Raw genomic sequence first — 170231 nt, forward strand, 5'->3', positions numbered from 1 at the left:
GGTAAGCGGCGCGGCGCCGGCCGCGCGGTGCCGCTCCGGGGTCGGTCCTATCCGCGCGGGCGGCCTTACCCGCGCGGGCGGCCCTATCCGCGCAGGCGGCCGTGTTCGACCTTGAGACAGCGGTCTTGGACCACGTCGATCCCGTCGGCCTCGGCGGCCGCGGCGGCCTCGTCGTGGCTGATCCCGAGCTGGAGCCACACCGCGCCGGCGTCGCCGCGGTCCGCGTGGCGCTCGCGGACGGCCTCGACGATGTCCGGCACCTCCTCGCTCGGCCGGAACACGTCCACGAGGTCGATCGGCTCCTCGACCTCGCCGACCGCGTCGTACGCCCGCTCGCCGAGCACCTCGTCGGCGAACGGGTTCACGGGGATCACCTCGTATCCCTGCCGCTGGAGGTACGCCGGCACGTCGTGGGCGGCCTTCCCCGGCGTCGTCGAGCAGCCGACGACCGCTATCGTCTCGGCGTCGAGCAGGCGGTCGAGTCCGGCGTCGTCGGTGATGGGCATGGCTCGTCGTTGGGTCGCGACGCGATTAAGCGGATCCCTCGGTCGGCGCGTCGGGGCGGAGGAGGTGGCCGGCGTTGATTCCCCGCTCAGGGCAGCCGGATGTCGGGCTCGCCGTCCTCGGGGACGGTGATGATACCGTCGAACAGCTGTTTGAGGGTGTTCATCGCCTGGTCGTCGTGGGCCGTCGAGTCGATGCTGAACAGCCCGAGCCCGTCGACGCTCTGGACCCGACCCGTGAACACGTGGAGGAAGCGGAACACGGTCTGGAGGTCGGAGTACATCAGCAGCGTCGACAGCGAGTGGACCATCACGCGGTTCCGCTCGATGCCGCGGTCGCCGAACGCCTGGAGGAACTCGGATAGCTTGATCCCGATCCCCGTCATGTCCACCGGCGAGGAGGCGTACTTGATCCGGTCGGACTCGCGGGTCTCGCCGCCCTGCTGGCGGGTGACGCAGTCGACGACCGCGACCGGCTTCCCCTCGTAGGGCGTCCGCTTCTCGTAGTCGCGGAGCACCCGATCGGCGCCGTCCTTCGTGGTGACGACGATCGCGCCCTCGTCGCGGTCGGTCCCCGCGGCGAGGACGTCCATCATGATCGACCGCTTCCCGCTGAGCGGCGGGCCGGTCAACAGGATGTTGGTCCCGGGCTCGACCTCGGCGTCGAAATGCGGCGTCAGCTCATACATGGACGCACCTCGGGGGCGACGTCGACGGCGCGAGCCACTCGTTCGGCCGAGAGGCCGTACGACCAGGACACATCTACTACCGAAACATGCCCGCTCCGAATAATATTCTTTTTGATCGCCCCTTGCGAGGCGCCGCCCGACTTCGACGCCGCGGTACGCCCCGTTCGATCGCGGAATTCGCGGTCGAGCGCGGATCCGCACGCGGCCGGATCGCGGGAACGTGTCACGGATACGAATCGATCTCCGCGACGGCGCGACCCGCGGACCGACCGACTGCGCGGCGGCGCGTTCGGATCGCGGGACTTAACACGCTCTCGGCAGTAACTCGGAGCGAGGGCGCTTAGCTCAGTTTGGACAGAGTGCTTGGCTTCGGACCAAGTTGCCACGGGTTCAAATCCTGTAGCGCCCACTTCCTCACTGACCGTTTCGCGACTAATGCCGGCTCTGCCGTGTTGACCCCGATAGACACGGAACCGATCTGAGCGGCTCCACCATCTGAAACCGCGCGGACCGTGGCCTCGTCGCCGCCCCGGGTATATCCGAGCAGGTCGGATTCGATCCCGCGTCGCTCCGCGACCCGGTCGCCACCGTCCAGAATACAACTCTCTCGCATCACGGAACAACCTGAGTTGAATTGTGTACAGTGAGGTTTCCCTACTGAGCTAAGAACCGGACGCAACGCAATCTCGCCGTGAGATAGACAACAAGACTTTGGTTGTGGCGGCTCACGGTCCGGTAATGGGTGACACAGCGGGCGGGGGGTCGCCGGACGTCCTCGAGAACAAGCGGAGCGCGACGCGCTATCAGGTGCTCGTGGAGATCGCGGCCCGCCAGCCGGCGGTGAGTCAGGGGGAGATCGCGGACGCGATCGGCGTGACTTCGCAGGCGGTCAGCGACTACGTCCGCGACCTCGTCGAGTCGGGCTACGTCGAGAAGGGCGGCCGCGGGCGCTACGAGGTGACCAAGGAGGGCGTCGACTGGCTCATCTCCCGGACCGACGACCTTGAGACGTACCTCGAACGGGTGAACTCCGACGTGTTGGAAAGTGTCGAGGTCGACGCCGCGATCGCGCTCGACGACGTGGCGGAAGGGAGGGAGGTCGGGCTGGTGATGCGCGACGGCGTCCTCCACGCCAACCCCGCCGGTGGGACCGCGACCGCGGTCACCGTTACGAGCGCGGCGGAGGGCGAGGCCGTCGGCGTCGCCGACTTCGAGGGCGTCGTCGACTACGAGACGGGGACCGTCTCTGTGCTCCCCGTCCCGACCGTCACCGACGACGAGCGCCTGGACCCGGACGTGGTCTCGACGCACGTCCCGGATGAGGGCCTCGTCGCGGTCGCCGGGACGGAGGCGTACGCGCTCGTATCCCGGAGCGACGCCTCCCCAGACGTCCGGTTCGGGACCGCTGAGGGCGTCGCCGAGGCGGGGATGCTCGGCCTCGACGTCCTTTTGGTCGCCGTGACCGACGAGATACCGCGACACACCTCCAAGCTCCGCGACCGGAACGTGCCGCATCGGGTGCTCGACTCGGACGCGTTTTAGCCGCCTCCGGACCGTTTCCCTCGCCCTCGGCTCCGTCACGTCGGCAGCGGCGTCATCCGTGCCGGCGACAGTCACGTCGGATTCGGGCGGCAGACCCTGACCGCTATCCAGATAGCACACATGACCGATGTGACGGGACCCGCGAGCGGATCGATCCGCTCTCGATCGAGGAGCTCCGCGACCTCGTCCGCGCGGCCGAAGCGGCGCGCGACTGATCCCGAGCGGTCCGTGCCTGCTGGGCGGGCCTCGATCGTAGGCGAGCCCCGAGCGCCTCCTCCCCCGGGTCACCCCTTGAACGAACTGACGCGCCGGTGGCTGGGGTCCGCGCGCATGTCTACGTGGCCGCAGTCGCCGCACCGCCAGACGTACGCGCCGAGCTTCTCGGCGGCGTCGCCGTCGCCGCCCGACGCGGTCCAGTCGCGTCCACATCGGGCGCACTCGTCCGGGCGGTACTTGGTCTCGACCCTCGCCTCAGTGTCGCCGTCGCCGACCTCGGGGACCGCGATCGACTCCGCGACGGCGCGGACGTCCTCGTCGCGCATCCGCGGCCGGATCCCCTTCAGGTACTCCCGGAGCCGCTGGGCCCGGTCGAGGAGCCGCTCGTAGCGCTCCTCGTCGGTCGGGTCGCCGTCCGCCCGCCACTCGTACACCGACAGCAGGACCGTGGTGCGGTAGTACTTGTCTAACAGTAGGTGGTAGTTCGCGCGGTGCGACAGCGTCTCGACGCGCTCGACGAGGTCCCCCTCGAACACCGGCCGTTCGATCGCCTGGTGGTAGCGCCGCGGCTCGGGCTCGGGCTCGTCGCGGTCGCGGACCCCGAGGACGCGGCAGTGCGGCGCCGCCGACTCGACTCGGTCGAGGACCGGTCCGGGGTCGCCGCCCCCGAACGAGTCGTCCAGCACGAGGACCGCGACCCCCACGTCGAACGCCTCGTCGAACTGCGCGTTCGTCAGCGCCAACCGGGCGTCGTACCCGTCCAGCCAGAGCCCGTAGAGGTCGGCCCTGGTCCGGTTCGTCTCACAGACGACCACCGTCGAAACCGGGAGTTCCATCCGGGTCACCCCCGGGTTCCGCGCGGGTCGGCTCGGTGACGGGTCATCTCACTCGTCCCGCCCCGCGGGCGCCGGCGAGGACCCGCGCATCGACTCGGAGAGGCGCCGCGGCTCGACGGAGAACGAGTGGACCGTGGCGAGGTCCTCGACGAGCGAGACGGCGCGCTCCACCGACTCCTCCGCGCGCCGGAGATCGGCGTCCGGATCGTCGTCGGTCGCCGCGTCCAGCCGGTCCCGGGCCTCCCGGAGCGGGACGCCGAGGTCCTCGGCGAGCACCTCGCCGAACTCCGTCAGGTGGCGCTCGATCTCCTGTTCGTGCTCCTTCGACTCCGTCACGTCCTGGACGAAGCTGACCGCGTGCGTCGCCTCGCCGTCGCCGTCGACGACCGGCGCCACGTCCACCCGCCCCCAGAACGGGGTTCCGTCGGCCCGGTACAGCACGAGCGTCGCGGAGCCGCGGTCGCCGGTCTCGACCGCCGAGGCGACGGCGCGAAGCCGGTCGGGGTCGGTGTCGTCGCCGGCGAGCGCCGACAGGCCTTCGCCCGCGACGGCGTCGCCGTCGTAGCCCGTGACCGACGCGAACGCCTCATTGACGTAGGTGATCGGGCCGGCCGACTCGGCGGTCTCGTGGATCGCGATGCCGACCGGCGCGGTCTCGACCGCGCGGTTCTTCAGCCGGAGCTCGCGCTCCCGGCGCCTGCGCACGGTGATGTCCGTCGCGATGCCGACGATCCGCGTCAGCTCGCCGTCCTCGTAGACGCCCGACGACTGGTCGTGGACCCACCGGACCTCGCCGTCGGGTCGCACCACGCGGTAGGTCTCCTCGTAGGCGTCCGGGTCCTCGCGCTGCTCGGCCAGGGCCGCCTCGACCCGCTCCCGGTCGTTCGGGTGTATCGCCTCGACGAACGACATCGGGTCCGACCTGAGCGTCTCGGGCGCGCGCCCCCAGACGTCCTCGTAGGCGTCGCTGACGAAGTCCATCGACTCCTTGCCGGGCGTGGAGATCCAGATCACCTCGCCGGCGCTCGCCTGGATCTGGTCGAGCATCACCGCGCGCTCCTCGCGCTCCGTCACGTCGAGCGCGAGCCCGACGACCCGGCTGACCCGCCCCGTCTCGTCGAGGGCGGGTTGGAGCCACGCTTCGAGCGTCGAGTCGCCGACCTCGACGAGCCCGTGTGCCGGCTCGCCGTCGAGGGCGGCCGCGACGTGCCGGCGCATCTCGGGCTGGTCCGCGAAGACCTCCTCCGCGGCGTCCCCCTCGGACACCCGGCGCCCGAGTCGCTCGGGGAGCGTCTCGCCGCGGACCGTCGAGACCGTCCCGTCGGCCTCGACCTCGAACAGCGTCAGCGGAGCCCTGTCGACGATGGTCTCGACGGCCTGTCGGAGCCGCGCCAGCCGCGCCTCGCGCTCCCGGCGCTCCGTCAGACTGCGACCGATGCCGACGATCCCGCTCGGCGACCCGTCCGCGTCGGTGACGAGCGCCCCAGTGAACTCCACCGGGGTCGTCTCGCCGTCCCGGGCGACTAGCTCCGCCTCGGCGGTCGCGCTGCCGGTCTCGACGACGGTCTCCATCGCGCCGGCGATCCGGTCTCGGTCCGCGCCGGCGAACAGCTCCAGCGCGTCCATTCCCGCCAGCTCCTCGTCGTCGTACCCGGTCAGCCGGCTGAAGCTGTCGTTCCACCGCCTGATCGCGCCGTCGGCGTCGAGCGCGTAGAACGAGTCGTCGATGGCGTCGAGGAGCTGCGCCGTCGACTCCGCGCCGAGCCGGGACTCGGCGGGCGTCGCCGCGACCCCCTCCATCCGCCGCGCGAGCAGCGCCGTGTCGTCCACGCCGTCGCGCCGCACGAGGACGTCCGCCGCGCCGGCCGCGAGCGCGTCGTCGACCGCGTCGGCGTCGGCGACGACCGCCAGCACCGGGACGGTCGGCAGCGCGTCGCGGACCGCCGCGAGCGCGTCGACGCCGGCGTCCGGGGACAGCTCGCAGACCGCCAGCCGCGCGCCGGCCGCGTCCGCCGCCCCGGCGTCGGCCTCCGGTTCGTCGTACGACGCGACGCCCTCCGCGGCCGCGACGGCGGACGACTCCGCGGCCGCCGCGCGGACCCAGTCCGCGTCGGGGCCGAAGTGAACGATCGCGTCGCGCGTTTCCCGTCGGTTCATAGCCGCTATGGCCGGGTACGGGATAAAAACGCACGGCGCAAATTATCAGGCGTAAATACCGCGACGACGACGCGCCGCGCGGGTGGCTTTTTGCCGCCGCGAACCCGACGAGGCGTATGCCCCGCAGTCCGCCGCCGCGCGACCGCACCGGCGCCGCCGACCGCACCCGTCCGACGACCGCGGGGGAGGATCGGTGACCGGCGACCGGGGCGCCGCCGACGACGAGCGGTCCGGTGCGCTCGACGCCTTCCGCCGATTCCTCGCGTTAGAGCGGGACGTGCTCGTGCTGTCGGTCGCGATGTTCGCGTTTAGCCTCGGCTTCCAGATGACGACCCGGTACCTCCCGGAGTACATGGTCGTGCTCGGGGCCTCCGGGTTCGCCGTCGGGCTCTTCGGCACGTTCGGCAACGTCATCTCGGCGCTGTACCCGTACCCGGGCGGCGCCGTCTCGGACCGGATCGGGTCGCGGTACGCGCTGACGCTGTTCGGGCTGCTGTCGACCGCGGGCTTCGCCGTCTGGCTGGTCGCCCCGGCGGTCGGTCCGATCACGGCGGGCGGGCGCACCGTGGAGCCGTGGGTCTGGGTCTTCGTCGGCCTCGCGCTCGCGCAGGCGTGGAAGTCGTTCGGCCTCGGCGCGACGTTCGCGGTGGTCAAGCAGGCGACGGCGCCCTCGCGGCTGGCCGCGGGGTTCGCCAGCACGGAGACGTTCCGGCGGACGGCGTTCCTGATCGGGCCCGTGCTTGCCGCCGTCCTCATCGGCCTGCGCGCCGATTTCACCGTCAGCTTCCGGTACGTCCTCGCGGTCGGGGTGGCGTTCGGCGTCCTCGGGACCGCGGTCCAACACGTCCTCTACGACGCGAGCGGCGACTCCATCGGCGACTCGTTCGCCGGGCTCGACCGGATCCGACGGGACCTGCGGGAGATGCCGGCCCCGCTGCGGCCGCTGCTCGTCGGCGACACCCTCGTGCGGTTCGCGAACGGGATGGTGTACGTGTTCTTCGTCCTCGTCGTCACGCAGTTCTTCCAGGTCGGCCTCGACGCCACCGTCGCGCTCGGCGGGTTCTCGTACGCCGTGGACCTCTCCCCGCAGGCGTTCTTCGGCTACCTGCTCGGCGTCGAGATGCTCGTCGCGCTGCTTATCATGGTCCCGGCCGCGAAGCTCGCGGAGCGCGTCGGGCTCAAGCCGGTCGTCGCGGTCGGCTTCGCCGTCTACGCCGTCTTCCCCGTCGTGCTCATCTACGCGCCGGCGCTCGCCGGGTCGGCGCTGCCCCTGTCGGCGGTGATGGTCGCGGTCTTCGCGTTCTCCGGGCTCCGGTTCGCGGGGCTGCCGTCGCACAAGGCGCTGATCGTCGGCCCGGCGGAGCGCGGGTCCGGCGGCCGCGTCACCGGGACGTACTACCTGCTCCGGAACGCGGTCGTGATCCCGAGCGCGGCGGTGGGCGGGTACCTGTGGGACTTCGTCAGCCCGGAGGTCGCGTTCACGGTCGCGGCGGTCATCGGCGTCGTCGGGACCGGCTACTTCCTCGCGTTCGGCGAGGAGTTCGAGGCGTACGCCTGAGCCCGAACTCAGTCCGCCGGCTCGGGACGCTCGCCGTCGTCGCCGGCGCGCTGTCGCTCCGGAAGCGGCCCGTCGTAGCCCTCCGGGACGTACGGACAGAGCGGGTCGCTGCCGGTCGGGTCGCCCGTCGCGGCGTACGCCCGCGACCGGCTGCCGCCGCAGACGTGGCGGTACTCGCAGGCGCCGCACTTGCCGGAGAAGCCGTCGGGGTCGCGGAGCGACTCGAAGAGGTCGGCGTTCCGGTACGCGTCCACGACCGACCGGTCCCGGACATTCCCCGCGGACTCCGGGAGGAAGCCGGACGGGTACACCTCGCCGGTGTGACTCACGAACGCGAACCCGCGGCCGGCCGTGATCCCGCCCCGGCGGCCGGCCGCGCCGTCGGCCTCGCCGTCGCTCGCGCGTTCGACGCCGACGCGGCGGTAGAACGGCGCTTCGGTCGTCTTCACGCCGAACCGCTCCTCGTCGGACACCTCGTGGAGCCACGCCATCACGTCCTCGGCGCGCTCGGGGTCGATCGGGTCGAGGACGCGGCCGCGCCCCACCGGCACGAGGAAGAAGACGCTCCAGAGGACGGCGCCCAGGTCGCGGACGCGGTCGCGGATCGCGGGGAGGTCGTCGACGGTGTCCGCGCAGACCGTGGTGTTGACCTGGAGCGGGACCCCGGCGTCACGGGCGGCGCGCGCGGCCTCGACCGTGTCCGCGAAGCTCTCCTCGCCGCGGAACGCGTCGTGACGCTCGCGGGTCGGGCCGTCGAGGCTGAGCGCCATCCGCGCGATCCCGGCGTCGGCGAGGTCGCGGACGCGCTCGGGCGTGAGCGACCGCGTCCCGCTCGGCGTGATCGTCATCCGGAGGCCCAGGTCGTCGCCGTACGAGACCAGCTCCGTGAGGTCGTCGCGTGCGAGCGGATCGCCCCCGGAGAGGACGACCAGCTGCCCGTCGCCGAACGCGGCGGCGTCCTCAAGGAGTCGCTTCCCCTCCGCGGTCGTCAGCTCGTCGGGGTGCCGCTGCGGCCTCGCGTCGGCGCGGCAGTGCCGGCACGCGAGCCCGCAGGCCTGCGTGACCTCCCAGACGAGCACCAGCGGCCGCCGGTCGGTGTCGAGGTCGTCGAACATCGGTCGCGCGACGGTACGGTCCCGATCCCTTTGGGGACGTCCCCGAACGTGTTCCCCGGCGGGAGTGGTGCGCGAATGCGGAGGCGGTTCGACGGGTATTTCGCGGTCGGCGGCGACCTCCGCGTGAATGAGTCGCTACCGGACGGCCGGCCGCTTCCTCCTGCTTTGCGCCGTCTGGGGGACGGCGTTCATGGCGACGGACGTCGGCCTCGCGGACCTCCCCCCGGTCCCGTTCGCGGCCGTGCGCTTCGACGTCGCCGCCGCGCTGTTGTTCGGCGGCGTCCTCGCCTCGGGGACGGACGTCCGCCCGCGGACCCGCGACGACTACGTGTACGTGCTCGTCGGCGGGGCCCTCATCATCGGCGCCCATCACGCGTTCCTGTTCGCCGGACAGCGGTACGTCACCGGCGCCGTCGCGGCCGTCCTGTTGGGCCTCGTCCCCGTGGTGACGCCCGCGCTCACGCGGCTCGTGTCCACCGACGCGGAAGTCACTACGGGCACCGCGGTCGGCGTCGCTCTCGGGTTCGTCGGCGTCGTCGTCATCGCCGACCCCGACCCCGCGAACCTCGCGGACAGCGTCCTCGGCGTCGCGCTCGTGCTCGCGTCCGCGCTCGCGTTCGCCGTCGCCGCGGTCGTCACCCACAGCCGATCGCCGTCGATGCCGTTCGTCGCCACGCAGGCGTGGATGATGGCGGTCGGCGCGGCGGTCCTCCACGCCGCCGTGCTCGCCGTCCCGGGCCAGTCGTTCGCGACCGCCGCGTGGACCCCGTCCGCGCTCGGCGCCGTCGCGTACCTCTCCGCGGTCGCCGGCGTCGGGGGGTTCCTGCTGTACTTCTCGCTGCTGGACGACCTCGGTCCCGTCGAGATGAGCTTCATCGAGTACGTGATCCCCGTGTTCGCGGCGCTGGCGGGCTGGCTCGTGCTCGGTCAGGCGGTGACGGCCGCGACCGTCGTCGGGTTCGCGTTCATCCTGGCGGGGTTCGTCGCCGCGAAGTGGCGAGCGCTGCGCGGGGGATAGCAGAACGCGCCGCCGCGGGCGAGGCCCGGTGACCGTCGCGTCGACCTCGGACGGTTCGCCCCGTCGGGCGGCTACGTCGCGGTCGCGTCGCCGGCGCCCGAGTCGCCCTCGGCGGCCCGCTCGTCCGCCGCGGCCCGCCCGCCGTCGGCCGGCCAGATGGCGGTGACGGTCGCCTCCGTCGCGTCCGTCTCGACCGCGGCGTAGGCGAACCCGCGGTCCTCCAAGCGCGGGAAGAGGAACTGCGGGCTCCGGTCGTTGTACTGGACTAACACGTCGCCGTCGCCGAGCGTCTCGACGCGTTCGAGGGTCTCGCGCAGCGGCTTTGGCGGACCGAGGGTCCGCACGTCGAGGGCGACCGTCTCCCCCTCGGTCGGCGCGTCAGTCCGCTCGGCCACCGCCCGTTCGACCGCCGCGGAATCGCCGGGTTCGGAGCTCATGTATCATTCGACGAACCCGATCCCCGGGTCGTTTGTGACGAACATGTTCCGGCGAGCGCGGAGCCGAAGGTACTTCCACGCCGGCGCCGAACGGGCGCGCATGGCACAGGCACGCCTCCGCGTGGACATCCCGGACGGCCCGTGGGTCGGCGACGTCTCGCGGGAGTTCCCGGACGCGCGGTTCCAGGTGATGACCGCGACCCCCGACGACGGCGCCGGGTTCGCGCTGGTCCGGATCACCGCTGACGACACCGACCCGATCCTCGACGCCATCGAAGCGCACGACACGATCACCCACTCGTCGGTGATGGCCGAGGACGAGGGCATGGTGACCGTCCAGGTCGAGGCGCTCGTCCCGCTGCTCCAGACGGTCGCGCGGCGGGCCGGCGTCCCCATCGAGATGCCGGTCGAGATCCGCGACGGCGTCGCCCGCGTCGACGTGACGGGCGACCACGAGCGCATCGCGAAGTTCGGCGACGCCCTCCGCGACGTGGGCGCCGAATTCGAGGTCGAGTACGTCCAACAGCGCGTGAACCCCGGCGGGTCGCTCACGGAGCGCCAGCGCGAGGTCCTCTTCGAGGCGGTCGACCGCGGCTACTACGACGTGCCCCGCGAGACCACGCTGACGGAGGTGGCCGACCACGTCGGCATCGCGAAGTCCACGTGTAGCGAGGTGCTCCAGCGCGTCGAGCGCACCATCGTCCGGGAGTTCGTCGACGACCTCCCGCGCCGCCCGGTCGACTTCGAGCAGCCCGAGGACGACGGGATCGAACGGATCCAGTAGCGCGGTCGGAAAACGAGCCCGCGGGCGTCCGCCGGTTCGAACGCCCCTTCTCAGAGCCGCCGGCGGCGGACGAGGACGCCCGCGGCGGCGGCGGGGACGACGGCCCACGCGACGAGCGACAGCGCGAGCGCGGCCGTCGACAGCCCGCTCCCGGCGAGGACGGCGGTGAATCCGCCGCCGGCGGTCGTGCCGAGTCCGCTCAAGACGAGCACCCGGAACGCGCTCACCGGGTTCGACAGGACCAGCGCCGAGAGCGCGGCGCCGGGCAGGTCCGCGGCCGCGACGACGCCGAGCGCGAGCAGGTCGTGGCCCAGCACGAACCACACCCACGCGAGCAGCGCCGCGCCGAGCGCGTGGGTCTTCTCGCGGGCGACCGTCGACAGCAGCAGCGCGAGCGCGAGGAACGCGGCGCCGGCGCCGACGGCGCCCCCGAGGAACCCGAGGAACGCGGGCAGCTCGGCGACCCCGAACTCCCGGACGATCAGGGCGCCGCTGAAGCCGAACCCGAGGAGCGTCGCGCCGGCCAGCACCGCCAGCCGGCCGAGGTACGTGCCGGCGACGACCTCGCTCCGCCGGACCGGCAGCGAGAACACGACCGCGAGCCACCCCTCGTCCTCGCGGCCGACGATCGCGTCGTAGCCCAAGGCGAGCGCCGTGAGCGGGACGAGGTACGCGGCGAGGCTCGTCAGCGAGGCGACGACGCGCTCTGCGCCCGCCGGCCCGACCGCGGAGCCGCTGAACGTTAAGACGACGCCGCCGAACGCGACGAACAGCCCGGTCAGCGCGAGCGCCCACCGGCTCCGGACCGCCAGCCGGTACTCGGTGACCGCGACGACGAAGACGTGCCGCAGCGCCCCGCGGACGCCGTCGTTCGCCCCGGTCTCGGTCGCCTCGACGGTCGCCGCCGACGCCGACGAGTCGGCGGCCTCGGCGTCGCCGTCGGCGTCGAACGCCCCGACCGCGGCCGCCGGGTCCGCGTGCCCGCCGTCCGGACGGGTCTCGGCGTCGCCCTCCTGGGCCCGCTCCGTCGGGTCGCTCATGGCGCCACCTCCTCGGCGTCGGTCGCGGCGCGGCGCGCCGCGTCGTCGCCGACCGCCTCGCGGAACGCCGCGCGGAGCCCGCCGGCATCTCGGCGAGTCTCGCCCGTCGCTCCCGCGTCGGTCGCGGCCGGCGCCGCCTCGCTCGCCCCCGCGGCGAGCTCGTCGACGGGCCCCGACGCGCGGACCCGTCCGTCGTGGAGGACGGCGGCGCGGTCGCAGAGCCGCTCGACCTCGCCGAGCACGTGCGAGCAGAACACGACCGTCGCGTCCGTCTCCCTCGTTATCTCCTCGACGATGGCGTGGAACTCGTCGACGCCCCGGGGGTCGAGCCCCGCCGTCGGTTCGTCGAGGATCAGCACGTCGGGGTCGGGCAACAGCACCGTCGCCAGCCCGAGCCGGCGCTGCATGCCGTTCGAGTAGCCCGAGACGCGGCGGTCGGCCTCGTCCGCGGTCAGCCCGACCCGCGCTATCGCCTCGGCGACCCGCCCGTCCTTCGGGAGGCCGCGCGTCGCCCGGTGGACGCCGAGGACCTCGCGGCCGGTGAGCCCGTCCGGGAACCCGACGTGCTCGGGGAGGTAGCCGACGCGCTCGCGGATCCGCCGCCCGTCCTCGGTCACGTCGGCGCCGCCGACGCTGACGGTCCCGGCGTCCGGCCGGTCGTGGCCGACGAGCAGCCGGAACAGCGTCGACTTGCCGGCCCCGTTGGTGCCGATGATCCCGAACGTCGAGCCGCTCGGGACCGAAAGCGAGAGCCCGTCGAGGGCGGTCACGTCCCCGTACGCCTTCCGCACGTCGGTCGCGTCGATTCTCATGGTGTGTCCTCCGTGTCGGCGGTTCGGTTCGCGGCGCGGGCCTCGCCGGTCGGCTCGTAGGCGCGCCAGTCGTGGTTCGGCTCGACGAGGGGGCGGCGGTCGACGACGCCCGGCGTCTCGATCACCGGGAAGGAGCTCTCGGCCAGCCGCACCGCCTCGAACGCCGGGCTGTTCGCGAACACGGCGGCCTGCGGCGTCTCGTCCACGAGGTTCTCCACGATCCCGATCGGGCGGTGGCGGATCTCGCTGACGCCGTCGCCGTCGCGGTCGGCCGTCCGCGCGCCCGACCAGTAGTTGCCCCGCTCGGTGCCGTTCCAGGCGACGAGCGAGTTCCGCGCCGTCTTGGCCGCCCGACCGTTGCGGACGAAGCTGTTGCCCGCGACGACCGCGTTGTTGCTCACGGCGGCGCTGTGGATCCCGATCCCGTTCCGGTAGATCAGGTTGTCGACGAGCCGGTTCCCCTGCGCGTTGTAGAGGTAGAGGCCGTTCCGGTTCGCGACGAGGTGGTTGCCGGCGATCGTCGAGTCCTCGATGTCCTTCGCCAGTATCCCGTGGCCGCTGCCGCCGTCGTTGCGCAGGGCCGTGTTGTTCCGGACGGTCAGCCCCTCGCTCACCATCAGCGCGTAGCCGACGCCGTTGTCGGCCGCGACGTTGTCCACGAGGCGGTTGTCGTCCGAGTACATGTAGTGGACGCCGTACCGCGTGTGGCGGATCGTGTTGTTCTCGGCGAGCACGTCCGTCGCCCACGAGAAGTAGATCCCGTCGCGGGTGCGCGTGATCTCGGTGTCGCGGACGACGGTCCCGCGCGTCTCGAACAGGTGGATCCCGTTGCCGCGGTCCGTGACCGGGTAGACGTCCTCCCGGCCGTCGATCCGCACGTCCTCGATGACGGCCTCGTCGGCGCCGTCGACCCAGATCCCGTAGGCCGTGTCGGTGATCCGGACCGACTCGATCCGAGCGCGGTCGCCCGCGACGAAGACGCCGGCGTCCTCGGTGCCGAGGTCGCTCCCGGAGCCGCGGACCCACACGCCGGAGACGGTGACGTTCTCGCCGCTCACGGTGAGCACGCGCCCCTCGCGACCGCCGTCGATCACGGCGCCGTCCGCGCTCGCGACGAGCCGCAGGCCGTCGACGCTCGCGTTGACGCGCTCGTCGAACCAACCGTCGAGGACGACCGTCTCACCCGGATCGGCGGCGTCGACGGCGGCCTGCGCGGACGCGAACGACTCCCCGTCGACCGTCGCGGTCCCGTCGCGCTCGGGCGCCGTCACGCCCGTCGCGGCGACGTCGGTCGCCACGTCGAGCCCGGGGGCGCCGGCGGCGTTCGACGGGGCTGCCGGGCCGCTCGCGTCCGCGGCGCCGCCGCCAGCGCCGGCGACCGGGAGCGCGACGCCGAGCGCGACCGCGACGGCCGCGACCGCGACGGCGGCCGCGAGGAAGCCGACCTCGAGGCGGTCACCCGACATGGTCGCCCCCGTCGGCGTCGCGGTCTCGGTCGGCGGCCGCTTCCCCACCGACGCGGTCGCGGACCTCTCCGGGGAGCGCGCGGGCGAGCGCCGGCAGCTCGTCGACGGTCGCCTCGATGTCGCGCGCGAGGTACGCGGTCGCGAGCAGCAGGACCGCGATGACGGTCATGTACCCGCCGGGGCCGAACCACGCGAAGCCGGAGATGTTCGCCACCTCGTACGGCCCCAGCAGCGGCGGCGTGAACGACTCGATACCCCGGAGCGGCGCGTCCGGGTCCAGCGAGTGGCCGGCCTGGTAGAGCCGGTACTGGATGAACGCGAACATCCCGACGAAGACGGTGATCGTCCCGACGAGCTGGGCCGTGAGCCCGGCCTTCAGCTTGCGGGCCGTCGGCGCGAACGCGACGAACGCCCCCGTGAGCGCGAGGGAGACGAACACGACCGGCCCGAGCAGCCACTCGGGCACGTCGATCGCGGCCTCGCTGACGGCGTAGTTCGGGTCGATGAACACCGGGTCGGGGTAGTGGAACCCGGCGTACTTGTTGAGCCCCTGTACCTCGGCGAAGTCGCCGCCCAGACGCGGGTAGGCGTACAGCTCGATGAGCAGCTCCTGACCGGGGTACTGCGGCGCCGTCAGCGAGATCTTCCACACCGGGACCAGCAGCGCGCCGACGAGCAGCGCCGCCGCTGCCAGCGGGAGCGCGCGTCGGATCTCGGTCAGCCGCGTGAGCGACGAACTCATGGCGTTACTCCTCCGGTTTGACGATGAGCCGCGAGCGCATCTCTAAGTGCAGCGCGCTGCAGAAGTGCGCGCAGTAGATCCAGTAGACGCCGGGCTCGTCGGCGGTGAACGTCGCCTTGCGCGTCTCCTGGGGCGCGACCCGCATGTGGACGTCGTGGTCGGGGATCGCCACCGAGTGGAGCATGTCGCTCGTGGTCTCGATGTTCGTCACCTGCATCTCCACCTCGTCGCCCTCCTGGACGACCATCTCCTGGAACCCGTAGTGGTTCCGGGTGGAGTACATCTCGATCTCGACGCGGTCATCGGAGACGCGCTCCATCGTGGACTCGCCCTCGGCGGTGTGGCTGAGTTCGAGGTCCTCGGGGTCGTACACCTCCTTCGGGTTGATCTTCGACTTGTGGCAGATCGACGCGTCGTGCGGCTCGGCCTGCGCCGGCGAGTCCTTCACCAGCTCCATCCCGTTCTCGTCGTCGCCGATGTAGATCAGCTGGTCGTTCTCCGGGTGCTGCGGGCCGACCGGGAGGAACCGGTCCTTCGAGAGCTTGTTCAGCGAGACGAGCCAGTCGCCCGCCGGGTCCTCCGTGTACGACTCCGCGGCGATGAGGTGGCCGGGGTTGTAGTGGACGTCGATCTTCTCGATGACGGGGCTCTCGGACCGCGGCTCGGCGTTGACCGCCTCCTCGATGTCCCACTTGACGACCTGCGAGTCGATGAACAGCGTCGTGTACGCGTGGCCGCGGCCGTCGTAGGCGGTGTGGAGCGGGCCGAGACCGAGCTTCGGCTGGCCGACGATGGCGTCGGTCGGGTCGTCGACCTCGTCGATCTTGTCGATGTCGATGACCGACGCCGTCGGGTCGAGCTTCCCGCTGACGATCACGTACTCGTTGTCCGGGGTGACGCTCACGCCGTGCGGGCTCTTCGGCGTCGGGATGTAGTGGACGATGGGCTCGTCGCCCTGGTTGAGCGGGCTGTCCTTCCGGCCGTCGACGACCGGGACCCCGTTCAGCATCTCGTAGTTGCCGGCCTCGACGGCGGCCTCGATCCGCGGGATGTCGAACGCCTTCACGTCGTCGCGGTCGGCCCGGGTCATCCCGGACTCGGTCGCGGCCTCCTCGGTGTTGTAGGCGCTCGTGAAGAAGTACCGGCCCTCCTTGCTCCCGTCCCCGTTGTCCATGTTGCCGTCGATGAGGACCTCCCACTCGACGTTCATGTTCTCGGGGTTGATCGCGGCGAGGACGGAGCCGTAGGAGTCGGGGTCTTCGAGGTTCCCGCTCCCGTCGTTGGGGACCGGCGTCCGGAACTCGCCGACGCCGAAGATGAGGTCGGTGTCGGGTAGCTGCGCGCAGGCGCCGTGGGTCCCCTGCTGGTTCGGGATGTTGACGATGGCGTCAGTCTCGAAGTACGTCAGGTCGATCCGGGCCATCCGCCCGTTCGCCTTGTCGTTGACGTACGCGAACCGGCCGTCGTAGTCGCCGTCGGTCTGACTGATCCGCGGGTGGTGGGTGTCGCCCCACGTGTACCCGCCGGCGTCTTCGAGCATCTGCTTGCTCTCGTCGTCGAAGCCGTAGCCGCGCGAGGCGTCCCGGTTGAACACCGGGATCCGGATGAGCTCGCGCATGGACGGGAGCCCGTAGACGCGGACGTCGCCGGCCTGCCCGCCGGAGAGCAGCGCGTAGTACTCGTCGTGTTCGCCCGGCGGTACGGAGTTGTCGACCCCGCTCGCCGAGGCCGTCCCCTGGACGTCGTCCTCGCTCAGGATGCTGGTACAGCCCGCCAGCCCGCTGAGGCCCCCCGCAGCGGCGCCGGCCTTCATGAAGTCGCGGCGACGGACGCCGGGGAGCATGGAGTCGAACCCGTCCGTCGAGTCGGTCGTCTGGTCGCCCGATTCCCCCGCGTCCGTGGACCGCTGTGTGTCGTTCGACATGGGTAGATCCGCGAGCGGCGATTCCCTCGCGACAGGCGGACGTTGCGGCGTTCGGTATATAGGTCGTCGAGCGGCTTGCTGTGCGGTTGGAAGCGCGCGAACACGTTCGGAGAACGCCGACCGCGTTCCGAGGACGTGAGAACGCGGTCAGTTCGCTGCTCGAAAGGTGGGTTCGAAAAAAGGTGTTCGCGTCGGCGCCCCGTGCGCGGTTCGGCCGCGGCGCGGCGTCACCGAACGACGACGGCGCCCTTCATGCCGACCGACGAGTGGGGGGTACACTCGTAGTTGAACGTCCCCGTCTCCTCGAAGGTGTACTCGAACGTGTGTCCCTCCTCGGTGACCGTCTCGCTCTCGAACGCGCCCGAGTCGGACGCGACGTTGTGGCCGCCGCCCTGTCCGGTCCACTCCCAGACGACGGTGGTCCCGGTGCTCACCGCCACCGCGGCGGGGCCGAACGAGAGGCCGTCTTCCGCGCCGACCGACACCGTGACCTCGTCCTGGCCGGTGGCGTCGACGGTCTGCTCGTAGTTGTTCGCGCCCTCCATCCAGCCGCCGTAGTCGGGCTCCTCGCCGAGGTACTGGGTGTCGCCGCCGTCTCCGCCGTCGCCGGAGCCGCCGTCGCCGCCGTCCGAGCCGTCGCTCCCGTCGGAGCCGTCTCCGCTGCCGGAGCCGTCGCCGCCGTCGCCCCCGCCGGAACAGCCGGCGAGGAGGAGCGTCGCGCCCGCGGCGGTCGTCGCCTGTACGAACCGTCGCCGATCGAGTGTCGTGTCGTCCGTCATGTGTGTCGTCGTTCGCGGTCGGTAGTTGTAACGCCCTGCGCGCCGACTCGCCGTGCGGGAATTCCGACGAACATGTTCGGAGTGAACGCCGTCCGCTCCGAGGCCGTCAGCCGTCGGAATCGCGCGTCGCCTACGCTTCCCCCCGCGGCGCCAGCACGATCAGCGCGGTGGCGTCCTCGCGCGCGGTCGGCTTCACCGTCCGGTCGCCCTCGAAGCGGAGCAGTTCGCCGGCCTCGACCCGGTGGGGCTCGCCGTCGAGCGCGACGTCGAAGGCGCCCGTCAGCGCGTGGAACAGCACCGTCCGGTCCGGGTGGTCGTGCTCCGCCACCGACTCGCCGGCGTCCAGCGAGAGCCGGACCGTCTTCGGCTCCGCGCCGGGGAACGCCCGGGCGTGGGGCTCGCCGTCGAGATCGTCGATCCGAACCGTCTCCGGCTCGGCTCCGGCCTCGGCCTTCGGCAGCTCCGCGACGAAGCGCTCGGGGCCCTCGCGGTCGACCGCGTACGCCTCGTCGTCGAACGCGGGGACCTCGGCCGACAGCTCGTAGTAGAGCGGCTTCGGGTCGTGGTCGTTGACGATCGTGAGCGACTCGCCCGGCTCTAAGTCGGCGAACGCCTCGTGGATCCGGTCGTGCCGCTCGTTCGGCGGGATCTCTCTGACGTCGAGTTCGGACATCGCTCGACCGTCGACGCCGCAGCCGCATGTCGGGCGGCGCGAACACGTTCGGGACCGGCCGGGTCGCTCCGGGCCGCTCGACGGGGCGAGGGCTCAGTCCCCGTCGAGCAGTCCCGCGATCCGCTCGCCGATCCGGTCCATCGTCGCGTCCGAGAGCCCGTGGCCGTCGCCCGGGTCGATGCGGCACTCAACGGCCGCGCCGGCTCGCTCGAAGACGCGCGCGGTCGCTCGGACGCGCTCGGCGGGCACGTACGGGTCGTCCTCGCTGCTGTCGAGCGCGACGGGGGTCCCGTCGAGCGGCCCGCCGTCGTCGTCTCCGGCGCAACGGTCTCCGGCGTGGTCGGCCCCGGCGCTCTCGGTCGCTTCGAGCGCCCGCGAGTCGAGGTCGTCGCCCGGGAGGGCGGCCGAGACGACGAACGCGCCCCCGTACCGGTCGGGGCGGCGGCGCAGGAACTCGGCGACGACCGCGCCGCCCTGCGAGACCCCGACGAGGACGACGCGCTCCGGCGGGACGCCGGCGTCGCGCGCGACGTCGACCGCGGCCGCGACGCAGTCGACCGCCGAGGTCAGGGCGGGCTCGTTGGCCGACAGCGCGGCCTCGTGCGGCGCCGGGAACCACGTCGATCGGACCGCGCCGGGCGCGAGAAGCGTCGCGCCCGAGCGGTAGAACTCGTCGGCGAGGCGGACCAGCCCCTCGGCGGTGCCGCCGCGGCCGTGGACCAGCACGACAGCGACCTCGGCCGCCGCGACGGGGGCGCCGCCGGTCACGAGCGTCGCCTCCGCGTGCGGCCCGTCGACGCCGCGGATCCGCCGGCTCATTCCGCCGCGGTCCCCGACTCGGGCCCGTCGAACCGCGGCAGCTGCGACTCGAACAGCTCGCGGTCCTCCGCGAACCGCGGGGGGAGGTAGAGCTCCGTCGCGTGCCCCGTCGCCGCCGGGTCGGCGAGCCCCGGGCCCGGCGGACCGTCCGCGGTCGGCGCCTCGGTGGCGAGCTCGACGAGGAGCCCGCCGGGGCCGCGGACGTACAGCGAGTGGAAGAAGTGGCGGTCCTTCACGCGCGACACGTCGTAGCCCCGCTCGCGGAACAGCTCGTGCCACTCCAGCAGCGTCTCGCGGTCCGCGACGCGCACCGCGGCGTGGTGGAGGGTTCCCGGCCCCTCCCGGAGGTACGCGGCGTCGCGGTCGAGGAGGTCGACGACCGCCGCGCGGTCCCCCGGCGCGCGGTACCGAACGCGGTCCCCCGACTCGGCCTCGTACTCGAAGCCGAGCGTCTCCAGCACGCTCGCCGTGCCGTACGGGTCGGCGGGCAGGGCGGTCACGCCGTGGAGCCCGCGGACCGCGTGCGCGGCGGGGACCGGGCCCTCGGTCCACGGGTCCGACTCGTCGCCCGCCGGCACCGCGACCAGTTCGACCCGCGTCCCGGCGGGGTCCGCGAGCGCGAGCCCGCGGTCGCCGAAGCGCGCGTCGGCGTCGAGCGGGTCCGCCTCGACGCCGCGGTCGGCGAGCCGGTCCCGCCAGTAGCCGAGCGAGTCCGGCGGCACCGCGAAGGCGACGGCCTCGTAGCCGGGCTTCCCGGTCCGCCCGGGGTCGGCGTTCGGGTCCGGGAAGACGGTGAACACGGAGCCCGGCGAGCCCGTCGCGTCGCCGAAGTAGAGGTGGTACTGGAGGAAGTCCTCGTAGTTCACCGTCCGGCGGAGCAGGCGGAGCCCGAGCGTCCCACCGTAGAACGCGGCGCTGGCCTCGGGGTCGCCGACGATCCCCGTGACGTGGTGGAGCCCGGGGGTGTCAGAGAGCATGGGCTCGATCGGTGCCGCGCGGGAAAGTCCGTGTCGGTCGGGGCGACCGCGAGGTCCGGCCGCGAGATCAGGAGAGCCACAGCAGCCGCAGGTTGCTCGCGGTGAGGTACGTCCCGGTCGCCGTGAGCAGTATCGGCGGGAAGTAGTACAGCAGGCTGTCCCCGTCTCGCGCGCCCTCGACGCTGATCCAGAGCATCACGAGGTAGACGGCGATCTTCAGCGCGACGAGCCCCGAGAGCCCGAACGACTCCAGCGCGAACCGCACCACTGGGTTCGCCTCCTCGATCGTCGGCACGTACCGGAGGAAGGCGACGGTGGAGACGATGTCGCCGACGCCGTACGTCGCGGTCGCCGCGATCCACAGCCAGTAGAACTCGTTGGGGCGGCGCCGGTACGCGGGGCGGCGGCGGGCCCGGTCTCGGGATCGAACCACGTCCCGAAGTGTCGGGCGGCGGACGTGAATCTGCCGGTTCCGAGGTTCCGCTCGCCGCTCGCCTCTCGTCGCCGCGCAGGGGAGACGGCGAGACGCCGACCGCCGTCCGGCCGACTTAAGACGGGTCGCGTCGTCTCGCCGCCCGTGACGGAGCCGCCGACCCGCGACGAGAAGCTGGAGCTCGGCGTCGAGCTGCTGGCCCACCTCGAACGCGAGGAGCTCGACCTCGCCGCCGCGGTCGACCGGATCGAGACGATCACGACCAGCCCGGCGCTCACCCGCGACATCCTCGACGCGGCCGAGAAGCGCGGCGTCATCGACCGCGAGGGCGCCCGGCTCCGCGTCCGCACGGGCGGGACCTACGTCGAGTACGACAGTCAGGTCGTCGCCCGCGAGGGCGACTTCGAGTGTCGGCGGTGCGGGGCCTCGATTTCGACGGGCCACTTCGTCGAGCTCGACGCCGGCGAACTCGGGCCGTTCGGCTCCTCGTGTATCCGGAAGGTGACCGGGCGGGAGTCGGAATCCGAGTCGGAGTGACTCCGCCGTCGGCCCCGCACGCCCCCGCCGCTCGGTCGAACCCGCCGGAGTATTTACGTCGGCGCCCGAAGCGGCGGTAATGACCGCGCCGAACCGGAACGTCCTGTGGGCGACCGCGCTCGTCGACGAGCTCGTCGCCGCGGGCGTCGACGCCGTCGTCGCCTCGCCGGGCAGCCGCTCGACGCCGCTGACCGTCGCCGCCGCGGGCCACGAGGAGCTCCGCGTGTTCTCCCAGTTCGACGAGCGCTCAGCCGCGTACTTCGCGCTCGGCCGCGCCCGCCGGACCGGCCGCGTGACGCCGCTGATCTGTACCTCGGGAACCGCCGCCGCCAACTACCACCCGGCCGTGATGGAGGCGAGCGAGGCGCGCGTCCCACTCCTCGCGCTCACCGCCGACCGGCCGCCGGAGCTGCGCGACTCCGGCGCGAACCAGACCGCGGACCAGGAGAAGCTGTACGGCGACGCCGTCCGGTTCTACAAGGACCTCCCAGAGCCGGCCGCGAACGACCGGGCGCTCCGGTCGCTCCGGACTACCGTGGCGCGCGCGGTCGGGGCCGCCGAGGGCGCCGGGCCGGGACCGGTCCACCTCAACGTCCCGTTCGCGAAGCCGCTGGAGCCGACGCCGGTCCCGGACGACGTGCCGGACGACCTGCCGGAGGCCGCCGAACGCGGCCGCGACGGCCCCTACGTCGACGTGACGCCCGGCGCGCCGGAGCCCGGCGACGACGAACTGCGCGCGCTCGCGGCCGAACTGGGCGACGCGGACCGCGGCCTGATCGTCGCCGGCCCCGCCGACCCGCCGGGGATCGACCCGGAGGCCGTCACGGCGCTCGCGCACGCGACCGGCTTCCCCGTGCTGGCCGACCCGCTCTCCGGGCTCCGGTACGGCGGCCACACGCGCGTCGCGCCGGTGATCGGCAACTACGACGCCTACCTCTCGGCCGACCTCGCCGGCGACGGGCCGGAGGGCTGGAGCGACCCCGACCTCGTCCTCCGGCTCGGCGCCTCGCCGACCTCGAAGCGGCTCCGGAAGTACCTCGCCGGGACCGGCGCCGCCCAGTACCAGGTCGACCCCGCCGGCGGCTGGCGCGAGGCCGAGTTCGCCGCGACCGACCTCGTCGTCGCCGAGCCGAGCCGGCTCTGCGCCCGCCTCTCGCGGCTCGTCGCGGGCGGGGGCGGAGACGGCGACTGGCGCGCGCAGTGGGAGGAGGCGGACCGCGTCGCGCAGGCGATCCACGCCCGCGACAGCGACGCGGACGAGGGCTCTGCCGCGGGCGACGCGGGCGACGCCGGCGACGCGGCCGACGCGACCGACGCGGCGTTCCACGAGGGCGACGCCGTCCGCGCGGTCGCGGACGCGCTCCCGGACCCGGCGACGCTGTTCGTCTCGAACTCGATGCCCGTCCGCGACCTCGACCGGTTCGTCGGCGCCGCGACCGCGAACGTCACCGCGCTCGGCAACCGGGGCGTCTCGGGCATCGACGGCATCGTCTCCAGCGCGCTCGGCGCGGGCAGCGGGACGACGGACGACCTCACGCTCGTCGTCGGCGACCTCGCGCTGTACCACGACTCGAACGGGCTGCTCGCGGTCGACCGCTGCGACGTCGACGTCACGGTCGTCGCGGTCAACAACGACGGCGGCGGCATCTTCCACAAGCTGCCGATCGAGTCGTTCGAGCCGCCGTTCACCGAGTCGTTCAAGACGCCGCACGGGCTCGACTTCGAGCCGCTCGCGGCGCTCCACGGCCTCGCGTACGAGCGGATCGACGCCCGCCCGGACGCGCTCGCCGACCGCGGCGACGACCCCGCGGAGCGCGCGGCGGCGGTCGCGGAGGACGTGACGGACGCCGTCGCCCGGGCCCACGAGGAGGCGGGGTCGCACCTCGTCGAGGTCGAGACCGACGCCGAGGCCAGCCACCGCGCCCGGGAGGCGTTGGCGGCCGCGGTCGACCGCGCGGTCCACGGGCGGGAGTCGGACGGGTCGTAGCCGCCCGAGCGGCCCGCAGGACCGCGCTCAGGGGACGATCGGGCTCGGGCCCGCGCCGCGCTGCTCCCCGAGCGCGACCCCGGCGTACGCGACGACCGCGAACTGGATCCCGACGCCGAGGCTCGCGCCGAGCGCGAGCACCGCGGTGACGACGGGGCCGCGGTTCGGACCGAGGTACCAGAAGACGGCGACCGACCCGAGCAGGAAGGCGACGGTCGCGCTCGCGCCCGTCGCCAGCGCGGTCGACGTGGCGGAGGTGTCGCCGTCGCGCAGTCCGGCGAGGAGGGCGGTCCCGAACAGCAGTCCGTACACCAGCAGGAACGCCGTGAACCGGGCGCTCACGAGGTACGTCGAGAGCGTCTCGGCCGACGGGAGCGCGACCGGCGATTCGAGGAGGATCGGCGAGAGGCGTCTGATCCCGCTGATCGCGACCGCGACGACCGCGGCGACGACCGGGGGGAGGGCTGCCGTGCGCATGTCCGAGGGGCCACGCGGGCCTCACTTATAGAATCCGGTCGGAGCGGGCGCGGTCACGCCACGGTGACGACCGCCGCCGCGCGCACGTCGCGGTCCGTCGCCGTCGCCTCGCCGACGACCCGGTAGGTGCCGGAGGGCGGACCCCGCCACGTCGCCTCGTAGGCGACCGCCTCGCCGGGCGCCACGGTCTCGCTCCCGAGCGCCTGCGTGAACATCCGGTTCGCGCCGTAGCGCCAGGCGGGGTCCGCGCGCTCCTCATCGGCACCCTCCCCGTCGGCATCTTCCCGGTCGGTGTCGGCACCCTCCCCGCCGGTGTCGATATCCTCCTCGTCCGCCGGGTACGCGGTGAACTCCGCGCGCTGCCCGGTCCGGAAGTCGAGCGTGACCGGCGTCGACCCCGCGTTCTCGATCCGCAGCGAGAGGGTCAACCCGTCGTCGGTCGCCGCCGTCGCGAGCGTCGCGTCGAGCATGGCGGCGTGTGCGACGCCCGCGGGAAAAACTCCTCGCCGAGCGCGCGTCGCGTCTCGGGCGGCGGCGAGCGGACCGGCCGACGACGGCTATAAGCCCCGCCTCCCCCTACCCCGCGGCGTGCAGGTCGTCGGCTACGAGACGGACGCCGCGAGCGGCCCGCCTGAGTCCGACGGGGACGCGGATTCGACCGCCGCGGCGAGCGGACCGATCGGCGGCGGGCTCTACGTCGCGAGCGGCGGCACCGTCGACTTCGTGGACGCGAGCCCCGGCACCGAACTCGCGTTCGGGCTCGGCGAGCGCCGCTGCGCGGGGACGGTCCACGAGGGCGAACACGTCGCCTGCGACGCGGCGGACGCCCCGTACTGCGACGAGCACTCGGGGGTCTGGGTGTGCGCGCGGTGTACCGGCACGTGCCTGAAAGACGAGATGGACTGCCACGAGTCGCACGCGATGTACTTCGCCGCGTTCGCACCCGACGTGCTCAAGGTCGGCGTCACCCGCGAGTGGCGCCTCGGGACCCGCCTCCGCGAGCAGGGCGCCGACCGCGCGGCCCATATCCGCACCTTCCCGAACGGCCGGATCGCCCGCGAGGTGGAGGCGGAGCTGGCCGCGGGCGACGACCTCGTCGACCGCGTCCGCGTCCCGACGAAGCTCGACGGGTTCGGGCGCGCGGTCGACGAGGCCGCCTGGGAGGCGCTCCTCGACTGGTTCGACCCGATCGAGCGGTTCGCGTTCGACTACGGGCTCGACCTCGACGAGCGCCCCGTCGCCGAGACGATGGCCGCGGGGACCGTCCGCGGCTGGAAGGGGCGCGTGCTGGTGCTCGACCGCGGCGGCTCGACGTACGCGGTCGACGCGCGCGACCTCGTGGGGTACGAGCTGACCGACGCGGTGCCGGAGCGCGAGCTCCAGTCGAGCCTCGGGGCGTTCGGCGGATGACCGGGGGCGTCCTCGCGACCCTCTTCGGCGACCCGTTCGCGGCCATGAACACGGTCGGCCTCGTCGCGTTCGCCCTCGTCGGGGCGAGCAAGGCGGTCCGCGAGGAGTTCGACCTCTTCGGCGTCGCGGTGGTGGGGCTCGCGATGGCGTTCGCCGGCGGCGTCACCCGCGACCTCCTCGTCTCGCGCGTCCCGCTGGCGCTGCGCTCGCCGGTCGAGATACTCCTCGGACTGCTCGGCGTCGCGCTCGCGGTCGGGCTGAGCGCGTGGCTCGCCAGCCCGGACGAGCACCCGGTGACGCTCGTCGCCGACGCCGTGGGCCTCGCCGCCTTCGCCACGACCGGCGCCATCGTCGCGACGGACGCCGGCGTGTCCGCGTTCGGCGTCGTGGCCGTCGCCACGATCAACGCCGTCGGCGGCGGCGCGCTCGCCGACATCCTCCTCGACCGGTCCCCGTTCATCCTCTTCGAGGACTTCTACGCGAGCTGCGCCGTGCTCGGCGGGATCGCGTACTGGCTGGTCGGCGTCCTCGGCGGCCCCTCGGGGGTCGCGGCCGCGGCCTGCGCGGCGGTGACGGTCGGGCTCCGGCTCGTCGCCGTCGCCCGCGGCTGGCGGCTCCCGACCGCGAAGGGGCTCGGTGACGGGTTCGGTCGGTAGGCGCGGGGCGAGCGCTCAGCGGCTCGACCGGCGAGCGGCCGACCTCTTCAGGAAGCGAATCCTTCGACCGCGACGACGCGGCGGACGCCGAGGTACGCGGCCGCGGCGATGGCGGCGTACGCGATCACCAGGACGCCCGTCGCCGCGCCCGCGCTGTCGATGGCGAGCCGCGCCACCGCGTTCGCTGGGCCGCCGGCCATCGCCGTGGCACCGCCGAACAGCACGAGGACGGCGACCGAGTAGAGTAACTGGGCGGCCCGCCGGTCGGGCGCGACCGCCGCGATGCCGACCGCGACGGAGACGACGAGCGTCGTGAGCGCGGTCATCAGCGCCAAGATCGGGCCGACGTTCGCGACCGACGTGCCGTTCGCCTCCAGCAGCAGGAGCCAGATCAGCGCCTGTCCGGGCGCGATCCCGATCGCCGCGAGCGCCTTCCCGTCGACGATCTCCGCGAGCGTGACGGGCGCGACCCGGAGCAGCTCCATCGTCCCCTGGTCCAGCTCCTCCGTGATCGAGTCGACCACGAGCGACCCCGAGATGAACACCGGGAGGAAGACGAGGAGGGGGATCAACACCGTGTAGGTGAACGTGAAGTACGGGCTGGTGTCGCTCCGGTCGGGCAGGGGAAGCGGGGACTCCGCTAAGTACCGAGCGCGCTCGTCGCGCTCGTTCAGCTCGTAGGTCCGCAACAGCTCGCGCAGCTGCACCACGATCACCGTCGTCTCCACGGTGGAGTCGGGGGCGGTGACGGCGGCCGACACCCGCCCGTCCTCCGTGCGGGTCGCGACCACCACCGCGTCGGCCGCGTTCCGCTCGAAGGCGCTCCGGGCGGCGCTCGCGTCCTCGTACGGCGTGACCGTGGCGCCCGGCACCTCGCTCGCGGCGCGCTCTAAGTCGTCGACCGCGTCGCCGGCGCCCGCGACCTCTATCTGGGCGCCGTCGAGCGAGCCCGGGTCGTACATCGAGACGAGCCCGACGACGAGGAACGACGAGAACATCGCGATGAACAGCTGGATCCCGATCGCCAGCAGGATCGTCTTCTCGGCGCGCAGCCCGGCGATCTCCCGCCCGGCGATCGTCAGGCGGCTATCCAAGGCTCACCACCCCGACGTTGTACGCGGCGTGGCCGAGCGTCGCCAGCGTCAGCGCCAGCGCGTAGGCGGTCCGCCCGCGGCTCGCGCCGACGCTCGCGATGCTCGTCGTCGCGACGTGGAGGACGAGGGGCGCGAAGAACAGCGCCGCCAGGGCGAGCGGCGGCAGCCCGGAGAGCCCGGCCACGTCGGCGAAGGCGGCGCGCCCGAGGAAGAGGTCGGTGAGCCCGACGGCCTGGACGACCGCGGTGGCCTTCTCCGCGAGGAAGAACCCCGTCCCCGAGGCGACGCCGACCGCGAGCGCGACGCCGAGGGTCCCGTCGCGCTCCCCGTCGCCACTCCCGCCGGTCCGCGCGAAGACCCCGCGCTCGAAGCCGGCGTAGAGGCCGACGCTCTTCGCGACCTCCTCGATGAACGCGATGGTCACGAGCAGCACCGGGATCGACACGGTGACCGGCAGCGCGAACAGCACCGCGACGGCCAGGAGCTCCGCGACGAACACGAACGGGATCGTACAGGCGGTGAGGAACGCGACGCGCCCGAGCGCGCGGAGTCGGCCGCGGTCGAGGAACCGCCCGCCCGCCCCCCGAGACGGCACCGGTGCGAGCCGCACCGCGAGCGCGTCGAGGAACTTCCGCGTCACCGGCTTCTGCGAGAACATGTCCTCCTCGCGGTAGACGCCGAGGCCGAGGCCGAAGAGGAGGGCGGCGCCGACCGCCATCGGCGCGGTCGAGAAGAGGACCTCGCCCGCCGAGACGGCCTCGCCCTGGAGGTCGAAGACGACGAGCGTCAGCGGCGAGACGAGCGCGACCGGCGTCACGTTCGTGAAGATGGCCGGGACGAACGCGTAGGTGGTCAGGAGGACGCTCACCCCCACCGTGACGAAGGTGAGCTCCTTGAACGAGCGCGCGAACATCGCGCCGACGAAGGTGGCCCCGAGGAACGTCGCCGCGACCGGCGCGACGGCGACCACGGAGAGCGCCCCGCCGCCGACCGCGAGCGCGATGAGCGTCGTGACGACCGCGGCCGCGGCGGCGTACGGCAGCGTCTTTCCGGCGACGATCTCGGCCGGCGACAGCGGCGTGACCAGCAGCGGCTCTCCCCGGCGGTTCGTCCGCTCGTCGAGGATCGAGGAGCCGTACGCCTGGATCAGGAAGTTCATCGGCACGAGGAAGACGAACGCCAAGAGCAGGGAGGTGAACGGGAACGGCGGCGTGATCGACCCGGGCGAGCCGACCGTGTCTGCGCCGAACGCCGCGCCGCCGATTGAGGGCACCGCGAAGCCGCCATCGTCGCCGGACGCGCCCCCGTCCGTGACGGAACCCGCGTCGCCCGACCCGTCACCGTCTGCGCCGGAACCGCCGTCCGACCCGCTGCCACTACCGTCTGATCCCCCGCCCGACCCGCCGCCACCGTCGCCTGCGCCGCCGTCGTCCCCCCTGTCGCTCCCGCCGAGGGTCGCGCCGTCGTCGAAGCCGGTGGTCCGGCCGACGTACCGGAGCGTGACGACGACCGGGAAGGCGGCCGTCCGGTTCGGCTCGGCGCGCATCAGCCGCTCGTTGTGCGACTCGACGGCCTCGCGGACCGACGCGGCCGCGGCCTCGCCCTTCTGCGTGTCGCTCGCGCGGACGACCACCTCCTCGACGTCCGCGCCGTCGATCGACCCGTCGTCGCCGGCGCCGGGCTGAACCACCGTCACCACGACCGCGTCGGCGGAGTCGCCGAGCGACGCGGTCCCGGCCGGCACCGGGCGCAGCGACGGCGCCTCCTCGATCGCGTCCGCGTACGGCGACTCGGCGTCGACCCCGACGCGGTAGACGTTCTGGTCGACGTCGAGGCCGGCGACGCCGGTGGCCACGCCGACCCCCACGACGCCCCCGGCGACGAGGAGCAGGGCGACCCCGGCCGCGAGCGTCCGGCGGTCCACGCCGCCCGACGCGCGGGCGGACTCCCACCTGGCGACCCGGAGGACGCGGCGGCCGGCGACCGCGAGCCGTCGGCCGACGCGGCGCAGCCGGTCGGTCACTCGGTCGCCTCCGTCGCAGTTCGCGGCTCCGTCGTCGATTCGTCGCCCGCGTCGCCGGAGTCCTCGGCGTCGTCGCCGCCGATGTCCTCGGTGTACCGCCCGGGCATCGGCCGCCCGACGATGTCGAGGAACACGTCCTCCAGGCTCGGCTCACGGCTCCGGATGTCGACGACCTCGCCGCCGGCGTCGCCGACGGCCTCGCGGACGGCCGCGACGGCGTCCATGCTCGGGACCGCCGTCCGGTACCGGTCCCCGACCTCCTCGGTCGCCGCGTCGAGGTCGTCGAGCGCGGGCGTCGCGGCCGGCTCCCCGTCGCTGAACACGCGGTAGGTCGTCTCGCCGTGTCGCTCGCGGATCCCGTCGACGCTCCCGCGGGCGACGATCCGCCCCTCGTTCATCACCACGACGCGGTCGCAGACGGACTCGACGTGGTAGAGGTTGTGCGCCGAGAAGACGACGGTCTTCCCCGTCTCGCGGAGCTCGCGGGTGAACGCCAGCACGGAGTTCGTCGTCACGGGGTCGAGCCCGGAGGCCGGCTCGTCGTACACCAGCACGTCCGGGTCGTTGACCAGCGAGCGCGCGATGGCGACCTTCCGTTTCATCCCCTTCGAGACGTCGCCGAGGCGGCGCTCGCGGTGGTCGAGTTCGAGGCGGTCGAGCGCGGCGCCGATCCGCTCGTCGGCGACCTCGCGGGGCACGTCGTAGAGGTCGGCGAAGAAGCGGAGGTACGACAGCGCGGTCATCTCCTCGTACAGCGGCGACTCCTCGGGCAGGAACCCGAGGTGCCGGCGCATCTCGGGGTCCGCGGCGTCGAACCCGGCGACGGTCACGTCGCCCGCCGTCGGCTCGACGAGGCCGGCGAGCACCTTGAGCGTCGTCGTCTTGCCGGCCCCGTTCGGGCCGACGATCCCGAACACCTCGCCGTCGTCGACGGCGAAGTCGCTGTCCACGACGGCCGCGAAGTCGCCGTAGGTCTTCCGCAGGCCCGACACCTCGATCATGCGCACGGCTCCGCCGTCGGCCGGGTTAAACCCACGCCCGCGGGTATCAACCGCGAGAACGGTCCGGGAGGGAGTCGACGGCGCCGCGGCGAGGTCGGCGGCGACCCCTCACCCCATCTGTCAGTCGTCGCTCCACGCGTCGCCGTGGGCGCGGTAGCCGTCGAACTCGCCCCCGTCGATCTCGCGCTCGATCTCCCGGCGCGTCTCCGCGTCGAGCCGGACGACGTGACAGAGCGGGTGGCCTGGGGCGGCGACCGGGTTCTCCAGCGATCCGAGGATCAGGCCGTCGAAGGGCGCCTCCACCGCGCGCTCCTCCGTCTTGAAGTGGTTCGTGATCGTACAGATCGTCTCCCCCTCGTAGACGAGCGGGTACGGGCCCCACTCCATCTCGACGAGCCCGCCGCTGTCGGCGCGGAGCCAGCGCTTCGTGCTGTCGGCGGCGGTCGACAGGTACCACCCCGGCCAGTGGACCGGCTCGCCGGGCGTCATCCCGTACTCCGAGAGGACGCTCTCGACGCCCTCCAAGGCCTTCTCGATGAGCACCGGCTGGAACCGGTGGGCGCGCCCCATCTCGACGGTCACCGTCGGGATCCCGTCCGCGGTCGCCGTCGAGCGGAGCGACCCCTCGTCGCCGGTCCCGTACAGCACAACGTTCGTCGCGAACGCCCTGGCGAGCCGCCGGACGCCGGGGTCGTCGAGGTCGGCGCGGGCGTGGTAGATCGTGGTCCGGTTCCGGGTGGAGGTGTGGAAGTCGAGCCCGAGGTCGCACTCCGCGACGAACCGCCGGTAGACCCTGTTTGCCATCCGCTCGGTGGTGTTCGACCGCTCCTTACCCGGGAACGACCGGTTCATGTCCTGGTCGTAGATCGGCGTGTCGCGCCGCTGCGCCTCGTAGGCGGGCACGTTACAGACGTGGAGGCAGACCAGCGTCCCGTGGACGTCGGCGGGGCCGTACCGGTCGGCGACCTCCTGGACCACCTTCACGCCGTTGAGCTCGTCGCCGTGGATCCCGGCGGAGAGGAACAGCGTCGGCCCGCCCGCCTCGCCGTTGACGATCGTCACCGGCATCTCGATCGGGTCGCCGAGGTAGGTCTCGCCGACCTCGTAGCGGACGTGTCGCTTCTCGCCCGGGTCGACGACGGCGTCGTACCGGAACGGCTCCGGCTCTCGTTCCGGTCGCGGGTCGGTCATACGTCGCGGTCACGCGACGGACGGATAACCGCTCGGGTCGCGTCAGTCGGGGTTCCGGGAGATTCCGGGGGAGGCCGGGATCAACCGCCGACCGTCGGCCGGCGGCGGGTCAGTCGGTGTACGGCTTCTCGATGTTCGCGTCGCCGCTGATGTACGCGTTCATCCGGCGGGTGATCCCGTCGAACAGCGTGATGAGCGGCGAGAGGACGCGCTCGACGAGCCGGACCGGCGACGCGATGCGCAGCGACCACGACTCCGCGTTGCCGAGCCCGAAGGCCTTCGGGACGATCTCGCCGAAGACGAGGACGAGGAAGCTCGTACACAGCGTCGTCACCACCACCGTCGCCCCCGACGGGAGGTAGCTCGCGACGAGGACCGTCACGATGCTCGAAATGGCGATGTTGACGACGTTGTTCCCGACGAGGAGCGTCACGAGGAGCCGGTGGGGGTCGTCGTGGAGCTCCTTCAGGACGGCCCCTCGCGGGTCGCCCGTGGACGCCTGTCGATCGAACCACTCGGCCGGCAGCGAGAAGATGGCGGTCTCGGAACTGGAGAAGAAGGCGCTCAGTCCCAGCAACACGATCACCGCTGCGACACCGATCACGCCGAGTGCGGCTCCGACCATGCCTCGTGTGGAGGAAGCAGGTCAAAGAGCGTGTCGACGGAAGCCCCCCGACGCGACGGGGACGGCGAACGCGGGGAGGCGACGGTGGCGTCGAATACAGGGTGGCGACAAAGGCGACGAAAACGGGGAAGTGACGGCCGCGTGGCTCTCCGGTCGAGAGCTGATCGGCGCCGGTGCGTCCGGCGAGAAACGGCGGTCGGCGTTACTCCTCTTCTTCCTCTTCCTCGACGGCTCCTCGTCCTCGCTCCCAGACGCCGTCGGCAGATGTGTCGTTCGGTGCGGTGTGCGAGACGTCTTTCATGGTGTCGCGATCACTTGCCATATTGACCTGCGATAGCCCGGAACCCCGTATTAACCCTTCGTGGAAAGAGATAATGAGTCCTGATACCATATTAGGTATTAATATCCGCGTGAGATCGCCGGTCGGATCTCTGGACGTACCTCGGAAAATAGTCGGTTCGACGACGTAGAAGCGACCGAACGTTTCGATCATCTCGGGCGGCCGCAGCGATGAGGGGGACGGACCGCGGAGGAATCGACGTGTTCGGAAATCGCGACGCGCCCGGGAGCGTCGACCGCGGCGACGGCGGGTCGCTGGTCCGGGAGGGCGCGACGCTCGCGGTCGGTCGCGACGTCGCCGCGCCGCCGGCGGCCACGGCGACGGCGCTCCGCGACACGCGGCGATGGCCCGAGTGGAGCCCGTCCGTTAGCGGCGTCGAGAGCTCCGACCGGTACGTCGAGACCGGGACGACCGGCCGGGTTCGGGTCGCCGGCGCGTGGGTCCCGTTCAGGGTGTCGTCGGCGACGCGCCTCCGGTGGGACTGGGAGGTCGCCGGGATACCCGCCACGGGTCACCGTGTCGAGCGGTACCCCGAAGACCCGGACCGGTGTCGGGCGGTGATCGAGGTCCCGCTGCTCGCGGCGCCGTACGTGCCCGTCTGCCGGCGCGCGCTCGACCGGTTCGCGGCGTTGGTGGAGGGCGAGTGAGCCGGGCGGCGACCGGGCGTCTCAGTTCTCGTACCCCTTCTCGAAGGGGTCGATGACCTCGCTGCCGGGCTCGTCCTCGTCGCGGGTGAAGCCCGGCCCCTGCGTCGCCAGCTCGAAGACGAGCCCGTCGGGGTCGGTGAAGTAGATGCTCTTGAAGTAGGTGCGGTCTTTCACCTCGGAGACCTCGACGTCGTGCGTTTCGAGGTGGTCCTGCCACTCGCGGAGCGTCTCCTCGTCCTCCACGCCGAACGCGAAGTGGTGGCTCGCGCCCGGGCCGGGCGCCCCCTGCGAGTCGGGGTACTCGAAGTAGGTGACGTTGGTCCCCGGCTCCCCCTCGGGCGTCGGCGAGTAGTAGTAGTGCGGGGTCCCGGGGTCGTCGTAGTTCTGGGTCCGCTTCACCGTGTGCCACCCGAGGACGTCCTCGTAGAACGCGGTGGTCTCCTCGATGTCGGTACAGATGTTCGTGACGTGGTGGAGTCCGGTCGTCGGCGGCGCGTCGGTCATGGTCTGTGCGAACAGTCGTCGGGAGCACAGTTAGTCGTACTGGCGACGGCGTCGGCCGCCCCGACGACTCGGCTGGTCGCCGGACGGAATTTCGAAAAGGTGTTTTCGTCGACCGCACTGCGCGTGTGCGGTGGTAGCACTTTGTGTGCGCGGTGGTCGCGCGTCGATGCGTCGTCGGGGTCAGGTCCCCCGGCGGCTCAGAACAGGCCGACGCCGACCGCGTACGGCCACGCGGTGCCGCCGACGGCGAGCAGCGCGAGCGCCGCGCCGGCGCCGTAGACGTTCTTCAGGAAGCTCGTCATCTCGTTCTGCTTCTCCTCGGGGTCGTCCATCGACCAGAAGTCGTGCATCGTCACGGCGGAGACGAGGAGGAAGAAGGCGAGCGCGCCGGCCGCGACGACCGGGAACGCGCCGGCGACCACGGCGACGCCGCCGAGCACGAGGACGGCGCCGGAGGCGATGACGGAGAACTTCGGCGCCGGGAGGCCGTTGAATTCGGCGTAGCCGGCCATCGTTTCGAGGTCCATGAAGTGGTTGAGCCCCATGAACGCGAGCGTCGCGCCGAACAGGATCCGGCCGAGCAGGAAGAGTTCGCCCGAGAACGGGGCGTCGAACTGGAGCGGTATCGTCGCGAATTCAGCTAACATCGTGTAACCTGCTATACGGACGTAACCTATTTATCGCTTCCCGGACAATTGGGTTAGTAGGTAACACCGATGTCATCACAGGATCTCTCGGCGGCGGAGTCGGCTGAGGCGGCGGAGACGACGGAATCGAGCCCCGACGCGACGACCGAGGCGGCGACGACCGAGGCGACGGCGCCCGAGACCCCGTGCCCCGTCATCGACTCGATCGAGCAGATCGGATCGCAGTGGCGGCTCGTCGTCCTCCACGAGCTGTTGAACGGCGAGGCGCGGTTCAACGAACTCAAGCGCGAGACCGACGCGAACGCGCGGACCCTCTCGCGCGTGCTCGACGACCTCCAGGAGACCGGCTTCGTCGACCGGCGGTTAGAGGAGGACTCGCCCGTGGCGACGTACTACAGCCTGACCGACAAGGGCGAGTCGCTCGCCCCCGTCTTCGAGGAGATCGACTCGTGGGCCCACGAGTGGCTCGCCGAGTGCGAGGCGTAGTCGAGACGTAGAGTGATCGGGGCGTCCGAGCGTTCCGCCGCCGAAACGCACACCCTTCTGCGGCGCGTATAGGTCTGCGTGTACGCCGGACTGAAGAACACCCCCTGTTGCCTGTGCGGCCGGGACGACACCCACACCCGGATCGCCGTGCCGCCGCGGGCGCTCCGCCTCATGGAGAACGGGGAGCCGATAGCCTGGCGCGACGTGGTCGGCACCGTCACGCTCCGCTTCTGCGCCGACGACTGGGACCTCGTGAGCGACCTCGCGATCGAGATGGACACGCACCCGCTCTCGCGGTGCAACGCCGCGCACGTCTCGCTCGACCTCCGCGAGGACCACGAGGCGCTGCTGTCGGCGACGAAGGCGGAGACCGACCAGACCGAGCTGGAGGCCCGCCTGTCCCGCGAGGCCGAGGCCACCCTCGACGCGGTCGACGACCCCTACACCGAGGAGCGCGACGTGGTCGAGGCCGTCGTCGTGTTGCGCGCGCTGGAGGAATTGGGCGTGCGCGAGCGGTCCGGCGTCGACGCCGCCGGCACCGCGGCGGCCGCGGACGACGACTGACCGGGCCGCGTCACCACCTGACCTCGAACCCCTCGATCCCCTCCGGCTCGCCGTACTCGGCGCCCACGTCGTCGACCTCGGCGGCCCGGCTCCCCGTCTCGCACCACGCGACCATGTCGCGGACGTCGCCCTCCGGCCCCTCGAAGACGGCCTCGACCCGGCCGTCCTCCAGGTTCCGCACCCAGCCGTCGACGCCCTTCTCGCGGGCCGTGTCGCGGGTGGTCGCCCGGTAGTAGACGCCCTGAACCCTGCCCGAGACGAAGACGTGCGCGCGAACGCGGTCGGTCATCGGTCGGTGGTGCGCCCGCCGTCGTGTTAAACGGCCCGCCGGCGGCCGGCTCACAGCGGGTCGGCTCCCGGCGGGTCGACCTCGCGCCCGCAACCGACGCCTACTAACTCCCGGGCGCCGACGGGGTCGACATGGACCTGTTCGGAACCGCCGGGATACGCGGCGGCGTCGAGGACCGTGTCACGCCGGCGCTCGCGCTCGCCGTCGGGCGAGCCGTGGCCGCCGAGATACGCAGCCGAGCCGAGGGGTCGCCCGCGGGGTCGACCCCCGAGTCGACGGTCGTGCTCGCCCGCGACGGGCGGGTGACCGGCCCGGCGCTCGCCGCGGCGATGGAGGCCGGGCTGTCGGCGGGCGGCGTCGACGTGCGCCGCGCCGGGCGACTGCCGACGCCGGCGCTCGCGTACGCCTCGCGCGGTCGGTACGGCGTGATGCTCACGGCGTCGCACAACCCGCCGACCGACAACGGGATCAAGCTGTTCCGCGACGGCGTCGAGTTCGACCGCGACGCGGAGCGCGCCGTCGAGGCGCGGGTCGCCGACGAGGAGGCGGTCGCCCCGTGGGACGACTGGACCGAGGCGGTCCGGACCGACCCGCTCGGGGACTACCTCGACGCCGTGCGCGAGTACGCCGCCGGCTTCGGCGCGCCCCTCGACGGGCTCCGCGTCGCGGTCGACTGCGGGAACGGGATGAGCGCGCCCGCGACGCCGGCCGTCCTCCGCGAACTGGGCGCCGACGTGGTCACGCTCAACGGCAACGTCGACGGCCACTTCCCCGGCCGCGGGAGCAAGCCGACCCCGGAGACGCTCGCCGACCTGCGGGCGTTCGTCGCCGACGCAAACGAGGGCGTCGAGAACCCGGGCAGACCGACGGCCGGCGAGTCCGGTGAGGGCGACGGCTCGGGAGAGACGGAGGGGTTCGCCTTCGGCATCGGTCACGACGGGGACGCCGACCGGATCGTGATCGTCGACGCGGACGGCGAGGTCGTCCACGAGGACACGGTCCTCGCGCTCCTCGCGGAGCGGTACACCCGCACGAGCGACGCGGCGGACCCCGTCGTCGTGACGACGCCGAACGCCTCGGGCCGCATCGACGAGCGCGTCCGCGAGGCGGGCGGCCGGGTCGAGCGCGTGCGCCTCGGCGCGCTCCACGAGGGGATCGCCGCCGTGCGGGAGTCGGCCACGGACGCCGGCGCCCTCGGCGAGGCGGGCGCGGTGGGCGAGGCCGGCGCCGCGGGCGAGGTCGGCGCCGACACGCGCGTCGTCTTCGCGGCCGAGCCGTGGAAGCACATTCACGTCGCCTTCGGCGGGTGGATCGACGGCGTCACCTCCGCGGCGGTGATCGCCCGCCTCGTCGCCGACGAGGGGCTCGACGCGCTCCGAGCGCCGATCACGGAGCGCCCGTACCGGAAGGTGAGCGTCTCGTGCCCCGACGACGCGAAGGGCGGCGTGATGGACCGACTGGAGACGGCGCTGCCGGAGGCGTTCCCCGAGGCCGCGGTCGACACCGACCACGGGGTCCGGCTGGAGTTCGACGACGCCTCGTGGACGCTGGTCCGCCCCTCCGGGACGGAGCCGTACGTCCGGGTGTACGCCGAGAGCGACGAGGTCGACGCGCTGGTCGCCGAGGTCGAGGGCGTCGTCGAGGACGCGGTCGCGGCGGCCTGAGTCCTCGCGTCGCCGGTGGCGTTCCCGATCGAGACCCCGCGACTGCGGGCCGTTTACGACCGTGAGAGATTCGGGTTCGTGGATCGAACCCGTCGATACCGGGGTCGATTCCGCCGGGTTCGCTCCGTACGTCCGCACGAACGTGTGACGGCCGCGTCGGGGGAACGACGAATTTATGCCCCGTTCCGACGGGGTTAGTAGTGAGATGGCATCCGACTTCGAACGGCGGCGGTTCATCAAGGCGGCAAGCGCGGCGGGCCTGATCGGCCTCGCCGGATGTAGCGGCGGTCCGAGCGACGGGTCTGACGGGTCTGACGGGTCAGACGGATCCGACGGTTCGGACGGGTCCGACGGCTCTGACGGGTCTGACGGCTCCGACGGGTCCGATGGGTCCGACGGCGACGACGGCTCCGACGGCGGGAGCGGTCCGGCGGCGAACATCGGGATGGTGTACGCGACCGGCGGCCTCGGCGACGGGTCGTTCAACGACCAGGCCCAGCAGGGCGCGATCGAGGCCGAAGAGGAGCTGGGGATCTCCTTCCGCGAGGCCCAGCCTGACGAGGTGGCGCAGTTCAGCACCTTCCAGCAGCAGTTCGCGAACTCCAGCGACCCGGACTACGACCTGGTGTGCTGTATCGGGTTCCTCCAGGCGGACTCGCTCACCGACACCGCGTCGTCGTACCCCGACCAGGACTTCATGATCGTCGACTCGGTCGTCGACGCGGACAACGTCGCGAGCTACACGTTCCGGGAGCACGAGGGGTCGTACCTCGCGGGCCTGATGGCGAGCCTGCTCACGACGCGCTCGTTCTCGGCCGGCGCCGGCTCCACCCAGGGCGACTCGACGAACCTCGGGTTCGTCGGCGGCGTCGAGTCCGACCTGATCCAGAAGTTCCAGGCCGGCTTCGAGGCGGGCGTCTCGGCGGGCAACGACGACGTCGACGTCAGCGTCAACTACACCGGCAGCTTCAACGACCCGGCCGCCGGCCGCGAGGCGGCGACCTCGATGTACAACAGCGGCGCGGACATCGTCTACCACGCCGCGGGTAACACCGGCACCGGCGTCTTCCAGGCCGCCCAGGAGCAGGGGAAGTTCGCGATCGGCGTCGACCGCGACCAGTCGGTCACGCGCCCGGACTACGCCGACGTCATCCTCGGCAGCATGGTCAAGCGCGTCGACACCGCGGTGTACAACGCGATCGAGGCGACCGTCGACGACGAGTTCCCCGGCGGCTCGAACGTCGCCCTCGGGCTCGACAACGACGGCGTCGCGCTGGTCTACGGTGACCAGCTCGGCTCCGAGATCCCCGACGACGTCACCGAGGAGGTCGCGACCGCCCGCGAGAACATCATCGCCGGCGACATCGACGTCCCCTCGGAGCTGTAAGGCCCCTCGACGGGAGTCGCCCGCGCGCCGCCGCGCCGGATACTGTCGGCGCTCCGACCGGTCGGCGCGCCGCGGGGACCGAATCATATCCAAACATATTCAGCCACCCTCGAACCAGAGGGAAGTAGACCAATGGCCACAGCCGTCCACCTCGACGGGATAACCAAGCGGTTCCCCGGCGTCGTCGCGAACGACGACGTCGACCTCGAGGTCGAACGCGGCACCGTCCACGCCCTTCTCGGTGAGAACGGGGCCGGGAAGACGACGCTGATGAACGTCCTTTACGGCCTCTACGAGCCGACGTCGGGAACGGTCCGGCTCGACGGCGAACCGCAGGCGTTCGGCTCGCCGCGGGACGCGATCGACGCCGGGATCGGAATGATCCACCAGCACTTCATGCTCGTCGACCCGATGACCGTCACCGAGAACATCACGCTCGGGAGCGAGCCGCGGAAGTGGGGCGGCCTCGCCGTCGACCGGGAGGCGGCCCGAGAGGCCGTGGCCGACCTCGCCGACCGGTACGGCTTCGACGTGGATCCGGACGCGCGGATCGAAGACGTCTCGGTCGGGGAGCAACAGCGCGTCGAGATCCTGAAGGCGCTGTACCGGGGCGCCGACACGCTCATTCTCGACGAGCCCACCGCCGTGTTGACGCCACAGGAGGTCAACGAGCTGTTCGAGGTGTTAGAAGAGCTGACGGCGCAGGGCAAGACGATCATCTTCATCACCCACAAGCTCGGCGAGGCGATGCGCGCCGCCGACGAGATCTCGGTCCTCCGGGACGGCCGGAAGGTCGGGACCGTCGCCGCGGACGCGACCAGCCAGGAGGAGCTCGCGGAGCTGATGGTCGGCCGCGAGGTGCTCATGGACGTCGACCGCGGCGCCGCGGAGACCGGGGACGTCGTCGCGTCGGTCTCGGATGTGGTCGTCGAGGACGACCGCGGGGTCCGAGCGGTCGACGGCGTCTCCTTCGACGTGCGCGGCGGCGAGGTGTTCGGGATCGCGGGCGTGGACGGCAACGGACAGACGGAGCTGGTCGAAGCGGTGACCGGGCTCCAGTCGGTCGACGCGGGCGAGATCCGCTTCCTGGGCGAGGACGTGACGACCGCCTCGCGGCGCGACCGGATCGACGCCGGGATGGCGTACGTCCCCGAGGACCGGCAGGAGCGCGGGCTGGTGATGGAGTTCGACCTCGTCGAGAACGGGCTGTTGGGGAGCCAGCACGACCCCGACTTCGCCGCCAACGGCCGGGTCGACTGGCCGACGACGCGCGACCACGCGGAGGCGATCATCGACGAGTACGACGTTCGCCCGCCGGACGCCGACGCGGACGCAGAGTCGCTCTCGGGCGGCAACCAGCAGAAGTTCATCGTCGGCCGGGAGTTCGAGCGCGACCCGGAGCTGGTCGTCGCCTCGCACCCGACGCGCGGCGTCGACATCGGCTCGATCGAGTTCATCCACGAGCGGCTGCTGGAGCTCCGCCGGCAGGGCGTGGCGGTCCTCCTCGTCTCCTCGAAGCTGGAGGAGGTCCAGGGGCTCTCCGACCGGCTGGCGGTCATCTACGAGGGGGAGTTCATCGACGTGGTCGACCCCGACGAGACGACCGAAGAGGAGCTCGGACTCCTGATGGCCGGGGAGCGACCCGGCGAGCGCGCCGACGGCGACCCGGACCCCTCGTCGCCGCCCGACGGGGCGGACGCGGCGGACGACGAGGCGGCGGTCGACGCGGTCGATCCGGCAGGTGACCGGGCGTGAGCGTCGCCGACCGCGCCCGCGACGTGCTCTCCCGGCTCGCCACGGCGTCCGGGACCGAACGGATCCTGATCAGCACCGCCGCGCTCGTCCTCTCCGTGCTCATCGGCGCGGTGCTGGTGCTCGTCGCCGGACGCATGACGACGTGTACCGCCGGCGAGGCGGTGTACTACTTCGGGACCGGGTTCTGTTACGACCCGATAGCGGTGTTCGACCGCCTCTTCCTCGGCGCACTCGGCGACCCCTTCAGCGGCGGGTGGTCGCCGAACGGGCAGTTCGCGGTCACGCTCCGCGAGACGACGCTCCTGATCTTCACCGGCCTCTCGGTCGCCCTGGCGTTCCGCGCCGGGATCTTCAACATCGGGACGCAGGGGCAGCTCGTCGTCGGTGCGCTCGCGACCGCGCTCGGTGTCCTCTGGGCGTCCTCGTTCGTGTCCGGCGTGGTCGGGACGGTCGTGTTGATCCCGTTCGGCCTGCTCGTCGGAGCGGTGTTCGGCGGCCTCTACGGCGCGATCCCCGGCCTGTTGAAGGCGTACGCCGACGCCAACGAGGTGATCACGACGATCATGCTCAACTTCATCGCGACCGGCGTCGCGCTGTACCTGGTCAGCGGCGTGTTCAAGGACCCCGAGAGCGCCGCCAACCAGACGGTCCCACTCCCGGAGTTCGCGCAGTTCCCGGCGGTGCTGTTCGGCGCGCGACAGGACTTCTCGCTGGTCGCGCTCGTGTTCGGGCTCCTCGCGCTCGGCGCGCTGTACTACCTCCTCGAACACACGGCGTTCGGGTACGACGTCCGGACGAGCGGCGTCCAGCCGGAGGCGGCCGAGTACGGCGGGGTCGACGCCGAGCGCACCGTCGTCGCGAGCCTGACGCTGTCGGGCGCGCTCGGCGGCATCGCCGGCGCGATGTACGTGATGATGGTGCTCGGCACGTTCCAGACCGGGATCCCCTCGTACGGCTTCGACGGGATCACCGTCTCGATCCTCGCGGGCAACAACCCGCTCGGCGTCGGGATCGCCGCGCTGCTTTTCGGCGTGCTGAAGAGCGGGACGACGGTCGTCCAGTTCGCGACGGACGTGCCGCCGCAGCTGGTCGGCGTCCTCCGGGGACTCATCATCCTGTTCGTGGCGATGCCGGAGTTCTTCCGGCTGCTCGCCCGGGGGCTCCCGGGGATCGGCCGGGGCCCGGAGTCGGCCGCGACCGACGGCGGCGTGCCGGTCGACGGGGGTGAGGCCGATGAGTGACGCGGCCGCGGACGGGTCGGCGGCCGGGCGGAGCGCCGAGCCGGAGTCGATCCTGGAGCGGTACTCGACCCGCGCGCTCGTCGCCGGCGTCACGGTCGTCGGGATCGTCGCGCTGCTGCTCGCCGGGCTGGCCTTCCCGGACTCGATCGCCGGGACGCTCGCGGACGCGCTCACGAGCCGGTTCACGCTCGCGTCGGCGCTGCGCCTCTCGGTCCCCATCGCATTCGCGGCCCTCGGCGGGATCTTCGCCGAGAAGTCGGGCGTGATCAACATCGGACTGGAGGGGCTGTTGATCATCTCGGCGTTCAGCGCCATCTACGTCGCCGACATCACGGGCGGGGTCTGGGTCGGCTACGCGGGCGGCGTCGTCGCGAGCACGCTGCTCGCGGCGCTGTTCGCCGTCGTGACGATCGGCTTCCGGGCCGACCAGATCATCGCCGGGCTCGCGGTGTGGCTCATCGCGCTCGGGCTCGCCCCATTCGCCTCCCAGGTGTTCTACGGGAGCCCGAACTCCCCGACCGTGGCGACGACGGGGTCGATATCGGTGCCGGTCCTCGCCGATATCCCGTTCTTCGGCGCGCTGTTCTCGGCGTCGCCGTCGGTGTACATGCTGTTCGTCGCCGTCGCCGGGTCCTGGTACGTGTTCGAGCGGACGGCGTTCGGCCGGTGGATCCGCGCGAGCGGTGAGAACCCGAAGGCCCTCGACACCGCCGGCGTGAGCGTCACGCGCGTCCGCTACGCGGCGGTGCTGATCTCGGGGGTGCTCGCCGGGATGGGCGGCGCGGCGCTGTCGCTCGACCTCGGCCAGTTCACCGGGAACGGCCCGACGATGGTCAACGGGAAGGGGTTCATCGCCATCGTCGCGTACCTGTTCGGCAACTACAACCCGGTCGGGACGTTCTTCTCGACGATGCTGTTCGCCGGGCTGGACGCGCTCCAGACGGTCCTCCAGACCCAGGGGATCGGCGTCCCCCGCCAGCTCATCCGGATCACGCCGTTCGTGGTCGTCATCCTCGTGCTCGCCTTGGTCGGCCGGACGCGGCTCCCGGAGGCGGCGGGCGAACACTACGAGACAGAGGAGTAATCGGCGGCGCTCGGGAGGCCGCCGCTCCGCCGCCGCGTCAGTCCGACGCCCCCGCCTCGTCGGCCGGCGACGGCAGGCGCAGGTCGGCGAAGTCCTCCGCGTCGCCGACGCCGGTGACGACCTTGACCTCGTCGGTGATCGGGACGCCGACGCAGGAGAGGCGGGCGTTCGCCGTCCGGATCTGCTCGTCCGAGAGGATCGACTGTCCCGGCATTGCCACGTCGCCCTCGACGACGATCACGGCGCAGTTCGAGCAGGCGCCGCCGCGGCAGGCGTACGGCCACGAGCGGCCGCCGCGCTCCGCCGCCTCGAGGATCGACTCGCCGGGCTCGACGAGGAAACGCCCGTACTCCGGGAGGTCGAGGTCGGCCTCGGCGGCCTTCGCGAACAGGTCGTCGTCGTCGATCGACCACCCGCGCTCGTCGACGACGGCCCTGTCGAGGTGGTAGACGGTCGAGGGCGTCCCGCTCCGAACCGGTTCGACCGACCCCTCGGCGTACCGGCGGACCACGTCGGCCGCCTTCGGGACCGGCTCGCTCGCGAGGTCGTCGAACCAGTCGCGGACCGTCGCGGGCGCGAGGTTCGACTCGTCGGCGACCGCCTCGATGTCGACCCCTTCGAGGCGGGCGACGGTCGAGACGAAGCCCGGCGAGTCGAGGGCTTCGATCGTCTCCGCGACCCACTCCTCCGAGCGGTCGTACCACGATGCCAGCTCCGCCGTGCCGATCCCCCGGTCGTACGCGACGGCGACCATCAGCGCCGCGGTCGCCTCCGACGACCGGACCTCCGAGAGCCACGCGCGGAGGCGGTCGGCGTCGACCTGGTCGAGGTGACCCATACCATGGACATCCGTCTCCGGCCCGTTAAACGGTGAGCCTGAACAGTTAGGCTCCGCGCCGCCCGCCTCGGGTCGCGGTCGCCCGCGAAATCCGTCGCCTCCGACGCGACCGAAACGGGAGCAAAGAGTTTTGCCGGGGGCACGACACGGTCCGGTAATGGATATCGACGAGTACGACGTCGTCGTGGCGGGCGCCGGGACCGCCGGCTGCTACGCCGCCGCGACGATCGCGAACGAGGGGCTCGACGTCGTCATCGTCGAGCGGAAGGACGCTGAGGAGGCCGGCCACATCGCCTGCGGCGACGCCCTGAAGGGCGCGGACGCCTTCCCCGAGGCGATCCCGAAAGAGCGGCTCGAACCCGCGTTCACGAACACCGGCGTCGATCACGGTCGGTTCGAGATCCCCCAGGAGGACACGGTCCTGGAGATCCCGGTCCCCGGCGAGCTCGCCGTCATCGACCGCTGGGAGTACGGCCGTCAGATCATCGCCGGCGCCGAGGACGCGGGCGTCGACTTCCACTACGACACCGTCATCAACGACGTGCTCCAGGACGACACCGGCCGCGTCACGGGCATTCACGCGGTGCGAAAGGGGGAGCCGAAGACGTACACGGCGGACGTCGTGATCGACGGCGCCGGGTCGCTCTCGCTGCTCCAGGACAAGGCCGACTTCGAGGGGACGACCTTCGACACGAACGTCCGGTACTCGCAGTTCTGCTCGGCGTACCGCGAGATCGTCGACGTGCCGGAGCCGGTCGAGTGGGACGACGCCCTCGTGTTCAAGGCGACCGACCGCGCGGCGGGCTACCTCTGGTACTTCCCGCGGACGGCGACGGAGATCAACGCCGGCCTCGGCTTCCAGATGACGGAGGAGCCGATGCAGCTCGTCGAGTCGCTGAAGCGGGACCTCCGGGACCGCCCCGAGTTCGAGGGCGCGGAGGTGCGCGACAAGCTCGGCGCCGCGCTGCCGACCCGCCGGCCGTACGACTCGGCGGTCGCGCCCGGCTACATGGCGGTCGGCGACGCCGCGGGCCACGTGAACCCGACGACCGGCGGCGGCATCGCCGGCGCGGCGTACGCGGGCAAGTACGCCGGCGAGCAGGCGGTGAAGGCCATCTCCGACGGCGACGTGAGCGAGGAGAACCTCTGGCGGTACAACACCCGCGTCATGGACCACTTCGGCGGGCGCTACGCCGGCCTCGACGTGTACAACGTCCTCTCGACCGCGGTCGACGTGGACGACCTGATGGGCCTCCTCGCGTCGCTGCCGGGCGAGAAGCTCGCGGAGGCGCTGTACGAGGGGTCGACCTCGATGTCCTTCGGGCTGAAGGTGAAGGCCGCGATCAAGTCGTTCGGCTACTGGGGGACGATCCGGAACTTCTACCAGACGAAGTCGCTGGCCGACGAGCTGATCGCCCACTACGACGAGTACCCGACGAGCCCGGCCGCGATGGCCAACTGGACCCGCGAGCGCGACGCCATCATGGACCGCGTGTACGAGACGACCGGCGCCGACGCGAAGTACTGACCCCGTGACCGGCTACCGACTCACTACCGTCGAGACGGTGCGCGAGCGGGGGTCGTGGGCGTTCACGGCCCGCGAGGGCGACGCCGACCGTGAGGTGTTCCTCGTGCCCTGCGTCGACGAGCCGGACGGCGGGGTCGACGAGCCGGACGGCGGCGGTGACGGACAGCCCGTCCGCGCGTGGATCAACCGCTGTACCCACGAGGACCAGCGGCTCCACCGCGAGGAGGTGGGCGCCGTGACGCGCGGCGGCTCGGTCGTCTGCCCGAAGCACGGCTCGGCGTTCGACGCCTGCGAGGGGTCCTGCGACAACGGCGAGGCCGCCGGGACGACGCTCCGGTCGATCGACATCGCGGTCCGCGACGGCGCGGTGTTCCTCACCGACGACGACCTCACGTACCTCTACGAGGGGTTGCCGGACGACGACGGCGACGACGACGGGCCCGCGTCGAGTTCGCACCTCACGTTCTGACCGCCGTCGCCCTCCGTCGACTCCGCCTCGTTACGGCCGCGTTTCGGCGACTCGCCGGATCGCGCCGGCGATCACGTCGATACCGATCCCGATGTCCGCCTCGACCACGTCGAAGTCGCTCGTGTGGTGCCCGCCGGGGTGGTCGGTGCCGACGCCGAGGTAGCAGGCGAGCCCGCCCTGCTCTTGGACGCGGTTCATCAGGTACGTGGCGTCCTCGGAGCCGCCGAGGTCGTCGCTGTCGACGATGCTCGTGACGCCCGCCACGTCGCCCGCGGACTCGCGGACGAGGCCGGCGAGCGCGTCGTCGCTCGTCGCGCTGGGGGCCTCACCGAGCGTCGACACCTCGACCTCGCAGTCGTGCATCTCCGCCGCCGAGTCGAGGATCCGGTCGGCGTGGTCGGACATGTACTCGGCGAGCTCCGTCGTCTGCCCGCGCAGCTCGCCCTCGATGTGCGACTCCTCGGGGATGATGTTCGTCGCCGTGCCGCCGCCGACGAGCCCCGCGTTGACCCGCGTGGGGCCGTCGGCGTGCCGCGGGATGGCGTAGAGGTTCTGTATCGCGGCCGCCATCGCCTGGACCGAGTTCCGGCCCTGCTCGGGGCGCGCGCCGGCGTGGGCGGGCTCGCCGGAGAACTCCGCGAGGAAGTGCCGCACCGCGAGGAACCCCTCGACGCCGCAGACGACCTCGCCGGACGGGTGATCGAGGCCGACGTGGACCGCGTAGAGGTAGTCCACGTCGTCGAGGTGGCCCGACTCGGCCATCGGCTTGCCGCCGGCGACCTGCTCTTCGCCCGGCTGGAAGAACACCTTCAGCGTGCCCGAGAAGTCGGAGTCGAGGACCGCGTCGAGCGCGCCGAGCCCCATCGTCGCGTGGGCGTCGTGGCCGCAGGCGTGCATGAACCCCTCGTGCTCGGAGCGGAACCCCTCGCCCGCCGGGACGTGGTCGCCGGACTCCGACTCCGTGATCGGGAGCCCGTCGATGTCGACGCGGAGGCCGACCACGGGGCCGTCGCCGCGCTCGGCGACCGCGACGCAGCCGGTGTAGCCTCCGGAGAGCTCGTCGACGATTTCGGGGGCGGCGCCCGCCTCGCGGGCCTGGTCCTCCCACTCCGCTAACTCCTCGTCGTCCGGCACGTTCAGGCGCTCGTCGCCCGCCAGCGCGTCGGGGCCGACGTGGAGCGCCGTCAGGTCCCGCTCGCGGAGCTCCTCGACGATGCGGGCGGTGGTGTAGAACTCGCGCCACGCGGGCTCCGGGTGGCGGTGGAGGTCGCGGCGGAACGCGCGGTACTCGTCGCTGTCGAGAGCGCTCATACCGTCGGGTGGCCCGGCGACCGCTTAAACGATCGCCTCGCGGAGAGCGACGCGGGCCGCGCCGCCGACCGCCCGCGGTCGCCTCACTCCTCCCGGGTCTCCATGCGCTCCGAGTAGTCCCAGGCGTGGAGCCGCTCGGGCTCGATCCGGATCTCGACCTCGTCGCGCTCGGGCCGCAGGAGCCGTTCGGCGGTCGGGTTGTCGGTCCCGCCGAGGTACTTCGTCAGGAGCGACCGCAGGAGCCGCTTGTCCTCGTCCGGGACGACCGTCGCGCGACCGCGGCCGCGGACCCCCTTGTACGGCGGGTCGTTCGTCGACACGTCGAAGGAGACGTGGTTGTCGTGCTCGACGAACTCGACGAGGTCGGCGCTGGCGCTCGTCGCGCAGCGGATCGCGCCGGTCTGGGCTTCGGGACCGCCGTCTCCGTCGCGATCGGCCCCCGCGTCCGGGTCCCACGCGAACCACAGCGAGACGATCCACGGGCGGTCGCTCGGCGTGCGGCAGCCGAGCCGGACCGGGACGCGCGCGGCGGCGAGGTACTCGTCGACGCGCTCGCGGTCCCACGGGCCGGTCGGGTCCATACCGATCGGTCGGTCGCGGTCGGCCTAACAGTTCCGCCGCGCGCGGCGGAGCGCGGGCCGGCGACCGTCAGGCCGCCGGCACGCCGAGGGTGATCGTCGTCCCGGTCTCGTCGGCGCTCGGGCCGTCTCCGTCGGCGCGGGTCGTCTCGATGGAGAGCCAGCCGTCGAACGCGTCGGCGGTCGCGCGCACGATCCAGAGGCCGAGCCCGCTCGCGTGTTCCAACTGGGTCTCCGGGTCGCGGCCGGTGATCACGCGCCCCTCCGTCTCCCGGATCCCCGGCCCGTCGTCGCTGACGGCGATCTCGACGTCGCCGTCGCGCTCCCGGGCCGACAGGGTGACCTCGCTCGCGCCGTGGTCCGGCGCGTTCGTCGCCAGCTCCTCGACCGCCGTCGCCAGCCGCTCGTCGGCCAACGCGGCGCAGGGATCCACGTCGGTCTCGACCGTCTCCGCGCCGGCCTCGCGGGCCGCTTCGGCGGCGTCCGCGACGACGTCGCCGACGTCGACCGGCCCGCGCTCGTCGGGGCAGCGCTCGAAGGCGGCCTGAAGCCGCTTGGCGTCCTCCGCGAGCCCGCCGATAACCGACGCGCTGCGCGAGACGGCCTCGGCCGACTCCCGCAGGTCGGGGTCGTCGGCCCCCTCGGCGACGATGCCGGCGTGTCCGCCGAGCACCGTCGTCTCGTTGCGGAGGTTGTGTCTGAGCACGCGGTTGAGCACCGAGAGCTTCCGCTGCTCCTTCGCCAGCTGCTGCGCCCGGACTCGCCGGGCATCGTAGACACCGATGATCACGTGGGCGACGGCGCCGATGGCGAGCACCTTCGCGACCGAGAAGGTGGGCGCGACGAACGGCGAGCCGAGCGCCGCCTGATACCGGAGGATGCCGAGCATGATGCCGCCGAGCACCGCGATCCCGAACAGGTTCCAGACCGCGATCCGGACCGCGTTCCGGGTGGAGAAGGAGCTCCGGAACAGGAGCGGCCCGACCGCCACGAGCGCGACCGAGAGGACCGTCCCCAACACGGAGAGCGCGACGCCGATCGGCGGCTCCCCGCCCGACGCGAGCGGCGTGACGTTCGGCACGAGGAGCGCGAACCCGGTGAGGGAGACGAACGCCGCCGCCGCGGCCCGCGTGGCCCCCGCGTCCGGCCGCCCCGCCGCGTAGTCCGGGTCGGCGACGCCGAGCGTCACCAGCAGCTCCCGCAGTCGATCCACTCCAGCGTCCCGCGTGTCGAACCGTCGGCCCATCGGGCGACCGGACGGAACGCCGAGTGAAAACCGTTGGCCCCCGGCTATCACTGACCGGAATCTACCGGTCGCCCCGCCGCAGTCGGTCGACCGTCGACGGGCTCGCGACGCCGCGACCGCCGCGGCGCGGACGGGGAGCGCTCCGCTCCGGCGGCTGGGCCGCGGCGCCCGCGGAACACAAGAGAATTGACCGTCCCCGCGCGAGTGGTGGTATGACCGACTACTTCGAGGTCCACGAGCGCGACGGCGCCGCCCGCCTCGGGGAGGTCCGCCTCGCCGACCCCGTCACGACGCCGGCCCTCGCGGACTCGTTCCTCGACGACGCCGGGAGCCTCTGGGCCGGCGACCGCGAGGTGCCCGACGGCGACGAGAGCGCGCTCACGGTGCTGCCCCACCGATCGTTCCCGGCCGGGACGCGCGACGAGGTCCGCGAGTCGTTCGCGGTCGACCACCCCGACGCGGATTTCCCCTCGGCCGCGGTCGTCGACAGCCGGAGCGCCCGCGACCTCGGCGCCGACGCCTACCTCCTCTCGGACGCCCAGGGGTTCGTCGGCCACGGCGAGGCGTTCCGCGACGCGGTCGTCCGCGCGAAGGCGGACCTGCCGCCGGACGCCGCGCTCGGCCTCGCCGGCGTCGCCACGCCGCGGAACGTCGCGCTGCTCGCGTACGCCGGGGTCGACCTCGTCGACGCGACGCTCGCCCGGACGAAGGGCACCCAGGGGATGTACCTCACCGCGGACGCGGAGCACTTCCTCGAAGATCTCGCCGAACTGCCGTGCGCTTGTCCGGCCTGCGCCGGACCGCGGAGCGAGTTCACGCGCGCCGACTGCGCCGACCACAACGTCAACGCGCTCCGCGCGGAGCTCCGCCGCGTCCGCGAGCGGATCCGCAGCGGTCGCCTCCGCGACTACGTCGAGGGACAGGCCCGCCACGAGGGATGGCTCACGGCCGCGTTCCGCGAGTTCGACGACCAGTGGGGGTACCTCGAAGAGCGGACGCCGCTCATGCGCGACGCCGAGGTGACGGCGGCGTCGGCGGAGACGCTCGACCGCGTCGAGATCCGCCGGTTCGCGGACCGCGTCACGAGCCGCTACCGCAACCGCTTCACCGACCAGCCGCTCGTCTTAGTCCCCTGCTCGGCGACGAAGCCGTACAGCGACTCACAGAGCCACCGCCAGTTCCACGACGCGATCCAGTGGCGCGGCCACACCGTCTCGATGACCTCGCCCATCGGCGTGGTGCCCCAAGAACTGGAGACGACCTACCCCGCGCAACACTACGACTCGGTCGTCACCGGCGACTGGAGCGAAGACGAGATCGAGTTCGTCGCGGAAGTCCTCCGGCGGTACCTCGAACGCAACGACTACTCCCGCGTCGTCGCGCACGTCCCAGAGGACGGCTACCGCGAGATCTGCGAGCGCGTCGAGAGCGACCCCGATATCGACGTCCCCTTCGAGTACACCTGCGTCGACCACCCGACGACCGACGAGTCGCTCGGCGAGCTGAACGCCGCGCTCCAGGGCGAGCCCGCCTACAGCAAGCGGGAGCGCGAGCACAACACCGTCCGCGGCATCGCCGACTTCCTCCTCGGCGACGGCGCGGGCGACGACCTGTTCGGCGGGCCGGGCGAGGCCGACGTGCGCACCACCGGTCGCTACCCGAAGCTCCAGGTGTGGGGCGACGACCCCGACGCCGGCCGCGAGGGCGAGCCGGGCGAGCAGCTGGCGACGATGGTCCCCCAGTACGGCACCCTGTCTTTCACCCTCGCCGGCGCGCGCCGCTGGGTCGCGAGCGACGCGCCGACGAAGCGGGTGGAGATCGACTCGTTCGTCCCGCGCGGCTCCGTGCTCGCGCCGGGCGTCGTCGACGCCGACGGCGACGTGCGGGTCGGCGACGAGGTCGTGGTTGAGGGGCCGAAGGCGTTCGCCGTCGGCCGCGCGGCGATGTCCGGCCCGGAGATGGCGGGATCGACGCGCGGGGTCGCCGTCGAGGTGCGACACGCCGAGGAGAAGTGAGCGACCGCGCAGGAGGCCGTCCGACTCGATAGTCTGAGCGGGTCGCGCTCCTCGCAGAGTCGTGCGCCCGTCCCGAGGCCGCGCGCCCGTGCCGTCCGAGGTCGACGCCGAGCGCCTCGATGACCGCTCACGCGCCGTGAAGACCGCTCACGACCCGTGTTGCTCGACGTACTCTCGGGCCGCCTCGCGGATGACTTCCTCGGGGCCCTCGACGCACTCGCTGCGGATGTCGGGGTACTGCCCGTCGAGCGCGCGGGCGACGTGCCCGTCGAGGTCGGCGACGGCCTCGACCGCCATGCCCTCCAGGTCCTCCGAGAGGAGGCTGGCGACGGCCCGGCTGACCGCGCAGCTCCGGCTCTCGAAGGCGATCGCCTCGATGCGCCCGTCGGCGATCGTCACGTGGAACTCGCCGTCGTCGCCGCAGGTCGTCTCCTCCGAGGACTTCACGAACGTCGGATCGGTGAGCGCGCCCGCGTTGCGGGGGCGGTGGTAGTGGTCGCTGATGCGGTCGTGGTAGCGGTCGGAGGCGAGGTACGCGTCCAGGTCCTCTCGGGCCGAGTCGACGACTTCGAGGAGGCGGTCCACGTCCGCGCGGGTGTTGTACACGTAGAAGGACGCGCGGGCGGAGCCGGGGACGTCGAGCCGGTCGTGGAGCGGCTGCGTACAGTGGTCGCCGGCGCGGATGGCGATGCCGCGGTCGTTGAGGAGGCTGGAGAGGTCGTGCCCGTGGACGCCCTCGACGTTGAACGAGACGAGGCCGGTGCGCTCCTCGCCGACGCCGGGGCCGTACGCCCGGACGAACTCCCGGTCCGCGAGCTCCCGGAGCAGGTACTGCGCGAGGTCGTTCTCGTGCTCGCGGACGGCGTCCATGCCGAGCTCGGCGAGGTAGTCGACGGCCGCGCCGAGCGCGATGCCCTCCGCGATGGGCGGCGTGCCGGCCTCGAACTTCCAGGGCAGCCCGTTCCACGTGGAGTCGGTGAGGGTCACGTTCCGGATCATCTCCCCGCCGAAGAGGAACGGGTCGAGGTCCTCCAGCAGCTCCCGCTTCCCGTACAGCCCCCCGATCCCCGTCGGGCCGGCGAGCTTGTGCCCGCTGAACGCGAAGAAGTCCGCGTCCATCGCGCCCACGTCGACCGGACGCGTCGGCGCGGACTGGGCGCCGTCGACGACCGCGTACGCGCCGTGCTCGTGTGCGAGGGCGGCGAGGTCCGCGACGGGGTTGACCGTCCCGAGCACGTTCGAGACGTGGGGGACGCAGACGACCGCCGTGTCGTCGGTGACGATGTCGCGGGCCGCGTCCGCGTCGAGGTGGCCGTCGGCCGTGACCGGGACGTGGCGGACGGTCGCGCCCGTGCGCTTCGCGATCTGCTGCCAGGTGACGAGCGAGGCGTGGTGGTCCATCTCCGTCGCGACGATCTCGTCGCCCTCGCCGAGGTGCCGGCCGAGACCGTACGCGACGAGGTTGATGCTCTCGGTGGTGTTCTTCGTGAAGACGATCTCCTCGCGGCCGTCGGCGCCGAGGAAGTCTGCGACGCGGTCGTGCGCCCGTTCGTAGGCGAGCGAGGCCTCGTGGCTCAGCTCGTGGATCCCGCGGTGGACGTTCGCGTTGTACCCCGCGTAGAACTCCTCGAACACCTCGTACACCTGGCGGGGAGTGTGCGTGGTCGCGGCGTTGTCGAGGTAGGTGAGCGGATGGCCGTTCACGCGCCGGTCGAGGACGGGGAAGTCCGCACGTATCGCTTCGGCATCGAAACCCATGTCACTACCGAGAGATCAGTTCTCCTTAAATTAACCGCAGATGATACTGGTACTCAATAACGCGGTCGACGGGGGCTACATGGCCGACGAGATCGCTCACTTCCTGCCCGACGCCCGCGTGTACGACTACCCGCACGAGGACGGCGACCCGAGCCTCGACGGCGTGGACGGCGTCGTCATCGGCGGGAGCGAGGTCGGCGTCTACGACGAGCCCGACCAGCCGTGGATCACGGCCCAGAAGCGGTTCGCGCGCCGACTCGTCGAGGAGGAGGTCCCGACGCTCGGGATCTGTTTCGGCCACCAGATCCTGAACGCCGCGCTCGGCGGCGAGGTCGTCGACAGCGGCACCTCTCGGCTCCGGCTCTGCGACGCCGAACTCGACGCCGACGAGCCGCTGTTCGACGGCGTCGAACCGACCGTGCCGGTGCTCCACTCCGACGTGGTGACGGAGCTCGGCGACGGGATGGACGTCATCGGCCGCGCGGACTACTACGAGTACTTCGCCACCCGCCACCGCGACCGGCCGGTCTGGTCGGTCCAGTACCACCCCGAGTTCACCCCTCGGATCGTCGACGAGTACGACGGCTGGGAGGCGACCGACCGCTCCTTCAAGGACGCCACCGCCACCCGAACGCTCGCCAACTTCGCGGCGCTCGCGGAGTCGCTCGGGGACGACTCGTAGCGGGCGGGCCCGCGACGACTTGGGGCCCGCTCGCGGCGTGCCATCGGCTCCGCCGCCCGGGCCCAATCGCCGCCCGGTCTCAGTCGTCCGCGGTCGCCTCGGGCCGGTACGCCTCGCTTATCGCCTTCCACTTCCCCGACCTGAACCGGAGGTAGTTGATCGCGGCGGGGATCGTCGTCTCCGCCATGAACGCGAGGTAGAGCCCCCACAGGCCGATCGCGGGCAGGGCCACCTCCGGGATCGTGACGCCGACGAGCGGGAGGTCGATCGCCGGCGTCGCGTCGTGCGCGCCGACGTACGCGAGGGGGATCGAGACGCAGAACATCCCGAGGAACTGGCTCGCGAAGGGGATCTTCGTGTCGCCGGCGGCGTCGAGCGGGCCGGCCGCCCCGCCGGAGACGCCCTGGAAGATCACCGCCGCGCAGGCAGCGTACACGAGGTTGACGGCGATCGGGATCTCCGGGCTGGTGGGCGACTCGGCGAACAGCGAGACGATGTCGGTCGCGAAGGTCGCGATCAGCACCGCGGAGACGGCGTACGTCGCCACCGAGAAGCGGATAATGTCCCGGGCGTACGCCTCCGCCTCGTCGGGGCGCTCGACGCCCAGCTCCTGCCCGACCAGGCTGGAGGAGGCGAGGCCGAAGCCCCAGCCGGGCGTGTTCATGATCCCCCAGATGCGGCGGGCAATGACGAACGCGGCCACGGTGTTCTGCCCGAACACGTCGAGGATGGCGAGCATGGGAAACTCCGCGGCGGTCCACACGAGGTTGCGCGCGCCGACGGGCACGCCAATCTCGACGAGGTCGCGGAGCATGCCGGGGTTGACGTACGAGCCGGTCGCGTCGATGGCGACCGGGAACTCGCCGATCAGCGGGGCGCTCCCGCGGACGAGCCCGACGGTGAAGCCGGCGACCGCGAGCACATTCGAGAGGACGGTGCCGACCGCGGCGCCCTCGACGCCCCAGCCGAGGCCGAAGATGAACAGCGCGCTGAGGACGATGTTCGCGACCGCGCCGCCCGCCCGGACCTGCATCGCGGTGTAGGCGTCGTCGCAGCCGACGAGCACGCGGCTCCCGACGAGGTTGAGCGCGGCGAAGGGGACGCCGAGCCCGACGACGCGGAGGTAGTCGGCGCCGTAGGCGATCGCCGCCTCGTTGCTGCTCAGGACGTCGATGAACGCCGGCGCGTACAGCCAGAACGCGCCGCTGACGGGGACCGTGATCGCGATGACGAGGAGGACGCTCGACCGGACCGCGTCGCCGAGCTCGACGAACGCCTCGGCGCTGAACCGCTGGGAGACGAGGGCGATGGTGCCGCCGGCGACGCCGCCGCCGAGCGCGAACGCGAGCCCCCAGTAGGGGCCGGCGAAGCCGACGCCGGCGACGGCGCTGGTGCCGACCGCGACGCCGACCATCGCGACGTCGACCGCGTTCTTCGACATCCGGGCGATCCCCGTGACGATCCGCGGCCACGCGAGGTCGGTGGTCCGGACCACGCGGTGGCGGTCGATCAGGCCGACCCGGGCGAGGGCGAAGCCGATGTACAAGATCAGCAGCCGAAACGGGTTCGGGAGGCGGGAGATCAGCGACCGGAGGGAGCTCGGAAGGCGAGACACGACGGATGAGCCCGTTTCCCGCTGGCGGCTAAAGGGGTTTCGTCACGCGGCAGGCGGTTCCGGATCGACTCCCGGACCGGCCCGCGGTCAGGCGCCGGAGACCAGGTAGACGGCCGCGGCGGCGAAGGCGATGCCGAGCCCCTTCCGGGCCGTGAACGACTCGCCGAGGAACAGGAAGCCGATCACCGACGAGAAGACGAGGAACATCGCGAAGATGGGCGTCACGACGCTCACGGGCCCCAGCGAGAGCGAGCGGTAGAGTGCGAGGATGCCGATGCCGAGGAACACGCCCGCCGCGAGGACGTGCGCCAGCTTCGGCGACGCGAGGTGGCTCGTGAACCCCTGTCCGGTGTACGCGATCACGCCGATCGCCATGGCGACGAGCAGCGTGTTCGAGACGACGACGGCGACGTCGCTCGGGATCGCGTTCGGTCCGGTCGTGGCGACGCGCATCAGCGGCGAGACGAGGGCGTACGCGCCCATCGCGAGCAGCGCGTACGGGAGATAGGTCGTGGCCGTAGCGTCCATGTGCCGCGGTCGGCGTCCGGCGTCAAGTGCCTATCGACCCGCGTCCGGCGGCGCCCGCCGCGAGACCGAGCCGCTCGCGGCCGACGGGCCGTCCGCTGGCGGTTCCGGGGCCTCGTTCCTGTCGTCGCCGACCCCGGACGCCGCCCGGTCGATCGGCACGGCGACCGTCACGAGCGTCCCCTCGGGGTCGCGCTCGTCGAACGAGATCCGGCCGCCGAGGTGGTCGACGCCCCACTTGACGATCCACAGGCCGATCCCGCTGCCGTGCCGGAGGGGAGTCTCCGTGCCGCGGTCTAGTACGTCGTACTCCGCGGGGTCGATCCCGGGGCCGTCGTCCGCGACGGTGATCGTAACCCAGCCGTCCGCGACCGCGGCGTCGACCCGCATCCACGGCGCGTCCGCGTCGTTGTGCTGTACCGCGTTCGAACAGAGGTTCTCCAGGACGACCACCAACACCCCTCGGACGGGGACGGTCGGCACCTCTCCGACCTCGATCCGCGCGTCCGGATCGTCCGCCCGCGCCTCGTCGACGGCCCCGTCGACGACCGCCGGGAGTGGCGTCCACTCCGACTCCTCCGTCGGGTCGAACAGCTCGCCGGCGGTCCGGGTGCGCTCGCTGAGGTCCAGCATCCGCTCGGCGCTGTCCGAGATGACGGACATCGCGCGCTCGTCGGTCGGATCCGAGCGGAGCTGTTCGAGGTACCCCAGGATGAGGTTCGTCTCCGTGCGAACGTCGTGCCGGAAGACGCGGTTGAGCACGTTGAGCCGCTGCTGTTGGCCGAGGTACGCCCCCACGTCGTGGTAGGTGATCACCCGCGCGGTGGTGCGGTCGTGGTCGTCGACCACGTCCCTGATCGTCGCCTCGTAGGGGCGCTGCCCGTCGCGCCCGACGACGCGTATCGCCCGCGGCTTGTCGTCCCCGCCCGCGTCGAGTTCGCGGACCGCGTCGTACTTCGGGACGACCGCCGACGCCGGCTCCCCGATGGCCGCTCGGCGGTCGACGCCGAACGTCTCGGCCGCGCTCTCGTTTAAGTCGACGAGGAGCCCCTCCGTCCCGACGACGAACACGGGGTCGTGGAGCTGCTCGAAGACGAGCTGGCGCGCGCGGCGGCGCGGGGCGGGCGCGAGCGTCAGCAGCCGGAACCGCGAGAGCGCGAGCAGGTACGCGACCCCCGAGACCCCGAACACCAGCGGCGTGGGGTCGAGCCCGGGGATCGGGATCGCGCCCGAGAGGTACGCGACGCTGCCGGCCCACGGCGCCGCGGTCCCGACGAGGAGCGCCGCGCTCTGTCCCCGGAACGGGCGGGCGTCGTCGCGGATCAGCTGGATCAGCGGGACCGATCCGACCGCCCCGAGGAGGTAGGTGTAGCCCGCGATGATGTAGTACAGCGGCCCGGGCACCACGTCGAGGAACGTGCCGACGGCGGTCTCGCGGACGACCCGGTCGACCGCGAGGAGGTTGCCCGGGTCGCCGGCGGCGGCGACCGCGACGGTGGCCGCGGGCACGACGGACACCATCGCCACGGAGAACGGCGTCACGTAGCGGTCGTAGCCGGTGTACGCCAGCGCGAAGAAGAGCCACCCGACCGGGATGGCGACGACGCCGACCCACTGGACGTCGTACCACAGCGCTTTCGCCGGCAGCGTCGTCGCCTCCAGTTCGAAGACGAGGAACGTCGCCCACCAGACCTGCCCGGCGAGCAGCACCGCGAGCCAGGTCGCGCCCGGCTCCGGCCGCTCCCGCCACGCGAGGATCGCCCCCGCGAGCCCGACCGTCACGGCCACGAGGAGGGCGACGGACAGGGGACTCAGCGCGGCCATGGCGTTTTTTACGCGCATCGCATTTATAACTCATCTGGTCGGATTAGTTCATTGAAAAAATCGGGCGCTCGGGCCTCAGCGCAGGGAACGTCCCGCTCTCACAGCCCGATCGCGAGGAGGGCGACGCCGGCGACGAGGTAGCTGCCGTCCGGGGCGACGCCGAGCGCCGTCCCGTCGAGCCGCCCCGCGAGCGCGGTGACGGCCAGGGAGACGGCGAGCCCGACGGCCAGCGCGGCGAGGGCCGGGGTCGCCGCCGCGCCGGTCGCGAAGGCAACCGCGAGCAGCCCGGCGGCGACGGCGTCGACGCCGAGGAGGATCCGCCGCGTTCCGGCGACCCCGAAGACGACCGGGAGCGTCGCCACGCCCCGTGCCGCGTCCGCGGCGGCGTCCCTGACGTTCGGGACCTCGACGTCGACGAACGAGCGGACGAGGACGTACGCGAACAGCAGGGCGACCGTCCCCAGCCCGACCGAGTCGACGGGGACGCCCGCGAACGCGAGCGGGGCGGCGACGACCGCGACCGCCCAGGCGAGCGCGACCGCCGCGGAGTTGAGGAGGAACACGTCCTTGAGCCGCGGCACCGAGCCCGCGCCGAGCGGCGCGAGGCGGTCGCCGAGGGTCGGTAGCCAGTCGGTGGCGTAGCCGATCCACACCGCGCCCGGGACGAGCGCGAGCGCCAGCGCCGCGGGCCCGGCGCCCGCCGCGAGCGCGACCGCGAGCCCGTAGCTCACGGCGGCGGCGACCATCAGCTGGTCGGCGTAGCGGAGCGCGAAGCGGGCGCGCAGCGGTGTCGAGTCCGCGTCGCCCTCCGCGTCGGCGACGTGGTCGGCCGCGTACACGGAGAATGCGATCAGTCCGACCGCGACCGGCGCGGCGGACCGCTGGACCCCGAGCGCGGCCGTCACGAGCGCCACCTCGACGGCCGCGACGAGCGCGGTGAACGGGGCGCCCGCGGCGAACGCGGCGACCCGGCGCACGGCGCCCGTGTCGGGGGGAGTCACGCGCGAGCGATACTGCGATGTCGTGCCGTCTGCCGTCGACGGCTTCGTCGGTTCGTTTGCCATAGAGACGTTCGCCGCCGTTGGACGGCGAACGTGCGATATGGGGGATCGAGCCGTATCTATCCACCCCGATCGGCGTTAATAAAACGCGAATTCGCGCTGTATCGGATTGGCCGGTCCGGCCCGTCGCGGGGGTTCGGGCTTCAGTACGCTTTTGACCCGAGCGGCCGATCTCTCGCCTATGGACGGAACCTTCGATCACGTGATGATCCGCGTCGAGGACCTAGAGGAGAGCCTCGACTGGTACCAGACGCACCTGAACTACGAGGAGAAGGGCCGCTGGGAGGCGGACACGTTCACGAACGTGTTCCTCGGCCCCGAGGACGTTCACGAGGACGGCGCCCTCTTAGAGCTCACGTACAACCACGACGGCCGCAGCTACGAGATCGGCGACGCCTGGGGCCACATCGCGGTCCGCGTCCCCGAGGACGCGCTCCAGGAGTCGTACGACCAGCTGATGGACGAGGGCGTCGAGGACTACCGCGACCCCGAGTCCTGCGGGAACCGCTACGCGTTCGTGAAGGACCCCGACGGCCACGAGATCGAGATCGTCAAGCGCGACCACGGCGCGAAGTGGAGCATCGACCACACGATGATCCGCGTCGAGGACGCCGACGAGGCGCTGGGCTACTGGACCCGCAAGTTCGAGTACACCGAGTTCCCGGGCCGCTGGGAGGCCGACACGTTCTCGAACTACTTCGTGGCGCCAGAGGACGCGGCCGAGGAGGCGATGAAGCTCGAACTCACCTACAACTACGACGGCCGCGAGTACACGATGGGCGACGGCTGGGGCCACGTCGCGGTGCGCGTCGACGACCTCGACGAGGCGTGGGACGACCTCATGACCCGCGAGGCGCCCGACTACCGCGACCCCGCCTCGTGCGACCACAACTACGCGTTCACCAAAGACCAGGACGGCCACGAGGTCGAACTGGTCACGCGGGACTGATCGACTCCGCCCGACCGCGGTCACGCGGGCGACGCCGCCCCTCTGCTCCCCCGTTCGCGCCCGGTTTGAACCGGCTCACTCCTCGAACTCGACGCCGGTGATCTCGAACCGCGCGCCGCCGTCCTCGCTCGATCCCGCCCGCACCGACCAGCCGTGCGCGTCGGCCACCTGCTCGACGATCCGCAGCCCGAACCCGGTCCCCGACTGCGAGGTCGTGTGCCCCGCCTCGAACACGTCTTCCCGGCGGTCGGGGTCGATCCCCGGGCCGTCGTCGGCCACGTAGAAGCCGTCCGGCAGCGTCCCGACCGCGACCGTCACGTCGTCGCCGCCGTGTTCGATCGCGTTCCGGATCAGGTTCTCTAACAGCTGCTTGAGCCGTCCCTCGTCCGCGAGGATCATCCCCTCGGCGTCGGCGCGCAGCGTCGCGTCCCGGGTGTCGACCGTCCGCCAGCAGGAGCCAACGACCCGGCCCAGGTCCACAGGGTCGGGGTCGGTCACGGGGTCGCCCTCGCGGGCGAGCGTGAGCAGGTCGTCGATCAGGGCTGTCATCCGGCCGTGCGCGCGCTCGACGGCCGCGAGGTGGTCGCTGTCGCACTCCTCGCGGGCGAGTTCGGTCCGGCCGCGCGCGACCTCCAGCGGGTTCCGCAGGTCGTGTGACACCACCCCCGCGAACTCCTCTAAGCGGTCGTTCTGTCGCTCCAGTTCCGACGTCCGCTCCGCGAGCCGGCGGGTGCGCGCCTCTGCCTGGAACGCCGTCTCGGCCGCCGTCGCCAGGATCCCGGCGAGGTACTCGTCGACGCCGCCGAACACGCCGGGCTCCGTCTCGCCGACCGAGATCGTCCCGTAGTCGCCGATCGGGACGATCAGCAGGCTCCGCAGGTCCGTGTCGGCGTCGAGCGCGTCGGTCTCGCGGATGTCGTCGAACTTCCGGGGCTCGCCGGCGTCGTACGCGCCCCAGTTCAGGCTCCCCCCGTCGGGGGTGTACGTCCGCCGCTCCGGTAGCAGGTCCTCCGCCTTCGGCGAGACGGCCATCGGCACCAGTCCGCCGGCGTCCTCGTCGTGGATCCGGACCGTGACGATCGAGAACCCGAGCACGTCGGTGGCGGCCTCGACCGCCCGCTCCGCGATCTCCTTCCGCGAGTCCGCCCGGACGAGGGTCCGCGTCGCGTCGTGGAGCCGCTCCACCCGGCTCTCCCGCTCGATGCGGTCGAACGCCGCCTCGAGGTGGCCGGTGAGGATCTCGGCCACGAGCACGTCGGTGTCGGTGAACTCGTTCGGCTCCGGCGAGGAGACGACGAACAGCCCGTGGTCCCCGATCGGACGCAACACGAGGCTCTCCGCCGGCGAGGGCTCGTCGAGCGGCTCGTACGTCGACAGCTCGTCGACGACGAGCGACTCGTCGCTCCGGAAGGCGTCCCACGCCATCGCCGCCCGCGTCCCCGGCGGCGCGTCCCGGTCGTAGGACGGCTGCTCCTCGAACAGCGCGGGCACCGACTGGCCGAGCGCGACCGGTTCGAGGCGGTCCCCCTCCTCGGTGCGGAGGTGGATCCCGCTCAGCCCCGCGTCGATCAGGTCGTCGACCGCCTCCACCGCCAGATCGGCCGCCTCCTCGGTCGTCCGGGCGTAGTTGAGGTCCCGGGTCCACTCGCGGAGCCGGGCGAGGGTCCGCTCGCGCTCCTTCCGCTCGGAGACGTCCCGCGTGGTGACGACGTACCCCTCGATGGCGTCCGTCTCGATCCGTTCGCTCCCGATCGACTCGAGCCACCGGTACTCGCCGTCGGCCGTCTCGAACCGGTACTCGGCCGTCGGCGGGCCGCCATCGGCGTCCAGATCGCCGAACGCCGCCCTGACCGCCTCCCGGTCCTCCGGGTGGACGTAGTCCAGCGACCGCTCGCCGAGCAGGTCCGACGGGTCGTGGCCGGTCACGCGCTCGCAGGACGGGCTCAGGTACCGGAACCGCCAGTCGCGCGACAGCACGGCAACCACGTCGCTGGCGTGTTCGATGAACGCCCGGTGGCGGTCGCGGTCGGTGGCGTCGCGGATCACGCCGACGAAGTGTCGCTCGCCCTCCGCGGTGAACTCGCCGTACGACAGCGAGACCGGGACCTCGTGGCCGTCGCGGTGGAGCGCGTCGAACCGGACGTCCGACCAGTCGACGCTGCGCTCTCCGGTGGCGAGGTACCGCTCGACCGCCCCGAGGTGGTCGTTCCGGTGCCGGTCTGGCATCAGCGTCGTCAGCGGCTCGCCCTCCAGCTCGCTCGGCTCGTACCCGAACACCGACTCGACGGCCGGGTTCGCGAACTCGATCACGCCGTCGGTGTCGACCGACAGGATCGCGTCCGACGCCCCCTCCGCGACCGCGCGGAACTGGCCGACGGCCTCCTCGGCCTCCAGTTCGGCGCGCCGCTTCTCGACGGCCTCGACGACCCTGTTCGCCAGCCGCTCGTACCGCTCCGTGCCGCCGCGCTTCTGGAGGTAGTCGGTGACGCCGGCGGAGATCGCTTCGCTCGCGACCTCCTCGGACCCCCGTCCGGTGAAGAGGATGAACGGGAGGTCGGGGTAGCGCTCGCGGACCGCGGCGAGGAACGCCAGCCCGTCCCGCCCGGGCATCTCGTAGTCCGAGACGACGCACTCGATCTCGCCGTCCGCCAAGGCGTCGAGCCCGGCGTCCGCGTCGGGCGCCGTCTCGACCGCGATCCGGTCCGCCTCGCGCTCCAAGTACGAGGCGGTGACCTCTCGCAGGTCCGGGTCGTCGTCGACGAGGAGGACCGGGATGCGGTCGGGCATACGCTCGGAATACTTACCATCCGTGTATAATGGTTTTGCCCGTCCGCGCGTCGGACTCCGAAAATCGACGGCAACGGCCGCGATCGACGCCGATACCGAGGCGGCCGCTCACTCGCCGCGCGACCGACCCGCTCGCGCTCGGCTCACTCGTCCGGGGACCGCTCGGCCGCGGGACGGAAGACGACGAGCCGCTCGCCGTCCGTGGCCCGCTCGCCGACGGCGGCCGTCACCGCGTCACCGATCGCCACGTCCGGGGCGGCGTCTTCGTCCGAGCCGTCGCCGCGGACGATCCCCGTCAGCCGCGTCGGGCCGAAGTCGACCACGGCGGTCGCGTACGGCGCGTCGTCGGCGAAGCGCGGCGACGGGACGTGGACGACGCTGTACGTCTCGACGGTCCCCGTCTCGCGGAGCGGCTCCCGCGAGAGGTCCGGCGACCCGCACTCGGGACAGACGCGGCGCGGGGGGAGCGAGCCGTGTCCGTCCGGACACGCGAGCGCGAACCCCTCGCCGTCCGCGAGCGCGTCGAGCCACTCGGCGTAGTCGCGGTCGGTCGGCGGCGTCTCCCCGCCCGGGTCCGCGTCGCTCATTCCGCCACCTCCAGCACGTGGACGACCGCGCTAGCGACGGTCCCGCCCGCGTTGTGCGCGACGCCGACCTCGGCGTCGGGGACGTGCTCGCTGTTGGGGTGGTCCCCGCGGAGGAGGCGGGTCAGCTCGGCGATCTGCGACCCGCCGGTCGCGCCGACCGGGTGGCCCTTCGCCTTCAGCCCGCCCGAGAGGTTCACCGGGAGGTCGCCGTCGGCGGTCGTGACCCCATCGCGGGCGGCCGATATCCCCTCGCCCGGCTCGAACAGCCCCAGCGACTCCAGCGCCAGCACCTCGGCGATGGTGAAGCAGTCGTGGACCTCCGCGACGTCGACGTCGCTCGCCTCGACGCCGGCGTCGGCGTAGGCCGCGTCGGCGGCGTCGTCCGCGGCGGGGGTCCGGGCGAGGCGGTCGCGGTCGCCGAGCGCCATCCGGTCGGTCCCCTGTCCGGTGCCCGTCACCGAGACCGGCGCGTCGAGGTCGTTCCGCTCCGCGTACTCCGCGGAGACCAACACGAGCGCGCTCGCCCCGTCGGTGATCGGGCAGGCGTCGTACAGGTGGAGCGGCTCCGCGACCGGCGGGGCGTCCATCGCCTCCGCGACGGACACCTCCTTCCGGTACTGGGCGTACTCGTTGGGCACGGCGTTGGCGTGGTTCTTCGACGCGACGTGCGCGAGGTCCTCGCGGCTCCCGCCGTACTCGTCGAAGTAGGCGTTCGCCATGAGCGCGTAGGCGCCCGGGAAGGTGACGCCCGCCCGCACCTCGAAGAGGTCGTCGGCCGCGATGGCGAGCCCCTCGGTGACCTCGGCGGTCGGGAGGTTCGTCATGCGCTCCATCCCGCCCGCGAGGACCACGTCCGCGTCGCCCGCGGCCACCGTCCGGACCGCCTCCCGGACCGCGACGCCGGCCGACGCGCACGCCGACTCGTAGCGCGTCGCCGGGCAGCGCACCCCGGCGGCCTCGGCCATCAGCGGCGCCTGGTGGCCCTGGTGCTCGGCGAGCGCCCCCATGAAGTTGCCGTAGTTCAGCTCCTGGACGTCGGCCCTGTCGACGCCGGCGTCCTCGAACGCCCGAAGCGCGGCCTCCCCGAACAGGTCGCGGCCGGTGCGCTCCGGGTGACTGCCGAAGGGAGTGAGCCCGACCCCGGCGACGCGTACCTCTGTCATACACGAACGATGATCGGGGACGTGATTTATCTCTGCCGGAAGCGGGAGTTCCGGTTCTCCGGCGGAAACGAACGGCCCCGCAGAGAACGAGCGGGTCGCGGCGGTCGCGTCCGGTCAGCCGATGTAACGCAGGTCGTCGTCCGGCACCGCCGGTCCCTCCTGCATCTCGCGGATCTTGCCGACGACCTCCTCCATCTCCTCGGCGCGGTCCTCTAAGCTCTCGTAGTCGACGGACATGTCGAGGACGGCCTCCAGCGTCTCCAGCACGGCGCGGGCGCTCTTCGGGTCGACGAGGTAGCCGCTCGTCTCGCCCATCAGGCAGGCGGCCTCGAACCCGCGGCGGCCGCCGAGCCCCAGCACGAGCCCGGAGACGCCGACGATACCGCCCGCCGGCTCGTCGGCGCGGAACTCGACGCCGGCGTCCTCCAAGTCCCCCGTGAGCGCGCCGTCGGAGACCGCGCCGAGGACGGTGTACTCCTCGACCAGCTCGCCTGTCGGGACGCCGCCGAGCGCGAACGCGCGCTCCGCGCCGAACGACTCGGCCACGTCGAGGAACGTCGAGGTGAGCTTGTAGTGGCCCGCGTTCGACCCGGCCTGGTGGTCGCCGGTCAACACGAGCAGGTCGGCGCCGTCGGTCTCGACGGCGTGGAACTCGGCGCAGGTCAGCTCCGCGACCCCCTCGTCGTCGACGTTCACCTGCGGCGGGAACTCCGTGGCGTACACCCGGCGGACGAGCTCCCCGTCGAACTCCTCCAGCAGGTGTTCGGCCGCCAGCTTCCCCACGTGCCCGACGCCCGGCAGCCCCTCGATCAACACCGGGTCCGTGAGCTCCGGCGTCGCGACCTCGTCGATCTCGATGTCCTCCATACCCCGTCCGTCCGGGCGGCGGTCACAAGAGCGTGGCTATTCCGGTGGCTCGCGATCGAGCGGACGCTCCGGGCGCCGCCGCGGCGTCCTCGCCTACTCCGAGCCGCGTCGCCGCGCCCGCCGTCGGTACTCGCCGTACGGGTCCTCGGGGCCGAACGGGGCCGGCGCGCTGTTCTCGGTCGGGCCGTCGCACTTCGGGCACCGGTCGCCGAGCGCGTACACCGGCCGCTCGTGAGCGGCCTCCCAGTTCGCGCAGACGCGGATGTCTGATTTCACGGATGAAAAGGCGTCGGGTCGGACCGAGTTACTCGTCGTCTTCGCGCCGCTCGCGGTGGAACTCGCCGGCGCCGCCGGCGGCCTCGATCGACTCGCGGGCGCGCTCGGCGGCGGCTTCGAGCTGCGACTCCGCCGTCTTGTAGTCCGGCGCGCGGACCTTGATCCGGTACTCGGGCGAGCCGACGTAGCCGACGTCGAGGTCGACGCCGTCCGGGACCTCGCCGTTCCCCTCGGCGGCGGCGAGCGCGTCGCGCACGTCGTCGACGCCGTCGGGGGCCGCCGACTCGAGGTCGACGTAGCCGGTCACGTCGACGTACGGGACGGAGACGTTGTCCCGGGCGGCCGCGACGACCGCGTCGACGGTGTCGGCGTCGACGTCGACGTCGTCGAGCGCCTCGTCGCCGCGGATCGCCGCCGCCTCGAAGGCGTCGTAGAGGCTCTCGTACTCCGCGAGGAGCGCGTTGGCGACCGACGTGTAGCGGTCGTCGTCGACGTCCTCGCCGAGCGCGATGAGCATCCAGTTGTCGGCCTTCTGGGCGTTCTTCCAGTCCTGGATCGTCTCCTTGCGCTGGTGTTCGTTGACGTCTTTGATCGAGAGGTCGATCTGGTTCGACGACTCGTCGACCTCCAGCACCTTCGCCACGACCGTCTGTCCCTCGCGGACGTGGTCGCGGACGTTCTTGATCCAGCCGGACGCGACCTCGCTGATGTGGCAGAGGCCGCGCTTGTCCTCGTACTCGTCGAGGTCGACGAACACGCCGAAGTCGGCGATCTCGTCGACGTCGCCGACCACCAACTCGCCGGGTTCGGGCCAGCCGCTGTACTTCATGACGGAGCGGTGAGGCGGTTACCGCGCCTCAACGGTTTCGACGATTTCGCCGTGAAGCTCCGCCTCCCCGCCGGTGGGGGTCGCGAGGGTCGTGCCGCAGACCGCGCACGACACCGTCGAGGAGGCCTTGCCGAAGACGACCTGTTCGTTCTCGCAGTCGCCGCAGGCGACGCGGTGGAAGTCTCCCGCCATGCTTACTCCTGGAACGTGAGACGGCCGGCGCGCCATCCCTCGCGCATGTGGGCCTTCCCGCAGTCGCCGCAGCGGTACTTCAGGTGGGTCTTCTTCGTCGGCTTGTCGCCACCGGGCACCTTCGAGTACCCGCCGGCGTTGCCAATGGTCGCGAGCGCGCGGCGTCGCTGTCGCGCGTCGCGTTTCATTCCGGTCGCGCGACCCGATCGGACCTTCTCCACCTCGTGCTCCTGGTGGGAGTCACAGTGGGGGCAGTACGTGTTGAAGCGGCGTGGCATTTCCATGGATATCGACCTTGAGACGCGGTTCGTCGCCGACGCTTAAAACGGGTTTGGTCTGGGGCGCCCGCGAGCCGGCCCGCGCGGCGGTCCGCGTCCGCCTGATTCTCCCACTCTGCGACCGCCCGCACCGGCGACCCGTCGGCGCCGCGGAGCCGGAGCGGGAAGGCGTAAAGCCGGAACCGCTCGGGGAGATCGTCGAGCCCACAGAGGTTCTCGACGATCGGCAGCGAGTCGCCCAAGAGGACGTCGTGGGCGGGGGTCCCTGCGGGCTCGCCGTCCTCACTCGCCTCTCCGTCTGCCCCTCCGCCCGCCGTCGGCGTCGGGTCTGGACCGAAGGCGTCGAGCCCGACGCCGACGCCCGCCTCCCGACACCGCTCCGCGGCCGCCGCGGTCAGGTACGGGTGGTCGCGGTACCGGTCGGTCCCCCAGTGCGACTCCCAGCCCGTCCGGAGGACGAGGAGGTCGAGGTCGCCGTCGAGGGCGTCGGGGTCGGGCAGCGCGTCGGCCCTTATCGGCTCCCGCGGTTCGAGCGGGCGGGGGTCGACGAGGCGGGCGTCGAACGCGAAGCGGCCGACGTCCCGCTCGTCTATCGACTCGCCCCCGGGCACCGTGTGCCGCGGCGCGTCGACGTGCGTTCCCGCGTGCGTCCCGGTCCGGAGCTCGCTCGTCGCGTAGCCGTCGGCCTCGTGGGTCGCGTCGGGCGCGAGCGTCACGTCCGGGTCGCCGGGGTATGTCGGCATCCCCGTCTCGATCGGTCGCGAGAGGTCGCGGAACACAATCGGCGGTGCGGTCGCGTCGCGGTTAAGTCGGTCGCCCTCGCGCCCCGCGTCGCCGGCGACCGCGCCCCCTCAGTCGCCGAGGTTCCGCGGCCCGAACGTATTTCCTCCGCCCGCCGCTGGGTGCGTTCATGTCGGAACTGCCGCTGGACGCGTACTACGACCTGACCCAGATCGGCGAGGTCGCCGTCTCCCCGACCGGCGACCGCGTCGCCTTCGCCGCGACCGAGTACGACCAGGCCGCCGACGAGGCGGTCTCCTCCCTCTTCGTCGCCCCGACCGACGGCTCCCGCGAGCCGCACCGCCTGACGAGCGCCTCCGGCGCCTCCGCGCCGGCGTGGGGCCCCGACGGCGACCGCCTCGCGTTCGTGGCCGCCCGCGACCGCGACGCCGAGAAGCGGGTCGGCTGGCGGGACCGGGACGACGAAGGCGATGGAGACGACGAGGAGGACGGGGAAACCGGAGACGAGGACGCGGACGCCGAGGGCGAGGACGACGAACCCCTCGGGAACGGCGACGACGGACCCAAGCCGCAGGTGTGGATCTTCGACCTCGCGCTCGGCGGTGACGCGCGGCAGGTCACCGAGCGCGACGAGGGCGTCGCGGACTTCGACTGGTCGCCCGAGGGCGACCGCCTGGTGATCGAGTCGCGCGACCCGACCGACGAGGAGTCCGAGTACCTCGATCAGGTGCGCGAGGAGGGCGGCCCCATCGAGACGACGCGGCTCCAGCACAAGGTCAACGGCGCCGGCTGGACCGACGAGGTGACGCGGTACCTGTTCGTCGTCGACCTCGACGACCCCGAGAGCGAACCCCGCCGGCTCGACGACGCCTACGGCGGCGGCGCCTTCGAGGACATCGCCGGCATGAGCCCGACGTGGGGCCCGGACGGACGGATCGCGTTCACCTCCTGCCGGCTCGACCGCCCGGACGACACCTCCGTCCGCGACCTCTACGCGGTCCCGGCCGACGGCGGCGACGCCGAGCGGCTCACGGGCGGCGACCTGACCCACGGCGCGCCGGCGTGGCGCCCCGACGGCGAGGGGATAGCGACGGTCGCCAGCGACCCCGACGATCCGCCCGCGCCGGCCGAGGTGTACGTGGTCGACGCAGCGGGCGACGCGGACGCCCGTGACGAGCCCGCCTCGCTCACCGCCGCGCTCGACCGGACTGTCGCCCGCGGCGGCGAGCCGGCGTGGGTCGACGGCGAGGTATACGTCCGGATCGCCGACGAGAGTCAGACGCGGCTGGTCCGCGTCGAGACGGACGGCACCGTCGAGCGCGTCTTCGAGGCGCAGGGCCGCGACCGCGCGATGGCCGGCATCGACGTGGCCGACGACGGGTCCGCGGCGGTCGTCGTCCTCTCCGACCCGACCGAGGGCACCGACCTGTACGCGGTCGGCGTCGACGACCTCGACGCGGCCACGGAGCCCGACTCCTTCCGGCGGCTCACCCGGGTCAACGAGTCGCTCGTCGACGAGTTCGCGATACCGGAGGCGCGGCGCGTCGAGTGGGAGTCCCACGGCTGGACGCTCGACGGCGTGCTCTACCACGACCCAGAGGTCGACCCCGAGTCCGGCGACCACCCGCTGGTGGTGGCGATCCACGGCGGGCCCATGTCGTACGACGAGCCCGTCTTCAGCTTCGGTCACGCCGCCCTGACGAGCCGGGGCTACCTCGTCTTCCGCCCGAACTACCGCGGCGGAACTTCGCGCGGTCGCGAGTTCACCGCCGAGCTCACCGGCAAGTGGGGCACCGCGGAGGTCACCGACATCGCGGCGGGCGTGGCGTCGCTCGCGGACCGCGGCTGGGTCGACCCCGACCGCGTGTTCGGCCACGGCTTCTCGTACGGCGGCATCGCGCAGGGCTTCCTGGTCACGCAGGAGCCCGACCTCTTCGCCGCCGCGGCGCCGGAACACGGGATCTACGACATCCGGTCGGCGTTCGGCACAGACGACACGCACATCTGGATGGAGGCGGAGTTCGGGCTCCCGTGGGAGAACCCGGAGGCGTTCGACGCGTCCACGGCGATCCTCGACGCCGGGAACATCGAGACGCCGCTGCTCGTCATGGCCGGCGGCGAGGACTGGCGCTGTCCCCCGTCGCAGTCGGAGCAGCTGTACGTCGCCGCCCGCAAGCAGGGGGTCGACGCGGAGCTGGTCGTCTACCCGGACGAACACCACAACATCGGCGACCCCGACCGCGCGATCCACCGGCTGGAGAAGATCCTCGACTGGTACGAGACCCACGACCCGGCGGTCGAGGCCGAGTCCGGGGACTGAGCCGCGCCGTCGAGTTCTCGGGGGCGACGGGCCGCCTCAGTGCTCGACGAACTCGACCAGCACGCCGCCAGTCGAGCGCGGGTGACAGAAGGCGACCTCGTGGCCCCACGCGCCGGGGCGCGGCTCCTCGTCGACGAGGTCGATGCCGAGGTCGCGGGCGTCGTCGAGCGCGGCCGGGAGGTCGTCGACCGCGAGCGCGACGTGATGAACGCCGGGCCCCTCGCGGTCGAGGTAGTCCGCGATGGTCCCGCCGGCGTCCGGCTCGAGCAGCTCGAAGTAGCCGCCGCCGTCGAGTTCGAGGAAGACGACGCGCATCCCGTCGAACGTTTCCTCGTGGGCGACCGGGGCGTCGACCAGGCCGCCGAACAGGTCCGCGAGCGCCGTGGCGTCCCGCGTCGCGACGCCGACGTGATCGAAGCGCATACGCGACCGTCGCGGCGCGGGGACATAAATGGCTCCGGGCGGCGCGACCGAGCGGGAACGCGGTCGGGGGACGCGATCGGCTGTCGGTCCCGGAAGCGGGGTTCGCCGATGGAAAGCGTTGGGTAGCTCCAGTGACAACGGGCGGCAGAGCCACCCCGTGAGCGACCAGAACCCCGACACGGCCTTAGAGCAGAAGACGTCGCGGACGATCCTCGACTCGATCCTCGACAGCGCCGTCCACGAGATGAACCGCGAGCGGTCCGGGCTGCTGCTCTCCGGGCTGTCCGCCGGGCTCGACATCGGGTTCGGTCCCCTCCTGATGGCCGTCGTGTTGACGCTGTCGCCGGGCGGGTACGGCGACCTCGGGACCGAGCTGCTGCTGGCGACCGTCTACTCCGTCGGGTTCGTCTTCGTCATCCTCGGCCGCTCGGAGCTGTTCACGGAACACACCATGCTCGCCGTGATCCCCGTGATGGACGGGCAGGCCTCGCTCGGCCAGCTGGGCCGCCTCTGGGGGCTGGTGTACGTCGGGAACCTGATCGGCGGCCTGTCGTTCGCCCTGCTCGCGACGCTGTTGACGCCCGGGCTCGGCGTCGTCGAGGCCGCGGCGTTCGAGGAGATCGCGCTCAAGCTGGTCACCCACGACCTCACGTGGCTGTTCGTCGGCGGCGTGTTCGCCGGGTGGCTGATGGGGCTGCTGGCGTGGCTGATCACGGCCGCCCAGGAGACGACCGGCCGCCTGCTGCTCGTCTTCATCGTCACCGGCACCATCGGGATGCTCCACCTGCCGCACTCGATCGCGGGCAACGTCGAGGTGTTGTTCGGGCTGTTCTCCTCGCCCGCAATATCGATCGCCGACTACCTCTCGTTCCTCGCGCTCGCGACCGTCGGCAACGCGGTCGGCGGTGGGGTCTTCGTCGCGGCGCTGAAGTACGGCCACGTCGTCCGCGGCGCGGACTGAGCGCGCCGCCGGGGGCGGCTCGGAACCGTCGCCGCCACCTTCCCGCTCACCGCCCGGGCTTGTACTCGCCGAACTCGTCGCGGAGCACGTCGGATATCTCCTGGACCGTCGCGTACGCCTTCACCGCGTCGACGACGTGGGGCATCACGTTCTCGGACCCCTGCGCGGCCTCGCGGAGCCCCGCGAGCGCCTCGTCGACCGCGTCGTCGTCGCGCTCGGCCTTCACCTCGTTCAGCCGGTCGCGCTGGTTCTGCTCCTGCTCGGGGTCGACCTCTTCCAAGTCCATCTCCGGCTCCTCGTCGACCTCGAACTCGTTGACGCCGACGATGATCCGCTCGCCCTCCTCGATCTCCCGCTGGCGCTCGAAGGCCACGTCCTGGATCTGTCGCTGGACCCAGCCGCTCTCGACGGCCTCCAACATCCCGCCGCGGCGGTCGACCTCTTCGAGGATCTCGAACGCCTCCTCCTCGATCCCGTCGGTGAGGTCCTCGACGTAGTACGAGCCCGCGAGCGGGTCGATCGTGTCGGCCGCGCCCGACTCGTGGGCGAGGATCTGCTGCGTGCGGAGCGCGGTGCGCACGGACTTCTCGGTCGGGAGCGCGAGCGCCTCGTCTTTCCCGTTCGTGTGGAGGCTCTGGGTGCCGCCGAGGACCGCGGCGAGCGCCTGGTACGAGACGCGGACGACGTTGTTCTCGATCTGCTGGGCGGTGAGCGTCGAGCCGCCGGTCTGGGTGTGGAACTTCAGCTGCTTCGACTTCGGGTTCTCCGCGCCGAACCGCTCGTCCATGATCTGCGCCCACATCCGCCGGGCGGCGCGGAACTTCGCGGCCTCCTCGAAGATGTTGTTGTGGGCGTTGAAGAAGAAGGAGAGCTGCGGGGCGAACTCGTCGACGTCGAGGCCCGCGTCGAGGGCGGCCTCGACGTACTCGATGCCGTCGCCGAGGGTGAAGGCGATCTCCTGGGCCGCGGTCGAGCCGGCCTCGCGGATGTGGTAGCCGGAGATGGAGATGGTGTTGAACTTCGGCGTCTCGGCCGCGCAGAACTCGAAGATGTCCGTGATCAGCCGCATCGACTGCTTCGGCGGGTAGATGTAGAGGTTCCGGGCGATGTACTCCTTCATGATGTCGTTCTGGATGGTCCCCCGGAGCTGGTCGCGCGGGACGCCCTGCTTGTCGCCCATCGCGACGTACATCGCGAGGAGGACGGCCGCCGGGGCGTTGATCGTCATCGACGTGGAGACCTCGTCGAGCGGGATGGAGTCGAAGACGGTCTCGAAGTCGTCGAGCGTGTCGATGGCGACGCCCGACCGGCCGACCTCCCCCTCGGCCATCGCGGCGTCGGAGTCGTACCCCATCTGCGTCGGGAGGTCGAACGCCATCGACAGGCCCGACGAGCCCTCGTCGATGAGGTAGCGGAAGCGCTCGTTCGTCTCCGCGGCGGTGCCCATCCCCGCGTACTGGCGCATCGTCCACAGCCGCCCCCGGTGCATGGTCGAGTAGACGCCGCGCGTGTACGGCTCCTCGCCGGGGTAGCCGAGGTCCTCCCGGTAGTCCACGTCCACGTCGGCGGGCGTGTACAGCGGGTCGACCTCCTGGCCCCCGGTGTCGGTGGTGAACGTCTCCTCCCGCTCGCCGAACCGGTCGACCGTGTCGCCGTAGGTCCCGTCCTCCCACGACTCCTTGGCCTCCCGGATCGCGGCGAGTTCCTCAGGGTCGTACATTATCCAATCGGTCGACCGAGCGGGACTTAACAGTTTTCAGGGTCGCCGGGCGCCCGGGCCGGACTCGGCCCGGCTGACCCGTCGGTCCGATTTAAGTGTCACGCGTCCGAGGCGGCGGTATGGACGTGCTCACCGACCCCGCGCGTCGGTTCCTGGCCGCGACGGCGCCGGAACACACCGAGACGCAGGCGGAGATGGCGGACCTCGCCGACGAGTGGGGCTTCCCGATCATCGGGCCGGAGGCGGGGGCGGTCCTTCGCCTGCTCGCCAGACTGACGGACGCCGACCGCGTCTTCGAGTTCGGCTCCGGCTTCGGTTACTCCGCCACCTGGTTCCTCCGGGGCGGCGCCGGACACGTGGTGTGTACCGAGTTCGACGCCGAGGAGGCCGAACGCGGCGTCTCGTTCGCCGCCGAGGGCGGGTACGCCGACCGCGTCACCTTCGAGGTCGGGGACGCGATGGAGACCGTCGACCGCTACGACGGCCCCTTCGACGTGGTGTTAATCGATCACCAGAAGGAGCGGTACGCGGACGCCTACCGGACGGTCCTGCCGAAGGTCCGGTCCGGCGGCGTGATCGTCGCCGACAACATCGCCCGCGGCCCGATCGACTTCGGCGACCTCGTCGCGCACTTCGAGGCCGGCGAGCCGCTCCCGGACGCCGCCGTGGACGCCCAGACGCGCGGCATCGGCGAGTACGTGGGGACCGTCCGCTCGGACGACGCCGTGGAGACGGCGGTCCTCCCCGTCGGGTCCGGCATTTCCGTTTCGACGGTCGTCCGATGAAACCGAGCGAAACGGTTATCATGTCGAGTAGAAAACAGCTACGCAGATGAGTCAAGGGGACGGGGCCGACGGCGACGGGGAGCCGCGAGCGGCGTCGCTCGCGCGCGTCCTCGTGGTCGACGGCGAGCCGACGTTCGCCGAGACGGCGGCCTCGCGGCTCGAAGCGCGCGACGACCGGTTCGAGGTGGTCACGGTCGAGGACGCCGAGGCGGCGCTGGACGCGCTGTCGTCGGCGTCGTTCCACTGCGTGGTCTCCGGGTACGAACTGCCCGAGGCCGACGGCGTCGGGCTGTTAGAGACGGTCCGCGACCGCCACGGCGACGTGCCGTTCGTGCTCTTCACCGGGTCGGGGTCGGAGGCGGTCGCCAGCGACGCCGTCTCGGCCGGCGTCGACGAGTACGTCCGACGGGACGAGCCGGCGGACGAGTTCGCGCGGCTCGCGAACGCGGTCGCGGAGGCGGTGTCTGAGGCGCGCGGCGGTCGCCGCCTGGCCGCGCACCTGGAGCGCACCAGCGACGCCTTCTGTCAGGTCGACTCGGAGTGGCGGCTGACCTACCTCAACGAGCGGGCGGCGGGCTTCGTCGAGCGCGACGCGGACGCGCTGCTCGGCGAGCGGATCTGGGAGCTGTTCCCGGAGGTCGCCGGCAGCGAGGCGGAGGCGGCGCTCCGCGAGGTCGTCGAGACCGGCGAGGCGACCGAGTTCGAACACCACGTCGACCGCCTCGACGCGGAGCTCGTGGTGAACGCCTACCCGACCGCCGACGGGCTGGCGCTGTACTTCCGCGACGTGACGGAGCGCCGGGAGCGCGAGCGGGAGCTCCGGGAGGTCTCGGAGCGGCTCCAGCTGGCCGTCGAGGGGGCCGACGTCGGCGTCTGGGACTGGAACGTACGGACGGACGAGGTCCGGTTCGACGACCGGTGGGCCGGGATGCTCGGCCACGACACCGACGAGATCGACTTCGACCTGTCGACGTGGGAGGACCGCGTCCACCCCGACGACATCGACGACGCCTGGGACGCCATCGAGGCGCACTTCGCCGGCGAGATAGACCCCTACCAGAGCGACTACCGAATGCGGACGAAGTCGGGCGACTGGAAGTGGATCCGCGACCGGGGCCGCGTCGTCGACCGGACCGAGGACGGCGAGCCCCTCCGGGCCGTCGGGATCCACATCGACGTCACCGAAGAGAAGGAGCGCGAGCGCGAGCTCGAACGCTACCGCCGCATCGTCGACGAGCTGCCGGAGTCGGTGTGTATCTACGACGCCGACGGCCGCATCGCGCTCGCGAACGACCACACCGCCGACGTGTTCGACACCGACCCTGAGTCGCTCGTCGGCCGCGAGAGCCGCCTCGTCGAGCGCATCCGGGCGGCCGACGGCGACGGGTACGACGAACTCGTCGAGGGCGAGCGCGACTCGCTGACCGGGACCGTCGAGGTCGACCTCCCGGGAGAGCCCGGAGCGATCGTCGACTACGGGCTGACCCGCCTCGTCATCGACGGCGAGTTCGACGGGGTGCTCGGCATCTCCCGGAACGTGACCGCCGAGCGGCGCCGACAGCGCCGGCTCGAACGCACCACCGCGCGGCTGGAGGCCCTCTTCGAGCGCTCGCCGGACATGATCGACATCCACGACGAGGCGGGGTCGATCGTCGACGCCAACCGCGCGATGACCGACGCGCTCGGCTACGACCGTGAGGAGCTCGTCGGGATGGACGTGTGGGAGGTCGACGCCGAGCTCGACCCCGAGGAGGGGCTGCGGCTCTGGGAGGGCTTGGAGATGGACGAGACGGTCCGGCTGGAGACGACCTTCGCCCGCGCCGACGGGTCGACGTTCCCGGCCGAAGTCCACGTGCGGCGGATCGACGTTCAAGACGAGGACCGGTTCCTCGCGAGCAGCCGCGACATCTCCGAGCGGAAGGCGTACGAGCGCCGCATCGAGCGGGAGAACGAGCGGCTCGACGAGTTCGCGAGCATCGTCTCGCACGACCTCCGGAACCCGCTCAACGTCCTCTCGGGGTACCTCCGGCTCGCGCGCGAGACGGGGACCGACTCCTACTTCGACCGCTGCGAGCGCGCGCTCGACGAGATGGAGCGGCTGATCGAGGACGTGCTCGCGCTCGCCAAGCAGGGCGAGGCGGTCGGGTCGTTCGACCCCGTCAACCTCGGCGACCTGGCCGCCGGGTACAGCGACGACGCCTTCGGATCGGCGGACGGCGAGGACCCGTTCGGCGACGACGCGGCCGGCGGGGACGAGCCGGACGCGCCGGTCGAGGTCGTGGTGGAGGCCGACGGCGAGATATGCGCCGACCCGGGGCGAGTCCGACAGCTCCTCGGGAACCTGTACCGGAACGCCGCCGAGCACGGGGGCCAGCGCGTCGTCGTCGGCGACCTCCCGGACGGGTTCTACGTCGAGGACGACGGCCCCGGGATCGCCGCCGACGAGCGTGACCGGGTGTTCGAGAGCGGCTACACCACCTCCGAGACGGGCACCGGCTTCGGGCTCTCCATCGTCCAGCGCATCGCCGAGGCGCACGGCTGGGAGGTCGCCGTGACGGAGGGGGAACGCGGCGGCGCCCGGTTCGAGTTCACCGGGCTCGACCGCCCGGGGGCGGACGGGTCCGCGCCGCCAGCCGACCCATCGGGGCCGGCCGCCGAAGAGGCGGAGCCGCGGGACTGAGCGGGCGAGAGCAGTCGAAAGAAAAGCGGGCGTCGACGCGGGAGTCCGGCCTCAGAACGCGCCGGGGTAGACGCTGACGTCGGCGTGGAGCCCCTCGCGGAGCGCGCTGTGGACGTGGCAGATGCCCTCGGCGCGCTCGGCGATGTCGGCGGCGGTCTCGTCGTCGAGGTCGGCCTCGACGTGGACGTCGAAGGCGATCGATTCGAGGTCGTCGTCGTCGTCGAGGTTGGCGCTCGCGTCGATCTGGATCTTGCCGAGGTCCTCCTCGCCGCGCTGGCTCCCGCCGACGCGGAGCGCCGGGAGGTAACAGGAGGCGTACGTCGCGACGAGCGTCGCGTTCGGGTTCGGGCCCGTCTCGTCGGTCGCGTCGATCTGGAGGTCGAACTCGCCGACCTGGCTGGTGCTGGCGTACCCTTCCTCGGAAACCGTGGACGTCTCGATGTCTGCCATAGTCGACCGTCCGTTCGTCCTCCCGCCGCTAAAGGCTGCCGACACGGGACGTGAGTGCCGGGGGACGGGCGGGGTCGACGCAGCGCGGCCGCGTCGCTCCGACGCGAGCGCTACGAAAAATGGCGGAATCACCGGTGGGGCCGTCGGCCCGTTCCCTCAGTCGAGGGTGTACGTCTCGTCGCCCTCGAGGACGACGGGCTCAGCGGCGGCGCCCGCGGCCTTCACCTCGTTGACGAACTCGCGGGTCTCGATCTCGATCGGCCCGAACGAGTCGTAGTGCATCGGGAAGACGACGTCGGCGCCCACCCAGTCGGCGGCGATGCCGGCGCCCGCGGGCCCCATGGTGAAGTGGTCGCCGGCGGGCAGGGCCGCGGCGTCCGGTTCGAGGTACGGGGCGATCACGTCGACCATCTCGGACATCAGGCCCGTGTCGCCGGCGTGGTAGAACGTGGTACAGTCGGGGTCGGACTCCTGGGTCGGCTTCTTGTCGCCGATGACGAACCCGGTCGGCATGCCGGCGGAGTAGTCGGGGTCGTTCTCGATGCCGTTCGAGTGGTCCGCGCGGACCATCGTCACCCACGCGTCGCCGCACTCGGCGGTGCCGCCGATGTTCATGCCCCCGGCCGGGAGCGTGTGCTCGTGGCCGAAGTTCTCCTGGACGTAGCCGGTCAGCTCCGGGGTGGCGACCACCGTCGCGTCCGGGAACTCGGCGGCGTCGCCGATGTGGTCCGCGTGTCCGTGGGTCAACAGGAGGTAGTCGGGGTCGAGGTCCGCGGGATCGACGTCGGTCTTCGGGTTGTCGAAGAACGGGTCGATGAGCAGCTCCGTGTCCTCGACGACGACGTGCCACGTGGAGTGGCCGTGCCAGGTGAGTTCCATGGTCCGTTCCGTACGTCTCGGCGCGTCGTAATAAAACTCGACGCCGCGGAAGGCAACGCCCGGCGGCGAAAGCAATTAACCGGAACGGGCGCGAACGTCCGGTAGATGCCCTCCAAGACCAGCGAGCCCGGCGGCCCGCCGGCCGCCTGCCCCGCCTGCGGCGAGGCGGTGCCGGACGGGGCGAGCTTCTGCCTCGACTGCGGCGCCGACCTCGACGGCGCCGCCGACCCCGCGTACTGCGCCGACTGCGGCGCGGCGTTCGACGACGACGACCGGTTCTGTTCGAACTGCGGCGCGTCGCGCTCGGAGCGGTCGAGCGGCCCGTCCCCGTCGCGCTCGGCCGCGTCGCCGGACGAGAGCGAGCGCGCCTTCCGCCGCCGCGTTCAGGACCACCTCGACGCCGGCTGGGACATCGAACAGGACGCCGGCGACCGGGTGATCCTCGTCGACAGGGGAATCGGCTCCGTCGGCGTCCACATCCTCCTGTTCTTCTTCACCAGCGGCATCGGGAACCTGCTGTACGGCTGGTGGCACTACTCCAAGCTGGCGGAGCGGCGGCGCCTCGTCCGCGGCGACTCGACGCCGACGCGCGCCCCGTCGAGCGCCCCGGGAGAGAGCCGAACGGAGACCGTCGCCGGGTATCTCCTCATCGCGCTGCTCTTCGTGATCGGCGGGTGGATCGCCTTCCTCGGGGGGACGAGCGGCTCCGTGCCCGGCGCGCTGATCGGCCTCGCGTTCATCGGGCTCGGGCTCGGCGTGGCCCCGCCCGTCCGCCGGCGCCTCGACCGCCGCCACGGGGTCACCGACTTCGGCCGACAGAAGACGGTCGATCACCGGATCGTTCGCCCGCCCGAGTCCGTAGAGGAGCCCTGCGTCGTCTGCGACGAGGCGTTCGACCGCGGCCTCGTCAGGCGGCGCCGCGACGAGACGGTGGTCGCCGGCGTGCCGGTCCGGACTCACTCGGTCCGGTACAACCACTACTGCGCCGACTGCGCGCGGTCGGAGCTGTTCGCGGACGACGTCGAGTCGCTGTCGCTCGACGGACTCGGCGACGAGGAGCCCGCCGCCGCCGCGAACGAGACGGCGGACGCGACGATGACCGACTCGACGACGACGGACCCGACGACGACGGACGCGACAACGACGGACGCGACAGAGGCGGATTCGACGACGACCGACTCGGTCCGAGAGTCCGCCGACCGGACCGACTGAGTCCGCGGGCCCGACCGGTCGCGGTCGTCGCTTGCCTCTCCGGGAACGCTTTTCGGGGGGCCGCCCGTTCGGCCGCGTATGTACCGCGCACGGTTCCGCGACCCGGCCGGATCGATCCGCGAGGGCGAGTACGACCCGGCGACCGACACGGTCGCCTTCGGCGGCGAGGAGTACGCGCTCTCCGACCCCGACATCGACGTGCTCGCGCCGACCGACCCGTCGAAGATCGTCTGTATCGGCCGCAACTACGCCGACCACGCCGAGGAGCTGGGCAACGACGTGCCCGACCGCCCGCTGCTCTTCCTCAAGCCGCCGAACGCGGTCGCGAGCCACGGCGACACCGTGACCGTCCCCGCCGGCAAGGACCGGATCGACTGGGAGGCGGAGTTCGCGGTCGTGATCGGCGAGCAGTGTAAGGCGGTCGCCGCCGCCGACGCGATGGACGTCGTCGCCGGGTTCACCTGTATGAACGACGTGTCGAACCGCGACGACCAGAACCGCGAGCAGAACTGGGTGCGCGGGAAGGCGTTCGACGGCGCCGCGCCGCTGGGCCCGGTCCTCGCGACGCCCGACGAGGTGCCCGCCGACGCGAGCGTCGAGCTGCGCGTCAACGGCGAGACGAAGCAGTCGAGCGACCGCGAGCACATGATCTTCGACGTGCCGACGCTGATCGAGGAGATCACGACGTACCTCACGCTCGAACCCGGCGACGTGATCGCGACGGGCACCCCCGAGGGCGTCGGCGCGCTCGCCGACGGCGACACCGTCGAGGTCGAGGTCGAGGGCGTCGGCACGCTGGAACACGACGTTCGAATCCCCTGAGCGGCGCGCCGTTCGGACACCCCCGTTTTTGCGGCTCGGTACCACACCGCGTTTCCGGTGAACGCTTATGTGCCAGCCCCCGGAGTCGGAGGTATGGAGACCAGTTCGTTCGTCGCCGGTTCATGACGGCACCGCCGCGGCGCGACGCGGCCGCCCCGTCCGCGAGACGGGGTCAGTGTCCCGCGCCGCAGCACCGCGACCGGAGTGCGAGACGCTCCCCTCTCCGGGCCGACGCGAGCGCCCAACCGAATGTCACGAGACGACGCCACGACGAACGAGACCGCCGAATCGAACGAAACCGACGCTCGCCCCGACGACGCTAACGCTCACACGAACGACGCCGATTCCCACACCACCGACACCTCCCCTCTCGACCCCGCCGATCCGGACGCGACCCCCGCCGTCGTCGCGGCCCGGTCCGAGGACGAGCCGCCCGACACGGCGGAGATCCTGGACCTCGCCGCCGCGGCCGGCTACGCGGTCGTCGGCGAGGTCACCCAGCGGCGCCGCGAGGACCCGACCTACGACCTCGGCCGCGGGAAGGCCGAGGAGCTGATGCGGCTCGCCGCCGAGACCGACGCCGAGGCGGTGATCTACGACGGAGGCCTGTCGCCGGGACAGACGTTCTCGCTCGGCGACCTGCTGCCGCCCGGGACCGCGGTGATCGACCGCCCGCGCCTCGTGTTGGAGCTGTTCGCCGACGCCGCCGACTCGCGCGCGGCCGACCGCCAGCTGGAGCTGGCGCGGCTGCGCTACGAGCTGCCCCGGCTCCGCGAGGCGGTCGCCCGCGACGCGAGCGAGGACGTGCGCCTCCAGCCGGAGGGCGACAGCCGCGTGCTCGACGTCGAGAAGCGGATCGAGTCGGCCGAGCGCGCGCTCGACGAGATAGCCGACGACCGGGCGGCCCGACGGGCGGAGCGCCGCGACGCCGGGTTCGACCTCGTCGCGCTCGCGGGGTACACGAACGCCGGGAAGTCGACGCTGGCCCGCCGGCTCGCCGACGAGGTCGACGACCCCGAGTTCGGGGACGGGGGCGGGCCTCGCGACGCCGACCGGGACGACGCCGGCGAGGGCGACCCGGCCGAGGGCGACGGGCCGCTCGCGGTCGCGGACCGGCCGTTCGAGACGCTCTCGACGACGACGCGCCGCGCGACGGTCGGCGGGCGGCGCGCCCTCGTCACCGACACCGTCGGCTTCCTCGACGGGCTCCCCCACGAGGCGGTGCGCTCGTTCCGGACGACGATCGACGCGATCCGGGCGGCCGACTGCGCACTGCTCGTCGTCGACGCGAGCGACGACCCGCCCGACCTCCGCCGGAAGCTCACGGCCTCGCTGTCGGCGATCGAGGCGACCGACGGCCCCGTGATCCCCGTGCTGTCGAAGGCCGACGAGGTCGGAGCGGACGGGCTCGCGGCCGCGGTCGAGGCCTACGAGGGCACGGTCGCCGACCTGGACCCGCGCGAGGCCCCCGTCGTCGACGCGCTCCGCTCGCCGGTCCCGGTCAGCGTCCGCGACGAGACCGGGCTCGCCGACCTCGCGGACGCGGTGGCCGACGCGCTGCCGACGGCGACCGCGACGGTCGAGGCGCCGAACGGCGGCGCCGCGCAGGCCGCGCTCTCGTGGGCGTACGACCGCGGCGTGGTCGCGGACGTCGACTACGGGAGCGAGACCGTCACCGCGGAGCTCGCGGGGCGCCCCGACGTGGTCGCCGAGGCCGAGCGGCGGTTCGCCGACGGCCGGTCGTCGTGAACCGCGGGGCGGCCCCGTCGCGAGCCCTCGACCGCCAAGACCACGCTTAAGCCCGCCGGTCCCCGACCCGGTGACATGGAACCACGGGATCTCTCCGATCACTCGCCGTACGTGCCCGGGCGGGGCGTCGAGGAGGTCGCCCGCGAGCGCGGGCTCGACCCCGACGACCTCATCAAGCTCTCCTCGAATGAGAACCCGCACGGGCCGAGCCCGGCGGCCGTCGAGGCGATCCGCGAGCACACCGACCGGGTGAACCAGTACCCGAAATCCTCGCACACCGACCTCACCGCGAAGATCGCCGAGAAGTGGGGCGTCGACGACGAGCAGGTGTGGGTCTCGCCCGGCGCCGACGGCTCGATCGACTACCTCTCGCGGGCCGCCTTAGAGCCCGGCGACGAGGTGCTGGTCCCGAGCCCGGGCTTCGCCTACTACGCGATGTCGTCGCGGTACCACCACGGCGAGGTGACGGAGTACGAGCTCTCCCCGGCCGACGGCTTCGCGCAGGACGCCGAGACGGTGCTGTCCGCCTACGGCGGCGAGCGGATCGTCTACCTCACCTCGCCGCACAACCCCTCCGGGTCGACGATCGCCCTCGACGAGGTCGAGGCGATCGCCGACGCGACCGCCGAGGAGACGCTCGTCGTCGTCGACGAGGCGTACGGGGAGTTCGCCGACGTGGACAGCGCGATCCCGCTCGTCGACGACCGCGACGACGTGGCGGTCCTCCGCACCTTCTCGAAGGCGTACGGCCTCGCCGGGCTCCGGATCGGCTACAGCGTCGTCCCCGAGGCGTGGGGCGAGGCGTACGCCCGCGTCAACACGCCGTTCGCGGCCAACGAGCTGGCCTGCCGCGCCGCGCTCGCCGCGCTCGACGACGAGGCGCACGTCAAGCGATCGGTCGAGTCCGCGCGCTGGGCCCGCGAGTACATCGCCGACGAGCTGGACGCCCCCACCGTCGACTCCGCCGGCAACTTCGTCCTCGCTGCGGTCGGCGACGGCGAGCGCGTCGCCGAGGCCGCTCAGGAGCGCGGCGTCATCATCAGGGACTGTACCTCGTTCGGGCTCCCCGAACACGTCCGCGTCTCCACGGGGACGCGCGAGGAGACGCGCGAGGCGGTCGCCCTGCTCAACGAGGTGCTGGCCGACCTCGAACTCGGTGTCCGCGCGTGACGGAGGGGCCCGATTCCGAGGGGTCGAGCGCGGGCCGCGGCCGCGCCGACCGCGTCGCCGTCACCGGGACCCCGGGGACCGGCAAGTCGACCGCGACGGCGCTGCTTGAGGACGAGTACGACGTGATCCACCTCAACGAGCGGATCAAGTCGGACGACGACCTCTGGACCGAGCGCGACGCCGACCGCGACACGCTCGTCGCCGACCTCGACGCGGTCCGCGACCACCTCAGCGACTGGACCGGCGTCCTCGACTCCCACCTCGCGCACCGGTTCGACGTCGACCGCGTCGTCGTGTTGCGCTGTCACCCGGAGGCGATCGAGTCCCGACTCGCCGACCGCGGTGAGTCGCCCGAGACCGCGGCGGAAAACGCCGAGAGCGAGGCGCTCGACGTGATCCTCTCGGAGGCCGTGGCGGAACACGGCGCGGAGCACGTCTACGAGGTCGACGCGACCGACCGCGACCCCGAGGCGGTCGCCGACGCGATCCGCGCGGCGGTCGAGGGCGAGCGCGAGCCGAGCGCCGGCACCGTGGACTTCATCGATTATATATGAGCCGGCCGCGAGCGTCGAGACGGTAGATGACCCTCGACCAGTACCGCTCCGTGGCGGACCGCCTGCTCGGCCCGTGGGTGTCGGCGGCCGACAGGCTCGGCCTCTCGCCCGACCAGGTGAGCGTGATCGCCTTCCTCGTCGCGGTGGGCGCCGCCGCCGCCTTCGCCGTCGGGTCGGCGCCCCTGTACGCGGCCGGCGCGCTGCTCGTCCTCCTCAACGGCTGGCTCGACGTCGTCGACGGCGCGCTCGCGCGGCACCAGGGCGTCGCCTCCGACGGCGGGGACTTCCTCGACCACGTCCTCGACCGCTACGCCGACGTGGCGATCATCGCCGGGCTCACGGCCGGCGTCGAGGCGTATGCGCTCGGCTTCGCCGCCGTCACGGGCGTCCTCCTCACCTCCTACCTCGGCACGCAGATCCAGGCGGTCGGCATCGGCCGCGAGTACGGCGGGCTCCTCGGCCGGGCCGACCGCCTCGCGCTCGCCGGGATCGTCGGCGTCGTCGCCGCGGTGTACTCGGTGCCGATCGTCGCCGGACTGAACGTCGTCGGCCTGCTGCTCGCGCTGTTCGCCGCGGTCGGACACCTCACCGCGGTCCAGCGGTTCCTCGGCGCCTGGCGGGACCTGTAACCGGCCCCGAGACGGGCGCTCAGAACGGCGCGTCCGTCGAGCGTTCCCCGGCGCCCGACGCCTCCGTCCCGCTCGTCGGCGTCGACTCGACCCCGACGCCCTCCTCCGGGTCGACCTCCACGTCGCCCGTCTCCAGGTACGCCTCCTCCAGCGCCGCGAGCCGGTCGTTCACCGCCTCGCTCCGGTTGTGCGACGCGGCGGCGCGGACCCGGACGAGGTCGTACTCGTGTCGGTCGGCGAGCCCGTTCCACGCCCGGAACGCCCCGACCGTCAGCGTGTGCGTCTGCGGGCAGAACGCGGTCGTCGGGGTGAACTCCGCGCGGAGGACCCGGTCGACCTCGCTCCCGTCGACCGCGTCCGGCGCGTCGCCGCGCTCGACGGCGTAGCGGAACCCGGCGTCTCCGTGGCGCGTGTCGAGGTTCAGCCGGGCGAGGTTGTAGTCGAACGTCATGTCGTACACTTTCCGCTCCTCGAAGCACTCGCGGGTGAGCCGGTGGAACGCGAGGTGGTCCGCCCCCGTGAGCACGTCGTGGCCGTCGAGGAACCCGCCCGGACGCGGGACGGTCTCCGCGACGAACTCGTCGTAGCCGTCGAACAGGTCCTCGTCGTCGGAGCCGAAGGGCGACGGGAAGCCGGGCATACCCGTATCACGTCACCCCGTCGGGGTACCCTTGACCCCGCAGATGTTCGGGCCGTCGCGGCCGGTCGGCCCTCAGCCGCTCTCGTCCGCCTCCGAGCGCAGGTCCTGCGCCCGCGCGTGAACGCCGTTGACGGCGTCGCGGACGACCGACTCGTCGACGTCGAACGCCGCCGCGGCGTACGCCACCGACAGCCGGACGGAGAGGTACGTCATCCGGACCGCTTCGTCGGCGCCGGCGATCCGCGGCGGGACGCCGCGCCTCCCGGTCTGCGTCTCGTCGAACCCGCCGGTGATCGCGTACAGGTCGGCGTACAGGCGGGCCGCCTCCGGGAGGTCGAACGACGCGATCCGTCCGTTCGGGCCGTCGAAGTGATAGGCGTCGGGGCGGTTCCGCGACTCGCGGACGATCCGACGACCGTCGTCGTACGTCTCGATCACCGTTTCGCCGTCGTCGGTCACTGTGTTCCCCCTCCGCGGACACGTCACGCAACGAGGGAACAATTTAAAAGTGTCCGGTCGGAACGGGGGGTATGCCCACTTTCGAGCTGAACCTCTCGGACGACGTGTACGCGGAGTTTCAGCAGCTGGCGGACGAGGAGTTCGTCTCCGAGGAGCAGGCCGCGGAGGACCTCATCGCGTCCGGTATCGAGGCGTACAACGTGAGCGTGGTCGACGAGGAGCCCCGCGACGAGATGCTCGACGGCGCCGAGAACAACATGTTCGACACTGCGGAGGACCCGGGCAGCATCGAAGACGACCGGCTGTAACGGGGCCGCTCTCCCCGCCGCCCCGGGGACCCGCCGCGCTTTCTCCGCAGCGTCGCTCGCGTCGCCCAGCCGCGGCTCCGCCAGGGCGTTTACCCGCCTCCTCCGTTTACCGCGCCGACGGGACCGCCGAAACGACTAAGAGACTGCTACGAGAAATAGTAAGTGAGAAGTAATTTCAATTAATTCGACATAATTTTCCGAACGGAGCGGCAACTCGCGAGCGATGGACCCGAAGGAAGACGGCGTTACCCTCGACCCAGACCCGCGCTGGGAGGACCGCTACGAAGCGGTGCGCGAGCGCGTAGAGTCCGCCTCGGACGACCGACTGCTTGACGTGTTCCACGTCGGGAGCACCGCCATCCCCGGCGTCCCGGGCAAGCCCGTGTTGGACGTCATGCCGGTCTACGCCGACGCCGACGGGATGCGCGCCGCCGCGGAGTGGCTCGCCGCCGCGGGGTTCGAGCGGGAGCACGACGCCGACGACACGGTCGTCGCGATCCGACGGGAGGCGGACGGCGTCGTCGCCGTCCGGATGCACACCGTCGAGGCGGACCAGTGGCGGCCGATGCTGCTGTTCCGGGAGTACCTGAGCGACCATCCGAGGGCGCGGGCGGAGTACGCTCGCGTCAAACGCGACGCCGCGGCGGAGCACGGCGACGACATGGCGGCGTACACCGAGGCGAAGTTCGAGGTCGTCCGCTCCCTGACCCGGGAGGCCCGCGAGGCGGGCTACGAGGATCGGGTAGTGTTTAGATAAGCTGATTCCATGCGAAGGCGAACGCTTGGAGCCAATTTTCGGCGGTGTTCGGTTCGACATGGCTAAACGTATTTGAGAACTGGTTTGTTCGGCGTTTTACTTCACGAAAGACACGTTCGACGGCGTTCCGATTCCCATGTGTGACGTGTTGGAATCGGAGCCCGTGACGATGACAGGCCGCCTGTAACCACGGAGCACCATCGACGAGAAAGACCGCGTCGTCGACCTGATGTTTCTCACGGAGTTCTGAGAGAAACATCGAAGATATCGCGTTTGTTCTCGTCGGGTAGAGTCGGACGTGGAGCAGGCGGTTTGTGTCGGGATCGACGGCAGCGTACAGCCAATATCGCTCAGAGTTGAGCTGAATCACGGTTTCATCGACCGCAACGTGATTCGGATTCGCACCGTCTGTCGGCTGTAGATCGGCTTTCTGAACCCACCGATGAACGGTGGTTCGATGGCGATCGACACCCAACCTCTCAAGAATCGAGACGGTATCCGAAAGTGATAATCCAGCCAAATGGAGTCGGATACCGAGCTTCATCGCCGACTTGGGTGTCGCCTCTCGCTCCAGAAAATCTAACTCGATACAACCGCTATCGCCGCTGAGGCGGTCGAAACTGAGCATGAACCACTCGATCTTTTGACCGCCTCATCCTTCGACCTTATCTCAACACCTCCAGGATCGGCTCCCGAGCTTCGAGTGACCCGCGACGGTCCGTGACCGTTCAGTACCCCAGCCCCAGCACCCGGTTCGTAGACAGCGTCGCCAGCCCCAGCGCCATCACGCCGGCGAGCAGCCCGAACGCGACGGGCCACCCCGCGGCGTCGGAGACGGCGCCGACGACGACGCTGCCGGAGGCGCCCGTCACCATGTAGGCGGTCCGGACGAGCCCGAAGCCGGCGCCCCGCTCGGCGTCGGACAGCAGGTCCATGAACCGCGACTGGATCGGCGCGCCCCACGACATCGCGAGGCCGACGAGCCCTACGGCCGGGACCGCCACGAGGAGGCCCAGGTCGAGCGTTGCGGCCGCGGCGAGGGCCCCGTAGCCGACGACGCCGGCGCCCATCGTCACCATCGCCGTGGCATCGCGTCCGATCCGGTCGGACACCGAGCCGGTCACCGGCTGGGTGCCGCCGTGGACGAGGAAGTACACGGAGAACAGCAGCGCCGACAGCGCGCTCGACAGGCCGGTCCCCACTTCGAGGAACGTGGGCAGGAACGAGGCGGTCGCCTGCCACGTGAACGCGCCCATCGTCGCGAGCGCGGTCGTGTAGAGGATTCGCGGCCGCGAGAGCAGTTCGACGAGCGGGCCGACGGCGAACCGCTCGCCGATCGGCTGGTCCGGCCGGAGGGGTTCGGTCGGCCGGACTCGCCACGCGAACAGGACGCAGACGGGGACCGCCACCGCGGCCCCGAGGAGCACGCCGGCGCGCCAGCCGTACCGCGACCCGACGAGCGCGGCTGCGGGCGGCGCGGCGAGCCCCGCGAGCGGGCCGCCGGCGACGTGGACGCCGATGGCGCGGCCCGTGTCGTCGAACTGCCGCGTGAGGAACGTGGTCGCGACCGAGTAGTGGAGGCCCGCGCCGACGCCGAGCGCGGCCGCGAACAGCCCGAAAGCGAGCATCGAGGGCGACGCGGCGAGGAGGACGGAGGCGACCGCGGTGGCGCCGACCGCGGCGAGGATGACGCGGCGCTCGCCGTAGCGGTCGCCGAGGACGCCGGAGGGGAACTGCGCCAGCGCGTAGGTGAGCCACATCCCGCTCAAGGCGAGCCCGACGGTGCCGTTCGTCACGCCGAACCGGGCCGTGATCTCCGGGACGAGCGGGCTCACGACCAGCCGCGCCACCATCGTCCCGGTGAACGCGAGCGTACAGAGCGCGAGCGCCGTGTGTTCGTACCGCCAGTTCACGGTCGCCGTACCGGGCACGGGTCAAAGCGGCTTCCGATCGCGGTCAGACGGGCCGGGTGTCGCGCGGCACCGCGGCGCCGACGGCGGTCCGGGGCGCCCCCCGGCGCCCCGCAACGGTTCACTCCGCGACGAACTCGATCGGGTAGTCGGTGAGGTTCTCGTACCCGTCCTCGGTGACGACGACGAGGTCCTCGATCCGGACGCCGCCGACCGCGGGGTCGTAGAGGCCGGGCTCGACGGTGATCACGTGGCCCGGCTCCAGCTCCTCGCCCCCGCTCGCGAGCCGCGGCGACTCGTGGACGTCGAGGCCGATCCCGTGGCCGGTCGAGTGGATGAACCCCGTCTCGGTCTCGGGGTCCGTGCGGAACGTCGGCTCGCCGGCCTCCTCGTACACCTCGCAGGCGGCGGCGTGGACCTCCTCGCCCGTGGCGCCCGGCTCGACCGCGTCCAGCGCGGCCTCCAGCGCGCGCTCGGTGAGGTCGTACCACTCGCGGAGGGTCTCGCTCGGCTCGCCGACACAGAACGTCCGCGTCATGTCGGCGTTGTACTTCGTCGCCTTCGAGCGCGGGAAGATGTCGACGATGATCGCCTCGCCCGCGCGGAGCGGGCCGGAGCCGCGGTCGTGCGGGTCCGCGGCCTGCGCGCCGCCGGCGACGATCGTCTCGTCGAGCGCGCAGCCGTGGCGCAGCAGCGTCACCTCTATCTCCTCGGTCACGCGCTCGCTGGTGAGCGGCTCGCCGTCGCGGAGGAGGACGCCCGCCTCCGCGTCGTCGCCCTCGCCCGCCACGTCGGCGCCGGCGATCAGCTCCTCAGCGGCCCGCATCGCGGCCTCGTTCGCCGTCTGGGCGTCGCGGATCGCGTCTATCTCCTCGTCGGTCTTCACCGCGCGGACGGCCTGGAGCCGGTCGTCGGTGTCGACCGCGACCTCGATCCCGCGCTCGCGGAGGGCGTCCGCGGTGCCGACCGGGCCCCGCGGTGGCATCGAGACGGACTCGACGCCCTTGTCGCGGACGAACGCCGCGTACATGTCGTTGCGCTCCTCGCGCCCGCCGTACTCGTAGTCGTAGTCCGCGTGGCGTTCGACGGTGTCGGCCGCCGCCTCCGTCGTCGCGCGGCCGTACTCCAGCCCGCTGACGAGGACGTGGACCTCGCCGTCGGCGTACAGCGTGAGGAACGGGTCCGGACCGGTGAACCCGGAGAGGTACAGCTGGTTGGCGTCCTCCTGCGAGGCGTCGAGGAGGTAACCGTCGGTGTCGAGGTCCGCGAGGCGGTCGTCGAGCCGCGTTCGGTTCATATCCGTGCTGCTCGCGCGACGCCCAAAGCGGTTGCCCTCGCGGAACCGGTCGCCGCTCCGCCCGCGGCCCGTGAGAAAGCATATCCCGCTCGCTCCGGAACGCCGGGGCGAGATGGCGACCGACGGCAGAACGACGGTCGGCTCCCTGGTGTCGCTCCCGGCGGGGTGGCTCCCCGTCGCCGTCGCCTGCGGGGCCGGCGCGGCACTGCTCGGACTCGGGCTCACGCGGGTCGGACTCGCGCTCGCCGGCGTGTCGCCGGGGGACTCGGCGGTCGCCCGGTGGATGGTCGGCGGACCGATCTCGGCGGTCGAAGGGTCGATCTGGTTCCTCTTCGACGCGCACTGGGTCCGGACGCGGACGGGGCCGGGGCTGTCGAACCTCGTCGTCTTCGGGCATCCGCTGATACAGGCCGACGCCGCGCTGTGGCCGCTCCGGGCTGTTCCGCTCGTCGTCGCCCTCGGCGGCGCGGCCGCCGCCCGATACCTCGGCGTCGACGACGCGCTCATCGGCGCCGTGACCGGCGCGAGCACGGTGTTGGGCTACCTCCCGGCGATGCTCGCGCTGCGGGCGGTCTCCCGCGTGCCGCTCACGCGCCACGCGTCCGACGGGCGGATACCGATCTCTGACGCCGACGGGATCCCGGCCTCAGAGGCGGCCGGCGTCGCCGCCGGCCCCGACCTCCTCCCGAGCGTCGCGCTGGTGACCGGACTGGCCGTGATCCTCGGCTTCCTCGCCGGCGCCGTCGCGTCCGCCGCGACCGGGGAGTGACCGGCGGGCCGGCGGCTCGAACGCCGCCCGGTCCAGCGCGAAACGCCTATATACCAACTCCCGCGCTCGCGCCGTCGATAGCGCTCTCAGCGCGGGTCGGTCGCTCCCGTCGAGAATTCCGAATTGTACAGGGTTCTACACGCCGTTTTCGGCCGTGTCTCCGCGGCACCAAACACGCGAACATTTAAGTGCGTCGGTCACTTACCCGAAGGTGAGGAAAACACCGAGACCCGTCTCTCGGTTTCGTTGTTCCCTCCACGCACCAAACCAATGAGCGAGAACCTTCGAACGTACACGACCGAGAACGTCGACGACGAGAGCGAGACCGAGTCGACAACCGAAGACGAGGAGCTGCGGTGCCCCGAGTGCGGCGGGCAGTTAGCGACCGACACGGAACACGGCGAGACCGTCTGCGTCGACTGCGGGCTCGTCGTCGAGGAGGACGAGATCGACCGCGGGCCGGAGTGGCGCGCGTTCGACTCCAAGGAGAAGGACAACAAGTCGCGCGTCGGCGCCCCGACGACGAACATGATGCACGACAAGGGGCTCTCGACGAACATCGGCTGGCAGGACAAAGACGCCTACGGCAAGTCGCTGTCCAGCCGCCAGCGCGAGAAGATGCAGCGGCTGCGGACCTGGAACGAGCGCTTCCGCACCCGAGACTCCAAGGAGCGCAACCTCAAGCAGGCGCTCGGCGAGATCGACCGGATGGCGAGCGCGCTCGGGCTCCCGGACAACGTCCGCGAGACCGCGTCGGTCATCTACCGCCGCGCGCTCGACGAGGACCTCCTCCCCGGCCGCTCCATCGAGGGCGTCTCTACCGCCTCGCTGTACGCCGCCGCCCGACAGGCGGGGACGCCGCGCAGCCTCGACGAGATCGCGGGCGTCTCCCGGGTCGAGAAGGACGAGATCGCCCGGACGTACCGCTACGTCGTCCGCGAACTGAAGCTGGAGATCCAGCCCGCCGACCCCGAGAGCTACGTGCCCCGGTTCGCCTCCGACCTCGGCCTCTCCGACGAGGCCGAGCGCCGGGCCCGCAGCCTGCTCGACACGGCGAAGGAACAGGGGATCCACTCCGGGAAGTCGCCGGTCGGGCTCGCCGCGGCCGCCGTCTACGCCGCCTCGCTGCTCGTCAACGAGAAGGTGACCCAGAGCGAGGTCAGCGAGGTCGCGAACATCAGCGAGGTCACCATCCGGAACCGCTACCACGAGCTCCTCGAGGCCGAGGACTCGGTCGCGCTGAACTGACGCCGCCGCTCCGCGGCCGCCCGTCGCCGCGTTCGAAGGACGCTCGCCGGTTCACCCGCTTTCTTCGCCGTCCCAGTACCCCACGTCGTCGCCGATCCGGTAGTACCCCGACAGCGACCGCTCGGCGTCGCCCCCGGGCGGCGCGCCGACGTACACGCCGAACTTCTCCGAGTCCGGGTACACGGTCACGTCGGGCTCGCGCATCGTCGAGACGACGAGGTAGCGGAGGACCTCGTCCCCGTCGTTCACCACTCGGTGCGCGCCCGACTCGTCCGCGGTGAACGCGGCGTACTCGCCCGGCCGGAGCGGGTACGCCTCGCCGTCGAGCCGCAGCGTCCCCTCGCCGGCGAGGACGTACAGCGCCTCCTCGTTGGCCGCGTGGTAGTGGTACGGCCACGAGCGCTCGCCGGGCGGCAGCTCGTAGAGGCTACAGCCGAGGTCCGCGCCGCCCGCCGCGGCGCCCAGTTGCTTCCGTCGCCACGCGGCGTCGTCCGCGTCGGCCGTCGCCCACGACAGCTCGTCCGCGTTGATCGGTGGCATACCCCGCGGTCACGCCGGACCCCCAAAGGCGTTCGCGTCGCCCGAGCGGAGCCGGCCTCCCGCTGGGAGCCGAAACCGCGAAGGCGACGCGCTGCCACCCGGGACCATGGAGACGACTCGCCACTTCACGGCGACGACCTACATCGTCAACGACGGGGCGACCGCCCTTCACGAGCACGAGCGGCTGGGGATCACGCTGCCGCCCGGGGGCCACGTCGACCGCGACGAGCTGCCGCACGAGGCCGCGCGGCGCGAGGTCCGCGAGGAGACGGGGCTGACCCCCGAGCTGGTCGCGACGGAGTCGGCGATCACGGGCCCGAACACCCGGGGGCTCCCGGAGCCGGCCCACCTCATGCTCCACGACATCAACGTCCACGAGGACGGGTCGGTGGGGCACCAGCACGTCGACCACCTCTACTACGCTCGCGTCGACTCGCGGGAGATCGCCCCCGACGGCGACGACGAGGTCGACCCGGCGCGCTGGCGCTGGTACACCGCCGCGGAGCTGGCGGCGAGCGACCTCCCGGACGACGTGGTCGACCTCGGCCGCGAGGCGATCGCCGCCGTCGACGCCGACTGACCGGACCGGGCATCGCGCCGAGACGTCGGGCCCGCCGTCGAGCGGTTCGGACCGCCGCGCGCGGCGTCAGACGGCCGTCTCACGCTCCGGAAGGTATTTGAGTCGGTGTTGGCGACGTAAACGCAAGGATGGACGCACAGCGACGGGAAGCGATCGCCGAGTGGGACGACCGCTCGTTCTCCGACGGGTTCGCGGGGCTCCGGCGGATCGTCGACGACGGGTTCTCGGGGGCGGCGACCGACGGGACCGGGTGGCTGTTCCTCGTCGACGGGCGCGTCGTCGGCGTCGTCGACGCGACGCTCGACGCCTTCGCCGACGCCTCCGGGACCGTCTACCGGGCCCCGGACGACGCGCTCCCCGTGCTCTTCGCCATGCAGGAGCTCGGCGGCGAGCCGCGGGCGAAGTACTACACCAAGGACACGCCGCTGGACGAGGCCGACCGCAAGCTCTCGCAGGGGGGATTCACCGGGTACATCGAGCTCTCGGAGAACGTCCTCTCCGGCGACTACTACGTCGCCTACACCGGCGGCGAGTCGATGGCGGCGGCGTACGTCGGCAACGCCCGGCGGCTGGAGACGGGCGACGACGCGTTCGACCTCGCCGCCGACGAGGTCGGGATCTACACGGTGTACGAGGTCGACCTCGACGTCCGGCCGCTCCCGGACGGCGACGAGGCGGGCGATTCCGGCGCGGCCGCCGACCCGACCGCGGCCGCCGGATCCGACGCGGCGAGCGACGCAGCGAGCGACGAGGCCGACGACCCGAGCGACGAGCGGGCGGCCCCCGGGGCCGCTCCCGAGGCCGAGGCCGACGAGCCCGCCGACGGGCCCGAAACCCCGGGCGAGCCGGGCGACGGCGCCGGGCGGGAGGACGAACCGTCCCCGGCGGACCGCTCGGACGAACCGGCCGCGGTCGACGTGCGCACCGCGGAAAGCGACCGCGACGGCGCGGACCCGAGCGACGGCGCCGACGAGACGGACGGGCCGGCGTCCGACGCCGTCCGGATCGGTGACGCCGACTCGGACGGCCGCGACCGCGACGGCGCGGCGGGCGCCGACCGGACGCGACGGGCGCAGGCGGATTCCGACGGCGCGGCAGCGTCGGACGCGGGCGCCGCGGACGGCGACGCCCCGGACTCCGAGGACGTGTTCTCGGAGGAGGCCGAGTGGCGGGAGCAGAAGTCGATCCCGGCGCTCGACCCCTCCGAGGCCGGCGGCGAGCCGCGGGCCGGCGGGGAGCGGCGCGGGGCGTCGTCGCAGCGCTCCCGCTCTGCGGACGACCGCGTCCGGACCGGGCGGAGCGGGTCGGACGCTAACGGCGGCTCGCCCTCGCCGCGCGCCACCGAGACGCCGTCGTCGACCCCGTCGGCGGTGTCGAAGCGCGAGGCGGCGACCGACGCCGACCCCGATCGGGTGCGGAAGCTCGAGGCGGCCTTAGAGGAGACGGAGACGGAGCGACAGTCGCTCGCCGACGAGCGCGACCGGCTGGCGGCCGAGCGCGACGAGATCGAGTCGGAGCGCGACGAGCTGGCCGAGGCGGTCGACCGGCTCGAGTCCGAGGTCGAGGACCTCCGGGCGGAGCGCGACCGGCTCCGCGACGAGCTGTCGAACGCCAGGGAGCGGCTCCCGGACGCGGAGCGGACGCTCACGCCGGGCGAGGCCCGCAACGGGACCAACCTGTTCATCAGGTACGACTCGAAGGAGGGCGCGACGCTCGCCGACGCCCACGAGGGGGCCGTCGACCGAGAGGCGCTCCGCGAGAACCTCCGGGTCGAACACCACACGAGCTTCGAGACCGACGGCCTCGCGGTCGACGGCCGACCGTTCGAGGAGTTCCTCGAAGACACCATCGAGTACGGGTTCACCCGCTGGCTCGTCGAGGACCTCCCGTTCGAGGTCCGCGGCACCGGCAACGAGGGGACGCTGCGGGACCTCTACGACGCGCTCCCCGAGATCGACCGCGCCGAGATCGGCGGGACGGTGTCGATCGCGATCCGAGAGGGCGGCGAGGAGACCCGCGAGCAGCGGGCGTTCGACCTCGTGTTGCGCGACCGGATGGGTCACCCGCTGTTCGTCGCGGACCTGAACGACAGCCGGGACCCGACCGCGGAGGGGACGCTGGAGTCGCTCGTCGAGAACGGGCGCGACATCGCGGCGTCGAACGAGACGTTCGCGGGGGCGTTCGCGGTGACGGAGAGCTTCTTCGAGCCGGGCGCCCTAGAGACCGCGAGCGACGCGGTCGGCGGGGGCCTGTTCAGCCGGTCGAAGCGCGCGAGCTTCGTGAAGCTCTCGCGCAAGCAGGGGTACCACCTGTGTCTCGTGGAGGCGCGCGACGGCGGGTTCCACATGACGGTCCCCGACCTGTAACCGCAGGGACCGAGTCGGGACTAGCTCGCGGAGAACGGAAACGCGGCAGGTGCGTCGGCGGGCGAAATCGAAGGTCCGATCAGTTCTCGAGCTCGGCGGCGTCGTCGATCCGCATGGAACCGAGCTTGTCGACCGTCTCGTCGAGCTTCTCGTCGAGCTCGTCGACGAACTCGTGGGTGCGCTCCGTGGTGATGGCGCCCTGACTGGACGGCTCGATGAGGTTCTCCTCCTCGAGGACGCGCAGCGAGTACCGGACCTTGTGGTGCGGGTAGCCGGTCTCGTTCGACATCTTCACGATGCCGATCGGCTCGTTTTCGATGACCATCCGCAGGACTTGGAGGTGACGTTCCAGCATGTCTACCTCCTTCTCTAGTCGATCTATCATGGCACATGTTAACTCGTCATGCCCCCGTTTAAAAGTTGCTGTCGGCGGCCGCGGAGGCCCGCTCAGATCGCACGCTTTCACGTGGGAGTAGTTAACGTGTTCGATCGCGGCGCGGCTGCGGGGGACACGCACGGTCCGAGAGCGAACGGCGGCCCCGATCGCGGACGGTGCGGGGAGTAAATACACGAACGAGCTCATTCGCTCTGACGAACGGATTTTCTGATCCACGTTCGTGGTAGTATCTCGGTCCCAGACCGTAATCTGTTTTACCCCCCGCGGGGAACCGGCAGGTCGTATGACACTCACCATCGTCGGCTCCCAGCTCGGCGACGAGGGCAAGGGCGCCCTCGTCGACCGGTGGGGAGGGGACGCGGACGTCGTAGTCCGTTATCAGGGCGGCGACAACGCCGGCCACACCGTCGTCGAAGGCGGCGCGGAGTACAAGCTCTCCTTGGTTCCCAGCGGCGCGGTCCGGGGGACGGTCGGAGTCTTGGGCAACGGCTGCGTCGTCAACCCGCGCACGCTGTTCACCGAGATCGACGACCTGCGCGAGCGCGGGCTCGACCCCGACGTGCGCGTCGCCCGCCGGGCGCACGTCATCATGCCGTACCACCGCGTGCTCGACGGCATCGAGGAGGAGGTGAAGGCCGACGACGACGCCGGCGACGAGGTCGGCACGACCGGGCGCGGCATCGGCCCGACCTACGAGGACAAGGCCGGCCGCCGCGGGATCCGGGTCGCGGACCTGCTCGATCCCGACGCGCTCCGACAGAAGCTCGACTACGTCGTCCCGCAGAAGCGCGCGCTCGTCGAGGACGTGTACGGGCTCGACCTCGCCGCCGACGACCGCGCCGAGGCCTTCGACGTCGACGCGCTCCACGAGGAGTTCGCCGCGATCGGCGAGCGCCTCGCCGACGAGGGGATGACCGTCAACTGCTCCGACTACCTCCACCGCCGCCGCGAGGCGGGCGACGAGATCGTCTTCGAGGGCGCGCAGGGGACCCACATCGACGTCGACCACGGGAACTACCCGTTCGTCACCTCCTCGAACCCGACCGCCGGCGCCGCCGCGGTCGGCTCCGGCGTGGGCGTCACGACGGTGGGCGACGGCGAGGTCGTCGGCATCGTCAAGGCGTACCTCTCGCGCGTCGGCGAGGGCCCGCTGCCGACCGAGCTCGACGGCGACGCCGACGAGGAGGCGCTCGCCGACGAGATCAGGGAGAAGGGCGGCGAGTTCGGCACCGTCACCGGGCGTCCGCGCCGGATCGGCTGGCTCGACCTCCCGATGCTCCGCCACTCGGCGCGCGTCTCCGGGTTCACCGGCGTCGCCGTCAACCACGTCGACGTGCTCGCCGGGCTCGACGAGCTGAAGGTCTGTACGGGCTACGAGCTCGACGGAGAAGAGCTCGACACCGTGCCGACCACCACCGACCGGTGGGAGCGCTGCGAGCCGATCTACGAGACGCTCGACACGTGGGAGCCGTTCGACTCGGCCGCGGTCGCCGAGGCGGGCTACGACGCCCTCCCCGAGGCCGCCCGCGAGTACCTGGAGTTCGTCGCCGACGAGATCGACACCCCGATCTACGCCGTCGGCGTCGGGCCGGACCGCGAGGAGACGGTCGAGCTGACGAACCCGTTCGAGGCGTAGCCTAGCCGCGGGAACCGTCGCCCGGCGCCGAAGCCGTTTTCAGTTCCCCGACGCCCAGTCGTCGGTATGTCGCAGCCCTCCAGCGGTCCCGCCGCCCCCGACCCGCCGGACACGCTCCTCGAACGCGTCGCCTCGCAGCTGCCCCGGCTGCTCCCGCTCGCGCTGGTTCCGCTCGCGACGGCGCTGCTGCGCGCTCGGGACCTCGTCGCGACGGGGCGGACGAACGGGTTCTCCCTGCGCGCGTCGTTCCCCGTGTACCGGTACGACCTCTGGAGCTTCGTCGACGCGCCCCGCGGCGGCGGGGTGACGGTGTCGCTCCCGTACGGCTCGCTCGACCCGCTGCCGCTCCTCGTGCCCGTGCTCGGCGCGTACGCCGTCGTCTCCGGCGCGCTCAGCGCGGGCTACTTCGGGAGCGTCGCGGCCGCGATCACGACCGGCCGGTACGACTTCGCCGCGGCCGTCCGCCGGTTCGGCGTCCGGTTCGTCCTCCTCGAAGCGCTCGTCGTCGCCGCGCTCGGCGCCCTCTTCCTGCCGCTGCTCCTCTTCCCGCCGCTGTTCGTGGCCGCCGTCCTCGCCGCGCTCGTCGTCTCGTACCTGTACTTCCCGACCGTCTACGTCCTCGTGCTGGAGGACCGAGGGGTCGCGTCGGCGGCGCGGCGAGCCCGGGCGCTCGTCGACGACCACCGGCCGCTCGGGTTCTTCCTCGCTGTCGCGGTCGTCACGGCCGTCTGTTCGGTCCCAGTGAGCCTCCTCGCGCACGCCGGGCCGGGCGGCGCGGTCGCGGCCGCGGTCGTCGCCGCGCCGCTCGGGCTCGCGTTCAACGTCGCGACCGCGCTGAAGGTCGCCGAGATGGCCGGGATCGAGACGGTCGAGTGAGCGACGGGGACGGGCCTCCGCGCTTACTGCGGGTCGACGGCGTCGAGCGCGGCCCGGTCCTCGTCGGTGAGCGTCAGGTCCGCGGCCCCGAGGTTCGATTCGAGGTGCTCGACGCTCGACGTGCCCGGGATCGGCAGCGTCGCGTCGGAGTGGTCGAGCAGCCACGCGAGCGACACCTGCTGCGGGGTCGCGTCCCGCCGCTCGGCGACCTCGGCGAGCACGTCGCCGGCCTCGTCGTCGTCGACCGCGTACATCGGGCCCCACGGGATGAACCCGACGCCGTGGTCCTCGCAGGCGGCCAGCACGTCCTCGTCGTCGCGGTGGCCGACGTTGTAGCGGTTCTGGACGGTGGCGACGTCGACGATGTCCAGCGCCGTCTCCAACTGCTCGACGGTGACGTTCGAGAGGCCGACGTGCGCGATCTGCCCGGCGTCTTTCATCTCCGCGAACGCGTGGACCGAGTCCTCGAAGTCGGTGTCGGGGTCCGGGCGGTGGTACTGGTAGAGGTCGATCGTGTCGGTGCCGAGCCGGTCGAGGCTACACAGCACCTGGTTCTTCAGGAAGTCGGGATCGCCGTGGGGCAGCCACTCGCCCTCGCGGTTGCGGAGCAGGCCGGCCTTCGAGGCGACGACCACGTCGTCGGGGTCGCCGAGCGCCTCGCCGATCAGCCGCTCGGAGACGCCCGGCCCGTAGGAGTCGGCGGTGTCGACGAAGTCGACGCCGCGGTCGACCGCCCGCCTGAGCACGTCCTTCGCCGCCTCCTCGTCGTCGGGGCGCCCGATGATGTCCTCGCCGGTGATCCGCATCGCGCCGAAGCCGAGCCGGTTGACCGTGAGCTCGCCGCCGATGTCGAACGTCTCGCTCCTGCCGGTGGTGTCTGAAGCCATGGGCGGTGGTTCGCGTGCCACGCGGAAATCGGTGAGGGTGCCGGAAGCGGACGCGCCGTGACGGCGCCGGGCGCCGCCCCGAGGGGTCGCCCGTGTTGCGTCCGTCGCTACTCATAAACCGCCCCCGCGCGATCGTCGGGTATGGACGCCGAGCGCGAGGTACTCGACGTGTTGGCGCGGAACGCCCGCGAGGACATCGACGACATCGCGGCCCAGACGGGCCTCGACGCGGCGGCGGTAGCGGACGCGATCGACGCGCTGGAGGCGGACAACGTCGTCCACGGCTATCAGGCCGTGGTCGACTGGGACCGCGTCGAGGAGGGGAAGATCCGCGCCGTCGTCGAGATCAACGTCGAGCTCGACCGCGAGACGGGGTACGAGCAGGTGGCCGACCGGATCGCGAAGTTCCCCGCAGTCGACGCCTTACACCTCGTCTCCGGCGACTACGACTTCGCCGTCGAGGTGCTCGGCGAGACGATGCAGGACGTCTCCGAGTTCATCTCGGAGCAGGTCGCGCCGATGCCGGAGGTCACCCAGACGGTGACCCACTACATCATGGAGACGTACAAGGACGGCGGGATCCGGTTCGAGGACGGCGACGACGACGACCGCCTCTCCGTGTCGCCATGAGGCTGTCGGACCGCGCGCGCACCCTCCCGGAGTCGGGGATCCGGAAGTTCTTCGAGCTCGCGGAGGCGCGCGACGACGTCATCTCGCTGGGGGTCGGCGAGCCGGACTTCTCGGCGCCGTGGGCCGCCCGCACCGCCGCGATCGACTCGCTGGAGCGGGGGAAGACCTCCTACACCGCGAACCGCGGGATGGCCGCGCTCCGCGAGCGGATCGCCGCGCACCACGAGCGCTACGACCAGTCGTACGAGCCCGAGTCGGAGGTGCTCGTCACGACCGGCGCGAGCGAGGCGGTCGACCTCGCCTTCCGGGCGCTGGTCGACCCCGGCGACACCGTCACGGTCCACGAGCCGACGTACATCTCCTACGGCCCGGGGATCGAGCTGGCGGGCGGCGAGCGGCTGACGGTCCCGACGCGCGCCGAGGACGACTTCGCGCTCACCCGGGAGTCGCTAGAGGCGGCGGGCGCCGCCGAGGCCGACCTGCTCGTGCTCTGTTACCCGAACAACCCCACCGGCGCGACGATGACCGACGAACAGCTCGCCGAGGTCGCGGCGTTCTGCCGCGAGAACGACCTCCGCGTCGTCGCCGACGAGATATACGCCGCGCTCACCTACGGGACCGACCACGCCTCGATCGCCACGCAGCCGGGGATGCGCGAGCGCACCGTCGTCGTCAACGGCTTCTCGAAGGCCTACGCGATGACGGGGCTCCGCTTAGGGTACGCGCTCGGCCCCGCGGAGGCGATCGACGCGATGAACCGGATCCATCAGTACACGATGCTGTCGGCGCCGACGACGCCGCAGTACGCCGCGATCGAGGCCTTGGACCGCTGCGACGACGAGGTGACGGAGATGGTCGAGGAGTACAACCGCCGCCGGCGGCTGGTCGTCTCGCGGTTCAACGAGATGGGCCTCGACACGTTCGAACCGGGCGGCGCGTTCTACGCGTTCCCCGAGTGCGGCGGCGACGACGAGGCCTTCGCCGAGGAGCTGCTCGAAGCCCAGGGCGTCGCCGTCGTCCCGGGCTCCGTCTTCGGCGAGGGCGGCGAGGGCCACCTGCGCGTCTCGTACGCGACCTCGATGCGCGAGCTGAAGGAGGCGACGGACCGGATCGCCGCGTTCGTCGAGGGCCGATGACGGGGCTCCTCCGAGGGCGATGATCGACCGGATCTGGCACGGCTGGACGGCGCGGGCGGACGCGGGCGAGTACGAGCGGCTGCTCCGCGAGGAGATCCTTCCCGGCTTCGCCGACGTGGACAACGACGGCTACCGCGGCGCGCGCGTGCTCCGCCGCGAGGCCGACGGCGACGAGGTCGAGTTCGTCACGGTTCTCCGGTTCGACTCGATCGAGTCGGTGAAGCGGTTCGCGGGCGAGGCGTACCGGGAGGCGCACGTCCCGCCGGCGGCCCGCGAGGTCCTCGCGCGCTGGGACGACCGCGCGCGCCACTACGAGGTGCGCGAGGAGCGCGAGTACTGAGCGGTCCGCCGCCGCACCGCGCGCCGCGTAAACGAACAACTCCTCGCGGATTGTTCCACGTTCGCCAACGATTATCACGCTCGATCCTGATGGACCGCGTATGGAGTTCCAGCTAACCGACGAGCAGAAGCAGCTGCGCGAGGAGGTCCGGAAGTTCGCCGACGAGGAGATCCGACCGGTCGCGACCGAGTACGACGTCGAGGAGTCGTACCCGCACGAGATCATGGACAAGGCGGCCGACATGGGGCTGCTCGCGCCGCACGTCCCGGTCGAGTACGGCGGGATCGGCTACTCGTCGCTGGAGAACGCCATCCTCACCGAGGAGCTGTTCGCGGCCGACCCCGGCATCGGGCTCTGTATCTCCAGCGCCGGCTTCGGCGCGGAGGCGCTCATGGAGTTCGGCACGGAAGCGCAGAAGGAGCGCGTCCTCCCCGAGGTGACCGCGGGCGACGCGGTGATGGGCTCGGCCATCTCGGAGCCGCAGGCGGGCTCGGACGTGACGAGCGTCGCCACCCGCGCGGAGAAGGACGGCGACGAGTGGGTGATCAACGGCTCGAAGATGTGGATCACGAACGGCACGGTCGCGGACTACTTCGTCGTCGTCTGCGAGACGGACCCGGACATCGACGACCGCTACTCGGGCTACTCGCAGATCCTCGTCGAGGGCGACCGCGACGGGCTCACCCGCGACAAGATCACCGGCAAGCTCGGGATCCGCGCGAGCGACACCGCCGAGCTGCGCTTCGACGACGTGCGCGTCCCGGAGGAGAACCTCATCGGCCAGCGCGGGATGGGCTTTTTACAGCTCATGCAGTTCTTCGACGAGACCCGCACCGCGGTCGCCGCGCAGGGCGTCGGCATCGCCCGCGGCGCCGCCGAGCGGGCGCTGGAGTACGCCGAGGAGCGCGAGCAGTTCGGGCGCTCCATCTCCGACTTCCAGGCGATCAAACACAAGCTCGCGGAGATGCACACGAACACCGAGGCCGCGCGCTGGCTCACCTACCGCTCGGCGTGGGCGGTCGACAACGAGGCCGGCGACCTCACCGCGCTCGCGTCGATGGCCAAGGAGTTCGCCTCGCGGACCGCGGTCGAGGTCGCCGACGAGGCGGTCCAGGTCCACGGCGGCGCCGGCTTCGTCAACGACCACGACGTCGAGCGGCTCTACCGCGACGCGAAGATCACCCAGATCTACGAGGGCACCACGGAGATCCAGAAGAACATCGTCGCCCGCGAGCTACTCGACGAGGGGATGTAACCCATCGTCGGAGCGTCCCCCTCCGGATCGGTATGTAAAAGCGACGAGGGTCCGTAGCGTCCGGTATGAGCGAGGAGGCGAACGCCGACGTGGACAGCGACGGGACGGTCGAGGCCCCCCGCGATCAGGACCCCGAAGAGCGGCTCAAGCGACAGCGCGACGACTTACAGCTGCTGAACCAGGTGATGCGCCACGACATTCGCAACGACCTCCAGCTCGTCGGGGCGTACGCCGAACTGCTCGACGACCACGTCGACGAGGAGGGCGAGAAGTACCTGGACGTGATCAAGCGGAACACCCAGAGCGCCGTGTCGCTCACGACGACGGTCCGGGACCTCGCGGAGGTGATGCTCCGCGAGGACGTCGAGCCGAGTCGCATCGCGCTCGACCGCGTCCTCTCACAGCAGGTCGAGGAGGTCCGGTCGGGGTACTCGGAGGCCGTCTTCACCGTCGAGGGGTCGTTCCCCGAGGTCGCGGTCGTCGGCGACGAGATGCTGAGCTCCGTGTTCCGGAACCTCCTGCGGAACGCGGTCCAACACAACGACAAGACGCCGCCGAAGGTGACGGTGTCCGCGTCCGTCGACGAGGCCGCGGGCGTCGCCGAGGTCCGAGTCGCCGACAACGGGCCGGGCGTCCCCGAGGACCAGCGCGACGAGATATTCGGCAAGGGGGAGAAGGGGCTCGACAGCCCGGGCGCGGGGATCGGGCTGTACCTCGTGCGCTCGCTCGTCGAGATCTACGACGGCGACGTGTGGGTCGAGGACAACGACCCCGAGGGCGCCGTCTTCGTCGTCAGGCTCCCGCTGTGTGAGTCCTGACGGCGACGCTGACGGCCGCGCCGGTCTCGCCTCCTTCCGCCCCGACTACTCCTCGTCGTACTCCATCGCGACCGAGTTGATACAGAAGCGCTTCCCGGTCGGCTCCGGGCCGTCGTCGAACACGTGTCCGAGGTGGGAGTCGCAGTTCGCGCACCGGACCTCGGTGCGGCGCATCCCGTGGCTCGTGTCTATCGTCGTCGTCACTGAGTCCTCCTCGGCAGCGTAGAAGGCCGGCCACCCGCAGCCGGACTCGTACTTCGTCTCGGCGTCGAAGAGGACGGTGCCGCAGGCGCGACAGCGGTACTCCCCGTCGTCGGGGTGGTGGTCGACGTACTCGCCGGAGAACTTCGCCTCCGTGCCGCTCTCGCGGAGCACGCGGTACTCCTCCTCGGAGAGCCGATCGCGCCACTCCTCGTCCGTCAGCTCGCTCGGATCCCGCTCGTCGGTCTCGCTCATACCACCGGTACGGACCCCACGGGCAAGGGGGTTGCGGCGGTCACAAGCCGTATTCGGGTGGGAGCCGAATCGCGACCATGGCGCGCGAAGTCACGCACGAGGAGCGGGGCCCGGAGATTCTCGACGACGACGACAAGGGCGACGACGGCCTCATCTACGTCTGTCGGTGCGGCCTGTCGGACTCGAAGCCGCTCTGTGACGGGTCCCACAGGGCGACGGCGGACGAGGAAGACGGGGTCGTCTACAAGTACGCGAACGACGACGCCGACGGCGAGCGGCGCGCGATCGACGAGATCGGGTACGAGGACGAGTAGCGGGAGTCGCCGTCCGCGGTCGGGCCGGCGGTCTTGCCTACAGCACGCCCATTTCGCCGAGCCGCTCGGGGAGGTAGGTGTCCGTGACGAAGTCGAGCCCGCGGCTCGCGAGCGACTGCTGCTCGGACTTCTTGCCGATGTCGAGCTGGAGCTCGATCTGCTCTTCCCAGTAGTCCGTCTGGAAGCGGGGGTCCTCCAGCTCCGATTCGAGGGCGTTGACGTCCGAGTCCGAGAGCGGGTCCGAGGGGAGGTCGTACTCGACGATGTCCTCGGGCTGGATCCCGATGAACCGCGCCTCCGGCGTCGCGAGGTACTTCGAGAGGTGCGCGGACTTGATCGAGCCGTACGCGACGGAGCCGTAGATCCGGTACGACCACGGGTCGCCGTCCGTGAACACCACCACGGGGAGGTCGAGCTCGTCGTGGAAGCGCTTCGTCAGCCGGCGGGTCGCGCGCGCCGGCTGCCCGCCGAGGTGGACGACGAGGGCGTCGTGCTCCTCGTCGAACCCGTTCTCGACGAGCCGGTCGCGCATGCCGCCGGTCTCCACGCAGAGGACGAACTCGGCGTCGTTGTCGAGGAACTCGATGGTGTCGGGGTTGTTGGGGATCTGGTAGCCGCCCTGGCCAACGTCGAGCTGGCAGTGGATCTCGCGGTCGCCGCGGTTGGTCTGTTCGCGGATCTCCAGCGGACCCATCACCTTCGCGCCCGACTCCTCCGGGCGCATGTGGAAGTCCTCGCGGGTGACGCCGGTGACGATCTCTAGGTCCTCCACGAGGTCGTTCGACTCGTCCTGCGAGGAGAACTGCGCCTCGTCGTTGTCCCACGACTCGGAGAGGTAATACAGCTCACGCAGCGTCGACGAGCGGTCGTCGTCGAGCTGGTTCGCGAGGAACTCGATGGTGTAGGCGGCCTTCAACAGCTTGCGCGCGCCCCGCACCGAGTTGGCGCTGCGCGTCGAGGTGCGGTCGCCGTAGGTCCAGACCCCGCTCTCGTCGTCGTACTCGATGTTGCTCTTCGTCCGCGTGGGGAGCGTCATCTCCGGGATCGACCCCGACGCGAACTGGTCGTAGAAGTCCGCCGCCAGGTCGATCAGCTCGTCTCGTGCGTCGCTTTCTGTCGTCATTTAGGCGTTCACCGTCAGTTTCTCCGTCTCCACGCCGCCGACGCTGACCTCGAACTCCGCGTCGCCGTCGACCGCGTACGTCAGTTCCCGCTCGTCGCCCGAGGGCACCTCGGGCTTCCACTGGACGAACCACTCGCCGTCCATGTCCACCACCGTCCCGTCCGAGAGGTCGGTCGGCTCGGTCGAGACGATGTCCGTGATCTCCAGCTGCTCGTTCACGTCGGAGTGGTTCTCGACGACGAGCGTCACCGTCTCGCCGTTCACCTCGCGCTCGACGCTCACGTTGTTCATGATCCGCGCCAGGGCCCCGTCGATGTCGGGGCGCGGTCGGCCCGTGACCTCCGAGACCTTGTCGGCCATCTCGGGGAGGATCCGACCCAGCACGTCCTGCTTCTCCCGGCGCTGTTGCATCGAGCGCCGCTTGCTGAGGTACGACTTCAGCTCGCGGGCGGCCTCCCGCACCGCGAGCTCTATCTCGTCTTCGATCTCCGGGACGTTCGCGAGCGCGTCCTTCGACTCGCTCGTGAACGGGACGTTGGTGGAGGCGACGTGAATGCTGATGACGGCCGGTCCGTTCGGCATCCCGGAGCCGCCGGGCTGGTCGAGCCCGTAGTTCCGCCACCCGATCCCCTTTATCACGTCCGTCGTCGCGCAGGCGCCGCGCTGGTAGACGAGCGGGACGCGGTTCGCGAACCGGAGCAGGTCGACCGACCCCTCGGACGGGATCGACCCGCCGTAGGCGATGCCGGCCTCGACGATGAACGGGTCGCCGCCGTGGACGTCGGCGTCGCGGGTCGCGGCCGCGTAGAAGTCGGCGTCGTACTCCTTCCGAAGCCCGGCCTCGACCAGCTCCGCCGTGATCGGCGCGAGGCAGTCGGTCGGGGGCGCGAGGATGTCCGTGGTCCGCATCGCCTCGAGCAGGTCGGCGGCGGCGTCGCGGTCGCCCGCGATCGCCTTCACCTTCGGCGGGTCGTCCGGCACCGTCCGCGCCCGCGACCAGAACGCCTCGACGACGTTCTCGCGCGCGGTCTCGCCGAACGTCGCGTCGCGCTGCTCGGCGACGAACGACGCCGCGTCCGCGACGAGCCGTTCGAGGTCGTCGCGGGTGATCCGGAACGCGTCGCCGTCGATGTTCTCGAACCGGCGCGCGAGCGCCTCCGCCATCGCCTGGACCGCCGCGTCGTCCTTCCGCGTCGACGTCGCCTCGTCGACGAGCGCGTACACGTCGGGGACGAGCGGCGACTCCGCGTCGCCGTCGTCGCCGTCCGACCCGTCGTCGCCCGCCTCGCCGCCGAGCCCGGTGACCGCTCGCCACGCGGCGTCGACCGCGTTCTCGCGGACGGTTCCGCCGAACGTCTTGCCCGTGTCGTCCGCGACGGTCTCAGCGATGTTGTCGACGATCTCGGCGACCTCGGACCGTGCGACCCGGTCGCTGTTCCCCACCGTCTCGGCGACGCCCTCCGCGAAGGCCGTGGTCGCCGCCTCGCCCTTGTTCGCGACGGCCGCCGAGACCGCGGCCGCGACGTCGCGGTCGTCGTGGGCGCGCGGCGGCGACCAGGCGAGCTCGCGGCCGTAGTACACGTCGCGGAAGTTGCCGATCACGCTGTCGGCGGTCTTCTTGCCGACTCGGGTGAACTCCTCCTGGAGGAACCCGGAGACGGAGTACGACTCGGTCGCCTCCAGCATCTTGATCAGCGTCCCGAGCTCGACGCCGTGCGGGTGCGGGCGGATCTCGTTCGTCTCCGCCGGCAGCTCGTCGGTCGCGCGCTCGAACTTCATCGGCTCGTCGAGCCCCGGCTCGCGGAGTTCGAGCCGCGCGTGCGGGTTGACGACCGCGGTGTGTTTCACGTAGTCGTGGAGCTGCTGGCGGGCGCGCATGTTCGCCTCCATCTCCAGCTCGATCCGGGTGCCGTGTGGGCGGTCCCACGTCGTCTCCTCGTCGGCCTGGATCTCCGGCTCGTTCGTGTCCGTGTCGATGATGAGCTCGAAGTACTGCGCCCGCGACTGGCCCTTCGGGCGCGAGGTGATCTTCGCCGGCTGACCGGAGGTCAGCTGCGAGTAGAGCACGGCCGCCGAGATGCCGATCCCCTGCTGCCCGCGCGACTGCTCGCGCGCGTGGAACCGGCTGCCGTACAGGAGCTTCCCGAACACCTTCGGAAGCTGTTCCTTCGTGATCCCTGGCCCGTTGTCCTCGATGACGAGCCGGTAGTAGTCGCCCACCTCCTCTATCTCGATGTAGATGTCGGGGAGGACGCCGGCCTCCTCGGTCGCGTCGAGGGCGTTGTCGACCGCCTCCTTGACGGCGGTGACGAGCCCGCGGGCGCCCGAGTCGAACCCGAGCATGTGTTTGTTCTTCTCGAAGAACTCGGCGATGGAGATCTCGCGCTGGCCCTCGGCCAGCTCCTCCGCGATCCCCTCCTCGTCGCCGATCGTCGACTGGAAGGACGTCATTCGGTATCCCTCCCTTCCCCCGAGGCACCTAAAAACGCACCGGCGGCGCAGTGAAAGTGGAGCCCGGCGTCAGACGCCGTCTCCTCCGGGTGTGTGGGTCGCTCTCGCGGAGGGTATCCGGGCGCCGCGAACCGCTCCCGCCGACGACGCCCGCTTCCGCCCGCCCGTCGTTACATTGAAATAATTTAAAATTATTTATCTGTGTGGCGCGGTGACGTGTCACGTGATGACGACCGTGCCGGGAGGGAGCACACAGATGACCGACGACGACGCGAACGGCGAGGCGAATCGGGCGCGAAGCGCGGCGCGACCGCCGGCGGCGAGCCGACGGGCGGTGCTCCGGAGCGTGGCCGCGACCGGCGCCGCCGCTATCTTGGGGTCGGGAACCGTCGCGGGCGACCCCGGACGGGGGCGGGGGAACGGCCCGGGCGGGGCGCCCGGCGGCGGGTTCCCGCCGAAGGGGATCACGACCTACGGGCGGAGCGTCGACCTCGGAAACGGGTCGGTCAGGACGTTCACGACGGAGACGCCGTCGGGCGAGCCGAAGTACCACGGCGTGGAGTTCGAGCGGGCGGCGCTGGAGGGGCTACCGAGCGCCGACGCGCTCGCGGCGGCCGACAACCGGGCCGAGACCGACAAGTATCGCGCCGGCGGGCAGGCGACGAAGGTCCACTTCAAGCAGTCGCTCCAGTTCTTCGTCCCGTTCCCGGACGCGGCGGAGACCCCGTTCACGTTCCTGGGGCTCAACTGGAACCCGGGCGGGCACTTCGGAGGTGCGGGCGCGTGGCTGAAGCCGCACTTCGACGTTCACTTCCACATGCTCGACCCGGCGAGGATCGACGCCGTCGAGGGACCGGGACTTCCACCGTACGACACCGGGAACGGAGAGTACGAACCCGGTACCCCGCAACCGGACTTCGACGGGGAGGTGACGGAGACGAACTTCGACTACGCCCAGCTTCCGGAGGGGTACGCGCGGTCGCCGCAGCCGGTCGCCGACCAGCGCTACATCACGGACATGGGCGAGCACACGGCCCCCGCGGACGCGCCGGAACTGCCCGACGCGCCGGGCGAGCCGGGCGACCCCGCGGCCTTCGACAACACACTCATCCAGGGGTTCGTCGGCGACGCCGACTCGTCGCGGCTGGCGTTCGTCGAGCCGATGGTCACGCGCGAGTTCCTCCGGGACGCCGACGGCAGCGAGACGTACGAGGTCCCGCAGCCGGATGCGTACCCGCACGACCAGCGACACCCGACCGAGTACGGGGTCCGCGACGTGCCCTCGAAGGACGCGGTCACGGTGGTGTTGAGCGGGTTCGAGCCGGTCTGACCGCGGAGGCGCCGCCCGTTCGGTTCCGAGCGTCGCCCGCGGGCGCCGGTTCGCCCGCCGACAGGTTTCTCACTGCGACGCCCCATTCCCGATCCATGACGGACTGGACGGCCGACGAGATGCCGCGACTGGACGGGAAGACGGTGGTCGTCACCGGCGCGAACAGCGGGCTCGGCTACGCGGGCACCCGGGAGTTCGCCGCGAAGGGCGCGACCGTCGTGATGGCGTGTCGGAGCGTCGAGCGCGCCGAGGACGCCGCCGACGAGATCCGGTCCGAGGTCCGGGGACGCCTTGACGGCGACCTCGATGTCCGAGAGTGCGACCTCGCCTCGCTCGACTCGGTGAGGGCGTTCGCAGAGGGGCTGGCGGACGACTACGACGCCGTCGACGTCCTCTGTAACAACGCCGGCGTGATGGCCATCCCGCGGAGCGAGACCGAGGACGGGTTCGAGACGCAGTTCGGCGTCAACCACCTCGGCCACTTCGCGCTCACGGGGCGGCTGTTCGACCTCCTCGCCGCCGCCGAGGGGATCGGCGGCGACGCGCGCGTCGTCACCCAGTCGTCGGGCGCCCACGAGCAGGGCGAGATGGACTTCTCCGACCTCAACTGGGAGCGCTCCTACGGGAAGTGGCGGGCGTACGGGCGCAGCAAGCTCGCGAACCTGCTGTTCGCCTACGAGCTCCAGCGCCGCCTCGACGCGGCCGACGACGAGGGGGACGGTCCGGGGATCCGCAGCGTCGCCTGCCACCCGGGCTACACGGACACGAACCTCCAGATGCGCACCGCCGAGGAGAGCGGGAACCCCCTGATGAAGGTCGGGATGAAGGCCGCGAACGCGGTGCTGGGCCAAGACGCCGACATCGGCGTGGAGCCGATGCTGTACGCGGCGACGGCCGACGTCGACGGCGGCGCCTACGTCGAGCCCGGCGGGCTGATGAACATGCGCGGGCACCCGACCGTGGGGCGCTCGAACGACGCCTCCTACGACCGCGACGACGCCCGGGAGCTCTGGGCGTACTCGACCGACGCGACCGGCGTCGAGTACCCGCTGTAGGCGGTCGTCGAGCGTCGCCGCAACCGGCGTCGAGTACCCGCGCGCCGCTCAGTGGAGCGTCCCCTCCCGGACGTGCGCGTCGTGCGCGAACAGCGCGTACCCCACGTCGACCGCGCGGTGTCCGGTCTCGGCGGCGATGTCGCGGATGGGCTCGATCATCGTCACGTAATCGGCGGCGTCGAACGACTCCTTCCGGCCCTCGAGGTAGCCGAGCCGCTCCAAGGACGCCCAGACGCGCGTGTCGACGACGGCGTGGCGGTCGCCGTCGAGCGCGGCGAGCACGCACGAGGCGGTCGGCGCTTTGAACCCGGCGAGGCCGGTGATCAGGTGGATCGTCGAGAAGTCCCCGTCCACCGCGCGGGCGTTCCGCGTCACCTCGCGGCACCGGGACTCGGGGTTCTTCTCGACGTGATAGGCGCTCCGAGTTGAGGACTCGTAGGCGATCTCGTATAGCTGCTCGCGCGTGAGGTGTCCCTGCGACCGGTACGCCTCCCCGAACTCCGCTAAGCGCTCCGGGAGGACGCCCTGGGTCTCGGCGTAGCGGTCGAGGTTCTCGGCGACGAACGCGTCGAGCTCGGCGGGCTCCATGGTCGGCGGTTCAGGCCCGGCGACCAAAACGGCGGCGCCGTCGCTCGCGGCTGTAATATACGGGGGAACGCGTTTCGAGAGCTGTCCGAGTTCGTCGGTAGCGGATGCCGCGACCGAGCTACAGCCGAGTGAGGTTCGTCGCGCGCGGACCCTTGTCCGCCTCCTCGATCTCGAACTCTACCTCCTGTCCCTCCTCGAGGTCCGGGCCGCCGACGTCTTCCATGTGGAAGAACACGTCCTCGTCAGCGTCGTCAGTCTCGATGAATCCGTAGCCGCCGGTGTCGTTGAAGAAGTCGACCTTGCCTGTCGCCATCGCGTCTTAACTGTCTCCCGACGTGGTGATAAGTGTTGTGTGCTGCGGCGGACCGCCGTCACACGCGCTGTGGCGCGCGTATTCGGCCCATACGAAGATCTCCGCCGCTCGATCGGCGGCGTTCGAGCGGCGAGGCCACCGCGCCCTCACTCGCGGACCGCGACCTCGTCGCCGACGCGGAGCGTCTCCCCGCGATCGCGTTCCGGGATCCGCGCGATGGTCATCAGCGAGTAGTAGTGGTCGAACGCGTCCGCGTCGGCCCACTCGGGGAACGCCGCCTCGCGGCGCCGGACGAACCGCTCGCGGAACTCGGGGGTCGGCTCGCCGGTGTCGGGGTCGCGTTCGGGGACGACGCACCGCCCGCACGGCGTCACGCCCTCAACGCGGACGCCGGCTACCTCGAACGCCGGCGCCCCCTCGCCGACGAAGCGGTCCTCCCAGAAGGCCGGGACGCCCGAGACCTCCACGTTCGCCCGGAGGCGGCGACGCGCGCCGTCGACGGTCACCCCGTCGAACCACGACGCGACCGCCTCCAGCGTCGCGGTGCTGACGACCGACGGGCCCATGTCTCGCCGGTCGACGTACCCGAGCGACTCGTCCCGCCGGAGCCGGAGGTTGGCGTCGAAGAAGTCGCTGAACCACGCGGCCGCGCGGGCCGGCTCCGCCTCCAGGTCGAACCGTCGGACGGTCCCGTCGGGCGTCTCGACCCGCAGCGCGCCCGACTCGGGGTCGAAGTCGGTCGCGAGGTCGTGGACCCGGTCGGTCCGCTTCCCGTTGACGACGTCGCCGTCGGCGTCGAACAGCGCGAACTCGCGGTCGCGTTCCAGCGTCCCGCCGTCGAGGACCCGTGCGGCCTCGACGTCGACCCCGTCTAACCCCTTCACCGGAAACACCGTGAGTCGCTCCACGCGAGCCATACCTCGGGGAGGGGCGCCGCGTCCAATAGCCTTCCGTCGACCGCGGTTTCGACGTCTCGCTCCCCCGCGGAGGCGGCGTCGTTCCGCTCGATTCCTGGCTCGGTGTATTGCTGTTAGGCTCACGGGACCGAGATCGCTTTCGATTCGAAGAAATCGGCCGCTCGAACCTTTGGTTTCGAAGTGGAAAACGCACTAAGGGTGTAGCCCGTAGTACTACCCAAGATGAGCACCAGAACCACCCACCTCGACATCACGGGGATGAGCTGCGCCAACTGCTCGGCGAGCGTGTCCGACGCCGTGGAGTCGCTCGACGGCGTCTCGCGGGCGGACGCGAACTACGCCACCGACGAGGCGACCGTCGAGTACGACCCCGAGGCGACCTCGCTCGCGGCGATCTACGACGCGATCGAGTCGGCGGGCTACGGCGCGGTCGCCGAGACGGCGACCGTGGCGATCACCGACATGTCGTGCGCGAACTGCGCGGACGCCAACCGCGACGCCCTGGAGTCCGTGCCCGGCGTCGTCGAGGCCGACGTGAACTACGCGACCGACGAGGCGCAGGTGCGGTACAACCCCGCCGAGACCTCGCTCGCGGCGCTGTACGACGCCGTCGAGGACGCCGGTTACTCCCCGGTCCGAGAGGGCGAGGGGGCCGACGGCGAGGGCGAGGGATCGGGCGAGAGCGCGCGGGACGCCGCGCGGAACGCCGAGATCCGCAAACAGCTCCGGCTGACGCTGTTCGGCGCCGCGCTGTCGGCGCCGCTGCTGTTCTTCCTCGTCGACAACCTGCTGCTCGGGGGCGCCGTCGTGCCGGACCGGCTCTTCGGCGTCGGGATCCACTGGGTCGCGTTCGCGCTCGCGACGCCGGTTCAGGTCGTGCTCGGCCGGCCCTTCTACGTGAACTCCTACAAGGCGCTCGTCACGAACGGCCGCGCCAACATGGACGTGCTGATCGCCCTCGGCTCGACGACGGCGTACGTCTACTCCGTCGCCGTCCTCCTCGACCAGGTCGCCGGTAGCGTCTACTTCGACACGGCGGCGCTCATCCTCGTCTTCATCACCCTCGGCAACTACCTCGAAGCCCGCTCGAAGGGGCAGGCCGGCGAAGCGCTCCGGAAGCTCTTGGAGATGGAGGCCGACACCGCCACCCTCGTCGACGAGGACGGGACCGAACGCGAGGTGCTGATCGAGGAGGTCGAGGTCGGCGACCGGATGAAGGTCCGCCCCGGCGAGCAGATCCCGACCGACGGCGTCGTGGTCGAGGGGCAGTCCGCCGTCGACGAGTCGATGGTGACCGGCGAGTCCGTCCCCGTCGAGAAGTCCGAGGGCGACGAGGTCGTCGGCTCCACCATCAACGAGAACGGGCTCCTCGTCGTCGAGGCGACGAAGGTCGGCGCGGACACCGCCCTCCAGCAGATCGTTCAGACGGTGAAGGAGGCGCAGTCCCGCCAGCCCGACATCCAGAACCTCGCGGACCGCATCTCCGCGTACTTCGTGCCCGCGGTGATCGCGAACGCGCTGCTGTGGGGCGTCGTCTGGTTCCTCTTCCCCGAGGCGCTCGCCGGCTTCGTCGACCGGCTCCCGCTGTGGGGCCAGGTCGCGGGCGGGCCCGCACCGGCCGGCGGGACCGTCTCGGTGTTCGAGTTCGCTATCGTCGTCTTCGCCTCGTCGGTGCTGATCGCGTGCCCCTGCGCCCTGGGGCTCGCGACGCCGGCCGCGACGATGGTCGGGACCACCATCGGCGCGCAACACGGCGTCCTGTTCAAGGGCGGCGACGTGCTCGAACGCGCGAAGGACGTCGACACCGTCGTGTTCGACAAGACGGGGACGCTCACGGAAGGCGAGATGGAGCTCACCGACGTGGTCGCCTTCGGTGACGACGGCGGGACGCTCCCCGACGGCGGGACGGTCGCCGAGCGCGGCGACGCGGCGGACGAGGGCTCGGCGGTCGGCGGCGACGCCGGGGCCCCCGAGGACGAGGTCCTCCGGCTCGCCGCGAGCGCGGAGCGCGGCAGCGAACACCCGCTCGCCCGCGCCATCGTCGAGGGCGCCGAGTCGCGCGGCCTCGACCTCGCCGACCCGGAGGACTTCGAGAACGTGCCCGGACACGGCGTGCGAGCGACCGTGGACGGGGACGAGGTGCTGGTCGGCAACCGGAAGCTGCTGCGGGACGCCGGCGTCGACGCCGCGCCCGCCGCGGAGACGATGGAGCGGCTCGAACGCGAGGGCAAGACGGCGATGCTCGTCGCCCGCGTGCCCGCCGGCGCCGACGAGGGGGAACTCCTCGGCGTCGTCGCCGACGCGGACACGGTGAAGCCGAGCGCGGAGCGCGCGGTCGGGCAGCTCCGCGAGCGCGGCGTCGACGTGATGATGATCACCGGTGACAACGAGCGGACGGCTCGGGCGGTCGCGGAGCAGGTCGGGATCGACCCCGACAACGTCCGCGCCGGCGTCCTCCCGGAGGACAAGTCCGACGCCGTCGAGGAGATCCAGGCGGACGGCCGCCGGGCGATGATGGTCGGAGACGGCGTCAACGACGCGCCCGCGCTGGCGGTCGCGTACGTCGGCACCGCCATCGGCTCCGGGACCGACGTGGCCATCGAGGCCGCGGACGTGACGCTGATGCGCGACGACCCGCTCGACGTGGTGAAGGCGATCCGCGTCTCGGACGCCACGCTCCAGAAGATCAAACAGAACCTCGTGTGGGCGCTCGGCTACAACACCGCGATGATCCCGCTCGCGTCGCTCGGGCTGCTCCAGCCGGTCCTCGCGGCCGGGGCGATGGCGGTCTCGTCGGTGTCCGTGCTCACGAACAGCCTCCTGTTCCGCCGGTACGACCCCGAGGGCGACTACCGGCTCCTCGGGTTCCTCCGGCGCTGACCGGCGCCGAACAGCGCTTTCCTTCCCGCCGCGGGCGTCCCGAAGCCCCAAGGCGTGGCGGCGCGTACGCCGCGACATGGCCACCCTCCTCGTCGTCGGCGGCAGCGGCTTCATCGGGCGCGACGTCTGCCGGTTCGCGGTCCGCGACGGCCACGAGGTCCGCAGCGTCTCACGGAGCGGCCGCCCCGACGTGGACGCCGAGTGGGCGGACGCCGTCTCGTGGACGAGCGCCGACCTCTTTCGCCCGAACGCCTGGCGCGACCGGCTCGACGGCGTCGACGCCGTGGTCCACTCGGTCGGCGCGCTCACCGAGTCGCCGAGCGACGGGGTCACCTTCGAACGGGTCAACGGTGACGCGGCCGTCCTGACGGCGCTGGAGGCGGAACGCGCCGGCGTCGACGCCTTCGTCTTCCTCTCCGCGGCGGCGAAGCCCCCCGGCGTGCGGAACGCCTACCTGACGGCCAAGCGCCGCGCCGAGTCGTCCATCGCGGACCTCGACCTCGACGTGGTGACGCTCCGCCCGGGCCCGGTGTACGGCGAGGGACAGCCGCACCTCCCGGGCGTCGCCGACCGCGTGCTCCGGTTCCTCGCGAGCGCGCGACCCATCGCCTCGCGGCTTGGCGAGGCGCGGCCGCTGGCCGTCGGCACGGTCGCCCGAGCGTCGTATCGCGCCGCGCTCGACCCGGGCGAGCGGCTGCTCGACGTGTCGGACATCCGCGAACTCGCCGGGTGACGCGACGCTGCGGCGTCGCCGAGCGCCCCGCTACCGGGCGCTGCGCTCCTTGGCTACCTCCAGCGAGATGAAAAAGCCGAAGTACGCCGGGATCCCCGCGAGCATGAACATATACAGCACCCACCGCGGGGCCGTCGGAAAGGCGAAGTCGTACAGCAGCGACGCGAGTCCCACCCACGCGAGCGCGAACAGCAGGTCCTGCGCCATCCCGGTGCCGTTCTCGCTGAGCACCGTCCGGGCGCGGTCGGCGACGCTCGGGTCTGTCTCGTCGTCCGGCGTCTCCGCGGCGTCCGAGTCGGGCATGGATAGAGTGTGGGTGAAGGGGGTACGTCGATGTTGCGGAATCGCGCGGCGTCGCCCGCGCGACGAGGCGGTTCGCAGTCCGGGAATGCGGTCCCGGCGCGGCAGTCTCAGTCCTCTTCGAGGTAGTCGACGACGAGGACGGGGACGTGCGTCGAGCGCAGGGTGCGCTCGGTGACGCTGCCGAGCAGCGCGCGGCGCACGCCGGCCCGACCGTGGCTCCCCATCACGATGAGGTCGATTCCGTGGTCCTCGGCGTAGTCGCCGATCACCTTGTGCGGGCGACCGCCGGAGACGTGCTCGACGACGTCCACGCCGCGCTCGTCGGCGCGGTCGGCGACGGCGCCGGTCGCCTCGTCGGCCCGCTCTTTCAGCTCGCCCATCTCGTCGAACCGTCCCTGCTTGAGCCGGTCGACCTGCTCGGTGCCGAGGCTGAAGTTCACGGAGTCGATGTCGACCACGTACAGCGCGTGGACCTCCGCGTCGTACCGCTCGGCCAGGTCGAGCGCGTGGTCGACCGCGGCCTCCGCGACGTCGCTGCCGTCCGTGGGCACGAGGATGCGTTCGTACATCACCGCTCCCCCTCCGTGGTGTCGTCGGCGTCGGCGTCCACTGCGCGGTCACCCTCGGCGACCGCATCGTCCACTGCGCGACCACCGTCGGCGGCCGCGTCGTCCACTGCGCGGCCGCCATCGGTCGCCACGTCCTCGCCGCCGTCCGCGGCGACGACGTCCTCCGCGGTCTCCTGTTGCCCCATCGGCTCGGGGCTGTGACACTGCCGGACGATCCGCTTCGTCTCGAGCGACGGCTCGTCGGTGGCCATCGAGACGACGATGGTGACGACGAACACGATCGGGAGCGTGATGAGCGCCGAGCCGATGGCGGGCATCCACGTCGCGAGCCCGGCCGACAGCGGCGCCTCCAGCGAGCCGATGTACGTCGGCACGATCTGGTTGATCATCGGGATCGCCCAGAGCGTCAGCCCGGTCGTCATCCCGGCGAGCGCGCCCTGCCGGTTGGCGTTCTCCCACCACATGCCGAGGAAGAACATCGGGAACAGCACGGAGCCGGCGAGCGAGAACGCGTAGCCCACGAGCGCCGCGATCGACGAGGCGGGGTTGAGCGCCGCCAGCGTCGTCAGCGCGCCCAGCGCGACGATCGAGAGGCGGCCGACGAGGATCTGCTGGCGCTGCGTCGCGTCCTCGTTGATGATGTTCGTGTAGATGTCGTGGCTGATCGCCGACGAGCCGGCGATGAACAGCCCGGCGACCGTCGCGATGGCCGCGGCGATACCGCCCGCCGCGACGATGCCGACGAACCACTCCGGCAGCCCGGACAGCTGCGCCGCCAGCACGACGATGACCTCGCTGGCCGCGCTCGTCATGCCGGGGTCGCCGTACGTGGCGCCGACGTTCTGCGAGTAGAGGTCGGTGCCGAACGCCGCGAACGCGGGCGCGCTCCAGTAGAGGATACAGATGAAGAACAGCCCCCAGACCGTCGACCAGCGGGCCGTCCGCTCGCTCTCGACCGTGTAGAACCGGACGAGCACGTGCGGGAGCCCGCACGTCCCGACGATGAGCGAGAACGTCGTCGCGACCCAGAGGTAGTAGCTCGATCCGGCGAACGGCTCGGAGAACTCGCTGCCGAGCTGGCTGATCAGCGCGCCGTACTCCAGCTGCGGCAGCACCGTGGAGTAGCCGTTCGTGTAGCCGACGACGAACAGCCCGACCACGAACGCGAGGATGAGGATGACGTACTGGACCGCCTGGTTCTTCGTGGCGCCCAGCATGCCGGACAGCGTCAGGTAGCCGACCGTGACGACCATCATCGCGACGACCATCACCTGGTACCCGTCGAGGCCCGGGATCAGCCCGCCGTAGTTACCGAAGATGTACAGGCCGACCAGGGCCATCCCCTTCGCCTGCCCGATGGCGTAGACGAAGCCGATGAGGAACGTCGTCACCGCCGCGATGGCGCGCGCGGTGTCGGAGTTGAACCGGTCGCCGACGAAGTCCGGCGCCGTGTACTTCCCGAACCGGCGCAGCTGCGCCGCGAGGAAGATGAGGAGGATGAAGTAGCCCGTCGTCCAGCCGACGACGAACACCAGCCCGTAGAAGCCGGCCAGCGCGATCGACGCCGCCATCCCGAGGTACGACGCCGCGGACATCCAGTTCGCGCCGATCGCCATCCCGTTCTCGACGTTCCCGATGGACCGCCCGGCGACCCACATGTCGTCGGTGTCGGCCACGCGGAAGACGAACCCGATAGTCAGGAACAGCCCGAGCATCCCGATCACGAGCAGCGCCGGCCCGATCTTGAACGAGATGTCGAGCGCCTCCGGGAGCAGTTCGCTCTGAAGGAGCAGCGAGCCCGCCGTCATTCGTCGACCCCTCCGTCGGTCGCCGCGACGTCATCGTGCTCGATGCCGTACTTCTCGTCGAGCGCGTCCCGCTTTCGCGAGTACCAGAACGCCAGGATGAGGGCGCTGGTCGGCGCGCCGAACGCGACGAGGAAGTAGTGGAGCGGGAACTGCAAGATCGGCATCGTCTGCGTCATCACGCCGGGCGCGAGGTTCGTCAGAGTCACCGGCCCCCACACCGCGAGGACCCAGATCGCGAACCCCGTCCAGACGATGCGGAGGTGGTCCCGCATGTATGGCGTGCTCGGGTTCAGGATGTTCACTTCCGCCCCGAGGTAGTCGGTGTTGCTGTGCGCCTGTGCGGCTCCCGACGACGCGACGCCGCCGTCGGTGGCCGCGTCGTCTACTGCGCGGCCACTATCGGTCGCCGCGTCGTCTCCGTCGCGTGAGGTATTATCTGCCATGCTTTGGTCCGTTGTGAGCTTGTCTGTGTGGTTTTTTCGTGATGGTTTCTGTCGTGCGGTCCGCCGTGGTCGCGGACGGACCGAACGGAAAACGGTTCGCCGAGCGCTACTCGGCGTCGGCCTTCTTCTGGATCTCCTCGACGATCTCGGGGTTCCGAAGCGTGCTGGTGTTGCCGAGCTCCTCGCCGTCGGCGATGTTCTCCAGCAGGCGCCGCATGATCTTGCCGGACCGGGTCTTCGGCAGGTCCGGCGTGAACACGACCTGCTCGGGGCGCGCGATCGGCCCGATGGCGTCCTCCACGCCGGCGACGATCGCCTCGCGGAGCTCGTCGGTGCCCTCGTAGCCGTCCTCCGTGGTCACGTAGGCGTACACCGCCTCGCCCTTGATGTCGTGGTCGCCGCCGACCACCGCGGCCTCGGCGACCCCTTCGACGCCGACGATCGCCGACTCGATCTCCATCGTCCCCAGCCGGTGACCGGAGACGTTGAGCACGTCGTCGACGCGGCCGAGGACGGTGATGTAGCCGTCGTCGTCGATCTTCGCCCCGTCCTCCGGGAAGTACACCCAGTCGTCGGGGTCGTCGCTGTCGGTGTCGGAGTACTCCGCCCAGTACTCCTCGATGTAGCGCTCGTCGTTGTTGTACAGCGTCCGGAGCATGCCGGGCCACGGCTTCTGTACCGTGAGGTAGCCGGCCTTCCCGGGCTCTACCTCGTCGCCGAGCGTGTCGAGGATCTGGACGTCGAGCCCCGGCAGCGGCGGCCCCGCGGCGCCGGGCTTCATGTCCTTGACGCCGGGCAGCGTCGTCACCATCATCCCGCCGGTCTCGGTCTGCCACCACGTGTCGACGACGGGGCACTCCTCGTCGCCGATGTGCTGGTAGTACCACTTCCACGCGCGCGGGTTGATCGGCTCGCCGACCGTGCCGAGCAGGCGCAGCGAGGAGAGGTCGTGGCGGTCCGGGTACTCCGCGCCCCACTTCATGAACGCGCGGATCGCGGTGGGCGCGGTGTACAGCTGGGTCGCCTCGTGCTCCTCGACGATCTCCCAGAGCCGGTCGCGCTCCGGGTGGTCGGGCGTGCCCTCGTACATCATCGTCGTCGTGCCGAGCGCAAGCGGCCCGTAGACGATGTACGAGTGGCCGGTGATCCAGCCGATGTCGGCCGAACAGAAGTACGTGTCATCCGGCTTGATGTCGAGGACGGACTGCGAGGTCCACGACACCCACGAGAGGTAGCCGCCGGTCGTGTGTTTCACGCCCTTCGGCTTCCCCGTCGTGCCCGAGGTGTACATCAGGAACAGCATGTCCTCGGCGTCGCGGGTGACCGGCTCGACCTCGGCGCCCTCGTGGTCGGCCACGAGGTCGTCGTAGTCGACCTGGTCGTCGCCGAGGTCGTGGCCGAAGCCGTCGCCGTTCGGCCCCAGCCGGTCGACGACGACCGTGGTCGTGTCGTGCTCGACGGCCGCGAGCCCCTCGTTCGCCTTGTCGAGGTGGTCGAGCGGGTCGCCGCGGCGGTAGTAGCCGTCGCAGGTGACGAGGTACTCCGAGTCGGCGGCGTTCATCCGCGTCGCGAGCGCGTCGGCCGAGAACCCGGCGAACACGACGCTGTGGGGCGCGCCGATGCGCGCACAGGCCAGCATCGCGATCGGCAGCTCCGGGATCATCGGCATGTACATCGTGACCACGTTGTCCTCCTCGACGCCCTGCTCCCGAAGGGCGGCCGCGAACTCGTTGACCTCGCGGTGGAGTTCCTCGTACGTGTACGTGCGGTCGTCCTCGTCGACGGGCTCGCCGACCCACTCGATGGCGGCCTCGTCGCCGCGCTCGTCGAGGTGTCGGTCGAGGCAGTTCGCCGACGCGTTCAGCTCGCCGCCCGTGAACCACTCGTAGAAGGGCGGGTTGCCGTCGTCGAGCACCTGGTCGTAGTCGGTTTCCCATTCCAGCAGGTCGGCGGCCGTCTCCCAGCACTCGGGCCAGTTCTCCTCGAACTCCTCGTATATCTCCGGGTCGGACACGTTCGCCTGCTCGACGAACGACTCCGACGGCTCGAACACCTCTTGCTCCGCTAATCTCGCTTCCAGTTGGCCGTCTCCCTCTGTCATGGTACGGTCGTATCCAACCAATATCGGCATATAAACGCTGACGCTAAATACGAAAAATCGTGAGGGATTCCGCCCCGGAAGCGCGGGGCTCGACCGGTCGAACCCGCTCGCGACCCGGACACCGACCGCTCACTCGCCGGGCGGGGTCGACCGCCCGTCGTCCCTCCGTGTCGGGCGGTCGGCCTCGTCCTCGAAGACGCCGTCGAGGAGCGCCCGCTGGGCCTTCCGGAGGTGGTTGTGGAACGTCGGCGACGAGACGCCCATCGCGTCGGCCACCTCCTCGGCCGTGCTCCCGCGCGGCCAGTCGAAGTAGCCGCCGTGGTACGCCGCCGACAGCGCCGCCCACTGGCGGTCGGTGAAGCGGTCGGCGACCCCGTCCCGCAGCGCCGACTCCGTGCGCGGCGAGCGCGCGACCGACTCCTTGCTCGCGAGCCTGACGTCCGCGAACCGGTCGCGGAGCCCGTCCGCGACTGGACGCACGTTCGTCCCCTCGGGGAAGTCCGCGACGACGCGGACCCGCCCCTCGGCGGCGGACGCGTCGCGCACGGTCGCGCCGTGGTCGACGAGCGACCTGACCAGCGACCCGTCCGCGAGCCGGATCGACGCCGAACAGCCGTCCTCCCGGGTCTCGATCACCCGGAAGTCGGAGACGCCGGGCGACGCCTCGACGACCGTCGCGACGTCCTGCGGCCGGGCCCCCTCGACGGAGAGGTACGCGCGGGACACGTCGTCGTCGACGTCGACCGTCGAGGCCAGCTCGATCCGGCAGCCGAGGCGGTCGCTCGCCCGGGCGAGGAACGCCCCGTCGTCGCCGGTGTGGAACTCGACCTCGGTGACCGCGTCGGAGTGGAGCAGCTCCCGCCACCGCTCCGCGGTGATCGCGCGGCCGAGGCAGCCGCCGAGCGCGGCGAGCGCGCGGCGCTCCGACTCGTCGACCGCGTCGCCGTCGGCCGCGACGGCGCAGAGCGCGCCGTGAACCGCGCCCTCGAAGGCCGCCGGCACCGCGACCGCGGGCCGCCCGTCGGTCTCCTGGCGGCCGTCGGTCGTCGCCGGCGCGCCGTCCGTGACGGCGTCCAGCCACGGACCGGCGGCCGCGACGCCGCGGTCCGCGAGCGCCTCGCGGTCGACGCCGGCCGCGTCGGTCACGTCGGCCCGCCCGCCGCCGGCCGCGCGGCGGACGACCCACGCCTCGGCCCAGCGGTCGGCGTCGGCCAGCCCCTCGACGACGGCCGCGGCGGGGGCCGCCGACCCCGGGTCTGCGAGCGCCTCGAACCCCGGGAGCGCGGTCGTTCCGCCCCGCTCCTCGGACGCGTCGCCGGAACCCCTCTCGCCGGCCATGGCGGCCGCGAGCGCCTCCCCGTCGAGCGGGTCGAGGTACGGGTCGAGGGTGCCGAGCGACTCCCAGCCGCCGGCGTCGCGGACGGCCCGCGGGTCGACGCCGCGGTCGACGAGCTGGCGCCGGGCGAACGTCTTCCGGAGGGCGCTCGGGGTGACCCGCTCGTCGACCGCGCCGTCGGTGAGCCCCGCCGCCCGCGCCGCGGTCTCGCGCACGATCATCTGGACGCGCCGCGGCGAGACGTCGACGTACGGCTCGTCGTCGGCGAGCCCCTCGCTCGTCGCGTACCGGTCGAGGTCAGCGGCCAGCGACGCCGGCACCACGGTCTCGCGGTCGATCGGTTCCCCGCCGAACGCGGTCGACCCGGCGTCCCCGCCCTCGTCGCCGTCCGCCGCGGGCACCGCGAGGAGGCGCGCGCCCGCGACCGAGTCCGGCTCGCGCAGGTGCCGCGGGGCGACGCGGGTGATCTCCTCGGTCCGGAGGCCGGCCTCGCCCGCCAGCCTGACGACGAGCGCCGCGCGATACGTCTCCGCGGCGGTGACGAGCGCGTCGTAAGCGTCCGCGTCGAGGCCGTCGGCCATTCGTTTCGGAACTCAACAAGCAGCCGAAACAAAACTGTTCCGGATACCGAGCTTTAGAGAGTCGTTCGGTCCACTCAGTCGTAAGCTCCGCGCTAGTCGCCCGGGGAGCCTGACCGGCCGTTTCGGCTCACGCTCGGTAGACGAAACCCCACTCGCCGGTCACCCGGACGGACTCGCGCCCCAGGCGACGTGGTCCCACAGGCGCTCGTAGCCGTAGTACGTGAGCGTCTTTACGGCGTTCGTCACGAAGCCGATGCTCGCCGCCTGACCGACGTCGCCGACGACGAGCCACGCGACCGCGACCGTGATCGTCACCATCAGCGCCCGGTAGCACAGCGTCTTGACCACCGCGCGGCGACGGGCGTGGATCGCGTCCGCCGCGAAGACGTTCGTTCCCATACCCTCGATACGGCCCCCACCGTCAAGTAACCACAACACGCTTCACAGCGAGAAAAGAGAAACCGCTATCAGTTTCTCGTCTCTCGGACGGTCGACTCGATCTCCCCCACGACCTCCGGGTTGCGGAGCGCGCTCACGTCGCCGAACTCCTCCCCGCGGGCGATGTCCTCCAGTAGCCGCCGCATGATCTTCCCGGAGCGCGTCTTGGGGAGCTCCGGGGTGAACACGATCCGGTCCGGGCGGGCCACGTCGCCGACGGCGCTCGCGAGCCGGTCGGCGATGGCGTCGCGCAGGCGCTCGCCGGGCTCGACGCCGCTCTTCGTCGTCACGTACGCGACGATCCGCCCGTCGTCGTCGCCGACGACCGCCGCCTCGGTCACGCCCTCGGCGTCGACGATGGCCGCCTCGAGCTCGCCCGTGTTGAACCGCTGCGCCCGGACGTTGATCACGTCGTCGACGCGCCCGAGGATCGTGACGTAGCCGTCCTCGTCGACGGTCGCGCCGTCGCCGGTGCGGTAGCGCCAGCCGTCCTCGCCGTTCAGCCAGTACTCGCGCAGGTAGCGCTCGTCGCCCTCGCGGAGCCCGCGCAGCATGCCGGGCCACGGCGAGGCGATGGTGAGGTAGCCCGACTCGCCGGGGTCGACCGGGTCGCCGTCCTCGTCGACGACGCGGGCGTCGATCCCCGGCAGCGGGGGGCCGACCTTCCCCGGCTTCATGGGCGTGACCCCGGGCAGCGTGGCGAGCGCGATGGCGCCGGTCTCGGTCTGCCACCAGGTGTCAACGACCGGGGCGTCCCCGCCGCCGACGTGTTCGCGGTACCAGCGCCACGCCTTCGGCGTGATCGACTCGCCGACCGTGCCGAGCAGGCGGATCGACGAGAGGTCGTGGGACTCGGGGTACTCCGCGCCCCACTTCATGAACGACCGGATCGCGGTCGGCGAGGTGTAGAAGACGCTCACCGCGTTGCGCTCGATCAGGTCCCAGACGCGGTCCCGGTCCGGGTAGTCGGGCGACCCCTCGTACAGCACGGTGGTCGTCCCGGTCGCGAGGGGGCCGTACACCCCGTAGGAGTGGCCCGTGATCCAGCCGATGTCGGCCGCGCACCAGTAGGTGTCGTCCGGACGCACGTCCAAGACGGTCCGCGTCGTCCACGCGACGTGCGCGAGGTACCCGCCCGTCGCGTGTTCGACCCCCTTCGGCCGCCCGGTCGTGCCCGAGGTGTACATCACGAACAGCAGGTCGGTCGCGTCGCGGGCCACGGGCTCGACCGTCTCGCCGTCGTGGTCCGCCACCAGCGCGTCGTACTCGTGCTCGTCGTCGCCCAGCGAGACGGCGAGTTCGTCCCCGAGGCGGTCGACCACGACCGCGGCCGACAGCTCGCTCTCGGCGCGGATCCGGGCGTTGTTCGCCTTCGACTTCTGGTTGAAGGCGTCCTCGCGGCGGTAGTAGCCGTCGCAGGTGATCAGGTACTCGGAGTCGGCGGCGTCGATCCGCGTCGCGAGCGCCTCCGCGGACAGCCCCGCGAAGACGACGTTGTGCGGCGCGCCGATGCGCGCGCACGCCAGCATCGCGATCGGTAGCTCCGGGATCATCGGCAGGTACAGCGTGACCACGTCGTCCTCCTCGACGCCGAGGTCGCGGAGGCCGGCCGCGAGCGCGTTCACCTCGCGGTGGAGGTCGAGGTAGGTGTACGACCGCCGCTCGCCCCGCTTCCCGAACCACCGGATCGCGAGCTGGTTCCGGCGGTCGTCGAGGTGGCGGTCGACGCAGTTCGCCGACGCGTTCAACTGGCCGCCCGTGAACCACTCGTAGAAGGGCGGCTCGGAGTCGTCGAGCACGGCGTCGTACTCCCGGTCCCACGTCAGGAGGTCGGCCGCCTCGCGCCACGCCTCGGGGCCCTCCCGCTCGAACCGCTCGTACACCGAGGGGTCGCTCGCGGCGGCCTCGGTCCGGAAGTCGGCCGGCGGCGGGACGGCGTCGTCGCCCGCACCCCCGAACGCTCGCCACCCGTCGACTCCGCCGTCGTCCATGACAGTATTTCGCAATCCAAGGAATGTATACTTTGTCCGGATCCCCGCCGGCTGAGGACAATTGCGCACTCGCCTCGCGGAGGTGATCGGCTCCCTGTCGAGTGGAACGACGGGGGCGCCATTGCGGGCCGGCGGCGGATCCCGTTTTTCTCGCGGATCCGAGAGAGCGTCAACCATTGCCGTCTCCGGGGAGCAACGCCATGACTCGCCACTACGCGGCCGCTTACCAGTAGACCGACCGGATGGGGTGTATGGACACCGAGTTTGCCTACTGGGTACCGAACGTCAGCGGCGGGCTGGTCGTCTCCGACTGGGAGATGGACACCGACTGGACGTACGAGTACAACCTGGACTTGGCGCGGACGGCGGAGGAGGTCGGCTTCGAATACGCGCTCGCGCAGGCCCGTTTCTTCGGGAGCTACGGGGCCGACCGTCAGTTGGAGGCGCTGTCGACCGCGAACGCGCTGGCGGCCCAGACCGAGACCCTCCACGTCATCGGCGCCGTCCACCCCGGGCTGTGGGAGCCCGGCCCGCTGGCGAACTTCATCGCGACCGCCGACCGCATCAGCGACGGCCGCTTCTCGATCAACGTCGTGTCCGGCTGGTTCAAAGGCGAGTTCACCGGGTTCGGCCAGTCGTGGCTCGCTCACGACGAGCGGTACGCCCGCTCCGAGGAGTTCATCGAGGCGATGAAGGCGCTGTGGACGGAGGAGCGCGCCACCTACGACGGTCGGTTCTACACGATCGGCCGCGACATCGACGGCTTCGAGGGGGCGCCGCTCGAGCCGAAGCCGGTCCAAGAGCCGTACCCGCAGGTGTTCCAGGGCGGCAACTCGCAGGCGGCCCGGAAGATGGCCGCGCGCAACGCCGACGTGCTGTTCATCAACGGCGGGAGCCTCCAGGAGATCCGCGCCGTGATCGAAGACGTCGAGGAGTACGCCGCGGAGTTCGACACGGAGCCGCCGCGGTTCGCGGCGAACGCCTTCGTCATCCAGCGCGATACCGAGGCCGCGGCGAAGGAGACGCTGGAGGGGATCATCGAGAACGCGACCGACGAGGCGGTCGAGGCGTTCAAAGAACAGGTGAAACAGGCCGGGCAGTCGTCCGCCGAGGGCGAGGGGATGTGGGCCGACTCCGACGTGGAGGACTTAGTCCAGTACAACGACGGGTTCAAGACCGGACTCATCGGGATCGACGACCAGATCGTCGAGCGGATCCGGAAGCTCGACGCGATCGGGATCGACATCGTGCTCGCCGGGTTCCTCCACTACGACGAGGAACTGGAGCGGTTCGGCGAGACGATCATCCCGCGGGTCGAGGAGGCGGAGCCGCTCGACGTCGACGACATCGAAGGGGGCGACGAGGTCGAAGAGATCGCCGGGGCGCAGGTGGCGCGGTGACCGACGCGACCACCGTCCTCGGGATCGCGGGCAGCGTCTCGGCCGAGTCGAAGACCCGGAGCGCGGTGGAGACCGCGCTCGAAGCGGCCGAAGCGGCGGGTGACGGGGTCGAGACCGAGGTGCTCCACCTCGCGGAGTACGACCTCGTCACCGCGGACGGACGCGGGCTCGACGAATACGAGGGCGACACCGCGGCCGCGCTCGAGCGGATCGTCGCGGCCGACGCCTACGTCGTCGGCACTCCGGTCTACCGGGGCTCCTACTCCGGGGCGCTGAAGAACCTGCTCGACATGGTCCCGCGCGGCATGTGGCAGGCCGACGTCGCGCCGTTCGAAGACGCTGCGGTCGCGCTCGTCGCCACCGGCGCGACGGATCACCACTACCTCGCGGTCGATCAGGAGCTCCGACCCGTCTTCGCCTTCTTCGGCGCACACGTCGTCGGCGGTGCGTACGCGAGCGACGACGACTTCGAGTCCCGTGAGGTGGCGGACGAGGCCGTCCGCGCGCGGCTGGAGACCCTCGGGGGCGCGACCGTCGACCTCGCGCGGACGATCGCGGAGAGCGACGCGCTCGGGTCGCTCGGCCCGCAGTTCTGAGCCGGGGATCCCCACTGCTTCGCCGCGGACCGGCCCCAGTCGCGCCTTCGAGGCGACCTATTACGCCGATTCGGGCGGCGCCGAGATCTCGGCCGCCTTCGCCCGGGCGCGGGCGACGATCGAGGGCTTCGCCTCGAAGTCGACGGTCACCTGGTCGCCCGCGTACGTCTCCTCGGCGACGTACCCGTGGTCGTGGACCCACGAGACGAGGCTCATCGCGTCGTCGGAGACGGGGAGCACGAGCCGCTCGCGCTCCCAGTCCGGCAGTTCGTCCTCGACGCGGTCCCGGAGCTCGGCGACGCCGGCCCCCGTCTTCGCTGAGACGGCGATCGGGTCCGGCGCCACGCCCGAGAGCGCGCCGCGCTTCTCCGCCAGCTCGCCGGGCGCCAGCCGGTCGACCTTGTTGAACACGGTGACGACCGGCGCCTCGTTGCGCTCGTAGAGGGTGTCGTGGCTCGTGACGAGCTTCTCGCGCATCTCCGCGACCGGCTCGCTCGCGTCGACGACGAGCAGCACGAGGTCGGCCCGGTAGACGGAGTCGAGCGTCGACTCGAAGGACTCGACCAGCCAGTGGGGCAGGTCCGAGATGAACCCGACCGTGTCGGTGAGGAGAACGTCGCGCTTCTCCATCTCGGCCCGGCGGGTCGTGGTGCCGAGCGTCGTGAACAGCATGTCCTGCGACTCGGCGGTGGTGTCGAGGTCGCGGTGTCGGTCGTCGTTCTCGTCGACCGCCAGCTCGTCGGCGAGCCGGCGCATCAGCGTCGACTTCCCGGCGTTGGTGTACCCGGCGAGCGCGACCAGCTCGAAGCCGGAGTCGCGGCGCTGCTCGCGGCGCGCCTCCTCTTTCTCCGCGATCGATTCGAGCTCGTCGCGGATCTCCGAGATCTGCCGTTTGATGTCGCGCTCGACGCTCTCGTCGTACTCGCCGAGCCCCATGAACCCGGGGCGCTCGTCGCGCTTCGCGAGGCTCGCCTTCGCCTCCGCGCGCGGCAGCTCGTAGCGGAGCTCCGCGAGCTCGACCTGGAGCTGCGCCTTCCGGGTGTTGGCGCGCTGGCCGAATATCTCCAGGATGAGCGTGAACCGGTCGACGACCTCGACGCCCTCGGGGAGCTCCCCGCCGATGTTGAACGTCTGGTACGGCCCCACGTCGTTGTCGACGATGACCGCCTCGGCGTCGGTCCGGCGGACCAGGTCGCGCAGCTCCGCGACCTTCCCCTCGCCGAACATGAACGCGGCGTCCTCGGTGCGCGTCTGGGTCAGCTCGCCGGCCACCTCGTACCCCGCGGCGGCCGCGAGCTGCGATATCTCCGCGAGGTCGGCCTCGCCCGAGTCGACGCGCTTCGCGACGACCGCGCGGCGGCTCCCGGTCGGCGCCTCGGCCTCGCCGTCCGCGTTCCCGGCGCCCCCGCTCATCGGAGGAGGTCGCGGGCGGCGTACGCGGCGTGGTGTGCTGCCTGCACTGTCTCGCGCTCGCCTATGCTCTCGACGTATTTAAACTCGGGCTGGAAGCTCAGCCCGACGCGGTCCGCCGGCTCCTCGTAGAACTCGCCGCCTTCGGCGACGACCGGCCCCTCCGGCGGCGTCGGGAGGTCGCCGACCGCCTCCGCGGCGAGCGCGACGGTCGCCTCCAGCGTCGGGCCCTCGCGCGCCGCGGCGAAGCCCATCCCCTCGACCGACCGGATCCGCGAGGAGTCGATCCGCGCGTGGACCGCGGCCGCGACCATCAGGTACTCGCCGTCCTCCTCGTGGCGGCCGCTGATGTCCACGCCGACGACCTCAGGGGCGGGCGCCGTTCACCACGGTTCGACCGGCTCGGCTTCGCGGGGCGGCTGCTCGTGCGTCCATGATCCGCCGTAGGTCGCCCGCCGAATTGAACGTTTCCGTGCGGGCCCCGAACGGGGCCGTCGACCCGCGTCGGCGGGGCCGGCGATCCGCGTCGGCGGAGGCGGCGGCCCGTTACGCCCGCAGCTCGTCGACGACGGCCGCGATCCGGTCGATCGCCTCGTCCACGTCCGCCTCGTCGACGTCGAGGTGGGTGGTGAACCGCGTCGCGTAGTCGTCGAACTCGACGCAGCCGACGCCGGCCTCCTTACAGGCCGCGTAGAGCGACTCGGCCGGGATCCCGGCCGCCTCCGTGTTCGCGACGACGATGTTGGTGTCGGGCGCGGGCGCCTCGACGCCGTCGAGCGCGTCCAGCCCGGCCGCGAGCCGCTCCGCGTTGGCGTGGTCCTCGGCGAGGCGGTCGACGTTCTCCAGCGCGCGGAGCGCGGGCGCGGCGATCATGCCCGCCTGTCGCATCCCGCCGCCGAACAGCTTGCGGACGCGGCGGGCGTCCTCGACGAACGCCTCGTCGCCGGCGAGGATCGACCCGACCGGCGCGCCGAGCCCCTTCGAGAGACAGAAGGTGACGCTGTCGACGGGGGCGACGACCTCGCTCGCGTCGACGCCGAGCGCGACCGCGGCGTTGAACACGCGCGCGCCGTCGAGGTGGACCGGCACGTCGGCCTCGCGGGCGACCTCGGCCGCGTCTTCGATCCGCTCGACCGGGACCGCGACCCCGCCGCGGTAGTTGTGGGTGTTCTCTAGGGAGAGCAGGCCCGTCCCGGGGCGGTGGAGGTCCTCGTCGACGAGCCCCTCGCGGACCGCGTCCGGGGTCGGGACGCAGCGCTCGCCGGCGTCGATCGTCCGCGTCTGGACGCCCGAGAGCTTGGCGGCGCCGGCCAGCTCCCAGCGGTAGATGTGCGACTCGCGCTCCAAGAGGAGCTCCTGGCCCGGCTCCGTGTGGGCGTGGACCGCGATCTGGTTCGCCATCGTCCCGGAGGGGACGTACAGCGCGGCCTCGGTGCCGACCGCCTCGGCCGCGCGCCGTTCGAGCTCGTTGACCGTCGGGTCGTCGCGGTACACGTCGTCGCCGACCTCGGCGGTCGCTGCCGCCTCGCGCATCTCGGCCGAGGGCTTCGTGACGGTGTCGGACCGCAGGTCGATGAAATCGTCGTCGGACATCCGTTACCCGCCCTACCGCGGCGGCGGGCATATATCCCGCGCTCGGCGAACGCGCTCGGCGAGAGGGAATTCCGGCGGCTCCGCGCGGCGAGCGAGGGGTTCCGAGTTCGGTCCCTTCTTAACGTGTGCGGCCGATCCGTGACGTATGGCAACGGAAGCCGCGCCAGACGACGCAGCGAACGCACCGGACGCCTACGACGCCCTCCTCGACCGCGTCGAGCGGTGGAACGCGGTCGGCAGCGCCTCCGGCGTCCTCGGCTGGGACCAGCAGGTGATGATGCCCGAGGGCGGCACGCCCGCGCGCTCGAAGCAGCTGTCGGCGCTCTCCTCCGTCCACCACGACATGGTAACCGACGACGAGACGGGCGAGCTGCTCGACGAGCTCGACGACGCCGACCTCACCGACGAGCAGGAGGCGGTCGTCCGCGAGGTCCGCCGCGAGTACGAGCGCGCCGACGCCGTCCCGGTCGAACTGGTCGAGGAGATATCCGAGACCGGCTCCGAGGCGCTCCAGGCGTGGGAGGAGGCGAAGGCCGAGGACGACTTCGACGAGTTCGCGCCGTACCTGGAGAAGCACGTCGAGCTGAAACGCGAGTACGCCGAGCACATCGACCCCGACCGCGACCCCTACGAGGTCCTCTTCGAGGAGTTCGAGCCGTGCCTCTCGATGGAGCGCGCGGAGTCGATCCTCACCGAGCTCCGCGAGGCGCTCGTCCCGATGATCGAGGACATCCGCGAGTCCGACGTGGAGCTCGCGGTCGACACCTTCGAGGGCACCTTCTCGGAGGACGAGCAGGAGGCGCTCTCCCGCGACGCGCTCGAACTCGTCGGCTACGACTTCGACCGCGGCCGCCTCGACGTCTCCTCGCACCCGTTCACGTCGGGCAACCAGTTCGACTGCCGCGTGACGACCCGGTTCGACGAGGAGGACCCGCTCGGCGCGGTCGGCTCGACCATCCACGAGTTCGGCCACGCCCAGTACAACCTCGGGCTCCCGCAGGAGCACTTCGGCACGCCGCTGGGCGAGTCGCGCGACCTCTCCGTCCACGAGTCGCAGTCACGCCTCTGGGAGAACCACGTCGGGCGCAGCGAGGCGTTCTGGGAGGAGTTCCTCCCCGTCTTCCAGGAGCACTTCCCGCAGACCGAGGAGGCGACGGTCCGGGACGCCTACGAGGCGTTCAACCAGGTGTACGAGGACAACCTCATCCGCGTCGAGGCCGACGAGCTCACCTACCACCTCCACATCGTGATCCGGTTCGAGATCGAGCGCGACCTGATCCGCGGCGACCTCGACGTCGAGGACGTGCCCGAGGTCTGGAACGACAAGTACGAGGAGTACCTCGGCATCCGCCCCGACACCGACAGCGAGGGCTGCCTCCAGGACATCCACTGGAGCCACGGCAACTTCGGCTACTTCCCCACCTACTCGCTCGGCTCCGTGATGGCCGCCCAGCTGTTCGAGGCCGCCGAGGCGGACATCGACGACCTCGACGCCAAGATCGCCGACGGCGAGTTCGGCGACCTCCACGACTGGCTCGGCGAGAACGTCCACCGGCACGGCTCCCGCTACGAGACGAACGAGCTCGTGAAGCGCGCGACCGGCGAGGACTTCTCGGCCGACGCCTTCCTCGATTACGTCGACGAGAAGTACGGCGAGCTGTACGGGATCTGAACCGGGAGGCAGGCCGCCCGTCCCCGTTTTTACGAGAGCACCTGAACCAGCGACAGCGCCACGAGCGGCACGTGGAACGCCGCGTGCGCGACCATCGCCGCCTCGAGGCTGCGCCGCCAGTAGAGCCACCCGAACGCGACCCCGGCGACCGCGTTCAACAGGACGGTCCGCGCGACGAGCGCCGGCGTCAGCCCCACCGTCTGCGCCAGCGCCGGGAGGTGACCGACGCCGAACAGCACCGCCGAGACCCCGATCGCGGCCCACATGACTCCCGGTCCGGGCGCGTCGCCCCGGCGGCCGGCGAGGACCCACCCGCCGAGCGCGAGCGCGGACATGAGCCCGAACCGGAGCAGCAGTTCCTCCGTGATCCCGCCGTAGAGGAACCGGACCGGCGCGTACGCGAGCACGTCGACGACCGTCGGCCGCCCCGCGCCGATCGCCGACCCCGGCAGGTCGCGCGCGACGAGCGGCGCCAGCGCGACGTCGAGCGCGATCACGACCAGGCTCCCGGCGACGCCGACCGCTACCGCGAGTCCGGCCTCGCCGCGGACCCGACCGAGCGCCCCGGCCTCGCCGCCCGCGCGGTCGAGGAGGTGCGAGCGCAGGCCAGCCCGCGGGGCCGCGTAGGCGCCGATCAGACACGCAACGACGAGCAGCAGGAACGGGTTGAGCCCGGTGAGGAGCGCGAGGAGCGGGCGGGACAGCCCCGGCGGGACGGCGGCCGGCGGGGTCGTGCGGTAGACGTACCACACGAGCGCGGCGACGCCGGGGAGGCCGGCCAGGAGCGCGACGCCGAACCGAGCCCGGAGGGACGAGCGGGGTGTCGAGGACATGCTCGGACCGACGCCCGACGACGAGATAACGGTTTGGCCGCGGGACAGCGGGTGCGACCCCGGCCGCGACACACCGCGGGTCGCGTCGTCCCGCTATCCGAGTCGGAACCCGGTCATCAGGACGATCAGCGCGAGCATCGCGGCGCCCTCGAACAGCCCGACGACGAGGTTCTTCTTCTCGATAGATTCCAGTCGGTCGGCGTCCGGGTCGGGCGAGACTGTCTCGTAGTACGCGCTGAGGTGGAGTCGGTGCGGGACCGCCAGCCCGAACGCGAACAGGCCCCACCCGACGCCGAGCGCGAGCCCCGACCACGTCCCGCCGAAGCCGTACCCGAGCCCGATATCGGGCGTCAACAGGACCGTCCCCGACAGCACCGTCGTCAGCGAGAAGCCGACGAGGAAGAACACCGCCTTCGGGATCAGTGTCCTGTTCACCGCGGCCGCGGCCGCCTCGTCGAGGCCGCCGAGCGTCGGGCCGATGACCGCGGGGAAGATGAGCGCGAACCCGAACCACACCGCGCCGGCCGCGACGTGCGTGTAGAAGAGCAGTTCGGTGCTTCCCAACGCGAGGCTCGCGGCGAAGAAGGCCAGCGGCACGAGGAGGCTCCCGGCCGCGAACGCCGGGTTCGCGGCGTCCGCGAGGTGTTGAACCCGATCGATGAATCCCTGTTCGGCGACGCGACGGTTTCCCTCGTTAGCAACTGCCATGGGGTAAGATCACATGTCGACGGAAAATGATTTGTGGTCGATACGATTCCGGCCGCGGGACTCGACGGCTACTTCTCGATGATGCTCTCCTCGACGGCCTCGCCGAAGTGGCGCGCCACGTCCTCGTAGAAGACGAGCGCCTCGTCGCCGGGCTCGACCTCGGTGACCGCTTTCCGGCCCTCGCTCGTGGCTATCTTCACCGTCTCGGCGTTCTGGATGAGCGTCTCGATGCGGTCGGTCCCGTCCTCAGTTTCGACCTCCGCCTGGATCCGGAACATCGGGCGCTTCTCGATCTTCACCCGACCCACCACGGCCTCGCGGGTGTGCCCGTCGGTGTCGACGACCTGGACCTCGTCGCCGCTCGACAGCTCCGCGAGGTAGTTGGTGCCGCCCTCGGGGTTGCGGACGTACGCGTGGACCGCGCCCGCGTTCACGCGGAACGGGCGCGACTCGACGTACGGCGACTCGGCGGTCTCCGCGTGGACGAAGAAGAGCCCGCGCGACATCGAGCCGACCAGCATCCCCTCGCTGTCGTCCATCAGCGAGCCGGTGTCGATACAGACGCGGTCCGCCATCCCGGTCTGCTCGATCTCGGTCACCTCGGCGTGCCGGAGGTCGAGCGTCTCGCGGTCGGCCGCGTCGCGGGCCTCGACCGCGCCGCGGATCTCGTCGGGGGAGTCCGAATCGAGGAGGACGCCGTCGGCGCCGATCTCCAAGGTCTCGAAGGCGGTCCGGGCCTCCGCGGCGGTCGTCGCGCCCGCGACGAGGTGGGTCTCCTCGCCGACGCGGGCGATGAGGTTCTCCAGGGGGATGATCGACCAGTCCTCGCCGACGACCACGGTGAACTCGGCGTCGTCGGCCGCGGCCTCGGCGAACGCCTCGTACTCCGTGCCGAGGACGCGGACGTACGCGCCCTGCGCGCGGTCGTCGCGGCGGCGCAGCGTGGTCAGGTCGGCCGACCCGGAGAGGTCGTCGGGCATGTCGATCGTCCCGTCGCCCTCGCCGCCCTTCCCGACGAAGTACGCGTCCGCCTCGGCGTCGCTCTCGGCGTCGTCGATCACGTCGGCGTCCGACCGGAACGCCGCGACGTTCACGTCGCCCAGCTCCCGGACGCGCCCGACGTCGCCCTCGTCGACGAGGACCCAGTCCGCCCCGGCCTCGATGGCGGCCGTGACCCGTCGCTTGCGCGCCTCCCAGTCGCCGACCGCGCCGTCGGCTTTGACCCAGACCGTGCGTGTCATTACCGACACCTCACGGCGCGCCGGCTTGAAAACTGCGAAAGGAACAGTCGCGTGCGCCCGACCGCGGCCCCGCACTCGCGGAGGCGGGGGCGGACCTCAGGCCTCGACGAACCCGCCCGCCCGCAGGGCCTCCTCGACGGCGGCGTCGTCGTGGACCACCGCGGAGACCGCGCGGGCGATCCCCTCGGGGTCGTCGTGCTGGAAGATCGACCGCCCCATCGAGACGCCCGCCGCCTCGCCGTCCATCGCGCCGCGGACCATCTCGACGGTCTCGCGGTCGGTCCCCTTCGAACCGCCGGCGATGACCACCGGGAGGCGGGTCGACTCCGTGACGCGCTCGAAGGAGTCGCCGTCGCCGGAGTAGCCGGTCTTCACCACGTCGGCGCCCAGCTCCTCGGCGAGCCGGACGGCGTGGCCGAGCGCCTCCGGATCGCTCTCGTCGACGCCGGGGCCGCGCGCGTACGCCATCGCGAGGACGGGGAGCCCGAGCCGCTCGGCGTCGGCGGTCAGCTCCGCGAGCTCCTCGATCTGGTCCGGCTCGTGGTCGGAGCCGACGTTGATGTGGAAGGAGACGGCGTCGGCGCCCGCGCGGACCGCGTCCTCGGCGGTGCCGGTGACGCGCTTGTCGCTCTCGTCCGGCCCGATGGTCGTCGACCCGTTGAGGTGGACGATGTAGCCGGCGTCGTTCTTGTTCTCGTGGACGCGGGGCGCGATGCCGCGCTGCGTGAGGACGGCGTCCGCGCCGCCGCTCGTGACGCCGTCGATCGTCGACTCGATGTCGACGAGCCCCTGGACGGCGCCCATCGTGATCCCGTGGTCCATCGGGACGATGAGGTATCGGTCGTTCGTGGAGATGCGGTCGAGTCGTGCCGAGAGTCCTGCTGTCATTGTGAGATGGGTGTTGTGTGAGAGTGTGGCAATCGGAGGTAAGTCGGTTTCGTTCGGGGAGGTATTAGTCCGTTTCTGGTCAGGCGGACTCGGCCGGCGTCGTCCGCGAGCGGTAGCCGCGCTCGGCGCCCTCGGTCAGCTCGCGGGAGAGCGCCTCCAGCCGGTCGGCGACCTCGTCGGTCGACAGGTCCTCGGCGACGCCCTCGGCGACCACGTCGACGAGCGCCGAGCCGACGATGATCCCGTCGGCGCCGCCCGCGACGATGCGCTCCGCGTGCTCGCCCGTCGAGATGCCGAACCCGACCGCCTTCGGCACGTCGTACTCGCGGAGCCGGTCGAGGCTCTCGGTCGTCTGGTCGGAGACGTCGTCGCGGGCGCCGGTCGTCCCCAGCCGCGCCTGGACGTACACGTAGCCGGAGACGTTCTCCATCATGCGGTCGAGTCGGTCGCCGCGCGTCGTCGGCGCGACGATGAAGACGAGGTCGAGCCCGAACTCGTCGCACGCCTCGCGCAGCGGGTCCGCCTCCTCGGCCGGGAGGTCGGGGACGACGAACCCCTCGATCCCCGCGGCCGCCGCCCGCTCGACGAACGGCCGGGGGCCGGTCTCGTCGCCGTACTGGTAGATGAGGTTGTAGTACGTCATGCACACCAGCGCGGCGTCGACCTCGAGCCCCTCCGCGAACTCGAAGAACCGCTCGGGCGTCATCCCCGCGTCGAGCGCGCGGACGAGCGCCTCCTGGATCGTCGACCCCTCGGCGATCGGCTCGGAGAAGGGGAGGCCGAGCTCGATCACGTCGGCGCCGCCGCGGTCGAGCGCCTCGACGTACGCCTTCGACGACTCGTAGTCGGGGTCGCCGACGACGAGGTACGGGACGTAGGCGGGGCCGTCCGCGAACGCGGCGGCGATGGCCTCGGAGTTGCCCATCTACATCCCCCCCGTGAACATCGACATGTCCGGCGCGTTCGGCACGTCGCGCTGGTCGGTCTCCTCGATGGCGGCGTCGAGGTCCTTGTCGCCGCGCCCGGAGACGTTGACGACGACCCGCTCGCCGAGGTCCTCGTGGTGCTCCTCCAGGTAGCCGAACGCGTGGGCGGTCTCCAAGGCGGGGATGATCCCCTCCGTGTTCGAGAGCCGGTGGAAGCCCTCCAGCGCGGCGTCGTCGTCGACGGCGACCGGGTCCACGCGCCCCTCGTCGACGAGGTACGCGAGCTCCGGGCCGACGCCGGCGTAGTCGAGCCCGGAGGACACCGAGTGGCTCTCCATGATCTGCCCGTCGGAGTCCTGGAGCAGCTTCGTCCGCGCGCCGTGGAGGACGCCCTCCTCGCCGGCGAACAGCGACGCCGAGTTGGGCGCGACGCCCGCCTCCTCGTCGACTTCGAGCGTGGACCCCCCGGCCTCGACCGCGTGGAGCGCGACCGACTCGTCGTCGACGAAGTCGGCGAACGCCCCCATCGTGTTCGAGCCGCCGCCGGCGCAGGCGACCACGTCGGTGGGGAGCCCGCCGGTCTTCTCGATGGTCTGCTCGCGGGCCTCCTCGGAGATGACCGCTTGGAAGTCGCGGACCATCACCGGGAAGGGGTGGGGGCCGACGATGGACCCGATCACGTAGTGGGTGTCCTCGACGGTGGCCGCCCAGTCGCGCATCGTCTCGGAGATGGCCTCCTTCAGCGTGCCGCGCCCGGTGGTGACCGGCTTGACCTCCGACCCGTTGAGCTTCATCCGGAACACGTTGGGGCGCTGGCGGTTGATGTCGCGCTCGCCCATGTAGATCGTACAGGGCATGTCGAGGTGCGCCGCCGCCATCGCGGTCGCGGTGCCGTGCTGGCCGGCGCCGGTCTCCGCGATGATGCGCTCCTTGCCCATGTACTTCGCGAGCAGCACCTGCCCGAGCGCGTTGTTCAGCTTGTGGGCGCCGCCGTGGAGCAGGTCCTCGCGTTTGAGGTACACCTCCGTGTCGTAGCGCTCCGAGAGCCGGCCGGCCCGCTGGAGCGGCGTCGGGCGCCCGCCGAAGTCCGCGAGGCGCTCGCGGAACTCGTCCATGAACCCGTCCTCGTTGTTCAGCACGTAGCGCTCGTAGGCGTCGGCCAGTTCCTCGATCGCCGGCATCAGCGCCTCCGGGACGTACTGGCCGCCGTAGCGGCCGAACTTCCCGTCGTCGCGGCCGCGCTCGCGGCCGGGCCGTCGCGAAAGCTCTCCAACCTCGCTCGTCGATGATTCGGTTTCGCTCATGTGGGTGTCTCCGTTGTGTCGGTCGCGTCGTGGGGTGTCGGGTCCGCGTCCCCGTCCGCCGCCGCCCGCGTCAGTTCGCGCGTGTTCGCTTCCACGTCGCCGTCCATGATCGCGCTGCCGACGAGCAGGGCGTCGGCGCCCGCCGCCCGCATCCGGCGCGCGTCGGCCGGGCTCTCGATCCCGCTCTCGGCGATCAGCGTCACCTCGTCCGGGACGTGGGGCGCCACGGACTCGAAGGTTCCGAGGTCGACGACCAGCTCGGCGAGGTCGCGGTTGTTCACGCCGACCGTCGTCGCGCCCGCATCGAGCGCGCGCTCCAGCTCGTCGCGGTCGTGGACCTCGACGAGCACCTGGAAGCCGCGGTCGCGGGCGGCGGCGAGCAGGTCGGGGAGGTCGTCGCCGACGAACCGGGCGATCAGGAGGACCACGTCGCTCTCGACGGCGTCAAGCTGCGCCTCCTCGACGACGAAGTCCTTGCGCAGCACCGGCACGTCGACGGCCTCGCGGACCCGCCGGAGCGTGTCGACGCTCCCGCCGAAGTGCTCCGGCTCGGTGAGCACGCTCAGCGCGGCCGCCCCGCCGGCGACCATCCCCTCGGCGAGCGCGACGGGGTCGTCCTCGCGGCTGCCCTCGGTCGTCGGGCTCGTCGGCTTCACCTCGGCGATCACCGGGACGCGCCCGTCGGCCTCGGCCCGCTCGAACGCGGCCGCGAGGTCGCGGGGCGAGACCGAGGCGGTGTCGCCCGATCTCGCCGCCGCGTCAGCGCGCTCCCGTGCGGCGGACAGGATCGACCTGACCGCCGGCGCCAGCTCGTCTGGATCGTCCATTACTATACACTAATGTACGTATCTGTTCATAAGGCTTGCGGGGGCCGGGCCGACTCGCTCAGCCTCCGGGCGAGGGTACGACTCGGTCAGACGGGGGATATTTTAAGTGATCGACCCGACCAATGAAGGGTATGAGTATGGCGGGCACCTCGGGCGTCTTCGCCCGGGAGTTCGACCGGATCGGCCGGACCGTTCAGGTCGGGTTCGCCGGCGGTCGCGTCATCTCGGTGTCGTTCCCCGCCGAACCGCCGGGAGACGCCGACGGCGACCACGACCTCCTCGACCGGATCGGCGCGTACCTCGGCGGCGAGCGCGACGAGTTCACCGAGGTGGCGCTCGGCCTCACAGTCCCGACCGACCAGCGCGAGGCGCTGGAGGCGCTGCGCAACGTCCCGTACGGCGAGGAGGTGTCGGTGAGCCGCCTCGCCCGGCTCGCCGGGTTCGACCCCGACGACGCCGACGACGTGGCGACCGTGAGGGGCGCGCTGAACGACAACCCCGTCCCCGTGTTCCTCCCGGACCACCGGGTGAGCGGCGGGCCGTACGCGACGCCCGGCGAGGTCCGGCGCGCGCTCCGCCGCGTCGAAGGCTTGTAGCCCGGACGACGACGCCGCGGACGGCCGATCAGATCTCGAAGTCGGGCGTGTCGAACGCGCCCTCGTCGGCGTCGACGTCGTAGCGTTCGATCCCGGTGAGCGCTACGTCCAGCGTGGCCTCGGCGTCCCACCGCCCCGTGTTGATCACTAGGTCGTAGATGGAGCGGTCGTTCAGGTCGATGTCGTAGTAGGACTTGTAGCGCTGCTCCTCGATGACCTCGCGAACCTGCATCTCGGAGGTCATCTCCTCGCGGTCGGCCGTGCGGTCCGCGCGGACCTCGTCGGGCGCGTCGAGCCAGATCCGGATGTCGGCGCGGTTGCCGGCGATCCAGCCCGCGAGCCGCGACTCCAGCACGAACGCCTTGTTCGCCGTGCCCCACTTCTCGGCGATCCGGCGGAGCCGGCGGTCGAGCGCGCGGTCGATCTCCTCGGACTCGCCGGTCTCGGCGATGAGCTGAGAGAGGCTCATATCCCGTTCGGCGGCGATCTCGCGGAACAGTTCGCCGCCCGAGACGTAGCCGCAGTCGAGCGACTCGGCGATGCCCTCGACGAGGGTCGTTGCCCCGCAGCCCGGCGGGCCGGAGACGGTGACGAACAGGTTCCGGTCGATCCGTCGGTCGGGCTCCGGCGAGGTGCCGCTCATACGTGTGGCGCCACGGAAGGCGGGCGGATAAACGGGTCGGTTCCGCGAATTTCCGCGGCGGCGACGAGCGGAGCGCCGGGTCCCGCCCGGTCGCGACGGCCCCGACGCAACCGATTTCCCTCCCCGAGCCCTCGTGATCGCCGTGAGCGAGACCACGGACCGCGGCGACGAGGCGGCCGCGCGCGCCCTCCTCCGCGACGCGGTCGAGCGCGGTGCGATCGCGGACCCCGACTTCGACCCGGACGCGGTCCCGATCGCCGACGCCGACGTGCTCGCGCGGCTCTCGCCGCCGGTCCGGCGCTGGTGGGTCGAGCGGTTCGGCGCGTACGTCGACGAGAACGGCGGGTTCTTCACGCCGCCGCAGCGCGAGGCGATCCCTCACGTCGACGACGGGGAGAACTGCCTCGTCGCGGCGCCGACGGGCAGCGGGAAGACGCTGGCCTCGTTCCTCGCGGTCCTCGACGACCTGTTCGCGCGCGACCGCGCCGACGACCTCGACAACGCCGTCTACTGCCTGTACGTCTCGCCGCTGAAGTCGCTCGCGAACGACATCGAGCGCAACCTGGAGACTCCCTTGGAGGGAATCGGGGAGGCGGTCGCCGCGGCCGAGGTGGACGACGGGACGGGCGACGACGAGGCGTACGATCCGGGCGTCAGGCAGGCGATCCGCCACGGCGACACCTCGAAGGCGGACCGGCAGGCGATGCTCTCCGAGACGCCCCACGTCCTCAACACCACGCCGGAGACGCTGGCGATCCTGCTCAACTCGCCGAAGTTCAAGGAGAAGCTCCGCACCGTCGAGTACGTGATCGTCGACGAGATCCACTCGCTGGCCGCGAACAAGCGCGGCACGCACCTCGCGGTGTCCTTAGAGCGGCTGACCGAGTTGACGCGGAACGGAGATAGAGGGAGCGAGGCCGAAATCACGCGGATCGGCTGCTCGGCGACCGTCGAACCGCTCGACGGTATCGCCTCCTTCCTCGTCGGGCGCGAGCGCGTCGCCGGCGCGGTCGGCGACGCCGAGGGGTTCGAGACGCGGCCCTGCGAGGTGGTCGACGCCCGGTTCGCCCGCGAGTTCGACCTCGAACTCCGGACCCCGGCCGCCGACCTGATCCACACGCCGCGGTCCGCGGTGACCGACCGCTTCTACGAGTCGCTTCACGACCTGATCGAGTCCCACGAGAACACGCTGGTGTTCACGAACTCCCGGTCGGGCGCCGAGCGCACCCTCCAGGAGCTCCGTCGTCGCTTCGACTACGATGAGTCGGACTCCGGCTGCCACCACGGGAGCCTCGGCGAGGCCCAGCGCACCCGCGTTGAGGAGGGGCTGAAGTCGGGCGAGCTGGACGTGGTCACGACCTCGACGAGCCTGGAGTTGGGCATCGACATGCCGCACCTCGATCTCGTCGTCCAGGTCGGGTCGCCGAAGTCCGTCGCCGCGCTGCTTCAGCGCGTCGGCCGCGCGGGCCACAGCCCGGGCGAGACCGTCGAGGGGCGGGTGTTCGCGCTGGACCGCGACGAGCTGATCGAGTGCGCCGCGCTGCTCGCGCGCGCCGAGGAGGGGTTCGTCGACCGCGTGTTCCCGCCCGAGGGCGCGTACGACGTGGCCGCACAGCACGTCTACGGGATGGCGATAAACCGGATCCGCCCCGACCGCGAGGTCCGCGAGGTGCTGCGCCGGGCGCACCCGTACCGCGGCTTCGACGACGCCGCGTACGAGCGGCTGTTCCGGTACCTCACCGGGGACTACGACGGACTGGAGGAGAAGAACGTCTACCCGAAGGTGTGGCGCGACGCCAACGACCCGCCCGACGGCGAGCACCACTACCCCGAGTACCCGGTCGGCGAGACGCTCGTCGGGAAGCGCGGGCGGCTCGCGCGGGTCATCTACATGACGAACGTCGGAACGATCCCCGACTCGTTCACCTGCGACGTGTTCACGCGCGACGACGAGTGGGTCGGCACCCTCGACGAGTCGTACCTCGACACGCTGGAGTCCGGCGACGTGTTCGCGCTGGGCGGCGAGCGGTTCGCGTTCCGCTACCGCCGCGGCTCGAAGGTGTACGTCGACCGCACGAGCGAGCGCCCGACCGTGCCGTCGTGGTTCGCCGAGCGCCTGCCCCTCTCGGCGGACCTCGCCCACGAGGTCCTCGACTTCCAGGCCGAGCTCCTCGACCGCCTGACGGGGGACGGCCCGAACGCCGGCCCGGCGGCGGTCCGGGCGTGGCTCCGGCGGTTCCCCCTCGACGGGAACGCGGTCCGCGCGCTCGCCCGCATGTACGACGAGCAGGTCCGGTACGCGGGCGCGGACTCGGTCTCGACGCCCGACCGCCTCGTCGTCGAGGAGGAGCTGGACCGAAACGAGTACAAGCGGCGCTTCTACGTCCACTCGACGTACGGCCGCCGGTTCAACGACGGGCTCTCCCGGCTCGTCGCGGCCGCGGTCGCGAACCGGACCGACGCCAATGTCGCGGTGGCGGTCGCGGACCGGGGGTTCTCGCTCGCGCTCCCGCTGAACCGGAAGGTCGACGTGGCACAGATTCTGGCCAACCTCGACCCGGAGACCGTCCGCGAGGACCTGCGCGAGGCGGTCCAGGGGACGGACCTGCTCCAGCGCTACTTCCGGATCAACGCCGGGCGCGCGCTCCTGATCCTGAAGCGGTACAAGGGGTACGAGAAGTCGGCCGCGGAACAGCAGGTCTCCGCCGAGATGCTGCTGTCGTTCGCAGCCGACTTAGAGGAGTTCGCCGTGTTAGAAGAGACGTACCGAGAGCTGCTGGAGGACCGGCTCGACGTCGACGGCATCCGCGAGGCGGTCGACCGGATCGCCGCCGGCGACCTCGCGGTCGAACACCGCGTCGTCGACTCGCCCAGCCCGCTCGCGTTCGGGCTCGCGACGCTGGTCGACTCCGACACCGTCATCGCCGACGACGAGTCCGCGGTCCTCCGCGAGTTCCACGCCCGCGTGATGGAGGAGATCGGCGAGACCCCGCGGGGCGCGGAGGTCGAAGGAGAGGGCGAAGGCGACCCCGACGCCGGACCGCCCGCGGACGGGAGACCGGACTGAGATGCCGGCCCCCGATCCCTCCGCGGCCCCGCCCGCTCGGCTCCGTCGGCGGTTCGCCGGCGCCGTGGCGCTCGGCGCGCTCGGGCTGGCCGCGCTGTGGCGCCCGCTCGGGACGGCCTGGGTCCTCGCCGCGGTCGTTCCCGGCGCGTACCTCGCCGCGTACGCGCGAGTCAACCTCGCGGCGAACCGCGCGCCCGACGGCGGCTCCCCCGAGCCGCGGCTCGGTCCGGCGAACGCGGTCACGCTGTTCCGCGGCTGGCTCGCCGTCGTCCTCGCGGGCGCGGCGGTCGCGCCGGCGCCGGACCCGCGGCTCCCAGCCGCACTCTTCGTCGGCGCGGTGGGCCTCGACGCGGTCGACGGCGCGGTCGCCCGCCGCACCCGCGAGACGGTCCTCGGCGCGCGCCTCGACGGGGCCACCGACGCGCTGGCGGTCCTCGTCGGCGCCGCGGTCGCCGTCGCGCTGGGCGCGCTCCCCGCGTGGTACCTCCTCGCCGGCGGGGTCTGGTACGCATACGCCGGGTCGCTGTGGCGGCGACGACGCGCCGGGGCGCCGGTGTACGAGCTGCCGCCGAGCCGGGCCCGGCCGTTCGTGGGCACCGCGCAGTTCGCCGTCGTCGCGCTCGCGCTCCTCCCGAATGTCGGGCGCGGGGGCGAGACGCCCCTCCTGACCGCGTTCGCGGCGGTCGCGCTGGCGGCACTCCTGGCGAGCTTCGCCCGCGACTGGGCGGCCGCGACGGGGCGGCTCGGCCGCGACGACCCGCCGATCGCGGCCGGCCGAGGCGGCGAGTGAGGCGGTGAGCGAGCGGTCCGAACCGGGCGGTGGCGGGATCGCGGCGTCGAGGAGGGAACGGCGAGCCGCGGCCGCGCGTTACGACTCCCTGGAGAGCAGGACCGCGAGGACGGCGATCAACGCGATCTGCGCGATCTTGTCGACGGCGCCGTACACCCCGATGTCGGCCGGGAACGAGTACGTCCCGGTGACGAAGTTGATCACGTACCACAGGACGATCTGGCCGCCGGTGAACGGGATCCCGACGGCGTACATCAGCCGGCGCCGGTACCCGGCGACTATCGCCGCCACGCCCGCGCCGAAGCCCAGGGTTGCGACGAAAAAGGAGATTCCCAGCGCGCCCCCGACCTGAACCCCGAGGACGGCGTGGACGATCCCGGACACGGTCGCGGCGAGGATCCCGATCCAGTGGAGCGGGGTCAGCGATTCGACGTCGGCGCCCGCGTCGGAGTGTGCCATGGATACGCTACGCACGGCCTCCGCTGGCTTATGCTTACTCCCCGGCGGGCGCGACCGCGACGGGCGGCGCCGCTCGGTCGGGCGGTCGTCGCCGGCGGGGCTTTATGTTGGATCGGCCCGTGCGATCGGTAATGTCGACTCCTCTCGGTCGTCGGCCGCGGACGGGTGAGTCCGCGTGAGCGACGGCGCCGCCCACCGCGCGGTGGAGTTCACCGGCCCGGAGCGCGTCGAGGTCGTCCCGGTCGACGACCCCGCCCCGGCCCCCGACGAGGTGGTCGTCTCCGCGTCCGTCTCGGCGGTGAGCGCGGGGTCCGAGCTGCTCGCGTACCGCGGGGAGCTCGACCCCGAGACCGTCGCGGACGAGGAGCTCTCCTCGCTCGACGGCGACCTCTCGTACCCGCTCCGCTACGGCTACGCGGTCGTCGGGCGGGTGGCCGCGGTCGGCGAGGCGGTCGACCCGTCGTGGCGCGACCGGACCGTCTTCGCGTTCAACCCCCACGAGAGCCGGTTCGCCGTCTCCCCGGACGCGCTCTTCCCGGTCCCGGACGGGATCGACCCGGAGACCGCGACGCTGTTCGCGAACGCGGAAACGGCCGTCACGCTGACGCTCGACGCGGCCCCCCGGCTCGGCGAGCGCGTCGCGGTGTTCGGGCAGGGCGTCGTGGGGCTGCTCACGACCGCCCTCCTGGCGCGGAGCGGCGCGGAGACCGTGGTCGCGGTCGAACCGAAGGACCGTCGGCGCGAGCTGGCGGCCGAGTTCGGCGCGGACGCCGTCGTCGACCCGACCCGATACGACGGGCGCGCCGGCGTCGTCGACGCCGTCCGCGACCGCACCGGGGGCGTCGACCTCGCGGTCGAGGTCTCGGGGCGGCCCGAGACGCTGGAGACGGCCGTCGAGACGACGCGGTTCGACGGCCGCGTCCTCGTGGGGTCGTGGTACGGCACCAAGCGCGCCGACCTCGGCTTCGGCGACCACTTCCACCGCGGGCGGGTCACCGTCCGGAGCAGCCAGGTCACGACCATCGCGCCGGAGCTCCGGGGTCGCTGGGACCGGGAGCGCCGCCGCGAGACCGCCTGGCGCCAGCTCCGGCGGCTCCACGGCGATCTGGACGTCACCGAGCGGCTCGTCACGGACCGCGTCCCGGTCGACCGCGCGCCGAGCGCGTACCGGCGCCTCGCCGACGAGGGCGAACCGACCCTCCAACTCCTCTTCACCTACCCATGTACGAACTGACCGTCTCCGAGACGTTCGTCGCACAGCACTACCTCACCGTCCCGAACCCGCCGGCCGGCGAGGGGGAGCTCCACTCGCACACCTTCACCGCGGAGGCGACGTTCCGCGGCCCGGAGCTCGGCGAGTACGGCTACCTGCTCGACATCGACCTCGCGCTCGACGCCCTGGCCGACGCGGCCGAGCGCTACCGGGACGAGACGCTCAACGAGCACTTGGAGGGCAACCCCAGCGCCGAGCGGCTGGCCCGGGCGCTGTTCGACGACCTCGCGACGGTGGACGCCCCGGCCGCGACCCGGCTGACCGTGACCGTCCGCGAGGACGACGCCGCGAGCGTCTCCTACGCCGGCGAACTGCGGTGACGCCCCGATGCGCGTCGCCCTCGTGCTGGCCGGCGACATCGAGTCCGAGTCCGGCGGCTTCTACTACGACCGGCGGCTCCGCGACCGGCTCCGCGAGCGCGGCCACGGCGTCGAGGTGGTCTCGCTGCCCCGGGGATCCTACCGGGAACGCCTCGCTCCGAACCTCCGGGCGGGCCGGCTCGCCGACCGCCTCGCGGAGTTCGACGTGGTCGTCGAGGACGGGCTGGCGCACCCCTCCGTGCTGTGCGCCAACCGTCGGCTCGACGCGCCGACCGTCGCGCTCGTCCACATGATAGCGTGGCGTGCGCGGGCGGCGCAGGAGACGCCAGACGGCGGTCGGGGGACTCTCGACCGCGCGCGCTCGGCGCTCGGGCGCCGCGGAGTGGCGGCCGTCGAGCGCCGGTTCCTCCGCGGCGTCGACGCCGCGGTGTACAACGCCGAGACGACCCGGCGGAACGCGGCCGTGCTCGGCGGCCCGGCCAGGAACGCGGTCGCTCCCCCGGCCGGCGACCGGTTCGAACCGGTGACCTCCGCGTCGGAGATCCGCGAGCGGGCTCGGTCCGGCCCGCTGGAAGTGACGTTCCTCGGGAACGTCGTCCCGCGGAAGGGGCTCGACGCGCTCGTCGACGGCCTCGCCCGGCTGGACGGTCGCGACGTGGACTGGCGGCTGACGGTCGTCGGGGACCGGACGGTCGCGCCGGACCACGCCGAGGCCGTCGCGGAGTCCGTCGCCGCGGCCGGGATCGGCGACCGCGTCCGCTTCGCCGGGCGCCTCGACGACGAGGCGGTCGCGGCGCGGCTCCGCGAGAGCCACGTCCTGGCGGTGCCGTCGCGGTACGAGCCGTTCGGCATGGTGTACCTGGAGGCGATGGGGTTCGGCTGCGTGCCGCTGGCGACGACCGCGGGCGGCGCGAGCGAGTTCGTCCGGGACGGCGAGTCGGGCGTCCTCGTGCCCCCGGGCGACCCGCGCGCCGTGGCCGCGGCACTCCGCGACCTCGACGACCGCGACCGGCTGGCGGCCATGGGAACCGCCGCGCGCCGCGACTACGAGGCGCGGCCGGGGTGGCCCGAAACGCTCGACCGCGTCGTCGACTTCCTAGAGGCCGAGGCTGGAGGGCGGACGGGGGCTCCAGGTCGGGGAGGTGACGCCGCGTGACCGACCACGCGACGTACCTCGACGCGAAGCGCGCGCTCGACGACCGCTCGCTGAACCGGGCGGTCCTCGACCGCTTCGCCGCCGAACTCCCGCCCGAGCCCGAGATACTCGAAGTCGGCGCGGGCACGGCGACGATGGTCGAGCGCCTCGTCGACTGGGGCGTGATCGACGCCGGCCGATGGGTCGCGGTCGACGCCCACGAGGCCGCCCTGTCGGCGGGCGAAGCGCGGATCGGCGACGCGGTCGGCGACGTCGCCGTCGAGTTCCGCGTCGCGGACGCCTTCGACGTCGCGAGCCGGGCGGCGGCCGCCGGCGAGCGGTTCGACGCGGTCGTCGGCTGCGCGTTCTTCGACGTGGTCGACGCCGCCCCCGCGGTCGACGCCCTCGCCGAGGTCGCCCCCGTCGCGTACGCGCCGATAACCTACGACGGCGAGACGCGGTTTGCCCCCCCGGACCCGGACGACGAGGCCGTCATCGACCGCTATCACCGACACATGCGGGAGTTCCGCCCCGGCGGCCCCGACGGGGCGGCGGCACTGGCCCGGGAGGCGACCGCGATCGCCGAGGGCCCCTCGACGTGGGAGATCGAACCCCCCTACGAGTCGGGCGAGCGGACGGTCCTCGCGCACCTGCTGGACACGGTGGAGTCGGCCGTCGGCGAGACCGGCTACGACGCCAGCGACTGGGCGGCCAGGCGCCGCCGGGCGCTCGACGAGGGGCGCCTGCGCTACGAGGCCGCGAACCGCGACCTGCTGGTGCGGTTGGAGTGAGCGGCCCGCGGGTCCCGGTTCACGGCCCGAACGGCTCCCCCGGAACCGGGTCCGGGAGCCCCTCAAGCACCAAGGTCGTGTAGTGGAGGAACACCGCCAGCGCGGCGAGCGAGAGGAGCAGCAGGAACAGCAGGATCAGCCGCTCGTCGCTGCGGACGACCGCGGCGGTGTCCGCGAGGAATCCCGTTCGGGGGCGACGACCGGTCATCGTCCGTCGTTGCGCTCGCGGGCGCTTAAAAGTGGCCGCCGGAGTCCGGGTTCGGCCGGCGCGTGCGGCCCCCTACCGCTCCGTCAGTCGTCCGACGGCGACGGGCGGGTCCGCCCGAGCGGCTCGCCGTCGACGGGCTCGTCCGGGTTCGCGTCCACGGCGGCCTCCGAGAGGCCGAGCTGCGCGTCGACGTCCACGTCTTCGCGCACGTGGACGGTCCCGCGGTGGACCGCGATGGCGTCCGCGAGGTGGAGCCGGACCGCGTCGAGCAGGACCTCGGCCTCGAGGGGCTGCCCCCGGCGCTTGATCTCGTCGACGTCGGCGCCCGGGGGCACGTCGAAGGCGCGCTGGGCGATGACCGGCCCCTGGTCGAGGTCGGTCGTGACGTAGTGGGCGGTGACGCCCGCGACCCGGACGCCGGCGTCCTTGGCCTGCCGGTACGCCTCCGCGCCGGGGAACGCCGGCAGCAGCGAGGGATGGACGTTGACGATCCGCCCCTCGTACCGGAAGACGACCTCGGGCGAGAGGATGCGCATGTACCGCGCCAAGGCGATGAGGTCCACGTCGTACTCGGCCAGCAGGTCGAGCAGGCGCTCCTCGTCGGTGTTGCCGTTGCCGTCGCCCACGTCGTAGAACGGCTTGTCGTAGCGCTCCGCGAGCGACCGGAGGTCGCCGCGGTTGCCGATGACGACCGGGATCTCGGCCTCGCTGTCCTCGGCCAGCTCGCCGCGCGCCTCCGCCTCCAACAGCGCCTCGGGCGCGTGGGTCTCCTTCGTGACGAGCAGCGCGACGCGCCGCGCGTCGCGGTCGCTCGGGAACCGGACCTGGATGTCGACGTCGAGCTCGCGGCCGAGCTCGGCGAGCGCGCGGCGGAGCTCGCCGCGCGAGGTCTCCATCTCCGAGGTGTCGACGCGGGTCGTCATCCGGAAGACGCCCTCGCGGACCGCCTGGTCGAGGTCCTCGATGTTGATTCCGCGCTCGAACAGCAGGGAGGTGACCCGCGCGATGAGTCCGGTCTTGTCTCCTCCGACGACCGTGATTTCGGTCAGTTCGCGGGTCATGCGACGATCACCTCCGCGGGTTCGAGCGGCTGCATACACCCTCCCCAACAGCCGGAGGGGTTTGCCCCTTTCGCTCGGTGCCGTCCCTGCCTCCCGCACGAACGACCGCAATATATCCACGAATATGCGTATAAACGTCGTTCCAAAACGGTTTTTACACACGACTCCGCACCAACGGGTATGACCGCGTACACGGCGACGGTGACGGTCCGGCTGAAGCGGGGCGTCCTCGACCCGGAGGCCGAGACGACCCAGCAGGCCCTCGAACGGCTCGGGTTCGAGCTGTCCGACCTCCGCTCGGCGGACCGCTTCGAGGTCGACCTCGACGCCGCCGACGCCGACGAGGCGGCCGACCGCGCCGGCGAGATGGCCGAGCGGCTGCTCGCGAACCCCACGATCCACGACTACGACGTGGCGGTCGCGGAGCGATGACGGTCACCGTCTCCGGGGTGACGCCGACCGTCACCGGCGCGACCGCCGGCGATGCGAGCGTCGCGGCCGCCCACGCGGGGTGGGCGGCGTGACGGTCGCCGTCGTCCAGTTCGGCGGCTCGAACTGCGACCGCGACGCCGTCCGCGCGCTCGACCACCTCGGCGTCGACGCCGAGCGCGTCTGGTACGACGACGGCCTCCCCGCCGACCCCGACGGGATCGTCCTCCCCGGCGGGTTCTCCTACGGCGATTACCTCCGCGCCGGCGCGATGGCCGCCCGCGACCCGATCATGAACGAGGTCCGCGACGCCGCCGACGACGGCGTCCCCGTGATCGGCATCTGTAACGGCGCGCAGATCGGCTCGGAGTCGGGGCTGACGCCCGGCGCCTTCACCACGAACGCCTCCGCGCGGTTCCAGTGCGAGCCGGTCCACCTGCGCGTCGAGCGCGCCGATACCCCCTGGACCGCCGCCTACGACGAGGGACAGGTCATCGAGGTCCCCATCGCGCACGGCGAGGGGCGCTTCGAGATAAGCGAGGCGGCCCACGGCGACCTCGTCGCCGACGACCGCGTCCTCTTCCGCTACTGCGACGCCGACGGGAATGTCACGGACGCCGCCAATCCGAACGGCTCGACCGACAACGTCGCCGGCGTCCTCGGCGAGCGCGAGACGGTCGCCGTGCTGATGCCCCACCCCGAGCGCGCCACGCTCCCGGACCTCGGCCGCAGCACCGACGGCGCCGGAATCCTGCGCGCGTTCGCCTGACCGGCCCCGACGACCGACTTTCTCCCCACGACTTACCGCGCCCGCGACGCCTCCCCGCCCGCTTGGGTCTCACGGGTCGGGCTCGACCCGGTTCCACCGGTTTTCTCCCGCTCCAGTTCGCGCTCCAGCGCCCGCTCGAACTCCGCTTCCGTGAGTTCTCCCTCCGCGTACCGTCGCTGGAGGCGTTCGACGGGCGTTTCGTCGGGCTCGCTCGCCGCCGATCCGTCGGCGTCGCGCGCGAGAGCCCCGAATCCGACGACGCCCGCGGTGAGCAGCGTCGCGACAGCGAGCAGCGCGAGGAGCGGGAACAGGACCATCGCGCCGCCCATTCCGCCCGCCATCCCCGAACCGGCCATGCCGCCCATCTGTGGTGCGACGGTGTCGAGAGCAATCATGTGTGATTATCACATTTCTATGAATAAATAGCCCTCGAACGTTCGCGGGTCGCGGGACCGCGGTCCGCCCCCGCGGTCGCTCCCCCAACCGTCGCTGAGTCGCCTGCCGAGGGTCGGCGGGTAGACCGTCCCCCCGCACGACTTTTGCGACCGGCCGCTGAACCAAAGGTGTGAACGCTCGACACATCGACCACGTCAACCTTCGGATTCCCGAAGACGGCGCCGAGGAGGCGCGCGAGTTCTACGGCGAGACGCTCGGGTTCGGCATCGAGGACGCGCTGTACGCGGCCGACGAGAAGCCGTTCTTCGACGTGCGGCTCTCGGCGACCGCCGTGATCCACCTCTGGCCCACCGAGGAGTTCGAGGCGCCGACGAAGACGAACTACGACCACGTCGCGGTCGTCGTGGAGGAGTCGGCCGAGGAGATCGAGGCCGAGCTGGCGGACGCGGGCGTCGAGGTCGAGAAGACGCTCGACTCGCCGCTCGGCGCGACCGGCGAGGCGGGCGCGGTGTACGTCAGGGACCCGTTCGGCTACCGGGTGGAACTGAAAGCGCGGGTGTGAGCCGCGAGCGGACGAGGGCCGGGACCGCCCGGTTCCGAACCCGTTCGCCACGTCGAGCAACCCTCGCCCCGACGCGGTCGTTTAAGACCCCCGAGCGACAGGGTCGCGTATGAGCGAACAGCAGCCGAGGTCCGACGACGACGAGCGGCGTCGTCGCCGGGAGGACGCGGACCGATTCGCCGGGAAGAAGGACGGGGACCTGCGGAGCCGCGAGGTGACCGAGGGGCCGGACAAGGCGCCGCACCGCGCGATGTTCCGCGCGATGGGCTTCGACGACGAGGACCTCTCGTCGCCCATCGTCGGCGTGCCGAACCCCGCGGCCGACATCACGCCGTGTAACGTCCACCTCGACGACGTTGCCGACGCCGCGCTCGACGGCATCGACGCCGCGGGCGGCATGCCGATCGAGTTCGGGACGATCACCATCTCCGACGCCATCTCGATGGGGACGGAAGGGATGAAGGCGAGCCTGATATCGCGTGAGGTCATCGCCGACTCCGTCGAGCTGGTCTCCTTCGGCGAGCGCATGGACGCGCTCGTGACCGTCGCGGGCTGCGACAAGAACCTCCCCGGGATGATGATGGCCGCGATCCGGACGGACCTCCCGAGCGTCTTCCTCTACGGCGGCTCGATCATGCCCGGCCAGCACGACGGCCGCGACGTGACGATCGTCCAGGTGTTCGAGGGCGTCGGCACGTACGCGCAGGGCGACATGGACGCCGACGAGCTCGACGATCTGGAACGCCACGCCTGCCCCGGCGCGGGCTCGTGCGGCGGGATGTTCACCGCGAACACGATGGCGTCGCTCTCGGAGGCGCTCGGGCTGGCGCCGCTCGGGTCGGCCTCGCCGCCCGCCGAGGACGAGGCGCGCTACGCGGTCGCCGAGCGCGCCGGCGAGCTGGCGATGGACTGTATCGAGAACGACCGCCGCCCCTCCGACATCCTCTCGCGGGAGTCGTTCGAGAACGCGATCGCGGCCCAGACCGCGATGGGCGGCTCGACGAACGCCGTCCTCCACCTGCTCGCCTTGGCGGGCGAGGCCGACGTCGACCTCTCGATCGAGGACTTCGACGAGATATCGCGGCGCACCCCGAAGATCGCGAACCTCCAGCCCGGCGGGAGCCGTGTGATGAACGACCTCCACGAGATCGGCGGCGTGCCGGTCGTGCTCCGACGCCTGCTGGAGGCGGACCTGCTCCACGGCGACGCCATGACGGTGACGGGCAACACGCTCGCCGAGGAGATCGCGGCGCTGGAGGAGCGCGGCGAGCTCCCGGACGAGTCGGACATCGAGGCCGACTTCCTCTACCCCGTCGACGACCCGAAGGAGGAGGAGGGCGCGATCAAGATCCTCGACGGCAACCTCGCGCCGGACGGCTCGGTGCTGAAGGTGACCGGCGACGACGAGTTCTACCACGAGGGGCCGGCCCGCGTGTTCGAGAACGAGGAGGACGCGATGGAGTACGTCCAGTCCGGGGAGATCGAGTCCGGCGACGTGATCGTCATCCGCAACGAGGGCCCCCGCGGCGGCCCCGGGATGCGCGAGATGCTCGGCGTCACCGCCGCGGTCGTCGGCGCGGGCCACGAGGACGACGTGGCGCTGCTCACCGACGGCCGCTTCTCGGGCGGCACCCGCGGCCCGATGATCGGCCACGTCGCGCCCGAGGCCGCCGTCGGCGGCCCGATCGGTCTGATCGAGGACGGCGACCACATCACCGTCGACATCCCCGAGCGGGACCTCACCGTCGACCTCTCCGACGAGGAGCTGGAGGCGCGCCGCGAGGAGTGGGAGGCGCCCGAGCCGCCATACGAGGGCGGCATCCTCGCGAAGTACGGCCGGGACTTCGCCTCCGCCGCGGACGGCGCGGTGACGAACCCGCGGCTCACGCGGGACTGAGCGCGCCGCTGCCCACCGACCGCGCCGGGCCGTCCGTCAGCGGACGAGCACCACGGACACCGGAGCGCGCTTCGAGACGGTTTCGGCGACGTTACCGACGAGGAACCGGCGCGTCGCGCGCCCGCGGTCCGCGCCGTGGGCCCCGATCACGACCGTGTCGTACCCCTCCGCGCGGTCGATGATGTTCCGCGCCGGGTGGCCGACGCCGACGACCGTGTCGACCTCGCGGCCGCGGTCGGTCGCCAGTGCGCGGGCGCGCTCGAAGACGCCTTCCGCGCGCTCCGCGGCCGCCGCCTCGAAGTCGTCCGCGAGCGCGAGCGACGCGGCCTCGCCCATCATCATCGACGGCGCGCCGACGACGTGAACCACGGTGACGTCCGCGTCCGGGAAGTTCTCCAAGGCGTATTCGAGGGCCCGCTCGGCGTGGTCCGAGTCGTCCATCGGCACGAGGATGCGGTCTATCATACCCGATCTACGCCGCGCGCCCTCCTAACTGCTCCCGTCACCCCGGCGCCGTCAGGCGACTCCCGGCAGGAGGACGAAGAACCCGTACGCCAGCGCGGTCGACACCGACGGACCGATGATCCACATCGAGACGTACTTCAGGACCGCTCGGGGGTTGAACAGGTCGCCCGCGTTCAACACCGCCGCCGGCTCCGCCTCCCCGATCGGCGACGACTGCCGCCCCTCGGTGTCCCTCACGGTGATCGCGCCGGTGACGATCTCGTTGTCGCCGGTGTTGCGCGTGACCGCCTGCCGGACCGTGACCGGGCGCGTCGCCCGCCCCCAGCCGATGCCGACGATCGTCATCACCGTGCCCATGACGAGGCTGATCGGGATGCCGATCCACGAGAGGACCGTCGTGATCGTCGAGGCCGTGGTCATCACGAACAGCGCGGCGAGGAGCGGGATGTCGCTGAGCTCGCCGCCGACCGACTCCATCGTGCGGCGGGCGATCGTGAACCCGCCGAGCCCGATCGCGAGCGTCGCGAGCAGGATCGCGGTGTCGTCGGGGAGGCCGCCGACGCCGCTGACGAGCGGCGCGGCGGCGTTCGGGACGTTGCTCGCACCGGCGCTGAACGCCATGTAACAGCCGATGACCAGGACGACGACCGTGCTGATCAGCTCCGAGTACGTCGTGTTGGGTCCGAGCGCGACCGTCGGCACGGCTCCGTCGCGGTCGAGTCTGAGCAGCGGGCCGGGCGACTTCTCGACGCGGACGCGCCGGTTCACGGCCGGGTAGACGTACCGACCGATGACGACGCCGATCCAGAAGCCGATGATCGGCGTCACGATCCACCAGGAGACGATCCGGGTGATCGTGGCGTAGTTGAGCGTGTCAGTCGCCAGCCCGAGCCCGGCGATGGCGCCCACGGTCGTCATCGAGGTCGGCACCGGGACGCCGAAGACGTTCGCGATGAGGATCCCGAGCCCGATGAAAAACAGGACGGCGACGCCGGCCGACAGCGAGAGTTCGGTCGTGATGATCCCGCCGCTGAGCGTGTCCATCACGTTCCGTCCCACCGTCCACCCGCCGAGGAACACGAACACCGTCATCAGCGCGGCCGCGGTCGTCTTCTTCAGGATGCCGGCGCCCACCGGCGGCCCCCACGCGATGCCGGTCGAGGAGCCGCCGATGTTGAAGCCGACGAACACCGAGGCGACGATACCGACAGCGAGCAGCGTCTCGACCATCTCCTGCCCCTACCGGCATCGGTGGCAAATACCTGTCGTCATCGGGAAAGCGGACGGCTGCGAGACGGACGACGAACCGCGAAAGAGAGGGACGAAGCGGACCCGCGGGAACCGGACTGCGGAGTCGACCGGCGCGCTCCCGGCCGGTGACGGAGCGCGGAGGTTCGGCGTCGCTTACCGGCGCTCTCCCCCGTCGGTCCGGGCCGTCGTGACCGACTCGGCGCACCAGACGTTGCTCCGGCGACCCGCGCGGGACAGCTCCATCCGCACGACAGACCCGACCGGGAGGTCCGCGACCCGTTCGCGGGCGTCCTCGTCGGCGTAGTCGACGATGTGGAACGTCTCGTTGCGGGGATGGGCACGTACCGTGGTACATTCGTGATCGTTCTGTGCGGAAATGACGGTGTACGCGTTCGATTGTGACATCTTACACCATTATTGCTGGACACCTTACTTCAAACCTCCGTATATTCACTACGGACGTGAGGGAAGTCGTAATATCGATATAAGGTCTTGAATTTCGACGGCGTTCGCCGAAGGGTGTCGATAATTCGCGGACGATCTTTCCGATCACTTGATCACGAGCGACTCGGGCGACGACGGACCGTCGCGGGGGACGACCGGCGACTGACGGGGGGCGGACCGCGAGCGCGCGGATCACCATACCTATCTCCGCCGACGGCGAAAGCCGGCCATGGACCGAGGCGAGGGGCCGAAAGCCGAGACGACCGCCGAGGGCGTCGCGAGCGCGGACGCCGAGACGGATCCGGACGCCGGCGGCGTGGCGCTGTTCGTCGACGGCCCGAACGTGCTGCGCGAGGAGTTCGACGTGGACTTAGACGACGTGCGGCGGGCGGGCGAGGCGGAGGGCCCGCTGGTGACGACCCGGCTGTACCTCGACGAGCACGCGACGCCGGGCCTGATACAGGCCGCGGAGGCGCGCGGCTTCGAGGTCATCGTCACGAGCGGCGACGTGGACGTGAAGCTCGCGGTCGACGCCGCGCGGTTCGCGGCCGAGGGCCGGATGGAGACGCTCGCGATCGCCTCCCGCGACACGGACTTCAAGCCGGTCGTCGAGACCGCGAACGGCTACGGGATCCGCACGCTCGCCATCGCGCCCGGGGAGTTCGGCCGGTCGGACGCCCTCCGCAACGCCGCGAACGGATCGGTGACCCTCGACGGCGACGAGGTCGACGCGACCGAGGCCGCGGACGATACGGGAAGCGAACCGACCTGGCATCGGTAGCGCCCGGGACTGATCGACGCCCGACTCACCGCCGCCGTTTCCACTGGATCCGTCCGAGCAACAGCGTCCCGATTCCCCCCGCGAGCCCCGCGGCGCCGACGAGGACGACGCCGGTCGCGACGCCGCCGTACCGCGCGGCCGCCGCGTCGACGCCCACCCGTATCCAGCCGAGGTTCGGCACCGCGAACAACGCCTTCCCGGCGATCCACTCGTCAGGGACGACGGGCGCGATGCCCGCGCTCTGGTCGTACAGCTCGTTCGCGTCGCCGTAGGTGACGTACCCGTCGTACGGCGCCGGGCACGTGGCCAGCTCCGCGCAGTCAGCGGCGAGGAGCGCCGGGTCGGCCCGCTCCGTCCAGTCCTCGCCGGCGTCGACCGCGAACGCCAACCGGTGGAACACCGGTCTCCCGTCCGCCCCCGGGACGGTGTAGACGACGACGTCGCCCGTCCCGCCGAGCCGCGCCGGCGCGTTCGGGTCGGCGGCGGTCGAGAGGTCGCCCCACGGCGCCCGGTCGGCCGCCGTCACGACGACGAGGTCACCGCGCTCGACCCCGGGCGCCATGCTGCCGCTCTCGACCGCGACGAACGGCGGCCAGGTCCCGACGAGCGCGATCAGGAGGACCGCGGCGACGACCACGGCGACCGCGGGGGCGAGCGGACCGGGCCGGTCGGGGCGACGGCTGCTCACGCCGGAGTGAGGGGCCGGCGACCGCTTGAGGCTGTCGGCCGAGTCGACGACGGGCGCGACCGCGGCGGGGGGCGCCGCCGACGCGGACCGCCGATGTCACAAAGCCTTAGGTTCGTCCCGGAGAGGTGCGGGTATGACCGATCGCCTCCCTCCGCTCCACGACGCCCACGACGAGCGCGGCGCCAAGTTCACCGACTTCGGCGGCTGGCAGATGCCCGTCGAGTTCGACTCGATCCGGACCGAACACGCCGCGGTCCGCGAGTCGGTCGGCGTCTTCGACGTGTCGCACATGGGCGAGATCGAGGTGTCCGGCCCGGACGCGACGGAGCTGCTGAACCGACTCACGACGAACGACGTGCGCGCGCTCGACCCCGGCGACTCGCAGTACGCCGCGATCACGGACGACAAGGGCGTGATGCTCGACGACACGGTCGTCTACCGGCTCCCCGACGGGACCGCCGCCGGCGAGGGGGCCGCGTCGCTCGCGGACCTCGACGCGACCCACGACGGCGACCTCGACGCCCCGAGCGGCGACCCCGCGTACCTCTTCGTGCCGAACGCCGGCCACGACGGGCAGATGTACGACCGCTGGACCGCGCACCGCGACGAGTGGGGCCTCGACGCGACCGTCGCGAACGCCACCGACGACTGGGCGATGCTCGCAGTCCAGGGCCCCGACGCGGCCGACGCGCTCGACGAGGCGACCCCGGGGGACCGGGTCGTCGGCCTCTCGAAGTTCGAGGCGGCGGCCGCGGCGGTGGCCGGCACGGAGAGCTGGGTCGCGCGCACCGGCTACACCGGCGAGGACGGCTTCGAGGTGATGTGTCCGGCCGACGCCGCCGAGTCCGTCTGGGCGGCGTTCGCCGACGCGCCGCTGGAGGCGCAGCCGTGCGGGCTCGGCGCCCGCGACACGCTCCGCACCGAGATGGGCTACCTGCTGTCCGGACAGGACTTCGACCCGGAGAGCGAGCCCCGGACGCCGTACGAGGCCGGGATCGGCTTCGTCGTCAAGCTCGACACGGAGTTCGTCGGGCGCGACGCCTTGGAGGCCCAACAGGAGGAGGGCGTCGACGAGAAGTTCGTCGGCGTCCGCCTCCGCGAGCGCGGCGTCCCCCGGAACGGCTACGCCGTCACGGACGGCGACCTCACCCGCGTCGGGAAGCTCACTTCCGGGACGATGAGCCCGACGCTCGACGAGCCCATCGGCCTGGGCTACCTCCACGAGTCGTACGCCGACGCCGGCACCGAGGTGAGCGTCGTCGTGCGCGGCGACGAGAAGCGCGCCGAGGTCGTGGTCCCGCCGTTCCTCGACCGCTGATAGTTGTCACCAAGCCCCGAGCAACGCTCATACGAGCGGCCCGAGAAGCGCCGGTATGGCGCCCACCGATCCCGCGAGCGACGCGACTGGGGTACCGGAGTCGGACCTCGCCGTCGCGCGAGCGACCGATCCCCGGCCGATCGAGGAGGTCGCGGCCGACCTCGGGCTCTCCGCCGACGACGTCGAGCGGCGCGGCGACGGCGTCGCGAAGCTCACGCACGCGGCGGTCCGCGACGCCGTCGGCGACGGAGCGGACGCTTCCGGGGCCGCGGCGGAGTCAGCCGGGACGACCGTCCTCGTGACGGGCATGTCGCCGACGCCGAAGGGCGAGGGGAAGACCGTCACCACCGTGGGGCTCGGGCAGGGGCTCGCCGCGCTGGGCGAGCGGGCCGCGGTCGCGGTCCGGGAGCCGTCGCTCGGCCCGGTCTTCGGGGTCAAGGGCGGCGCGGCCGGCGGGGGCCGGTCGCAGGTGCTCCCGATGGAGGCGATCAACCTCCACTTCACCGGCGACATCCACGCGCTGACCGCGGCGCACAACCTCCTCGCGGCCGCGCTCGACAACCACCTCCACCAGGGCAACGACGCGGAGATAGACGCGCGACGGGTCGACTGGCCGCGCGCGCTCGACGTCAACGACCGCGCGCTCCGCGAGACGGTCGTCGGCCTCGGCGGGACCGCGAGCGGGGTCCCCCGGGAAGAGGGGTTCGTGATCACCGCCGCCTCGGAGCTGACGGCCGTCCTCGGGCTCGCGACCGACCTGGAGGACCTGAAGGCGCGGATCGGTCGGATCGTGCTCGCGGCCGACGCCGACGGCGAGCCCGTCACGCCGGACGACCTCGGGGTGACCGGCGCCGCGGCCGCGCTGCTCCGGGACGCCTTCCGGCCGAACCTCGTCCAGACGGTCGAGGGCGTCCCGGCGTTCGTCCACGGCGGGCCCTTCGCGAACATCGCGCACGGGACGAACACCCTCGTCGCTGACCGGGTCGGCGCCGCGCTCGCCGACTACCTCGTCACGGAGGCCGGGTTCGGCGCGGACCTCGGCGCGGAGAAGTTCGGGAACATCGTCGCGCGCCAGGGCGTGGTCCCCGACGTAGCCGTCGTGGTCGCCACCGTCCGCGGCGCGAAGCGCCACGGGCTGGAGATGTGGCCGACCGACTTCGAGGCCCTCGCGGAGCCCGCCCCCGAGGCGGTCCGGGCCGGCGTCGCCAACGTCGCGAAGCACGTCTCGATCGCCGAGTCGTTCGGGGTCCCGACGGTCGCCGCGATCAACGTGTTCGCGGACGACACCGAGGCCGAACTCGCCGCGCTGGAGGCCGGGCTCGAAGAGCGCGGGATCCCGGCCGCGCGCTCGACGGCCCACCGCGACGGCGGCGCGGGCGCGACCGACCTGGCCGAACTCGTGCGCGACCGCGCCGGGACGGGGTCGTTCGAACCCCTGTACGACGCCGACGCGCCGATCCGCGAGAAGATAGCGACGGTCGCGCGCGAGGTGTACGGCGCCGCGGGCGTCGAATACGTCGACGGCGCGGCCGACGACGTCGAGCGCGTCGAGCGCTGGGGGTACGCCGACCTCCCGGTCTGCCTCTCGAAGACCCCGTACTCGCTGTCCGACGACCCCACCCGGACCGGCGTGCCCGAGGGGTGGACGCTCACCGTCCGCGAGGTGACCACCTCGGCGGGGGCCGGCTTCGTCGTCGCGAAGACCGCCGACGTGATGACGATGCCGGGGCTGCCCGCGGAGCCGGCCGCCGAGGACATCGACGTGGACGCCGACGGCGACGTGAGCGGGCTGTTCTGACCGACGGCCGGGATCCTGTCCGACGCCGCCCACTCGCCACCCGCCCGCGACTCACTCGTTGACCTGCTCCTTCCGCTTCTCGACGACCTCGACGTCCGAGATCCGCGTGTCGGGATATCCGCCGTCGGCGTCCTTCTCGGCCGCCTTCACCATGTCCCAGACGGTGTTCAGACCGGTCGTGACGCCCTCTAACGCCTCCATCTCGCAGCCCGTCTTCCCGGTGGTCTCGACCGCGACGGTGAGTTCGATCCGGTCGTCGCCCACCGCGAACTCGGTGTCGACGTTCGTGATCGGGATCTGGTGGCACATCGGGATCGTCTCCCAGGTGTGTTTCACGGCCTGGACGGTGCCGATCCGCGCGGTCGCGAGCACGTCGCCCTTCTCGACCGCGTCGGCCTCGATCGCGTGGATCGTCTCCGGGGTCAGCCGGATCTCGCCGCGCGCGACCGCGCGTCGGCTGCTGTCGGGCTTCGCGCCCACGTCGACCATCTGGACGTCGCCCGCGTCGTCGGTGTGGGTCAGCGCGTCCGCGCCGGCGGGGTCCGCGCTCGTTCCGTCGTCCGCCGCGCCGTCGCCGGGTCCGTCGTCACTCATTACGCATCGCCTCCGGCAGCCGGTCGGGTAAGTCCGTCGCCACCAAGCCGGCGCCGTTCGCGTCGGCCGCGGCGTCGCCCGCGCGGCCGACGACGTACGCGCCGACCGCGGCCGCTCGGAACGGGTCCGCGACGGCCGCGAGCGCGCCGACCGTCCCCGCCAGCACGTCGCCGGTCCCGCCGACGGTCATGCCCGGGTTGCCGGTGCGGTTCAGCCGCGCGTCGTCGGCGTCGGCTATCACGTCGACCGCGCCCTTCACGAGCAGGACGTGGCCGAGGTCGGCGGCGAACTCCCGGACCAGTTCGGCTCGCTCGTCGGGGTCGGCCGCCGTCTCGCCGCCCATGTCGACCAGTTCGCCCTGATGCGGGGTACAGACCAGGTCGGCGTCCGTGTCGACCTCGGGGACGACCCGGAGCGCGTCGGCGTCGACGACCGCCCGCCCCTCGTAGGCCGTCAGGAACTCGCGGACGAACTCGCGCGTCCCGTCGCCGTCTCCCAGTCCGGGGCCGAGGACGACGACGTCGTTCTCGGCCGCGAGCGACGCGACCCGGGCCGCGTGCGACGAGCCGACCCGGTCGCCGGGGAGCGGCCGGACGATGAGGTTCGGCGAGAAGCCCTGGACCGCGTCGGCGACCGATTCCGGACACGCCACCCGGACGAGGTCCGCGCCCGCGCGGAGGGCGGCGAGCGCGGCCAGCGTCGGCGCGCCGGTGTACGGCCCGCCGCCGACCACCAGCACCTCGCCGTTGTCGCCCTTGTGCGAGTCGGGGTCGCGGTCGAGGCCGAGGAGGTCCCCCGGGCCCGTGTACCGCTCCGCGGCGGCCGGGATCCCGATGTCGGCGACCGCGACCGCGGCGTCGAGCGCGGCCAGCCCGGGCTTCTCGTCGTGGAACGTCACCACGCGGTCGGCGTCGACGGCGACCGCGTCCGGGCCTCCCGTCGGGTCGCCCGTGTCGGCGTCGATCCCGGAGGGCACGTCGACCGCGATCACCGTCGCGTCGCTCGCGTTGATCGCGGCGGCCGCGGTCCGCTCCGGTTCGCGGAGCCCGCCGGAGATCCCGGACCCGAGCATCGCGTCGACGATCACGTCGGGGTCACCGCCGTCGGGCGCGCCGAGGTCGAGGTCGCGCGAGTCGGTGACGGTCTCGCGGGGAATCTCCGCCTTTTCGAGCGCCGCCCAGTTCTCCCGCGCGATGTCGGTCCGGATCGTCTCGGGGCGGCCGAGCAGGTGGACCCGGACGGCGTACCCCTTCAGGAACCGCGCCGCGACGAGGGCGTCGCCGCCGTTGTTCCCGCGGCCGCAGACGAGCGCGACGGTCGCGCCCGGGTCCGCGACGGCCCGCACCTCGCGGGCGACCGCGTTGCCGGACGACTCCATCAGCTGCTTGCGCGGCACGCCGAGCGCCGCCGCGTTGGCGTCGACGGCCGCCATGCGATCGGTCGGTATCATGGTCGGCGGTTCGGACGCCCGGGGATTAAGCGGGCGGGGTCCTGCTGGGCGGGCCCGGGGGGTTCGCCCGCGTCGCCGGTCCGATCGGTCGGCTCGGGAAATGAAAATGTTGAAGCGGTCAGGTAGTGAAGTCGGCGAATGACCGTGGTACTCGCAGTAGCCGTCGGCGCGGACGACGAGCCGAGCCCCGCCCCGACCGGCGCGTCCCCCGCCGGTCGGCCCCTCCGCGGCGGTTCCGGCCGCCGGCAACCCCCCAACCGTCAGACGCGACCATGAACATCGGCTTCTTCACCGACAGCTACTTCCCCGGTATCGACGGCGTCACCTACACCATCCAGTCGTGGCGCGACCGGCTCGAATCCCGGGGACACGACGTCTACGTGGTGTATCCGGAGAGCAGCCACGAGCCGGACGACCACGAGATTCCGGTGCCGTCGCTGCCGAACCCCTTCTACCGTCAGTACCGCCTCCCCACGTTCCGCCGGCTGTCGTCGCTCCCCGACCTCGACGTGGTCCACTGCCACGGCCCGGCGTCGACCGGGCTGATGGGCCTCCGGTACGCGAAGCGGTACGGCGCGACCTCCGTGTACACGCACCACACCCCCATCGAGGACTACTTCGTCCAGGGGCTCAAGTCGGAGCGGCTCGCCTCGCTCGTCGGGCGGGCGTACGTCGCCTACGAGAACCGCTTCCTCAACGCGTTCGACTGCGTCACGGCCTCCACCTCGCGGATCCGACGGGACGTGGAGCCGTACCGGCTCCCGGTCGGGATCGAGATGGACCGGTTCCGGCCGCGCGAGAACGCCCGCGTGACCGCGACGGCGACCGACGGCGGGCCGACGGCCGCCGACGCGCCGATCGTCGGGTACAGCGGCCGGATGACCCGCAAGAAGAACGTCGACGAGATCCTCCGGCTCGCGGACCGGCTGCCCGAGGTGCGGTTCGAACTCGTCGGCGAGGGCCCGGTCCGCGCGGACCTGGAGGCAGACGCGCCGGGGAACGTCCGGTTCTACGACTTCCTGCCGCGCGAGGAGCTCCCCGACTTCTACGCCGCCCTCGACGTGTTCGTCACGGCGTCGACCTGCGACACCCTCGGGCTCTCGACGCTGGAGGCGAACGCCTGCGGCACGCCGGTCGCCGCCGCGGACGTGGCGCCGTTCGACGAGACGATCGGCCCCGAGAACGGGGCGCGCTTCGCGTTCGGCGACCGCGACGACATGGAGCGCGCGGTCCGCGACTGCCTCGACGGCGACCGGGACACCCGCGGCGCGGTCGAGCGGTTCTCCGTGGAACAGACCGTCGACGAGCTCGAATCGATATACGGGGTGACGGCGTAGATGGGGGCGGACAACGTCGACGCCTTCCAGCGGTTCGTCTTCTCGGTGCCGCCCCTCCGGATCCAGGCGGCCGCGCTCGTCGTGCTCAGCGCCGTCTACGGGGTGGGCACGTTCGGCGGCATCTGGCTCTTCACGCCGTTCGCGCCGGACCCGTCTCGGATCGTCCCCGTCGCCGCCCTCATCTTCCTGATCCCGTTCGTGGTCGCGGCCGAGCTGTTCCCCCGCGTGCTCGACGGCTACCCGCGGTCGTGGAGCTACTTCCTCGCGCTCACCTCGCAGTTCGTCCTGTTCGTCTACGCGCTGGTGCTCTCCGGGGCGGACAACGTCGGGAACGCCTGGAGCATCATCTGGCTCAGCTTCATCACGCTGTACCTGATCAACATCCTGGTGCTCGTCGTCTCGACGGGCATCGACCGCTCCGACCGGATCCTGCTCGTCTCGCTCGCCGAGCCGGCGGCGCTCATCGCCGCCTTCTACGCGCTGGGCGGGAGCGAGCTCGGCTTCTCGACGTACCGGCACGTGTTCGCGTTCGCCTCGCTGCTCATCGCCGCGGGCTTCCTCGTGTTGGTCCTCGTCGTCGTCGACTACCTGATCAAGAGCAACACCGACGTCTCCGCGTTCGCGCTCACCTCCGGCCTCCTCCGGAACGACCGCGAGTCGCTCGACCTGGGGGTCGAGGCCCGTCCGGCCGTCGAGACGTTCGCCGTCGACAACGGGAGCCGGCTCACGGTGGCGGCCCCGTGGGTCCACCCCGGCCCGCTCGGCGGGTTCGGCGGCGGCCAGCTGAGCGGGAACCTGATCGAGGCGCTGAACGAGGGCCGCGGGGTCGACGGGACGGAACGCGCCGCGGCCCCGGCCGCGACCGACGGCGGCGCCGCGGCCGAGGACGCGGCCGGCTTCTTCTTCCACGTCCCGTGTACGCACAAGGAGGACCTCTCGAACCCCGCGGACGCGGAGCGGATCCTCGACGCGGTCGCGGACCCGGACCGGACCGAGCGCGTCTCGCGGCTCGTGACCGAGTCGTACGGGGAGCGGGACGGCTACGCGGACGTGCGGTTCCACGGCCGCCGGATCGGGGACAAGGAGGTGATCGTCCTCCACGGCGAGGGGATCGACGACTACGACACGGGCGTGTTCATGCGCGACGTCGACCACGACGAGGTGCTGTTGATCGACCAGCACCGACACGACATCCAGAACGGCCCCGACGTGGAGATCCAGTACGGCTCCGCGACGGCCGACCGCCTGAAGCGCGCGTTCGACGACTTCCGCGACCGGCTCGCTGACGCCGACCTCGTCGAGGACTACGCCGCCGGGTTCTCCGTGACGCGGACCGGCCAGGACGCGCTGGCGATGGTCGAGCGCGTCGACGGCCAGGAGGTCCTCTGGATCGGCGTCGACACCAACGGGCTCACCCCCGACGTGCGGGCGACCGCCGACGAGTACCGCGCGGAGTTCGACGCGGTGATCCCCTTCTCGACGGACACCCACGCGTCGATCCACGAGCTGGCGAACATGCGCGAGTCCGACATCGACGCCATCGAGGGCGCGGTCGACCGCGCCGTCGACGACGTCGCGCCCGCGACGGTCGGGTTCGAGAGCAACCGGACCGAGCCGGTGAAGCTCCTGAAGAACGACTACAACGGGCTCGTGTTCAGCGTCAACATCCTCATCCGCCTCACGCTCATCTCGCTGGTGATCCTGTACGCGCTGCTCGTGCTGTGGCTGTTCTTCTGAGCGGCGCGGCTTCGCGGGGGTCGGCGCGACTCGCCGCGCCGGCGCGGCGCTCGCTCTCAGTTCACCTGCCCGGAGAGCTCGGCGCCGGCCTTGAACTTGACCTCGTTCTTCGCCGCGCTCTCGGTCCGCTTGCCGGTCTGCGGGTTCCGCCCCGTCCTGGCGCTCCGCTTCGAGATGCTGAACGAGCCGAACGCCTCGCTCACCACGACCGTTCCCCCGCCCTGAAGGCCGTTAGCCGTCACGGTGACGAGCGCGTCCAGCAGCCGCGCCGCCTCGCGCGCCGCGAGCCCCTGGTCGGAGCTGCGCCCGGTGTCGCTCGCGACGGACTCCGCGTCGATCCGTACGTCGGCGTCGCGACACTTGGCGCTTGCCACGTCGCCGCGGCCGGGGTTGAGGTCGAGCGCGGCCGCGAACGCCGGACACGGGTCGAACGTCACCGGCGAATCGTCGCCGCCTCGGTCCGACCGCGGGTTTCGCCCGGTCCGGGCGCTGCGCTTCGAGATACTGAACCGCCCGAAGTCCTCGACCCGGGCGCTCTCTCCCCGCCGTAACGCGGCGGTGACCGCGCCGGTGACCGCGTCGAGCCCGCGGGCCGCGTCCCGCGGCGAGAGGCCGCTCTCGACCGCGATCGCTTCGACCAACTCTGGTCGCTTCGACGCCGCCGCTCCGCCGCCGCCCGCCGCGACGCCGAGTCCGAGCGCGGCCGAGACGAGCGCCCCGCGCCGCAGGACGGTGCGCCGAGCGATGCCGTTTTCCGTTGCTTTCCTCCCGTTCATGCCACTTATACGCCCTTTCAGGAGATAATGCTATCTGAGGGATCGGCCGGATCGTACCCGCGGCCTCGTGGACGACCGTCTCCGCGTCCCCGCGAGCGAAAGTCAGCGGCGGCGATACGCTCGGGAGCGCGGCGTACGCGCTCGGCGCTGCGGAGGCGAGGTGAGCGGTCCTGACGCCGCGCGCTACTCGAACGCCTTCACGCCAAGCGCGGACGCGGAGGCGCCGCCGATGACCATCGGCACCCAGTAGACGGCGCCGCGGAAGACGAGGACGGCGGCGGTGATCGCGGAGGCGGCGACGCCGGTCGTCGGGACGAGCAGGCCGACGAGCGCGGCCTCGATGCCGCCCAGCCCGCCGGGGAGCGGTGTCGCGCCCGCGACGTACGACAGCGGGACGACGAAGACCGGGATCACCGGCGAGATCGGGTGGCCGACCGCGGCGAACGCGGCGGTGAGCGCGGCGGCCTGGAAGAGCCAACCGAGCAGCGAGAGCGCGACGATCCCGAGGAGGCGCGGCCGGTCGGTGCCGACGCGTTCGATGTCGGCGAAGAAGTTGCCGAGCCGGTCGGCGAGGCCGGCCTCTATCGTCTCGGCGTCGAAGCGGTCGAAGCGTCCGAGGAACGGGCCGACGGTGCCCGGGACGCGGTCGACGACCGCGACGCGGTAGCGCCAGACGAACGCGATGGCCGAGACGATGGCGGCGATCAGCGCGACCGCGCTCGCGACGGCGAACCCGACGCGGTCGCCGACCGCCGTCGTGGCCGCGTACGACCCGACGCCGAGGAAGACGAGCGAGACGGAGGGGACGACGTTGAGCACGTCGACGCTCGCGATGCCGACGAGCCCCGTCTCGTACCGCGCCTCGCCCACCTTCGAGATGAGCGCCGCGGCGACCGGCTCGCCGCCCGCCTGGCCGAACGGGGTGACGTTGTTCGCGAAGGCGGCGCCGCTGTACACGAGGAACGCGGTCCGGACGGACATCTCGACGTCGAGGGCGCCCAGCACGGCGCGGAGCATGAGGCTCCAGGCCGCGAGCCAGCAGAGCCCGAGGCCGAGCGTCACGGCGACGAGGCCCGGGTCGGCGGCCGCGAGCGCGTCGACGATGCGGTCGACGCCGACGACGACGAAAAGCACCGCGAGGAGGAGGACGGCGCCGCCCGCACCGAGGATGAGCGCGCGCCGTTGTGGGCCGTCCATAGACTGGGTGGGGCGGTAGCGAACTTGAAACGTCTGCTTCGCGCCCGCCGGCGCGCGGCGCCTCCGGGCCTCGGCTCCGCTCGCGGACCGCCGGTCCGGGGGCGTGAATGAGAATACATACGTACCGGCGGGCCGACGGCCCACCTAATGGAAGATCAGCGGTTCCTCGAGTCGGAGTGGGATTACTGTCTGGTGCTCGACGCGTGCCGGTACGACGTGTTCGCGGACGTGTACGACGAGTACCTCGACGGCACGCTCGAGAAGCGGCGCAGCGTCGGCTCGTCGACGCCAGAGTGGGCCTACCGCACGTTCACCGACGACCACGACATCGCGTACTTCTCCGGGAACCCCTTCATCAACGACCTGGGGATCCCGCTGAACGAGCTGAAGTGGGGCGCCAGCTGCGACTACGAGTGGACCGCCTCCGAGCACATCAGCGACATCCACGACGTGTGGAAGACCGACTGGGACGACGACCTCGGCACCGTCCCGCCGGAGGGGCTCGCGGACGCGCTCCACCGCAACCAGGACGCCGTCGAGCGCGCCGACCGCACCGTGCTCCACTACATGCAGCCGCACGCGCCCTACCTCTCGCGCGGGAAGGGGCAGAAGCTCAAGCAGATCCAGAAGGGGATCCGAGAGCAGGGAGAAGCGGAGGAAAACGGCGGAAGCGAGGACGACGGCGGGCTGCTCTCCTCGCTCAGCGACTCCGTCCGGCCGAAGATCGAGAGCCGGCTCGACGACAGCGAGTTCGCCCAGAAGGCGGGGCTGTGGCTCGAACTCGACCCGAAGGACCTCGTGAAGGACGGCACGCGCGTGACCGCGCTGTCGATGTACGAGGAGAACCTGCGGATCGCCTTAGAGAGCGTCTCGGAGCTCGTCGACGAGCTCGACGGCGACGTGGTCGTCACCGCCGACCACGGCGAGGCGTTCGGCGAGGAGGGCGTCTGGGAGCACCACATCGAGACGTACATCCCCGCGCTGATGGAGGTCCCGTGGCTGGAAGTCGAGTGAGCGACCGCGGCAGGATCCGAGACGCGACCGCCGCGCGCCCGCGCCCGCCGATCCGCCGATGAAGGTCAGCCACTACTTCGAGTTCGCGGAGCACGTCACCGGCGGCATGGCGGCCTCGGTCGACCACCAGCGCAAGATGTTCGACCGGGTCGGCATCGACTACACGACGGAGCCGACGCTCGACGCCGACGTGCTCCACCTCAACCTGATGGGGCCGCGCTCGGTCTGGTACGCGCGCCGCGCCCGGAAGGCGGGCGTCCCCGTCGTCGCGCACACCCACGTCACCGCGGAGGACTTCGGCGACAGCTTCCGGTTCACGAACGCGCTCGCGCGGCCACTGAGGCCGTACCTCCGCCGCGCGTACGGGCTCGCCGACCGGCTGATCTGCCCCTCCGAGTACAACCGATCGGTGATCGAGGGGTACACCGACGCGCCGACGACCGTCGTCTCCAACGGCGTCGACCGCGGGAAGCTCGACGGGTTCGAGTCGCTTGAGGCCGAGTACCGCGACCGCTACGATCTGGACCCGCCGACGGTGTTCATGGTCGGCCACGTGATCAAGCGGAAGGGGCTGGAGACGTTCGTCGAGACGGCCCACCGGATGCCGGACGTCGACTTCGTCTGGTTCGGCCCCATCGACCGGTCGCTGAAGGGCCGCGAGACGAAGCGGCTCGTCGACGAGGCGCCCAGGAACTGTACGTTCACGGGGTTCGTCGACGACATCCGCGGCGCGTACGCCGCGGGCGACGTGTTCTGTTTCCCGACCCACGAGGAGAACGAGGGGATCGCGCTGCTGGAGGCGATGGCCGCCGGCAAGCCGCTCGTCGTGCGCGACATCGAGACGTTCTCGTGGCTGGACGACGGCGAGGAGTGTCTGAAGGTCGGCGACGCGGGCGACGGGGCACACGCCGCGGCCGACGCCGACGCTCGCGGGGACAACGTCGAGGGGTTCGTCGAGGCCATCGACGCGCTCCGCGACGCCGACCGCCGGGCGGAACTCGGCGCGCGGGCCGCCGAGCGGAGCGAGGCCTTCTCGCTTGACGCGATCGCCGACCGCTACCGATCGCTGTACGCGGATCTGGTGTAAGCGGCCGCGAGAGGAACGGGATCGACCGTTCCCGGAAAATTGCGAAAACCGCAGTTGGTATGTCCGCCCGACGATTCCGTAGGGCCAAATGACTCGAGTCAGCGTTATCGGCTGCGGGAACATGGGGGGCGCCCTGCTCAGGGGGCTCGCCCGCGTTGAGGGGTACCACCTGACGGCGATCGACCTCGATCCCGAGGCGCTCGCCGCGATCGAGGACGCCGTCGACGAGACGACCGAGGACGTGGACGCGGCGCGCGACGCCGACATCGTCGTCCTCGCGGTGAAGCCGGACGTGGCGCCCGCGGTCCTCGACGACCTCGACCTCCGCGGGGACCAGCAGCTGGTGACGCTGGCGGCGGGGCTCCCCCGCGAGTTCGTCGCCGCGCGCACCGACGCCTCCGTCGTCCGGATCATGCCCAACCTCGCGGCGGAGACGGGGAACATGGCCGCGGCCGCGACGCACGAGGGCCTCACCGACGAGGTCCGCGCCATGCTCGACGCGGTCGGCGAGTTCGTCGAGGTCGACGAGTCGCTGATGCACGTCTCGACGGCGGTCAACGGCAGCGGCCCCGCGTTCGCGTTCTACCTGATCGACGCGATGAAGCAGGGCGGGATCGACAGCGGGCTCGACCCCGAGCAGGCGGAGACGCTGGCCGCTCAGACGTTCAAGGGCGCGGCCGAGACGGTGCTGCGCGACGACCGCAGCGTCGACGAGCTCATCGACGCGGTCTGCTCGCCGAACGGGACGACGATAGAGGGCATGGAGGTGCTGTGGGACAGCGAGGCCGACGCGGCGGTCGAGGACGCGGTCGCGGCCGCCGAGCGCCGGTCCCGAGAGCTCGCCGAGGCGTTCGACGATGGCTGAGGACGCGAGCGTGGAGCGGGTCGGCGCGACCGACGGCGAGCGCGTGGCGGCCGCGCGGCGGGAGGCCGCCGCGGCCGATCGCGTGATCGTCAAGGCGGGGACGAACTCCCTGACCGACGACGACTCGCGTCTGGACCGGGTGAAGCTGGACAAGCTGGTCGCGGACGTGATGGACCTCCGCGAGCGCGGCACCGAGGTCGTGCTGGTCTCCTCCGGGGCGGTCGGCGCCGGGACGGGGCGGCTCGACAGGGGGCCCGAGTCGCGGGACGGCGTCGAGTCCATCGCGGAGAGCCAGGCGCTCTCGACCGTGGGCCAGGGCCTGTTGATGCGTCACTACACGCAGAGCTTCGAGCGGTTCGACCAGGACGTGGCGCAGATCCTCGTGACCGGGACCGACCTCGACGCCCCGGAGCGGTTCGACAACTTCACCAACACCGTCGAGACGCTGCTGTCGTGGGGCGTCGTCCCCGTCGTCAACGAGAACGACGCGGTCGCGACCGACGAGCTCCGGATCGGCGACAACGACATGCTGTCGGCGTCGATCGCGATCGGGCTCGACGCCGACCTCCTCGTGACGCTCACCGACGTGGACGGCGTCTACACGGGGAACCCGAAGCGCGACGGTGACGCGGAGCTGATCGAGGCGGTCGACGACGGCTACGAGCGGCTGCGCGACATCGTCGGCGACGGCACGGAGACCGACTTCGGCGGCATCCGCACGAAGGTGGAGGGGGCCCACGACGTGAGCCGGAACGGCATCCCCGCGATCATCGCCGGGTCGGCGGAGCGGGACGTGTTAGCGCGGATCGCAGCGGGTAAGCCGACGGGCACGCTATTCGTGCCGGAGACGGGTGACGACGATGAGTGAGAGCCACACCACCGACGTGGAAGCGGACACCGACGAACTGGCCCGGCGGGCCGAGCGCGCCGCGCTGCGGCTCGCGAACGCCGACGAGGCGACCCGCGACGAGGCGCTCCGGTCGATAGCCGACGCGATCCGCGAGCGCGAATCGGAGATACTCGAGGCGAACGCGGTCGACGTGGAGGCCGCCGAGGCGATGCTCGCGGACGGCGAGTACACGCAGGCGCTGGTCGACCGCCTGAAGCTCGACGCGACGAAGGTCGAGGAGATCGCCTCGATGGTCGAGTCGGTCGCCGAACAGGACGACCCCCTCGGCGAGACGCTCGCGGCGCGCGAGCTCGCCGAGGACCTCGAACTGTACCGGGTCGCGGTGCCGATCGGGGTCGTCGCGACGGTGTTCGAGTCGCGGCCCGACGCCCTGGTTCAGATCGCCGCGCTCGCGTTAAAGTCCGGGAACGCCGTCGTCCTCAAGGGCGGCAGCGAGGCCAGCGAGTCGAACCGAATCCTCCACGAGACGATCGTCGAGGCCACCCCTGACCTCCCCGAAGGGTGGGCGGCCCACGTCGAGGCCCACGAGGAGGTCGACCGCCTCCTCGAACTCGACGACTGCGTCGACCTCGTGATGCCGCGCGGCTCCTCGGAGTTCGTCTCGTACATCCAGGAGAACACCCAGATCCCCGTGCTCGGTCACACCGAAGGGATCTGTCACGTGTACGTCGACGCTGACGCCGACCTGGAGATGGCCGCCGACGTGGCCTTCGACGCGAAGGTCCAGTACCCCGCCGTCTGTAACGCGGTGGAGACGTTGCTCGTCCACGAGGCCGTCGCCGACGCGTTCCTCCCGGACCTCGTCGCGCGCTACGAGGACGCCGGCGTGGAGCTGCGCGGCGACGAGCGCACGCGCGAGGTCGTCGACGTCGCGCCCGCGACCACTGACGACTGGGACACCGAGTACGGCGACCTCGAACTGTCGATCAAGGTCGTCGGCGACGCCTACGACGCGATCGACCACGTCAACGACCACGGCTCGAAACACACGGAGTCGATCCTGACCGAGGACGCCGAGACGGCCGAGACGTTCATGACCGGCGTCGACGCGGCGAGCGTCTTCCACAACGCCTCGACCCGGTTCGCGGACGGCTACCGCTACGGGCTCGGCGCGGAGGTCGGCATCTCCACGGGGAAGATCCACGCCCGCGGCCCGGTCGGCCTGGAGGGTCTCACGACGTACAAGTACTACCTCGAAGGCGACGGCCATCTCGTCGCGAGCTACAGCGGCGAGGACGCGGTCCCGTTCACGCACCGCGAACTCGACGGCGCCGAGTGGACCCCCGGTCGCCTGTCGACGGAGTGACTCGCGGGTCGCGCTGACTCGCTTTCTCGTTTCGACTCTCCTCCGGTAGACGGCGTCTCGCTTCTATTTTTTCGGGTTTCGCGGACCGAACTCGCTCTCGCGAGGCGCGCAGACGTGTTGCGAAGATAGGGAATAATGCACAGGTTCGACGCCGACCACTCACCAAACAGAGTGCTCTTGCGTACTCCTGCTCACTGGTGAATAAGCCCGCTGACTCTGTTGATATTCTATTTTTCAG

General features: G+C 71.8%; 166 protein-coding genes, 1 tRNA gene and 1 pseudogene (1 of these 168 cut by a window edge). 75 read left to right on the forward strand and 93 right to left on the reverse strand.

Going from position 1 to position 170231, the window contains the following annotated elements:
• On the forward strand, positions 1-5 hold the 3' portion of the coding sequence (locus tag DVK05_RS04910) for a PLP-dependent cysteine synthase family protein (protein WP_121562268.1). 976 nt of this gene lie to the left of the window's left edge; only the last 5 of its 981 coding nucleotides appear in the window; the start codon falls outside the window, past its left edge; the stop codon is at positions 3-5.
• A gap of 78 nt (positions 6-83) precedes the next feature.
• Here DVK05_RS04910 and DVK05_RS04915 read toward each other — a convergent pair whose 3' ends face one another.
• Both DVK05_RS04915 and DVK05_RS04920 read right to left on the reverse strand, forming a co-directional pair.
• A complete protein-coding gene (locus DVK05_RS04915) occupies positions 84-506 on the reverse strand; it encodes a CoA-binding protein (RefSeq protein WP_121562269.1) in 423 nt (140 codons plus the stop codon).
• A gap of 86 nt (positions 507-592) precedes the next feature.
• On the reverse strand, positions 593-1192 hold the full coding sequence (locus DVK05_RS04920; RefSeq protein ID WP_121562270.1) for a recombinase RecA: 600 nt from the start codon (positions 1190-1192) through the stop codon (positions 593-595).
• Between the two features lie 334 nt (positions 1193-1526).
• Between DVK05_RS04920 and DVK05_RS04925 the strand changes: the two genes are divergently transcribed.
• A tRNA-Arg gene (locus DVK05_RS04925) sits at positions 1527-1601 on the forward strand.
• A 329-nt stretch (positions 1602-1930) separates the two neighbouring features.
• Positions 1931-2734, forward strand: coding sequence for a MarR family transcriptional regulator (locus DVK05_RS04930; protein WP_121562271.1), 804 nt, complete (start codon positions 1931-1933; stop codon positions 2732-2734).
• Positions 2735-3018: 284 nt separating this feature from the next.
• Here the strand turns inward: DVK05_RS04930 and DVK05_RS04935 are convergent, their stop codons facing one another.
• The gene (locus DVK05_RS04935) at positions 3019-3786 is read right to left on the reverse strand and encodes a response regulator receiver protein (RefSeq protein ID WP_121562459.1); all 768 of its coding nucleotides are present in this window, start codon (positions 3784-3786) and stop codon (positions 3019-3021) included.
• Between the two features lie 48 nt (positions 3787-3834).
• The gene (locus DVK05_RS04940) at positions 3835-5943 is read right to left on the reverse strand and encodes a PAS domain S-box protein (protein WP_121562272.1); all 2109 of its coding nucleotides are present in this window, start codon (positions 5941-5943) and stop codon (positions 3835-3837) included.
• A gap of 193 nt (positions 5944-6136) precedes the next feature.
• Here DVK05_RS04940 and DVK05_RS04945 point away from each other — a divergent pair, with 193 nt between their 5' ends.
• Complete coding sequence (locus DVK05_RS04945) at positions 6137-7501, forward strand: MFS transporter (RefSeq protein WP_158598848.1); 1365 nt, start codon at positions 6137-6139, stop codon at positions 7499-7501.
• Between the two features lie 8 nt (positions 7502-7509).
• Here the strand turns inward: DVK05_RS04945 and DVK05_RS04950 are convergent, their stop codons facing one another.
• Positions 7510-8616, reverse strand: coding sequence for a radical SAM protein (locus DVK05_RS04950; protein WP_121562274.1), 1107 nt, complete (start codon positions 8614-8616; stop codon positions 7510-7512).
• A 127-nt stretch (positions 8617-8743) separates the two neighbouring features.
• Between DVK05_RS04950 and DVK05_RS04955 the strand changes: the two genes are divergently transcribed.
• Positions 8744-9634 carry a DMT family transporter gene (locus tag DVK05_RS04955; RefSeq protein WP_121562275.1) on the forward strand — a complete coding sequence of 297 codons (891 nt, stop codon included), beginning with the start codon at positions 8744-8746 and terminating at the stop codon, positions 9632-9634.
• Positions 9635-9705: 71 nt separating this feature from the next.
• Here the strand turns inward: DVK05_RS04955 and DVK05_RS04960 are convergent, their stop codons facing one another.
• The gene (locus DVK05_RS04960; protein ID WP_121562276.1) at positions 9706-10071 is read right to left on the reverse strand and encodes a DUF2249 domain-containing protein; all 366 of its coding nucleotides are present in this window, start codon (positions 10069-10071) and stop codon (positions 9706-9708) included.
• A gap of 43 nt (positions 10072-10114) precedes the next feature.
• Here DVK05_RS04960 and DVK05_RS04965 point away from each other — a divergent pair, with 43 nt between their 5' ends.
• Positions 10115-10855: a helix-turn-helix domain-containing protein gene (locus DVK05_RS04965; RefSeq protein WP_121562277.1), complete on the forward strand. Its 741-nt coding sequence runs from the start codon at positions 10115-10117 to the stop codon at positions 10853-10855.
• Positions 10856-10905: 50 nt separating this feature from the next.
• Here DVK05_RS04965 and DVK05_RS04970 read toward each other — a convergent pair whose 3' ends face one another.
• From DVK05_RS04970 to DVK05_RS05015, 10 genes are all read right to left on the reverse strand, one after another.
• On the reverse strand, positions 10906-11895 hold the full coding sequence (locus DVK05_RS04970; protein WP_121562278.1) for an ABC transporter permease: 990 nt from the start codon (positions 11893-11895) through the stop codon (positions 10906-10908).
• Entirely contained in the window at positions 11892-12707 is an 816-nt protein-coding gene (locus DVK05_RS04975; protein ID WP_121562279.1) for an ABC transporter ATP-binding protein, read from the reverse strand. The genes DVK05_RS04970 and DVK05_RS04975 overlap by 4 nt, the downstream gene beginning before the upstream one ends.
• Entirely contained in the window at positions 12704-14173 is a 1470-nt protein-coding gene (gene nosD / locus DVK05_RS04980; protein ID WP_121562460.1) for a nitrous oxide reductase family maturation protein NosD, read from the reverse strand. The genes DVK05_RS04975 and nosD overlap by 4 nt, the downstream gene beginning before the upstream one ends.
• On the reverse strand, positions 14163-14915 hold the full coding sequence (locus tag DVK05_RS04985) for a hypothetical protein (RefSeq protein WP_121562280.1): 753 nt from the start codon (positions 14913-14915) through the stop codon (positions 14163-14165). Before DVK05_RS04985 ends, nosD begins: the two co-directional genes overlap by 11 nt.
• A gap of 4 nt (positions 14916-14919) precedes the next feature.
• Positions 14920-16839 carry a TAT-dependent nitrous-oxide reductase gene (gene nosZ, locus DVK05_RS04990; RefSeq protein ID WP_121562281.1) on the reverse strand — a complete coding sequence of 640 codons (1920 nt, stop codon included), beginning with the start codon at positions 16837-16839 and terminating at the stop codon, positions 14920-14922.
• Between the two features lie 227 nt (positions 16840-17066).
• Complete coding sequence (locus DVK05_RS04995; protein WP_121562282.1) at positions 17067-17618, reverse strand: halocyanin domain-containing protein; 552 nt, start codon at positions 17616-17618, stop codon at positions 17067-17069.
• 130 nt (positions 17619-17748) lie between these two features.
• Positions 17749-18291 (reverse strand): DUF2249 domain-containing protein, encoded by a 543-nt coding sequence (locus DVK05_RS05000; protein ID WP_121562283.1) that lies wholly within the window; start codon positions 18289-18291, stop codon positions 17749-17751.
• A gap of 93 nt (positions 18292-18384) precedes the next feature.
• Positions 18385-19110 (reverse strand): alpha/beta hydrolase, encoded by a 726-nt coding sequence (locus tag DVK05_RS05005; RefSeq protein ID WP_121562284.1) that lies wholly within the window; start codon positions 19108-19110, stop codon positions 18385-18387.
• Positions 19107-20087 (reverse strand): VOC family protein, encoded by a 981-nt coding sequence (locus DVK05_RS05010; protein ID WP_121562285.1) that lies wholly within the window; start codon positions 20085-20087, stop codon positions 19107-19109. The genes DVK05_RS05005 and DVK05_RS05010 overlap by 4 nt, the downstream gene beginning before the upstream one ends.
• 67 nt (positions 20088-20154) lie before the next feature.
• On the reverse strand, positions 20155-20520 hold the full coding sequence (locus DVK05_RS05015) for a DUF5658 family protein (RefSeq protein WP_121562286.1): 366 nt from the start codon (positions 20518-20520) through the stop codon (positions 20155-20157).
• Positions 20521-20664: 144 nt separating this feature from the next.
• Between DVK05_RS05015 and DVK05_RS05020 the strand changes: the two genes are divergently transcribed.
• Together DVK05_RS05020 and menD are read left to right on the forward strand one after the other, a co-directional pair.
• Complete coding sequence (locus DVK05_RS05020; RefSeq protein WP_121562287.1) at positions 20665-21057, forward strand: DUF5830 family protein; 393 nt, start codon at positions 20665-20667, stop codon at positions 21055-21057.
• 79 nt (positions 21058-21136) lie between these two features.
• Positions 21137-23044 (forward strand): 2-succinyl-5-enolpyruvyl-6-hydroxy-3-cyclohexene-1-carboxylic-acid synthase, encoded by a 1908-nt coding sequence (gene menD, locus DVK05_RS05025; protein WP_121562288.1) that lies wholly within the window; start codon positions 21137-21139, stop codon positions 23042-23044.
• Between the two features lie 27 nt (positions 23045-23071).
• Here menD and DVK05_RS05030 read toward each other — a convergent pair whose 3' ends face one another.
• Positions 23072-23521: a hypothetical protein gene (locus DVK05_RS05030; protein WP_121562289.1), complete on the reverse strand. Its 450-nt coding sequence runs from the start codon at positions 23519-23521 to the stop codon at positions 23072-23074.
• Positions 23522-23574: 53 nt separating this feature from the next.
• A complete protein-coding gene (locus DVK05_RS05035; protein ID WP_121562290.1) occupies positions 23575-23991 on the reverse strand; it encodes a BsuPI-related putative proteinase inhibitor in 417 nt (138 codons plus the stop codon).
• A 118-nt stretch (positions 23992-24109) separates the two neighbouring features.
• On the opposite strand from DVK05_RS05035, the gene DVK05_RS05040 reads away from it, so the two are divergent.
• Together DVK05_RS05040 and DVK05_RS05045 are read left to right on the forward strand one after the other, a co-directional pair.
• Positions 24110-24931 carry a DUF2797 domain-containing protein gene (locus tag DVK05_RS05040; protein ID WP_199712284.1) on the forward strand — a complete coding sequence of 274 codons (822 nt, stop codon included), beginning with the start codon at positions 24110-24112 and terminating at the stop codon, positions 24929-24931.
• Positions 24928-25587: a trimeric intracellular cation channel family protein gene (locus DVK05_RS05045; protein WP_121562291.1), complete on the forward strand. Its 660-nt coding sequence runs from the start codon at positions 24928-24930 to the stop codon at positions 25585-25587. The genes DVK05_RS05040 and DVK05_RS05045 overlap by 4 nt, the downstream gene beginning before the upstream one ends.
• Positions 25588-25634: 47 nt before the next feature.
• On the opposite strand, the gene DVK05_RS05050 is transcribed toward DVK05_RS05045, so the two are convergent.
• From DVK05_RS05050 to DVK05_RS05070, 5 genes are all read right to left on the reverse strand, one after another.
• Positions 25635-26681: an ABC transporter permease gene (locus tag DVK05_RS05050; protein WP_121562292.1), complete on the reverse strand. Its 1047-nt coding sequence runs from the start codon at positions 26679-26681 to the stop codon at positions 25635-25637.
• The gene (locus tag DVK05_RS05055) at positions 26674-28704 is read right to left on the reverse strand and encodes an ABC transporter permease (protein WP_121562293.1); all 2031 of its coding nucleotides are present in this window, start codon (positions 28702-28704) and stop codon (positions 26674-26676) included. The genes DVK05_RS05050 and DVK05_RS05055 overlap by 8 nt, the downstream gene beginning before the upstream one ends.
• Positions 28701-29705 carry an ABC transporter ATP-binding protein gene (locus tag DVK05_RS05060; protein WP_121562294.1) on the reverse strand — a complete coding sequence of 335 codons (1005 nt, stop codon included), beginning with the start codon at positions 29703-29705 and terminating at the stop codon, positions 28701-28703. The genes DVK05_RS05055 and DVK05_RS05060 overlap by 4 nt, the downstream gene beginning before the upstream one ends.
• A 120-nt stretch (positions 29706-29825) precedes the next feature.
• Complete coding sequence (locus DVK05_RS05065) at positions 29826-30896, reverse strand: succinylglutamate desuccinylase/aspartoacylase family protein (protein WP_121562295.1); 1071 nt, start codon at positions 30894-30896, stop codon at positions 29826-29828.
• A gap of 109 nt (positions 30897-31005) precedes the next feature.
• On the reverse strand, positions 31006-31521 hold the full coding sequence (locus DVK05_RS05070; RefSeq protein ID WP_121562296.1) for a CNNM domain-containing protein: 516 nt from the start codon (positions 31519-31521) through the stop codon (positions 31006-31008).
• Between the two features lie 540 nt (positions 31522-32061).
• On the opposite strand from DVK05_RS05070, the gene DVK05_RS05075 reads away from it, so the two are divergent.
• Complete coding sequence (locus DVK05_RS05075) at positions 32062-32508, forward strand: SRPBCC family protein (protein ID WP_121562462.1); 447 nt, start codon at positions 32062-32064, stop codon at positions 32506-32508.
• A 21-nt stretch (positions 32509-32529) separates the two neighbouring features.
• Here the strand turns inward: DVK05_RS05075 and DVK05_RS05080 are convergent, their stop codons facing one another.
• Together DVK05_RS05080 and DVK05_RS05085 are read right to left on the reverse strand one after the other, a co-directional pair.
• Positions 32530-33012, reverse strand: a complete 483-nt coding sequence (locus tag DVK05_RS05080; protein ID WP_121562297.1) for a VOC family protein — start codon at positions 33010-33012, stop codon at positions 32530-32532.
• Positions 33013-33209: 197 nt separating this feature from the next.
• Positions 33210-33659, reverse strand: coding sequence for a DoxX family protein (locus tag DVK05_RS05085; RefSeq protein ID WP_121562298.1), 450 nt, complete (start codon positions 33657-33659; stop codon positions 33210-33212).
• 69 nt (positions 33660-33728) lie between these two features.
• On the opposite strand from DVK05_RS05085, the gene DVK05_RS05090 reads away from it, so the two are divergent.
• Both DVK05_RS05090 and DVK05_RS05095 read left to right on the forward strand, forming a co-directional pair.
• Positions 33729-34145, forward strand: a complete 417-nt coding sequence (locus DVK05_RS05090; protein ID WP_121562299.1) for a helix-turn-helix domain-containing protein — start codon at positions 33729-33731, stop codon at positions 34143-34145.
• Positions 34146-34223: 78 nt separating this feature from the next.
• Positions 34224-34709, forward strand: coding sequence for a hypothetical protein (locus DVK05_RS05095; RefSeq protein WP_121562300.1), 486 nt, complete (start codon positions 34224-34226; stop codon positions 34707-34709).
• A gap of 10 nt (positions 34710-34719) precedes the next feature.
• Here DVK05_RS05095 and DVK05_RS05100 read toward each other — a convergent pair whose 3' ends face one another.
• Entirely contained in the window at positions 34720-34998 is a 279-nt protein-coding gene (locus tag DVK05_RS05100; protein WP_121562301.1) for an acylphosphatase, read from the reverse strand.
• A 131-nt stretch (positions 34999-35129) separates the two neighbouring features.
• Between DVK05_RS05100 and DVK05_RS05105 the strand changes: the two genes are divergently transcribed.
• The 5 genes from DVK05_RS05105 (at position 35130) to DVK05_RS05125 (ending at position 42129) form a co-directional block, all read left to right on the forward strand.
• On the forward strand, positions 35130-36662 hold the full coding sequence (locus tag DVK05_RS05105; RefSeq protein ID WP_121562302.1) for a phosphomannomutase: 1533 nt from the start codon (positions 35130-35132) through the stop codon (positions 36660-36662).
• A gap of 205 nt (positions 36663-36867) precedes the next feature.
• Positions 36868-38049 carry a BMP family protein gene (locus DVK05_RS05110; protein WP_121562303.1) on the forward strand — a complete coding sequence of 394 codons (1182 nt, stop codon included), beginning with the start codon at positions 36868-36870 and terminating at the stop codon, positions 38047-38049.
• A 132-nt stretch (positions 38050-38181) separates the two neighbouring features.
• The gene (locus DVK05_RS05115) at positions 38182-39804 is read left to right on the forward strand and encodes an ABC transporter ATP-binding protein (RefSeq protein ID WP_121562304.1); all 1623 of its coding nucleotides are present in this window, start codon (positions 38182-38184) and stop codon (positions 39802-39804) included.
• Positions 39801-41045: an ABC transporter permease gene (locus DVK05_RS05120; RefSeq protein WP_121562305.1), complete on the forward strand. Its 1245-nt coding sequence runs from the start codon at positions 39801-39803 to the stop codon at positions 41043-41045. Before DVK05_RS05115 ends, DVK05_RS05120 begins: the two co-directional genes overlap by 4 nt.
• Positions 41038-42129 (forward strand): ABC transporter permease, encoded by a 1092-nt coding sequence (locus DVK05_RS05125; protein ID WP_121562306.1) that lies wholly within the window; start codon positions 41038-41040, stop codon positions 42127-42129. The genes DVK05_RS05120 and DVK05_RS05125 overlap by 8 nt, the downstream gene beginning before the upstream one ends.
• A gap of 37 nt (positions 42130-42166) precedes the next feature.
• On the opposite strand, the gene fer is transcribed toward DVK05_RS05125, so the two are convergent.
• Positions 42167-42967 carry a ferredoxin Fer gene (gene fer, locus DVK05_RS17735; RefSeq protein WP_121562307.1) on the reverse strand — a complete coding sequence of 267 codons (801 nt, stop codon included), beginning with the start codon at positions 42965-42967 and terminating at the stop codon, positions 42167-42169.
• A 157-nt stretch (positions 42968-43124) separates the two neighbouring features.
• Between fer and DVK05_RS05135 the strand changes: the two genes are divergently transcribed.
• Both DVK05_RS05135 and DVK05_RS05140 read left to right on the forward strand, forming a co-directional pair.
• Positions 43125-44495, forward strand: coding sequence for a geranylgeranyl reductase family protein (locus tag DVK05_RS05135; protein WP_121562308.1), 1371 nt, complete (start codon positions 43125-43127; stop codon positions 44493-44495).
• 4 nt (positions 44496-44499) lie between these two features.
• On the forward strand, positions 44500-44964 hold the full coding sequence (locus DVK05_RS05140; RefSeq protein ID WP_121562309.1) for a Rieske 2Fe-2S domain-containing protein: 465 nt from the start codon (positions 44500-44502) through the stop codon (positions 44962-44964).
• 30 nt (positions 44965-44994) lie between these two features.
• On the opposite strand, the gene DVK05_RS05145 is transcribed toward DVK05_RS05140, so the two are convergent.
• From DVK05_RS05145 to DVK05_RS05155, 3 genes are all read right to left on the reverse strand, one after another.
• Positions 44995-46275, reverse strand: a complete 1281-nt coding sequence (locus DVK05_RS05145) for an amidohydrolase (protein WP_121562310.1) — start codon at positions 46273-46275, stop codon at positions 44995-44997.
• Positions 46276-46358: 83 nt separating this feature from the next.
• Positions 46359-46856: a pyridoxamine 5'-phosphate oxidase family protein gene (locus tag DVK05_RS05150; protein ID WP_121562311.1), complete on the reverse strand. Its 498-nt coding sequence runs from the start codon at positions 46854-46856 to the stop codon at positions 46359-46361.
• Between the two features lie 67 nt (positions 46857-46923).
• Positions 46924-48099 carry a sensor histidine kinase KdpD gene (locus tag DVK05_RS05155; protein ID WP_121562312.1) on the reverse strand — a complete coding sequence of 392 codons (1176 nt, stop codon included), beginning with the start codon at positions 48097-48099 and terminating at the stop codon, positions 46924-46926.
• Positions 48100-48311: 212 nt separating this feature from the next.
• Between DVK05_RS05155 and arcS the strand changes: the two genes are divergently transcribed.
• A complete protein-coding gene (gene arcS, locus DVK05_RS05160; protein ID WP_121562313.1) occupies positions 48312-50114 on the forward strand; it encodes an archaeosine synthase subunit alpha in 1803 nt (600 codons plus the stop codon).
• 147 nt (positions 50115-50261) lie between these two features.
• Here arcS and DVK05_RS05165 read toward each other — a convergent pair whose 3' ends face one another.
• A complete protein-coding gene (locus DVK05_RS05165) occupies positions 50262-51872 on the reverse strand; it encodes a SufS family cysteine desulfurase (protein ID WP_121562314.1) in 1611 nt (536 codons plus the stop codon).
• A gap of 40 nt (positions 51873-51912) precedes the next feature.
• Here DVK05_RS05165 and DVK05_RS05170 point away from each other — a divergent pair, with 40 nt between their 5' ends.
• Complete coding sequence (locus DVK05_RS05170; RefSeq protein WP_121562315.1) at positions 51913-52554, forward strand: type 1 glutamine amidotransferase; 642 nt, start codon at positions 51913-51915, stop codon at positions 52552-52554.
• Positions 52555-52633: 79 nt separating this feature from the next.
• Here the strand turns inward: DVK05_RS05170 and DVK05_RS05175 are convergent, their stop codons facing one another.
• The 4 genes from DVK05_RS05175 to DVK05_RS05190 form a co-directional block, all read right to left on the reverse strand.
• Entirely contained in the window at positions 52634-54169 is a 1536-nt protein-coding gene (locus tag DVK05_RS05175) for an MATE family efflux transporter (protein WP_121562316.1), read from the reverse strand.
• Positions 54170-54256: 87 nt separating this feature from the next.
• Positions 54257-54697 carry an EamA family transporter gene (locus DVK05_RS05180; RefSeq protein ID WP_121562317.1) on the reverse strand — a complete coding sequence of 147 codons (441 nt, stop codon included), beginning with the start codon at positions 54695-54697 and terminating at the stop codon, positions 54257-54259.
• 30 nt (positions 54698-54727) lie between these two features.
• Positions 54728-56518 carry a histidine kinase N-terminal 7TM domain-containing protein gene (locus DVK05_RS05185; RefSeq protein WP_233562137.1) on the reverse strand — a complete coding sequence of 597 codons (1791 nt, stop codon included), beginning with the start codon at positions 56516-56518 and terminating at the stop codon, positions 54728-54730.
• 98 nt (positions 56519-56616) lie between these two features.
• Complete coding sequence (locus tag DVK05_RS05190) at positions 56617-57582, reverse strand: UbiA family prenyltransferase (RefSeq protein ID WP_121562318.1); 966 nt, start codon at positions 57580-57582, stop codon at positions 56617-56619.
• Between the two features lie 178 nt (positions 57583-57760).
• Here DVK05_RS05190 and DVK05_RS05195 point away from each other — a divergent pair, with 178 nt between their 5' ends.
• The gene (locus tag DVK05_RS05195) at positions 57761-58528 is read left to right on the forward strand and encodes a VOC family protein (protein WP_121562319.1); all 768 of its coding nucleotides are present in this window, start codon (positions 57761-57763) and stop codon (positions 58526-58528) included.
• 75 nt (positions 58529-58603) lie between these two features.
• On the opposite strand, the gene DVK05_RS05200 is transcribed toward DVK05_RS05195, so the two are convergent.
• The 9 genes and pseudogenes from DVK05_RS05200 to DVK05_RS05240 form a co-directional block, all read right to left on the reverse strand.
• The gene (locus DVK05_RS05200; protein ID WP_121562320.1) at positions 58604-61315 is read right to left on the reverse strand and encodes a PAS domain S-box protein; all 2712 of its coding nucleotides are present in this window, start codon (positions 61313-61315) and stop codon (positions 58604-58606) included.
• A gap of 143 nt (positions 61316-61458) precedes the next feature.
• Positions 61459-61902: a Zn-ribbon domain-containing OB-fold protein gene (locus DVK05_RS05205; RefSeq protein ID WP_121562321.1), complete on the reverse strand. Its 444-nt coding sequence runs from the start codon at positions 61900-61902 to the stop codon at positions 61459-61461.
• Complete coding sequence (locus DVK05_RS05210) at positions 61899-63065, reverse strand: thiolase domain-containing protein (protein ID WP_121562322.1); 1167 nt, start codon at positions 63063-63065, stop codon at positions 61899-61901. The genes DVK05_RS05205 and DVK05_RS05210 overlap by 4 nt, the downstream gene beginning before the upstream one ends.
• 114 nt (positions 63066-63179) lie before the next feature.
• A complete protein-coding gene (locus DVK05_RS05215; protein WP_121562323.1) occupies positions 63180-63932 on the reverse strand; it encodes a proteasome assembly chaperone family protein in 753 nt (250 codons plus the stop codon).
• A 93-nt stretch (positions 63933-64025) separates the two neighbouring features.
• Positions 64026-64208, reverse strand: a complete 183-nt coding sequence (locus DVK05_RS05220) for an RNA-protein complex protein Nop10 (protein WP_121562324.1) — start codon at positions 64206-64208, stop codon at positions 64026-64028.
• A 28-nt stretch (positions 64209-64236) separates the two neighbouring features.
• Complete coding sequence (locus DVK05_RS05225; RefSeq protein ID WP_121562325.1) at positions 64237-65037, reverse strand: translation initiation factor IF-2 subunit alpha; 801 nt, start codon at positions 65035-65037, stop codon at positions 64237-64239.
• A gap of 18 nt (positions 65038-65055) precedes the next feature.
• The gene (locus DVK05_RS05230) at positions 65056-65229 is read right to left on the reverse strand and encodes a 30S ribosomal protein S27e (RefSeq protein WP_004595868.1); all 174 of its coding nucleotides are present in this window, start codon (positions 65227-65229) and stop codon (positions 65056-65058) included.
• A 2-nt stretch (positions 65230-65231) separates the two neighbouring features.
• Positions 65232-65513 (reverse strand): 50S ribosomal protein L44e, encoded by a 282-nt coding sequence (locus tag DVK05_RS05235; protein ID WP_053771189.1) that lies wholly within the window; start codon positions 65511-65513, stop codon positions 65232-65234.
• A 98-nt stretch (positions 65514-65611) separates the two neighbouring features.
• Positions 65612-66286, reverse strand: a pseudogene (locus DVK05_RS05240) (cyclase family protein); the annotation flags it as partial.
• Positions 66287-66417: 131 nt separating this feature from the next.
• Between DVK05_RS05240 and DVK05_RS05245 the strand changes: the two are divergent.
• Complete coding sequence (locus tag DVK05_RS05245) at positions 66418-68568, forward strand: S9 family peptidase (protein WP_121562326.1); 2151 nt, start codon at positions 66418-66420, stop codon at positions 68566-68568.
• Positions 68569-68604: 36 nt separating this feature from the next.
• Here DVK05_RS05245 and mce read toward each other — a convergent pair whose 3' ends face one another.
• Positions 68605-68991 (reverse strand): methylmalonyl-CoA epimerase, encoded by a 387-nt coding sequence (mce, locus tag DVK05_RS05250; RefSeq protein WP_053771191.1) that lies wholly within the window; start codon positions 68989-68991, stop codon positions 68605-68607.
• A 157-nt stretch (positions 68992-69148) separates the two neighbouring features.
• Between mce and DVK05_RS05255 the strand changes: the two genes are divergently transcribed.
• Complete coding sequence (locus tag DVK05_RS05255; protein WP_053771192.1) at positions 69149-69952, forward strand: formate/nitrite transporter family protein; 804 nt, start codon at positions 69149-69151, stop codon at positions 69950-69952.
• Between the two features lie 46 nt (positions 69953-69998).
• Here the strand turns inward: DVK05_RS05255 and DVK05_RS05260 are convergent, their stop codons facing one another.
• Entirely contained in the window at positions 69999-71672 is a 1674-nt protein-coding gene (locus DVK05_RS05260; protein WP_121562327.1) for a methylmalonyl-CoA mutase, read from the reverse strand.
• Between the two features lie 119 nt (positions 71673-71791).
• Here DVK05_RS05260 and DVK05_RS05265 point away from each other — a divergent pair, with 119 nt between their 5' ends.
• Both DVK05_RS05265 and DVK05_RS05270 read left to right on the forward strand, forming a co-directional pair.
• Positions 71792-72457 (forward strand): O-methyltransferase, encoded by a 666-nt coding sequence (locus tag DVK05_RS05265; RefSeq protein ID WP_121562328.1) that lies wholly within the window; start codon positions 71792-71794, stop codon positions 72455-72457.
• A gap of 46 nt (positions 72458-72503) precedes the next feature.
• Complete coding sequence (locus tag DVK05_RS05270; RefSeq protein ID WP_121562329.1) at positions 72504-75137, forward strand: PAS domain S-box protein; 2634 nt, start codon at positions 72504-72506, stop codon at positions 75135-75137.
• A 51-nt stretch (positions 75138-75188) separates the two neighbouring features.
• Here DVK05_RS05270 and DVK05_RS05275 read toward each other — a convergent pair whose 3' ends face one another.
• The gene (locus DVK05_RS05275) at positions 75189-75587 is read right to left on the reverse strand and encodes an OsmC family protein (RefSeq protein ID WP_121562330.1); all 399 of its coding nucleotides are present in this window, start codon (positions 75585-75587) and stop codon (positions 75189-75191) included.
• Positions 75588-75743: 156 nt separating this feature from the next.
• Complete coding sequence (locus DVK05_RS05280; RefSeq protein WP_121562331.1) at positions 75744-76466, reverse strand: metal-dependent hydrolase; 723 nt, start codon at positions 76464-76466, stop codon at positions 75744-75746.
• A gap of 105 nt (positions 76467-76571) precedes the next feature.
• Here DVK05_RS05280 and DVK05_RS05285 point away from each other — a divergent pair, with 105 nt between their 5' ends.
• From DVK05_RS05285 to DVK05_RS05310, 6 genes are all read left to right on the forward strand, one after another.
• On the forward strand, positions 76572-77678 hold the full coding sequence (locus DVK05_RS05285) for a zinc-ribbon domain-containing protein (protein WP_121562332.1): 1107 nt from the start codon (positions 76572-76574) through the stop codon (positions 77676-77678).
• A 78-nt stretch (positions 77679-77756) separates the two neighbouring features.
• On the forward strand, positions 77757-78500 hold the full coding sequence (locus DVK05_RS05290) for a fumarylacetoacetate hydrolase family protein (protein WP_121562333.1): 744 nt from the start codon (positions 77757-77759) through the stop codon (positions 78498-78500).
• Positions 78501-78749: 249 nt separating this feature from the next.
• The gene (locus tag DVK05_RS05295; RefSeq protein ID WP_121562334.1) at positions 78750-80249 is read left to right on the forward strand and encodes a GTPase; all 1500 of its coding nucleotides are present in this window, start codon (positions 78750-78752) and stop codon (positions 80247-80249) included.
• A 75-nt stretch (positions 80250-80324) separates the two neighbouring features.
• Positions 80325-81419 carry a histidinol-phosphate transaminase gene (gene hisC / locus DVK05_RS05300; RefSeq protein WP_121562335.1) on the forward strand — a complete coding sequence of 365 codons (1095 nt, stop codon included), beginning with the start codon at positions 80325-80327 and terminating at the stop codon, positions 81417-81419.
• Complete coding sequence (locus tag DVK05_RS05305) at positions 81416-81973, forward strand: adenylate kinase family protein (RefSeq protein ID WP_121562336.1); 558 nt, start codon at positions 81416-81418, stop codon at positions 81971-81973. Before hisC ends, DVK05_RS05305 begins: the two co-directional genes overlap by 4 nt.
• Positions 81974-81999: 26 nt before the next feature.
• Positions 82000-82602, forward strand: coding sequence for a CDP-alcohol phosphatidyltransferase family protein (locus tag DVK05_RS05310; RefSeq protein ID WP_121562337.1), 603 nt, complete (start codon positions 82000-82002; stop codon positions 82600-82602).
• 19 nt (positions 82603-82621) lie between these two features.
• Here the strand turns inward: DVK05_RS05310 and DVK05_RS05315 are convergent, their stop codons facing one another.
• A complete protein-coding gene (locus DVK05_RS05315; protein ID WP_121562338.1) occupies positions 82622-83242 on the reverse strand; it encodes a hypothetical protein in 621 nt (206 codons plus the stop codon).
• A gap of 72 nt (positions 83243-83314) precedes the next feature.
• Complete coding sequence (locus DVK05_RS05320; protein ID WP_121562339.1) at positions 83315-83701, reverse strand: hypothetical protein; 387 nt, start codon at positions 83699-83701, stop codon at positions 83315-83317.
• Positions 83702-83772: 71 nt separating this feature from the next.
• Here DVK05_RS05320 and DVK05_RS05325 point away from each other — a divergent pair, with 71 nt between their 5' ends.
• A complete protein-coding gene (locus tag DVK05_RS05325; RefSeq protein WP_053771204.1) occupies positions 83773-84009 on the forward strand; it encodes a hypothetical protein in 237 nt (78 codons plus the stop codon).
• Between the two features lie 223 nt (positions 84010-84232).
• A complete protein-coding gene (locus tag DVK05_RS05330; protein ID WP_121562340.1) occupies positions 84233-84766 on the forward strand; it encodes a GrpB family protein in 534 nt (177 codons plus the stop codon).
• Here the strand turns inward: DVK05_RS05330 and DVK05_RS05335 are convergent.
• The 3 genes from DVK05_RS05335 to DVK05_RS05345 form a co-directional block, all read right to left on the reverse strand.
• The gene (locus DVK05_RS05335) at positions 84759-85394 is read right to left on the reverse strand and encodes an IS6 family transposase (protein ID WP_121562341.1); all 636 of its coding nucleotides are present in this window, start codon (positions 85392-85394) and stop codon (positions 84759-84761) included. The genes DVK05_RS05330 and DVK05_RS05335 overlap by 8 nt on opposite strands.
• A 100-nt stretch (positions 85395-85494) precedes the next feature.
• On the reverse strand, positions 85495-86679 hold the full coding sequence (locus DVK05_RS05340; protein WP_121562342.1) for an MFS transporter: 1185 nt from the start codon (positions 86677-86679) through the stop codon (positions 85495-85497).
• 118 nt (positions 86680-86797) lie between these two features.
• Positions 86798-87973 (reverse strand): Xaa-Pro peptidase family protein, encoded by a 1176-nt coding sequence (locus DVK05_RS05345; RefSeq protein WP_121562343.1) that lies wholly within the window; start codon positions 87971-87973, stop codon positions 86798-86800.
• 112 nt (positions 87974-88085) lie between these two features.
• On the opposite strand from DVK05_RS05345, the gene DVK05_RS05350 reads away from it, so the two are divergent.
• The gene (locus DVK05_RS05350) at positions 88086-88742 is read left to right on the forward strand and encodes a hypothetical protein (RefSeq protein WP_121562344.1); all 657 of its coding nucleotides are present in this window, start codon (positions 88086-88088) and stop codon (positions 88740-88742) included.
• A 270-nt stretch (positions 88743-89012) separates the two neighbouring features.
• Positions 89013-89990, forward strand: a complete 978-nt coding sequence (locus tag DVK05_RS05355; RefSeq protein ID WP_053771208.1) for a transcription initiation factor IIB family protein — start codon at positions 89013-89015, stop codon at positions 89988-89990.
• 51 nt (positions 89991-90041) lie between these two features.
• On the opposite strand, the gene DVK05_RS05360 is transcribed toward DVK05_RS05355, so the two are convergent.
• Positions 90042-90530 (reverse strand): cupin domain-containing protein, encoded by a 489-nt coding sequence (locus DVK05_RS05360; RefSeq protein ID WP_121562345.1) that lies wholly within the window; start codon positions 90528-90530, stop codon positions 90042-90044.
• A 106-nt stretch (positions 90531-90636) separates the two neighbouring features.
• Between DVK05_RS05360 and DVK05_RS05365 the strand changes: the two genes are divergently transcribed.
• Both DVK05_RS05365 and DVK05_RS05370 read left to right on the forward strand, forming a co-directional pair.
• The gene (locus DVK05_RS05365) at positions 90637-91110 is read left to right on the forward strand and encodes an NUDIX hydrolase (RefSeq protein WP_121562346.1); all 474 of its coding nucleotides are present in this window, start codon (positions 90637-90639) and stop codon (positions 91108-91110) included.
• 128 nt (positions 91111-91238) lie between these two features.
• Positions 91239-93476: a hypothetical protein gene (locus DVK05_RS05370; RefSeq protein ID WP_121562347.1), complete on the forward strand. Its 2238-nt coding sequence runs from the start codon at positions 91239-91241 to the stop codon at positions 93474-93476.
• A 79-nt stretch (positions 93477-93555) separates the two neighbouring features.
• Here DVK05_RS05370 and DVK05_RS05375 read toward each other — a convergent pair whose 3' ends face one another.
• Positions 93556-93861, reverse strand: coding sequence for a hypothetical protein (locus DVK05_RS05375; protein ID WP_004045854.1), 306 nt, complete (start codon positions 93859-93861; stop codon positions 93556-93558).
• Between the two features lie 295 nt (positions 93862-94156).
• On the opposite strand from DVK05_RS05375, the gene DVK05_RS05380 reads away from it, so the two are divergent.
• Both DVK05_RS05380 and DVK05_RS05385 read left to right on the forward strand, forming a co-directional pair.
• Positions 94157-95509, forward strand: coding sequence for an adenylosuccinate synthase (locus tag DVK05_RS05380; RefSeq protein WP_121562348.1), 1353 nt, complete (start codon positions 94157-94159; stop codon positions 95507-95509).
• Between the two features lie 66 nt (positions 95510-95575).
• Positions 95576-96385 carry a hypothetical protein gene (locus DVK05_RS05385; RefSeq protein ID WP_121562349.1) on the forward strand — a complete coding sequence of 270 codons (810 nt, stop codon included), beginning with the start codon at positions 95576-95578 and terminating at the stop codon, positions 96383-96385.
• Between the two features lie 23 nt (positions 96386-96408).
• Here the strand turns inward: DVK05_RS05385 and DVK05_RS05390 are convergent, their stop codons facing one another.
• Complete coding sequence (locus DVK05_RS05390; protein WP_121562350.1) at positions 96409-97272, reverse strand: aldo/keto reductase; 864 nt, start codon at positions 97270-97272, stop codon at positions 96409-96411.
• Between the two features lie 141 nt (positions 97273-97413).
• On the opposite strand from DVK05_RS05390, the gene DVK05_RS05395 reads away from it, so the two are divergent.
• The 5 genes from DVK05_RS05395 to DVK05_RS05415 all read left to right on the forward strand — a co-directional run bounded on the left by DVK05_RS05395 (position 97414) and on the right by DVK05_RS05415 (position 101451).
• On the forward strand, positions 97414-97902 hold the full coding sequence (locus DVK05_RS05395) for an Lrp/AsnC family transcriptional regulator (protein WP_053771215.1): 489 nt from the start codon (positions 97414-97416) through the stop codon (positions 97900-97902).
• Positions 97899-99038, forward strand: a complete 1140-nt coding sequence (locus DVK05_RS05400) for a pyridoxal phosphate-dependent aminotransferase (protein ID WP_121562351.1) — start codon at positions 97899-97901, stop codon at positions 99036-99038. Before DVK05_RS05395 ends, DVK05_RS05400 begins: the two co-directional genes overlap by 4 nt.
• 19 nt (positions 99039-99057) lie before the next feature.
• The gene (locus DVK05_RS05405; RefSeq protein WP_121562352.1) at positions 99058-99378 is read left to right on the forward strand and encodes an antibiotic biosynthesis monooxygenase; all 321 of its coding nucleotides are present in this window, start codon (positions 99058-99060) and stop codon (positions 99376-99378) included.
• Positions 99379-99478: 100 nt separating this feature from the next.
• Positions 99479-100633: an acyl-CoA dehydrogenase family protein gene (locus DVK05_RS05410; protein ID WP_121562353.1), complete on the forward strand. Its 1155-nt coding sequence runs from the start codon at positions 99479-99481 to the stop codon at positions 100631-100633.
• A gap of 65 nt (positions 100634-100698) precedes the next feature.
• Positions 100699-101451, forward strand: a complete 753-nt coding sequence (locus tag DVK05_RS05415; protein WP_121562354.1) for a sensor histidine kinase KdpD — start codon at positions 100699-100701, stop codon at positions 101449-101451.
• A gap of 45 nt (positions 101452-101496) precedes the next feature.
• Here DVK05_RS05415 and msrB read toward each other — a convergent pair whose 3' ends face one another.
• The gene (msrB, locus tag DVK05_RS05420) at positions 101497-101907 is read right to left on the reverse strand and encodes a peptide-methionine (R)-S-oxide reductase MsrB (RefSeq protein WP_121562355.1); all 411 of its coding nucleotides are present in this window, start codon (positions 101905-101907) and stop codon (positions 101497-101499) included.
• 77 nt (positions 101908-101984) lie between these two features.
• Here msrB and DVK05_RS05425 point away from each other — a divergent pair, with 77 nt between their 5' ends.
• Positions 101985-102221 carry a CDGSH iron-sulfur domain-containing protein gene (locus tag DVK05_RS05425; RefSeq protein WP_121562356.1) on the forward strand — a complete coding sequence of 79 codons (237 nt, stop codon included), beginning with the start codon at positions 101985-101987 and terminating at the stop codon, positions 102219-102221.
• Between the two features lie 37 nt (positions 102222-102258).
• Here the strand turns inward: DVK05_RS05425 and DVK05_RS05430 are convergent, their stop codons facing one another.
• Positions 102259-103344, reverse strand: a complete 1086-nt coding sequence (locus tag DVK05_RS05430) for a DNA topoisomerase IV subunit A (RefSeq protein ID WP_121562357.1) — start codon at positions 103342-103344, stop codon at positions 102259-102261.
• Entirely contained in the window at positions 103345-105795 is a 2451-nt protein-coding gene (locus DVK05_RS05435; RefSeq protein WP_121562358.1) for a DNA topoisomerase VI subunit B, read from the reverse strand.
• Positions 105796-106051: 256 nt separating this feature from the next.
• Here DVK05_RS05435 and DVK05_RS05440 point away from each other — a divergent pair, with 256 nt between their 5' ends.
• Positions 106052-107125 (forward strand): hypothetical protein, encoded by a 1074-nt coding sequence (locus DVK05_RS05440; RefSeq protein ID WP_121562463.1) that lies wholly within the window; start codon positions 106052-106054, stop codon positions 107123-107125.
• A 95-nt stretch (positions 107126-107220) separates the two neighbouring features.
• On the forward strand, positions 107221-108180 hold the full coding sequence (locus DVK05_RS05445) for an oxidoreductase (protein WP_121562359.1): 960 nt from the start codon (positions 107221-107223) through the stop codon (positions 108178-108180).
• Positions 108181-108228: 48 nt separating this feature from the next.
• Here the strand turns inward: DVK05_RS05445 and DVK05_RS05450 are convergent, their stop codons facing one another.
• From DVK05_RS05450 to DVK05_RS05460, 3 genes are all read right to left on the reverse strand, one after another.
• A complete protein-coding gene (locus DVK05_RS05450; RefSeq protein ID WP_121562360.1) occupies positions 108229-108768 on the reverse strand; it encodes a hypothetical protein in 540 nt (179 codons plus the stop codon).
• Between the two features lie 118 nt (positions 108769-108886).
• Positions 108887-109081: a cold-shock protein gene (locus DVK05_RS05455; protein WP_004045866.1), complete on the reverse strand. Its 195-nt coding sequence runs from the start codon at positions 109079-109081 to the stop codon at positions 108887-108889.
• A 146-nt stretch (positions 109082-109227) separates the two neighbouring features.
• Positions 109228-109998, reverse strand: a complete 771-nt coding sequence (locus DVK05_RS05460) for an MOSC domain-containing protein (protein WP_121562361.1) — start codon at positions 109996-109998, stop codon at positions 109228-109230.
• Between the two features lie 222 nt (positions 109999-110220).
• Between DVK05_RS05460 and DVK05_RS05465 the strand changes: the two genes are divergently transcribed.
• A complete protein-coding gene (locus DVK05_RS05465; RefSeq protein ID WP_121562362.1) occupies positions 110221-112878 on the forward strand; it encodes a heavy metal translocating P-type ATPase in 2658 nt (885 codons plus the stop codon).
• A 76-nt stretch (positions 112879-112954) separates the two neighbouring features.
• Positions 112955-113611, forward strand: a complete 657-nt coding sequence (locus tag DVK05_RS05470; RefSeq protein ID WP_121562363.1) for an NAD(P)-dependent oxidoreductase — start codon at positions 112955-112957, stop codon at positions 113609-113611.
• 30 nt (positions 113612-113641) lie between these two features.
• Here the strand turns inward: DVK05_RS05470 and DVK05_RS05475 are convergent, their stop codons facing one another.
• The 8 genes from DVK05_RS05475 to acs (DVK05_RS05510) form a co-directional block, all read right to left on the reverse strand.
• The gene (locus DVK05_RS05475) at positions 113642-113914 is read right to left on the reverse strand and encodes a hypothetical protein (RefSeq protein ID WP_121562364.1); all 273 of its coding nucleotides are present in this window, start codon (positions 113912-113914) and stop codon (positions 113642-113644) included.
• 107 nt (positions 113915-114021) lie between these two features.
• Positions 114022-114483 carry a universal stress protein gene (locus tag DVK05_RS05480; protein ID WP_121562365.1) on the reverse strand — a complete coding sequence of 154 codons (462 nt, stop codon included), beginning with the start codon at positions 114481-114483 and terminating at the stop codon, positions 114022-114024.
• Positions 114483-116291: a VC_2705 family sodium/solute symporter gene (locus DVK05_RS05485; RefSeq protein WP_121562366.1), complete on the reverse strand. Its 1809-nt coding sequence runs from the start codon at positions 116289-116291 to the stop codon at positions 114483-114485. Before DVK05_RS05485 ends, DVK05_RS05480 begins: the two co-directional genes overlap by 1 nt.
• A complete protein-coding gene (locus tag DVK05_RS05490) occupies positions 116288-116734 on the reverse strand; it encodes a DUF4212 domain-containing protein (protein WP_121562367.1) in 447 nt (148 codons plus the stop codon). Before DVK05_RS05490 ends, DVK05_RS05485 begins: the two co-directional genes overlap by 4 nt.
• Positions 116735-116840: 106 nt before the next feature.
• Positions 116841-118835, reverse strand: coding sequence for an acetate--CoA ligase (gene acs / locus DVK05_RS05495; RefSeq protein WP_121562368.1), 1995 nt, complete (start codon positions 118833-118835; stop codon positions 116841-116843).
• A gap of 129 nt (positions 118836-118964) precedes the next feature.
• The gene (locus DVK05_RS05500; protein ID WP_121562369.1) at positions 118965-120752 is read right to left on the reverse strand and encodes a bacterio-opsin activator domain-containing protein; all 1788 of its coding nucleotides are present in this window, start codon (positions 120750-120752) and stop codon (positions 118965-118967) included.
• A gap of 159 nt (positions 120753-120911) precedes the next feature.
• Entirely contained in the window at positions 120912-121151 is a 240-nt protein-coding gene (locus DVK05_RS05505) for a DUF2061 domain-containing protein (RefSeq protein ID WP_121562370.1), read from the reverse strand.
• A 68-nt stretch (positions 121152-121219) separates the two neighbouring features.
• Complete coding sequence (gene acs / locus DVK05_RS05510) at positions 121220-123181, reverse strand: acetate--CoA ligase (protein WP_121562371.1); 1962 nt, start codon at positions 123179-123181, stop codon at positions 121220-121222.
• Between the two features lie 251 nt (positions 123182-123432).
• Between acs (DVK05_RS05510) and sfnG the strand changes: the two genes are divergently transcribed.
• On the forward strand, positions 123433-124581 hold the full coding sequence (sfnG, locus tag DVK05_RS05515; protein ID WP_121562372.1) for a dimethylsulfone monooxygenase SfnG: 1149 nt from the start codon (positions 123433-123435) through the stop codon (positions 124579-124581).
• Complete coding sequence (locus tag DVK05_RS05520; protein ID WP_121562373.1) at positions 124578-125177, forward strand: NADPH-dependent FMN reductase; 600 nt, start codon at positions 124578-124580, stop codon at positions 125175-125177. The genes sfnG and DVK05_RS05520 overlap by 4 nt, the downstream gene beginning before the upstream one ends.
• Positions 125178-125237: 60 nt before the next feature.
• On the opposite strand, the gene hflX is transcribed toward DVK05_RS05520, so the two are convergent.
• From hflX to DVK05_RS05535, 3 genes are all read right to left on the reverse strand, one after another.
• Positions 125238-126590: a GTPase HflX gene (hflX, locus tag DVK05_RS05525; RefSeq protein WP_121562374.1), complete on the reverse strand. Its 1353-nt coding sequence runs from the start codon at positions 126588-126590 to the stop codon at positions 125238-125240.
• A complete protein-coding gene (locus DVK05_RS05530; RefSeq protein ID WP_121562375.1) occupies positions 126587-126943 on the reverse strand; it encodes a DUF2209 family protein in 357 nt (118 codons plus the stop codon). The genes hflX and DVK05_RS05530 overlap by 4 nt, the downstream gene beginning before the upstream one ends.
• 190 nt (positions 126944-127133) lie before the next feature.
• Positions 127134-128180, reverse strand: coding sequence for a low specificity L-threonine aldolase (locus DVK05_RS05535; RefSeq protein ID WP_121562376.1), 1047 nt, complete (start codon positions 128178-128180; stop codon positions 127134-127136).
• Between the two features lie 145 nt (positions 128181-128325).
• Between DVK05_RS05535 and DVK05_RS05540 the strand changes: the two genes are divergently transcribed.
• Positions 128326-129852, forward strand: a complete 1527-nt coding sequence (locus DVK05_RS05540) for a carboxypeptidase M32 (RefSeq protein WP_121562377.1) — start codon at positions 128326-128328, stop codon at positions 129850-129852.
• Positions 129853-129881: 29 nt separating this feature from the next.
• Here the strand turns inward: DVK05_RS05540 and DVK05_RS05545 are convergent, their stop codons facing one another.
• From DVK05_RS05545 to trpC, 7 genes are all read right to left on the reverse strand, one after another.
• Entirely contained in the window at positions 129882-130685 is an 804-nt protein-coding gene (locus DVK05_RS05545) for a CPBP family intramembrane glutamic endopeptidase (protein WP_121562378.1), read from the reverse strand.
• A gap of 93 nt (positions 130686-130778) precedes the next feature.
• The gene (locus DVK05_RS05550) at positions 130779-131393 is read right to left on the reverse strand and encodes a hypothetical protein (protein WP_121562379.1); all 615 of its coding nucleotides are present in this window, start codon (positions 131391-131393) and stop codon (positions 130779-130781) included.
• 68 nt (positions 131394-131461) lie between these two features.
• Positions 131462-132634, reverse strand: a complete 1173-nt coding sequence (locus DVK05_RS05555; protein WP_121562380.1) for a 3-dehydroquinate synthase II — start codon at positions 132632-132634, stop codon at positions 131462-131464.
• A gap of 96 nt (positions 132635-132730) precedes the next feature.
• On the reverse strand, positions 132731-133522 hold the full coding sequence (locus DVK05_RS05560) for a 2-amino-3,7-dideoxy-D-threo-hept-6-ulosonate synthase (protein WP_121562381.1): 792 nt from the start codon (positions 133520-133522) through the stop codon (positions 132731-132733).
• Between the two features lie 79 nt (positions 133523-133601).
• Positions 133602-134447: a tryptophan synthase subunit alpha gene (gene trpA, locus DVK05_RS05565; RefSeq protein ID WP_121562382.1), complete on the reverse strand. Its 846-nt coding sequence runs from the start codon at positions 134445-134447 to the stop codon at positions 133602-133604.
• Positions 134448-135752, reverse strand: coding sequence for a tryptophan synthase subunit beta (trpB, locus tag DVK05_RS05570; RefSeq protein WP_121562383.1), 1305 nt, complete (start codon positions 135750-135752; stop codon positions 134448-134450).
• Complete coding sequence (gene trpC, locus DVK05_RS05575; protein ID WP_121562384.1) at positions 135749-136579, reverse strand: indole-3-glycerol phosphate synthase; 831 nt, start codon at positions 136577-136579, stop codon at positions 135749-135751. The genes trpB and trpC overlap by 4 nt, the downstream gene beginning before the upstream one ends.
• A 131-nt stretch (positions 136580-136710) precedes the next feature.
• Between trpC and DVK05_RS05580 the strand changes: the two genes are divergently transcribed.
• The gene (locus DVK05_RS05580; RefSeq protein ID WP_121562385.1) at positions 136711-137175 is read left to right on the forward strand and encodes an MGMT family protein; all 465 of its coding nucleotides are present in this window, start codon (positions 136711-136713) and stop codon (positions 137173-137175) included.
• A 28-nt stretch (positions 137176-137203) separates the two neighbouring features.
• Here the strand turns inward: DVK05_RS05580 and cmk are convergent, their stop codons facing one another.
• Positions 137204-137818 carry a (d)CMP kinase gene (cmk, locus tag DVK05_RS05585; protein ID WP_121562386.1) on the reverse strand — a complete coding sequence of 205 codons (615 nt, stop codon included), beginning with the start codon at positions 137816-137818 and terminating at the stop codon, positions 137204-137206.
• A gap of 133 nt (positions 137819-137951) precedes the next feature.
• Here cmk and DVK05_RS05590 point away from each other — a divergent pair, with 133 nt between their 5' ends.
• Positions 137952-140885, forward strand: coding sequence for an ATP-dependent helicase (locus tag DVK05_RS05590; protein WP_121562387.1), 2934 nt, complete (start codon positions 137952-137954; stop codon positions 140883-140885).
• A 1-nt stretch (position 140886) separates the two neighbouring features.
• Positions 140887-141675, forward strand: coding sequence for a CDP-alcohol phosphatidyltransferase family protein (locus DVK05_RS05595; RefSeq protein WP_121562388.1), 789 nt, complete (start codon positions 140887-140889; stop codon positions 141673-141675).
• 78 nt (positions 141676-141753) lie between these two features.
• On the opposite strand, the gene DVK05_RS05600 is transcribed toward DVK05_RS05595, so the two are convergent.
• Complete coding sequence (locus DVK05_RS05600) at positions 141754-142134, reverse strand: hypothetical protein (RefSeq protein ID WP_121562389.1); 381 nt, start codon at positions 142132-142134, stop codon at positions 141754-141756.
• 175 nt (positions 142135-142309) lie between these two features.
• Between DVK05_RS05600 and DVK05_RS05605 the strand changes: the two genes are divergently transcribed.
• From DVK05_RS05605 to DVK05_RS05620, 4 genes are read left to right on the forward strand one after another with little or no spacing between them, the layout of a single operon-like run.
• Positions 142310-143368: a zinc-binding alcohol dehydrogenase gene (locus DVK05_RS05605; protein WP_121562390.1), complete on the forward strand. Its 1059-nt coding sequence runs from the start codon at positions 142310-142312 to the stop codon at positions 143366-143368.
• Positions 143356-143727: a 6-carboxytetrahydropterin synthase gene (locus DVK05_RS05610; RefSeq protein ID WP_121562391.1), complete on the forward strand. Its 372-nt coding sequence runs from the start codon at positions 143356-143358 to the stop codon at positions 143725-143727. Before DVK05_RS05605 ends, DVK05_RS05610 begins: the two co-directional genes overlap by 13 nt.
• Before the next feature lie 7 nt (positions 143728-143734).
• Positions 143735-144883: a glycosyltransferase family 4 protein gene (locus DVK05_RS05615; RefSeq protein ID WP_121562392.1), complete on the forward strand. Its 1149-nt coding sequence runs from the start codon at positions 143735-143737 to the stop codon at positions 144881-144883.
• Entirely contained in the window at positions 144880-145653 is a 774-nt protein-coding gene (locus DVK05_RS05620) for a class I SAM-dependent methyltransferase (protein ID WP_121562393.1), read from the forward strand. The genes DVK05_RS05615 and DVK05_RS05620 overlap by 4 nt, the downstream gene beginning before the upstream one ends.
• Before the next feature lie 19 nt (positions 145654-145672).
• On the opposite strand, the gene DVK05_RS05625 is transcribed toward DVK05_RS05620, so the two are convergent.
• On the reverse strand, positions 145673-145861 hold the full coding sequence (locus DVK05_RS05625) for a hypothetical protein (protein WP_121562394.1): 189 nt from the start codon (positions 145859-145861) through the stop codon (positions 145673-145675).
• An 83-nt stretch (positions 145862-145944) separates the two neighbouring features.
• Complete coding sequence (locus DVK05_RS05630) at positions 145945-146922, reverse strand: formyltransferase family protein (RefSeq protein WP_121562395.1); 978 nt, start codon at positions 146920-146922, stop codon at positions 145945-145947.
• Positions 146923-147102: 180 nt separating this feature from the next.
• Here DVK05_RS05630 and purS point away from each other — a divergent pair, with 180 nt between their 5' ends.
• Both purS and purQ read left to right on the forward strand, forming a co-directional pair.
• On the forward strand, positions 147103-147354 hold the full coding sequence (purS, locus tag DVK05_RS05635) for a phosphoribosylformylglycinamidine synthase subunit PurS (RefSeq protein ID WP_121562396.1): 252 nt from the start codon (positions 147103-147105) through the stop codon (positions 147352-147354).
• Positions 147355-147442: 88 nt separating this feature from the next.
• Entirely contained in the window at positions 147443-148120 is a 678-nt protein-coding gene (gene purQ / locus DVK05_RS05640) for a phosphoribosylformylglycinamidine synthase I (protein ID WP_121562464.1), read from the forward strand.
• A 32-nt stretch (positions 148121-148152) separates the two neighbouring features.
• On the opposite strand, the gene DVK05_RS05645 is transcribed toward purQ, so the two are convergent.
• Positions 148153-148515, reverse strand: a complete 363-nt coding sequence (locus DVK05_RS05645) for an SHOCT domain-containing protein (protein WP_121562397.1) — start codon at positions 148513-148515, stop codon at positions 148153-148155.
• Between the two features lie 170 nt (positions 148516-148685).
• Here DVK05_RS05645 and DVK05_RS05650 point away from each other — a divergent pair, with 170 nt between their 5' ends.
• Positions 148686-149078, forward strand: a complete 393-nt coding sequence (locus tag DVK05_RS05650) for a VOC family protein (RefSeq protein ID WP_121562398.1) — start codon at positions 148686-148688, stop codon at positions 149076-149078.
• Positions 149079-149187: 109 nt separating this feature from the next.
• Positions 149188-150975, forward strand: coding sequence for a dihydroxy-acid dehydratase (gene ilvD / locus DVK05_RS05655; protein ID WP_121562399.1), 1788 nt, complete (start codon positions 149188-149190; stop codon positions 150973-150975).
• 36 nt (positions 150976-151011) lie between these two features.
• On the opposite strand, the gene DVK05_RS05660 is transcribed toward ilvD, so the two are convergent.
• From DVK05_RS05660 to DVK05_RS05670, 3 genes are all read right to left on the reverse strand, one after another.
• Complete coding sequence (locus DVK05_RS05660) at positions 151012-151440, reverse strand: universal stress protein (RefSeq protein WP_121562400.1); 429 nt, start codon at positions 151438-151440, stop codon at positions 151012-151014.
• A 51-nt stretch (positions 151441-151491) separates the two neighbouring features.
• Entirely contained in the window at positions 151492-152670 is a 1179-nt protein-coding gene (locus DVK05_RS05665) for an inorganic phosphate transporter (RefSeq protein ID WP_121562401.1), read from the reverse strand.
• Positions 152671-152844: 174 nt separating this feature from the next.
• Positions 152845-153096: a hypothetical protein gene (locus DVK05_RS05670; RefSeq protein ID WP_053771262.1), complete on the reverse strand. Its 252-nt coding sequence runs from the start codon at positions 153094-153096 to the stop codon at positions 152845-152847.
• Between the two features lie 268 nt (positions 153097-153364).
• Here DVK05_RS05670 and DVK05_RS05675 point away from each other — a divergent pair, with 268 nt between their 5' ends.
• Positions 153365-153916, forward strand: coding sequence for an NYN domain-containing protein (locus DVK05_RS05675; protein ID WP_121562402.1), 552 nt, complete (start codon positions 153365-153367; stop codon positions 153914-153916).
• A 25-nt stretch (positions 153917-153941) separates the two neighbouring features.
• On the opposite strand, the gene DVK05_RS05680 is transcribed toward DVK05_RS05675, so the two are convergent.
• On the reverse strand, positions 153942-154604 hold the full coding sequence (locus DVK05_RS05680; RefSeq protein ID WP_121562403.1) for a S26 family signal peptidase: 663 nt from the start codon (positions 154602-154604) through the stop codon (positions 153942-153944).
• Positions 154605-154737: 133 nt separating this feature from the next.
• Between DVK05_RS05680 and DVK05_RS05685 the strand changes: the two genes are divergently transcribed.
• Positions 154738-155922: a glycine cleavage system aminomethyltransferase GcvT gene (locus tag DVK05_RS05685; protein WP_121562404.1), complete on the forward strand. Its 1185-nt coding sequence runs from the start codon at positions 154738-154740 to the stop codon at positions 155920-155922.
• 55 nt (positions 155923-155977) lie between these two features.
• Positions 155978-157720, forward strand: coding sequence for a formate--tetrahydrofolate ligase (locus tag DVK05_RS05690; protein WP_121562405.1), 1743 nt, complete (start codon positions 155978-155980; stop codon positions 157718-157720).
• A 51-nt stretch (positions 157721-157771) separates the two neighbouring features.
• Here DVK05_RS05690 and moaC read toward each other — a convergent pair whose 3' ends face one another.
• Both moaC and DVK05_RS05700 read right to left on the reverse strand, forming a co-directional pair.
• Positions 157772-158314: a cyclic pyranopterin monophosphate synthase MoaC gene (gene moaC, locus DVK05_RS05695; RefSeq protein WP_121562406.1), complete on the reverse strand. Its 543-nt coding sequence runs from the start codon at positions 158312-158314 to the stop codon at positions 157772-157774.
• Positions 158307-159764: an NAD(P)H-hydrate dehydratase gene (locus tag DVK05_RS05700; protein WP_121562407.1), complete on the reverse strand. Its 1458-nt coding sequence runs from the start codon at positions 159762-159764 to the stop codon at positions 158307-158309. Before DVK05_RS05700 ends, moaC begins: the two co-directional genes overlap by 8 nt.
• 272 nt (positions 159765-160036) lie before the next feature.
• On the opposite strand from DVK05_RS05700, the gene DVK05_RS05705 reads away from it, so the two are divergent.
• Both DVK05_RS05705 and DVK05_RS05710 read left to right on the forward strand, forming a co-directional pair.
• On the forward strand, positions 160037-161101 hold the full coding sequence (locus tag DVK05_RS05705) for a glycosyltransferase (RefSeq protein WP_121562408.1): 1065 nt from the start codon (positions 160037-160039) through the stop codon (positions 161099-161101).
• Positions 161102-162838, forward strand: coding sequence for a DUF2070 family protein (locus DVK05_RS05710; RefSeq protein ID WP_121562409.1), 1737 nt, complete (start codon positions 161102-161104; stop codon positions 162836-162838). It begins immediately after the preceding gene.
• 56 nt (positions 162839-162894) lie between these two features.
• Here DVK05_RS05710 and DVK05_RS05715 read toward each other — a convergent pair whose 3' ends face one another.
• Positions 162895-163614 carry an HU family DNA-binding protein gene (locus DVK05_RS05715; RefSeq protein ID WP_121562410.1) on the reverse strand — a complete coding sequence of 240 codons (720 nt, stop codon included), beginning with the start codon at positions 163612-163614 and terminating at the stop codon, positions 162895-162897.
• 183 nt (positions 163615-163797) lie between these two features.
• Positions 163798-164811: a lysylphosphatidylglycerol synthase transmembrane domain-containing protein gene (locus DVK05_RS05720; protein ID WP_121562411.1), complete on the reverse strand. Its 1014-nt coding sequence runs from the start codon at positions 164809-164811 to the stop codon at positions 163798-163800.
• Positions 164812-164958: 147 nt separating this feature from the next.
• On the opposite strand from DVK05_RS05720, the gene DVK05_RS05725 reads away from it, so the two are divergent.
• The 5 genes from DVK05_RS05725 to DVK05_RS05745 all read left to right on the forward strand — a co-directional run bounded on the left by DVK05_RS05725 (position 164959) and on the right by DVK05_RS05745 (position 169993).
• Positions 164959-165825: a hypothetical protein gene (locus tag DVK05_RS05725; protein WP_121562412.1), complete on the forward strand. Its 867-nt coding sequence runs from the start codon at positions 164959-164961 to the stop codon at positions 165823-165825.
• Positions 165826-165883: 58 nt separating this feature from the next.
• Positions 165884-166912 (forward strand): glycosyltransferase family 4 protein, encoded by a 1029-nt coding sequence (locus tag DVK05_RS05730; RefSeq protein ID WP_121562413.1) that lies wholly within the window; start codon positions 165884-165886, stop codon positions 166910-166912.
• Positions 166913-167000: 88 nt separating this feature from the next.
• Positions 167001-167777 (forward strand): pyrroline-5-carboxylate reductase, encoded by a 777-nt coding sequence (gene proC / locus DVK05_RS05735; protein ID WP_121562414.1) that lies wholly within the window; start codon positions 167001-167003, stop codon positions 167775-167777.
• Positions 167770-168645, forward strand: a complete 876-nt coding sequence (proB, locus tag DVK05_RS05740) for a glutamate 5-kinase (protein ID WP_121562415.1) — start codon at positions 167770-167772, stop codon at positions 168643-168645. Before proC ends, proB begins: the two co-directional genes overlap by 8 nt.
• Entirely contained in the window at positions 168638-169993 is a 1356-nt protein-coding gene (locus DVK05_RS05745; protein ID WP_199712285.1) for a glutamate-5-semialdehyde dehydrogenase, read from the forward strand. The genes proB and DVK05_RS05745 overlap by 8 nt, the downstream gene beginning before the upstream one ends.
• Positions 169994-170231 lie beyond the last annotated feature (238 nt).

The sequence above is a fragment of the Halorubrum sp. Atlit-8R genome (assembly GCF_003666025.1).
Lineage (GTDB): Archaea > Halobacteriota > Halobacteria > Halobacteriales > Haloferacaceae > Halorubrum > Halorubrum salinarum.

Coding starts and splice junctions, on each gene's coding strand:
- DVK05_RS04915 (WP_121562269.1), bottom strand. CDS start 506: ATGCCCATCACCGACGACGCCGGACTCGACCGCCTGCTCGACGCCGAG.
- DVK05_RS04920 (WP_121562270.1), bottom strand. CDS start 1,192: ATGTATGAGCTGACGCCGCATTTCGACGCCGAGGTCGAGCCCGGGACC.
- DVK05_RS04930 (WP_121562271.1), top strand. CDS start 1,931: ATGGGTGACACAGCGGGCGGGGGGTCGCCGGACGTCCTCGAGAACAAG.
- DVK05_RS04935 (WP_121562459.1), bottom strand. CDS start 3,786: ATGGAACTCCCGGTTTCGACGGTGGTCGTCTGTGAGACGAACCGGACC.
- DVK05_RS04940 (WP_121562272.1), bottom strand. CDS start 5,943: ATGAACCGACGGGAAACGCGCGACGCGATCGTTCACTTCGGCCCCGAC.
- DVK05_RS04950 (WP_121562274.1), bottom strand. CDS start 8,616: ATGTTCGACGACCTCGACACCGACCGGCGGCCGCTGGTGCTCGTCTGG.
- DVK05_RS04955 (WP_121562275.1), top strand. CDS start 8,744: ATGAGTCGCTACCGGACGGCCGGCCGCTTCCTCCTGCTTTGCGCCGTC.
- DVK05_RS04960 (WP_121562276.1), bottom strand. CDS start 10,071: ATGAGCTCCGAACCCGGCGATTCCGCGGCGGTCGAACGGGCGGTGGCC.
- DVK05_RS04965 (WP_121562277.1), top strand. CDS start 10,115: ATGTTCCGGCGAGCGCGGAGCCGAAGGTACTTCCACGCCGGCGCCGAA.
- DVK05_RS04970 (WP_121562278.1), bottom strand. CDS start 11,895: ATGAGCGACCCGACGGAGCGGGCCCAGGAGGGCGACGCCGAGACCCGT.
- DVK05_RS04975 (WP_121562279.1), bottom strand. CDS start 12,707: ATGAGAATCGACGCGACCGACGTGCGGAAGGCGTACGGGGACGTGACC.
- nosD (WP_121562460.1), bottom strand. CDS start 14,173: ATGTCGGGTGACCGCCTCGAGGTCGGCTTCCTCGCGGCCGCCGTCGCG.
- DVK05_RS04985 (WP_121562280.1), bottom strand. CDS start 14,915: ATGAGTTCGTCGCTCACGCGGCTGACCGAGATCCGACGCGCGCTCCCG.
- nosZ (WP_121562281.1), bottom strand. CDS start 16,839: ATGTCGAACGACACACAGCGGTCCACGGACGCGGGGGAATCGGGCGAC.
- DVK05_RS04995 (WP_121562282.1), bottom strand. CDS start 17,618: ATGACGGACGACACGACACTCGATCGGCGACGGTTCGTACAGGCGACG.
- DVK05_RS05000 (WP_121562283.1), bottom strand. CDS start 18,291: ATGTCCGAACTCGACGTCAGAGAGATCCCGCCGAACGAGCGGCACGAC.
- DVK05_RS05005 (WP_121562284.1), bottom strand. CDS start 19,110: ATGAGCCGGCGGATCCGCGGCGTCGACGGGCCGCACGCGGAGGCGACG.
- DVK05_RS05010 (WP_121562285.1), bottom strand. CDS start 20,087: ATGCTCTCTGACACCCCCGGGCTCCACCACGTCACGGGGATCGTCGGC.
- menD (WP_121562288.1), top strand. CDS start 21,137: ATGACCGCGCCGAACCGGAACGTCCTGTGGGCGACCGCGCTCGTCGAC.
- DVK05_RS05030 (WP_121562289.1), bottom strand. CDS start 23,521: ATGCGCACGGCAGCCCTCCCCCCGGTCGTCGCCGCGGTCGTCGCGGTC.
- DVK05_RS05035 (WP_121562290.1), bottom strand. CDS start 23,991: ATGCTCGACGCGACGCTCGCGACGGCGGCGACCGACGACGGGTTGACC.
- DVK05_RS05045 (WP_121562291.1), top strand. CDS start 24,928: ATGACCGGGGGCGTCCTCGCGACCCTCTTCGGCGACCCGTTCGCGGCC.
- DVK05_RS05060 (WP_121562294.1), bottom strand. CDS start 29,705: ATGATCGAGGTGTCGGGCCTGCGGAAGACCTACGGCGACTTCGCGGCC.
- DVK05_RS05065 (WP_121562295.1), bottom strand. CDS start 30,896: ATGACCGACCCGCGACCGGAACGAGAGCCGGAGCCGTTCCGGTACGAC.
- DVK05_RS05070 (WP_121562296.1), bottom strand. CDS start 31,521: ATGGTCGGAGCCGCACTCGGCGTGATCGGTGTCGCAGCGGTGATCGTG.
- DVK05_RS05080 (WP_121562297.1), bottom strand. CDS start 33,012: ATGACCGACGCGCCGCCGACGACCGGACTCCACCACGTCACGAACATC.
- DVK05_RS05085 (WP_121562298.1), bottom strand. CDS start 33,659: ATGTTAGCTGAATTCGCGACGATACCGCTCCAGTTCGACGCCCCGTTC.
- DVK05_RS05090 (WP_121562299.1), top strand. CDS start 33,729: ATGTCATCACAGGATCTCTCGGCGGCGGAGTCGGCTGAGGCGGCGGAG.
- DVK05_RS05100 (WP_121562301.1), bottom strand. CDS start 34,998: ATGACCGACCGCGTTCGCGCGCACGTCTTCGTCTCGGGCAGGGTTCAG.
- DVK05_RS05105 (WP_121562302.1), top strand. CDS start 35,130: ATGGACCTGTTCGGAACCGCCGGGATACGCGGCGGCGTCGAGGACCGT.
- DVK05_RS05110 (WP_121562303.1), top strand. CDS start 36,868: ATGGCATCCGACTTCGAACGGCGGCGGTTCATCAAGGCGGCAAGCGCG.
- DVK05_RS05115 (WP_121562304.1), top strand. CDS start 38,182: ATGGCCACAGCCGTCCACCTCGACGGGATAACCAAGCGGTTCCCCGGC.
- DVK05_RS05125 (WP_121562306.1), top strand. CDS start 41,038: ATGAGTGACGCGGCCGCGGACGGGTCGGCGGCCGGGCGGAGCGCCGAG.
- fer (WP_121562307.1), bottom strand. CDS start 42,967: ATGGGTCACCTCGACCAGGTCGACGCCGACCGCCTCCGCGCGTGGCTC.
- DVK05_RS05135 (WP_121562308.1), top strand. CDS start 43,125: ATGGATATCGACGAGTACGACGTCGTCGTGGCGGGCGCCGGGACCGCC.
- DVK05_RS05145 (WP_121562310.1), bottom strand. CDS start 46,275: ATGAGCGCTCTCGACAGCGACGAGTACCGCGCGTTCCGCCGCGACCTC.
- DVK05_RS05150 (WP_121562311.1), bottom strand. CDS start 46,856: ATGGACCCGACCGGCCCGTGGGACCGCGAGCGCGTCGACGAGTACCTC.
- DVK05_RS05155 (WP_121562312.1), bottom strand. CDS start 48,099: ATGGGCCGACGGTTCGACACGCGGGACGCTGGAGTGGATCGACTGCGG.
- arcS (WP_121562313.1), top strand. CDS start 48,312: ATGACCGACTACTTCGAGGTCCACGAGCGCGACGGCGCCGCCCGCCTC.
- DVK05_RS05165 (WP_121562314.1), bottom strand. CDS start 51,872: ATGGGTTTCGATGCCGAAGCGATACGTGCGGACTTCCCCGTCCTCGAC.
- DVK05_RS05170 (WP_121562315.1), top strand. CDS start 51,913: ATGATACTGGTACTCAATAACGCGGTCGACGGGGGCTACATGGCCGAC.
- DVK05_RS05180 (WP_121562317.1), bottom strand. CDS start 54,697: ATGGACGCTACGGCCACGACCTATCTCCCGTACGCGCTGCTCGCGATG.
- DVK05_RS05185 (WP_233562137.1), bottom strand. CDS start 56,518: ATGGCCGCGCTGAGTCCCCTGTCCGTCGCCCTCCTCGTGGCCGTGACG.
- DVK05_RS05190 (WP_121562318.1), bottom strand. CDS start 57,582: ATGGCAAACGAACCGACGAAGCCGTCGACGGCAGACGGCACGACATCG.
- DVK05_RS05195 (WP_121562319.1), top strand. CDS start 57,761: ATGGACGGAACCTTCGATCACGTGATGATCCGCGTCGAGGACCTAGAG.
- DVK05_RS05200 (WP_121562320.1), bottom strand. CDS start 61,315: ATGCCCGACCGCATCCCGGTCCTCCTCGTCGACGACGACCCGGACCTG.
- DVK05_RS05205 (WP_121562321.1), bottom strand. CDS start 61,902: ATGAGCGACGCGGACCCGGGCGGGGAGACGCCGCCGACCGACCGCGAC.
- DVK05_RS05210 (WP_121562322.1), bottom strand. CDS start 63,065: ATGACAGAGGTACGCGTCGCCGGGGTCGGGCTCACTCCCTTCGGCAGT.
- DVK05_RS05215 (WP_121562323.1), bottom strand. CDS start 63,932: ATGGAGGACATCGAGATCGACGAGGTCGCGACGCCGGAGCTCACGGAC.
- DVK05_RS05225 (WP_121562325.1), bottom strand. CDS start 65,037: ATGAAGTACAGCGGCTGGCCCGAACCCGGCGAGTTGGTGGTCGGCGAC.
- DVK05_RS05230 (WP_004595868.1), bottom strand. CDS start 65,229: ATGGCGGGAGACTTCCACCGCGTCGCCTGCGGCGACTGCGAGAACGAA.
- DVK05_RS05235 (WP_053771189.1), bottom strand. CDS start 65,513: ATGGAAATGCCACGCCGCTTCAACACGTACTGCCCCCACTGTGACTCC.
- DVK05_RS05245 (WP_121562326.1), top strand. CDS start 66,418: ATGTCGGAACTGCCGCTGGACGCGTACTACGACCTGACCCAGATCGGC.
- mce (WP_053771191.1), bottom strand. CDS start 68,991: ATGCGCTTCGATCACGTCGGCGTCGCGACGCGGGACGCCACGGCGCTC.
- DVK05_RS05260 (WP_121562327.1), bottom strand. CDS start 71,672: ATGTACGACCCTGAGGAACTCGCCGCGATCCGGGAGGCCAAGGAGTCG.
- DVK05_RS05265 (WP_121562328.1), top strand. CDS start 71,792: ATGGACGTGCTCACCGACCCCGCGCGTCGGTTCCTGGCCGCGACGGCG.
- DVK05_RS05270 (WP_121562329.1), top strand. CDS start 72,504: ATGAGTCAAGGGGACGGGGCCGACGGCGACGGGGAGCCGCGAGCGGCG.
- DVK05_RS05275 (WP_121562330.1), bottom strand. CDS start 75,587: ATGGCAGACATCGAGACGTCCACGGTTTCCGAGGAAGGGTACGCCAGC.
- DVK05_RS05280 (WP_121562331.1), bottom strand. CDS start 76,466: ATGGAACTCACCTGGCACGGCCACTCCACGTGGCACGTCGTCGTCGAG.
- DVK05_RS05285 (WP_121562332.1), top strand. CDS start 76,572: ATGCCCTCCAAGACCAGCGAGCCCGGCGGCCCGCCGGCCGCCTGCCCC.
- DVK05_RS05290 (WP_121562333.1), top strand. CDS start 77,757: ATGTACCGCGCACGGTTCCGCGACCCGGCCGGATCGATCCGCGAGGGC.
- DVK05_RS05295 (WP_121562334.1), top strand. CDS start 78,750: ATGTCACGAGACGACGCCACGACGAACGAGACCGCCGAATCGAACGAA.
- hisC (WP_121562335.1), top strand. CDS start 80,325: ATGGAACCACGGGATCTCTCCGATCACTCGCCGTACGTGCCCGGGCGG.
- DVK05_RS05310 (WP_121562337.1), top strand. CDS start 82,000: ATGACCCTCGACCAGTACCGCTCCGTGGCGGACCGCCTGCTCGGCCCG.
- DVK05_RS05315 (WP_121562338.1), bottom strand. CDS start 83,242: ATGCCCGGCTTCCCGTCGCCCTTCGGCTCCGACGACGAGGACCTGTTC.
- DVK05_RS05325 (WP_053771204.1), top strand. CDS start 83,773: ATGCCCACTTTCGAGCTGAACCTCTCGGACGACGTGTACGCGGAGTTT.
- DVK05_RS05330 (WP_121562340.1), top strand. CDS start 84,233: ATGGACCCGAAGGAAGACGGCGTTACCCTCGACCCAGACCCGCGCTGG.
- DVK05_RS05335 (WP_121562341.1), bottom strand. CDS start 85,394: ATGCTCAGTTTCGACCGCCTCAGCGGCGATAGCGGTTGTATCGAGTTA.
- DVK05_RS05345 (WP_121562343.1), bottom strand. CDS start 87,973: ATGAACCGAACGCGGCTCGACGACCGCCTCGCGGACCTCGACACCGAC.
- DVK05_RS05350 (WP_121562344.1), top strand. CDS start 88,086: ATGGCGACCGACGGCAGAACGACGGTCGGCTCCCTGGTGTCGCTCCCG.
- DVK05_RS05355 (WP_053771208.1), top strand. CDS start 89,013: ATGAGCGAGAACCTTCGAACGTACACGACCGAGAACGTCGACGACGAG.
- DVK05_RS05360 (WP_121562345.1), bottom strand. CDS start 90,530: ATGCCACCGATCAACGCGGACGAGCTGTCGTGGGCGACGGCCGACGCG.
- DVK05_RS05365 (WP_121562346.1), top strand. CDS start 90,637: ATGGAGACGACTCGCCACTTCACGGCGACGACCTACATCGTCAACGAC.
- DVK05_RS05370 (WP_121562347.1), top strand. CDS start 91,239: ATGGACGCACAGCGACGGGAAGCGATCGCCGAGTGGGACGACCGCTCG.
- DVK05_RS05375 (WP_004045854.1), bottom strand. CDS start 93,861: ATGATAGATCGACTAGAGAAGGAGGTAGACATGCTGGAACGTCACCTC.
- DVK05_RS05380 (WP_121562348.1), top strand. CDS start 94,157: ATGACACTCACCATCGTCGGCTCCCAGCTCGGCGACGAGGGCAAGGGC.
- DVK05_RS05385 (WP_121562349.1), top strand. CDS start 95,576: ATGTCGCAGCCCTCCAGCGGTCCCGCCGCCCCCGACCCGCCGGACACG.
- DVK05_RS05390 (WP_121562350.1), bottom strand. CDS start 97,272: ATGGCTTCAGACACCACCGGCAGGAGCGAGACGTTCGACATCGGCGGC.
- DVK05_RS05395 (WP_053771215.1), top strand. CDS start 97,414: ATGGACGCCGAGCGCGAGGTACTCGACGTGTTGGCGCGGAACGCCCGC.
- DVK05_RS05400 (WP_121562351.1), top strand. CDS start 97,899: ATGAGGCTGTCGGACCGCGCGCGCACCCTCCCGGAGTCGGGGATCCGG.
- DVK05_RS05405 (WP_121562352.1), top strand. CDS start 99,058: ATGATCGACCGGATCTGGCACGGCTGGACGGCGCGGGCGGACGCGGGC.
- DVK05_RS05410 (WP_121562353.1), top strand. CDS start 99,479: ATGGAGTTCCAGCTAACCGACGAGCAGAAGCAGCTGCGCGAGGAGGTC.
- DVK05_RS05415 (WP_121562354.1), top strand. CDS start 100,699: ATGAGCGAGGAGGCGAACGCCGACGTGGACAGCGACGGGACGGTCGAG.
- msrB (WP_121562355.1), bottom strand. CDS start 101,907: ATGAGCGAGACCGACGAGCGGGATCCGAGCGAGCTGACGGACGAGGAG.
- DVK05_RS05425 (WP_121562356.1), top strand. CDS start 101,985: ATGGCGCGCGAAGTCACGCACGAGGAGCGGGGCCCGGAGATTCTCGAC.
- DVK05_RS05430 (WP_121562357.1), bottom strand. CDS start 103,344: ATGACGACAGAAAGCGACGCACGAGACGAGCTGATCGACCTGGCGGCG.
- DVK05_RS05435 (WP_121562358.1), bottom strand. CDS start 105,795: ATGACGTCCTTCCAGTCGACGATCGGCGACGAGGAGGGGATCGCGGAG.
- DVK05_RS05440 (WP_121562463.1), top strand. CDS start 106,052: ATGACCGACGACGACGCGAACGGCGAGGCGAATCGGGCGCGAAGCGCG.
- DVK05_RS05445 (WP_121562359.1), top strand. CDS start 107,221: ATGACGGACTGGACGGCCGACGAGATGCCGCGACTGGACGGGAAGACG.
- DVK05_RS05450 (WP_121562360.1), bottom strand. CDS start 108,768: ATGGAGCCCGCCGAGCTCGACGCGTTCGTCGCCGAGAACCTCGACCGC.
- DVK05_RS05455 (WP_004045866.1), bottom strand. CDS start 109,081: ATGGCGACAGGCAAGGTCGACTTCTTCAACGACACCGGCGGCTACGGA.
- DVK05_RS05460 (WP_121562361.1), bottom strand. CDS start 109,998: ATGGCTCGCGTGGAGCGACTCACGGTGTTTCCGGTGAAGGGGTTAGAC.
- DVK05_RS05465 (WP_121562362.1), top strand. CDS start 110,221: ATGAGCACCAGAACCACCCACCTCGACATCACGGGGATGAGCTGCGCC.
- DVK05_RS05470 (WP_121562363.1), top strand. CDS start 112,955: ATGGCCACCCTCCTCGTCGTCGGCGGCAGCGGCTTCATCGGGCGCGAC.
- DVK05_RS05475 (WP_121562364.1), bottom strand. CDS start 113,914: ATGCCCGACTCGGACGCCGCGGAGACGCCGGACGACGAGACAGACCCG.
- DVK05_RS05480 (WP_121562365.1), bottom strand. CDS start 114,483: ATGTACGAACGCATCCTCGTGCCCACGGACGGCAGCGACGTCGCGGAG.
- DVK05_RS05485 (WP_121562366.1), bottom strand. CDS start 116,291: ATGACGGCGGGCTCGCTGCTCCTTCAGAGCGAACTGCTCCCGGAGGCG.
- DVK05_RS05490 (WP_121562367.1), bottom strand. CDS start 116,734: ATGGCAGATAATACCTCACGCGACGGAGACGACGCGGCGACCGATAGT.
- acs (WP_121562368.1), bottom strand. CDS start 118,835: ATGACAGAGGGAGACGGCCAACTGGAAGCGAGATTAGCGGAGCAAGAG.
- DVK05_RS05500 (WP_121562369.1), bottom strand. CDS start 120,752: ATGGCCGACGGCCTCGACGCGGACGCTTACGACGCGCTCGTCACCGCC.
- DVK05_RS05505 (WP_121562370.1), bottom strand. CDS start 121,151: ATGGGAACGAACGTCTTCGCGGCGGACGCGATCCACGCCCGTCGCCGC.
- acs (WP_121562371.1), bottom strand. CDS start 123,181: ATGGACGACGGCGGAGTCGACGGGTGGCGAGCGTTCGGGGGTGCGGGC.
- sfnG (WP_121562372.1), top strand. CDS start 123,433: ATGGACACCGAGTTTGCCTACTGGGTACCGAACGTCAGCGGCGGGCTG.
- hflX (WP_121562374.1), bottom strand. CDS start 126,590: ATGAGCGGGGGCGCCGGGAACGCGGACGGCGAGGCCGAGGCGCCGACC.
- DVK05_RS05535 (WP_121562376.1), bottom strand. CDS start 128,180: ATGTCCGACGACGATTTCATCGACCTGCGGTCCGACACCGTCACGAAG.
- DVK05_RS05540 (WP_121562377.1), top strand. CDS start 128,326: ATGGCAACGGAAGCCGCGCCAGACGACGCAGCGAACGCACCGGACGCC.
- DVK05_RS05545 (WP_121562378.1), bottom strand. CDS start 130,685: ATGTCCTCGACACCCCGCTCGTCCCTCCGGGCTCGGTTCGGCGTCGCG.
- DVK05_RS05550 (WP_121562379.1), bottom strand. CDS start 131,393: ATGGCAGTTGCTAACGAGGGAAACCGTCGCGTCGCCGAACAGGGATTC.
- DVK05_RS05555 (WP_121562380.1), bottom strand. CDS start 132,634: ATGACACGCACGGTCTGGGTCAAAGCCGACGGCGCGGTCGGCGACTGG.
- DVK05_RS05560 (WP_121562381.1), bottom strand. CDS start 133,522: ATGACAGCAGGACTCTCGGCACGACTCGACCGCATCTCCACGAACGAC.
- trpA (WP_121562382.1), bottom strand. CDS start 134,447: ATGGGCAACTCCGAGGCCATCGCCGCCGCGTTCGCGGACGGCCCCGCC.
- trpB (WP_121562383.1), bottom strand. CDS start 135,752: ATGAGCGAAACCGAATCATCGACGAGCGAGGTTGGAGAGCTTTCGCGA.
- trpC (WP_121562384.1), bottom strand. CDS start 136,579: ATGGACGATCCAGACGAGCTGGCGCCGGCGGTCAGGTCGATCCTGTCC.
- DVK05_RS05580 (WP_121562385.1), top strand. CDS start 136,711: ATGAGTATGGCGGGCACCTCGGGCGTCTTCGCCCGGGAGTTCGACCGG.
- cmk (WP_121562386.1), bottom strand. CDS start 137,818: ATGAGCGGCACCTCGCCGGAGCCCGACCGACGGATCGACCGGAACCTG.
- DVK05_RS05595 (WP_121562388.1), top strand. CDS start 140,887: ATGCCGGCCCCCGATCCCTCCGCGGCCCCGCCCGCTCGGCTCCGTCGG.
- DVK05_RS05600 (WP_121562389.1), bottom strand. CDS start 142,134: ATGGCACACTCCGACGCGGGCGCCGACGTCGAATCGCTGACCCCGCTC.
- DVK05_RS05610 (WP_121562391.1), top strand. CDS start 143,356: ATGTACGAACTGACCGTCTCCGAGACGTTCGTCGCACAGCACTACCTC.
- DVK05_RS05615 (WP_121562392.1), top strand. CDS start 143,735: ATGCGCGTCGCCCTCGTGCTGGCCGGCGACATCGAGTCCGAGTCCGGC.
- DVK05_RS05625 (WP_121562394.1), bottom strand. CDS start 145,861: ATGACCGGTCGTCGCCCCCGAACGGGATTCCTCGCGGACACCGCCGCG.
- DVK05_RS05630 (WP_121562395.1), bottom strand. CDS start 146,922: ATGACCCGCGAACTGACCGAAATCACGGTCGTCGGAGGAGACAAGACC.
- purS (WP_121562396.1), top strand. CDS start 147,103: ATGACCGCGTACACGGCGACGGTGACGGTCCGGCTGAAGCGGGGCGTC.
- DVK05_RS05645 (WP_121562397.1), bottom strand. CDS start 148,515: ATGATTGCTCTCGACACCGTCGCACCACAGATGGGCGGCATGGCCGGT.
- ilvD (WP_121562399.1), top strand. CDS start 149,188: ATGAGCGAACAGCAGCCGAGGTCCGACGACGACGAGCGGCGTCGTCGC.
- DVK05_RS05660 (WP_121562400.1), bottom strand. CDS start 151,440: ATGATAGACCGCATCCTCGTGCCGATGGACGACTCGGACCACGCCGAG.
- DVK05_RS05665 (WP_121562401.1), bottom strand. CDS start 152,670: ATGGTCGAGACGCTGCTCGCTGTCGGTATCGTCGCCTCGGTGTTCGTC.
- DVK05_RS05670 (WP_053771262.1), bottom strand. CDS start 153,096: ATGTCACAATCGAACGCGTACACCGTCATTTCCGCACAGAACGATCAC.
- DVK05_RS05675 (WP_121562402.1), top strand. CDS start 153,365: ATGGACCGAGGCGAGGGGCCGAAAGCCGAGACGACCGCCGAGGGCGTC.
- DVK05_RS05685 (WP_121562404.1), top strand. CDS start 154,738: ATGACCGATCGCCTCCCTCCGCTCCACGACGCCCACGACGAGCGCGGC.
- DVK05_RS05690 (WP_121562405.1), top strand. CDS start 155,978: ATGGCGCCCACCGATCCCGCGAGCGACGCGACTGGGGTACCGGAGTCG.
- moaC (WP_121562406.1), bottom strand. CDS start 158,314: ATGAGTGACGACGGACCCGGCGACGGCGCGGCGGACGACGGAACGAGC.
- DVK05_RS05700 (WP_121562407.1), bottom strand. CDS start 159,764: ATGATACCGACCGATCGCATGGCGGCCGTCGACGCCAACGCGGCGGCG.
- DVK05_RS05705 (WP_121562408.1), top strand. CDS start 160,037: ATGAACATCGGCTTCTTCACCGACAGCTACTTCCCCGGTATCGACGGC.
- DVK05_RS05710 (WP_121562409.1), top strand. CDS start 161,102: ATGGGGGCGGACAACGTCGACGCCTTCCAGCGGTTCGTCTTCTCGGTG.
- DVK05_RS05715 (WP_121562410.1), bottom strand. CDS start 163,614: ATGAACGGGAGGAAAGCAACGGAAAACGGCATCGCTCGGCGCACCGTC.
- DVK05_RS05720 (WP_121562411.1), bottom strand. CDS start 164,811: ATGGACGGCCCACAACGGCGCGCGCTCATCCTCGGTGCGGGCGGCGCC.
- DVK05_RS05725 (WP_121562412.1), top strand. CDS start 164,959: ATGGAAGATCAGCGGTTCCTCGAGTCGGAGTGGGATTACTGTCTGGTG.
- DVK05_RS05730 (WP_121562413.1), top strand. CDS start 165,884: ATGAAGGTCAGCCACTACTTCGAGTTCGCGGAGCACGTCACCGGCGGC.
- proC (WP_121562414.1), top strand. CDS start 167,001: ATGACTCGAGTCAGCGTTATCGGCTGCGGGAACATGGGGGGCGCCCTG.
- proB (WP_121562415.1), top strand. CDS start 167,770: ATGGCTGAGGACGCGAGCGTGGAGCGGGTCGGCGCGACCGACGGCGAG.
- DVK05_RS05745 (WP_199712285.1), top strand. CDS start 168,638: ATGAGTGAGAGCCACACCACCGACGTGGAAGCGGACACCGACGAACTG.